Genomic DNA, 230,686 nt, shown 5'->3' on the forward strand with positions numbered 1-230,686 from the left:
GGTCAGCGTGATAGTTGCCGCTTCCGGTAAATCTGCTTTTGATACGGCTTCAATAATATCACCGGGCTCACCACCGCAAATATCAAGGATTAAGCGGGTGGCACGCTCTGCCGCCATATGTTGCAATTGCGGGTCAACGCCACGTTCAAAGCGGTGTGATGCATCCGTGTGCAGACCATACTGACGGGCACGGCCGGTGATCGCCAGCGGATTGAAAAATGCCGTTTCCAGCAGAATATTTTTTGTCTGTGCAGACACACCTGAGTGCTCACCACCAAAAATACCTGCCATGCCTAATGCACCGCGGTTGTCCGCAATGACCAGGACATTGTCTGTCAGTGTAATTTCGTTGCCGTCCAGCAGAGTCAGTTTTTCACCCTGCTCTGCCATACGGACGACCATTTCGCCATCAAGTGTGTCCAGGTCGTACGCATGTTGCGGCTGACCGAGTTCCAGCAGAACATAGTTGGTGATATCCACGACCGGATCAATAGAGCGTACGCCGCCACGGCGTAATTTTTCCACCATCCACAACGGTGTTTTTGCTGTGACATCCACGTTTTTGATAACACGGCCCAGGAAACGCGGGCACGCTTTTGGTACATCAACACGGATCGGGAAAGTATCCTGATGGACAGCCGCAACCGGTGTCATGTCCGGCGCCTGATAATCCATTTTATTAATGACCGCAACATCACGCGCCACACCACGGATACTCAGGCAATCTGCACGGTTTGGCGTAATGCTGATGTCAATCGCCGTATCATCGAGTTTCATATACGCACGCAGATCAGTTCCCACAAGGGCATCTGCCGGTAACTCAATAATACCGTCGTGATCTGTACTTATTCCCAGCTCAGAAAATGAGCAGAGCATACCTTCTGACGGCTCACCACGCAGTTTGGCGGCTTTAATTTTAAAGTCACCCGGTAACACCGCACCGACGGTTGCTACCGCCACACGCAGTCCTTTGCGGCAATTTGGCGCACCACAAACGATATCCAGCAGGCGGTCGCCCCCGGTATTCACTTTTGTGACACGCAGTTTGTCCGCATTCGGATGCTGACCACATTCAACCACTTCACCGACGACAACGCCGTGAAACTGACCGGCTACGGTTTCAACACCGTCAACTTCCAGGCCTGCCATGGTAATCTGATCGGATAATGCATCACTGCTGATCGCCGGATTTACCCATTCGCGTAACCAGAGTTCACTGAATTTCATGAGAAAGTCCCGCCTTATTTGAATTGCTTGAGGAAACGAAGGTCATTTTCGAAGAACGCACGTAAATCACTCACGCCGTAGCGCAGCATGGTTAAGCGCTCCATTCCCATACCAAAGGCGAAACCGGAGTAAATATCCGGGTCAATACCGACATTGCGTAACACGTTAGGATGCACCATTCCGCAGCCCAGCACTTCCAGCCATTTGCCGTTTTTACCCATAACATCCACTTCCGCCGATGGCTCGGTGAACGGGAAGTAAGACGGACGGAAACGAACCTGCACTTCTTCTTCGAAGAAATGATTCAGGAAATCATGCAGCGTGCCTTTCAGATTGGTGAAGCTGATATTGGTATCAATAATCAGGCCTTCGGTCTGATGGAACATCGGTGTGTGTGTCTGATCGTAATCATTACGGTAAACGCGGCCCGGCGCAATAATGCGGATTGGCGGCTGTTTATCTTTCATGGTACGGATTTGCACACCGGAGGTCTGGGTACGTAACAGACGTTTGGCATCAAACCAGAAGGTATCGTGATCAGCACGCGCCGGATGGTGCGCCGGAATATTCAGTGCATCGAAGTTATGATAATCATCTTCAATCTCAGGGCCGGACTCCACAGAAAAACCCAGTTCGCCGAAAAAGGCTTCAATACGTTCGATGGTGCGGGTTACCGGATGTAATCCGCCATTTTCCATACGACGTCCCGGCAAAGAGACATCAATCCGTTCAGCAGAAAGACGTGCATTCAGTGCAGCAGATTCCAGAGAATCTTTACGGGTGTTCAAGGCTGTCTGGACTTCCAGTTTAGCCTCGTTAATCACCGCGCCCGCAGCAGGACGATCTTCCGGCGGCAGATCCCGCAGCGATTGCATCTGTAGTGTTAAATGCCCTTTCTTACCCAGGTATTCAACACGCACCGATTCCAGCGCTGCAACATCTTTTGCCTCTTCGACGGCTGCTTTTGCCTGAGCAACCAGTTCAGCGAGATGTGGCATGTTTTCCTATTCCTCTGACCCTGTGGTCTTCAATTGTGACGATAGTCGCTGCCGGTATTTTTATAACATTTCACATTGGCAGGACCATAAAACAAAAAAGCCTCCAAACTGGAGGCTTACGGCGTTACTTTTCGTTTCTTTTTTACGCGTAAAACCCCCTGAATTCAGGCGCTAAAGTAAAAAAAGAAGCGGAAAGAAACGAATGTGTTCATTTTTTCAACCATTCTGGTTAATTGAGTTATGTCCTGTAATACTACGCGAAAATTCAGCAGAGATACAACGACAAATTATTCATTTGGAAGATTTTTTTGTCAGACAGCAAAAGAGGGAGCAAGCTCCCTCTTTTGTCTGAACAATTACGCCAGAGCGCCTTTTGCTTTTTCGACCAGTGCAGCGAATGCCACTTTATCGAATACAGCGATATCGGCTAAAATCTTACGATCGATTTCGATGGATGCCTTTTTCAGACCGTTAATGAAACGGCTGTAAGACAGACCATTCTGACGAGCTGCTGCGTTGATACGTGCGATCCACAGCTGACGGAACTGACGCTTACGCTGACGACGGTCACGGTAAGCATACTGTCCGGCTTTGATTACAGCCTGGAATGCAACACGATAAACGCGCGAACGGGCACCGTAGTAACCTTTCGCTTGTTTCAGAATTTTTTTGTGCCGTGCACGGGCAACAACACCACGTTTTACGCGAGCCATACTAATCTCCTAAGTCTTAAACTATGCTAAAAACTTGCTTATGCGTATGGCAGGCAAGCAACAACTAAACCCAGATCCCCTTTGGAGACCATACCTTTTGCACGTAAATGGCGTTTACGCTTAGTTGATTTTTTAGTCAGAATATGACGAAGGTTAGCATGCTTACGCTTAAAACCACCTTTGGCGGTTTTTTTGAAGCGCTTCGCTGCACCACGTACAGTTTTAATCTTTGGCATTTTAATATCCACTTCGCATTGTTAAAAAACGAATTAGCCTGGCGAATAAATGCCGGGGTTGCCCCCGGCGTTTATTACTTGTTATTGCCCGACTATTTCTTCTTCGGCGCAAGCACCATGATCATCTGACGGCCTTCGATTCGGGATGGAAACGATTCGACGGACGCGATTTCACTCAGATCGTCTTTAACACGGTTAAGTACTTCAAGACCGATCTGCTGGTGCGCCATTTCACGACCACGGAACCGCAGTGTGATTTTGGCTTTGTCACCATCTTCAAGAAAACGAATCAGGTTGCGTAGTTTGACCTGATAGTCGCCTTCATCTGTACCAGGACGGAATTTAATTTCCTTGACCTGAATAACTTTTTGTTTCTTTTTCTGTTCTTTTGTCGATTTGCTCTTTTCGTAGAGGAATTTGCCGTAATCCATAATCCGACAAACCGGCGGCTCGGCATTAGGACTGATTTCAACTAAATCAACCCCTGCTTCCTCGGCTTTCTCAAGAGCTTCTTTAAGGCTGACAATACCAAGTTGTTCGCCTTCCAAGCCAGTCAAACGTAATTCAGTGACACGAATCTCCGAATTGATACGGTTTGGACGTGCCGTTTGGATTCTTTTTCCGCCTTTAATACTTTATTCCTCCAGTTGATCAAGACTGCGACTGCGAATTTCTTCAAGCAGTTTTTCTTTAAATTCTTTTACATCGAAGCTGCCAAGGTCATTACCGCGGCGTGTACGAACAGACACTTTGCCTGATTCAACTTCTTTATCACCGCAGACCAGCATGTAAGGAACACGACGTAATGTGTGTTCACGAATTTTAAAGCCAATCTTCTCATTTCTCAAGTCTGCTTTTGCACGGATACCGGCATCTTGCAACTCTTTGAGTAATTTTTGAACATAATCCGCTTGTGAATCAGTGATATTCATCACTACAACCTGATTCGGCGCTAACCATGTCGGGAAGAAACCCGCTGTTTCTTCAGTCAGGATACCAATGAAACGTTCCATTGAACCTAAAATTGCGCGGTGAATCATTACCGGGGTAAGGCGTTCATTATTTTCAGCAACATACGTTGCACCTAAACGAGCCGGTAGTGAAAAATCGAGCTGCACTGTACCACATTGCCATGCACGATCCAAACAATCATACAAAGTAAATTCAATTTTCGGACCGTAAAACGCACCTTCGCCCGGCAGGTATTCGAATTCAATACCATTTTTCTCCAGCGCGCTGGCCAGATCAGCCTCAGCTTTATCCCACTGAACATCTGTACCAATACGTTTTTCAGGGCGTGTGGACAGTTTCACCACAATCTTTTTGAAGCCGAAAGTGGAGTATATGTCATACACCATACGGATACAGGAGCGGACTTCATCCATTACCTGCTCTTCAGTACAGAAAATATGTGCATCATCCTGAGTAAAGCCGCGGACACGCATCAGGCCATGTAACGCACCGGATGATTCATTACGGTGACAGCTGCCGAACTCTGCCATACGCAGCGGCAGATCACGGTATGAACGCAGACCCTGATTAAAGATCTGGATATGGCCCGGGCAGTTCATTGGCTTAATGCAATATTCACGGTTTTCAGAAGACGTGGTGAACATGTGCTCTTTATAGTTTTCCCAGTGTCCTGTTTTTTCCCACAGAACGCGATCCATCATAAACGGACCTTTAACTTCCTGGTAATCGTATTCTTTCAGTTTCACACGGACAAACACTTCCAGCTCACGGAAAATCGTCCAGCCGTCGTTATGCCAGAACGCCATACCCGGCGCTTCTTCCTGCATGTGATACAGGTCAAGCTGTTTACCGATTTTACGGTGGTCGCGTTTTGCCGCTTCTTCCAGGCGTTGCAGATAGGCCGCTAACTGTTTTTTATCGCCCCATGCTGTCCCGTAAATACGTTGCAACATTTTGTTGTCGCTGTCGCCGCGCCAGTAGGCACCCGCCACTTTCTGTAATTTGAAGTGATGGCAAAAGCGCATGTTCGGTACGTGCGGACCACGGCACATATCGATATATTCTTCATGATGATATAATGCAGGCTGCTGATCCTGAGGAATATTTTCATCCAGGATTTCAACTTTATAATCTTCGCCGCGGGATACAAATATATCGCGGGCTTCACGCCAGCTGACGCGTTTTTTGATAACGTCATACTCTTTTTTGGCGAGTTCAGCCATCCGTTGTTCGAGTTTCTCTAAATCTTCCTGAGTCAGGGAGTGTTCGAGATCAACGTCGTAATAGAAACCGTTGTCGATTACCGGACCAATTGCCATCCGGGTATCCGGCCACAATTGTTTGATGGCGTGACCTAACAGGTGCGCGCAGGAATGTCGGATAATGTCCAGACCGTCATCATCTTTGGCGGTAATAATGGCTAAACTGGCATCGTGTTCAATCAGGTCACAGGCATCAACCAATGTGCCGTTAACACGACCCGCGATACAGGCTTTCGCCAGACCGGCACCGATATCGTTAGCAACATCAAGGACAGAAACAGAGTGATTAAATTGGCGCTGACTGCCGTCAGGAAGAGTAATTACAGGCATTTTAAATCCTTATCTACAGTGGTGACCCATACGTAAGATCACATATAGAAATCTCATTTATTTGATTAACTTTCAGTACGTTGCCGGAAATTTCTTGCGTACATTGCAAGCTGGGTCACATCGGTAAATATCCATTTACCGGGCGCCCTTGCCGGAACTCAAAATCCATACTAGCACAGCAATTACGGATTAATAGATTTATCTGGCTATGTCACTGAAAAGGTGGATGGCGTCACAAACTGAGCTGTATTTGTAAACATTTCATGGCGAAACAACCGGCAGACCACAGAATAATCAATAATCGGCTAACAGATTCACAGAAAAACTGTGATTTTTTATCCCGAAAGCCGGGTCTGAGGGATAAACGACAAAACCCGCAGGGACGGGTTTTCATCATACAGAAAATGCATCAGTTACTTTGTGGCCGGAAGAACCAGGTCGTCATCCGGCAATTTACTGAAATCCTGAAGTTCATTTTTAAAATTGACGACTTTATCCTGCCCTGCACATTGTGTATCTTTCAGCCAGTCACAGGTTTTATCCAGTTTTTTATCCTCAATGCCCAGCCACTGACTCAGTAACGGCAGCATAGATAATCCGCTGCGGAAATGGTTTATACGGGTTTGTGACTGAGCATCATACGCTGTGATAAAAAACGGTACCTGAAAATTAGGTTTTACACTGTCACCATGTGTCACATTGGTATTTTCTGTTCCTTTATCCACAAACATCAGCCCGTGATCGGAAAAGTATGCCATCGTCCAGCGGCGGTTGTCTTTATCCGCCATCTGTGCAATATCTGAGAGTAATTTGTCTGTATTTTCAATACTTTTCACATAACATGAAATATTACGTGAGCCGATAAATTTATCAAAATTCTCAGTCAGGCGGCTGCACGGCTGCGGGTGTGAACCATTCAGATGCACGACTATCAGCTGCTTTCCGGAATTTTCGGCCAGCGCATCCCGGACAAACGGCAGCAGCATCTCATCAGGGCCGCCTTTATCAGAACGGTTCGGTGCAACAAAGTGCGCAAATCCCGCTTTTTTACCCATGATCCCCACCGGTGAATCATAAATACCTTTCAAATGCTGATTCGAAATCCAGTAAGTATGAAAGCCGGCTTTATTTGCCAACGCCACTACATTATCATTCAGGTTAATGATATTTCCTTCACGGACAGCCAGAGCATTGGTCAGTGACAGTGTTGTAGAACCGGCAGCTGAAATATAATTATCAAAAAATATACCGTTCCGGTTGCTCATCCACGGAGTATTGGGGTAATGAGTAAAACCGAATCCCTGCATGAAATCTTTACGGACACTTTCACCAATAACCAGAATATAGGTATCATAGCCGGTATCGTGCACAACGGGATCCCAGTGGTCACTGGTTTCAATTACTTTGGCGTAACGCAAATTGTCTTTACGGATTTGAGCATAGCTATTATAGCTGTCACGAAAAAAACGGATTTCCGGCAGGCCTGATTTAAAAACAGAGGTAATACCTTCTGATTTTCCCTGAATATAATCTTTTGATGAAGACCAGAAGGCACTGATAAAAAAGATAATAAACAGTGTCAATCGCCAACTGCGTTTTTTCGGGGTACTCAGTAAGCACGCCATAACTGCAGAAACAGTCATTACTCCCAGATATAAATAGGTTTTTACCGGAAGCCCGGCAATATATTCAAGGGATTCATTATTATCCGTATACATCAGTGAACCGATGGCATTCACATCAGGATAACCGTAATTAAGACCAACCGCCCCGTAGATAAGCCCGGCCAGCCAATAAATTACAATCAGCGCTATGTATAATGTTTTACTTAAGGATAAACAAAAGACAAATAATGCAGCCGCACTTAAAACATAAATAAATTTATATTCATAGCCGAAGCACAGATGAAGAAGAGAGAAAAAGAGAAATAACCCAGCCGTTGCAATCAGGTTTTTTAGCGTGCTTTTTATTGTCATTTGAAATAATTCATATTCGTAACTAAAAATGAGGTCAGCATTATAGCGGGACTGATAACAGGATACGACAGCTTTTGCCACCAGCAATGAATGTTTCTCATCACATCCCTGTATCTCATCAGGGTATAACCGAATTATTACGTTAAGAATTGATACAATTTATCATTATTCATTCACCACCTGTAAAACACTTTCCGCTATGATTCAGCCCGTAGTAGAGATAAGTGAACTTTTGGTATTACTCTTGCCCTGATCCTGAATCAGGGCTTTTTTTATTGTTCTGTTTACCACTTACAATGCAATTTCAGACACACTCTGCATTTTCCTCAATATACCTATATCGGTTATGACAGATTGTCAGTCTGTCATTGCCAGAGCACTGTATGCGTTTTTGACTTTCCACAGGTATCGCGGAGCCTGCGGTGCCGGATGTTTGCTCCGGACATGCTCATAAAATTCATCCGGTGATAATGCATTGATTTTTGTAATCGCCAGTGCGCGGTCATTATCAAAGGTACGCAATAATGCACCGGCTCCGTTTACATAGGACACAATCGTTGCGTAATTAAGTGTTTGCGGATTGGTAATACCGGCAAGGTGCTGATCACGGATAATCCGGATATAGGTTGTGCCGATATCAATATTGGTTTGCGGATCAAGCAGGTCACGGGTTGATGGCTCGCCGTTGCGCCCTTTCATGCGGTAAGCATCGCGCCCGGCCGTAGAGGCTTTAATCTGCATCAGCCCGACAGCATTCGATTTACTGATAACATCAGGCCGGTAAGAGGATTCCACTTCAATAATAGCGCGGATCAATGTTTCATCGATTTTATAACTGTTGGATGCCTGGCGGATAAACTGATCAAACGGTGTCGCCGGATAAATACCACTTGCGTTTCCCTGCGCAGGAAACAGCGAAGCGTCATAATCAGCGGATGGCGTCTTATTTATCCAGCCGCCGGTACGGGTCTGTTTATTGCTTCCTGAGCAACCCGCTATTAATAATGCTATTGCAATCACACTAACGGTTTTTTTCACTGTGCTACCCTTTATCCGGCGTTCTTCTGGCGTCAAGAATACTGAAAATGTACAGAAACAAAAAGAAGTTTACTTAACTTTTACTTTCCCCGTAATTCATAGCATAGTGTGAACCAATACCCTTGAATGTTATAAAGATATTACAAAAGTGCTTGACAGCATCAAATGATATTGATAATCATTATCAGTAAGGATATCCTTAGTTTTTGTCACACTTTAACCAGGCAGGCTGATACTATGAACAAAAAACAAAAGACCCTCTTTCCCGCTTCCCTGTCGCGCATATTGCGCCATTGCGTCCTGCTGCTCACACTAAGTGCTGTCAGTTGGTATGCCACTGCGGCTGATAAAAAGTTTAAAGTCGTCACCACCTTTACTATTATTCAGGATATGGCACAAAATGTTGCCGGTGATGCAGCTATTGTGGAGTCCATCACAAAACCGGGTGCTGAGATCCATGATTATCAGCCGACCCCGAAAGATATTATGCGTGCACAGGATGCAGATTTGATTCTGTGGAACGGGTTGAACCTGGAGCGCTGGTTCGAGCGTTTTTTTGAGAATTTACAAGATGTTCCGGCTGTTGTAATCACTGAGGGCATTAAACCTAATTCGATTCGTGGCGGCACCTATAACGGTAACCCGAACCCGCATGCCTGGATGTCCCCTGCTAATGCCCTTGTTTATGTCGATAATATCCGTGCCGCTCTGGTGAAACACGATCCTGCAAATGCAGATACCTATAATAAAAATGCAGCCGCTTATTCAGAAAAAATCAAAGCGATGGATGCGCCTCTGCGCGCCCGGCTGGCAAAAATCCCTGAAAATCAGCGCTGGCTGGCAACCAGTGAAGGTGCCTTCAGTTACCTCGCCAATGATTACGGATTTCAGGAAGTGTATTTGTGGCCGATTAATGCCGAAGAACAAGGCACACCACAGCAGGTTCGCCATATCATTGATACTATAAGAAAATATTCAATTCCGGTTGTTTTCAGCGAAAGCACTATTTCTGATAAACCGGCAAAACAGGTTGCCAAAGAGACGGGGGCAAAATATGGCGGCGTGCTGTATGTGGATTCACTGTCAACCGCAGAAGGCCCTGTCCCGACTTATATAGATTTACTTAATGTGACCGTAGATACGATTGCCAAAGGATTTAACCAATGAGTGAACTTGCCGGTAAACCGCGATTGGTTGTCGATAATGCAACCGTGACTTATAACAATGGCCACACGGCTATTTATGATGCCAGCTTTACTATCGACGGAGGATCTATCTGCGCGCTTGTCGGCATCAACGGCAGTGGTAAATCCACGCTGTTCAAAACGATTATGGGTCTGGTTACGCCGACACAAGGCCGGGTAACACTCAATGATGAGCCGGTACGCACGGCTCTGAAAAAAAATATTATCGCCTACGTTCCGCAGACCGAAGAAGTGGACTGGAATTTTCCGGTGCTGGTGTCAGATGTGGTTATGATGGGACGTTACGGCAAAATGGGCTTTCTGCGCATTCCCGGCAAAGCAGATAAAAAAGCGGTTGCCGATGCTATTGAACGCGTTGGTTTAACCGGTTTAAGTCACCGCCAGATTGGTGAGCTGTCCGGCGGACAAAAAAAACGGGTATTCCTCGCCCGCGCACTTGCGCAGGAAGGGAAAGTTCTCCTTCTGGATGAACCCTTTACCGGGGTGGATGTAAAAACAGAAAATGCCATTGTCGACCTGCTGCGCGCACTACGTGAAGAGGGTCATCTGGTGCTGGTATCCACCCATAACCTCGGCAGTGTGCCGGAGTTCTGCGATCATGTGATCCTGATTAACCGAACCGTGCTGGACAGCGGTCCTACTGCCACCACCTTTACACAAAAAAACCTGGAAAAAACCTTTGGCGGTGTTCTGCGTCATATCAACCTTTCCGGATCAGATCTTCATGACGATGATGATCCGCGCTCACTCACGGTTATCACCGATGATGAACGGGCTGCTGTTTTCTACGGCCATCAGGATAATCTGACTGTGCAAACCGGCACTAAGGATGAACGGCCATGATTGAGCTGTTGCTTCAGCCGTTTGAATACAACTATATGGTAAAAGCTATCTGGGTCAGCGCAATTGTGGGAGCCGTCTGTGCGTTTCTCTCTGCTTACCTGATGCTGAAAGGCTGGTCACTGATGGGGGATGCGCTCTCCCACTCTGTGGTTCCCGGCGTTGCGGGCGCTTATGCGCTCGGCTTTCCGTACTCAGTCGGTGCTTTTTTTACCGGTATGCTGGCGGCACTTTCCATGACATTTGTCCGTCATCTGACCCGGTTGCGGGAAGATGCGGTGATCGGGTTTATCTTTTCCACCTTCTTTGCCGCCGGTCTGCTGATTGTCTCGCTGAACCCGACGTCCGTAAATGTGCAGACGATTATCATGGGGAACATCCTCGGGATCGCTGATACCGATATGTTGCAGGTGGAGATTATTATTGCCGTTTCATTCCTGGTACTGATGTTTATCTGGAAAGATTTACTGGTGGTCTTTTTTGATGAAACCCATGCCCGCTCTATCGGACTGAACCCGCCGGCACTGAAAATCATCTTTTTTACCCTGCTCAGTGCCTGTACGGTTGCGGCCCTGCAAACTGTCGGTGCAATACTGGTTATCGCCATGGTTATCACGCCGGGTGCAACCGCATACCTGTTAACTGATCAGTTTAAAAAATTACTGATAACCGCGGTCATTTTAGGCGCGGTGACCAGCAGCGTCGGCGCTTACCTGAGTTATTTTCTCAATGGTGCCACCGGCGGCATGATAGTTACCTTACAAACTGTCGTATTTCTGTTTGCCTTTTTCTTCGCACCAAAACACGGCATGTTATCGACCCGCCGCCGTGCGCGCCGTGAATCCGCAGCGTTACGTCAAGAGGCAAAATTATGAGTGATTTTCTGACCTCACTGTTTATTGACCCTTTTGCATTTCCGTTTATGCAACGGGCAATGTTTGCGGCGATCATCACAGGCGCTGTCTGTGCCGTGCTCTCCTGCTTTCTGGTGCTCAAAGGCTGGTCACTGATGGGGGATGCTATCTCTCATGCCGTGTTACCGGGAATTGTTCTCGCCTTTGTTATGGGCATCCCGATTATTATCGGTGCCTTTGTTTCAGGCTTGTTCTGTGCTTTTGCCACCGGATACCTGAAAGAACACAGCCGGATCAAAGAAGATACGGTTATGGGGATTGTTTTTTCCGGCATGTTTGCTCTCGGCCTGGTTCTGTTTACCCGGATAGATACCGATCAGCATCTGACGCACATCCTGTTCGGCAATATACTCGGGATCACCCGGGCAGAACTGTATCAGACCATGGTGATTGCGGGGCTGACCATGGTTGTGCTGATGATAAAATACAAAGATTTCATGCTCTACTGTTTCGATCCGAACCAAGCGCGCGTTATCGGTTTGCCTGTCCGCCTGCTGCATTACGGGCTGCTGTCACTGCTGGCACTGACCATTGTTGCGGCACTGCAGGCTGTCGGGATAATCCTTGTGATCGCCATGCTTATCTCGCCCGGCATCATTGCTTTCCTGTTGTGCCGCAGTTTCGGCAAAATGATCATAGTTGCTGTTGCCGTATCAGTCAGCTCAAGTTATATCGGGACAGTTGTCAGCTTCCATATCGATGGTGCAACCGGTGCCTGTATCGTTCTGGTTCAGGCGCTCTATTTTGTCATTGCCCTGATTTACAACCAGCTCCGGTTATCCGCACTCAAACGTCACAGACAAATTGCCTGATAACGCTGTGCAGTGATTATTCTGCGAACGGAATAATCACTGCGTTTCAGGTGAAGATATCCTGAAATACTCTGCATATCCCCTTTTTTGCTATTTCCCTGCCACTAGTGTGCAATTTGTGTGAGACATCCGCTTTTTTCTTTTATATTCCGACTGTAGAATAAATGAACTGATTAACGGCTTAGTGAGGTGGCTCATGTGGCAAGCAGTGGGACGTATACTCAGTGAACACTTCGGTGAACATTCGTTCTCTGATAAAAAGCAGCTTGATGGTGGTGAAATCCATCGTTCCTGGTATGCCTGTTATGGCGATCACCCGGTCTTTATCAAATACAACCGGCGCGATATGCTGCAGGTCTTTAAAACAGAAGCAGAACAACTGGATGCGCTGAGTCGCAGCAGCACACTGACCACACCTGCCGTTTATGGTGTCGGCTCAACAAAAGAGCACAGTTTCCTGATTATGGAATACCTGCCGCTGAAGCCTTTTGATTCACATACCGCTTATGTATTCGGACAACAACTGGCGCGTCTGCATCAGTGGCATGAACAACCCCGCTACGGTTTTGATGAAGACAATCTGCTCGGGACTAACCCGCAGCCGAATGCCTGGGATAAAAAATGGGCCTCTTTCTTTGCTGAAAAGCGTATCGGCTGGCAGTTACAGCTCGCCAAGGAAAAAGGCATTGTGTATGGCGATATTGATACGATTGTCGAACGTGTACAAGAGCGCCTGAATAACCATCAGCCACAACCCTCTCTGCTTCACGGTGATTTATGGCCGGCAAACTGTGCCGCTGTCACTGACGGAAGAACAGTTGCCTTTGATCCTGCCTGTTACTGGGGTGATCGTGAATGTGATTTGGCAATGCTCACTTTTTTCCCTGAACTGCCAATGCAAATCCTCGACGGCTATCAGCAGATATGGCCGCTCGACAGTGGTTTTTTAGACCGGCAGCCCCTTTACCAGCTCTATTACCAGCTTCACCGCAGTCACTTATTCGGTGACCGTTATTATCAGAGTGCACAGAGTATTGTTGATGATATTCTGACCCGCTGAAACATTATCTATACCCAACGTCATTCAAGATGCAGGCAGGCGGCAAAGGAAGATAGACGGGGAGCATAGGTTAACTATGTAACCCGACTTCTGAGTGCAGCCAACGAATCTGCAGTTTGAATGAATAAGGGTATACCCGTTACATTACGGATATTACAGAGCTTATTGCAGTAGACAGAAAAACGCCCCGTACATGTTAATGCCGGGGCGTTTTTCTTCAGACTATCCGCCGTAATTACCAGTTAAGAAATTTAATTAAAAACCATGCAATCACGCCTATAAACACAGGGAGTACATACAACACAAAAATCTGACGAAAAATAGTATGGTTAGGAATCCGAATTTTGGCTTTTAAGTCCTCAAGTGTTTTTCCGCTCTCTCTGGCATTTTCAATAATGCTCTGATCTTCAATATTTTCCCGGATAAATTTCACCTGTCTTGACATGCGGATCCCGGATGCACTCAGCGCCAGACCAACAAACATCAGAATATAAATCAGCAGAAAACTTAGATTATAACTCTCCGTTCCCAGTAATTTGTCCGGTGTAGGTGAGTTACGCCAGAATACATTCAGGAACGGTGTGTTCACCCGGATCATTTCCGTAACAACATTAATAAAATCCCCGATAACGGCATTAATTTTGTCACTGGCAGTGCTTTGCTGATGTGCCAGTTTCAGTAAAGAGACTATGGTTGAAATCAGCGCAGGAATAAATACCACCCACCCTGCCACACGTTTAAATACAGCGAGCCAGCGAGCCTGTTGCAACGTCATTCGTTTTCCTCATTTTATCTTTTAACGCTAATGATAACGCAGAAAACAGGTGAAAATCATTAGCAATATTCTGACCTTTTATAGCCGCGTAAATTATTGACGCATTTAATGAATTCTGCCAGTCCCCTTGTTACAATCGCTGTGCGTTTTAATTCATTGATAATTATCAGGAGCATACGCTATGTCCTACACACTACCTATTCAGGCCGCTATTTTTGATATGGATGGCTTACTGATTGATTCTGAACCCTTTTGGTTACAAGGAGAGGAACAGGTTTTCAGCAGTCTGGGTCTGGATATGTCCCTGCGGGATAAATTACCCGACTTACTGGGGCTGCGTATCGATCAGGTCGTTGAATTATGGTATCACGCGTCCCCGTGGCAGGGCCCGGACAAACAGGAAGTCACACAGCGGATTATTGATACCACGATTGCGATGGTGGAAAAAGAGCGTCCGTTACTGCCGGGTGTAGAGCATGCATTGACACTGTGCCGGGATGCCGGTCTGAAAATTGCGCTGGCGTCTGCTTCCCCGCTCTATATGCTGGAATCTGTCCTGAATATGTTTAACATCCGTGACTATTTTGATGCAGTCGTCTCTGCCGGTGATTTGCCTTACAGCAAGCCACACCCGCAGGTTTACCTGAATGCCGCTCAGGCACTCGGTGTAAAACCGGTGCAATGTGTTTCACTGGAAGATTCCGTCAATGGCATGATTTCCTGCAAAGCCGCGCGTATGCGGTCTATTGTCATACCGGCAAAAGAGAATGCGGACGATCCGCGCTGGTCGCTGGCAGATTATAAGCTGGCCTCATTAAATGAACTGACAGCGGACATGATCCGTTAAGCCTCCCGGCGGCAGGGATCTCCTGCCGTTTGAATGAATAAGGGTATATACCCAACGTCATTCAAGATGCAGGCAGGCGGCAAGCTCCGACCGCCGGGGAGCATAGATAACTATGTGACCTGGCGGGCGTAGTGCAGCCAACGAACCTGCAGCTTGAATGAATAAGGGTATAGTCGAATATTCCATAGTTATCCATTAATAAATAAGCATTTTCTTTTTTATCCTCTGGTCGAACGCATCAAAAAACTTTATACTGCGCCACTGTATAAATAAACACCTGAGTATTTACCCGGTATTGATTGCGTCATGACGGCTGAAGGTCACCTGTTTTTTTCTGTCGCCTCTATAGTGATGGTTCATCAGCTCCAGATTTCGCCTGAAATTACTCAGGGGGACTGGCTGCATCTGATCCCCGGCGCGCTTGCCGGTGCATTACTGCCGGATATCGACCACCCGAAATCGATGCTTGGTCAATGGGTGCGGTTTATCTCCGTTCCCGTGTCCCGCTTATGTGGTCACCGTGGTTTTACACACAGCCTGCTGGCTATCCTGACCGGTGTTTTTTTATTTCACACCCGGCTTCCTGCCGGCTGGGCAGTACCTGCTGATTTTTACCAGGCGGTGATTGTCGGTTATCTCAGCCACCTGGTGGCGGACATGCTGACAACCGCAGGCATTCCGCTGTTATGGCCTATCCGCTGGCGTTTTTGTATTCCGATTCTGGGCAGCAAAGGCAACAAGCGGGCTGAGCGCAGTGTCGCCTTTTTTGTATTGCTGGCGGCGTTTTACCTTCCGGCTCACTGGGAGAGTTGGTGGGGGCAGTTATGGACGCTGATTCAGTCGCAATTATCAATTCAGATGTAAATAAATTATTTTTTATAACCCATGGTTATAGAAAAGACCTTATTTACTAACTATTCAGGCTAAGCAGGTTCCCTTGTCCTACAATATATATTCTGTAGCCAACATCATTAAGGATGCAGCAGGATCGGGTACAGCCAACGAATCGGCTGTTTGAATGAATAAAGTATAGCTAATTCGATTTAATTATAAGTACGACTGAAAAACACCTGTTAATCTATAACGCATCATTTACAGTTTTAGCATTTGCATAACTGTATCCGATTCAGCTAACAAATAAACTATAACAACATACCCTCAGGTATCGGAGTCCGGGATGAATTTTCCACTAATCAGCAATCTTGTTATATTCGTTGTCCTTCTGCTGGTGCTTATGAAGCTGTGCAGCAATAAGGGCTGGAGCCTCTCCAAAAAAGTACTTACCGGTCTGGTTATCGGTGTGCTGTTCGGCCTCGGGCTGAATGCATTCTATGGCGCGGGTGCCGCATCGGTTCAGCAGGCATTGCCGTGGTTTGATATCGTCGGTAACGGCTATGTGAAACTGTTGCAGATGGTCATTATGCCTCTGGTCTTCGCCTCGATCCTCAGTGCGGTTGCCCGCCTGCATCAGGCTTCTTCTCTGGGTAAAATCAGTGTGCTGACAATCGGTACACTGTTGATTACCACCGCGATCGCCGCCTTAATTGCAATCCTGGTCACCCTCGCCTTCGGTTTAACCGCAGACGGTCTGGTTCAGGGTGTCAAAGAGACCGCACGCATCGCGCAGCTGGAATCACAGTACGCGGGCAAAGTGTCTGACCTCACGCTGCCGCAGCTGATCCTCTCCTTCATCCCCAAAAATCCGTTTGCTGACCTGACCGGCGCGAACCCGACCTCGATTATCAGTGTGGTGATTTTTGCCGCCTTTATGGGTGTTGCTGCCCTCCAGCTGATTAAAGATAATGAAGAGCGCGGCGCGAAAGTGCTGAGTGCAATTGATATTCTTCAGGCATGGGTAATGAAGCTGGTTCGTCTGGTGATGCGTTTTACGCCTTATGGTGTATTTGCATTGATGACCAAAGTGGTTGCCGGTTCAAACATTCAGGACATCATTAAATTAGGCACGTTTGTGGTTGCCTCTTATATTGCCATTTTGCTGATGTTTGTGGTTCACGGGCTGATTGTCGGGGTTGCCGGGATTAATCCGCTGCGCTTCTTCCGTAAAATTGCCCCGGTACTGACGTTTGCGTTCACCAGCCGTTCAAGTGCGGCCAGTATTCCGCTGAGTGTGGAAGCACAAACCCGCCGCCTCGGTATTCCGGATTCTATCGCCGGGTTTGCCGCCTCCTTTGGTACCACTATCGGTCAGAATGGTTGTGCCGGTATTTACCCTGCGATGCTCGCCGTCATGGTTGCGCCGACAGTCGGAATTAACCCGCTTGATCCGCTGTGGATTGCCACACTGATAGGTATCGTGACCATCAGTTCTGCCGGTGTTGCCGGTGTGGGTGGCGGTGCGACCTTTGCCGCACTGATTGTGCTGCCTGCAATGGGCCTGCCGGTAACCCTGGTTGCGCTGCTTATCTCTGTTGAGCCATTAATTGACATGGGACGTACCGCACTGAATGTCAGCGGTTCAATGACCGCCGGAACCGTCACCAGCCAGGTTCTGGGACTGACTGACAAGACTGTGTTCAATAATGATAAAGATGATGATTTGCAGCAGGGATAATTCGTTGCGCACTCAACCGATGTAAATCAGCAGATGTAAATCAGAAAATGAAAAAAACCGGCTCACGAATGAGCCGGTTTTCTTTGATATATCAGTTGGTGAAGATAATTATTTCAGATACTCACCGCTACGCAATGCGGCAATCCGCTTATCCAGCGGCGGGTGTGATAAAAACAGTTCACTGAATGCTTTATTACGCCCGTTGATGCAAAACGCCATCATACTGCCCGCTTCCTGCGGCTCGTAACTGGTTTTCAGACGTTGCAGCGCAGCAATCATCTTCTCACGCCCTACCAGTTTTGCTGATCCCGCATCTGCATGAAATTCACGGTGGCGGGAGAACCACATGGTAATGATGCTGGCAAGAATACCGAATACAATTTCCAGAACCATTGATACCGCAAAATAAATCATCGGGTTACCCTGACTGCCGGAATTATTGTCACTGTTATTATTAGACATAAAGCCCGCAGCCAGCTGCGCCAGGATACGGGAAATAAAGATAACAAAGGTATTCACCACGCCCTGAAGCAGTGTCATCGTTACCATGTCGCCGTTCGCGATATGACTGATTTCATGAGCAATAACCGCTTCTGCTTCATCACGGCTCATACTTTCCAGCAAACCGGTACTGACCGCCACCAGTGACGCATCACGACGTGCGCCGGTTGCAAACGCATTAATGTCCGGTGCATGATAAACAGCGACCTGCGGCATACCAATGCCCGCTTGTTGTGCCTGGCGGCTCACTGTATCGAGCAGCCAGCGCTCTGTCTGGTTTGACGGATTGGTGATCACCTGCCCGCCCACAGAGCGCAGTGCCATCCATTTTGACATCAGCAGTGAAACAAATGCACCGCCGAAGCCAAACAGCCCCGCCATGATCATAAGCCCGGTCACACTCTGCCCCTGAATACCGGTCAGACTCAGAATAATGCCGAATACAGCCATTACGGCCAGGTTAGTGAGTAAAAACAATGCAATTCGCATCATATCAGTAGGATCCTTTAAATATATTGCCCGTCAGTTGTCTCAAAAATGGCGTCATTCTGCTAAATTTCAAGGCCTTTTTACCTGATAATGTTAATTATTAAACAACTTTACACTTATACCCTTATTCATTCAAACCGCAGGTTCGTTGGCTACGCTCAACCAGCCGGGTCACATACTTGTGTATGCTCCCCGTCTGTTTTCCCTTGCCGCCTGCCTGCATCTTGAATGACGTTGGGTATATGCCCTGTGCGCAATATCCGGTTGCAGAAATAATCACCGCTTTTTAGTAAAAAACACTTTACTTTTTAAATGGGAAAAATTATCATTCTCGTTGTCGGTACCTGAGTAAATTACTAAGGTATTGGCAAACGACATTGCTCACATTGCTTCCAGTAATTTAGAAGTTTCTCAGCCAGCCTTCGCGCTGGCTTTTTTTTATCCTGCGTTTACTGTCAGCGCTCATACAATTCAACCGGAAGATTATCCGGGTCAAAACAGAATAAAAACTGTTTTCCGGTAAACTCATCCGTCCTGATCCCGTCGCAGTGAATTGCCTGTGTGTCCAGAAAGGCTTTCCACGCTGAGAGGTCTTTCACAGCAAACGCCAGATGGCGCAAACCACAGGCTTCCGGCTGGCTGAGACGCGCCGGACTTGCAGGGAAAGTAAACAGCTCAAGTAAATACTCTCCGTTCAGCGCCAGGTCGATTTTCCACGAATTCCGCGCATCACGATAATGCTCACTGATCACCGTAAAACCAAGCACATCACAATAAAACGCCAGGCTGGCCGCTTTGTCAGATGCAATCACAGCAATATGATCAATTCTTTCAATCTTCAGCATACTATACCCTTATTCATTCAAACTGCAGGTTCGTTGGCTGCACTCAACCAGCCGGGTCACATAGTTTATCTATGCTCCCCGTCTATTTTCCCTTGCCGCCTTCCTGCAACTTGAATGACGTTGGGTATATTCCTTTATGACGCCCCATTTGCGGGGCGTCAGATTACAGTGGCTGAGTCTGTGCTTCCACCGCAGCCAGCGCGACCATATTCACAATCCGGCGTACCGAGGAAATCGACGTCAGAATGTGTACCGGTTTATTAATCCCCATCAGTACCGGACCTACTGTCACCCCTTCTGAACTGGTGACACGCAGCAGGTTGTAACTGATACGGGCAGCTTCACCGTTTGGCATGATCAGCAGGTTCGCCGCACCTTTCAACGGGCTGTCCGGCATCAGATCACGGCGGATGGCTTCCACCAGCGCCGCATCACCGTGCATTTCGCCGTCAATTTCCAGTGAAGGATCCTGCGCCCGGACCAGTGCCAGAGTATCACGCATTTTATCGGCAGACGGCGACTGACAGGAGCCGAAACTGGAACGGGATAACAGAGCCACTTTTGGCTCGATCCCGAACCGGCGTACGGCATTTGCCGCCATCAGTGTGATCTCCGCAAGCTGCTCTGCTGTCGGGTCATCATGCACATAAGTATCGGTAATAAAGGTATTTCCTGTCGGCAGGATCAGCGCATTCATCGCCCCGGCAGTGTGGACGCCCTCATGGAAACCAAACACATTTTCCACAATATTGTAATGCTCATGATAATCCCCGACAATTCCGCAGATCATGCCGTCAGCCTCACCACGGTGAACCATGATCGCACCAATGCTGGTCGGATTGGTAATAATGGCGCGACGCGCCTGTTCCTGTGTCACGCCTTTGCGTTTCATCAGCTGATAATATTCCTGCCAATATTCGGCAAAGCGCGGGTCACTTTCATTATTGACGATTTCAAAATCAGTCCCCGGGACAATCTGTAATCCCAGTTTTTTGATCCGCATCTCAATCACATCCGGGCGACCAATCAGAACAGGGAATGCCAGCCCCATGCTGACCAGTTCCTGAGTCGCATGTAGCATGCGCGGCTCTTCCCCTTCTGCCAGCACAATCCGTTTGCGATCCTTGCGCGCCATAGAAAAAATCGGCTTCATAAACAGGGTGGTTTTATAGACAAATTCATTCAGGTGCTCAAGATACACACTGAAATCAGCAATCGGGCGGGTGGCAACCCCCGTTTCCATCGCCGCTTTTGCCACTGCCGGTGCAATTTTCAGGATAAGACGCGGATCAAATGGTTTTGGAATAATATATTCACGCCCGAAAGAGAGTTCCTGCCCGCCGTAGGCAGAGGCAACCTGCTCGCTCTGCTCTGCCAGCGCCAGGTCCGCAATGGCTTTCACACACGCCAGTTTCATCTCTTCATTAATGGCAGTCGCGCCAACATCCAGCGCACCACGGAAGATAAACGGGAAGCAAAGCACATTGTTAACCTGATTCGGATAATCCGAACGTCCGGTACAAATAATGGCATCCGGACGCACTTCCAGCGCCAGCGGCGGCAGAATTTCCGGCTCCGGATTTGCCAGCGCGAGGATCAAAGGGTCCCGCGCCATATCTTTAACCATTGCCTGTGTCAGTACACCCGGCCCTGAGCAACCGAGGAAAATATCAGCACCGGGCATAGCATCTGCCAGTGAACGCATACCATTATCTTCAATTGCATAGGCGGCTTTGGTCTGTGCCATATTGGCTTCACGACCCTTGTAAATCACCCCTTTGGAGTCACAAACAGTGATATTTTCCCGTTTCAGCCCCAGTTGCACCAGCAGGTTCATACAGGCAATAGACGCCGCACCCGCACCGGAGACGACCAGGCGCACATCACTGATGTTTTTATCCACAATCCGCAGTCCGTTCAATACGGCGGCAGTACTGATAATCGCGGTACCGTGCTGATCATCATGGAATACCGGGATATTCATGCGCTCACGCAGTTTTTGCTCGATATAAAAACATTCAGGCGCTTTGATATCTTCCAGGTTAATACCGCCGAATGTCGGTTCCAGCGACGCGATGATATCGATTAATTTATCCGGATCAGTTTCATCGACTTCGATATCAAAGACATCCACGCCGGAGAATTTTTTAAATAAGACGCCTTTACCTTCCATCACCGGTTTTCCGGCTAATGCACCGATATTTCCCAGACCAAGAACCGCACTGCCGTTAGAGATAACCGCTACAAGATTTCCCTTTGCGGTATATTTATAGGCCGCCAGCGGATCCTTTGCTATTTCCAGGCACGGAGCCGCAACACCGGGTGAATACGCCAGAGCAAGATCACGCTGTGTGGACAGTGGTTTTGTCGGCGTAACGGTAATTTTGCCGGGTGACGGGAACTGATGAAAATCAAGGGCGCTTTGTTTTAATTGTTCGTCCATTACACATCCTTTACCGGGGTAAGATGACAGAGTCTGAACCGGCCGTCGCAACATCAATATGCTGCCGGCAGGTTATTCAGGGATACAATAACAGTATACTAATAAATAACAGAATAGTGAAAAGACTGTAATATTCATGTGTTTAATGTTTACATACTGTTGAAAAAAACGACATTTTATTATGTGTCTGCCTGATATATCTGACCGAATACCTTTATTCCGCGTATTATTTCCCCGTATCAAAAACCGGTTGTCTTATCCGCACAATCTACTTTGTGTTATTAGATCTGTTATTATTTTTAAATGCTTTGTTATTTGCACATATAACTGTTTTGCGTAAAAATTAATTGTCAGCCGTGATAATGATATTTTTATATTTTTAATAATAAGCATATCAATTAAATCGCCATAATTAATATGGCTTCATACCGTACACCCGGCAAGGGAGAATTCTATGCCTCATCACACTATTATGGTTATTGATGACCACCCGCTGTTACGCTATGGCTTTCAAATGCTTTTACAGCCTGATTACGCGCTGACCATCATGCCTGAACCAACGGATAACGCAGGGCTTTTTAGCTATATTCATCAGCATGTTCCCCGCATGATTATATTAGATATTAATATTCACGCTTTCTCAGGAATTGATTTCATCAAGAAACTTCGTCATAAAAGAGTGACCAGTTACATTCTGGTATTTTCACAATCACAGGAACGCAATGATATATATGCAGCTATTGATGCAGGCGCTGATGGTTATATATTAAAAAATTGCGACATTGATTATTTAGCAGATCAGATAAAGGATGCCTTTCAGGGGAAAAAAATATTCAGTGAATCTGTATATAAAATATTACAGGAGCGGGAGCATTTTCATGACCCGATAACCTATCTGACCCGGCGGGAGTCCGATGTTCTGAAAGAACTGGCCTGCGGGATGAAAAATAAAGAGATAGCAAGAGCACTGTATATCTCAGAAGAAACGGTAAAAGTGCACATCCGTAATATCCTGAAGAAACTGAATGTGTCCACGCGGCTGGCAGCCAGCCTGTTGTATCTCAGGCACCGGCTCCCCCGCTGAGCGGATATCCCCGGGCACGTCTTGGGGATTATTCGTTTTCACTGTCAATACTGGCAGGCGTCGGATAATTAAGCAGCTCCAGTGTACCGTCCGGATTTTCACGGACATCCACCTGGATAACTTCTTTGTTCATTCCGCGGATAACGGTATCCACCTCACTGTATGCGTAGCGGATGCTTTTATCCCGCGCCCAGTCAGGCATATCCGTCACGCCATAGTAAAAATAAACGGTATTAATGCCGTTTTCCTGAAATTCAATGGCAGTGACTTTACTGATGCGCAGGGCACCATAACAAAAATCTTCACGAGCCTGCCAGGCATCACGCCCTTTCTCTGTCAGTGTATACTCCACACCTTCAGGTTTAATGGTTGCGGTGATCAACCCGACCGTTGCGAGGGCATTGAGGCGCGAAATCATCCAGGGTTCGGACTGGCTTGAACTCAATTGCGGCCATTTGTGCTCATCAAGGCACAGTTCACTGTTTTCCACAAATTTGTGCTGGAGTTCAGTCAGATAAAAATCTGTTTGTCCCGCAAAGGTAAATCCGGCAAACAACAGCGTGCTTATGGCTAAGAACTCTCTCATCTATCCCGTCTCAACATCTTCCGGATGTTTTTATCCGGTTTTGGTGTAATGCTAACCCACTTTTTTCCATTTATCGAATATTCTCTGCGCGTAACGCTCTGGATAACTACGCCAAATTACCGCATTATGCTATTTTTCGTGTTCACGACAAAGGATTAAAGATGAAAAATAAAACCTCCGTCTACCAAATTTTTGGTATCAAAAATTGCGACACGATGAAAAAAGCCCGCGCATGGCTGGATGCAAACGGGATCGCATATGAATTTCACGACTACCGGCAGGACGGTGTTGATGCCGCGCTGCTGGCCGAATTTATCAGCCATATTGACCTGACACTACTACTTAATAAACGCGGCACGACCTGGCGTCAGTTGGATAAAACAGAGCAGGATGCCGCGACGGATACCATTGCGGCTATCCGTCTGATGACGGAAAAACCAGCCTTAATTAAACGTCCGGTACTGGTTTCCCCGGACGGCCGCTACCATCTTGGTTTTAACGCTGATGACTATCAGCAGTTCTGCCGCTGAATATCGCTATACCCTTATTCATTCAAACTGCAGGTTCGTTGGTGGTACTCAGCTAGCCGCCTGCCTGCATCTTGAATGACGCTGGGTATATAAATTAAGTAAGGAAGCACAATGCATTGTCCTGTAATTGAACTGGCAAAACAACTCATCAGCCGGGCATCGGTCAGCCCGGACGATAACGGCTGTCAGGTACTGATGACTGAGCGCCTGGCGGCAATCGGCTTTACCGTTGAACAGATGCCTTCCGGTGATACACAAAATTTCTGGGCGCACCGGGGCGGTAACGGAAAAACGCTCGCGTTTGCCGGACACACAGATGTTGTGCCGCCCGGAGACACCACCCGCTGGCGCACCCCGCCTTTTGAACCCGCACTGATTGACGGCATGCTGTACGGACGCGGTGCTGCGGATATGAAAGGCTCTCTGGCCGCCATGATTGTTGCCGCCGAGCGCTTTGTCTCGCGCTATCCGCAATATCCGGGCCGTCTGGCGTTTCTGATTACCTCTGATGAAGAGGCTGCCGCAACCGACGGCACCGTAAAAGTCGTGGAAACACTAATAAAGCGCCATGAAAAGGTGGAATATTGCCTGGTCGGCGAGCCATCAAGCCAGACACAACTGGGGGATATGATAAAAAATGGCCGCCGCGGCTCAATTACCGCTAATCTGACCATTCACGGTATTCAGGGGCACGTTGCGTATCCGCATCTGGCGGATAACCCGGTTCACCGCGCAGTTCCGTTTATACAAGAGCTGATAAACACCCACTGGGACAGCGGCAACACATTCTTCCCGCCGACCAGTATGCAGATAGCCAATATTCACGCCGGGACCGGCAGTAATAATATTATCCCCGGTGATTTATTTGTGCAGTTTAATTTCCGCTTCAGTAGTGAATCCACCAGCACGCAACTGGAAGAGCGTGTTGCCACGCTGCTGGAGAAGCATCAGTTACCGCACAGTATCAGCTGGTCTCTCTCCGGACATCCTTTCCTGACACCTGAAGGGCCACTGACTGAGGCGGTTTGCCACGCGGTCGGACAGTATTGTCACCTGACACCTGAATTGTCGACCAGCGGCGGAACCTCTGACGGTCGCTTTATCGCACAGATGGGCACACAGGTTGTTGAGCTGGGTCCGCTGAATGCCACAATCCATAAAGTAGATGAATGTGTGAGCGCCGCTGATTTGCAGCAACTCAGCCGTATCTATCAGCGCATTATGGAGCAGATTTTACTATGATGACCTTTGAGATGCTGACCGGGCAGACACGCGACCATGTGATTAATTTTGCCGGGAATCATCACCTGCAATTTAATGCCACCAAAGCCTTTCTCGCAATGCAGAAAGCCGCCGCCGGCGCAGGATTTAAACTGATGCCCGCCAGTTCATTCCGTGATTTTGCCCGCCAGCAGAGTATCTGGAATGAAAAATTTGCCGGGATCCGCACTGTAAATGATGCGGATAACCGCCCGCTGGATGTGACTGTGCTGTCAGAAGCGCAGCGTTGTCAGGCAATTTTGCGCTGGTCTGCCCTGCCGGGCGCCAGCCGTCATCACTGGGGGACAGAGGTGGATTATTACGATCCGTTCCGCCTGCCGTCTGATGCCTCACTGCAACTTGAGCCTTGGGAATACGAAGAAGGCGGTTATTTTGCAGCACTGTCTGCCTGGCTGACAGAGAATATGGCACAGTTTGATTTTTATCTGCCGTTCACACAGAAAAAAACAGGTGGTGTGGCGTATGAGCCCTGGCACATCAGCTATTGGCCGCTCTCGTATGAAGCGGAGCAGCTTTACACTGTGGAGACACTTGAACAGGTGCTGAACACACAGGAAATTGCCGGGAAAACCTGGCTTCTGGCAAACCTGGACAGTATTTATCAGCACTATGTCCGTCTGCCGGAAAGTCATTAATCTTCCGGTTTTCCCTCTGATGCTGCCGGGTTCTGTGGCGGCATCTCTTCTGTCTCCGGCAAACGCAGCATAAAAATCAGCAGACAGGCTAAAATCACCAGTAATAACAGCCGGATATAAATTAATTTTACCAGCCAGAGAGACACAGCAAAGGTCACTAAAATGACGATCACCGCACGGCGCTTTGCTTTGCGCGGCAGACCTTTATGTTCCTGCCAGTGGCGGATATAACCGCCGAACCAGGAACGGTACAGCAGCCAGTGATGAAAACGCGGGGATGAGCGGGAGAAACACCATGCCGCCAGCAGCAGAAACGGCGTTGTCGGCAACAAAGGTAAAACAACACCCAGTGTTGCCAGAACAACAGCAATCCAGCCGGATAACAACAGCAGCAGGCGTGTAAATGGCATCCTTTTGTTTCTCTCCGGCAGTGATAGTCCTGCACGATGTTATCGTTGTGTAACACGATATTCAACCGGCTTTTGTTCAATTGACGTCTTATAATAACGGCAGATCAAACAACAAAGCCGCATCCCGTTTTGTCCGGGACGCGGCTTTGTTAATTAAAATAAAAAATAAACTTTAAAATCAAATGATTGATAACTTAGTTTCAATCACTTGCTCTATATCAGCGGCGGTATCGACGGCTGGATCGGCACAACCAGCACCGTCGGCCCTTTTCGTTCCAGTGCCGCTTTACAGGCAGCGGTTACCTCATCTTCTGTCTCTGCCCTGACTGCCGTACAGCCGTAACCCGTTGCCAGTGCGACAATATCCAGCCCCGGAATGTCCAGCCCCGGCACACCCGGTGTCTCTTCCAGTATGGCAAACGATTTCAGAATACCGTACTGACGGTTTTCCGGAATAATAAACAGCACCGGCAACTGATGCTGCGCCGCTGTCCATAATCCCTGAATTGAGTATTGCATTGAGCCGTCACCGATTATCGCCACCACCGGACGGTTTCGTCCGCTGTCCCGTTCACCGAGCGCGATCCCGGCACTTGCAGGCAGGTTCCAGCCCAGCGATCCGCTGGCAAAGGTATAGAAAGAGTCCGGCTTATTAACAGGCCAGGCGGTATGCAGTTCGCCGAGGTTAGATGGCGATTCTTCCACCAGAATGGCATTTTCAGGCACCACACTTCTCACTGCGCGGAATAATTGTGCGGCACTCAGTACACTATCTGCCGCAGGCTCCGGCGCCGCAGGGTGCGCTGCCATGCCATGCGGCTGTTTACTGATAGCGGCGGTCCGTGCCGGACGCGCGGCAACCAGTCCGGTTAACTGCTCAACCGCCAGTACAGCATCACACAGCAGACTGTCACCCACCGGCGCACGACCGGCTTCAGAAGGGTCGTCTGTTACATGCAGCAGCCGCAATCCCTGCGGGATATATTCACCGGCAACATACGGATAATAACGGAATACCGGCGCACCAATCACTATAGCCACATCATGCCCGGCGAGTTTGTCTGACAAAGGCTTGATTGCAAACGGCAGACCACCGGCATACAGCGGGTGAGATTCCGGAAATGGCGGGCGCTCTGAAGCCGGTGCTGCATATACAGGGATATTCAGTTTTTCTGCCAGCCGGATCCCCGCATCCCAGCCCTCTCCCCGCGCAATCGCAGAGCCATAAATAAGTACCGGATTTTTCGCTGCAGACAGTGCCTGCGCAAATTCGTTGATCCGCACAGGATCCGGCCCGATACGCTGAGTCACCGAACGGACAACAGCCGGTGCTGCACCTGCCGGTTGATCCCAGTCATCCAGCGGGATGGATAAAAAGACCGGGCCTGCCGGTGGTTGCAGCGCCATGGCATATGCGCGCATAAATGCCGCCGGAACATCTTCTGCCCTGACCGGCTGATAACTCCATTTTACCCAGGGTTTCGGCAGTGTTTCCGGCTCGATATTGGTCAGCCACGGCTCCATCAGCAACATGTCGCGGGTCTGGTTGCCGGCAGTAATAATCAGTGGCGTGCGGTTCATGGACGCCGTCAGAATATTACTCATCGCATTACTCAGCCCGGCAGAGGTATGTACATTCACCAGCGCCACATTGCGTGTGGATTGTGCATAACCATCTGCTGCCGCCACCGCGGAGGATTCATGTAATGTCTGGATATAACGGAAATCCTCCGGGAAATCTTTCAGAAATGTTTCTTCCGTTGACCCAGGATTACCGAATACCGTGGTTATATTCAGTTGTCGCAGCAATTCAAACGTCACTTGCCGGATTGTTTTGTCCATCTTGATGCTCCCGTATAATCATCATTATTACGCTATAAAAGTCAGTATGTTATTTAACGCTGTATTGCCGGATAATTAAAAAAACAAATGTTAATTTATATTCCTGAAGACTTTTTTTATTGAAAAACAAGAACAAACAGATAAGAAATAAAATCGCTGGTATGAGAAAAACCGGATATTCCTGAATGTATTACAGGATAAAATAAAGATCAAACAGCCGGGATTGTGAAAAGAACCTGAATATTGCGGGATAAAAAAATGAATAAAATTTATTTGTGATGTAAAGCAAAACGATAGAGGTAAGACCACATACTTTACCCGAAAAAGGTCAGCAAAATACACCTGCAGAGTCTTATTCAGAGTGAAAAAAGCGATAAAATATTGCCGGTCACTTAATTCGTTACATCACTGTTTAACTTAGTCCTGTTATTGTTTTCCGCGTGGTACCAATTGGTTATTTTCTTTTTTTTTAAGCTCTCCGCGGATGCAGAGAGCTTTTTTTTTTAATTCCGGTATATCCTTTTTTATATGTACAGCTTACTGAGCGCAGCCAACGAAGCTGCAGTTTGACGAAATAAGGGTATATATGTTGAAGATAATCAGTTTGATTGCCGTTATTATGCTGTCCGGGTGTGCCGGGGTTGGCGTCGGGGCATCAGGTGGCTCAGAGGGCGCATCTGTCGGGATCGGGACAGGTATCGGTTTTTAGTGTCCCCGGTAAACAGATGCTCAGTAACATCTCAAATGTGGTAATCTGTCTTTGCGACACGGTCAAATGGTACCGGACAGATAAAAAAAAGGTAATCACATGCAACAATGGTTAGCAGACTACTGGTGGATCATCCTGGTGCTGTTTTTTGGTATTATTTTAAATGCAATTAAGGATTTAAAGCGGGTGGATCACAAAAAATACCTGCTGAACCGCCCCGAGTTGCCACCACATCGTGATAATAATGCCCAATGGGATGATGAAGACGACGACCGCCCGGATAATTCATCTAAAAAGCCATAATCATTGATGCTGTCTGCTGTGCCCACTCCGGGCGCAGCGAGTGCAGTACCTCCGCTGTTTCCTGCCGTAATGCGCTGAGTAATGCTTTCTTCCCGATTATCTGCGGCTGTTTCCGTGTGCTGTCATCCGTTGTATTTCCTGGTAACAGAGCGGATAACCGCGCGGTTTGTGCCGGGTAGCAGGTCTGTAATAATGTCAGTGCAGGATCTGCAACTGCCTGCGGTTTGGCGGCAAACGCAAAACCGGCAAGCATCATCCACTCGGTATCATTCAGTACCGTTGCCCTGACTGACGTTACCGGTGAGGATCCCCATGTGCGGGAAAGCACGCTGCAATCACGGGCAAACTGCTGTTGTGCGGCTTCAGCCAGTGTTTCACCTGCCGGTGAAAGCGGCAACAGCAGCATGGCGGTATAGCAACCACTTCCCGCTTCAGGATGTGTGCCCATTCTGGCAAAACGAAATCCGCAGGCTGTCCAGAATGCTGCCAGTTCCGGGGTATAGCCAAAGCTGACGGATAAATAATCCAGCCCGCAGGCTTTTGCATCTTCCGCCGCCCGCCGTAACAATTTCCGCCCCAGCGCGTTGCGCCGGTATGCACCGTGAACGGCAATCCGGCTGACGCGTCGCGAAACAAGCTGTGCCGCCTGCGGAAAATAACTGTGTGCCGCCAGTGACTGTGCCAGCAGATTACCGGGCGGCCGCCGAAATCCCGCCCAGACCGCCTGTGACAGCGCAGCGGACAATCCGCCCTCATCAACAGTCCAGAGAGCGGCAGCCACTTGCCCACATTGGCGGAACAGCGAAAAATGCTGTCCGCCTGCATCTGCCAGCCGCCGTAAATCAAGGGGGGATGTCCGGTAATGTGCGGCAGTGAGCAAGCCATAGAATCCGGCAAGCAGGGCAGGATCATCACACAATGCCTGCTGCGGTAACGATTGATACTCACATGACCCCGGTAATACCGGTATTTCTGCCGGTTCTTGCAGTAACAGCGCCTTATCCAGCCAGTTTTCCAGCGGATCATTATCCGCCCAGCGAACCGGATGGGTCAGCGAAAGCAGCGTAAAACCCGGCAAGGTATAACAGAATTTGAGTAAAAAGCCGCGCCCGGTGCCTTCATAACCCTGAACAGTGGACAGAAGCAGAACGCGGGGGAAAGCGGCCACAATTCGTGAGAGCTGCGGTAACGGGATCATCGCGGCTTCATCGATAACCAGCCAGCCATATTTACTGAGATCGGCGGTTTCACTTAAAACCAGCAGATTGTCCGGCGGAATAAATTCCACATTATCAGACTGACTGAGGTAGTGCTGAATAACAGAAACCGATACTTTTGCCGGTGCACATAACAGATGATGACCCGGTGTCTGTGCCAGAAACAGACCGGCGAGAGCCGATTTTCCCCGGCCGCGGGCAGCAGGAAGGCCAAAAATACCGGTATCCGCCTGACGCAGTTGTGACAGTACCGATTGCTGATCAGGTGTGGGAGAGCCATCCGGCAGCCGCCAGCGCGCCCGCTGAGGTAAAAGAGATAATTGACAGGATTGTCCTTCATGCCAGCAGACAACCGCTTCATCATCCAGGGTCTGTGCCAGATGGCGCATAAAACGGGGAGCCGCGATTAACTGCCCGCGATCGTTCCAGCGCAGGCTGTCTTCATCGGGGCGCGTCAGCCATTCTGATTCAGCGGGTAACAACAAAATCAACCAGCTGCCTGCCTGTAAGGTGCCGGTCAGCATTGCCAGCGCTTCAGTGTGAAGGCCGTGGCGGGCATCAAATACGCCGTGACGAAATTCCCGGCCCAAGAGTAACCGCGCCTGCGCAGCGGCAACAGCCCCGGGCAGGCAAGAAGAAATTACCGGCCAGTCACCGGAAACCGCTGCCATAACAGCGCGCAGCGTTTCCTCACACCAGGCATCGCTTCCGCTCAGTACCCACAACCGGCGGGCACCTTGTTTACTGAGTTGTTCTGTGCAAAGCGGGAGTGTCTCAGGCAACATCATCTATCCGCTACGCTTTGCCGATCAGCATTGAGAGGATCCCCGCCGCAATCAGCGGCCCGACCGGAACACCTTTAAACATTGCCACACCGATAATGGTTCCGACCAGTAAACCGGCCACTGTAGAAGGTTGGTTACTCATCAGTGTAACCCCGCGGCTGCCGAGCCATGAAACCAGAATTCCGATAGCTATCGCCAGCAGGGATTTCCAGTTCAGAAAGGAGCTGAGTACATCACCGGCGCTGATTTTTCCGCTGGCAATAGGCGCCATCACCCCGATAGTCAGGATGAGTATCCCGAATTTCAGTCCGTATTTTTCAACAAACGGAAAATAGCTGTTCAGTGGCGTAATGCGCACTGCCAGCAAAAAAAGAAGGGCGAGAGTTACCGTCATATTGTTACTGATAAGCCCGAGTCCGGCTAAAACCAACAGAATAATCAGGGTCGGGTCAATATTGCTCATGTGAGATCCTGCATCAGGGGGATGAAAAACACCGATAGTATGCGCTTGTAAACGGATAATCAAACTTCTGCCCGGTTGATGCAGGAAACCACCGGGCAGAAACCATTATTTCAGTGCGGAGAATGTATCACATTGCGCAATGTCGCCGGTGTCAAAACCGCGTTTAAACCATTCATGGCGCTGCGCGGATGTACCGTGCGTAAAGCTGTCCGGGATAACCCGTCCCTGACTCTGTTTTTGCAGACGGTCGTCGCCGATAGCCTGCGCCGCATCCAGTGCATTCTGTAAATCACCCTGCTCGAGGAGCCCGGTATTTTTCATTTCATGCCCCCAGATACCGGCAAAGCAATCCGCTTGTAATTCCATTTTAACGGATAACCGGTTTGCTTCTTTCTGACTGCTGCGCTGCTGACGCTCACGCACCTGACTGTCAATTCCCAGCAGATGCTGAACATGGTGGCCCACTTCATGGGCAACCACATAACCCTGCGCGAAATCACCACCCGCCGCCAGTTTGGTGCGCATATCATCATAAAAAGAGAGATCGATATACACTTTCTGGTCAGCCGGACAATAAAACGGCCCCATTACCGCCTGTCCCGTACCACACCCGGTAGGCGTGGCACCACGATACAGTACCAGTTTCGGCTCGCGGTACTGACGGTTCATCTGTGAAAATCTCTGTGCCCAGACAGCTTCTGTTTCTGCCAGCATCACACCGGTAAATTCAGCCTGTTTCTGTTCCTGAGCATTACTCTGTGCCGGACGTTGTTGCGCGGACGTTTGCCCGGCTCCCATCGGATCGCCGGAAATAAAGCCCGTCAGGTCAACGCCGTAAAACCCGGCAACGACAACAATCACTATCACCACCAGACCAGCTTTACCGCGCGGTAACGGAATACGCGGTCCGCCGGATGATCCCCCCGGCATTCTGCTGCCGGAACCCCGGCGGTCTTCTATATTGTCGCTCTGACGACGCCCTTGCCAACGCATGATAGCTCTCTGCTCTGATAGATGTACCCTTATTCATTCAGTTGGCCATGCTCCGATTGCCGCCTGCCTGCATCCTGAATGACGTTGGGTATAGGATAAGTATTAAGTATATAGTACAGAGAAAACCTGGTGAGGAAAAACGCTTCTTTCTTTCAGTATGCTGTTAAAAAGCAGCCTGAGCTGCTTTTTAACCTTATTCATTCAAATTGCAGGTTCGTTGGCGAAACGAAGCCCGCCGGGTATATAATAATCGTTAGTCCAGCTCAACACCCAGGCGGCGCGCCACTTCTTCATAGGCTTCAATAAGGCCGCCCAGACTCTGACGGAAACGGTCTTTATCCATTTTATTGAGGGTTTCTTTATCCCATAAACGGCTGCCGTCCGGCGAAAATTCATCCCCCAGCACAACCTGTCCTTTATACAGACCGAATTCCAGTTTGAAATCCACGAGGATAAGACCGGCATCATCAAACAGGCGGGATAACACGTCATTAGCGAGATAACTCAGACGCTTCATTTCAGCGAGGTTTTCCTGACTGACCCAGCCGAATGTTTCACAGTAAGATTCGTTGATCATCGGGTCGTGTTTGGCATCATTTTTCAGGAAAAGGTCAAAGATTGGCGGATTCAGCACCAGCCCCTCTTCAGTTCCGAGACGTTTAACCAGAGAGCCCGCAGCACGGTTGCGGATCACACACTCGACCGGCACCATATCCAGCTTTTTCACCAGGACATCGGTATCAGACAGCAGTTGCTCCATCTGGGTAGGGATCCCCGCCGCTTCCAGCTTACTCATGATAAAGTGATTAAATTTGTTATTAACCATGCCCTTACGATCAAATTGCTCGATGCGCTCACCATCCAGTGCTGATGTATCATTGCGAAATTCCAGAATCAGCAAATCAGGATTATCCGTGGTATAGACGGTTTTGGCTTTACCACGATACAGTTCAGCTTTCTTTTGCATCTTGCACTCTCCAGACAGGATTAATAATAGGCATATCGCCTGATGTGTTTATTCTCCCTCAGAACGCACAGAGAAGCAATCGTTTGCGTGAGAAAAACAACAGCGCAGGTAAGAGTGTGCGGCAGATACGGCAAACCGCCAACCCGGCTTAATTTATACCATAACAAGGGATAACCCCTGCTGTATAAGCAGGTCACGGGCTGATTGCGGAGTACTCCTGCCAAGCACGATATAACTCAAATCCTGACACCCCGCCACACGGTGACGGGCTATCCGTCCCAGTTTACCGGCGGTTATCCCGGTGACAACCTGGTTACTCTGCTGCACCAGCGCACGTTTAAATGCCGCCTCTTCAAACCCGGAAACGGTGACGCCACCGTCCGCATCCATTGCGCAACCGCCGAGAAAACAGAGATCAATATACAGGTTTGACAATTGTTGCAGTGCCTCAATACCCAGACAGGCACCTGACGGCTGATGCAGCTTTCCGCCCAGTACAATCAGTTCAAACTGCGGGTATTTAGTAAGCTGTGCAGCGGTAAGCGGCGTATGCGTTACAACTGTCAATGAAAAATCAGCGGGCATCTGCTGTGCCAACAGTAAATTCAGGCTGCCGGAATCCAGAAAAACCGTTGTATTGTTTTTAATTAACCCTGCACAACCGAGCGCGATATTTTCTTTTTCTGCACTATTCTGCCCGATCCGTTGCTGAAAATCCGCAACCTCACCAAGCACACTGACCGCGCCGCCATAGACCCGTTTGCAGAGCCCTTCTTCCGCCAAAACCTGTAAATCACGCCGTATTGTGTGCTCTGACACACCAAGCTGTGTGACCAGTGCACTGCACTGAACCCGTCCTTCTGTCTGTAATAATTGTCGGATCAGGGATTGCCGTTGTTCCGGAAAAGCTGCATAATCGAGCACGTTAATCTCCTTTAAGTTGCAAAAAGAATCATAACCGAGCACCTTAAAATGTCAACTAACCCTTTATACCCGACGTTATTCAAGAGATAACTGATGAACATACGCCATCCTGATATTGCATTTTTTCACCAACTGGCTAACCGCGCGGCACAGGAAACATTGCCCCGCTTTTTGTCGTCACACCATCTTAATATCGATACTAAAGTCAAAGAGGGCGTCAGCTTTGACCCGGTGACAGAGGCTGACCGTCAGGCTGAAATCGCTATGCGGGCGCTGATAAATACGGTGTATCCCTCTCACAGTGTGCTGGGTGAGGAGTTTGGTCTCAGTGACGAAAGTGGTAAAAACGGGGAAAGTGATTATCAGTGGATCCTCGACCCGGTCGACGGAACCCGCCCTTTCCTGCTCGGTTTACCGGTCTGGGGTACGCTTATGGGGTTAACTTACCGTGAACAGGCCATTATGGGCATGATGAGTCAGCCTTATACCGGTGAACGATTCTGGGCTGATGGTGAGCGCAGCTGGCACAGCAGCCCTCACGGTACATTTGTGATGAAAACCCGTAAAAACATTACGTTGGAAAACGCTATTCTGCATACTAATTCACCGGAACCTATATCCCGCTTTCCTTCGGTAAAACTGACTGCGCTGATGGACCGGGTTCTGATGACCCGTTTCGGCGGAGAGTGCTACGCGATGGCGATGGTTGCCGCCGGACGTATTGATTTATGCTTTGATTATGCATTGCAGCCTTATGATATAGCTGCCTTTATCCCGATAATCGAGCAGGCGGGCGGCTGTGTGACCACTCTTGACGGCGGACGTCCTGAAAAAGGCGGCGCGATTCTTGCCAGCGGTTGTCCCCGTCTTCATCAGCAGGCGCTTGCTATTCTGAATGGTAATGATTAGCCTTAATATGATTATCTGATTTATATAATTTGTACTGATAAGGTTTTGAGTTATGAGTGATATTCTTTCTGTGGTCCCTTCCCCGGCTCCGGCACGGCGGGAACAAATGGCAACCCGCGCACTCTTTTTTGTCGCCGGTTTTGCCTCTGCCGCCTGGGCCGCACTGGTGCCGTTTGCCAAACTGAATACCGGGGTCAATGATGGTGTTCTCGGGCTGTTATTATTGTGTCTGGGTGGCGGTGCGCTGGTCGCAATGCCGCTCACCGGAATTCTGACCACCCGCTTCGGCTGCCGCCGGGTGATGACAACCTCCGTTATCCTGCTCAGTCTGACCCTGCCGTTACTCGCGATGATTAACCATACCGGGTTACTGGCACTGGCGCTGGTTGTTTTTGGTATGGGGATCGGAATTACCGATTGCGCCATGAATATTCAGGCAATTATTGTCGAAAAAGCCGCACCCAAGCCAATGATGTCAGGGTTTCACGGGTTTTACAGTGTCGGCGGAATAGCCGGTGCCGGGGCAATGAGTGGTTTTATGCTGGCAGGATTAGGAGCGGTTCAGGCGGCATCTGTTGTGATGATAATCTGCCTGCTGCTGCTGACTGCCGGTTATAAAGGTATTCTGGATTATGCCTATCCCGCTGAAGGTCCGGCCTTTGCCGTGCCGCGTGGTGCTGTGCTGCTTATCGGGATTGTCTGTTTTGCCACTTTTCTGGCAGAAGGGAGCGTGCTGGACTGGAGTGCGGTATTTCTGACTGAGTATCACCATGTGCCGGACAGCCTTGGCGGGCTTGGTTTTGCCAGCTTTGCCGTGCTGATGTCTCTCGGGCGTCTGACCGGTGATAAAATTGTCGCCGTGCTCGGACGTCCCCGGGTTGTCCTGTGGGGAGCACTACTTGCAGCCGGTGGTCTGCTTCTGAGTATTCTGACAGATAACTGGCTGATGGCACTCACCGGTTACGGGTTAATCGGGCTGGGTTGTGCCAACGTGGTGCCGGTGATGTTTTCTGCTATCGGGCGGCAGACCAGTATGCCCCCGGCGGTTGCTGTTCCTGCGGTCACAACTCTCGGCTATCTGGGTATTCTGGCGGGCCCCGCGTCTGTCGGGCTTATCGCATACCGGTTTACACTGCCCGCTGCTCTGATGGTTGTGGTCGGTTTATTGCTGGTGGTGGCACTGCTGTCACGCAAAGTCAGTATGCGGTGAGACAATTTCACACACCGGTTATCACGCCGGTGTTTTGGTATCTTCTGCAATGGCGGCCTTGAGTATCGCCTTCAGGCGCGGATAGCGCCGGGCAAGCCGCCAGCGCAGGCGTAAATCATTGGCATTATCCCAGATAAGTGTCCAGATCCCACGATCGAACAGTTCCTGTATCATCGCCTGTTGTATCACCTGTGATTCAATGTCATTGATGGTATGCAGGATCCCCAGCCCCTCTTTGGATATCTGCCAGTGACATGCCGGTACCTGCTTTACAACATCAGCATAACGATGATTGATAGCATTCAGCATTTCAAGTATTTTCATGTAGTTATGAATGGTCCGCACCCGTATTTTGTCATCCTGCGGCGTATGAGAGACGGATTCGGAATGGATCAGATAATCGTAATAACGTTCATCAATATATTCGACCCGCTCAGCCGTCAGCAGAAGCTCAGTGGTCCAGGGAATGTCCTGGTGATGCAGTCCCGGTTCAAAACGGTAGTTATGCCCGCGCAGAAATGCGCTGCGATACAGGTTAAGCCAGGTCACATGCAAAAATTTACGGGAATCCAGCGCCCGCTTCAGCCATTGCGGGCCTGAAATTACCCCTGTTGAGCGCAGACGGTCTGACGGAAAAATAGCATTAGGCTCCTGTCCGTCCTCATAGACATAAGTGCCGTTACAGGTCGCCACATCAAGCTGCCCCTGCAATGCAATATCCAGTAACCGCCCGTACATCGGCGGATGGATCACATCATCAATATCCGGAAATGTGACATAAACCCCTTTTGCGGCAGCAAACCCGGTATTGCGGGCAACAGAAACACCCTGATTTTCCTGACGGATAATCGTGACTGCCGGAAACTTGTCCTTCCATTCATCCAGAACTGCGGCGGTGTTATCTTTGGAGCCGTCATCAACCAGAATCAATTCCCAGGCCGGCAGGCTCTGTTTTTTCAGACAATCAAAAAATTGAGGGAGAAATTTTTCCCCGTTATAAACAGCGGCAACAATGCTCAGTAAGGGTTGTGATGGAGCCACAGATAAATGCATATCAGTCCCGTCAATTGCGGATTCATGCTGAAACTGATTCAGCTTAAATAGTGATAACGTAATTATGATTTATCACTATAACGGCTGTGCCATTTATAAATGTAGCTAATGATGCCATAAGATTATGATAAGCCGGAATATCACACCCGGGAGGAGTCATAAATTGTACTGATTTGCCATAAAATAATTTACGCGCAAAAAAATACCGGTCATTAATCATAATGACCGGTATTTTTAATTATATTCACACGGTATATACCGGTGATTAATTACTTCAGCGCCGCTTTACTGAATGCAGCGTCCAGCGCTTTAACCATTTCATCATTTTCTTTCTGTGTCAGAGGTTTACCTTTGGCACTGATGAATTGCAGGCTGCTGCGGTTATTCAGGTCACCGACCTGCAGGGTGTAATCCCCTTCTGTAACAGAAGGATCGTCCATTCCCATGCTGCTCCATTCCGCAGAGCTGAGTCCTTTATAAGTAACTTCAACTTTACCCGTGGAGCGGGTACGGTCGCCTACTTTCATCCCGATACTTTCCAGTGCGGTCGGAAGGCGTGACCAGACCACATCAAACGGTGCGCGCACAACAATCTGCGGCAGACCTGTTTTATCGCTGCCGCTCTGAACTTCCAGAACAGCAAACTGACCGGCATTACTGTCCTGACGGGCAGCATTGCGCAGGCGATCCAGACCATCGACCACTTCATTGAGTGTCAGATTGTTATAACGGGTAATTTCTACTTTATCCGTTACCGTGTTTTCACCCTGCTTCAGGCCTTCACTGGTCACCACAACCGCCAGTTGTGAGCCTGCCGGTTCGATTTTGATACGCTGGCGGGACTGTAACGGCAGATCTTCATCCGCGCGCTGCCAGACAATCCAGTCGGTCACAATTTCACCGGTGGCTTCATTGCGCTGACTGACCGGTACGGAGCGATCTGCCAGAACGCTGTTAATCTGCGCCCACAATGTTTTATTTTCCGCCGAGTTTTCCAGCAGAAGGCGGCTGGAATCTGCCGCGGTTTCAGTACGGGAACCTGCTAACAGGCTGACGGTCTGTACCGGCGGACGAATATCCAGCGCCAGACCGGTCGCACCTTCATGCTTAACCTGAGGAATATCATACTGCCCGCTTTGTAACGGCAGGATCATCCCCTGAGGGACATTCAGCGTCTGCAACTGCGGCGCATCCAGATACGAGGTATCACCGCTGACCTGGCGCTTATAGCGCTGATCGCCGGAGCAGGCTGCCAGTAAAAAAACCACGGAGAGGCCAGCGACCTTCATAACCTTTGATTTTTGCAGTAGTGTTGCCATTCAGATTCCCTAAAGTATTATCGTATGCCGGCCGTCTTCATAGCCTGCCCGATCGTCTTCTGCCCCGCTTCCGTGAGAGGTAACAGCGGCAGACGCAATGTCTGCTCCGCGATCAGACCCAGCTGATGACAGGCCCATTTAACCGGTGACGGACTTGGTTCACAAAATAAATTGTGATGCAGATCCATCAGTTGATTGTTAATCACACGCGCCTGGCTGAATTCACCGCGCAGAGCGAGATCAAACATTTTTGCCATTTCTGCTGCCGCCACATTGGCTGTCACAGAAATCACACCTCTTCCGCCCAGTAACGTGAAATCCAGCGCAGAAGCATCATCACCACTAAGCAGAATGAAATTATCATCATTCACCAGGGTTTTGATTTCACTGACACGGCTTAAGTTCCCGGTTGCTTCTTTAATTGCAACAATATTGTCCAGTTTTGCCAGGCGGGCAACAGTTGCAGGTAACATATCACAGCCGGTACGCGTTGGCACATTATACAGAATTTGCGGTAATGCGGTATTCTCCGCAATCATTTTAAAGTGCTGGTACAGCCCTTCCTGAGAAGGTCTATTATAATAAGGTGTGACCGTCAGACAAGCAGCAATTCCCGTATTTTCAAATTGTTCCGTAAACCAGACGGCTTCATTTGTGGCATTTGCCCCTGTTCCTGCAATCACCGGAATGCGTCCTGCCGCAAACTCAAGCGTCGCCATCACCACATCAACGTGCTCCTGATGGGACAGCGTGGCGGATTCGCCGGTGGTTCCGACTGCCACAATCGCAGAGGTTCCTGCTGCAACATGATAATCCACTAACTTTTTGAGACCCGCCTTGTCAACACGACCCTGTGTATCCAGTGGTGTAACCATCGCAACAATACTGCCTTTTAAAACGTCATTTACGTGTGACATGTACGAAACCCTCATCAATCGGATAAATAGTTGACATCAATTTAATGGTACTTCTTAGTTGCACAGAAAAAAACTCCCTAACTGTACGTTTTTAATGAATTTTGTTAATACCCGGCACCAGACCTTAAAAAGAAGTAATAATGACCGCTTTTTTCACCGGTAAATCAGCGGAACACATGATAGCGTGTCTGTATCCGGTATGCTTGATATGACGCAATCATTTGATTATTACCACAGAGCACCAAACAGGTTATTGCCATCGGCCTTATCTTTCTTTATGTTTAACACATTCATGATGTCAGAAGAGGAATGTGGGTTTGCCGCAACGCGATCAGCAATATCTGGTTATCACAGCGCTGGGACGGGATCGCGCGGGAATTGTTAATGCAATCACCCGCCATGCCGGACAGTGTGACTGTAATATCGAAGACAGCCGCCTGGCCATTTTTGGTGAGGAATTTACCTTTATCATGATGTTGTCCGGCAGCTGGAATGCCGTGGCCATGCTGGAGTCCACCCTTCCTGTGCTGGCAGCAGAGTTAGATCTGCTGACAGTGATGAAGCGGACTCAGCGCGGGCACCAGCCGACAGCAACCACCGGTGTCAGTGCCCGGGTAACAGTGGCGGACGCGGCAGGACTGGTCGAACGGTTTACCAATTTATTTATGAAACTGGATTACACCCTGGCCGAACTGGTGTCAAAAACCCGGCCGGATGATGACAGCACGTCTGCCCTGCTGGAAATCCAGATTACTGCCCATCACCCTACGGGTGAAAATACGGATATATTGCAACAGCAATTTACCTGTCTTTGTGCTGAGTTACAGGCCGAAGGCAATGTTACCCTGATAAGTCATTAATTCTTATATTTATAATTACGTTTACGGAGAGTGTGTAATGAGCCCATTGAACGCCGGTGATAAGGCGCCGCAATTCAGCCTTCCTGACCAAGATGGTGAGTCAATCAGTCTTGCTGATTATCACGGTCAGCGTGTACTGGTTTATTTTTATCCGAAAGCCATGACTCCGGGCTGTACCGTCCAGGCATGTGGTCTGCGCGATAATATGGATGACCTGAAACAGTTCAACGTTGAAGTACTGGGGATCAGCACAGACAAACCTGAAAAATTATCCCGGTTTGCTGAAAAAGAACTGCTGAACTTCACTTTGCTGTCAGATGAAAATCACGAAGTTGCACAAGCGTTCGGCGTCTGGGGCGAGAAGCAGTTTATGGGGAAAACCTATGACGGCATCCACCGTATCAGCTTCTTAATTGATGCTGACGGGAAAATAGAACATGTGTTTGATAAATTTAAAACCAGTGATCACGACCAGGTTGTACTCGATTACCTGAAATCACACAGTTAATTTATTGAGCTGAATGAAAAAAACACTATCATTTGATAGTGTTTTTTTTATTACGTACGACTGTTTTTATAAAAGGCTGTCTGACGAATGTTTACCGGATAATCCGGGCGTTATTTATCTGACTTAGCCGGTATAGCCTGTGTTGTCTCAGGTATCACTTCTTCAGGCCAGGCATGAATAACAGCTTTAATTAATGTTGCCAGCGGGATAGCAAAGAATATTCCCCAGAATCCCCACAAGCCGCCAAAAATAATAATTGAGAGAATGATCACCAGCGGATGCAGATTAACTGCCTCTGAGAATAAAATCGGCACCAGAATATTACTGTCCAGCCCCTGAACCACAAGGTAAGCAATAAACATTGTCCAAAAATCCGGGGTAATTCCCCACTGAAATAATCCGACAAGAACCACCGGAACCGTGACAATGACGGCTCCGACATACGGGATAAGTACAGATACACCCACCAATACGCCCAATAACAGCGCATAATTCAGTCCAACCACCGCAAACACGATATAAGTACAGACACCGACAATAATCATCTCTGTCACTTTACCGCGGATATAATTGGAAATCTGCTGGTTCATCTCCTGCCAGACCTGACCGGCAAGAGAGCGGTTGCGCGGCAGAATACGCTGGAACCCGCGCAGCATCTGCTCTTTGTCCTTCAGTAAAAAGAAAATCATCAGTGGCACTAAAATCAGATAAATTGTCAGTGCCAGTAATCCCACCAGCGATGCCAGCGACATTTTCACCACCGAGTCCCCGACCGAGAGCAATTTACTGCGCGCATTGTCGAGGATCATATCCATCAGCCCCACGTCCATTAATGCAGGGAAGCGGTCCGGCAATTCGCGGGCAAATTCATTGAACCGGCTGAACATATTCGGCATATCCAGCAACAGATCCCGTCCCTGACTCCAGACAGTTGGCGCAAGGATAAAGATAACCAGCACACTTATCCCGATAAACAGGCTCAGGATCAGGCCAATCCCGACTTTTCGCGGGCATCCCCGTTTTTCCAGCTGATGAATCGGCCACTCCAGCAGATAGGCAAGTACAATGGCTATCAGCAATGGCGCTAAGATACCGCTGAAAAAATAAATAATTCCGAAACCTGCCAGCAAAATGACGGTCAAAGCTACTGCCTGGGGATCGGCAAACCGCCGTCGGTACCATTGTATGATTAAATCCAGCACTGTACTGCTCCTTGGCTTAGTGGCGTAAATCTGACAATTCCTGCCACCCGGGCAGTCTGTGTGAGGATTTTACTTGAGTGTTTGCTATGATACACGAATTATTACCAGTGATAATTAACGGGGAAGACGTCATCCTATGAATTCGTTTCTGAAAAAACCGTTAGCAGCCTTATTGGCTGTCATCCTGACGTTACCGGCGCTGCCTGTTGCGCATGCCGCCATTGAGGATGCATTACCGGAAATCGGCACAACCGCCGGAGGCACGCTCAGTATCGGGCAGGAAAACCTGATGGGCGATTTCTATCTGCGGATGATCCGCAGCAGCTCACCAATGGTCTATGATCCTGTTTTACTGCAATATGTTAACACTCTCGGGCAAAAATTAGTCGCCAACGCAGATGCGGTAAAAACCCCGTTTAATTTCTTTCTGATAGCCAATCCGAATATCAACGCCTTTGCCTTCTTCGGCGGCAATGTGGTGCTGCACACTTCACTGTTCCGCTACAGTCTGACAGAAAGTGAACTGGCCTCAGTAATGGCGCACGAAATTGCTCACGTAACCCAGCGCCACCTGGCCCGCATGATGGAAGATCAGAAAAACAAAGCACCGCTGGCCTGGGCGGCAACACTTGGTTCAATTTTGTTGCTGATGACCGGAACCCCCGTCGGGGCAGCCGCGATGACATCAACAATGGCCGGAATTCAGCAAAATATGATCAGTTTTACTCAGTCAAATGAGCAGGAAGCTGACCGTATCGGCATGGGAACGCTGAGCCGTTCAGGGTTTGATCCGCAGGGCATGCCGGATTTCATGACCATTATGGTGGATATGTCCCGCTACAGTTCCAAACCACCGGAAATGCTGCTGACGCACCCCCTGCCGGACAGTCGTCTTGCTGATGCACGCAACCGCGCCAACCAGATGGCGCGTAAAAATCCGCCGCAATCTTTTGATTTTCTGCTCGCCCGCGCCCGCGCAATGAGCATGTACGGCGGACAGCCGCTGCGCAATGCCACCGATCAGATGATCGATAATTACAGTAAAGGTAACAATAAGGAGCAGATGGCCGCGGATTACGCGCGGGCAATTTTATTGTACCGCGACAATAAATATGATGCGGCTTCGCAAATTCTGACAAAACTGCTGGCGGCAGAGCCAAATAATGTCTGGTTTATTGATGTTATGACGGATGTCGATATCGGACTGAATAAAACACAATCTGCCGTGGCCCGGCTGGAAAGTGCCATAAAGCGGGATCCGGGAAATCCGGTTTACCGGATTAACCTCGGCAATGCCTATATTCAGAATAAACAGTATGATAAGGCAACAAAAATCCTGCGTAATTACACCTTTGATTACCCATCTGACCCGAGTGGCTGGGATTTACTGGCAGAGGCCGGCGGTAAATCGGGACATCGCGCTGATGAACTCGCTGCCCGCGCGGAATACCAGAACTTAATGGGTGATTTTGACGGCTCGGTTCGCAGCCTGACCGAAGCCAGCCGCCAGACGAAACTCGGCAGTTATGATCAGGCGCGTTATGATGCGCGGATTGACCAGATCCGCCAGTTACAGATGCAATTTAAACAATTTAAATAATTAATGAGGAAAACCATGACAGACACAGTCACCATCTGGCACAACCCGCGCTGCTCCAAGAGCCGTGAAACCCTGGCGCTGCTGGAAGAAAACGGCGTGTCTGCGGCGGTGATGCTCTATCTGGATACTCCGCCGTCGGTGGCAGAAATCAAAACACTGCTCAAAAAACTGGCATTTGACGATGCCCGCAAACTGATGCGCACCAAAGAAGCGCTTTACAGTGAATTGGGTCTGGCAGACGTCACAGATCAGGATGCATTAATTCAGGCAATGCATGACAACCCAAAACTCATTGAGCGCCCTGTTGTCATTAACGGGAAACAGGCCCGTCTGGGTCGCCCGCCGGAGCAGGTGCTGGAAATTATTAGCTGAATCAATAAAATCATCCCCGGCGATCATACCGGGGATGATTTTTATGCACTTAATTCTTACAAAATCAGTAATGTTCTTTTTATGAAATCGTTATTTATTTCTGATGATACATTTTATTCGGTTCATACCTGCCAAACAAAATGATTAAAGGAATCAATCATGAAAAAAACATTAACTGCATTATCATTCATCTCAGTTGCTGCATTTTCTGCTCACTCTGTAGCCGGTCCCGGAGAAATGGAATATACCTACCGGAATGGCGAAAAAATCCGCGTGGTAAGCCCGGAAGCACAGACTTCACTGTTTGAAAATACGTCCGGAAAACCCGTATTAGAAATTAATTCACCAAACAACCGCGGCATATCTCATAATATATTTGAAGAATATAATGTTGGCCGTAAAGGGCTAACCATCAATAATAATGAAAATGCCACCACCATTATCAATGAAGTAGTTGGCGATAAAGTCACCAATTTATGGGGAAATACCCATATTGCCGGAGGGAAAGCCAGCCTGGTGATTGTCAATCCTAATGGCGTAAACTGCCGCGGTTGCAGCTCAACCGGTACCACAATTTTCACTCACCGAAAAACACTGCCTGTTCTGGTCAATTCACTGAATAAGAAGACAATATTCCGTGGTGTGACACAGGCAAAAGCATCAGACAGACTCACAGATATCAGCCGTAATATTTCATTTTCTGTACAAAAATAAAAACGGCTCCGCTGCGGTATAAATCGCAGCGGTTTATCATTTTCCTGATAATCTCACCACCGCATTATTTTCCGCCGGAAACTTTCCCTTCATCATACTGTCATATTATTTATCATCACGATGAACTGATGATTACGCCACAGTGCAATAAACTTAAGAAAGCTCTTATTGTGACGAGGCCGGAATCACGTATTGATAGAACAAATAATGAATTTAAAATTTTCAGTGTCATCAGGGATAAAGAATGACCATCTATGACTTAAAGCCGAAGTTTCAGAGTCTGTTACGTCCTCTTGTTGTCCGGCTTTATAATGCCGGGGTAACGGCAAATCAGATTACGCTTGCGGCATTATGTCTTTCCGTGCTGACCGGCATTGTCCTGTTTCTCTTTCCCGTCCCCCTGCTTTTTCTGCTGCTGCCGGTTGTTTTGTTTATCCGTATGGCGCTCAATGCCATCGACGGCATGCTGGCGCGTGAACATAATCAAAAAAGCCGTTTCGGGGCAATACTGAATGAGCTTGGTGATGTAATTTCAGATACCGCGCTGTATTTCCCGTTTGTACTGCTGTTTCCGGCCTGTTCAGGCTGGATATTGCTTATCCTCTTTTTATCCCTGCTGACAGAATTTATTGGCGTGCTGGCACAAACTATCGGCGCATCCCGCCGCTATGACGGCCCCGCCGGTAAAAGTGACCGCGCATTTGTGTTTGGTGCACTCGGGCTGTGGGCAGCTGTTTTTCCGTTATCTCTCTTATCGGCAGTATTTCCGGTACTGTTTGCCATACTGTCCGCTCTGTTGTTTTATACCTGTTATAACCGAATCCGGCGTGCGTTGCAGGAATGTCAGCAACAAGACGCATCTCAAAAGGACTGATTATGAGTTTATCTTCTGATTATCCGACTCAGCGCGAAAGCATTGAATCTCAATTCAGCACCAGTGATCAACAACGTTTATTTTTTCGTTACTGGCCGTCTGCCACCGGTGAAAATAAAGCGATTGTGCTGTTTCACCGCGGGCATGAGCATTCCGGGCGTGTCGCGCATCTGGCTGATGAACTGGATTTACCGGATTTTGCCGTATTCGCCTGGGACGCCCGCGGGCACGGACGTAATGACGGTCCGAGAGGCTACAGTCCGTCAATGGGCACCTCCATAAATGACATCAATGAATTCATTAAATTTATTTCAGCGGAGTATGCTATTCCCGTCGAAAATATGATTGTGCTCGGACAAAGCGTCGGCGCCGTTACCCTGACCGGCTGGGTGCATGATTTTGCACCGAAAATCCGCGGGCTGGTACTGGCGTCCCCGGCATTTAAAGTGAAACTGTATGTGCCGTTTGCCCGCAGCGGGCTGGCATTGATGCAAAAAATACGCGGGCTGTTTTATGTTAATTCCTATGTAAAAGCCAAATTTCTGACTCATGACCCGCAGCGCATAGCCTCTTTTGAGCGCGACCCGCTGATCACCCGCCCTATTGCCGTCAATATTCTGCTGGAGCTGTATAAAACCGCCGACCGCCTGGTGGCTGATGCCGCCACAATTACAGTACCAACCCAGCTGTTTATCTCCGGCAGTGACCATGTGGTGCATCACAAACCGCAATATCAGTTTTATGAGCGGCTCAATACGCCAATCAAAGAAAAACATATTCTGCCGGGGTTTTATCACGATACCCTGGGTGAAAAAGATCGCCATATCCCGATTGCGGAGATCCGCCGTTTTATCACAACACTGTTTGAAGAGCCGCGTTATCAGCATGATTATTCACATGAAGATGTCTGCAGTGCCGGTGCGGATGCATACCGTGAATTACAGGTACCACTGCCGGATTATTGCCCGAAAAATCTGGGCTATAAATTACTGAGCAAAGCGATGTCCACACTAGGTAAAGCCTCGGAAGGCGTAAGCATCGGTTATGACAAAGGCTTTGATTCCGGCTCAACACTGGATTATGTCTATCGCAACCAAGCGCAGGGAAAAGGTATTTTCGGACGCATTGTTGACCGCCAGTATCTGAACAGTATCGGCTGGCAGGGGATCCGTCAGCGCAAAGTGAATATTGAAAAAATTCTGCGCCGTACTATCCGCACATTACAGGAAAGCGGAACACCGGTGCGGATAATGGATATTGCCGCAGGCCAGGGCCGCTACATTTTTGATGCTATCAATGATTACAGCAATATAGAGTCTGTTCTGCTGCGTGATTACAGCACAGTGAATGTCGAACAGGGACGGCTTCAGATTAAAGAGCGCTTCCTGGAAGATAAAATTCGTTTTGAGGAAGGCAATGCCTTTGATACCGCCGATCTTGCCTCTGTCACACCAAAACCGACACTCGGTGTGGTGAGCGGATTGTATGAATTATTCTCTGATAACAATTTATTACGGGATTCTCTTGCCGGGCTGGCACAGGCAATTGAGAGCGGCGGCTATCTGGTTTATACCTGCCAGCCGTGGCATCCGCAGGTTGAAATGATTGCCCGCGTACTGCCGAGCCATCAGGGCGGTAAAGCATGGGTAATGCGCTGTCGCAGCCAGGGTGAGATGGACGAACTGGTTGATAACGCCGGATTTGAAAAACTGGATCAGCTTATTGATAACTGGGGAATATTCAGTGTCTCTGTGGCAAAACGCCGCTGACAGTAACAATAATATTGAGGGGTGCAACGCCACCCCCTTATTTTTCGCGAACTGACATACTCTATTTTCACGGACAGACATACTATGGCTGATGTAGCGGATATACCTGCTCCGGTGTTTGCATCCCGCCGGAAACGGTGGGGATTTGCCTTTCTCTGGCTGCTGTTTCTGGCACCGTTTTTCTTTCTGACATACGGGCAGGTTAACAGTTACACGGCAACACTGCCGGATGTGCCCTCTCTTGCTTTCGGCTGGGAGCATCATATCCCTTTCCTGCCGTGGACCATTATTCCGTACTGGAGCATTGATCTCTTTTACGGGCTGTCGCTGTTTATCTGCACCACGCTACGCGAGCAATTTATTCACGGGCTGAGGTTGATTGTCGCGTCGCTGGCGGCCTGCGCCGGTTTTCTGCTGTTTCCGCTGAAATTCAGTTTCCCGCGCCCGCAAACAGATGGCTCCGCAGGCTGGATGTTTGATCAGCTGGAAATGTTTGACCTGCCGTTTAACCAGGCTCCGTCTTTGCACATTATTCTGCTGTGGCTGCTCTGGCTGCGTTTTCGTGCTCATGTGCCGCAAAAATGGCAGTGGTTTCTGCATTTGTGGTCTGCACTTATCCTGATCTCTGTCCTGACCACCTGGCAGCATCATTTTATTGATGTTATTACCGGCGGTGCTGTCGGGGTGCTGATAAGCTATCTGCTGCCGGTTGATACCCGGTGGCAATGGCGCACTCACCGTATTCTCCGGGGTTATCAGTTGGCAGTGCGATACGGGGTAAGCGGCCTGCTGCTTATCGTTGCCGCCGCAGTGATTGGCGGTCAGGGCTGGTGGCTGTTATGGCCGGCGCTGGCCTTTTTATGTGTGGCAGCGGGCTATTGCGGTGCCGGAACATCGGTCTTTCAGAAAGATAAAAACGGACAGATTTCCCCGTCAGCTGCTGTACTGTTACTGCCTTATCGCCTTCTGGCGCTAATCAGCTATTATTGGTATGCGCATCAGTGCCGCCATACCAGTGTGGTAAATGAGCATATCGCGCTGGGGGGATACCCGCAGGCGCCATTATCTGCCGCCGCTGTTCTGGATATGACCGGCGAATTCCCCCGCAGCCGTTATGCAGAGAGTCTTGCTTATCATTGTCAGCCGCAGTTGGATCTTTTTCCGCTGACAGAAGAAGAGATTGAATCCGCAGTGTGTCATCTGACCCGGCTGGCGCAGTCCGGTCAGGTGTATGTTCACTGTAAACTGGGTTATACCCGCAGCAGTACCGTGGTGGTTGCGTGGCTGATGAGACAGGGAATGGCAGAGAGCCTGCAACAGGCGCTGGCGTTAGTCAGACAGGCACGCCCGCAGATTGTACTGCGGGAACCCACCCTTGCCGCACTAACCCGCTGGGCGGCCCGTTACGGGAATAAACATGAATAATATAACGTATGATAATCAGGTAATCGTCATTTTTACGGCGGGCTGGCGCTATCTGGCGGGGCTGTCGTGCCTGGCGTTTCTCTTCCAGTTTATGCTGTATATCTCCGGGTTTTCCGGTGAATATCAGATGGTGACCGGAATTGTGTTTTTTCTGTGCGCAAACTATTTTATCTTCAGGCTGTGGCTGGATCACAATTTATTCCGCCACCTTGCAAAAACAGATGAAAACAGTGCCTTTGACGACACACTGACAACCCTGTTTCCCGGCAGAGCGCAACATACATCCTACGCACAGCGTCTGACCGGCACAAAGCGCCTGTTTCAGCAAGGTGCTTTGTGTATGGTGATTCAGTGGGCAGTATCTGTTGTTACGCTGATGAACTGAGATCAGGCGGCTGGCTGCATGCCGCCAACGCACCTGCAGTTTGAATGAATAAGGGTATATAACTACAGGCGCAGAGTGTCTTTTACAAAGGGAATAGTCAGCTTGCGCTGCGCCACAATCGAGGCATGATCGAGCCGGTCGAGCATATCAAACAAGGTGCGCATCTGGCGATCAAGGCGTTTTAAAATAAAACGGCCGACATCTTCCGGTAACTCAAACCCGCGCAGTTTTGCCCGCAGTTGTAATGCCTGAATTTTTTCATCGTCACTGAGCGGATGGAGCTTATAAATTTGTCCCCAGTCAAGGCGGGAGGCAAGATCAGGCAGTTGCAACGGGATCTGGCGCGGCGGGCGGTCGCCGGTAATCAGCAGACAGGTTTTACCGGTTTCAAGAATGCGGTTATAGAGATTAAATACCGCCATTTCCCACTCTTCATCACCCGCAATGCACTGAATATTATCAATGCAGACCAGGGACAGATGCTCCATGCCGTCCAGTACTTCAGGCACAAACCAGGCACGTTTATCCAAAGGGACATAACCGACAGCGCTGTCTTTGGAAGAGACTTCCGCACAGGCCGCGTGCAGTAAATGGCTTTTACCCCCGCCATCCCGTGACCAGAAATAGAGATAACTGCCGTGCGGCTGAGTGATCGCCGTGCGGATCGCTGATAACAGCGATGCATTTTCGCCTGCATAGAAACTGGTGAACGTTTCATCATCAGGTAGAGAGAGTGGTAATGAAAGCTGAGACGGCGTGTTCAGAATGACCTCTGCCAACGGGTGAACTAACGGAGCCAGTTTACCATAAATTTACCGCATAAATGAACCTTAACGACTCAATTCCCCCGTACAGTGATGCAAAAAGCTGCAACAGGTTGCAGCTTTCTTCGCAACGGCCTGAATAAATTATTTCTTCACTTCATCCAGATTCACATCAACCACACGCTCTTCCGGACGCAGGATATTCACGATGCGGAACACCAGAGCCAGCCCGATACCCACAACCGTCGCCAGCGCCATGCCTTTCAGCTCAGCCGCGCCAATGTGGATGGTCGCTCCGCTCACCCCTATAATCAGGATAACCGCGGTCAGGATCAGGTTTTGCGGCTTATTGTAATCCACTTTGGAATCAATCAGCACACGGATACCGGACGCGCCAATCACCCCGTAAAGCAGCAGAGAAACGCCGCCCATCACCGGTACAGGAACTGCCGCAATGGCCGCCGCCAGTTTACCCACACAGGATAAAAGCACTGCCAGCACTGCCGCACCGCCGATAACCCAGGAGCTGTATACCTTAGTTATCGCCATCACGCCGATATTTTCGCCGTAAGTCGTATTTGGTGTGGAGCCGAAAAAGCCGGATAAAACAGTGGATAACCCATTGGCAAACATCGAACGGTGCAAACCGGGGTCTTTCATCAGGTCACGTTTGACAATATTTGCCGTTACCACAAGGTGCCCGACGTGCTCGGCGATCACCACCAGTGCTGCCGGTAAAATCGTTAAAATGGCAAACCATTCAAAACGCGGTGTGTAAAATGTCGGTAATGCAAACCATGGTGCGTTACTGATCGGCGTTAAATCCACGACCCCCATAAAGAAAGAGAGTATATAACCGGTCAGAACACCGATGAGGATCGGGATAATCGCCAGGAAACCACGGAAGACCACCGAGCCCATAATAGTGACACCCAGGGTGGTCAGGGAGATAATCAGCGTGGTGCTGTCCGGTGACGCACCATCCGCGACTTTCAGCCCGGCCATACCTGCTGCGGTTCCGGCAAGTTCAAGGCCGATAACCGCAACAATCGCCCCCATTGCCGCCGGCGGAAACAGAACGTTTATCCAGCCGCGTCCGGCAATTTTGATAATCCCCGCCACCAGCATAAACAGCAGGCCACAAACAATAAAGCCACCGAGTGCCAGTTCATAGCCGAGAGGCAGTAAAATCAGTACCGGTGAGATAAAGGCAAAGCTCGACCCCAGATACGCCGGGATTTTGCCCTTACAGATGAACAGATACAGCAATGTGCCGATACCGTTAAATAACAAAATGGTGGACGGATTCACCTTAAAGAGGATAGGCACCAGAACAGTGGCACCAAACATGGCAAACAGGTGCTGCAGGCTTAACGGGATTGTGACCAGCAGTGGCGGACGTTCATCGACTTCAATAACGCGGCGCGTCATCTTAAACCTCTTATTGATTACTCAGGGATATGCCAAAAAAAAGCCGACTATCAAGTCGGCTCATTATATTATTTCGTACCAAATATCTTATCGCCGGCATCACCCAGACCCGGAACAATGTATCCGTGTTCATTAAGGTGATCGTCAACAGAGGCAGTGTACAGCTCAACATCCGGGTGTGCTTTTTCCAGCGCTTTCAGCCCTTCAGGTGCGGCAACCAACACCAGAATTTTAATTGAGGTACAGCCGGCTTTTTTCAGCAGGTCAATCGTGGCAATCATCGAGCCGCCGGTTGCCAGCATCGGGTCAACCACCAGCGCCATGCGCTCTTCAATATTCGAGGCTAATTTCTGGAAGTACGGAACAGCTTCTAACGTGACTTCATCACGATAAACGCCGACAACACTGATACGTGCGCTCGGAATACTTTCCAACACACCATTCATCATACCAATACCTGCGCGCAGGATTGGCACAACGGTAATTTTTTTACCCTTAATTTGTTCGATTTCGACCGGACCACACCAGCCCTCAATGGTCACTGTCTCAGTTTCTAAGTCTGAAGTTGCTTCATAGGTAAGCAGGCTGCCGACTTCTGAGGCCAGTTCACGAAAGCGTTTTGTGCTTATATCATGATCTCGCATCAGGCCAAGTTTGTGTTTAACGAGCGGGTGTTTAACCTCGGTGACTTTCATGGGATCTCCTACTGTGTAAGCCCTGGCGGACAAAAAAATCGCGAGATTATACCGCTTTTCTCCCGCAGCGCCACCCTGCATTTGTTGATTTTAGTCAACTATCACGCGTTTCATGTTCGTTACATAAATAAATGTGACATGACGCAATATCATAAATTCCGGCGCAAATAGTCTCGCAATCGTTTGCGCGGACTGCTAGAATGATCACGTTTTCGATTCACCCACTTACTTGCAATCGCCGTTGGGGGCCGCAGTGACTGACAAAACTTCTCTGAGTTACAAAGATGCCGGTGTTGATATTGATGCCGGTAATGCCTTAGTTTCCCGTATTAAGCATGTTGTCAAAGAAACACGCCGTCCTGAAGTCATGGGCGGGCTGGGTGGTTTCGGTGCGCTGTGTGCTGTGCCGCAGAAATACCGGGAACCGGTGCTGGTCTCCGGCACTGACGGTGTGGGCACCAAACTGCGTCTGGCGATGGATCTGGCATGTCACGATACTATCGGAATCGATTTGGTTGCCATGTGTGTCAATGACCTGATCGTCTGCGGAGCAGAGCCCCTCTTCTTCTTAGATTATTACGCAACCGGAAAACTGGATGTGGATACAGCCGCCCGTGTGGTAACCGGTATCGCTGAAGGCTGTAAACAGTCAGGCTGTGCGCTGGTCGGCGGTGAAACCGCTGAAATGCCGGGCATGTATCACGGTAATGATTATGATGTGGCAGGGTTCTGCGTCGGCGTGGTTGAAAAATCAGAGATTATTGACGGCAGCAAAGTCCGCGCCGGTGATGCACTGATTGCCCTGGCATCCAGCGGACCACACTCTAACGGCTATTCGCTGGTCCGTAAAATACTGGAAGTGAGCAAAACAGACCCCGCCACAACAGAGCTTGACGGAAAATCACTGGCAGACCATCTGCTGACCCCGACAAAAATTTATGTGAAATCCATCCTGAAACTGATCGCGAATACTGATGTACATGCTATTGCACATCTGACCGGCGGCGGTTTCTGGGAAAATATTCCGCGTGTCTTACCTGAATGCACACAAGCGCGCATTGATGGTGCGTCCTGGCAATGGCCTGCGGTGTTTAACTGGCTGAAAACCGCCGGCAATGTGGATGAATATGAAATGTACCGCACCTTTAACTGTGGCGTCGGTATGATAATCGCCCTGCCGGTCGCGTCTGTACCTGCTGCACTTGCACTGCTGACTGAAGCCGGTGAAAGCGCATGGCTGATTGGTGATATTGCCGTCTGCCGTGAAGATGAGCCACAGGTTATTATCCGCTGATGAAAAAGCGTCTTGTCGTTCTGGTTTCCGGCAGCGGCAGTAATTTGCAGGCGTTAATTGACGCCTGTAACCCGCAACGCCCTGACGCAATCAATGCTGTTATTGTGGCCGTTTTCAGTAATAAAGACGATGCCTACGGATTAACCCGCGCGCGCCTTGCGGGAATTCCTGCGCTGTCACTCAGCCCGGCACAGTTCAGCTCGCGGGACACATTTGATGCCGCGTTACAAACGCATATTGATGACTATCAGCCTGATCTGATTATTCTTGCCGGTTATATGCGGATCCTGAGCCCCGGGTTTGTCCGCCATTATTACGGGCGCATGCTCAATATCCACCCTTCTTTATTGCCAAAATATCCGGGTTTGCATACACACCGCAAAGCACTGGATAATAACGATGCCGAACACGGTACATCTGTTCACTTTGTAACAGAGGAATTAGACGGCGGCCCGGTTATTTTACAAGCGCGTATCCCGTTATTTGCGGGCGATACCGAGGAAAATGTGACGGCGCGGGTACAACAGGAAGAGTACCGGATTTATCCGCAGGTAATAAACTGGTTTGTTCAGGAGAGACTCACACTGCGTAATGACGGTGTGTATCTGGACGGGATTCGTCTCGCAGATCACCACGGGTAATCGTCATGACTAGCGCAGCGACATCATTTTTTTCAGATGATCTTTGCGCCGCTCCGTGTAGTTCCACCAGGACTGTGCCGGTTGTCCGCCCAGAAAATCAGTGACTGACCAGAACACATCCATCACGCAGGGATCCTGACGGACGCCGGTGATAGCACACAGCATTTCATACATAATAACCGGGTCAGAACCGGTTATCTCTTCCGGTTTTTCATATCCGAGCAGGCGCAGATCATCTGCGGCCGCTTTTCCGACGTTAGGTAAATCAGTAAATGTCTTCAGATTTGTCCGGTCAGCTTTGCTCGGGTTCATGGGATATCCGGTATACATTAATAATAGCGCGTATTATCACATAATTTATCTTCTGACGGCACACCGATTTATACTCTCATTGTGATTAATTTGTGATTAATGTGACTAATAACGAAAACCGCCCCCGGATAACACGTCGCCGGGTCCCCGGGACGCTAAATTTCCATCCTCAGATAATTCCGTTTCTGTTATGTGTTACACTCTTCGTTAAAATAAACACAATACCGGGGTGATATATGACTGGTGGCCGGGTTGTTCCGCCTGTAAAACTACGTCCGCTTGAGCGTGAAGATTTAGCATTTGTTCATCAGATGGATAATAACGCCAGCATCATGCGTTATTGGTTTGAAGAACCTTACGAAGCATTCATTGAATTAAGTGATTTATACGATAAGCATATTCACGATCAATCCGAACGCCGCTTTATTGTTGAGAGTGACGGTACTAAAGTGGGATTAGTCGAGCTGGTTGAAATTAATCATATACACCGGCGTGCCGAGTTTCAGATTATTATTGCTCCGGCACATCAGGGTCATGGTTTCGCCTCCCGCGCAGCCAGCCTGGCGACAGATTACGCATTCTCAGTTCTGAATCTGTACAAACTTTATCTGATTGTGGATATCGAAAACGAAAAAGCGATTCATATTTATAAAAAGCTCGGTTTTCACACAGAAGGTAAGTTAATTGATGAATTTTTCGTCAACGGTGAATACCGGACAGCTATCCGTATGTGTATTTTTCAGCCGGAATATCTGGTCTATAAAAATAACGCCGCTGACCCGGAAAGATTTATCGAAAAAAAGGCCCGCGTAAAGCAGAACCTGTAGCTTTTTTTTAGTAAACTGTACGCCGCGTTTAATATTATTAAACTGAGCAACTCATTGCGGAGTAATAATGTCCCAAGATAGACTCTATACGGAAAAAGAACTCAGTTGGCTGTCGTTCAACGAACGGGTTCTTCAGGAGGCTGCCGACAACCGCAATCCGCTGATTGAACGCATGCGTTTTCTGGGCATTTACTCCAATAATCTGGATGAGTTTTATAAAGTCCGTTATGCGGATGTCAAACGCCGCATCCTGATTAATGAGGAGCAACGCGGCTCCGGCGCCAGTGCGCGCCACCTGCTGCGCAAAATTGAAACCAAAGTCGCCAAGCAGGATCAGGAATTTGATGCCCTGTATAACGACCTGCTGCTGGAAATGGCCCGTAACCAGATTTTCCTGATCAACGAACGCCAGATTTCACCAAAGCAACAAATTTGGCTGCGCCAGTATTTCCGCCAGCAGTTGCGCCAGTACATCACGCCTATCATGATCCAGACCAGCACTGATCTGGTGGAATTTCTGAAAGACGATTACACCTATCTTGCGGTGGAAATTGTCAAAGCCGGACGCGAGACCCGCTATTCCCTGCTGGAAATTCCGTCTGATAAAGTGCCGCGGTTTGTGTATCTGCCGACTGAAAATAACCGCCGCCGCCAGTCAATGATCCTGATTGATAATATTCTGCGTTACTGTCTGGATGAAGTATTCAAAGGCTTTTTCGATTTCGACGCCCTGAATGCCTATTCCATGAAAATGACCCGCGATGCGGAATATGACCTGGCAACTGAAATGGAGTCAGGGATGATGGAGCTGATGTCATCCACACTCAAGCAGCGACTGACCGCGGAGCCGGTACGCTTTGTTTATCAGCGGGATATGCCAGATGAAATGGTTACTCTTCTGCGGGAAAAACTGGGGCTGACCAATGATGACTCCGTGATCGCCGGCGGACGCTACCATAATTTCAAGGATTTCATCCGCTTCCCGAATGAAGGTAATAAGAATTTATTAAATAAGCCACTGCCGCGTCTGCGTCATGCCTTATTTGATCATCACCGTAACGGCTTTGATGCTATCCTGGAGCAGGATGTCCTGCTTTATTACCCTTATCACACCTTTGAGCATGTGATGGAGCTGCTGCGCCAGGCGTCTTTTGACCCGGGCGTTATCTCCATAAAAATGAATATTTACCGCGTGGCCAAAGATTCACGCATTATTGAATCCATGATCCACGCGGCACACAACGGCAAAAAAGTGACTGTGGTGGTGGAATTACAGGCGCGGTTTGATGAAGAAGCCAATATACACTGGGCGAAGCACCTGACCGCTGCCGGTGTGCATGTTATTTTCTCCGCCCCCGGACTTAAAATTCACGCCAAGCTGTTTATTATCTCCCGGCTGGAAGAAGGCGATATTATCCGCCGCTATGCCCACATCGGCACCGGTAACTTTAATGAGAAAACCGCGCGTCTTTATACCGACTACTCTCTGCTGACCGCCAATGAAGAGATAACCAATGAAGTACGCCGCGTGTTTAACTTTATTGAAAACCCGTATCGCCCGGTCAGTTTTGATAACCTGATGGTCTCCCCGCAAAATTCACGGGCGATGCTTAATCAGCTGATTGATGACGAAATTGCCAATGCCCTTGCCGGTTATGAGTCCGGGATCACCCTCAAAATTAATAACCTGGTTGATAAACAACTGACTGACCGCCTGTATGATGCCTCCGAAGCCGGGGTGAAAATACGGCTGCTGGTACGGGGAATGTGCTCACTGGTGCCGGGACAGGTGCCCTACAGTGAAAATATTCAGGTCACCAGTATCGTTGACCGTTTCCTTGAGCATGACCGGGTCTATGTCTTCACCAACAAAGGGGACGAGAAAGTCTACCTCTCCTCCGCAGACTGGATGACCCGCAATATCGATTACCGGATAGAAGTGGCGGTCCGTCTGCTGGATCCGGCGCTGCGCCGCCGGGTCATTGACATCCTTGATATTCAGTTCAGTGATAATGAAAAAGCCCGTTTTATTGATAAAGAAATGACCAACCACTATGTGCCGCGCGGTAATAAACGAAAAATCCGCTCACAGATGGCGGTTTATGACTATATTCGTTCCCTGGAACAACCGGATAATTAAAGGGCTCTGTTCATGCCATTATCACTGATCACGGAAAAAGATCGCCCGCTGGAAATTGCGGCTATCGACTTAGGCTCTAACAGTTTTCATATGGTCATTGCCCGTATTGTTAACGGTGCATTACAGGTTCTCGGTCGCCTGAAACAGCGGGTTTATCTGGCTGAAGGGCTGAATGAGCACAATGAACTGAGTGAAGAAGCTATTGCGCGCGGGCTGGCTTGTCTGGCGCTGTTTGCCGAACGCCTCCAGGGTTTTCCGGCAGCACAGGTCACTATCGTCGGCACACACAGCCTGCGCGAAGCCGTTAATGCACATGAATTTGTGGAGCGTGCCGCAGCGGTTATCCCCTACCCGATAGAAATAATCTCCGGACATGAAGAAGCGCGCCTGATTTTTATGGGTGTTGAGCACACACAGCCGGAAAAAGGCCGCAAACTGGTGCTGGATATCGGCGGCGGCTCCACTGAACTGGTCATCGGCGAGCGTTTTGAACCAATCCTGATAGAAAGCCGCAGCATGGGCTGCGTCAGTTTCAGCCGGCAATTTTTTCCCGATGGCAATATTACTGAAGCCAGTTTTACCCGCGCCAGACTCATGGCGGCATCCAAACTGGAAAATATCGCTATCGCCTTCCGCGTTCAGGGTTGGGATGTGTGTCTCGGCGCATCCGGCACTATCAAAGCCGCGTGTGAAATTTTGCGGGAACTGGGGGAACGGGACGGGATAATTACCCCTGTCCGCCTGGCATTGCTGGTCAAATTAGTTCTGCGTTACAAAAATTTCGCCTCGCTGGAATTACCCGGTCTGTCTGAGGATCGCAAAAAAGTATTTGTACCAGGGCTTGCTATCCTGTGCGGCTTATTTGACGCTCTTGAAATCAAAGAGCTCCGTCTGTCCGGCGGCGCTCTGCGCGAGGGTGTGTTGTATGAAATGGAAGGACGGTTCCGCCATCAGGATATCCGCCAGCGCACAGCTCAAAGCCTGGTGGAGCACTATAATGTGGATAAAGCACAAGTACTGCGTGTCCTGACCACCATGAAAAATCTTTACCGCCAGTGGGCGGAACAAAACCCAGACCTGGTCGATCCGCAGCAGGAAGCGATTCTTGTCTGGGCGGTCTGGCTCCATGAGGTCGGGTTAAGTATTAATCTGTCAGGTTTACACCGCCATTCGGCCTACATTCTGCAAAATACCAACTTACCGGGATTCACCCAGGAACAACAACTGCTGCTCTCCACGCTGGTACGCTACCACCGGAAAGTAATCAAAAGCGATGATATCCCGAAATTTATACTGTTTAAACGTAAACAGGTCATCCCCCTGATACAGATCCTGCGTCTGTCCGCCCTGCTCAATAACCAGCGTCAGTCCACCACCAAACGGGCATCATTGCGTCTGGTAACTAATGACGGGCACTGGACACTCTTTTTCCCGCGTTATTACTTAACAGTAAACACGCTGATGCAACTTGATCTGGAAAAAGAGCAGGCGTACTGGGATGATGTGCCCGGCTGGCACCTCGATATAAAAGAAGAAGACGTATAACAGGGAGAACCCCGGCTCAGTCTTATTATTTAAAGTTTTATGTGTATAGGAAAATTATGTCTGAACACAGTTTCACCATTGACAGCTCATCACCCATTAATCCGCATTCCCAGCGGCTGGCGCATATCCGCCAGCAGATCCTGTCTTTATTTCTTAATGACAGTGAATTTGTTGAAACCATACTGGGCACGGCTGATGAACACGCCAGGCTCAGTGATACAGAGCTGCATGCAAAGACAAAAACGGTCAAAGAACTGCTGACCGACCTCCACGCCGCTGACCTTGCGGATATGCTGGAAGCCTTACCTTACGATGAACGTCTTGCACTCTGGCATCTGATTGATAACCATCAGCGCGGTGAAGTGCTGGTTGAAGCCTCTGTCTCTGTCTGGGACAGTCTGATCAAAGACATGTCAGACAAAGAGCTGCTGCGCGCGGTTGCCTCCCTGCATGTGGATGAGCAGGCCTATATTGCGGAGCATCTGCCGCGCGATACCATGCGCCGCCTGCTGACCTATCTTGAACCGAGTCTGCGTAACCGTATCCGTACCGTACTGCAATATCCCGGTGACAGTATCGGACAGATGATGGATTTCGAATTTGTCACTGTGCGCAGCAATGTCTCACTGAAAACGGTACAGCGCTTTCTGCGCTACCGCAGTAATATTCCGGAAGCAACGGATAAAATATTCGTTATCGACAGCAGTAATATTTTGCAGGGTGAATTACCGCTCACTACTATTTTGACGCAATCCCCGGACAAACTGGTGTCTGAGGTAATGAAAACTGAACCGGTGACCTTTCTGCCCGATGAAAAAGGGGAAGACGCCGCCGGCGCGTTCGAACGTTATGACTTAATTTCAGCGGCAGTTGTTGATAACAACGGACGCCTGCTCGGGCGGCTGACGGTTGAGGATATCGTTGATAATCTCAACGAAGAAAGTGAAGAAAATATCCGCCGTATGGGGGGGTTAAGTCCTGAAGAGGATGTGTTTGCACCTGTCGGTCAGGCGGTCAGAAACCGCTGGGCATGGCTGGCGATTAATCTGTGTACCGCATTTGTCGCCTCGCGTGTTATCGGCGTGTTTGAAGATACTATCTCTCAGTTGGTCGCACTGGCGGCCCTGATGCCGATTGTCGCAGGTATCGGCGGTAATACCGGCAACCAGACGATTACCATGATTGTCCGCGCGCTGGCACTTCATCAGATCCAGAAAGGCAGTTTTTCTTTTCTGCTGCTGCGTGAACTCGGGGTCGCCTTTATCAACGGCGTCGTCTGGGGCGGGATAATGGGCGTCGTGACCTATCTGCTCTACGGCGATATGGCAATGGGCGCGGTAATGACACTGGCGATGGTTCTGAACCTGCTGATGGCTGCCATGATGGGCGTGCTTATTCCGCTGACCATGGTAAAACTCGGGCGGGACCCTGCGCTTGGTGCAAGTGTGATGATCACCGCCATTACCGATACCGGCGGCTTTTTCATCTTCTTAGGCCTTGCCACCCTGTTTCTGGTCTGAACATTCAGACAACAATGGTCACAACAAACAATGGTCACGTAAAGAGAGGCTCAGCGCCTGCTTTACGTGACCATTTTTATTACCACGATACCCAACGTCATTCAGGATACAGGTGGCGATAAGGGAATATTAATAGTGACTGAATATATCCTGATGCGTTCCGGTTCTGGCAAGCCTTAACTCATCACCGGCAACCTTATAAATCAGCAACCAATCCCCTTCAATATGTGCATCACGATAACCCCGCCAATTTCCTGATAACGGATGATCGACATACTCAGGCGGAACATTGTCCTCATTAACAAGTAATTTAATGAGTATTTTTAACTTACCCATATCCTTACCTCGTTTCTTTTGTCTCTTAACGTCAGACTTAAAGGCACTGGTATGTACAGGGATAAGCATCAGATACCCAAATCATCAAAAAGAGCATCCGCAGATTCAAAACGCTGACCTTTTCCTGAATCTAATTCCGACATTGCGGTTTGAGTTTCTTTATTAGGTGTTTTCACCTCAAAAGGAAGTTTTCCCTCATCAGCGACACGCATCATAACCATACGGATCACATCAGAAGTATTCAGCCCCATCTTCTCAAGTGCCTGAACAGCGCGGTCTTTCACATCCTGAGGAATTCGTGCTTTAACAATAGAATCAGCAATCATAGTAATAACCTCGCAAATAATTAGGTGCTCACATAAAGATCCCAATGAATTGCATTTATTGTGAACCCATTGTGGTCACAATGCAATAATTGAGTCTGTTGTGTCAGTTGTTCTGATACCTGCCGACGCCCGGTTAACTGAGCACAGCCAACGAATCTGCACTATGAATGAATGTGGATACATGCCAGCGGATTATCATGCCGGTTCAGACATACAGAGTCAGAATGATCATAATTGCGGTTTTATCACCGGATATTTACCCTGCTTTCCCGGGTTATTTATTATTACTGACTTTGTCATATACCCCGGAATATTGATGAAATATCGAGAAAATAATATAAATATTATTTATATTACCCGCGCAATATGTGTTTGTTAATGTCATCAATAATCTTTCCTCTTTATTTTAATCCCTGTTTAATTTTGTATTTCATATTATTCTGACTTTTACTTCTTATTAACGTTATCATCTGTGATGAAAGTCAAATTCAGATTTTAAATCCATATAACCCGATACAATCAGAATCTATGAATTGTTTTTTCCTGTGCTGTTTACACTGTGCAGGTTTTTTTTGCTATAACAAAGTGTGCGCTTCAGTAACATGTTATCTATGTCATTTTGTTTCCGGATCTCCCTGTGAGACCCGGAAAACAGTTATCGCTATTATCTCTTTTGGGACAATCCAATGAGAAAAAATATGGCACGACCCCGTCATTGAATCAGTAAATGAATTAAAGGACATAATTATGACAGCAACTGCATCACCATTGAGTCAGCCTCAGGCAAGGCCGTTAAATAAAAACGATTATAAAACACTGGGTTTATCATCTCTCGGCGGCACGCTTGAATTCTACGATTTTGTCATATTTGTGTTTTTCACCGGCACACTAACCCACCTCTTTTTCCCGGGCGACAATGAAGTTATCGCCCAGATGAAAACATTGGGTATTTTTGCCGCCGGTTACCTGGCGCGCCCGCTCGGCGGGATTATCATGGCGCACTTCGGGGATATTATCGGGCGTAAACGCATGTTTACCCTCAGTATCTTTCTGATGGCGGTGCGACATTAGTCATCGGTCTGCTGCCGACATATGAAAGCATCGGAGTGGCTGCGCCTGTTTTACTGCTGTTGATGCGGATTTTGCAAGGTGCGGCAATCGGCGGTGAAATGCCCGGTGCCTGGGTCTTTATCGCGGAACATACGCCGAAGCAGCGCTACGGACTGGGTGTGGGCACATTAACCTCCGGCATCACCGGCGGGATCCTGCTCGGCTCGCTGGTGGCAATTGCGGTTCAGGCAACTTACAGCGCGGAAGAAGTATCCGCCTGGGCGTGGCGTATTCCGTTTGTATTAGGCGGGGTGTTTGGTCTGATTTCCGTGTATCTGCGCCGTTTTTTACAAGAAACACCGATTTTTAAAGAAATGGCCGCCAACCGGACATTATCGGCAGAAATGCCGGTCAAAACGGTTCTGAAAAACCACAAAATGGCGTGTTTTGTAACCGCGGCAATGACCTGGTCATTATCCACCGCGATTGTTGTCATTATCCTGATGACACCGTCTGTGGTGGTTGAAAAGATGTATGGTATTGATCGCACACTGTCATTACAGGCTAACTGCGTGGCAACGCTGACCTTAACCCTCGGCTGTATTTTCTGGGGCTGGCTGGACGATAAAACCGGCAGTCGTGTGACCTTAGCGCTCTCCTGGGGCGGATTAGCCATCAGCGCATTTCACTTTTACAGTGCGCTGTCACCGGATATCACGGCAGCGTCTCTGGTGATTAACTATGCGATTATGGGCTTTTTTGTCGGGGCGATTGCCACCACTCCGATTATCAGTACCCGGGCATTTCCGCCGGCGATCCGTTTCTCCGGGTTATCTTTCGCCTACAACATGGCGTATGCGGTATTCGGCGGATTAACTCCGATGCTGACCGCCGCATGGTTACAAAAAAGTACCATGGCTCCGGCGTATTATGTTGCAGGGGTATCAATACTCGCCATTATTGTCGGCTTTATACCGCTGGCACATTCTGGCTGGACTGCCCGCAAAGAGCGTAATCTGAATACCGTTGCAGTACAGCAACCGTAATATCCGCAGAATAAAAAGGGCCGGCAATTGTTGCCGGCCCTTTTTTACAGATATATGTTGCACATTACTTTACCGCCAGCAGGCGTTTTTCATCACGGAATATTTACCTGATCCCATTAAGGCAAGAGCCAGCGCACTGATAAAGAAATACACCAGACTTTCTATCGCCCACGCCCCTGTTGCATCAAGCACAAATGTTTTATTTATCCCGATCATCAGCCAGGCCACAACCATGGTAAACGCCACCAGCAGAGCTGACGGGCGCGTTAAAATACCCAGGATAATAAATACCGGTGCGACAATCTCACCCAAAAATGTACCGTATGCAATAAATTCCGGTAAACCGAAAGAGGCCAGCAGCCCTTTAATACCGGCGGCACCGGTCAGTAATTTACCGATACCGTGAAATAACATCAATCCGCCGACGGAAAGCCGCAATAGTAATTTTCCGGCATCCTCGTGTGATAGTAACCTGTTGATTAACCCTGTCATGGCATACCCCTGTTGAATGAGAATAGTACTCACCCGTATTATAACGTAGTAAAGAGGATTTAATGCAGACGATAATTAAAGCGTGCTTTCCGTCAATTTTTATGCAAAAAAATTGTTACAATACATACGTGCCAGATATTTTTATATTCATTTACTTATCAAGTAATAAAAATATTTTTTGTTCTATTGTTCATCATTTTTTAACAAAAGCGCCTTATCAAGGTCAGTTTTTTTGATATTGATAATCAATTATATTCACCATTTCATGGCGCGTTATCCTGAACCCTATGACAAATACGTAATACATCATTTTTTGAGTCAGTTAACAGAGAATGATGTTCTCATGTAATAAACTGAAAACAATACGCAATATGCATCACACTATTTATCATTTTTATTGTCGGGGATCGTCCATGAAAAAAAAATATTATCGCACTTTGCCTGTTTTCCTTATTTTCAGCTCACGCTTTTGCTGCTGTTCCGGCGGGTAATGACGTTACCACCAAGCCTGACTTATATTATTTAAAAAATGAGCAGGCGATAGACAGCCTGAAATTGTTACCGCCGCCACCGGAAGCGGGCAGTATTCTCTTTTTAAATGACCAGGCAATGTATGAAAAAGGTCGCCTGCTGCGCGGCACAGAGCGGGGAAAACAAGCGCAGGCTGATGCAGATTTAGCCGCCGGTGGTGTGTCAACCGCATTTTCCGGGGCATTTGGCTCACCGATAACAGAAAAAGAGTCGCCTGAACTGTATAAATTACTGACTAATATGATTGAAGATGCCGGCGATCTCGCCACCCGTTCAGCCAAAGAACATTATATGCGCATCCGTCCATTTGCGTTTTACGGCACAGAAACCTGTAATACCAAAGATCAGAAAAAACTCTCCACCAATGGGTCTTACCCGTCCGGACATACCTCAATCGGCTGGGCAACTGCGTTGGTATTATCTGAAATTAATCCGCAAAATCAGGATGCTATTCTGGAGAGAGGCTATCAGCTCGGGCAAAGCCGTGTTATCTGTGGTTATCACTGGCAAAGTGATGTTGATGCCGCGCGGATTGTCGGCTCTGCCGCAGTCGCCACATTACACTCCAATCCGGCATTTCAGGCTCAGTTAGAGAAAGCCAAACAGGAATTTGCACAAAAAACGCAGAAATAAACAGCAATTCCCCGTAATACGTAACAATAAGGGCGGGTAATCATCCGCCCTTATTATTACAAGATTATTCCCACAGGTATTTATCCTGCCGGTCCCAGCCTTTTGATTTCATACAGGTATAAAAATAGCGGTTCCGGCTGTCTTCATTGACATCCAGAACATAGCTTTCCGTCACCGGTGTTTGTTCTTTATAGGTTTTGTCTTTTCCGCAGTCATCATCTTTTCTGCATTTTTTCTCAACATCCCGCATGACACTGCGCTGCGCAACTTCATTTTTTTCCGGATATTGTTTGTGTGCATCCTGTAAGCAATAGGTTTCCGCTTCTGCCTGAGTATATAAATCAACGCCGGGAACAGGGATCCAGACAGATGTACATCCTGAAATAAGTAAAACAGATAAAAAAACAGGTGAGAATTTCATAATTATAGTATGTATTATCAGTTATTTAAGGTAATCCACATATTACACAGCATCAGATTAAGAGTAAATCCGGAAGATAAGCTAATCCTGAGCGATAATATTAATATTGCTGTTTTATATTAATTGGTCAGCCATAAGCGCCTTCTGCCAATACATTTACTCAGAACAACCATATTTTCACATTTCTTCCATTTTTAATGTCAGTTTTATCGGTACACTATCCCCATCATAATTCAGGCTGTTTTGTGCCTTTACGCGTATTGTCGGACTGAATGCCGGACAAAAATGGAATGACGAGTAACTCAATAATGAATAATGTACAAAAAAGAAAGAAACGCGTTGGCATCATGATTGCGGTCATTCTCCTCGGAACCGCCATTTACAGCACCTACCGCTACTTTCAGCCACAACCGCCCGCCGCACCAGCGGCGCAGGGAAAGCGGGGAACAGCATCCGGCACCAGTAACCGCCCGGGACGCCCGCCGTTAGCGCCGGTTCAGGTGGCAAAAGCCACGTCAGAAACCATTCCGCGCACACTTTCCGCACTGGGAACCGTACAGGCAGCAAATTCAGTGACCATCACCAGCCGCGTGGAAGGTCAGTTGATGAAAATTCATTTTACAGAAGGTCAGAAAGTGAATGCGGGCGATTTACTCTTTACCATCGATCCGCGCCCGTTTGAGATCCAACTCGCACAAGCGCAGGCACAGCTCGCCAAGGATAAAGCCACTCTCGTCAATTCCCGCCGCGACCTGAGCCGCTATCAGAAACTCGCGGCCACTCATGTGATTTCACAGCAGGAACTGGATACCCAGCAGGCGCTGGTTAAATCAGGGGAAGCCGGAATTCAGGTTGACCAGGCAGCTGTTGATAATGCAAAACTGCAACTGACTTACAGCCGGATAACCGCCCCCGTCAGCGGAAAAGCGGGTCTGCGTCAGGTCGATACCGGAAACTTTATCACCGCCGGTACAGCGATGCCGCTGGTGGTTATCAACCAGACCACCCCCGCCGATGTCCTGTTTACCGTACCGGAAAACGATATTGCGCTGATCCGTATGGCTCAGCGCGATATACCGCAGTTGGCGGTTGTCGCCCGCAATAAGGATAACAGCATCAAGCTGGCGCAGGGCACATTACTGACGCTGGATAACCAGATAGACCCCGCCACCGGCACAATTAAAGCCAAAGCGCGTTTTGCTAACGAAGACGATCTGCTTTTCCCGAATCAGTTTGTTAATGTGTTATTGCAGGTCGGGCAATTGCAGGATGCGGTGGTTATCCCGGATGCGGCATTACAAATGGGCACAGAAGGTCATTATGTCTGGCTGCTCGGCGCAGATAATACCGTCCGTAAACAGATTGTGGATGTCGCATTGCAGACCCCGGAACGCGTGGTCATCAGCCGTGGTGTGGCAATCGGAGATACGCTGGTAACCGACGGCACCGATCGTCTGACAGACGGTGCGCAGGTTGAGGTGATATCGCCGGAAAAAACAGCAAAAACGAAAAAATCCGCTGCCGGAGATAATATTTGATGTCCGGTGATAACAACATCGTCAGCGGTGGCGGACCTTCCCGTATTTTTATTCTGCGCCCCGTTGCCACCACCCTGTTTATGCTGGCAATTTTGCTGGCGGGGATTATCGGCTACCGGATGCTGCCGGTCTCTTCGCTGCCGGAAGTGGATTATCCGACTATTCAGGTGGTCACGCTCTACCCGGGCGCAAGCCCGGATGTGATGACATCTGCTGTTACCGCACCTCTGGAGCGCCAGTTCGGGCAGATGTCCGGACTGAAACAGATGTCATCGCAAAGCTCCGGCGGTGCATCTGTTATCACCTTAATGTTTCAGCTCTCTCTGTCGCCCGATGTCGCGGTGCAGGAAGTCCAGGCATCCATCAATGCAGCAACTAATTTGTTGCCGGATGATCTGCCCTACCCGCCGGTCTACAGCAAGGTAAACCCTGCCGATCCGCCGGTATTAACACTCGCGGTGACCTCCGATGCCATGCCGATGACCCGGTTGCAGGATATGGTGGAAAACCGGATCGCACAGAAAATATCGCAGGTCACCGGTGTCGGTCTGGTAACGCTGGCGGGCGGTCAACGCCCGGCGGTGCGCATCCAACTGAATGCTAATGCGGTCGCCGCTTACGGGCTGGACAGTGAAACCATCCGCAGTGCGGTCAGAAACGCCAATGTGAACTCCGCGAAAGGGAGCCTGGATGGCCCGGCGCGCTCAGTGACACTGTCGGCAAACGATCAGATGAAATCACCTGAGGATTACCTGGATCTGATTGTCAGCTATAAAAATGGTGCGCCAGTCCGCCTGCGTGATATTGCCACCGTTGAGGAAGGTCCGGAAAATACACAACTGGGTGCCTGGGCAGATGCTCAGCAGGCGATTGTGATTAATATTCAGCGCCAGCCCGGCGCAAACGTGATTTCAACCACGGACACTATCCGTGATCTTATCCCTGAATTAGTGGAAACCCTGCCGGACTCTGTCACCGTCACCATTCTGACTGACCGGACAGAGGCTATCCGCGCCTCGGTCAAAGATGTGCAGTTTGAGCTGTTTCTGGCGATTGCCCTGGTTATCATGGTGATGTATCTGTTCCTGCGCAATCTCGCGGCAACACTTATCCCGGGCGTGGCTGTGCCGCTCTCACTTATCGGGACATTTGCTGTTATGCATTTCTGCGGTTTCTCTGTCAATAACCTGACATTGATGGCGCTGACCATTGCCACCGGATTTGTGGTGGATGATGCAATCGTGGTGGTGGAAAACATTGCCCGCTATCTGGAGAAAGGGGAAAAACCCATTGTCGCCGCACTCAAAGGTGCCGGTGAGATTGGCTTTACCATTATTTCTCTGACTTTCTCCCTGATCGCAGTGCTGATCCCGCTGCTGTTTATGGGGGATATTGTCGGGCGGTTGTTCCGTGAATTTGCCATCACGCTGGCAGTGGCTATCCTGATTTCCGGGATTGTCTCCCTGACGCTGACACCGATGATGTGCGCCCGCCTGCTGAAAGCGGAATCCACCCGGCGCTCCAACCGGTTTTCCCGCGCCAGTGAACGTTTTTTTGAACGGGTTATTGCCGGTTACGGTCGCTGGCTAACGTGGGTACTGCGCCATCAGTGGCTGACACTCAGCGTGGCATTCAGCACCATGGTGCTGACAGTTATGCTCTGGCTGTTTATTCCGAAAGGCTTTTTCCCTGTTCAGGATAACGGATTGATTCAGGGAACCCTGGAAGCGCCGCAGTCTGTCTCTTTTCAGGCAATGAGTGAGAAACAACAGGCGGTCAGCCGTCTGCTGCTGGATGACCCGGCGGTTGAGAATGTCGCCGCATTTGCCGGTATCGACGGCAGCAATGCCACACTGAACACCGGACGCCTGCAAATCACCCTCAAACCGCTGTCTCAGCGCGACGACCGCGTGGAAACAATTATTGCGAGGTTACATAAAAAGGCAGAAAGTCTGCCGGGTATGACCCTCTGGCTGCAACCCTCGCAGGATCTGACGATTGATACCCGGACATCCAGGACACAATATCAGTTTACATTACAGGCCAATTCCCTTGAAGAGCTGGACCTGTGGGTGCCGCGCCTGATGGCGGAATTACAGGCTGATAAGGCACTGAAAGATACCGGCAATGACTGGCAGAACAAAGGGCTGGTCGCGTACATTGATATCAACCGGGACACCGCATCGCGCCTGGGTCTGACCATGACGGATATTGATAATGCCCTGTATAATGCCTTTGGTCAGCGCCTGATCTCCACCATTTATACCCAGGCGAGTCAGTATCGCGTTGTGCTGGAAAACAACACGGCACAAAACCCCGGTGCTGATGCACTCAATACTATCCGCATGATAAATAAAGACGGTAACTCTATTCCGTTATCTGCATTTGCCACCGTTTCACAGCGCTTCGGACCGCTGGCGATTAACCATCTGTCACAGTTCCCGTCAGCGACATTCTCCTTTAATGTCCCGCAGGACAGTTCGCTGGAAGCGGCTATAAATGCGGTTAAATCAGCAGAACAACGCATCGGACTGCCGAAAGATATCACCACTCAATTCCAGGGCGCGACCCTTGCCTTTGAAAATGCCCTCTCCGGTACACTGTGGCTGATCCTCGCCGCAGTAGTCGCCATGTATATTGTGCTGGGTATTCTGTATGAAAGCTTTATTCATCCGGTAACCATTCTTTCCACGCTGCCGACCGCCGGTGTCGGCGCACTGGTCGCGCTTATCATGGCAGGCAATGAGCTGGATATGATCGCGATAATCGGGATTATCCTGCTTATCGGCATCGTGAAGAAAAACGCGATTATGATGATTGATTTCGCTCTCGCGGCAGAGCGGGATCAGGGCATGTCGCCGTATGATGCTATTTATCAGGCCTGTCTCCTGCGTTTCCGCCCTATTCTGATGACTACCATGGCAGCACTGTTCGGCGCACTCCCTCTGATGCTCAGTACCGGGGTGGGTGCTGAACTGCGCCAGCCGCTGGGTGTCTGTATGGTCGGCGGGCTGATTATGAGCCAGATCCTGACACTGTTTACCACACCGGTGATTTACCTGATGTTTGACCGTATTTCTCACCGGCGTGATAACGCCCGTTTCACACCGGGTAATGATAACGCAGGCGCATCATCATGAAACTGTTCGCCCTGTTTATCGCCCGCCCGGTGGCAACCACACTGATAAGCCTGGCTATCACCCTGTGCGGGGCAATAAGCTTTCTGTTCCTGCCGGTCGCACCATTGCCGCAGGTGGATTATCCGGTGATTTATGTCTCGGCATCCCTGCCGGGCGCCTCGCCGGAAACCATGGCATCCTCCATTGCCACACCACTTGAGCGCTCTCTCGGGCAGATTGCCGGTGTCTCTGAAATGACATCGTCCAGCTCACTGGGCAGCACCAGTATCACACTGGAATTTGACTTAAACCGCGATATTAATGGTGCCGCCAGGGATGTGCAGGCGGCACTGAATGCCGCACAAAATCTGCTGCCGTCAGGTATGCCGAGCCGCCCGCGCTACTATAAATCCAACCCGTCAGATGCGCCAATCATGATCCTGACGCTGACATCTGACACCCTTGATACCGGCAAGCTGTATGATCTCGCCTCCACCCGGCTGGCACAGCGGTTGTCTCAGATTGAAGGTGTGAGTGAAGTGTCTGTCGGCGGCGGTTCCCTGCCTGCTGTGCGCGTGGAGCTGAATCCGTCACAGCTCTTTAACCAGGGTGTGTCACTGGACAGCGTGCGCAAAGCTATTGCGGATGCCAACATACTGCGCCCGCAGGGAGCACTGGCGGATGACGGACGCCGCTGGCAGATTAACAGCAACAGCGAGCTGAAAACCGCTGATGATTATCGTCCGCTGATTGTGCATTACAATAACGGCGCGGCGGTGCGCCTGTCTGATGTCGCCTCCGTTAAAGATTCCGTGCAGAATGTCCGTGCCGCCGGGATGACGAATGGCAAACCGGCCATTCTGCTGGTGATCCGCCGGGAAGCCGGTGCCAATATTATTGCCACCGTCGAACGGATCCGCGAACAACTGCCGATTTTACAGGATGCTATTCCTGCCAGTGTGGATATGCAGGTGGCACAAGATCGCACCCCGACTATCCGCGCCTCCCTGACAGAAGTGGAGCGTGCACTGACCATTGCTGTCGCACTGGTTATTTTAGTGGTTTTTCTCTTTCTGCGCTCAGGCCGCGCAACCTTAATCCCTGCGCTCGCCGTGCCGGTGTCGCTTATCGGCACCTTCAGCGCCATGTATCTGTGCGGATTCAGTCTCAATAACCTTTCACTGATGGCACTGACCGTTGCCACCGGTTTTGTGGTGGATGATGCGATTGTTGTACTGGAAAATATCGCCCGCCATATTGAAAATGGACTGAAACCCAAAGAAGCAGCACTGAAAGGCGTCAGTGAAGTCGGGTTTACCGTGCTCTCCATGAGTATTTCCCTTGTGGCGGTATTTATCCCGCTGTTGCTGATGGACGGGTTGGTCGGGCGGTTGTTCCGCGAATTCGCCATCACGCTGACGACCTCAATTGCCATCTCGCTGCTGATTTCACTGACCCTGACGCCGATGCTGTGCGCTTATCTTCTCAAAAGCCGTGCCGCTCCTGTGCGGGAGAGAAAACGGGGCGCGGGACGGATTTTATTCCGTATTCAGCAAGGGTACGGGCGCAGCCTCACCGTTGTCCTGGCGCACAGCCGCTGGGTAATGCTGATTTTCGCCGGAACTATTGCGCTCTCGGTCTGGCTCTATATCTCTATCCCGAAAACCTTTTTCCCCGATCAGGATACCGGGCGGCTGCTCGGGTTTGTCCGCGCGGACCAAAGCATTTCGTTTCAGTCGATGGAGCAGAAAATGCGCACCTTTATGCAGCGCATTAACAGTGATAAAGATGTTGCCAATGTGACCGGGTTTACCGGCGGCGGGCGGGTAAACAGCGGCTTTATGTTTATCTCACTGAATTCACTGGATGAACGGACAGACAGCGCGCAGGATGTTATCAACCGCCTGCGGGTGACACTCGCTGATGAACCGGGTGCAAACCTGTTTCTGATCCCCGTACAGGATGTCCGTGCCGGCGGGCGTGAATCCAATTCCAGTTATCAGTATTCCCTGCTGGCGGACGATTTATCCGCATTGCGCGAATGGGAGCCGAAAATCCGCAAAGCCCTGGCTGACCTGCCGCAACTGACGGATGTCAATTCAGATAAAGAAGATAAAGGTGCGGAAATGGCGCTGACCTATGATCGCGATGTCATGGCAAAACTCGGGATCAGCGTAAATGATGCTAACAATCTGCTTAATAACGCCTTCGGGCAGCGGCAGATTTCCACCATTTATGAGCCGCTGAACCAGTACAAAGTAGTGATGGAAGTCGCACCGCAGTTCACACAGGATGTCAGTGCGCTGGATAAAATGTTTGTGATAAACAAAGACGGGCAGCCGGTTCCGCTGAGTTATTTCGCGCAATGGCAGCCCGCCAATGCGCCGCTGAGTGTCAATCATCAGGGGCTTTCAGCGTCATCCACCATCGGCTTTAATGTGGCGGAAGGCTCATCACTGTCTGATGCGGTTGCGGCGGTTGAGCGTACCATGGTTGAGCTGAGTGTGCCGTCATCTGTTCGCGGCACCTTTGCCGGGACAGCGCAGCTGTTTCAGGAAACACTGAAATCACAGATATTACTGATTATCGCCGCCATTGTGACTGTCTATCTGGTACTCGGTATGTTGTATGAGAGTTTTATTCACCCGCTGACGATTTTATCCACATTGCCGTCAGCCGGTGTCGGCGCGCTGCTGGCACTGCATTTATTTAATATTCCGTTCAGCCTGATAGCCCTTATCGGGATCATGCTGCTGATTGGTATTGTGAAGAAAAATGCCATTATTATGGTGGATTTCGCCATTGCAGCGCAGCGTGGCGGACAAAGTGCCCGTGATGCCATCTTTCAGGCCTGTCTCCTGCGTTTCCGCCCTATTCTGATGACCACACTTGCCGCCCTGTTCGGCGCTCTACCCCTGGCACTCGGCAGCGGTGACGGCGCAGAGCTGCGCCAGCCGCTGGGGATAGCCGTGGTCGGCGGGCTGCTGGTCAGCCAGATCCTGACACTTTACACCACCCCGGTAATTTATCTGTTCTTTGACCGGCTGAGCCGCAAAAAAGCAGAACAAAAACACGGGCGATCCGTTCTGAGTACGGAGGAAAATCCATGAAAATTGGTATTGGTCAGAAATTATTTCTCGCGATTTTTGCCACCTGCATGCTGGTGGTGCTGACAATGCATCTGGCTATCCGCTTCAGTTTTGAGCAGGGGTTTATCGGCTATCTGCAACGCTCTGCCGAAGACCGCACAGAAATGGTTGCGGATGTCGTCGCGGAGCAATATGCCGATTACGGCAGCTGGTATTTTCTGCGTAATAATCAGCGCGGGTTTATGCAGGCATTACGCGCACTCGATACTGACAGACACATGCAGCATATGGAGCGCGGCTGGCGTATGCGTTTCTGGCTGCTGGATACCGACAATAAACGTTTGTTCGGACACGGTCCGGTGCCGCCGGGCGAGCTTTACCGTAAACCGGTGAAATATGAAGGAAATGTTGTCGGCTGGGTTGTGATGCCTGCCGATGATAAAATCAACCTGGCAGCCGATCAGAGTTTTGCCCGCCAGCAGGCGCGCACCAGTTGGATAGTCTCTGCGCTGGTATTGCTGGTCACCGTGATCGTCACCTGGCTGCTCGCCCGCGGCTTTCTGCGCCCGGTCAAACGACTGGCGGAAAGCACTCACCAGTTAGCCGCCGGTAATTTCAGCAGCCGCGTGCCGGTTCACGGAAATGATGAAATCGCACGGCTGGCGGATGATTTTAACCAGCTCGCCTCCACGCTGGAAAAAAATGAACTGATGCGCCGCGATTATATGGCCGATGTCTCCCACGAACTGCGCACCCCGCTGGCCGTATTACAGGGAGAGCTGGAAGCCTTACAGGACGGAATACGTCAATCCACCCCGGAAACGCTTGCCTCCCTGCTGGCAGAAGTACAGACGCTGACAAAACTGGTCAGTGATCTGCATCAGCTCTCGTTGTCTGATCGCGGTTCGCTCTCTTACCGCAAAGAGCCGTGTAATCTGTCCGATGTGATCAGCCGCTCGCTGGGTGTGTTCCGCCATCGTTTACAGGAAAAAAATCTCCGCGTATCCGTCTCGCTGCCGGAGACTCTGATGGTATTCGGCGATGATGCACGTCTCGGACAATTATTTCATAATCTGCTGGAAAACAGCCTGCGCTATACCGACAGCGGCGGTGAAATTTCCGTCACCGCACAGCAGGATGATAAACAGATCCGTGTCGATTGGTCAGACAGCGCACCAGGTCTGAATGATGAACAATTTGCACAAATTTTCGAGCGCTTCTACCGCAGTGAATCCTCACGCAACCGCGCCAGCGGCGGTTCCGGGCTGGGGCTTGCTATCTGTGATAAAATAACCGAAGCGCATCACGGGCAGATCCGCGCATCTGCATCCCCCCTCGGCGGCGTCACCATCACCCTGGTGCTGCCCCGTTCTGACACCCGGGAGTAACCTGCATGGAAGAGAATGCTGAACGTATCCTGATTGTGGAAGATGAGCCTAAACTGGCTCAGTTACTGATGGATTATCTGCACGCCGCCCATTACCGCACACACTGGCTGGCGCGCGGCGGTGAAGTGACGGCCTGGGTGGAGGAAAACCATCCTGATCTTATCCTGCTGGATTTAATGCTGCCGGAAAAAGATGGTCTGACTGTCTGCCGCGAAATCCGCCGGTTCAGTGATGTTCCCATTATGATGGTAACGGCAAAAACAGAAGAGATAGACCGCCTGCTCGGGCTTGAGATCGGCGCAGATGATTATGTCTGCAAACCCTATAGCCCGCGTGAAGTGGTTGCCCGCATCAAAACAATTCTGCGCCGCTGTCAGCGTAATCAGGAACCATCAGAGGATAAGTCTGATGTACTGATTATTGATGAGGTTAATTATCAGGTGCGCAGCGGAGAGCACAGTCTGGATCTGACACAGGTGGAATTTCGTCTGCTGCGTACTATGGTGTCACAACCGGGAACCGTGCTTACGCGTAATCAATTGCTGGATAATCTGTATGATGATTACCGCGTTGTCACTGACCGCACCATTGACAGCCATATCAAAAACCTGCGCCGCAAACTGGAACAGTTAGATAACGGGCGGGACTTTATTCATTCGGTGTATGGATTAGGATATCGCTGGGAAGGTGGCAATACGGAAATTATTACTGCCACGATCCTTTAAATATACCCAAAGTGGGCGAAGTGCACTCTCAATACCGATACATGAACTGCCAGTTATTGGGCGGTCGTACCGTAGCACTGTCTCCCACTACGATATTGAGAGTTAGTTTAATGGGTTACAATTGCTCCGTTGTAAATGTTTTTTATCACTTTCCCCGGATGAGGGACCTCTGTCATTAAAATGTAGGCGTTATTATTTTCATGTTTTATCTTGTCAATTCTAAAATTGATTCCTCTCGGCATTAAATACTCAGCCTGGCCTGACTCAGGACCTTTTATCTTACGTCTTATCTTCTCCCCTAAGCTTTTCCCGGGAAGGTTGTTTTCCATCTCAAATATTTGTCGCTCAGCTTCATTATTATACTTAGATAATCCAGAAACATTTACGGAAGAATCAGAAATTATTGCAAACTTGGCGTATTTTGTATCGGCATTTTCCTTCTTATTTTTATATTCTAAAAAACCTCTGTGAGCGGAGGTAGAGAGATATGTCATATCTTTTACAATGTCCCCCTCTGCTATGTGATTGTTGCCGCTTGTGCCCCATGGAGAATTTCCATCAAGATATGTGGTTACCCGATAGGTTATCCTTCTCTGACCATCAGATAAGAGGTTAAGGGCTTCATCAAAATGTTTTACTTTACTGAAGCCAGCTCCCGACCTGATGTTGGCATTTATTTGACTACTGTCTGTTGTATAATCCCTGACGATCTTCAGAGCATTCGGATCTTTCCCTTCCATAATGTTTTTTGCTTCATTTTCAGTTTTATCGGCTATTTCTCTCTGTCTTCTGAGGTTTTGAGGCCGAACCATCTTCATGAACATTTCGTCTTCATTACCTGAAAAGCCAGCGTTTAATACCCGGCCATAAATCTTGTCAGAAGGGGCTAAACCATTTTCATCATACAAAGTAACCGGGTTATTTCGAACCATCCTGAACAGGTTCAGCCCGTCCACCGTGCCCGCCGGGTCCGCGCTCAGCCACCGGCCCGCCCATGGCTGATAGTACCGGTACCCGTAGTAATACAGCCCCGTCGCGTCACGCTCCTTGCCCGAGTACCGAACTGTCTTGTAGTTCGCCTCCACCGCACTGCGGGCTGTCCATACCGCCGTCCCACCGTATGGATAGTACTCCTCCGTGCTGATGACATTCCCGTCTCTGTCCACCTCCAGGCCGCTGCTGCCAGTGAGATTATCGTAGCTGTATCTTATCTGGTCGTCAGTGATACCGTTCGGCCTGCCGCTCTCCCGGTGCAGCACCCGCACCTGCGCCCGACCTGCCTCACCCACGGTTACAACCTGCAGGCTCTCTGTTTCTGTACTGCCGCTCGCTGAGGTTCGGAGCTCCAGATTCGGCAGATACAGCGTCCGCTGCGTCTGTGTGCTGCTACCGGTTTTCTGCACGCTGGCCTTCAGGATACGCTGGCTGCCCGCCCCATAACGGTAGCTCTCTTCATCATCCGTACCGCCATCACGCACTACCGGCGTCACCTTCAGTAGCTCATTACGCCCCGTCCAAACGAGACACTGTCCCGCCAGCAGCTGTTTCTGCTGACCACCCGCAGTGAACAGAGCGTCAACGTCTGAAGGATTTTTCGTCAGCGTGCTCAGCACGCCCCGGTTGCTGTGGTCACTTATGGTGATATTTGTGGTGTAGCTGTTGTTTGTCGCCGGTGCGCTGTGGCAGATTTGCGTCAGGTTGCCGGCTTCATCGTAGGTATAATTGCGGGTGTAGTTTGTATACGCAGAGCTGTCGGTGGGAAGGGGAACGGTGACGGACGGTAAGCTGCTGCTCTGCTCTCCTGCATTTGCCATCTCGCGGCCGGTAGCGCTGACCATCTGGTACAGGCTGTCGTAGACGTACGCGTTCTCCGGCACCACTTTCTGGTTGCGCCAGAAGCGGGTCTCTTCAGCGTCATTACTGATTTTCAGGACATTACCCACCGGGTCATACTCATAGCGCAGGTCCTGCAGCACCTTCGCACCTGAGGCGTGACCGGCAGGTCGCTCCGTACGGATGCTGGTCAGGCGTTGTGTCCCGGCTTCATACGTGTACGTGGTCACTACACCGTTACCGTGCTCTTCACACAGCTTCTGCCCGGCGGCGGAGTACGTCAGCGACTTCACAATGACCTGCTCCTTTCCGCCCTTCAGCGTCAGCCAACTTCCTGACAGCAGGCCCGCCACATCGTACATCACCCGCTGCAGGTTTTCCTTCGCATCAATGGTGGTCAGCACAGCCCCGGTGGCGTCAGCCGTGGTCAGGGTGGTGTATGTTTCAGCATCAAGCAGGTCATTCCGGGCGGTGGCATCTGTCCCCTGCCAGTCGGCTGCCACATCCGGATTATCCGCATCCTTCAGCAGGCGACGCGTGACAGAAAATGGCACGCCGGTAAGTGCCACGCTGTCGGTCTGCGTCAGGCCGGCGGTATCGTAGTGGCTGACGCATACTCCCGCCAGGTTCAGGGCCTTCTCTGCGTCAGTATGTCCGGCATAAACAAAGCGCTCCGTGATTCGGGCGGCTTCACCGGTGACCTGTTCCGTGACGCTTAGCGGGCGGCCCGGCATCTCATACTGCCAGCTGCGGGTCACCGCCCGGCTTCTGTCCTCCGTGCCATCACTGGCAGTACTGATGTTACTGACCTCCAGAAACGGCCGGCCGGCGGCGTCGTTCAGTGTCACAGTGATGCCGTTATCCACACCCTCTGAACGCAGAACGTTGCCGGTCAGGCCGGTCTGGTAGCTGAAGTTCGCCAGTCCGGTGTCGTGCATGCGCGGGTCAGCACTCCGGGTCAGAAAACCGCGGGCGTCGTACTGATGACGGGTGATGCGCTCTCCGGTGACGTCCGGTGAGTCAGGATGTCGGTAGTACGCTATATTACGCACGGTCAGGCCACGGTTATCAAGGACCGTGACCGTTGGGGTCTTACTGAACAACGATGTGCTCATAATGTTCTCCTGTTTATGATAGGCAGCCGGTCTGGCTGCATAGAAAATTATACGGCAATTGGAGGATTTGCGCCTGAATGGGCACTTTCAGGACGGGATGGCGAAAGGCTGTCGGTATTATAAATTTCATTTTCAGTTATTGTGAGTACGGTGAAATGGATTGCGCGCATGAGGGGTTTCGATTGCGAGTCATTACACCTAATGAGCACAAGCCCCATTTTCCGCCGTCCTAAATTGGCGGAACTTATAGCGTGTACTCATAGCTGAACTGCATAAATTTACCCCTGTTATTTTATACAATCATTTCGGTGTATCAACATCAGGAACCGCTAATGATAATAACATTAAACCACTCAAAATTAGTTATCACTCAATGCCACAACATTTCAATGATCTGCGACTTGTAAGATGAGCCTTCCCCAAAAAAAAGGGAGGATATAGTGCCTGAGCGATTAAAGGAAATCCGGAAAGCAGCAGGTCTGTATCTCAGGAAAAATCATCAGAATTGATTGGAATTGAAGGGATTAGCGAACCGTCAGGCGATACGAAGACGAAATTCACACAGACGGAGAAACAGCCATGACTATGAACCTGCATACCCGGACAAGCGCCCCTGATTCCGCGCCGGCGACCAGCGTATCTCCGCCGGAGCAGCCGGGCTCCACAAGAACGAAATTTTCCGGGAAAAAAACAAAACAGATATTTATCAGATAGTGACAGACTGCATCATAGAAGTCTTAGAAGCGGGCGTTAAGCCGTGGGTGTGTCCGTGGAAACACAACGGTACAGTGTCCGGTATTCCGTCAAATTGTACGACTGAGACAGCCTACGCGGAATAAATATCATGTTGTTGTGGTGCAGCGCTGCAAAGCAGAGATTTAATGATCCCCGCTGGCTGTCCTGCAAACAGGCTCAGGCTCCGGGTGCACAGGTTCGCAAAGGTGAGCGCGGTACGATGGCAATTTTTTACAAAATGCATGGATACCCTTATTCAGACAAAATAGATCAAACGGCGGGCAGAACCCGCCGTCTGACATTCAGTTAATCAGAGAAGGCGATTTGATACGCGATACAATCATCTCAAGCGTATTGTCGGCATCCTGTAATAAATCGGCTTTCGCGATCCGGAATATGCGATCCAGCTCTGCGGTTTTGATGTGCAATTTAATCATCGAACGACTTTCACTGACAAGCGTAAATGCACTCAGCGGCGCTTCGTAACAGACAGCATACTGACCCGGGGTAAACAGCAGGTTATCACCCACAATAGCCAGCATCGGGTAATACTGAATGCGCCGGCCGTTAATAAACAGCACAATACCCACAGCAAGCATCAGCCCGCCGATATCCATCCCGACAAACAAAATACCCACACCGACAGCACTCAATAACAGCGCCATATTCATCTGGCGCTGTTTATTAAATTTCAGCAGCACCTCAAACGGTAATTGAGCCAGTTTCGGTACCGGTTTCAGTGACTGATACACGGCACGGTTATAGTCGTATAAGCTGCCGGCAATAAACACGAATCCCAGCGGGACAAAGATAATACCGCCGATCATTGCCAGGATCATGGACAGTTTTGGTTGGCTGCGTAAAAACGCAAGGCTGGCTAACTGCGCCACAAGCCCGCCACCCATCAGCATTTTCACCGCCGGTATCACTTCCAGCAGTTGTTGCATCTGATAATCCAGCTCGTCGCGGTACGGCTCAAGAGCCGACGGGATCCAGGAAATAATTCCCCAGAAAATCAGGTTAAGAGCCAGGCCGACCCACACTGCAATATGACGTTTTTCCATGTATCCACGCTGTAACAGGCAAATGTTGAATGATATATATACGACGAATGTTAATGACGTATATATAATTTGGCGGAACTATAGCAAATCAGCATCGGATGTTCATGCCATTTTCAGTAATTTATTTGATACCGGCCCCCGGTCGCGCTAGAATCCCGAGCCTTAATTACGCCCTCCCTTACCGGCAGGGTGCTGACTTGAACTCAGACGGAATACAACATGTTTACACCCGAATTACTTTCTCCGGCGGGATCGCTGAAGAATATGCGCTATGCGTTTGCTTATGGTGCCGATGCCGTTTATGCGGGACAACCCCGCTACAGCCTGCGTGTGCGTAACAACGAATTTAATCATGAAAACCTCGCCAAAGGCATTAAAGAAGCCCACGAACAGGGTAAACGATTCTATGTCGTGGTGAATATCGCCCCGCATAATGCCAAACTGAAAACCTTTATCCGTGATCTGGAGCCGGTCATTGCGATGGAGCCGGACGCTCTGATTATGTCTGATCCCGGCCTTATCATGCTGGTGCGCGAGCATTTCCCGCAGATGGACATCCATTTATCTGTCCAGGCGAATGCCGTTAACTGGGCAACAGTGAAATTCTGGCATCAGATGGGTCTGACCCGGGTTATCCTCTCCCGCGAGCTGTCTCTTGAAGAGATAGCCGATATCCGCAAAAATGTGCCGGAAATCGAGCTGGAAGTTTTTGTCCACGGCGCACTGTGCATGGCTTACTCCGGCCGCTGCCTGCTCTCCGGATATATCAATAAACGTGACCCGAACCAGGGCACCTGCACCAATGCCTGCCGCTGGGAATATAAAGTGGAAGAAGGCAAAGAAGATGTGGTCGGTAATATCGTCCACAAGCAGGAGCCTATCCGGGTAAAAAATATTGAACCGACCCTGGGTGCCGGCGCACCGACTGACAAAGTGTTTATGATTGAAGAAGCACAGCGTCCCGGTGAATACATGACCGCGTTCGAAGATGAACACGGCACCTATATTATGAATTCCAAAGATCTGCGGGCAATCGAGCACGTCGAGAAACTGACGCAGATGGGCGTGCATTCCCTGAAAATTGAAGGGCGCACCAAATCCTTCTATTACTGCGCCCGCACCGCACAGGTTTACCGCCGCGCCATTGATGACGCTGTTGCCGGAAAACCGTTTGATGCATCCCTGCTGACCACGCTCGAAGGTCTGGCACACCGTGGTTACACGGAAGGTTTCCTGCGCCGTCACACTCATGAATCTTACCAGACCTATGAGTACGGCTACTCTGTTTCCGATTCCCAGCAATTTGTCGGTGAATTTACCGGTAAACGTGTGGATGGTCTTGCTGAAGTTGATGTGAAAAATAAATTTCTTGTCGGCGACAGCCTGGAACTGATGACGCCGGACGGCAATATCAGCTTCACCCTGGAATCAATAACCACCCGTAAAGGTGAATCCACTGATGTGGCACCGGGTAACGGACATATTGTGTATCTGCCGGTTCCTGATGATGTTGACCTTGAATTTGCCTTGCTTATCCGTAACTTACCGGGAACCAGCACACGTAACCCGCATGTTCCTGACGCTATTGATGCTGCTGCAACAAAATAGGTAAATGTTCTGAATTTTCGAAACCGATCACAACAATCACTCCGGTTATTTCGTAGTATCGGACGAGAAAATGAAGAACTAAAACGTTTATTATAATTCAGGAACCACCTCCTTAGTTGGCTCAATCTCCCTTGAGCCAACCTTTTCTTTTTTGTGCACTCCCCCTCTTTTTCCGATAAATCACTGGCATATCTGTGTGTCGTTAGTTATTTTTAAATAATTAAACTATAGCCGACGTCATTCAGAATGCAGGCGGAGCGAAGCCAACGCACCTGCAGTTTGAATGAATAAGGGTATAAATACGGAGTCACTAAATGACCACTCCCCATCTCTTGGTTCTTAACGGAAAACGTGCCTCAGATGAACGTATCCGCCGGGCAGTACAACAGCTGCGGGACGCCGGTGAAAATATTCAGGTGCGTGTAACCTGGGAGTCTGATGATATCCCCCGTTTTGTTCAGGAAGCAGTCTCCCTCAATGCCGCCACCGTCATTGCCGCCGGCGGCGACGGAACAATCAATGCCGTATGTAATGCATTAATGCAACTCAGTGCAGAAACACGCCCTGTTCTCGGTATCCTGCCGCTTGGTACAGCCAACGATTTCGCTACTGCCGCCGGTATTCCGTCTGATCTGACCAATGCGCTGATACTGGCGGTCAACGGCAATGCCACCGCCATTGATATTGGTTGCGTCAATGAATCGCGTTATTTCATCAATATGGCAACAGGCGGATTTGGTCCGAAAATCACCACTGATACCCCGGAGCCACTGAAAAAAACCCTCGGCGGTGCTGCCTATTTCCTTCATGGCTTAACCCGCCATGATCTGTTGAAAGCCGATCACTGCACTGTCCGCTGTGACGATTTTCACTGGCAGGATGATGCGCTGGTGATTGGTGTGGGAAACGGCTGTCAGGCCGGGGGCGGACACCGGATCTGCCCGGATGCCCGTATCAATGACGGCCTGCTGAATCTGAGTATTCTGCCGGAACGCAACTGGCCCCGCTCACTGTGGAATACCTTGTTTAACGAGGGCGAGGCCGACGGTGTCATTATGAAGCACAGTACACACATCACGATCACGGCGGCACATGATATGGTGTTTAACCTGGACGGAGAGCCGCTGACTGGTCAGCAATTTAACTTTCAGCTGCTGCCTGAAGCGATCCAGTGCCGGTTACCGCCACACTGCGGGTTGTTATCTTAAACATTATCTATGACAATCCGTGACAATTTGATAACCAATGTCATTCAGGGTGCAGCCGGGCTGAACCTGCAGTTTGAATGAATAAGGGTATTACACGCTACAGAAACAGGAGTTTACATACCATGACTGATATCGTTAAATTGTTAGGTAATGATGCATCTTCCCTTCTCGGACACACCTGCACCACCATTGCAAAAGAAAACCTTTATCTGCCGGGCGATGATTTCGTCACCCGTGTGATGATGGATAATAACCGCCCGAATACTGTCCTGCGCTCCATGCAGTCCCTGTTTAATCACGGACGTCTGGCAGGCACCGGTTATCTGTCGATTTTGCCGGTCGATCAGGGTGTTGAGCACTCCGCTGCCGCATCATTTGCAGCAAACCCGCTCTATTTTGATCCGAAAAATATTGTGGAACTTGCCATAGAAGCCGGCTGTAACTGTGTCGCGTCAACCTACGGCGTGCTGGCATCTGTCGCCCGCCGCTACGCGCACCGCATTCCGTTCCTCGTTAAAATTAACCACAACGAAACCCTGAGCTTACCGGCTCAATATGACCAGACACTGTATGCCAGTGTTGACCAGGCGTTTGAAATGGGTGCCGTTGCCGTGGGTGCAACCATTTATTTCGGCTCACCGGAATCCCGCCGTCAGATTGAAGAGATTTCAGCTGCCTTTGAACGCGCTCACGAGTTGGGTATGGTGACAGTATTATGGGCCTATCTGCGCAATCCTGAGTTCAAAAAAGACGGCGTTGATTACCATGCCAGTGCTGATCTAACCGGGCAGGCTAACCACCTCGCCGCCACTATCGGGGCAGATATCGTTAAACAGAAGATGGCAGAAAATAACGGCGGCTTTAAAGCCATCGGTTTCAGCCACACTGATGAGCGGGTCTACAGCAAACTAACTACAGATAACCCGATTGATCTTGTTCGTTACCAGTTGGCAAACTGCTATATGGGACGTGCGGGACTTATCAACTCCGGTGGTGCATCCGGAAACAATGATATGGCTGATGCGGTGCGTACTGCGGTGATTAACAAGCGTGCGGGCGGAATGGGGCTGATTCTGGGGCGCAAAGCCTTTAAGAAATCGATGAAAGACGGGGTTGCATTAATCAATGCCGTGCAGGATGTGTATCTCGATAAGAGTGTGACGATTGCGTAATAAAACGCAGCCCGTTCTGCAAATCCTGAAGGATTCGTGGTAACGGGCAGGCGGACGAAAAGCATGCGCGTCATGGATGACGCGCCTGAGCGCACACGGATGTGTTTACAGCGGCTTTTCGTTTTGCCCGTTGTCCACGGAGCCGGGCTACGGTATCAGCGTTTCTTTTTCTTTCTGCCGGCCTGATTAAAGCGCTGCCGGTTATTCTCTGTGCTGCTCTCTTTTTTCTTCTGTTTATCAGATCCCGGATAAACAGGCGGGGCAACATTCACTTTGATATCCCGCTTCTGCGGTTTAGCCGCCGGTTTTTTGACTTTTTTTATCTTCTGATGATGATTTTTCAATCGCATCAAACATCTCAACCAACTCGTCATCCGTTAAATCACGCCATTCACCCACCGGTAACCCGGTCAGGCTGACATTCATGATGCGCACGCGCTCAAGTTTAGTGACTTCATAGCCAAAATGTTCACACATCCGGCGGATCTGGCGGTTAAGCCCCTGAACCAGTGTGATACGAAAAGCAAAAGGCGCTTCCTGCTTCACCTTACATTTTTTAGTCACTGTACCCAGAATCGGCACACCGGCGCTCATGCCGCTGATAAACTCATCTGTCACCGGCTTGTTGACTGTTACCACATACTCTTTCTGGTGATCATTACCCGCACGCAGGATTTTATTCACCAGGTCACCGTGGTTTGTCAGAAAAATCAGCCCCTGAGAGTCTTTATCCAGACGACCAATCGGGAAAACACGCTCGCTGTGATTAACAAAATCGACAATATTATTTTTCTCACCCGCCTCTGTCGTACTGACAATGCCGACCGGTTTATTCAGCGCGATTAAGACCAGGTTATCCTGCTCCCGCGCTTCAATAAGCTGTCCGTTAACTTTCACTACGTCACCAGGCATCACCTGCGAGCCGATAGCCGCACGTTTACCGTTGATAATCACCAGCCCCTGCTCAATATAACGGTCTGCATCACGGCGGGAGCAGATGCCGCTTTCGCTGATATATTTATTAAGACGTACAGACGAATCAGTTTCCATATCTTCCCCCTGAAAAGCGCGCAATATACACGAATTACCGTGTTATATCACCACCACTGATAAAAATGGTGAACCGGCCCCTGTCCGCGCCCGACATCCAGACTGTCTGCGGCGGCCAGCGCACCGTGTAAATACTGCTTTGCGGCTGCAACTGTGTCATACCAATCCGCACACTGCGGGCGTAATGCCGCCAGTGCCGCAGACAATGTACATCCGGTACCGTGACTGTTTTTGGTTGCAATCCGCGGGGAGATAAAACGGCAACGGCCCTCCGGTAAAAACAGCCAGTCAGGGCTTTCGGCGCTGTCAAGATGCCCGCCTTTCAGTAACACGGCCTTTGCACCCGCCGCCAGTAAGGCGTCACCCTGCTCCTGCATCATTTTTTCATTGGTGGCAGGGTCAGTTTTCAGCAGTGCTGCGGCTTCCGGCAGATTTGGCGTAATAATAGATACGTGAGGAAGCAATACTGACATCAATGAATCAACAGCATCGGCGTTTAACAACGGATCGCCACTTTTCGCCAGCATCACGGTGTCCAGCACCACACAGGGTAATGCATACTGCCGCAGTTTATCCGCCACAACTTCAATCACTGCCGCATTGGATAACATACCTATCTTGCTGCTGTCGATACGCACATCTGTTAACACCGCATCCATCTGAGCGGCAATAAAATCAGGATCAACCGGATAAACAGAATTCACTCCACAGGTATTTTGCGCCACCAGCGCGGTCATCACGGTTGTGCCGTAAACACCTAATGCTGAAAAGGTTTTTAAATCGGCCTGAATACCCGCGCCGCCACTCGGGTCAGTTCCGGCAATCGTTAATGCATTAATTCTCACCTGTGCTCCTGTTTATTCTGTCCGGAAAATAGCATATACCCTTATTCATTCAAACTGCAGGTTCGTTGGCGGTACTCAGATAGCCAGGTCACATAGTTTACCTATGCTCCCCGTCTATCTTCCCTTGCCGCCTGCCTGCATCTTGAATGACGTTGGGTATAGTGAATTATACGCATATGACCGCGGGAAACTACCGCCCGGGGATATCATCTTTACCTGATTTACCTGAAAGATAAAAAAACCCCGCGCCGGTAAGGGCACGGGGTCTGAATTTGCGTCAGTGATATACACTCGTCATGATAACGGCTATAAGGCTGTCGCATTCATTACGTTAACAGTACATATATCAGAGGCAGATACTCTGCCGGTGATGATTATGCGCCGGTGACGTTAGCCGCAGCAGGGCCTTTAGGACCATCCTGCACTTCGAATTCAACTTGTTGGCCTTCAGCAAGTGTTTTAAATCCGTCGGTCATGATTGCAGAGAAATGTACGAATACATCTTTGCTGCCATCAGCTGGAGTGATGAAACCAAAACCTTTTGATTCGTTGAACCACTTAACCGTGCCTTTAAGTTTAGCCATTGATAAAATTCCTATCCTACAGATTGCCAATATTATGGCGAATACAAACTAGTCGTTACTGCTTAAAAAACAGAAGCGTACCTCGTTTACCCATTTGAGTTATCACATAGGATAGTCCGGAAATCAAGTTGTTTTTTCCGGGGGAAGATCTGGTGCACATATTTAGAAATATTAATAACCGATTCCGGTAATATTCTGCACAAAATTCATAACCTCTTGTGTTTTAACACATAACAATTTTTCAGCTTTGTGCCTTTTTCAAAAGACAGGTAAGGTTCTCTGGCTCATCATTTCCACACTAAGAATCGGGCTGTTACATCGGCTTATTGGTATTTTATTTAGCTTTAAATCGGTTTGACCGTATGAAAATAATATGACGTTTATGTTATTATCCTTGTAGTCTATAAATTAACATTTCTTGTTATCAGCAATAATTACTCTAAATAATTCGGGATGCATGCAGGCGACAAGCTCCGGCCGCCGGGGAGCATAGATAAACTATGTGACCCGGCGGGCTGAGCGTAGTCAACGACCAGGCATCCTGAAGTATGACGAGTATAATCGTTTTAAAGGAATGGATTATTGTTACACCAGGAGTCATTCATGAAGCTTTCTTTATCTGCCATCAGCGCGCTGACACTCTCTTCGCTGCTGCTCCCTGTCCTCCCGGCCCTGGCTCAGGAACAGGTCACATCAAAAAGTGACAACATCACAAGTGAAGCACCTGCTTCTGAAGGGCTGTGGGATACCTTTAAACGCAACGTATCCCGGACCTGGGATTCAGATCAATATGATGTGTATGTGCCGTTCTGGACATGGCATAACAGACTGACCTACGACAAAGAAAAAACAGATAGCTATAATGAAAAGCCATGGGGCGCCGGCTTTGGTAAATCCTATTATGATGATGATAATGACTGGCATGCGTTATATGCCATGGCATTTAAAGATTCACACAATAAATGGGAGCCGATTGTGGGTTACGGCTTCCAGAAGATGTGGACACCAAACGGTCTCGGCGGATTTAAAGCCGGTGCCGGTTTTACCCTGGCAGTAACTGCACGGGATGATTATCACTACATCCCGATTCCGGTACCTTTGCCGTTGGCATCGATTGAATATAACCGCCTTGCCATTCAGGCCACTTATATTCCCGGCACATACAATAACGGTAACGTATTGTTTATGTGGGCGCGCTGGCAGTTCTGATAGTTCGTATATTCTGTCTGTCACATACATAAAGAAACCGGGGAATTCCCCGGTTTCTTTATTGCTTATACCCAACGTCATTCAAGATGCAGGAAGGCGGCAAGGGAAGACTGACGGGGAGCATACATAAGTATGTGACCCGGCGGGCTTCATGCTGCCAACAAACCTGCAGTTTGAATGAATAAGGGTATTATATTTTGCTTGCCCGGCGGCGCTCGTAATAGCGATAAGCCAGCCAGAGAAAGGCTATCCAGAACGGCAGCAGAATAACCGATATCCGCAAGTTATCCATCAGCGCTATCAATACGAGGATAAAGGCGAGGAATGCCAGGCAAATATAGTTTCCCCACGGATACCACAGCGCTTTGAAGAACGGCTCCACGCCCTCTTTTATCTTCGCCTGACGGAATTTCAGGTTGGAGATACAGATCATAATCCAGTTAATCACCAGCGTTGTCACCACCAGCGACATCAGCAGAGAAAATGCCTCTTTCGGTAACAGATAGTTGATAAGGATCCCGGCTGAGGTAACCAGCCCTGAGAGCATAATCGAGTTCACCGGCACGCCGCGCGGCGTGACATTTTTCAGAAATGAAGGTGCATTACCCTGACGCGCCAGGCTGTAAAGCATCCTGCTGTTACTGTACACACCACTGTTATACACAGAGAGTGCCGCTGTCAGTACCACGACATTAAGTGCGTGCGCTATCCAGAAATTAATATTTCCCTGCGACGAATCTGCCGTCCCGAACGCATGGCCTATTTCACGGAAAATAAGCACAAACGGGCTGACATCTTCGACAATTTTCGTCCACGGATAAAGCGACAGAATAACGGCAATCGAGCCGATATAGAAAATAAGGATACGGTAAACAACCTGGTTTACCGCTTTAGGGATGCTGTAGCGGGGATTTTCCGCTTCTGCTGCCGCCAGTCCGACCAGCTCAAGCCCGCCGAAGGAGAACATAATAATGGCCATGGCAAAAATCAGCCCTTTCCAGCCATTAGGCATAAATCCGCCCAGTTCCCAGAGATTGGTCACAGACGCCTGCGGCCCGCCGGTGTCGCTGAGTAACAGCCAGGCACCAAACAGGATCATACCAAGGATCGCCACGACTTTTATCATGGCAAACCAGAATTCAGTTTCCCCGTAAACTTTAACGTTCACGAGATTTATCAGGTTTATCAGTACAAAGAAGACCGCCGCAGATACCCAGGTCGGTACATCCCACCAGAAATTGATGTATTTACCAACAGCGGTCAGTTCAGCCATGCCCACCAGCACAAACATCGCCCAGTAGTTCCAGCCGGATAAAAACCCGGCGAATCCGCACCAGTATTTATGGGCAAAGTGACTAAATGAACCGGCAACCGGCTCTTCCGCCACCATTTCACCGAGCTGGCGCATGATAAGAAATGCAATAAATCCGGCTACTGCATAGCCGAGCAGGACGGAAGGCCCTGCCATCTGAATCGTTTCTGCGGTTCCCAGGAACAGGCCTGTACCAACAGCACCACCCAGTGCAATAAGCTGTATATGTCTGTTTTTTAAACCGCGCTTGAGCGTCTGCTCTTGCTGTACCTCTGACATTTTATCCTCTGTAACGGCCATATTATTATACTGAACGATGCGTCCGGCGCGCCGTTGAACGGCGCAAAAGTTTAAGGCCGTTATTAAAACATCATTTCACTGACTTGAATACCGTTAACAACAAGATAATCAGAGGGAAAAGGCAGACATCACCCCTTATCAGACGGGATAAATTTTGTAATTTCGCAGATCCCCAACATAAAATCCTCACGCTGATCACAGTACTTGTCCAGTGCCGCGATATAAAAAAAATACACCTGCAACAATAAGCAGCAAGATAATCACGGTTTTCTTCATTTCTCACCTATTTTCATCTGAATTATACCCGTTAAAAAGATTTAGTTATGTTACCAGTCTGATACATATATACGCAGACTGAACGTGGCGTTTCACAAAAAATCATGCCGGCCCGCAGAAAGTGCCTAAACAGATAACGCCCTGTTTTGTCATAATGAAATAAACTTGTATACTTGAAAAACCCTGAAACTGAGTCGAAATCGTAATGCTGCAAGATAATCATATAGCACTGGTGTGCGCCCTTAGTAAGTGGATAGAAAACCATCCGGGCCGCGTTATCCATCTTGAAGAAGTGGCTGCCTATTCCGGGTACTCCCTCTGGCACATGCAGAAAATCTTCAAAGAAGTTGCCGGCATTTCTCTCGGCAAATATATTCGTCAGCGCCGTCTTGCCGGTGCAGTCACTGCTTTGCGCCGCAGTGAGCAGACTATCTTTGATATCGCACTGGATTTCGGTTTCGGGTCGCAATCTCACTTTACCTATATGTTCCGCAAAGAATATAACATCACTCCCTACGACTACCGTCAGAATCCTGAGATTGAGTTAGATATCAAAGAACCCTGGCATTTCACTCACGACTGTAACTAAGGCAACTTAAACAATTAATAACAGAATTATATTTAGTTATATGATTTTGGATTTTGTATTTAGTGTGTGTATTTAAAGGATAAAAGGTCGCCTGTCTGCGCGATTACCATGTTCTTCTCTGCTTTTAAAGGTAATGGCGATATCACGCGGCAACCGGAAGGCGTTATTGACATGTCCTCTGAATGGCGGCATAACATTTTAATTCTTTAAAGTTGTCACTGTTTTCAGGAGATTGCATGTCCGTAAAACTTATCGCCATTGATCTGGATGGCACTCTGCTTAATTCTTATCACCAGATAACCCCTGCCGTCAGTGCCGAAGTCAGTCGCGCAAAAGAAAAAGGGCTGCATATCATTCTGACCTCCGGACGCCCGTTTAACGGGATCCTGCCGTATCTCACTGAACTGGGACTGAATAAAGAGAACTGTTATTGCATCAGTAATAACGGCGCGGTTATTCATGAGGCACAAACCGGGGATCCGGTGATGGAAACACTGATGGATTTTGAGGATTACCGCTATTTTGAGTCACTGGCACGGGAGATAAATGTCCATTTCCATGTACTGAGCAGCAATGAAATGTACACCGCCAACCGGGATATCAGTTATTACACACTGATGGATGCTTATCTGACGCAAACTCAGCTGAATTACCGTCCGTCGGCAGAAATGGACAGCGACATGATGTTCAGTAAATTTATGATGATAGATAACCCGGTCCGGCTGAATGAAGCGGCGGGGTTTATTCCGCAGGTTTCCTTCGATAACTACAATATTCTGCGGACCGCCCCGCATTTTGTGGAAATTTCCGCAAAAAATGCCACCAAAGGGAACGCGGTTGCGCTTATTACTGAAAAACTGGGGCTGACACCGGACAAAGTGATGTGCATCGGTGATCAGAATAATGATATTTCCATGCTGGAATATGCCGGTGTCGGCGTTGCGATGGGTAATGCCGCAGATCATATTAAGCAAAAAGCCGGTTTTGTGGCCACGACAAATGATGACGATGGCGTGGCTGTCGCGATACAAAAATTTGTCTGACCGAAATTGAATGTGTTCAGATGCGCCATGGCACTTACAGGGTAATGACAAAAAACATTACCCTGTAGTTTGAATGAATAAGGGTGTATACCCAACGTCATTCAGGATGCAGGCAGGCTGAGCGAAGCCAACGAACCTGCAGTTTGAATGAATAAGGGTAATATTATTTAGAGCCATAACGGTAAATTAATGCCTTCGCCCGCGCCAGTGTATCGGCATCCGCAGCACCATTCACTTTATCGGATCGGAAATGCATCTGGAACGCCTTAATAACATTGCGGGTTTTCCCGTCCATTTTACCGGTTACCGCGATATCATAACCATACTGTTTCAGCGCCTGCTGTAACTCACGGACATTTATCTTATCTGACGGATGACGTCCGGCAAGAAAGCGCTGTACATCGCGTGTTTCAGGCCAGGCACCTATTCCGCGCTTTGCCAGATATTCCCACGGAAACATCGGCCCCGGATCCAGTTTACGCTGTGGCGCAATATCACTGTGTCCCACAACATTTTCAGGGCGGATATTATGACGCGCAATAACATCCTGAGCCAGCTTCACAATCAGGTCAATTTGCGCGGTCTGATACGGCAGCCAGCGCTGACCGACGGATAATTTTTCCACACCGAGGTTTACAATCTCAACACCAATGGAGTTTTTATTCAGACTGGTGTCTCCCCGCCAGTAACTTTTTCCGGCGTGCCATGCCTCGCTGCCTTCGGGGATCAGCTGTATTACCACCGGCTTGCCGTCACGCTGCACAGGTATTGTCGGCACCAGATACTGCACACTCACTCCCCCCGCAGTCAGCACACGCAATGATGCCTCATCATTAAGCGCGGTATAATGAAAAACGAGATAATTATTGGGTTTTGACAGCCACGGCTCTTTGATATTCCGCGGATCGACAATAAAATCACCGCGATCAATAAAATGACTCTGATTACTGCATCCTGTTAATACCAGCGCACACACTAAACACACATAACGCCACATCTTTTTTACCTTGTAAAACAAAATGTTATCTTACCCGGTATTGTTACCGGCACTGCGGATCTGTCCCGTCGGTATAACTCACATATTATAATAACAAGGAAAGTATCATTGCGGTGTATTATGACGACTTCACGGCCCGGGCGCTATGCCCTGAAAGCAGGATCAACGGATGTTTTTACTGCTGTTTTTGTTCATACGGAGATTAAAATGGATATTTATACCTACCCGAAATCACGCTCTATCCGCGCAACATGGGTGGCTGAAGAACTTGGCCTTGATTATCAGTGCCACTTTGTCAATGTGCTATCTGCGACAAAACATACGCCCGGAAAAAATAAAAAAGTCCCTGCATTGATTGACGGAGATATGGTTATCTTCGAATCATCTGCTATTTGTATTTATCTGGCACAAGCCTATGGTAACGGGCAGCTTTATCCGCAGGATTTGCGCAAACAAGCCATGGTTAATCAGTGGCTGGCCTATATTATTTCAGAGTTGGAAGCCCCGCTCTGGACTATTCTCAAACATGCGGTTGTCTGGCCGGAAGCCTTACGCAAACCCGCGCTGATTGAACCGGCTAAAGCTGACTTTTTGCGTGCCATCTCACTGATTGAACAAGAGATCAACGGAAAAACATGGCTATGCAATGATACTTTTTCTGTCGCCGATATCTTTCTGTTTCATATATCACGCTGGGCAACAACGCTGGGCCTGCCGCTATCTGAAACACTGACACACTATGTTGCCGCACTTGAGACGCGCCCGGCATTGCACCGCGCCCGTCTGCGGGAAGAAGCTGCGGCAAACACCGCAGGCTAATCATAACCACCCGCAGCTGCGGGTATCTTTACTTATATTCGTATTTATTGCCTGTCCGGATTTTCCGTAAGATCATACTGCTGCGATGCGGCTGTTAACGCCGCGATATCAGAGGCACAAATCAGTGCTTTGAGTGCGGTAAATTTATCTTCCGGCCAGTCATACAGTGCCAGCGCCTTTAATTCCCGGATAGTGTCATCATCAAACCGGTAACGAATTAATGTTGCCGGATTGCCGCCGACAACCGCATACGGCGGCACATCACGGACAACCACACTGTTTGCTGCAATAATCGCGCCCTCGCCAACCGTCACACCGGGCATTATCATCGCCCGCATACCAATCCAGGCACCGTCACCGACATGCGTATCACCTTTGCCGATATACGCGGCATCAATAACATCCTCAAACGGATAAAGGCTGAACCAATCATGGCGGTGTGTATGATTACCGCCCATCAGGATCACGGCTTCGGCTCCGATGCAGACATAATCACCGATGTATAATTTGTCGACATCCCAACTCAGCTGCCAGTCACGGCTGACATCATCGCCCTGTAAATAGCGGACAACCGAGCCCTCAAAACCGTTATCCCAACAATCGCTGTAATAACTGTGGGTGCCTTTAATATGGATATTCGGGTTAGTCACGGTTTCATGTAACCGCTCACAGACGGACCAATGTTTCTGTTTCATGGTAAATCTCACTAATAATCAGACAATTACCACAGAACGCTGTTCTATGGTGATGTATTCACGTTCAAAACACATCACTCCGGGCAATGATTGCCCGCTTCAGACGCAGATTTTTCATCACAGTCTCCGTTTGTAAAAACACCCGCCGAAGCGGGTGCAAAAGAAACGTTTCTGACTATCTCAGCTAATTGGCTTTCTGTTCAACCAGCGGATCGGGAGCATCTTCCCAGATACCATCCTCAACCTGCTTTTGGATTTCAGGGTAAAGATTGATGTCAAAATGCGGTAATTTTCCCGCTTTGCGCTGTTGGTTATAATCTTTTGCCAGCTTAAATGCAACGCCGGACAGCAGCAGAATCGCAATCAGATTAGTCATGGCCATCAGTCCCATCGAGAAATCTGCCATTTTCCAGACTAACGGCATTTCCGATAAAGCGCCAAACATGACCATTCCCAGAGCCGCCAGCCGCAGGACAAAAAGCCCTTTAGTGTGTTTATGCTCAAGGAAAACCATATTGCTCTCTGCATATGCATAGTTTGCAATAATCGAAGTGAACGCAAAAAAGAAGATAGCCACCGCGACAAAAATCGCGCCCCAGTCACCAATCACCGAGCTGAGCGCCAGCTGTGTGATTTCAATGCCGTTCACCTGATCAGGCGGGTTATCCAGTACGCCTGACGACAAAATAATAATCGCCGTCGCACTGCAAATCACAATGGTATCCATAAAGACACCCAGCATCTGGACATAGCCCTGAGCCACAGGATGTGGCGGAAACGGTGCCGCCGATGCTGCTGCATTCGGTGCCGAACCCATACCGGCCTCATTAGAGAACAACCCGCGCTGCACACCATTAATCATCGCCTGTGCCACACCATAACCCACCGCTCCGGATACCGCTTCCTGCAAACCAAACGCACTTTTTATGATAAGCATGAATATTTCCGGCAGACGCTCGGCATAATGCCCCATCACCCAGAACGCGAGGATCAGATAAGCCACCGCCATTACAGGCACAACTAACTCAGCTACCCGGGCAATAGAACGAATACCACCGAAAATAATGATCCCGCAAAGTACCACCAGCCCGATACCGACATACCCCGCATCTGCACCAAATGCCATTTTGGATGCCTGCGCAATGGAGTTAGCCTGAACGGCATTAAATACCAGTCCGAATGCGATAATAAGAAGAACAGAGAACAGCACGCCCATCCAGCGGGCTTTCAGCCCCCGTTCCATATAATAGGCAGGCCCGCCACGGTAGTTTCCCTGATCGTCCCGTGTTTTATAAAGTTGCGCCAGTGTACTTTCAATAAATGAGGTCGCCATACCGATCAATGCGACCACCCACATCCAGAAAATAGCCCCCGGACCGCCTGCTGTAAGTGCGATTGCAACACCGGTCAGATTTCCGGTACCAACCCTGGCAGCCAGGCTGGTACACAGCGCCTGAAATGGCGATATGCCGGATTTATCCGATTTCTTACTGTGCTTTAACACACTGAACATATGTCCGAAGTGACGGAATTGGATAAATCCGGTACGGACAGTAAAATACAATCCGACGCCAAGTAATAAATAGATGAGCAGGTGGTTCCAAAGCAGTCCGTTTAACGTATTAATTATGTCGGTCAAAGTTATACCTCTTTATATTGCTATGGCAGGTTTTCGGCAAATAAATGCCTTAACGAATGACAGGTAATATAGGTGTTGTCATCTCTGAACTATTATTATTGTTTAAAAAAAAGACACCCTCTTATTAAAAATCAACCTGACTTTACCATAAGAGTTATTTTCCTGTATATTTTTTTTATTCATTTTTTTTCGTTTTCTATTTATTCACGTTACTATTTAATGTAAATCAGGAAGCATTGAAAAACAAAGTGAGCACATGAAAATAAAATATAAATACTTTAAAAACATACAGTTAAGTGCTGACCTGGATATATTTAGAATTATACCCCGCTACTTTCAATTTATAACCTTAATCATCAACCTACTTTATCTGAAACAGATGTTTAATTTATTAGCATACTCATTTTGCTATTTTTATTTTATTCATTCATGTTACTTGTTATTTAAATATGACTATTAACCTTAACTCAGGTAAATCATCGCAGACAAAAATGATTATCTTCATCCGCCATAAAACTATTTAAACAGAATTGGTAATAAAAAATTACCTTTGTATTCTCAGGACTAATTTGCCGGGGGATATATTAACACGATTTATTTCGGATGTATTTTCAGCGATTACACATAGGGACACAGGTGAACAAATCACCACTTGCCGGTTCTCTGAAAGCAGAGAACAACCGGTTTGCGCCGAAACCGGAGAGGTAAACATTGCGTTCAGGCACAAACCCGGTAAAAAATGCTTCCCGTGCAGGCAACTTTACGTTAACCTATCGCTATATAATTCGTTATATATCGAGTTGTATGCATTGCTCTTAATATATATACTTTTGCCGGTCAGCTGACCGGCAATTTTTTTATCTGAAAGAAAATATTATTATCGCTGAAGGATAATTGCATTGCGTTATCTCTTTAAATATATACCGGCAGCAAATTTATCATAATTTGTTCTTTTACCGGCCTTTCCTGTGAGGTAGACTACCCACATCAGTTTAACTAATGTAACCGTTATGTCCTCTCTGCAACTCGTACTGACTATCTACGCAACAGGTGGTCTTTTTTCATTTATTCTGACCTTTTTTCTGACAAAAGATCCGAACCCGCTTTTCCGCCTGCTCAGTTGTCTGCTGATAGCCCTGACCTGGCCAATGTCATTGCCGGTGGTTATCCTGTTTTCATTGTTCTGAGCCGGTATCCTGAACGGACAGATGCGGGTTCAGTATCACGGCGGGGAAGCACAAACGAAAATACATAAGGCAGATATAATAAAGGAGTACAACAACCACAGGAAAATAATGTTGTGGCCGTGTCCTCCTTTACTAACATAATGAGTCTGCTGTTGCAGAAAAAGTAAAAGTAATAACACCATTCAAAAATAATAACGTGGACAATCAATCCATCGCATTGATAGCTTTTTCATAAATCACATTCATGAAATCATCATTCTGTTGCTCTGAATATATTTCCAGCATAACCTGAATGGCTTCTTTGGTAACAGGCTCGCCACTTTTACACAAAAGGACAGCCGCCCTGCCAATTACCTGGCAAATTTCTCCATAGACATATGCGTCGCTTACACGTTCTGAAATCATAATTGTGCCTATTTGTCTTATAATATAACTACTCCCCTGTCCGTTCTGTACCGCAGGAAAGGGATTGCTGTTCACTAATGCATCAGTAAAAATAATCTAAAAAATGCTCAATAATTAATTATCGTCACATTGCGATTAATGTTCAAAGAAAAAACATAATATTCAGGTAACACTTTAAAGAAGACATAAGACACTCATTCACTTTCAAAGGTTTACGCTATTTACGTGTTATCCCCGGTTGTTATTGTTACTTCTGAGTTACATTTCGATAAATACTATATCATGCGATATATACTTTTTCGCCACCAATATACATAAATTTATAAAAAAATCCTCATACTCAATAAAAGACTATATTATGATTATCTTAATGAGTGCAGACCACTGCGCCATACTCATTTATGGCTTATATTAATCATACAAAATGTCAATATTTCCTCAACAGGCAGAGATTCACTTTATTACTTAACATTTAGTGTGGATTTTCAGTATTTACACACTACATTCATTATAAGTATTAACCAGTAATCAATAAATGAATATAGGTATTATTTACTTTATGCCTCAAGACGAAAACGTATTGATAGCACAATTTTATTTACCCTAAGATTTCATATCTTCATTTATATTATTATCTGCCCGCGTTATATAATAAATAAATAACCCGAAATTTTGCTTAATCTTATTTAGAATACTCACTGTGTGAGTCAATATCTTTCATTACCCTGAAAGCATGTTCCGGACAGAATCTGCCACATTTTTAAACAAATCTATCGTAAACAAGACATCTTGTTTTACAAAGTATTAATAATTAACATTATCGCTGCCGATACCAGTTTTTTATAGTTGTATTCGCCCTGTTTTCCCATTATGATTCGCGCCTTTGAATAGTGTGTCTCTCTTTTATTTATCTGATTGAGGTTATATGAGCTCTACTCGTATTGCGAATCCCGGCCCGTTAGGCTTACTGGGATTTGGTATGACAACTATCTTGCTGAACGTCCATAATGCAGGATTTTTCCCGATGGCATCCGTTATCCTGAGCATGGGAATTTTCTACGGCGGAATAGCACAGATAATTGCAGGTATTTTTGAGTTTAAGAAAGGAAATACATTCGGCGCGACTGCATTTACCTCTTACGGTTTTTTCTGGATAAGCCTTGTCGGTATCATGGTTATGCCGTCAATGGGATTCGGCGTAGAAACCAGCCATGAATTCCTGGCAGTTTACCTGGCATTGTGGGGTATCTTCTCTTTCTTTATGTTTATCGCCACACTGAAAGCGAACATTGCTCTGAGCACTGTTTTCTTCTTACTGGTTATTTTGTTTGCTTTACTCGTTATCGGGAATGCTACCGGTAATGCAGCAATGCTGAAATTTGCCGGTTATGAAGGGATACTGTGCGGTGCTGTCGCATTCTATCTGGCCATGGCTGAAGTTCTGAATGAACAATACGGCCGGACCATTTTACCGATTGGCGAACGCCACGCGTAATTAACTGAATTACCAGTATTAAAAAACCCGTTCACTTCACAGTAAACGGGTTTTTATTTATTTTCAGTTAAAAATTATACCCAACGTCATTCAGGATGCTGCCCGGACCCTGCAGTTTGAATAAATAAGGGTAATAATCAGAAACTCAGCCCGGCACCCAGATATGCACCATCGGCAATCCGGTTTTCATGACCGTTATTTGATTCCACTTCAATTTTACGATAACCGGCATTCACACTCAGCGGCGCAAACACTGTCCAGTTAGCACCCACGTTCGCTTCTTTATATGAATCATTACCGGATACCAGTGCTGACGGCGCACCATAATATTCACCGTAAACACTCAGAGACGGCATAATACTCCACGCCACACCCACACCGGGAGCAACTGCCAGTCCTTTCTTACCGGAATCCGGATCCAGATACAGCGCTTTCCCGCCGATACTGGCAGAAACAGGGCCTAACGGAAAGGCGAATTTAGCTCTGGCACCGCCGAGCTGACCCGCATGGTCGCTGCGCGCCCAGTTACCATCAAACGATAAGCCGGCATTCGGGTTGCCGAAACCCACATTCATGTCGGTATATTTCTTACCGGCCTGCATACTCATTGATACCGCATTTGCCGCACCAGCAACAAACATCAGTGATGCAGCCGCAGCCGCCATATATTTTTTCATTATGCCACCACATTAAAATCAGACAGGGTTCTGTGCATTTTCTCTGAAATGCTAACCATTTGAAAGTTAATAATTTACGATTTATGTAAAGTTATCTATACCAAGCGTTGTTCAGAATGCCGGTTCGAATAAATAAGGGTATAACCTGAATCAATAGGTCTAACCAATCCATCAAATCGACACATTCTTTTTCCTGTAGTGCTATATTTTATACCAAGTCAAAAATTCAGATAAAAACAATAATGCTCCGCACAATTTCTGACTAACCATACTGCTGATTGTGTACATCGCGCTAATTTCTGCATTTCAGCTTGTTTGTTTCTTTTACCGACTGGAGATATGTGATGAAAAAGAAAGGATTAACCACCGCGGCGGGCGCACCCGTTGTTGATAATAATAATGTGATGACTGCCGGAAAACGTGGACCGATGTTGTTACAGGATGTCTGGTTTCTTGAAAAACTCGCGCATTTCGACCGCGAAGTGATCCCTGAGCGGCGTATGCACGCCAAAGGCTCCGGCGCATTTGGTACATTTACCGTCACTCACGATATCACCCGCTTTACCCGCGCCAAGCTGTTTTCCCAGGTCGGCAAAAAAACCGATATGTTTGCCCGTTACTCAACCGTTGCCGGTGAACGCGGTGCGGCTGACGCCGAGCGTGATATCCGCGGATTTGCGCTGAAGTTTTATACCGAAGAAGGTAACTGGGATATGGTGGGTAATAATACTCCGGTATTCTATCTGCGTGACCCGCTGAAATTTCCGGATCTGAACCACGTTGTCAAACGGGATCCGCGCACTAATCTGCGCAATATGGCGTATAAATGGGATTTTTTCTCGCATCTGCCTGAATCGCTGCACCAGTTAACTATTGATGTCAGTGATCGCGGACTTCCGCAAAGTTTTCGCCATATGCACGGCTTCGGCAGCCATACCTACAGCTTTATCAACAGTGATAATGAACGTTTCTGGGTGAAATTCCACTTCCGTTGCCAGCAGGGAATTGCCAACCTGATGGATGATGAAGCAGAACAGTTAATCGGTAAAGATCGCGAGAGTTCACAGCGTGACCTCTATGATGCCATTGAAAGCGGAGATTATCCGCGCTGGAACCTGCAAATCCAGATAATGCCGGAAACCGATGCGGCAAAAGTCCCGTATAACCCGTTTGATTTAACCAAAGTCTGGCCGCATGCCGATTATCCGCTGATGGATGTGGGCTATTACGAACTGAACCGTAACCCGGAAAATTATTTCTCTGATGTGGAACAGGCTGCATTTAATCCCGGCAACGTAGTGCCCGGCATCGGTTTCTCTCCGGATAAAATGTTGCAGGGGCGTTTGTTCTCCTACGGTGATACACAGCGCTATCGTTTAGGTGTGAACCATAATCAGATACCTGTCAATAAGCCACGCTGCCCGTTCCATAATTATCATCGCGACGGTGCAATGCGTATTGATGGAAACAGCGGCAACAGTGAAACCTATGAGCCAAACAGTGCCGGGCTTTTTCAGGAACAGCCGGATTTCAGCGAGCCGCCATTGTCACTTGAAGGTGCCGCAGATCACTGGAACCACCGCGAAGATACAGATTATTTCAGCCAGCCGCGTGCGCTGTATGAATTACTCAGCGATGCCGAACATCAGCGCATGTTTGCCCGTATCGCCGGAGAGCTTATTCAGGCAGCGCCACAAACGCAGGCACGTCAGATTGATCTGTTTAAACAGGTTCATCCCGGATACGGTGCCGGTGTGGAAGATGCAATGGCAAAACTGAAGAAATAAATACCCTTATTCATTCAAACCGCAGGTTCGTTGGCTACGCTCAGCCAGCCTGCATCCTGAATGACGTCAGGTATATCCTGAATAAACATAAAAGCCGTTGCAGACAAGTCTGCAACGGCTTTTTTATGACAAATTACACGGCGCTGAAACGTGATTGCGCAAGCTCGGTTAATGGCGCTCGCGCACGTTTTATACCACTGCCGGCCTCAGCCGGAGGTAAATCATAGCAGGCGGCCGGGCGCATAAAAGGTGCCAGCTCAGTACGGCACCAGTCACATAACTGCTGCTTCTGGTCTGCTGTCCATTTATCATAGTCACGGATCAAAAAAACCGGTGATGCACCGAACTCCGCACTGGCCACCGGCACAACATAGCATTCGGCTATCAGCGGGTGCTGCATCAGGTGTTTTTCAATAATCTCCGGCTGCACATTCTCGCCGCCGCAGCTGAAAAGATTATCCAGCCGCCCGTCAATCACCAGTTCCCCATCCTGCCAATGCCCTTTATCGCGGGTCGGATACCAGCCCTCTTCTGACGGCAAGGTGTGCAACCCGCCGTCCAGCCAGATCCCGGCGGCAAAACTGTCACCTTTGAGCCAGATTTGCTGTGCATCATCCAGACGGACAGCTTTACCGGACAGCGGCTCACCGACGCCCGGCTTGCCGTCTGCCCGTTTTGCACAGACCGTTGACGCAAATTCTGTCATGCCATAACCGCACCAGCAGCGGATCCCGCGGGCTCGCGCCGCATTTGTCAGAGTAACCGGGATCGCCGCGCCGCCAAGCAATACATCGCGCAGCGGCGGCAGTGTATCCGGTGACTGCAACAGCCGCCAGAGCTGAGTAGGCACCAGGGACGCATGACTGCACCCGCGCAGGGACTGCGCCAGCGTTTCACCTTCTGCCCGTAATACCATCTGCCCGCCCTGCAACAACCAGCGCCAGAGAATCCCCTGCCCGGAGACATGATAAAGTGGCAGGGATAACAGCCAGCTGTCATCTTCCTGATAGTTAAGCAGGGAAACCACACTTTGCGCACTGGCAAAATGCGCGACCGGACGATGCGCGATAGCTTTCGGCAATCCGGTCGAGCCGGAGGTCAGCGTCAGGGTTGCCAGGCGTTTCGGATGCGCAATCACATCCGGTGGCAAACTACCCGTCAGTGCCGTATCCAGTGATTTTAAGCCCTGAACAGTATCGGTATTCTGATGCCGGTCACAGATAAAATCAGCGCCGAGAGAGGCAATAAGTGCCGTCAGCTGTGTGTGCGGCAATGCCGGGTTGAGTATCAGGGTTATCGCACCACAGCGCAGCAATGCCAGAAAATCAATGACCAGCTCCGGGCTGTTTTTGCCGCGCAGCACAACACAGTTGCTCTCGCGTACACCCTGCTGATAAAAACCCGCTGCCCGCGCATCAATACGTGAGACTAATTCTGCCCATGTCAGAGAGATCCCGCCGCAGCGCAGCGCAATATTCTGCGGCGCCTGCGAAGCACGGGAAACCCACGGCCATTCTGCTGTCGGCATTACCATTGTCCTGTGATTGTTAATTCATTTTCCGTAATAAGCGGTAACGGGCTGTCAGGCCACGGGCGCACCAGCTGAGACTGCATCAGAGACAGTGTATCCAGACCCGGAAGGGTGTCAGGTGTCAGCCAGCCGGCAATACGGGCAAGTTGTGTCAGCCCGAAACTGCTTTCAACAGAGGAGCTTATCACGGCCTGTAAACCGGCACGGTGTGCCGCATCAATCAGTTCACGGCAGCGCGTGATGCTGCCGGTCAGTGTGGGTTTGATAACAATCGCCGCCACACCCGGTTGTGCCTGAACGACAAATCCCGGCTCCCGTACAGATTCATCCCAGGCAATCGCTATCCCGGTATCCCGTGCGTAATCTAATGATTCCGCCGGTGTTTTACAGGGCTCTTCGAGGAAATCAATACGGGCGCGGTATTCCGGTGCCACATATTTCGCAAAACCGTCGGCTTTCACCCGGGTCCAGCTGCGGTTGGCATCCAGGCGCAGGCGCAGATCCGGCACCGCTTCCAGCAGAAGATTCACCACCATACCGTCGCGCACCGCTTCATACAGCCCGACTTTAACCTTGGCAATTTTATCACCCTGCATAGCATCCAGCGCGAGGATCAAATCATCCGGGTCACCGGTACACAAGGGTGCTTTACGGGTACTGAGCGCCTCAGGTAATGTGCCATCCAGCTCCGCCAGCGCACAGCTGATGCCGAAAGCCACACTCGGCAGTGTGCTTTCAACCGGATCTGAACCGCTGCACCAGTCAGAGATCCACGCCTGTGCAGCAGACAATGCATCATCCAATGATTCATGACTGAATTCAGGCAACGGGGAGATTTCCCCCCGCCCTTCACTTCCTGCTTCCCGCAGACAGACCAGCAGCCCGTCACGTGTTTTCAGGCGCTGATTGCGCAGAATAACGCCTGCCTCCATCGGCAGGCTGAACCGGTATAAGGTCGCGCTGCGCATTACGGATTACGTTTAAATTTAGAGAAGTCCGGCGCGCGTTTTTCGTTGAATGCGTTGCGCCCTTCCTGGCCTTCATCGGTCATATAGAACAACATGGTGGCATTACCTGCCAGCTCTTGTAATCCGGCCTGTCCGTCACAGTCGGCATTCAGTGCCGCTTTCAGGCAGCGCAGTGCCATCGGGCTGTTTTCCAGCATTTCACGACACCAGCGCACGGTTTCTTTTTCCAGATCCGCGTAAGGCACAACGGTGTTGACCAGTCCCATATCCAGGGCTTCCTGCGCACTGTACTGACGGCAGAGGAACCAGATCTCGCGGGCTTTTTTCTGCCCGACAATCCGCGCCATATACGCTGCACCCCAGCCGCCGTCAAAGGATCCGACTTTCGGTCCGGTCTGACCAAACACCGCGTTATCCGCCGCAATGGTCAGGTCGCACATCATATGCAGCACATGCCCGCCGCCGATGGAATAACCCGCCACCATCGCAACAACCGGTTTAGGACAGGTACGGATATCACGCTGCAAGTCCAGCACGTTGAGGTGATGAACACCGGTATCATCCTGATAGCCGCCGTAATCGCCACGGATTTTCTGGTCACCACCGGCACAGAACGCTTTTTCACCCTGTCCGGTAAAGATAATAGTCCCTATCCCGTCATCATAGCGGGCATTCGCCAACGCACTGATCATCTCTTTGACCGTTAACGGGCGAAAGGCATTGCGGACTTCAGGACGGTTAATGGTAATTTTGGCGATACCGTCTTTCGATTTATGAAAAAGAATATCTTTATAATCGCCGGTGCAATCAACCCATTCAACCGGGGCACAGAGCTGCTCTTCGCTCGGGTACATCATAACGGTGAGTTCCTTTAAACAGAGTGTAATGATAAAAATGTCCGGATTGCCTGTGCAAATGCCGCAGGGTTTGCCTGATGGGTATTATGCCCGGCATCCGGAATTGTCTGTAACGTAAATTGGTGCGCGCGTGCGATGGCACAAAATTTTGTATCCCGTTCACCGCAAATATACAACAACGGGACGGTAAGCTGTTTCAGTGCGTCTGCCAGATCCGGCTGATGCCCCAGAGAAGTATCAGACAGCATGTCCGCAATCGCACATGCATTATGATGCAGATGCTGCGCTACCCGTTGCCTGCGCTGTTCCTCACTGAGATCTGCAAATACCCCCTGACGATACCAGTCATACAGGAAGTCTGCCAGCGGGCGCTCACGTAACTGTTGCGCCAGGCCATTATCATGCAGGAGACGTACATGACGTTCATCCTCTGTGGCAAGCCCGGGGTTTCCCGCTTCAATAATCAGCCCGCGCAGCCCGGCAGGTTTACCGCAAGCGGCATGGTACATTGCCAGCCGTCCGCCGAGGGAATAACCGACCAGCCAGTAATCATCGATACCATTTGCAGAGAGTGTCGCCTGAATCTGCTGATTTACCTGCTCAAAATTTCCCGCACGCACAGAGGCCGACTCTCCGTGTCCGGGCAGGTCAATCACAAGGGACGGATAATCCCCTGCGTTATTAATGATCGGCTGCCACTCTTCTTTGCATCCCCACAGACCATGAAGCCAGACCAGCCGGGGACCTCGTTTTTGCGACATAAATTGCCGCGAGGCAAGTACCGTCATTGCGCCGTCTCACTGACGAGTTGCTGAAGGCAGCGCGCGCCGGTGTCTCCGTCAGTCGTCACTTCAATTACCGTTGCGCAATGCTGTGACCAGGCTTTTTTCAATGTGTCTTTCAGTGACGTCCAGTCACCCGGCGCACTGTAATTGAGGCCGAACATCTGTGCGGCACCGGCAAAACTGACCGATTGCGGCATACAATAAAATTTTTGCCGTTCCTGCTCCGGTGTCGGCAGCATAGAAAAAATCTGCCCGCCGTTATTATTTACGATCAGCAAGACAAAAGGTCCGTTAGTATGACGCAGCAGCGCCAGACTGTTTAAATCATAAAGTGCGGAGATATCCCCGACGACCGCAAGTGTCGGTTTTGCACTGCCGCGCTGAACACCGGCGGCAGTCGAAATCAGTCCGTCAATACCGCTCGCACCCCGGTTACTGTAAACAGGATAACCGCACGGTAACTGTGCAAAGGCATCAATCAGCCGCACAATCAGGCTGTTTCCGGCAAATAAAATGCCCTGCGGCGGCAATAATTCATCCAGGCGGCGGGCTATCTGGGCCTCGCCCCAACCTTCACGCAATGTCTCAGTGACATGTGCGCTCAGTGCCTGCGTCCATTCTGTCAGTTGCGGCGCCCAGGGTGTGCGGCTCTGTGCCGGATGGTCATCCAGCCATTCGCCCACAGAACAATCAAATTTACGTCCGCGATGATTTGCCGGATCCAGGCGCCCGGGAATAGTATCAATTATCCAGAATTCCGGCGGCGTACAGGCGGCCTGCCACTGCAACAGACGTTTACCGGTCAGACTTGAGCCGAACTGAATAATCACATCGGCCTGCGCGAGCACGTCACGGTAACGTGAAGAGGCCAGCCAGAGGTCAGCATGCGGCAGTGATTGCCCGGTCTGGGAAAGCACGTCGCTTATCAGCGGCCAGCCAAGGTTGTCCGCCCACTGACGTAACTGTTTTCCCTCACCGGCCTGCATGCGTCCGGCAATAATCACGCCTTTTTTCTGCCGCCAGAAAAACCAGTCATCGACACTGATAACAGAGGTACAACGGGTCTGCTGTAACCAGGGTTTATCACTCTGCCACCAGTTACCGAGCGGTACCTGCCACTCTTTACCGGTGATCCCGTCATCATCATACAGCGGTTCGGCAAACGGACAGTTTATATGCGCCGCACCATGTTGCAGGCGATTCATGATGTCATCGAGCGAAGAGACAAGCCAGGCGGCTGTAATATCAAAGGTCGGGCGCGGCAAAGCAAGTGTGGCTGATGGATGAGAGGAAAAAATCGTGGTCTGGCGGATAGCCTGGTTCGCGCCACAGTCAATCAGCTCCGGCGGGCGGTCGGCGGTCAGGAAAATAACCCGTTCGCCGGTCAGTCCGGCTTCAATCAGTGCCGGATAAAGATTTGCCACCGCAGTACCGGAGGTCACAATCACTGCTACCGGCATCCGCGTGCTTTTCGCCAGTCCCAGCGCAAGATGCCCCAGCCCGCGTTCATCAAAATGGGTATGGCAGACAAATTTATCGTTTGCCGCCGCAGCCAGTGTCAGCGGTGTTGACCGGGAGCCCGGTGCAATACAGATATGGCGCAGCCCGTGGCGGCTCAGCGCCTCTAAAATCACCTCCGCCCAGCGGCGGTTTAATGCACTGTTTGACATCACTCACCTTCACTAAATCAGTCATTTATCCCAGTGTACGGGTTGATCTGAAAAATACTTTAATACAGTTCAATAAATCAGATGATTATTTCAAAATCAACGCCCTGCTATAGCTCACCCTCAAGCAATGTCCGCAGCCCGGCCGCTTTATTTTCGATTTCGTTCCATTCCGCCTGCGGGTCTGATCCCGCGACAATACCGGCGCCGGCATACAAATCAATCTGGCTGCCATGAATTTGCGCACAGCGCAGTGATACAGCAAATTCACTTTGTGACGGACTGCACCAGCCACCGCTGCCTGCATACCAGTTGCGTTCAAAAGGCTCATTTTTGCGCAAAAATTCCAGAGCGGCAGAACGCGGAAGTCCGGCAACCGCCGCCGTCGGCTGAAGCCGCTGTAAACAATCGCTGTCACGGGGGGCATATAATGTGGCAGAGATAGTCCGGTAAAGGTGCTGAACTTTACGTAAACGGATAACAGTCGCATCACTCACTTTCAGGCTATTTACCGCCCCTTCGAGCCGCTGACAAATATCATCAACCACCACACTGTTTTCATGCACATTTTTTTTATCAGCCAGAAGCCAGCGCGCGGCGGCCTCTGCACGGGCATCATCCGGATCCCCCGCCACCGTACCGGCAAGGGCTTCAGTACAAAGCTGTGCGCCGGTTCTGAGATAAAGCCGCTCCGGCGGGGATGCCATAAACGCATTATCCGGCGCGGTCGCCAGCATATAGTGATAACAGTGATGATTGCAGTCGCGGCTCGCCTGCATAAACGCCAGCGGGCGCACCGGTGAGGAGAGTCTGAGCACGGTTTTGCGCGCGGTAACCACTTTTTCCATCAGGCCGCCTGAAATGGCGGTCACCGCCCCGCGGACCAATTGCATCCACCCGGCTTTATCCGGCTGATGCTCTGCACTGATAACCGTGGTTTCAAGAACCGGCGGAATAACATCGCCGCGCAGTGAACGCAGAAAATTTACGGTTTCCTGCACCGGACGGCGGCTATCGATATTCACCAGAAACTGAATATTGCCCTGCACGCAGCGCAGTTCCGCACGCGGGATAAACAGATAACTGCCGCCGGTACCCTGCTCCGGTGTCGCGGATGATAAGGTATCGAACTGCCAGCTGTTCAGCCCCCAAATCCGGATATTGCTCTGCTCCGGCAATGTATCAAGTACCGCCTGCGCCTCACTGATATGAGTAAAGCGGCACAATTCACCGCACACGGCCGCGGTATCTGTTCCGTCGCGGTGCTGCCAGTAAAATTGCGGATAGCACACCTGTCCGTTCAGCCAGCCCGGCCAGTCCGTCACCGGCAGCGCTGCCTGCAAAGACGGGGGCAGTATCACCGCATACTGATAAATATCATTAGTTTCATTTTTGTTATGGGTTATTTCAGCACAAACCTGAGAAATAAAATCAGAAAAAAGAATCACTGCTTACTCCGGATATGTCAGACACGCGGGTCACGGTGATTATACGGTGAGATAAAAATTATTAAAACCATCCCTTTTTTTTATCGTTGAGTCATACGCATTTTTAAGCAATTAATGCTGAAACCGATGTTATTTCGGCCACATCCACCCGGATTTATGTATCTCATAACAAGGGGATATTTATGCACACACAAGCAATAGCTATTGACAAAATGATTCCAGCAAATGAAGTGGCACCGGCAACATTAAAGCTGCTTCTTAATGAGGAAGATAATACATTCCGTTCCGCCGGAATATTTACCCATGATGATTTAGTACAGATTAAACGCTATATCAATTACGGGCTGACACTTCCGCGGGAACTCGAAGATGTTATTGATTTTATCGGCTACCGTGAAACTGAACTGAGCGGTTTCGAGCCACATAATATACAAACACTGTTTACACATATTTATCAGCATGCGCTGAGTTGGGAATATGTGGAGTCTGCCACCAAACAGCAGGCGATTGATCTGGAGATTACAGGATTCAACATCACCACCACAGGCGACTATATATTAAATGCCATTAATGAGATGCCGGTTATCACTCAGGCAAAAATAACGTTACAGGATCTGTCATCAGATAAATTAAAGAATATAACATACAAAAAACAGGATCATATTATCTCCGGGGAATTGGTGAAAATACTAACTGCAATGAAAGAGGATATTATCGGGGAAAGAATAAAAACGCAGCGTGTAAAAAATATTATCGGCCGGTTCCGCCTGGAACTTATTGGTGGACTGGATGACTCTGATAATGAAATTCCGTCACTGATGTATGAAGTCAAACGTAAACAGAAACAATTACTCAAGAATCAGAGCAATGAGAAAACGGACGGCATTATGTCTGAAATCCGGCTGAAAAATGAGGAAATAGAGATCCTCAAACGGGAATACAGCCAGTTTGTAAAACTGTCATTCTCAGGGCTGGTCGGCGGTATCATTGGTCTGATTATCACCGGCGGCATTTTTGGTTACCGCGCAGAACAGGTACGGCGGCGTAAAAACATACTCATTGAGGAGGTTGCGGGGCTACAGGAAAAAGTCATTGCTCAGCAGGCGATACAAAAGCTGATCATTAAACTGGATAAAGAACTCAGTACACTGGATGGTTATTTCTCCGATGCACATACTGCAATCGACCATCTTGATTTTATGTGGCAGGTCATGCTGACAGAAGTTACCGAATCCCTGAATACCTTTATGCAGATAAATGACGCGTACAGTCTTCTGCAATTTTCATTGCAGCTGAAAAAAATCACACTGCCGTGGCAGCGTGTGCGCGGATACTCAAAAGAACTCCTCGCTATTTTTGACACTGCAATATTAGCCGCTTAACAGGAGGATATGATGATGAATTCTGAGCTTATTCCTGAAGATATTACATTGGCACAAATAAGACACACTATTAATAATATTAATGGTGGAATTGAAACCTTGTCCCTGCCGACCGTTAATTTACACGCACAAATTCATAAAATAAAACGCTGGCAGACCCGCATTCTGAATGCGGTATCCGCTGAGTCCACCACGATTTATTCTCAGTTATACAGCTTTGACCTGGAAAATTTATTTCAAAGTATTTCATCTGATGCAGGCTCAAATCCTCATGCCGCCCCGCATGAAAAACAAATTTATGAATTTTTAATCGGGCAAATTAATACAGTCAATCATTCGGTAAACAGCATTAATAAACAATTTAATGCAGAATATGATGTATCTGCTATTCCGTTGTTACAAGGAAATTTACTTCATTATCAGTCGTATCTTAACCGGACAATTGAAAATGCCTTGCCGAATATTGATAAATTTATCAACGATAAATCCTACTGGGAGGAGAAACTGGCCGTCATTATTCAGTCTGAGGAAATTATCCATCAGCGGGGAATTCAGTCACTCTTTGGCCCGACAACATTACCGACAGCCGAACAACTGAAGAATGTGGAATTATCCTCATCTGAGCGCCTTATTATGAATGAATTGTACCGCGTTATTTCCGCTATTATAAATACGCTGTCCGAAGGTCTGAGTTATATTCAGCTGGTTGAAACCCGTACGATCCTCAGCCAGCGCATTTATGATCTCCACGGCGTTATCCGCAAACTGAAAAATGAGTTGCAACAGATAAAAGACCAGGCACATGAAATCAGTAATGCGCTGGTACTACTTCCGCAACTGAGTGAGTTTGATAACAGAGTCAATGCCGTGCTGCGGTTCTGGTTGCAGAGTGTTCAGCGCTATGAACCGTATGTCAGTAAATCAGTACCGCTGCCCGGGCTGGATACCATTATCCTTGCCCACCGCCGTTATTTTTCCGCGTTCACCGGAATTGCATAAAATAAAGCCCGGCGCTGTCTGCACAGTGCCGGGCTTTTTGCCGTTTTATCCGGTTACCGGGATCAGTATGCTAATACCGCATGACCGACCAGGGTAATAAATGGCTGCGGCCAGAGACCGAAAACCACCACCACAATTGCGGAGAGCAGTACCACAATGCCGCCCGCACTCATCGCCCAGTCTGACGGTGCAATACGTGCCGGTGTTTGTGAGCCACGGATGTAGAGGCTCACCATCATGCGCAGGTAATAATACAGACCTATTGCACTGCCGAGGACAACAGCAGCGGTCAGCCACCACAGCTGCGCATTCACCGCGGTTGCCACAACATAGAACTTACCGATAAACCCGAAGGTCATCGGGATCCCTGCCAGGGAAAGCATCATCACCGTCATCACGGCGGCCAGTATCGGCTTGCGCCAGAACAGGCCACGGTATGCGTGAAGTGAATCAGCATCCGGCCCGCTGTACGGACTGGACATCAGACTGACCACACCAAATGCACCCAGGCTGGCAAACAGATAACCCGCCAGGTAAATCCCTGCGGTTTCTTCTGCCAGTTTCGGGTCATTAATTGCGATAAACGCCACCAGCAGATAGCCCATGTGCGCAACAGACGAATAGCCCAGCATCCGCTTGATACTGTTTTGAGTGATCGCCATCAGGTTACCGAACAGAATCGACGCAATCGCAATCACGGTCAGCACAATACGCAGTGTGTCTGAATCCGCCATCGGTGCCAGCGCCAGCAGGCGCAGAACCGCAGCAAAAATCCCGATTTTACCGGCGGTTGCCAGAAACGTAGATACCGGAGCAGGTGCGCCCTGGTAAACATCCGGCGTCCACAACTGGAACGGGAACAGTGACAGTTTAAAGCCGATACCGACAATCATCATACCCAGACCGACAAGGATCAGCGGCTGATGAAGCTGACTGTCTGCCAGGCTGCGTCCCAGTCCGGCAAAAGAGAGATCACCGGATTCCGCGTACAGCAGCGCCATCCCGAACAGCAGGAAAGACGATGCCGCGGCTGACATCAGCATGTACTTGATTGCCGCTTCCAGCGAGCGCTTCTGTTGCCGCGCGTAGCCGATAAGCCCGAACAGCGGCAGTGTCAGCAGTTCAATCCCGATAAAGAAAGAGGCCAGGTGATCCGCACCCGCGAGCAAAATGCCCCCGAGAGTGGCGATCAAAACCAGCAGGTAAAACTCTTCTTTATTATCCGGATACGTTTTCAGCCACGAATACGCAAATGTCGAGGTGGCCAGTGACGAAATCAGGATAAGCCCGGTGTAAAACATGCTGTAGCCGTCAATATGCACCAGAGGCGTAACATCCATTGCCGGTTGTTGTGCCGTGAAATATAAAGACACCAGCGCAAGGTTCAGACCAACGACCGTCAGTGTGGCATTGATAAAGTGATCGCGTCGCCACGCAATGGACAGCATCACAACCACCACTGTCAACCCGACGATCAGCAGTGGTAAGAGTGCGATCAGTTGTTGAGGAGTTATTGTCATGGCGAATTACAACCCTGTAGTTGAAATGGAAGCAGAATACCACTGCTGAATATTCGCCATCGCGGCCGAAGAGGTATCCAGAACCGGCTGCGGGTAAATACCCAGAATAACCAGCAATACCACTAATAACATCACGATAGAGATTTCACGCAGATTCATGCCTGCAATAGGTTTATCCGATTTGGCTTCGCCGTAATACACCTGCTGCATCATCCACAGTGCATATACGGAAGCAAAAACCAGTCCCGCCGATGAAATTACCGTGATCAGTGTGTAGCTGCCGAAGCTGCCGAACAGGATCATAAATTCACCAACGAAGTTACCGGTGCCCGGCATCCCGAGTGTTGCCACCGCAAAGAACAGGGAGAGTGCAGGCAGATATTTAATCCGTTTCCACAGCCCGCCCATCTGGCGCATATCACGGGTGCCCAGGCGCTCATAAAGCTGACCACACAGAATAAACAGACCTGCCGCAGAAAGACCGTGCGCGATCATCTGCACCACCGCCCCCTGATACGCCAGCATGCTTGCCGAGTAAATCGCGATCAGGACAAAGCCCATGTGCGACACACTGGTGTACGCAATAAGGCGTTTGATATCCGTTTGTTTAAACGCCATCCACGCGCCGTAGAATATGCCGATAACACCCAGCCACATGGCAATAGGTGTGAAATCCGCAGAGGCTTGCGGGAACAGAGGCAGCGCAAAACGCAGCAGACCATAAGCCGCTGTTTTCAGCAAAATACCGGCAAGGTCAACAGAGCCGGCAGTCGGTGCCTGGCTGTGTGCATCCGGCAGCCAGCCGTGCAACGGCACTACCGGCATTTTGACCGCAAAGGCGATAAAGAAGCCCAGCATCAGCAGATACTGCACACCATAGCTCATCGGCGTATTCAGCAGATCTTCATAACCGAAGCTCCACTGACCCGTTGCGTTAAAGTGCACAATCGCCAGCGCCATAATAGAAATCAGCATCACCAGACCACTGGACTGGGTATAGATGAAGAATTTCGTTGCCGCACCAATACGGGTTTTACCGTCAGAGCCGCTGTGTCCCCAGAGTGCGATCAGGAAGTACATCGGCACCAGCATCATTTCCCAGAAGAAGAAGAACAGGAAAAGATCCATTGCCAGGAACACGCCCATCACCCCGCCTAAAATCCACAGCAGGTTCAGATGGAAGAAGCCCTGATACGGCTGGTTTTCACCCCACGAACAGAGGATAGCCAGCAGACCAAGAAGTGCGGTCAGCACCACCATCAGCAGTGATAAACCATCCAGTGCCAGGTGGATATTGATGCCGAAGCGCGGGATCCACGACAGGAAATATTCTGCCTGCCAGTCCGGGATACCTTTCGGGTTAATTAAGCTGTAATTCCCCTGTATCCACAGATACAGAGCAAGAAGTAACGTGATCCCCATCGTCAGCAGCGCTATCCAACGCGGCAACTTTGTGCCGAAGCGCTCGGTCTGCCAGCACAGCAGACCACCGATGAAGGGAATTAAAATCAGCCAGGGTAATAGCATGGCGCAGTGTGTCCCTTATTTAAACCAAAAGCAGCAGAGCGAGAACCAGCACTGCACCCAGCCCCATAGAGGCGATATACCAGCGAACCTGCCCGTTTTCACTCAGGCTCAGTCCTTTGTTACTCCAGCGCGCGAACACAGCCGGAAGATTCATCAGACTGTTGAGCGGGTCACTTTGCAGCAGCCAGCCCACCGCTTTAAACGGCTTAACAAAAATCACATCATACAGGGCGTCAAAGCCCCATGCGCGGAACCACCAGGCGGAGAAGAAGCGCCCCGGTGCCGAGTTTGCAATCGCTGTCACCAGCGTACGACGACCCAGCCAGAGAGCAGCAGCCAGTAAGATACCGGCAACAGCCACAATACCTGAGGTGATTTCTGTCGTGGTTTTGTCCGCTGCAGTATTGATAATGGTTTCAGCCGGGAAGATCCCGTGCAACGGCTGCGGGATAAATGCCCCTGCCGCCGTGGATAAAATAACCAGTACCAGTAACGGGAAGGTATGGGTAAAGCCTTTCACTGCGTGAGCCTGTGTATGCTCTTTACCGTGGAACACGATGAAAATCATACGGAAGGTGTACAGCGATGTCATAAAGGCACCGACCAGTCCGGCGATAAACAACGGATTCTGCCCCTGTGCCACCGCACCCCACAGAATTTCATCTTTACTGTAGAAACCGGCGGTGATAATCGGCAGAGCAGCAAGCGCGGCACCACCAACCAGGAAGCAGATATACACAAACGGAATTTTTTTGCGCAATCCACCCATCTTAAAGATGTTCTGTTCATGGTGGCAGGCGAGGATCACCGAGCCGGACGCCAGGAACAACAGGGCTTTAAAGAATGCATGGGTCATCAGATGGAAAATAGCCGCATCCCACGCCTGTACGCCGAGCGCCAGGAACATATAGCCAATCTGGCTCATGGTAGAATAGGCAAGGACACGTTTGATATCTGTCTGAACCAGTGCGGCAAAGCCCGCCATCACTAACGTGACCGCACCGACAACGCCGACTAAATGCAGTACTTCCGGTGATAACAGGAACAATTCATGGCTGCGGGCAATCAGATACACACCCGCGGTTACCATGGTTGCGGCGTGGATCAGTGCTGAAACCGGGGTCGGACCTGCCATCGCATCAGCAAGCCAGGTTTGTAACGGCAATTGTGCCGATTTACCCACTGCACCGCCGAGGATCATCAGTGTCGCCCAGAAGATAATCTGAGAACCGGCTTCAAAGTGCTGAGGAGCCAGCACCGCCAGTTCACGGAAGCTCAGGGTGCCGAGTTTGTCCCACAGGATAAACATGCCGATGGCCAGGAACACATCACCGATACGCGTGACGATAAAGGCTTTCATTGCCGCCGCGCCATTTGCCGGATTGGTGTAATAGAAGCCGATCAGCAGATAGCTGCACAGCCCTACTCCTTCCCAGCCCAGGTACATCAGCAGCATGTTATCTGCCAGCACCAGGATCACCATACTGGCGATAAACAGGTTAGTGTACGCAAAGAAGCGCGAATAGCCCTCTTCACCGCGCATATACCAGGAGGCATACATGTGGATCAGAAAACCGACACCTGTGACCACACCCAGCATAGTGAGCGACAATCCGTCCAGAACCAGGGTAACAGGAATGACGAAATCACCCGCGCTCATCCACGTCCAGAGTGTTTGTTCATACAAACCGCCGCCGTTGGCAAGGAAATCCATCCCTGCCCACAGAGCCGTAAGTGCTGCCAGCCCGACAGAGCCGGTGCCGATGATGGCAGACACATTTTCTGACCAGCGTCCGCGTGAAAAGGCTAATAACAGAAAGCCAATCAGCGGCAGCAAAATGGTTAAAAAGAGTAAGTTCATCCGCGCATCTCACTGACTTTATCAATATCAAGATCCTGACGCTGACGATGCAATTGCAGCAACAATGCCAGCCCGATACTCGCTTCCGCCGCCGCCAGACTGATGGCCAGGATATACATTACCTGCCCGTCCGGCTGATCCCAGTAGCTTCCGCCGACGACAAATGCCAGCGCAGCCGCGTTAATCATTATTTCCAGACCAATCAGCATAAACAGCAGATTGCGGCGGATAACCAAACAGGTAAACCCGAGGATAAACAGCACCGCCGCGAGAATTAATCCATGATGAAGAGGGATCATACTTTTTCCTCCGTATTACGCTGACTGACCAAATCGCCGCCCGCTTTTTCATCGCGCCCGATGTGATACGCGACCACCAGCCCCGCCAGCAGCAGGAAGGACGCCAGTTCAACCACTAAAACATACGGGCCGAACAGACTGATACCGACCTGTTTTGCCGTGATAACATCGCCGGCAATACCATTGTCTTTCAGTGTGCGGATACCGTAAATCATCACACCCAGCAGTACCGCCGAGAGCAGCCCCGGTCCCATCCAGACAGACGGTGACAGCCATTTACGTTCCTGGTCCACCACCGCACGCCCCAGATTAAGCATCATCACCACAAACACGAACAGCACCATAATGGCACCGGCGTAGACGATGATTTCCAGCGCACCGGCAAAGTACGCGCCGAGGGCAAAGAACACGGCAGACAGCGCCAGCAGTGAGGTTATCAGATACAGTAAAGCATGCACCGGATTGGTTTGTGTGATAACACACAGTGTTGCCAGAATGGCAATCAGCCCGGCGACATAAAAGGTTATTTCCATTTTTCCGCTCCTCTTATGGCAACAGACTTTTCACATCAATCGGTTTGGCTTCATTGTCGGCTTCGCCTTTGGCTTTGCCCGCAACCGCCATACCGGTTTTGTGATAGAAGTTATATTCCGGATATTTACCGGGACCTGAGATCAGTAAATCATCTTTCTCATACACCAGATCCTGACGCTTAAATTCACCCATTTCAAAATCCGGCGTCAGCTGAATGGCGGTCGTCGGGCACGCCTCTTCACACAGACCGCAGAAAATACAGCGGGAGAAGTTAATACGGAAAAATTCTGGGTACCAGCGACCGTCTTCATGCTCCGCTTTTTGCAGCGAGATACAACCCACCGGGCAGACCGCCGCACATAAGTTACAGGCAACACAGCGCTCTTCTCCGTCCGGATCGCGCGTGAGCACAATCCGTCCGCGGTAACGGGGCGGCAGGTAAACCGGCTCTTCCGGGTACATCTGAGTTTCGCGTTTGTGGAAGGCGTGAAGGCCTATCATCCAAATACTGCGTACCTGGGTGGCGAAACCAACCACTAACTCTTTCAATGTCATGGTCCGGCTCCCCTATTGAGCAATCAAGATAACGGCTGCTGTCACCAGCAGGTTAATCAGCGTCAGCGGCAGACACACTTTCCAGCCGAATGACATTACCTGGTCATAACGCGGACGCGGCAGCGAGGCGCGGATCAGGATAAACATCATCATAAAGAAGGCGGTTTTCAGTGCAAACCAGATGAACGGCGGCAGGAAAGGTCCGTGCCAGCCCCCGAAGAACAGGGTCACAATCAGGGCGGAAACCGTTACGATCCCGATATATTCCCCGACAAAGAACAGACCGAATTTCATCCCGGAATATTCAAGGTGATACCCGTCCGCCAGTTCCTGCTCTGCTTCCGGCTGGTCAAACGGATGACGGTGACACACCGCCACACCCGCTATCGCAAAAGTGATAAAGCCGAGGATCTGCGGAACCACGTTCCACAAAGATGCCTGGGAATTGACGATATCCAGCAGATTAAATGACCCCGCCTGCGCTACCACACCCAGCACAGATAATCCGAGGAACACTTCATAACTGACCGTCTGCGCCGAGGCACGCATTGCCCCGAGCAGCGAGTATTTATTGTTACTCGCCCATCCGGCAAACAGCACGGCATAAACTGCCAGCCCTGCCAGCATCAGGAAGAACAGGATCCCGATATTGAGATCTGCCACCACCCACGACGGGCTGACCGGGACAATCGCAAACGCCAGCAACAGCGCGGTAAACGCAACCATCGGAGCCAGTGTGAAAATAAAGCGGTCAGCGAATTTCGGCGTCCAGTCCTCTTTAAAGAACATTTTGATCATGTCCGCCACTAATTGCAGCGAGCCGCCCCAGCCCACACGGTTTGGTCCGTAGCGGTTCTGGAACAGTCCCAGCAGGCGGCGCTCCCCGAAGCTCATAAAGGCCCCGCAGGTGACAACCACCAGCAGGATCACCACGGCTTTCAGGATGCTCAGCAGCACATCAATTAATTCAGGTGTAAACCAGCTGCTCATTGTGCCACCTCCTGTACATTAACCACTGCACCCGCCAGCGCCGGCGAAATTCCCGGCATACCTAACGGCAGACCAATCTGTCCGGCACCAAGCTGTGTGCTGATGCGAACCGGCAGAGCAAGTGTGCTGTTTGTCAGTTTAATCGTCAGTGACTGCCCTTCTGCCACATTCAGCTGTTGTGCATCCTGTGCACTCAGCATCACATAGGCATCGGTCATACGTTCCTGAATGACCGGCGCGCGCTGGGATAACTCTTCACTACCGAACAGGTGATAATACGGCGCTACTGTCCATACCCCCTGCTGTGGCACAAATGCCGCAGGAACCGTATCGAAGTAATCCATACCGCCATCTTTTTCACTGAACAACCGCACACCCGGGTCACCGAAGCGCAGATGACCACCGACTTCCGCCTGGAATTTATTCCATGCCTGCGGTGAGTTCCATCCCGGCGCCCAGGCAAACGGAATTTGCTGACGCGGTGCAACCGGACTGTTGTTCCCTTCCATCGAGAAGGCAAACGGCGAGTCAATGTCCTGCGGCTGACGCTGTTCATGCACACTGACATCAGCCAGCATGGATGTGCGTCCGCTGTAGCGGTGCGGTTCACGTGCCAGTTTCTGACCACGGATACGGAAAGCGGCATCCGGCGCAGCATCTTTGATACCCGCCAGTTGCGGCAGTTTCTCAATACAGGCGTCAATCACATGATCAAGCTGCGACCAGTCACAGCCCTGCTCATTTATTTCACTTTGCAGATCTGCCAGCCAGCGCCAGCTCTCATGCATGATGATGTGTTTGTCGTAGAATGACGGCTCATACACCTGATAGAAACGCTGTGCGCGGCCTTCATGGTTGATAAGCGTACCGTCACTTTCCGCAAAACTTGATGCAGAGAGTACCAGCGAGGCTTTCGCCATAATCGCTGTATGCTGATGATCCAGCACAATCAGATTGGTGACTTTATCCAGTGCGCGGTCAATTGCGGCTTTGTCGCCGTGGCGATAGAGATCGTTCTCCATCACAATCGCGGTATCTGCGCTGCCGTCTGCCAGCAGAGCCAGTGCATTGTCCAGCGGCTGAGCCTCAAGCATTGCCACACCGAAGCTGTTTGCTTCCGCGCCGACAAATGTCAGACCAACCTGAACGCCTTTGTCTTTCAGCGCCCATGCCACGTTAGCGGCCGCCTGAATAACCGCATCACTACCAGCATTGCTGCCGCTGATAATCAGTGGTTTTTTAGCCGAACTCAGTGCCAGTGCAATCATCTCTGCCTGCGCTTTCAGCTCAGGTGATAAATCATTCACCACAGGTGCGGTGTTATCAATCGCGTGAGCGACAGCAAAACCAAACCGCGCCTGTGAGTCAACCGGCGCGTTGTAATGCAGCGCGGCAACATCATCCAGACGGGTGGTATCAACATTCGTGACAAACAGCGGGTGTTTCGCGCGCTGCCCGATATTCTGGATAGCGGCAATCTGCCAGTCCGCAACTTTCTGTGCGGCGGCCATTTCACGCGCTTTGCCTTTTACTGCCTGACGGACAGAAAGTGCCACACGCGCTGCCGTCTGGGTTAAATCTTCACCCAGGATAAGCACGGCGTCATAGCTTTCTATCTCACGCAGTGACGGAGTATACACGCCGCCCTGTTGCAGAATTTCCAGCATCATTTCAAGACGACGCTGCTCAGCTCCTGACAATCCGCTGAAGAAATTTTCTGTGCCGACCAGTTCACGCAGCGCAAAGTTACTTTCCACACTGGCACGCGGTGAGCCGATACCGATAGTCCGCGTTGCCTGACGCAGAATATCGGCGGCACCGTGTGCGGCCTGCTCTGCGTTGATGGCAATCCATGAATCTCCGCGGCGCTGCTGCGGTTGACGCGGGCGGTCGTCGCGGTTGACATAACCGTAGCCGAAACGGCCTTTATCGCAGAGGAAATACTGGTTAATAGTACCGTTATAGCGGTTTTCGATGCGGCGTAATTCACCGTAGCGCTCACCCGGGCTGATATTACAGCCGACACTGCACTGCTGGCAGACGCTCGGCGCAAACTGCATATCCCATTTACGGTTGTAGCGTTCAGAGTGAGTTTTATCGGTGAAAACACCGGTCGGACACACTTCGACCAGGTTTCCGGAGAATTCGCTTTCCAGGGTTCCGCTTTCCGGACGACCGAAATAGACGTTATCGTGCGCGCCATACACCCCGAGATCGGTACCGTCCGCATAATCTTTGTAGTAACGGACACAGCGGTAACAGGCGATACAGCGGTTCATCTCATGGGCAACAAACGGACCCAGATCCTGATTCTGATGGGTACGTTTTGTGAAACGGTATTTGCGCATGGAGTGCCCGGTCATAACCGTCATATCCTGAAGATGGCAGTTACCGCCCTCTTCACAGACAGGACAATCATGCGGATGGTTGACCATCAGCCATTCCACCACACTTTCACGGAACTGTTTGGCTTCTTCATCATCAATAGAGATAAAAGTGCCATCCTGCGCCGGTGTCATACACGACATTACCAGACGACCACGGGTGTCATCGGCATTCTGATACTGCTTTACCGCGCACTGGCGGCAAGCGCCGACGCTTCCGAGCGCCGGATGCCAGCAAAAGTAGGGAATATCAAGCCCGAGGGAGAGACAGGCGTGTAACAGGTTATCTGCCCCGTCGACTTCATATTCTTTGCCGTCTACATATATTGTAGCCATAGTCAGCATGCTTCCAAAAGGCCTGCATTGCAGGCGTTAAACGAAAATCCGTAAGGGATCACCAACGCTGTTTCAGCAGGTTCGGCTGGATCCCGGCGATGGTCTGCACGTTACCGTAAACCGGCTGTACAATCCCTGCTTCAAATTCATCACGGAAATATTTGATTGCACTCTGTAACGGCTCTACCGCGCCCGGCGCGTGTGCGCAGAAGGTTTTACCGGGACCGAGGAAACGACATAATTGCTCTAATGTCTCAATGTCTCCCGGCTGCCCTTCCCCTTTTTCTATTGCGCGCAGAATTTTCACACTCCATGGCAGTCCGTCACGGCACGGTGTACACCAGCCGCAGGACTCACGGGCAAAAAATTCTTCGAGGTTACGGGTCAGTGACACCATATTGATTTCATTATCCACCGCCATCGCAAGCGCCGTTCCCAGACGACTGCCCGCTTTGCCGATATGTTCAAAATCCATTGGTAAATCAAGATGATCCTGTGTCAGGAAATCGGTTCCCGCCCCGCCCGGCTGCCAGGCTTTCAGGGTTAACCCGTCACACATGCCACCGGCGTAGTCTTCCAGGATCTCACGAGCTGTTGTGCCGAACGGCAGCTCCCACAGACCCGGGTTTTTCACGCGACCGGAAAAGCCCATCAGTTTGGTGCCTGCATCCGCACTTTTGCCTTCGCTCAGCCCGGTATACCACTCTTTGCCGTGGGCAAGGATAGCCGGGACGTTGCACAGGGTTTCGACGTTGTTTACACAGGTCGGTTTACCCCAGGCACCGGAGCTTGCCGGGAAAGGCGGTTTGGAGCGCGGATTGGCGCGGCGGCCTTCGAGGGAGTTAATCAGTGCGGTTTCTTCCCCGCAGATATAACGCCCGGCACCGGTGTGAACAAATAATTCGAAATCAAACCCGGTGCCAAGGATGTTTTTCCCCAGCAGCCCGGCGGCTTTCGCTTCTTCAATTGCATGACGCAGATGTTTCGCGGCTTCAATGTATTCACCGCGCAGGAAAATATAACCACGGTATGCTTTCAGGGCAAAGGCGCTGATCAGCATGCCTTCCACCAGCAGGTGCGGCAATTCTTCCATCAGTAACCGGTCTTTGTAAGTCCCCGGCTCCATTTCATCGGCGTTACACAGCAGATAGCGGATATTCATGCTTTCGTCTTTCGGCATCAGGCTCCACTTCAGACCTGTGGAGAAGCCCGCACCGCCGCGACCCTTCAGACCCGCGTCTTTGACAATATTGACTATCTCATCCGGTGCCATGCCTTTCAGCGCGCGCTCTGCGCCCGCGTAACCATTTTTGCTGCGGTATTCATCCAGCCATACAGGCTGGTGATCATCACGCAGCCGCCAGGTCAGCGGGTGCGTTTCCGCCGTGCGGCAAACTGTTTTCACTGTCATGGATACTGCTCCAGTAACGTTTCAATAGCCTCCGGGGTGACGTGACTGTGGGTATCTTCATCAACCATCATGGTCGGCCCCTTGTCACAGTTCCCCAGGCAACAGGTCGGCAGCAGTGTGAAGCGGCCGTCCGTGGTTGTCTGTCCCGGCTGAATATTTAATTTGCGCTCCAGTGCGGCCTTGATCCCCTGATAACCGGTGATGTGGCACACCACGCTGTCACAGTAACGGATCACATGGCGTCCGACCGGCTGGCGGAAAATCTGGCTGTAGAATGTTGCCACACCTTCAATATCACTCGCCGGAATACCGAGAACGTCACTGATGGCGTAAATAGCGCCATCTTCCACCCAGCCTCTGTGCTTCTGTACTATTTTCAGTGCTTCGATAGAGGCTGCGCGCGGATCTTCGTAGTGATGCTTTTCTGCTTCAATTTCTGTGCGCTCTTCATCACTGAGCACAAAATCAGCGTGTTTTCCGGCAGGTTGTGCTGCATTTACGGCAGCTTGCAGTGTTTTTTTTGCTTCAGGGTTCAGTTCTTGCATAATCAGCGATCCACATCCGACATTACGAAATCGATACTCCCGAGGTACACAATCAGGTCAGACACCAGACTGCCGCTGATCACTGACGGGATCTGCTGCAAATGGGCGTAACTTGGTGTACGGATACGGGTACGGTAACTCATGGTGCTGCCGTCACTGGTCAGGTAATAGCTGTTGATCCCTTTGGTGGCTTCAACCATCTGGAAGGATTCATTCGCCGGCATTACCGGACCCCATGACACCTGGAGGAAATGGTTAATCATGGTTTCAATGTGTTGCAGGGTGCGCTCTTTCGGCGGCGGCGTGGTCAGCGGGTGATCTGCTTTAAACGGCCCTTCCGGCATATTTTTATAACATTGTTCCAGGATGCGCAGGCTCTGACGGACTTCTTCCACTTTCAGCATCACGCGGTCATAGCTGTCGCCGTTGGCGGCAACCGGGATGTCAAAATCAAAGTTTTCATAACCTGAATACGGGCGCCACTTGCGCACGTCAAAATCAATACCGGTTGCACGCAGACCGGCACCGGTCACACCCCACTCAAGCGCTTCTTTGGCGTTATAGGCGGCAACGCCGATAGAGCGCCCTTTCAGGATGGAGTTTTTCAGTGCCGCCGTGACATAGGATTCCAGGCGTTTCGGCATCCAGTCAAGGAAATCGCGCAGCAGACGCTCCCAGCCTTTCGGCAGATCATGCGCCACACCGCCTATCCGGAACCACGCCGGATGCATACGGAAACCGGTGATAGCTTCCACCACATCATAAATTTTCTGGCGATCGGTAAACGCAAAGAAGACCGGTGTCATCGCCCCGGTATCCTGAATAAAGGTACTGATGTACAGCAGATGGCTGTTAATGCGGAACAACTCAGAGAGCATCACGCGGATAACATTGACGCGATCCGGTACTTCAATACCGGCGAGTTTTTCCACCGCCAGTACATACGGCATTTCGTTGACGCAGCCGCCGAGGTACTCAATACGGTCAGTGTACGGAATGTAGCTGTGCCATGACTGGCGCTCACCCATTTTTTCCGCACCACGGTGGTGATAGCCGATATCGGGAACGCAATCGACAATCTCTTCACCATCGAGCTGTAAGATGATGCGGAACGCACCATGAGAAGACGGGTGATTCGGGCCGAGGTTCAGGAACATAAAGTCCTCGTTCTCGTTACCGCGCTTCATACCCCACTCTTCCGGTTTGAAGGTCAGCGCCTCCATTTCCAGATCTTCTTTCTGTTTGGTCAGGACAAACGGATCAAATTCCGTTGCACGCGCCGGATAATCTTTACGCAGCGGGTGCCCTTCCCAGGTCGTCGGCATCATGATGCGGCGCAGATTCGGGTGACCATCGATAATAATACCGAACATTTCCCAGGTTTCGCGCTCATACCAGTTGGCATTCGGGAACGCGGGGATCACGGTCGGAATGTGTAAATCGTTTTCACTCAGCGCCACTTTGAGCATGATGTCGCGGTTACGCTCAATGGAAATCAGGTGATAGAAAACGGAATAATCCGCGGCCGGCAAGCCTTCGCGGTGTGTGCGCTGGCGCTCATCCATGCCGTGCAAATCGAACAGCATTACATACGGTTTCGGCAGTGATTTCAGGTAAAACATAACCTGCATGAGCTGTTCACGCTTCACCCAGACAACCGGCATCCCGGTTCGTGTCGGCTGCACCGTAAAGGCGTCAGGTCCGAACTTGCGGCGCAGTTCCTCAACGACGGGGTCATCAAGGTAATCATGTGTATGCCACGCGGGACGCTGTCCGGTCTGCGTATTATCTTCTGTCATCATTGTTCACCACAACAGTTGTTCAGGGTTCAATGGACACAACACATTGCAAGATTGTGTCCGGTGGCCCGAAAGCCTTAAATTTCGTCCGGGGAGCGCAGGTTTGTCACTGCAATCCGTTCACCGCGTTTTCGTTCTTTTTCTGACTGCATATTGGCACGGTAAACGCCCTGATCACCGACCACCCACGACAGCGGGCGGCGCTCTTTCCCGATGGATTCCTGCAACAGCATCAGTGCCTGCATATAGGCTTCAGGACGCGGCGGGCAGCCCGGGATATAGACATCAACCGGGATAAACTTGTCAACGCCCTGCACGACAGAATAAATGTCATACATACCGCCGGAGTTTGCACAGGCGCCCATGGAAATGACCCATTTCGGCTCTAACATCTGATCATACAAACGCTGGATAACCGGGGCCATTTTGGTGAAGCACGTTCCTGCAACCACCATGAAATCCGCCTGACGCGGAGACGCACGCAGTACTTCCGCACCAAAACGCGCCACATCATGCACTGCGGTAAAAGATGTCACCATTTCGACATAACAACAGGACAGACCGAAGTTAAACGGCCACAGGGAATTTTTGCGTCCCCAGTTCACCATGTCGTGTAATGCATGATCGAGTTTCCCCATGTACACGCTGCGGTGGACATGCTGATCCAGCGGATCGCCTGTAGTCTCTTGTTTTTGCAGGGGGTAACGGTCATTCTCACCGTTTGGATCGATGCGGGTGAGCGTATAATCCATCTTGTGCCTCACTATTAACTACGGTTGATTGTTGTTGATTTTGCTGACGACGCTCGGGTGTTTCACCTCACGGCGTGAGCGTGCAGGAGTCCAGTCCAGCGCACCAATACGCGCCAGATAGAAAAGCCCTGCCAACAACACCAAAATAAAGATTGCCGCTTCGATAAAGCCAATCCAGCCCGCTTCTCTGACAGCAACAGACCAGGCGAACAGATATAAGGCTTCAACGTCGAAGATGACGAAAAACATGGCGACCAGGTAAAATTTTGCCGACATGCGCAGTCTTGCACTGCCGACAGAATCAATACCGGATTCGTAAGGAAGATGTTTTGCACGGGCTTTGGCGCGGCCGCCGAGATAACGGGCACCCAGCAACATAAATGCACATAACCCGAGAGCACCTAAAAGATAGACCGCAAATGCCCAGTTATGGGCAAGGACTTCAGTGGCTGTTGACATACTCATTGCTTACTCATCAAAAGGTGGTGTTGCCTGCCGTACCTGCATACAGCACCACAGCGACACACTAAAGGAACAATACCGGGACGGACACAGCACATATCGTGATGAAAAAGACGGATAACCCGTTTTTTTTGTTCCCCGCTCTCTTCAATTTAGTCACATCAAAATCACATTAACTTAACACGCCGTGCGACTTTATCGCTAAAACGTGTCAGTAAGTAACTAAATTGAAAATTAACTTTATTATATTAACTGATACATCGCTTTTACCATTCCATTATCTCAGGAAAAACCTGTCTTTCCATCGGTAAACAGGGTCAATATTTTTGATCTCAATCACACTTTCATGGAAAATTATTTAACAAATGTTTAATTTTTACTCATTTAGTAAAACCCGACAAAATTAGTCAGGTTTTTAACAAAGTTTCCCTGTTATGTAATCAGAGCTGTTAATTTTAGCAATTACAGAAAGTGTGTTTTGTTAACATTGTAACAAACAAGTAAACAAAACTGCGATGCCACGCTTAAAATCACATCAAAAAACAGAACATGCCGTGACGCTGTTAACATTTGTATGATGTGGTTTTCCGCGCAGAGCTGCACAGAGAGAGCATACAAAAAAGCCGGGAGAAAATATCCCCCGGCTACGTGTCCGACTGTCACAAATTATGTCAGTTTTGCGTCAGATGATGATTACTCCGCAGAGGATTTATCATCTTCAACCGGTGTCACCGTATAGGGCGTTTTTTTTGTTTTCAATCGCCTGGTAAACTGTGAGCACAGATTCACTCTGTTCATCGCTATTGCGGTATAACCAGTACTGAATCTCCGGTAAACGCGGCAGACCTTCGCTGACACTCAGGATCCGCAGATCCGCATTCTGCATTTCAAGCGGACGTGCGGTTATCCCGACCTCCGCATTGACTGCTGCACGTACAGCAGACAGAGATGCGGCTTCATACGCCACGCGCCATGGTACGCCCGCCTCATCCAGCGTTTCTGCTGCCAGGTGGCGGAACGGGTTGGTTTCATCCATAACCACTAACGGGATGGGTTCATTGGCCTGCAACTGAAAATCAGGCGCACAGTGCCACAACACCGGTGCGGTACGCAATGCCGTACGCGGGTGATGAGCAATCCGCGCCGTTGTCAGTGCGAGGTCGATTTCATGGTTATCCAGCATACCTTCAATATACTGGCTGCGTTTAATACGGACATCAACAGCCATACGCGGATAAACCGAGGCAATCCGGTTGAGTAAAAAAGGCAGCAGTGAGTCAACAGAATCATCGGATGCACCGATGCGTAACTCCCCTTCTGCATCATTGTAGGCCAGTGATGCGGTTGCATCATCATTTGCCCGCAGAATTTGCCGGGCATAACCCAAAAGTTGTAACCCGTGATCGGTCAGTAATTTATTACGACCGTGGCGGGCAAACAGTTCGCGTCCGACAAGTTGCTCCAGACGCTGCATTTGCTGACTGACAGCTGACTGGGTACGGCATACTGCCGCCGCCGCTGCCGCGAATGTGTTCAGATCGGCCACTGCAACAAAGGTCCGCAGCAGGTCGAGGTCAAGATTTAACACTGGACGGTTTGAATTTATCATTTTTTTTTCTTCACTAATTTTGATTTTTAATACTACCTGGTGTTTATTGGCGAGAAAAAGAGCATCGCCAACGAAGACATTCCCCTATACCTCAGGGTCGGGCAAAACATAACTAACACTAACAAAACTACGTAACTGTGAGTAACTCCCCTCCGGATTACTGTTTACTGAGCCATGGCTGCCGGTATACAAACTCACAGTATTTCCGTATATTACAACATTATTTTCTTAATATTACGAAATGAAACAATTTGTAAGTGTTAAAAAACCATGCTGCCTATCAGTATACCTGCAATATAAACCATTTATTTAGGCAAATTTAAGGTCAAATACTCTGAAAATCCATTAATGCGGATAAACAGTATTAGTTATACTACTAATCATTAGCTACATCAGCATTTAATATATAAGAAAAGATTATACAATTTCAACAACTGCTGACCATTTAGTAAAAACACTGTATTACTTTACTAATTATGATCTTCCCATAGATAACTTTACAAAACAGGAGTACCTCACTGCTGCGCAGTGAAACACTCTGAATTCATCACAAATTCCAACATACAATTCCAACATACCCACTACTTACAACTACTTCTAATCCTTTCCCAAACAAAACCTGTTGTTTTTAACCAAAAGCTATTTACCGTCTTCAAAAGGCCGGACGGGAGGAGTACAGTGGTTTATCACAGGTTTTTCCTGATAAAACACCTATATTGACGCGCTAAGGTCCTGAACAGATGAATATAATAAGAAAATCCGACAAACTAGATAATGTCTGTTATGACATTCGCGGGCCTGTGCTCAAAGAGGCTAAACGTCTCGAAGAGGAAGGCCAGAAAGTTCTCAAGCTGAATATCGGAAATCCTGCGCCGTTTGGTTTTGATGCGCCGGATGAAATCCTGGTTGACGTGATCCGCAACCTGCCGAGCTCACAGGGCTACAGCGACTCCAAAGGTCTGTACTCCGCCCGTAAAGCCATTGTTCAGTTCTATCAGGAACGCGACATGCGCGACATGACCGTTGAAGATGTTTACATCGGCAATGGTGTATCAGAACTTATTGTGCAATCCATGCAGGCGCTACTGAATAACGGCGATGAAATGCTGGTTCCGGCACCTGATTACCCGCTGTGGACAGGGGCTGTGGCGCTTTCCGGCGGTAATGCTGTTCACTATATGTGTGATGAAGAACAGGGCTGGATGCCGGATATCGACGATATCAAAAAGAAAATCACTCCGCGTACCCGCGGTATTGTGGTGATTAACCCGAATAACCCGACCGGGGCTGTCTACAGTAAAGATTTGTTACAGGAGATTGTCGAAATTGCGCGGCAAAATGACCTGATCATTTTTGCCGATGAAATTTACGACAAAATTCTGTATGACGATGCCGTTCACCATTCTATCGCAGCAATGGCACCGGATTTGCTGACCGTGACCTTTAACGGCCTGTCAAAAACCTACCGTATCGCCGGTTTCCGTCAGGGCTGGATGGTACTGAACGGGCCGAAGAAACACGCAAAAGGCTATATTGAAGGTCTGGAAATGCTCGCGTCCATGCGTCTGTGTGCTAACGTTCCGATGCAGCACGCCATTCAGACCGCAATCGGCGGCTATCAGAGCATCAACGAATTTATCCATCCGGGCGGTCGTCTGTATGAGCAGCGTAACAAAGCATGGGAACTGATTAACCAGATCCCGGGCTGCTCTTGTGTGAAACCGATGGGCGCACTTTATATGTTCCCGAAATTTGATGCCAAACGCTTTAATGTGCACGATGACCAGAAGATGATCCTCGATCTGCTGTTACAGGAAAAAGTGTTGCTGGTTCAGGGAACCGCCTTTAACTGGCCGGAACCGAATCACTTCCGCATTGTGACACTGCCGCGTGAAGATGAGCTGGAGCAGGCTATCAGCAAGTTCGGGCGCTTCCTTTCCCACTACCGTCAGTAATCTGTTTACGGGTTTGTGAAACGGCTTCCGCACAGGAGGCCGTTTTTATTTACATTAAGTCCGGAACACCGCAAAATAACTATCATCTCTTTTATCATGCTGCTGTCAGGAATGCTGTTTATGAGTTACTTTTTTGCCCACCTTTCCCGCCTGAAACTGATCACCCGCTGGCCGCTGATGCGCAATGTTATCGCTGAGAATGTATCTGAGCACAGCCTTCAGGTTGCATTTGTCGCGCACGCACTTGCTGTGATTAAGAACCGCAAATTCGGTGGCTCGCTTAACCCGGAAAAAATTGCCATGCTGGCGATGTACCATGATGCCAGTGAAGTGATCACCGGCGACCTGCCAACGCCGATTAAGTATTACAATCCGCAGATTGCACATGAATACAAAAAAATTGAGCGGATGGCGCAGAAAAAATTGCTGGCGATGATCCCCGAAGAATTACAGGCGGATTTTGCCCCGATCCTCGATGAAGACGCACATTCAGAAGAGGATGCGGCGATTGTCAAACAGGCAGATGCCCTGTGTGCCTATCTGAAATGCCTCGAAGAAATCGGTGCCGGTAATACGGAGTTCAATCTGGCGAAAGCCCGGCTGGAAAAAACGCTGGAAGAGCGGCGCAGTCCGGAAATGGACTATTTCCGCGAGGTATTTATCCCGGGATTCAGTCTGTCACTCGATGAGATAAGTCAGTAACCGCGGAGTTCCCGGCAGGTATGACCCGGGAACACCATCAGAACGGGAACAGTAACGGGATAACCGCAATACTGATAAGCATCACTACAAAGGTAAAGGGTACTCCGATTTTAACAAAATCGCCGAACGTATAATGCCCGGGGCCAAGCACCAGTGTGTTAACCGGTGAAGACACCGGGGTCATAAAGGCGGCTGATGCCGCAACACCCACCACCATCGCAAACGGCAGAGGTGAAACCTGCATTTCATATGCTGCCTGAATCGCAATCGGCGCCATCAGCACGGCAGTTGCCGTATTCGAGATAAATAACCCGATAGCGGCGCACAATATAAACAGGGCTGTCAGCATCACATGCGGTCCCATGTTCCCCGCCACATCCATCAGACCTTTAACTATCAGCGTGATCCCGCCGGTTTTTTGTAGTGCCAGGGCAAACGGCATCATCCCGACAATCAAAATAATGCTGGGCCAGTGTACCGAGCGATACGCACTCTCCATATCAATACAGCGGAATTTCCCCATCAGCAGGCAGGCTATCAGCGCAGCAATAAAATTCGGGATCTCATTTGTCACCATCATTGCCACCATCAGACCGAGACAAAACAGCGCGTGCGGTGCCTGTGACGCTGCAGGAACCACTGTTTCGACCTCTGCGGCGAGGTTGAGTACAATGAAGTGACGGCGCTTGGTGGCAAGTATGCGGATAAGTTTCCAGTCACCGACCACCAGCAGGATATCCCCCAGTTGCAGGGGCTCATCCACAATATTACCGGCGAGCGCTTTTCCTTCACGGCGCACCCCGAGGACATTCAGCCCGTAACGGGTACGAAACCCGATATCACGCAGACCTTTGCCGATTAATTCACTTTCCGGATTCAGCGAGACTTCCGCCATGCCCACATTACGCGCCTGCTCTGAGAAATATTCACCGCGCAGGATCATCGGCTCCAGCATTTGCTCGGCACAAAATTCACGTAAATCCATATCACTGGCAGACATATCGATCAGCAGAACATCACGGTCACGCAGTTCCATACCACCGGTGGCACCGACCATCACGCGGCGAAAACGCCGCCAACGCTCGATCCCCACAATATTGGCACCGTAACGGGTGCGCAGATGAAGTTCATCGAGTGTTTTACCGATAAGCGGGGATCCGCTGCGGACAGCCAGACGCCGGGCGCGCCCGCTCAGTTTATAATCGCGGATAAGGTCGCGGAATGTGCGCTGTACGCCATCACCGGATTTTTCCGGCTGGTTACTGCCCAGCCAGTGCCGGGCAATCAGCATATACCCTACGCCCGCGAGTAAAACCAGGATGCCTATCGGGGTAATGGAGAAGAAATTGAAGCCTTTGATCCCCTCCATTTCCAGAACACTGTTCACCACCATATTCGGCGGTGTGGCAACCAGTGTCATCATTCCGCTGATAAGTCCGGCAAAACCGAGCGGCATCATCAGCCGGGAGGGAGAGATTTTCATACGGGCAGACACACTCAGTACCACAGGGATAAAAATCGCCACCACGCCGGTTGAGCTCATAAATGCGCCCAGCCCCGCCACACTCACCATCAGAAAAACCAGCAGTTTTGTTTCGCCGGAGCCGGCAACACGCACCAGCCAGTCGCCCATCTGATAGGCAACTCCGGTGCGCACTAACCCCTCCCCGATAACAAACAGAGCGGCGATCAGCAGAATATTGGGATCACTGAAGCCGGCAACGGCCTCGTTTAAGGTAAGCGTACCACTGAGTACGAACGCGATGATCACCAACAGAGCCACAACATCCATCCGGACTTTGTTGGTGGTGAATAAAATAATGGCAATAAAAAGCAGGGTTAAGACCCACGCAAGTTCCGTATTCACCAACGACCTCTTTCGTCAATGCCCGGACAGCCAACATCCTGTCTCACAGTTTTTTATTAACGCACCAACCCCGCGTTTTCACACACATCCGTGCGGGGATTGATACCGGGTAGTACCGGATTCAGCCCGGCAGGCAGGTCAGCGTAACAGAGCCGTCCGCCGCTTTATCCACCTGTAATTGCGTCAGTGAACTGACCTGTAGTGCCAGTTCGTTTGTGCGCGGTGTTCCGGGTGGCACATGCACAGCAATAACTTTGCATCCGGCGTCAAGACCGGATAACAGCCCGGCGGTGGCATCCTCAAAGACAAAACAGTCCTGCGGTGCCAGCCCCAGCTTTTCCGCTCCGAGCAGATAAGGCTCCGGATGCGGTTTACCCCGGGTAATATTGTCTGCGGTCACCCAGGCGTCCGGCTCCGGTAAACCAGCAGCTGTATGACGGGGACGCGCAATCGCCACCGTACCGGAAGTTACAATCGCCCAGGGAATACCAAGAGATTGCAGGCGCAATAACAACGCTTTTGCACCCGGCAGATCCGTTACTTCATCGCTTTCGCGGATTTCCATCTCTGTTACCCACGCCAGTTGCGCGGCAATCTCTGCGCTATCCGCATCCGGCAGAAAATGGCGGATAGACTCCACCGCCGGTTTTCCGTGGATAAATTGCTTCACGTCTTCTTCATCCGCCCCGATACGGCGGGCAAATGCCAGCCAGGCGCGCTCAACGACATGCAGGGAATCGGCCAGTGTACCGTCCAGATCAAACAGAAAGCCTTTTGCAGTCAGTGCCATTTGTGCCTCTCAGAGTGCGGATAAAGTAAGAGAACCGGATAAAATCAGGCGTTAAGTACCTGATTAATTTCCACTTCACTCAGGTGATACTGACGCGGGCAACCATGCCATGCACCCAGCATGCGGACATATTTATCCCACATTGGTGTCTGGGAGTTAAAACCGTGGCTGCCGCTGTCAAAGTGCGTATAACGCCCTTCAGTATTCACCAGGAAGCGGACATAACTTAAATAGCGGGCTTCAGTTGCCGCATCAAAGCCTAAGAAGTGAATACGGCGCGCATCAATATCTGCCGCATTTTTCAGATTATCAAAGGAGATACGCAGTGCATGGTACATTTCCATCATATCGATCACGCGCCGGCAGATATCTTCCGGTAATTCACCGAAATCACGATCCAATTCACGCATCTGTAACCCGAAGCCACGTTCAATGATAGTCTGCTGGCGGCGGTAGCGCTCGGCATTCTCAGGATCCATCATTGCCATCATTTTATATTGATTAGAGAGGATAAGGCGTTGGGCGTTATTCATTTCCATGGTACATCTCCTGAAAAAGTAATCCGGGGTATAACGGAATCATCGCATTACTCAATTCTATAAGATAGTGAAATGCACCCCTTTTTTGATCCCGGCGGGGAATTTTAAACAGGTATTTATCCCCGGTCAGTAAATGAATAAAAACACATAGCTGAATCGATTAATAAATGAAAGGCCGGGAAATGACGTGTTCAGGGTTTGTACCATTGCAGAGATTGGATGTTCCGACAGGCGGGTCATTAAGACGGGCTGTTGTTACAGATCATCCATAAATGAGTTATCTAATTGCTTAAAAGCACGTTTAAGTAATTCCGCCAGCGCCATATAGTCCGGTGTTCCTTCCACGGGCGCAATCGCAATACCGGCTTCACTGAATTTAGCGCGGATTTCATGAAACCAGTTCAGCAGACCGGCCGGCAACGGAGTGGCGGCGCGCCGTCCTAACCACCATAGTCCCTGCAACGGCAGAGAACAGGCAAAAAGAGCGGTCGCAATAGCAGGTCCTAAGGCACCGCCGAGGGCAATCTGCCAGGTCAGGGTAAATACGGCAACAGGCGGCATAAAACGGATGCCAAAGCGGGTCGCTTTAATGACACGGTTCTCCGGGAAAACCGGTGCAAGCTGCTTTACCACAGGCCAGAGAGTGGCGTAGCGCTGACCAAGTCGCAGTGAGCGGAACAATCCCTGCTTTTCCGGTGCGTTCATAGACATTATGACCTCAATCAATAAAAAACATAATAATTAAAATATGGCTACAATCAGTCAAAATATTTTTGTAGGATTAAGTATATTTTGAATTTGCTGTCATCTGCGGGTATGCTACGCCCGTTTAATCACGGTGAAATAATCCTGTAGTAATTATTTTGTCTGACGTCATCTTTTTCAAGGGCAAAATGTGTGTTTTTTTGCGCTTTAACAGGTCAGACAACGTATTATAACAATGTTTGCCGTCCGAAATAAAAATTGCATGATGTTAATCATGAACAGCGCTGAAATAATGCGCTACGCTTAGATAGATTACGTTTTAACCACTGTCTTAATACATAAGACTTATCCACAACACGATTATAGGTAATTCCATGTCAAGTAAGCTGGTACTCGTACTTAACTGCGGTAGTTCTTCACTGAAATTTGCAATCATTGACCCTACATCCGGTGATGAATATCTGACGGGTCTGGCGGAGTGTTTTAACCTGCCGGAAGCACGTATCAAGTGGAAAATGGATGGTGCTAAACACGAAGCACAGCTGGGCGCAGGCGCTGCACACAGCGAAGCGCTGCGTTTCATCGTGAAAGATATCATGGGTGCTAAACCTGAGCTGTCTGCACAGATTGGTGCTATCGGTCACCGTCTGGTTCACGGTGGTGAGAAATTTGCTCACTCTGTTATCGTCACTGACGAAGTTATCAAAGCAATGGAAGAGTGCTCTGCCTTTGCTCCGCTGCACAACCCGGCTAACCTGTTAGGCGTTGAAGAAGCGCTTCAAGCGTTCCCGCACCTGGCTGATAAAAACGTCGGCGTTTTCGATACCGCTTTCCATCAGACTATGCCTGAAGAAGCGTATCTGTATGCCCTGCCGTACAGCCTGTACAAAGAGCACGGTATCCGCCGCTATGGTTTCCACGGTACAAGCCACTATTTCGTGAGCCGTGAAGCCGCTAAAATGCTGAACAAACCGGTTGAAGAACTGAACGTCATTACCTGTCACTTAGGTAACGGTGGTTCTGTTGCTGCTATCGTTAACGGCGAATGTGTTGATACCTCTATGGGTCTGACTCCGCTGGAAGGTCTGGTTATGGGTACGCGCTCAGGCGATATCGACCCGGCTATCATTTTCCATCTGCATGATTCCATGGGTATGAGTGTTGATGCTATCAATACTATGCTGACTAAAGAATCAGGTCTGCAGGGTCTGACTGAAGTCACCAGCGACTGCCGTTATGTTGAAGAAAACTACGGTAAACAAGCTGATGCAACCCGCGCAATGAATGTATTCTGCCATCGTCTGGCGAAATACGTGGGCGGTTATGCAACACTGATGGAAGGTCGTCTGGATGCAATCATCTTCACCGGCGGTATCGGTGAGAATGCTGCGATGGTCCGCGAGCACACCTTAGAAAAACTGGCTCTGCTCGGCTTTAAACTGGATCACGAACGTAACCTGGCTGCCCGTTTCGGTAATGCAGGTAAAATCACAACAGATGACAGCAGCATCGCACTGGTTATCCCGACTAACGAAGAATTAGTCATTGCACAAGACGCGGCGCGTCTGACTGCATAATCTTTGCTCTCCGCCGGCGCCCGCCGGCGGATTTATTTTGAACACCGAATTGTGAAAAAATAAGAGGTTCATGTGTCCCGTACTATTATCCTCATTCCTACCGGCACCAGTGTCGGTTTAAGCAGCGTCAGCCTCGGGGTTGTCCGCTCAATGGAACAAAAAGGCGTCAGCCTGAGCTTTTTCAAACCTATTGCGCAACCACGCCGCACCGGTATTGAAGACCAGACCACCAATATCTTACGCGCTCACTCTTCCCTGAAAATGGCAGAGCCGCTGGATATGGATTATGTTGAATCCATGTTGACCAGCGACAAAAAAGATATTCTGATGGAAGAAATTGTTGCCCGTTACCACGACCACACTCAGGGTGCAGAAGTTATCCTGATCGAAGGTCTGGTTCCGACCCGCAACTATCCGCACGCACAATCACTGAACTACGATATCGCTCAGACTCTGGGCGCGGAAATCGTATTCGTCACTGCACCGGGTAATGATACCGCGGCAGAAGTGAAAGAGCGTCTGGAACTTATCCGTAATGAATTTGGTGGTCATAAAAACACCAGCATTGCCGGTGTGATCGTCAATAAAGTAAATGCACCTGTTGATGAACAAGGCCGTACCCGCCCTGACCTGTCAGAAATCTTTGATGACTCGTCCAAAGCAGTTATCGCGCACCTGAGCGCGGACGACCTGAAATCCCTGCCACTGCCGGTTGTCGGCTGTGTGCCGTGGAATTTCGATCTGATTGCCACCCGTGCAATCGATATGGCGAACCACTTAGGCGCAAAAATTATTAACGAAGGCGACATCAAAACCCGCCGCGTTAAATCTGTGACCTTCTGTGCACGCAGCATTCCTCATATGCTGGAGCACTTCCGTCCGGGTTCCCTGCTGGTAACCTCTGCTGATCGTCCTGACGTGCTGGTTTCTGCCTGCCTGGCAGCGATGAACGGCGTTGAAATCGGTGCAATCCTGCTGACCGGCGGTTATAAAATCGACGACAGCATCGCGAAACTGTGTGAACGTGCTTTCGAAACCGGCCTGCCAATCTTTACTGTCAACAGCAACACCTGGCAGACCTCGCTGAATCTGCAAAGTTTCAGCCTGGAAGTCCCTGCTGACGACCGTGAGCGTATTGAACTGGTTCAGAACTATGTTGCCGGTCACATCGATACCAAATGGATCGATTCTCTGGTTGCAGATTCTGAGCGTCCTAACCGTCTGTCTCCTCCGGCATTCCGTTACCTGTTAACTGAACTGGCACGTAAAGCGAAAAAACGTGTTGTTCTGCCTGAAGGTGATGAGCCACGTACCGTTAAAGCCGCTGCAATCTGCGCTGAACGCGGTCTGGCGACCTGCGTACTGTTAGGTGACCCGGAAGAAATCCGCCGTGTTGCAGCAGCGCAAGGCGTTGAACTGGGTACAGGTATTGAGCTGGTTGATCCGAAAGACATCCGCGAACTGTATGTTCCGCGTCTGGTTGAGCTGCGTAAGAGCAAAGGCATGACAGAAGTTGTTGCCCGCGAGCAGTTACAGGATAACGTGGTTCTCGGTACTCTGATGCTGGAACAGGATAAAGTAGACGGTCTGGTATCCGGTGCGGTTCACACCACAGCGAATACTATTCGTCCGCCGTTACAGTTAATCAAAACAGCACCGGGCAGCTCACTGGTTTCATCTGTGTTCTTCATGCTGATGCCGGAAGAAGTGCTGGTCTATGGTGACTGTGCAATTAACCCGGATCCGAACCCTGAACAGCTGGCAGAAATCGCAATTCAGTCCGCTGATTCTGTAAAACTGTTCGGTATCGACCCGCGCGTTGCGATGATCTCCTACTCTACCGGTACATCCGGCCAGGGTGATGATGTTGAGAAAGTCCGCGAAGCGACCCGCATTGCTCAGGAAAAACGTCCTGACCTGTGCATCGATGGTCCGTTACAGTATGACGCCGCCGTGATGGCTGACGTTGCTAAAACCAAAGCACCGAACTCTCCGGTTGCAGGTAAAGCAAATGTCTTCATCTTCCCTGACCTGAACACCGGTAACACCACGTATAAAGCCGTTCAGCGTTCAGCAGACCTGGTGTCTATCGGACCAATGCTGCAAGGCATGCGTAAACCGGTTAATGACCTGTCCCGTGGCGCGTTAGTTGATGATATTGCTTATACCATCGCACTGACTGCTATTCAGGCAGCACAGAACGACGCTAAAAAATAAGTTTTTAGTCTCTGATCAAAAATCCCGGCAGGATCTCCTGCCGGGATTTTTTTTACCGGTCACATCATCAGAACTGCCCCGTCAGCCCGGCAAGCTCTGCCGACTGAGAACGGTTCAGTCTCGGGTCACACAGTGATTCATATCGTTCACCGACATCATCATCAGCAATCTTCTGCAGGCCGCCGGTGCACTCGGTCACATCACGCCCTGTCATTTCCAGATGCAAACCACCGGGATGAACGCCCTGCGCGCGTAAAATCTGCATAAAGAGACGAACTTCTTCACACACGGTCGCAAAATCACGGGTTTTCAGACCGGATACTGTACTGCGGGTGTTGCCGTGCATCGGATCTGTCAGCCAGATAACCGGGCTTTTCAGCCTTGCCACCGCCTGTAATAACACAGGCAGTTTTTCCCGGATATGTGCCACACCCAGCCTGACAATCAGCATAATTTTGCCGGGTTGATTGTGCGGATTAAGCCGCTGTAATAATTGCCTCAGCTTTTCCGCTGTCATCGACGGCCCGCATTTTATACCCACAGGGTTCGCTATTCCCCGCAGATATTCCACATGCGCCTGTGAAGGTTCACTGGTACGATCCCCCAGCCAGACAGTATGCGCCGCGCCGTTATACCACTGATTATCAGCCGGATTCAGACGCGTCAGTGCGCTGTCATAAGGCAACAACAGTGCCTCATGACTGACATAGAACGGATCAAATACCGTATCCGCGGATGACGAGCCACCACTGTTATTGTGCAGCGCGTTCAGAGTGACCGCCGCACGGTGGTAAGCACCCAGCATCCTTTGCGGATCAGGGATGCGCTGTGCCACAGAAAATTCGTGGCCATTAATAATATCCCCGCGATAGCTCGGCAGTGAAATACCGTTTTGTACCTCATCCGGACTACTGCGTGGTTTGGCATACTGACCGGCAATACGCCCGATTTTTAATACCGGCTGCGATAACCCGCTGTGCAGAAGCCCCGTCATTTGAGAGACCGTGTCAGTCCAGGCATTGAGCACATCCTCACGACATTGCGAAAAGGCTTCAGCACAGTCCCCGCATTGCAGAATAAACCCCTGACTATCACTGATCTGCTTTAATGCGCCGGTCAGTGATTGTATCTCAGTGACAGACACCAGCGGTGGTGCTGCCTGTAGCTGTTGCTGAACATACCGGACTGACTCCGGCTCCGGATAATCCGGCTGCTGCTGAGCCGGAAATTGCATCCATGAGGAAGGCGTCCATTCCTGCAGCCCGTCCTGTTTTTTTATCACCTGACAGCTCCTGAAATAATTAGGTACGATCCTGTGATGTCGCCAGGTAAGTTTCAAATTTACCTGTCTGCCGCGCGACATAGTCCTCACGCACCGGGGTATACACATCGATCACTTCAGAGGCTTCAAGTACCTCTGCTTCATGGATTGCCCACGAAGGAACAAGACCTGAATCACCGGCACGCAGGATCATAGTTTCACCATCAACAACCAGGCGCAGCGAACCTGACAAAACGGTTGTCAGCGTTTCATGCTCATGCTGGTGCTCCGGAATAACCGCACCGGTTTTAAAAGTCCAGAATGTCATGGTAAATGCCGTGCCATGAATAAATTTTGCCAGAGCCTTACTCTCTTCCCCCTCTTTGCGGGTTAAGTCCATATCATACGAAATCAGTTCATCTGCCGGTATTAAGCCCATAATGTGCTCCTGCTGAGTAGTAAATTAAATTCAATAAAATTAAATAAAAAAAATGTTATTTAGGGGCATGAATAGAAAAGCCCATCGGAACCGGTCCGAAATCATGCAAAATATGCAGATGGTATTTTTTTGCCGCACTGAGTGTGGTAATACAGGCATCAACAACACCATGCGCACATTGCACACCGGCCTCACTGTTTGAGGTAAACAGTGATTTTCTGACACCTTTATTCAACAGCGGTAATTCATTAAACAGATCCTGCGGAGCCGGATGCGAACCGACATGGCGGATATCGTTATAATCAGTATGGCGGCTGGCAAATAACATATTATGTGTATCCAGCACAAAGCAGGCCTTTAATTCCAGTGATAATAAATTCTGAAAAACAATATTATGTAAATCCGGATAAACAATGCAGCCAAGTAATACGCCGTCATTATCACACTTTACTGCTTCAACGGCTTTTTCCAGTGTCTGATATAATTTCACATTGCCTTTTATATTATTTTCACTTAACCAGTAATGTGCGGCTTTCTCACAATTCGTTCCGTTCGGACCGAGTGTATGAATGGTTAACACGATAACTCTCCTTCAGATAATTATATTCTTCCGGTTTGACTGATTAAATCAGGAAGCCGTTCCCCATGCTGTATTCTGTTCAACATTTCATTTTCGACATTAGTTATTTCCAGTGCCTTATCTAAAACCAGCTCAATAAGATCATAAGGAACAATAACCACACCGTTAATATCTGCGACAACTAAATCACCGGTATGAACGGTCGTTTGTTCTATCTGACACGAACCGCCTGTTTCAGATATATAATAAGCGCCCTGGGTATCAGTTGGTGTTAAATTAGTGGCGATCACCGGAATAGAGAGTGCATTAAGATCATGACCATCCCTGACTGCCCCGCCTAATATCACGCCTTCAAATCCAAGTTTTTCGAAATAGGTACAGCTCATGCCGCCCGCCAATGCTGCATCGCGGATACACTCCCCGCTGCCCGCGACATACACCAGATCAGTTGCGTCATACAATTCCGGCACCAGAAAATCACGCACCTGTTCCCAGGTCGATTCTGACGGAGCCAGAATACTGCTTCCTTTACGGACAATTTTCCATTGAACGGTATAAGCTTGTGCCGCCATATAATAATCACGGCAATTAAATGATGTTAATTTATAACTTAATGTACTGCCGGTTTTAAATCCATCCATAATATCAACAAGGGTGGATGTACTTATTTTAAGTTCTCTGATCGTATTTAATTTAGCAATATCAATTTTTTGCATTTCTTACCTCCGACACAAAGTCTACTCATTCATCCGGAGGTTGTAATTGTTATTAATTATCACGACACACTTAAAACTTAATTAATTTAGCAATAAATAAACAAAAGTATTTTAACGAAAAAAAATCTCCTTACGGAGGTTTTTAATATAAAAATATTTTTCTAATATATAATTATCTATGTAACTCATGCCGCGCATGGGCTGTTTGTAACTGTCCGTGGATAAGCTCAGAGAGCGCCTGTAATGACAATGTTTTTCCCTCCCAGAGCCGGACGCCCCCCATCATGATCAATAGCTTCTGTTTTTTGGCATCAAATTTAAAGAAGCGATTTTTCCCTGCCATAACTGGTGCCGGTGCACCATCAGCCACATGCAGTGTGATGGTCACCATTCCTGATGTTTCACTGAGATCATAATCCACGATATAGTGCAGCGGATACGCTTGTGCCAGATTATCACTGACCAGTTGCCCGTGACGAAAAGAAAACAATGGTGTTTTGCCCCGGTTGCGGTACATAAAAGCCACTCCCCAGAACAATAATAAAAATCCGCCACCATAAATCGCTGCAGAATCAAGCATATTGCTGATCCCCATTTTGGCAGCCGCAATCCCCATTCCTGCCGCAATAAGCGCCCCGAGAATGAACATGGTCAGGAAGGTTTTACGCCGCTCACCAAGTACGACTTCATCCGCCGCCGTTGATTCATTCAGCAGCGTTTCCAGAACTTCAGTGCGCTGCGCATTATAGTCCGTTGCCTCATTCGACAGCGATGCGGTCAGCATCATGGAAATCGCTTTGGCATCCGTAAAGAGGTCAGAAATATTCTCATAATCCTGCGCCTGCACTTCACGTGAGGCCGCCGCCAGAAGCTCTGTGTCTATCTCCTGAGACAGCGCTTCAATACGGGCACGGGTCTGCGGGTGGGTATCACTCGGGTGAGTCGTTGCGTCATCCAGAAATGATTCAGCCGCCGGAACGCCGCGCTCACGCAGACGGTTCATTACAACCGGCAGCAGGTCATCAGTCTGTAATGTACCGTCATATAACTCAGCCAGTGTTTCATAAATAACCTCGCTGACCGCCGAAATACGCAGCAATGAGCCGGATACCGCCGCCGGTGAACTGACAGCGGCCCCCGCTTTGTCTGCTTCCAGTTCGCGGATACGGCTCCAGTGGCTGACCGCAAAATCAAATTGCTCCAGGAAAAAGATCCCCAGATACACAGACGGGCTCATGATCACTTTACTGTATATATCCTGCACCTCATCAGCCACCAGAGAAATACTCTGGCTCATTCCCGCGTAAATCGGTGCAAAATTCAGGCTGTATGTGGTGTCTTCACCGGTGAAATGCCCCAGTTCATGACCAATGACCGCCGTTGCTTCTTCCCGGTTAAGCAGTGCGGAATAGAGCAGCGGAAAATACAGCGTTTTGCCTTCAATCTGCTGTGTATCATTCAGGCAGATAGCATGTGATGTCACATAAAAGCACTCAGTCATCCCCACAATGATATGATCCGGCGACGCAGTTCCGACCTTCCCGGCGGTTTCATCCACCCATTGCCAGAGACCCGGTGCTTCATCACGGCTGACAGCGTGCCCGATAACAGAAGACGGCTCACTGCGGAACATGGCAAAGCTTTTACGCAGCTTGAACAGCCCTTTGATGATGTAACTTGCAATAAGCAGAATACTGATCAGGAGAAAGATCATCATCTTCACCCCGCCGCCGTTCATCTCAAAATTACCGGCAAACCACATGCCTCATAAACTAAAGCACAAAGAATACTCAGACCAACCAGCGTCATCTGCCCGGTCAGAATAAACGGTAACTGTTTGCGGCAACGGGCAAAGACAATTAATAATTCATCACGCGAGCGCCGGGCTCTGCGCCCGCTGCTGACGCAAAGATAGAGCGCCATACCGCCGAATAACAGAGAGAGAATACCCGTTATCATGGTTGCTTTGCTGACGTCTACCCGCGCCACTATCAGCATAATTTCACTGCTGTATTTATTCAGCTCGCAGTTAATCATCCCTAATTGCTCACCGGCAGATGCCGTTTCACCATCTTCATAGGTGATTTGTGTATCAGGATCAGCAGCAATCAAACGTTGTAAATCTTCTTTTTCTTCCAGTACATACTGATATGACTGATATTCTTCACTCATCCGCCAATATTGGAATGCACCGTATGCCGTGAGTACAAGAGGTAATAACAACAACCAGCTTAATAATTTATTTTTCATGTTACTCTCGTTTACGTTATATTCCGTCATGGAATGAACATTAATTATGAGATAATTCTCATCATCCGTTCCGTTGTATTTCAGTTACTGAAAACATTTTACGGAAATTAAAAAATGACAGCCGGATAAACTGCTTAATATCTATCAATACGCAGGTGTTATATACCCAACATCATTCAGGATGCAGCCAACGAATCTGCAGTTTGAATGAATAAGGGGATAATTAGTTTATATTCAGTTTGCTCTGCCTTTACACCGGAAAAATTACGCAGATAATACGTTAAATACATAAGATTCCGATATATATTCTGATTATATTCAGTGCGGCATTCTACAGGAAAAAGACAAAAGGCAGAACCGGAAAAACAGAGTTCATATATACAGGAATAGATTTTCATTCCATTTTCAGATATATGAACTGCCCGCATTTTGTTTTAATCATTCTGAATATAAAAAAGCCTGCATATTGCAGGCTTCTCCAATTTTTATTCTTTTTTATTCGTTTTCACTGCTCATTTCAGGCGACGGAGTTTCCACCGGTGTTTCCCGGGTGACCTCAGGCTCGGGTGTAACCGGTTTTACCCGATCACCGGTAATATAGTTCGCCTGATTGTTACGGGTCAGCCAGAGCGACAGCGCTTTCAGTGAATCAGGTGTGAATTCATCACACCGGGCCGTGATTTCAGCCGGTGTCAGCCAGATAACCTGGGCGACTTCACACTCCTGTAACGCAAACGGCCCGTGAGTTACACAGCTGAACAACCCGCCCCAGACGCGGCAAACCGGCTCTTCATAATAAAACAGTCCGTGCTCTGCAAACGGAACACCGGCAATACCCAATTCCTCTTCTGCTTCGCGGCGGGCTGAATCCAGCATGTTCTCACCCTGCTGAACCACGCCACCGGCGGTGGCATCCAGTAATCCGGGATAAAAATCTTTACTCTGCGTCCGGCGCTGCACCAGTATGTTGCCCATACCGTCATGCACAACAATGTAGGTTGCCCGGTGGCGCAGGTTTTCTGCCCGCATCTGATCGCGGGTTGACTGGCCGATGACATCATTGTTTTCATCAACCACATCCACCCACTCAATATCGCTATTACCGACTTGTCCCATCCCCTAACCTTATCTTTTTTATCAGCAATATGTGATTGTCACAGCCGCTGCTTCTGTTTTATCAGTGACATACCCTGATTGATGTATTATCCGCGCCCATCTTATACTGCTTTTATATACTAAACTGGTAATGATAGTGTGCCATTATGGTCATTGCAGCAGTATATCAAGAATTGATAGCGGTTCTATGATTGATTTGAGCGCAAACGTAATTCCGGAGTCTTATACCTTATTCCTCCCTGATCACATATCCCGTTCGCAATTGCTGCTATAGTCAGAGGAGACCCGGGCATAAGGAGTGACTATGCGTATCCTGATAACAGGTGGTACAGGGCTTATAGGTACACCGCTGGTACAGGCGCTTATCGCCCGTAAACATCATGTGGTGGTGCTCAGCCGTTCACCTCAGAAAGTCTATTCCCGTTTTTGTTCTGCGGCACAGCACCTCAATTCGCTTGCCGGATTAACGCATCTTAATGATATTGATGCGGTTATTAATCTTGCCGGTGAACCTATAGCAGATAAACGCTGGAGCAAAGAACAGAAAGAGCGGCTGTGCGAAAGCCGCTGGAAGATAACAGAGCGACTCACCACACTGATAAATGCCAGTGATACACCGCCTGCTGTATTTCTTTCCGGCTCTGCTGTCGGCTGGTACGGCGATCAGGGACAAGCGGTTGTAACGGAAGCGGAAGAGCCGCATCCGGAATTTACCCATACACTCTGCGCCCGCTGGGAAGCCCTCGCACTCTGGGCACAAAGTGATAAAACCCGGGTTTGTCTGCTGCGTACCGGTATTGTTCTCTCTCCCGAAGGCGGTGCGCTGGCGAAAATGCTGCCATTATACCGGGCAGGTCTTGGCGGGCCTGTTGGTAACGGACGTCAGTATATGCCGTGGATCCACATCCGTGATATGGTCAGCGCCATCCTGTTTCTGCTGGATAATGATGCGATGAGCGGCACCTTTAATATGACTGCGCCATATCCGTGCCACAATGAACAATTTGCCGCTGTACTGGCACAAATTCTTCACCGCCCGCACCTGCTGAGAGTGCCTGCACTGGTGATTAAAGCGTTACTCGGTGAGGCCGCCGTGCTGGTTCTGGGCGGACAAAATGCGCTGCCTGAACGACTGGAAACGGCGGGGTTTGCCTGTCAGTTTATTAATCTCGAAGACGCGTTGCGGGATTTACTGGAAAGCCCGGCTGACAACTGACAGCCGGGACAGTCTGAAATATTACGGTATACAGCGCGGCGGTTTCGCCCCGCGCCAGCGGGTGAATAAGTCCTGAGGCAGGTCAATATCAAACTGATCGAGCACGCGGTTGACAGTCTGGTCGATAATATCCTGAACTGTCTGTGGCTGGTGATAAAACGCCGGCATCGGCGGCATAATGACAGCCCCCATTTCAGCCGCCTGCGTCATCAGCCGCAGATGCCCGAGATGCAGCGGTGTCTCCCGCACACACAGCACCAGCTTGCGCCCCTCTTTGAGCACCACATCCGCCGCACGGGTCACCAGGGTGTCTGTATAACTGTGCACAATACCGGATAAGGTTTTCACCGAGCACGGCAAAATCACCATACCTTTGGTTCTGACCGAACCGGATGAAATGCTTGCCGCGATATCGCGCTCATCGTGAACCACATCAGCCAGCGCCTGTACATCACGCAGGCTGTATGTGGTTTCCAGCGCCAGTGTCTGCCGCGCCGCCTGACTGATAATCAGGTGTGTTTCAATTTCCGGCACATCCTGCAGGATCTGCAATAAACGCACGCCATAGACAGCACCACTTGCGCCCGTCAGTCCTACAATCAGTTTTTTCATCACATCACCTGCCAAAAAAGAGATTAACCCTCATTATATATCTCAAGGTTCTCAATGTCGGTATGATCACGCAACTTTAATTCATCATCCTTACGCAGGTTTTCCACATAATCGAGATAATCCTGGTCTATATCTTTTGTGACATAGATACCGTCAAATACAGATGCCTCAAGGACGCGGATATCCGGATTCTCTTCACGGACAGCCGCGACAAGGTCTTCCAGATCCTGGAAAATCAGCGCATCCGCACCAATCAGTTTACGGATCTCTTCTGTTTCACGACCGTGCGCAATTAACTCGTTGGCGTTAGGCATATCAATACCGTAGACGTTCGGGAAGCGCACTTCCGGTGCAGCAGAGGCAAAATAAACTTTCTTCGCACCTGCTTCACGGGCCAGTTCCACAATCTGTTCTGATGTGGTGCCGCGCACAATGGAATCATCCACCAGCAGGACGTTTTTACCACGGAACTCTGTCCGGTTCGCATTAAGCTTGCGACGCACCGATTTTTTCCGCTCCTGCTGACCCGGCATGATAAATGTCCGCCCCACATAGCGGTTTTTCACAAACCCCTGGCGGTACGGTTTTTTCAGGATATGGGCGATTTCCAGCGCACTGTCGATGGAGGTTTCAGGGATGGGGATCACCACATCAATATCCAGGTCATCCCACTCGCGGGCAATTTTTTCCCCGAGTTTCTGCCCCATGCGCAGGCGGGCGTTATAGACCGATACTTTATCAATAACGGAATCCGGACGGGCAAAATAAACAAATTCAAACAGGCACGGCGTCAGTGACGGATTGGCTGCACACTGGCGGGTATAGAGCTGCCCGGTTTCTGTGATATACACAGCTTCACCCGGCGCCACATCGCGCAAGAATTCAAAACCGAGGGTATCAAGTGCCACACTTTCAGAGGCAACCATATACTCTTCGCGCCCGTCACTCAGCGTGCGTTTTCCGAGTACCAGCGGACGTATCCCGTTAGGGTCACGGAAAGCCAGAAGCCCGTGCCCGATAATCAGCGCCACGCAGGCGTAAGCACCACGGATTTTACTGTGCATCGCACTGACAGCAGCAAAAATGTTATCCGGCTCTAACGGATGTCCGTCAAAGCGATCCAGTTCATAGGCCAGTACATTGAGCAGGATTTCAGAGTCTGAGGTGGTATTCACATGACGGCGGGCGGTTTCAAATAACTGACGTTTCAGCGTGTGCGCGTTAGTCAGATTTCCGTTATGTGCCAGGGTGATGCCGAAAGGCGAATTTACATAGAACGGCTGTGCTTCTGATGCACTGGAGCTGCCGGCTGTCGGATAGCGGACATGCCCTATCCCGAGTGTTCCCTGTAAACGCAGCATGTGGCGGGTTTCGAAAACATCTTTCACCAGTCCGTTGGCTTTACGGAGCCGGAAACCATTGTTACTGTCAATGGTTGCGATACCGGCTGCGTCCTGACCCCGGTGCTGTAACACCGTGAGCGCGTCATAGATTGATTGATTGACCTGTGTAAAACCAACGATCCCAACAATACCACACATGTAGTTTTTTCCTCATCAGCCGGGCGGAGAAGGAAAGTTCTCCGGCAGGAAACTGGACGCATTCTGAAGGTAGTCAAAGAACCACCTGATAACATGACTGAATTGGGGAATGAGTTGTGACTGCTGCCAGTCGCTGCTCTGACTCATCTGCGTGAAGCTGTCGAGGAAGAATAATATTGCCGCCACGATCAGCACCCCGCGCAGAGCACCAAAACAGACCCCGAGAACACGATCTGTGCCTGATAAGCCTGTCGTGCGGACCAGTGAACCAATAACATGGTTAATCACCGAGCCGACAATAAGTGTCGCGACAAACAAAATCGCAATCGCGATACCGTTACGGACCAGCGGGTCATCAAAACGCGTAAAATAGTCCGCCAGCAACGGAAAAAACTCGCTGGCCACATAAAACGCACAGACCCAGGTCACTAACGATAAGGCTTCACGAACGAAACCACGAACCAGGCTGACTAATGCCGAGAATGCAATAACTGCAATAATTGCGTAATCAATCCAAACCATATCACTATCCAAATTGATGGCCCGGCATCAGTGACGGGCGCATTCTAACAGAAAACGAAAACGTTTGCGTAACGGATTTTTGCACTATCAGAAAATAAATTGCGGCGAAATAAAAAATTATAATCGCCGCAAAGAGTTAACTGTTTTTATTAACGGACACCGCTAATCCATTAAATTTACTAAGGTTTATATGCCCTGACTTCGCCACTGAGTTCACTGAGCTGTTTCAGTTCACCTAATGAGGACTCCAGCTGTGCTTTTGATGCCGACGGTCCGACCATAATCAGGGTAACTTTTCCGCGCGGTACAGTATACACCTGATAACCCGACAACCGCAGTGTGGCGACTATCTCTTCCACCCGGCGGGCATTGGATAATGCACCGAGCTGGACCACCCAGGCCTGTCCCTGAGGCGTTTTTTTCCGGCTTAGGTTCCGGTTTAGGCTCTGGTTTTGGTTCCGGCTTAGGCTCCGGTTTTGGTTCCGGCTTAGGCTCAGGTTTTGGCTGAGGCTGTGGTTCCGGTGGTTTTTCCGGTACAACAACCGGCGGCAGAGGCGCAACCCCCGGCGGAACATTCGATGTGGTACCGGAGCTTGTCACATCAGCCGGTACACTGTCGCCAGTCTGAGCCGCTTCCGTTATCATCGCGCTGGACGCACCTTCCGACGGCATTGACGGCATGGTCTGATTAATTGGATTTACCGCATCAATCTCATCCTGCTCTCCCTCTTTCGGGATAAGCGGGATGGAGGCGAACTGGTCTTCGTTATATTTCTTATCGCCATCCAGCAGCGCCGGCAGGACAATTACGCCCACCGCGACCAGGATTATCGTTCCGACTAAGCGATTCTGAAATTTACTGGCCACCCGCACCTTCCTCTGATGATAAAACGTCCATAACATGCGCGACAGTATGGAATGATCCACATACCACAATGATGTCGCCGGCATCTGCATCCTGACACGCCTGTGCCCATGCGCTTTCCACATCTGCAAACAATTGTGCGCCGGGAATATGCTCAGCAAGCTGTTCTGCCGGTGCGCCGCGTAGCTCGGTCAGCGGTGCAAAATACCAGTCTGTCACCTGCTCACTCAGCACCGCGAGAGTGCCTTTAATATCTTTGTCTCCCAGCATTCCCACCACCGCCCGGACACGTGTGTGTGCTGTGCGCGGCAATTGTGCCAGTTTTGATACCAGATATCCTGCCGCATGCGGATTATGCGCCACATCCAGCACCGTCAGCGGCTGCTGTGACACAATCTGGAAGCGGCCCGGCAGTTGTGCCTGACGCAGACCGGTATCAATCGCCTCACGACTGATTGCCCGTCCGGTTTTATCTTTCACCTGACGCAGGTTGTGAATAACCGCCAGCGCAGTGGCAGCGTTCGCCAACGGGACATTCGGCAACGGCAGATTGGTCAGGGTTTCATCCTCACACTGCCATGTCCAGTGATCGCCCTGTTCTTCATACGACCAGTCATCCGCACGGCAGAATAGTGATGTTTCCAGCTTATTTGCCACATCTGCAATAGTATAAGGCGCATCGGGCTCGCCGATTACCGCCACGCAGTGCGGACGGAAAATACCGGCTTTTTCACGGGCGATATGCTCACGATCAGCACCCAGCCAGTCGGTATGATCCAGTGCGATACTGGTGATTGCGGTAATATGTGAATCCACAATATTAGTGGCGTCCAGACGCCCGCCAAGGCCGACTTCGAGAATAACCACATCAAGATTGGCTTCACGGAATAACTGCAATGCCGCCAGCGTACCCGCTTCAAAATAGGTCAGCGTGATATCGCCGCGCTGTGCGTCAATATCAGCGAACACGCGGCAGAAATCCGCTTCAGAAGGATTTTCCCCCTGAATACGGACACGTTCGGTGTAATTAATCAGATGCGGGGAACTGTAGACCCCGACCCGCAACCCGGCCGCAAGAAAGACTGACTCAAGCGTATGGCAGGTAGTGCCTTTACCGTTGGTTCCGGAGACGGTAATCACTTTCGGCGCGGGATAGCGCAGATTCATGATATCTGCCACCACACCGATGCGTTCCAGTCCCATATCAATAACCTGCGAATGCAGGTCACCCAGATAAGAAAGCCACGCCATCAATGATGACGCAGCTGTCAGTTTCTCTTGCTTATCAGACATCGCGTTTTTTTGACATCTCGTTTTTTTAACGTCAACTGTTGTTTCAGAAGATAAAGCGGTATCAGCTTCATCTGCTGTCAGGATCTCAATAGCACCCTCTTCGCAGGGGAACTGATAGTTTGTCAGTTTTGACAAAATTTCAGCAATGGTATCGCGCATGTCAGGACGACGGACAATCATATCAATTGCGCCTTTTTCCAGCAGAAACTCGCTGCGCTGGAATCCCGGTGGTAATTTCTCACGTACCGTCTGCTCAATAACACGCGGGCCGGCAAAGCCAATCAGGGCTTTCGGCTCACCGATATTGATATCACCCAACATAGCCAGGCTTGCGGAAACGCCGCCCATAGTCGGGTCTGTCAGAACAGAGATATACGCAAGGCCGCGTTCCTGCATTTTAGCCAGTGCCGCACTGGTTTTCGCCATCTGCATCAGCGACATCAGGGCTTCCTGCATACGGGCACCACCGCTTGCGGAGAAACACACCAGCGGACAGTTATCTTCCAGTGCCTGTTCAACCGCACGGACAAAGCGCGCGCCGACAACAGAAGACATAGAACCGCCGATAAATGCAAATTCAAACGCGGCTGCCACGACCGGCATGGTTTTCAGTGTCCCTTTCATCACCACCAGCGCTTCTTTCTCACCGGTGGTCTTTTGCGCGGCCACTAAACGATCTTTATATTTTTTGGAATCACGGAATTTCAGAATATCTTTTGGTTCGAGATCGGTTCCGAGTTCCGTTGTGCTGCCTTCATCCAGGAACGTTTCCAGACGATTGCGTGCCGAAATCCGCATATGATGATCACACTTCGGGCACACCCCGAGATTGCGCTCTACTTCCTGCCGGTAGAGCACCTGACCACAACTGTCACATTTAGTCCAGACACCTTCAGGAATGCTCGCCTTACGGTTCTGGTTAATTGGGGTCTTATTCAGAATTTTTTCAATCCAGCTCATTAATGACCTTTCCGTCTGAAATCTGGCTCAGCCAGTGTAATTATTGTTTGCCATTAAACCACATTGCTTACGCACTGTGGATAAAAAAGTGCTCAAACCACTCAGGCATCATCACGTTTCTGTGCTTTTTTCGCTGCCCGGCGGTGACGCCAGACCTCGATGATACCAGGTAATATGGAGATAAAAATAATCGCCACGATGAGTAATTTCAAGTTCTTCTGCACAATCTCGGTTTCCCCGAAGATATAACCGGCATACGCAAATAAAACAACCCACACCACCGCACCAATCACATTAAACATGGCGAAATGGCGATATGACATTTTACTCATTCCTGCAACAAACGGGGCAAATGTCCGCACGATCGGTACAAATCGCGCAAGAACGATAGCCTTGCCGCCATGCGTTTCAAAGAAAGCATGGGTTTTGTTCAGGTAACTGCGGCGGAAAATTTTCGAGTCAGGATTGCGGAACAACCGTTCACCGAAAAAGTGCCCGATGGTGTAATTTACGGCATCACCGATAATAGCCGCAGTGATCATCAGCAATACCATGATATGGATATTGAGGTCATTTGTCGGCAGTGCTGCCAGTGTTCCCGCCACAAATAACAGCGAATCCCCCGGCAGAAACGGCGTGACCACAAGACCGGTTTCACAGAACAGAATAAGGAATAAAATAGCATAGACCCAGATCCCGTACTGCGCCACCAGCTCCTGCATGTGCAAATCAATATGCAGAATAAAATCAATTAAGAACTTTGCAATATCCACGATGTGGTTAAAAAATTCCATCATTTTCCCCGTTCGTTATCACCCGGTGATACAAACTTAATATTAATCAGCTAAAAACAGCGGTCCCATAACCGGTGACGGCAATGCAAATTCCGCGGGATAGTCGACACTGACCAGATACAACCCTTCTGCCGGTGCCGTTGCTGCGGCTTTGGCGCGCTCTTTCATCGCCAGCAGTTCTGATATCCAGGTAATGTCCTGATTGCCCCGGCCAATCTCAAGCAGGCTGCCGACAATATTGCGCACCATATGATGCAAAAACGCATTTGCTTTAATATCCACAATCACATACTGCCCCTGACGGAATACATTGACATGCACCATATTACGCCACGGACTTTTTGACTGACACTGTACTGCACGAAAGGAGGTAAAATCATGCTCACCGAGCAGGCTTTGTGCCGCCGCATGCATCCGTGTTTCATCCAGCGGATAATGAATGTGCGTGATCCCGTTCGCCAGGACCGCCGGACGATAGCGCTGATTCAGGATAATATACCTGTAGCGCCGCGCCGTTGCACTGAAACGTGCATGGAAGTTTTCCGGCACGGTTTTTACCCAGCGCACCGCGATATCCGGCGGCAAATGGGTATTAACACCCATTGTCCAGGCCGCATCTTTACGGACGGATGTGGTATGAAAATGCACCACCTGACCGGTGGAATGCACCGCTGTATCCGTTCTGCCCGCACAAATTACGGCGATGGGTTCATTTGCTATCTTTGATATTGCCTGCTCCAGTCGCGCCTGGACGCTTACCACGTCTATTTGCCGCTGCCAGCCGAAATACCGGCTGCCGTCATATTCAATACCCAGCGCAATCGTTGTTTTTACCGCGTCCGGCGGTGAAATTGCGTCTGTCATCAGTAAAACTGCTCCTGCGTGAGTCGCTCGGCAATTTCAATTGCCATCAGTGCGCCACCAAACTGCACGTTATCGGCAACAGACCAGAAATGCAGGATTTCCGGGATACCGTAATCATTACGCAGGCAACCGATATTCAGAAAATAATTGCCGGAAGCATCAGTTACCTGAGTAGGATAATCCTGCTCATCCGATAACTGAATATCTCCCGCGCGCTCCAGTTCATCCCGCGCTTCATCACTGCCGAGCGGGCGCAGAGTTTCCAACTGAACCACCTGACCGTTACCGTAGAATACCGGCGACTGCACACAGGTCACGCTGATTGGCAGCCCGGCATCCTGTAATACTTTGCGGGTTTCTTCCACAATGCGGCGCTCTTCAGTCACGCTGCCCTGCTCATCTGCCAGTAACGGCAGAACATTGAATGCCAACTGTTTACCAAAACGCCCGCCTTCCGGCGGAATACCGTTGAGTAATTTCGCGCTTTCCCCGGCCAGTTCCTGCACCGCACTTTTACCAAAGCGGGAAACAGATAATAAATTAGTCAGATTAATACGCGACAGCCCGGCGCTTTCCACCAGCGGGCGGATAGCGGTAAGCAACTGGCTGACACTGCTGTCTGCCAGCGCAATCAGGTTGCGGTTGCGGTATTCGCCTAATACCTGCGGGTTCACCGACGGCACCACTAACGGTACATCCGGCTCCAGCGCAAACAGACCGCTGCTGTCTATCACGATGCAGCCGTTGTCCGTTGCGGCTTCATAATACGCGCTGGTCGCATCCTGTCCTGCCACAAAAAACGCCAGTTGTACCTGTGACCAGTCAAAATCACGGGCATCGGTCACCAGGTAATTTTTGCTGTTCATGCGGACAGATTCGCCCGCACTGCGCTCACCGGCTAATAAGAAAAGCTCACCAACCGGAAATTCACGCTCTTCCAGCAGAGAAACAAGGGCGCTGCCGACAGCTCCGGTCGCACCTAATACAGCAATATTCCAGCCTTCTGACATAGTCGTCTCCAAAACAAACACTGCACGGCGAGGCCGCCGTACAGTCAAAAATTAATGATATATAATCAGGGAGTTATCCGCAGTATTGCGCGGTAAAACCAAGGCCGGATAACAGCGCGGCACTTTGTGCATCATCACAGATAACCGTCAGTGATGACCATTCACGGCGATCCGGATAGAATTTACGCAGTTTATCAAACTCACCCTCAATGGTGGCAACAGCGCGCAGCGGTGCATCATCGCGGCGTACATCATAAACCAGATGCATTAAACGTTTGAGAATACTTTGCGTTACTTTACCTGAGAGCGTTACAGAGCCGAATTCCGGCGCAGGTAACAGCTCTGTCAGTGATACTTTCTGCGGTTGCCCGATAAATTCAGACCAGGCTTCAAACACCTGAGTGGTGCCGCGTGCTTTGCCTTCCAGGGTATAACCGGCAATATGTGGCGTGCCGATATCAACCAGCGAGAGCAGTTCAGCAGACAGTGCCGGCTCCGGCTCCCAGACATCGAGGATAACACTCAGCGGTTTACCGCCTGCAAGCACTGCCAGCAGTGCGCTGTTATCCACCACCGGCCCGCGGCTGGCGTTGATCAAAATACCGTTATCTTTCATCGCATTCAGGCGGTCTTCATTCATCAGGTGCAATGTAGTGTAATCACCTGATTTATTCAGCGGGGTGTGGAATGTGAGAATATCCGCCTGTGCCACCAGGGTGTCGATATCATAAAATTCACCGGCATCGCCGTTATCCGCACGCGGTGGGTCGCATAACAGGGTTTTGACCCCGAGCACTTCCAGGCGTTTTGCCAGGCGACCGCCGACATTCCCGGCACCGACAATCCCGACAGTTTTATCCGTCAGCTGAAAACCATCACGCTCCGCCAGCAGCATCAGCGCAGAAAAAACATACTCAACAACTGCAATCGCATTGCAGCCCGGTGCGGAAGAAAAACCAATATTATTCTGCTCCAGCCAGGCTTTATCCACGTGGTCAAAACCGGCCGTCGCCGTGCCGACAAATTTTACCGGCGAGTTTTGCAGCAGCTCTGCATTGACCTTTGTGATTGAGCGTACCATCAGCGCATCGGCGTCATCCAGAACACCAGCCGGTAACGGACGTCCGGGTACTGCTTTCACCGCACCCAGGCGGGAAAAAAGCGCTTCGGCGTAAGGCATATTTTCATCTGTAACGATTTTCACGGGCTTCACCTTTATACTGTCGGCGGCCGGCAAAACGTGTTCAGCACGGCGGCACAACCGAAATTAAAACGGATGGCCGCTATTTTGCCACTTCTGCGTGATAAAACCTACGCCCCGCGCACTGATTGTTGCTAAAGAGAGCAATTAATCCTGCAACACTCACTGGTTGCGAAAACGTTCCGGCGTAACCCCGGCTAATTGAGAAAACATCGCAATAAAAGCTGAAGAGGAACTGTAACCGACATCCAGCGCCACATTCTGTACACTCCGCCCTTCCTGCAATAATGCCACTGCCCGCAAAAAACGCAGACGCTGGCGCCATTCACTGAATGACATTCCCAGTTTCTGCTGACAGCGCCGCGACAAGGTACGCTCAGAGGTAAAGCAGCGCACCGCCCATTGTGCCAGAGAGGAATTATCCGCCGGATCCTGCTCCAGCGCACTGAGAACCGGCGCAAGCAGCTTATCATCCGTGCCCGGCAGATAGGTCGGCTGGCAGCGCGAAATCATCAGTTGATCTGTCAGTACCTGCGCCAGGCGCTTGTCGGCATCAGTTTGCGGCTCACGGATGGTCCGTCTGAAAAAATCCTGCATCACGGCGCTGAATACCGGCGTCATTTCTATCACGCACGCCGTATCCGGCAGTACCGGCGCCCATTGCGGGGAAATATCGATAATTTTAAATGATACGCAGCCTTTATTGTAACTGGCATGCTCTGTTCCCTGCGGGATCCAGATACAGAACCCGGTCGGTGCCAGATAGCGCTGTCCTGCGACAATCATATCCATCACGCCACCGGCGACATACAGCAGTTGCCCGAAAGGATGACGATGGGTTTCAAATTCAGTATCCGCAAAAAAAAAGTTCATTACGGAAGATTAATGTTACGGGATCTTTCAGCCCCAATGAGGCAATATCCGACTTACGGCTCATCTTGTCAGATTCTCTCTATAAATTGGCGGGATATCGTTATATAGAATAATTAAGACAGACTACACTAGCGCACCTGCCTGATAAATAAAATGAGTTTACTGATGAAAAACCTGCTTTTCCCCCTGGGGGCCGTACTAATCTGGTCTGTCAATGCGGTGGTGAATAAACTTGCCGCAGGCGCAATTGCCCCGGGAGCTATCTCCTTTTACCGCTGGGCGCTGGCACTGGCGCTGATGACGCCCTTCCTGCTAATCCCTGTCTGGCGACAGCGTGCAGTAGTGAAACAGCACGCATGGAAATTATTTATCCTCGGATTTCTGGGAATGGGGCTCTATCAGAGTCTTGCCTATTACGCCGCGTATACGGTCAGCGCCACCTTTATGGGAATTATTACATCACTTATCCCGCTGCTGACGGTAATTTTAAGTATTCCGGTACTGCGCATCGCACCGACAGTCGGCATTGTACTCGGGACAATCCTTTCCCTGAGCGGACTGACCTGGCTTATCAGTAAAGGAAATCCGGCGGTTCTTCTGACCCAGGGGCTGGGACAGGGTGAATTGCTGATGTTTATCGCGGGACTGGCGTATGCCTTTTATGGTGTGCTGACCAAGCGCTGGGCAATTCCGCTTTCCAGTATTCATTCACTGTATATGCAGATAGTGTTTGGTGTGATCCTGCTTATCCCGGTTTTCCTGAGTGCCGGTAGTGTGGCACTGACATCTGATAATATCGGCCTGGTTCTTTATGCGGGGATTGCCGCCTCCATTTTTGCACCATTGTTATGGATCCTCGGCGTGACCCGGTTAGGCGCAAATGCAGCATCCATATTTATGAATCTGGCACCGGTATTGACGGCAATTATCGCAGCCGTCTTCCTGAAAGAGGAACTGCACAGTTATCATATTATCGGCGGCGGCGTGGTACTGATTGGCGTGATCCTCGCCCAGCGCCTGCGCACACCACTGACGCAGGTGTTGCGCCGCAAGGTAAAACGCACAGTGAACAACAAATGTGCTGCAGAAGAGTAACCTGTATTCTGGTTGGCAATAACCGATGAAAAACAGCCGCGCCAAAAATGGCACGGCTGAGTTTATAAACAGAGGTGGTTCAGCGCAGTCCGCGTGTATGGGTTTTGGCTGACCAGCTGTAGGTTTCATCCCCGCCGCCGGGTTTAATTTTTTCTTTACGTTTTTGTGCTCTGACTTTTGCGGCTGCAGCTTCAACCTCTTTTGAGATCTCAGTGACAATCTGATCTTTAACTTTATTCAGCTCCCCGTTGGTCAACGGGCGCCCCAGCATTTTTTGTTCCTGACCCAACCGGGTTTTCACCCGCATTTGTTGTGCGTCAGTCATTTCTCCGAGCGTCAGTTTTTTCATTCAGAACCTCTGTAGCAGCGTGATAATAATCTATACCCTGACAGAGTTTACCTCAAAAGAAAATGCCCCGGTGAATAAACCGGGGCATTTTTTAATTATCGGGGTATATACCCAACATCATTCAGGATGCAGCCAACACATCTGCAGTTTGAATGAATAAGGGTATAGATTAGCCCTGATATTTACGCATGACTAAGGTTGCGTTTGTTCCGCCGAAACCAAAACTGTTCGACATAACGGTAGTCAGCTTGCGCTCAGTCGGTTTGGTGATGATATCCATCCCCGCCGCTTTCTCATCAAGATTTTCCACGTTAATACTCGGCGCAATAAAACCATGCTCCAGCATCAGCAGGCTGTAAATCGCTTCATGAACACCTGCAGCACCCAGGGAGTGACCGGTCATCGCTTTGGTCGCTGACAGTGCCGGGGTATGATCACCGAACACTTCATGAATCGCTTCCAGCTCTTTGGTATCACCCACCGGTGTAGATGTGCCGTGTGTATTAATGTAGTCAATCGGTGCATCCAGACCGTGCATCGCCATCTGCATACAACGGACAGCGCCTTCACCGGATGGAGCAACCATATCTGCGCCATCAGATGTTGCACCGTAACCGACAACTTCACCATAAATGTGCGCGCCGCGTGCCAGAGCATGTTCCAGCTCTTCTACCACGACCATACCACCGCCGCCGGCGATAACGAAACCATCGCGGTTCTGGTCGTAAGTACGGGACGCTTTTTCCGGCGTCTCGTTATATTTGGTCGACAGTGCGCCCATTGCGTCAAATTCGCAGCTCATTTCCCAGCACAGTTCTTCACCGCCGCCGGCAAATACCACATCCTGTTTACCCAGCTGGATTAGCTCTACCGCGTGACCGATACAGTGCGCGGAAGTTGAACAGGCGGAGCTGATAGAGTAGTTAACACCTTTAACTTTAAACGGTGTTGCCAGGTTTGCAGACACACCGGATGCCATAGCACGCGGCACCATATAAGGTCCGACACCACGCAGCCCTTTGGCGCGCATACCGTCAGAACCGGCAACCTGATTGCGCGGAGAGCCGCCGCCTGAACCGGCAACAACCCCGGTACGGATACTGCCTACCTGCTCAGGGGTCAGACCGGCATCCGCAATAGCCTGCTCCATGGAAAGATAGGCGTAAACAGACGCATCACTCATGAAACGGGCAGGTTTACGATCAATGAGACCGGCAGTATCCAGTTTGACATTACCCCAGACATGGCTGCGCATTCCCATTTCTTTAAACTCTTCTGAGAACGTGATCCCGGAACGACCTTCTCTCAAAGAAGCCAGTACTTCTTCCTGGTTATTACCAATACTTGAAATAATCCCCAGACCAGTGATTACTGCACGCTTCATTCATTACCTCTGTCATTTATGTATTACGGGATTTTAGCGATACTTTAGCTTACACCTGTAAGCTGAACAAGTCCGATCAGATGTTTTTTCGCATCTTTACATACTGAACCTGCCCTGTGTCACATCCGGCATAGCGACCCCGTGCAAAGCAGAGTAAAATCAGGGAAAGTGAACAAAAAACACAGGCTGGAATGTGAAAAAAAACGTAATTGAAACGGCTCATTTAACCCTGAACGAACAGGGTACACCTGTTTCGCAACATTTTGATGACGTCTATTTTTCAAACGATGGCGAACAGGCGGAAACCCGTTATGTGTTCCTCAGCGGTAACGATTTTCCTGCACGGTTCAGCCGGATTACCACACAAACCTGTACCGTGGCAGAAACCGGATTCGGCACCGGGCTGAATTTTCTGACCCTCTGCCAGAGCTTTCGTCATTTCCGTAACACACACCCGGACAGCCCGCTGCGGCGCCTGCATTTTATCAGTTTTGAAAAATACCCGCTGGCGTCTGAGGACTTACAGGCTGCACATCAGCGCTGGCCGGAATTCGCAGATTTCTCCTTACAACTGTACGCTCAGTGGCCGCACGCCGCTCCCGGTTGCCACCGGATTTTTTTAGATAACGGAGACATTACACTTGATTTATGGCTGGGTGATATCAGCACACTTCTGCCGTCTCTCACCCATGCGCTGGATAACAAAATCGACGCCTGGTTTCTGGACGGCTTTGCACCGTCAAAAAATCCGGATATGTGGCAGCAGCCACTGTTTGAACTGATCGCCCGCTTCACCCGCCCGGGCGGGACATTTGCCACCTTTACCGCCGCAGGCTTTGTCCGCCGGGGTTTACAACAGGCAGGATTTGATGTGGAGCGCCGGACAGGTTTTGCCCACAAACGTGAATGTCTGGCCGGTATCAATACCCGCACACCCGCCGTCTCTCTCACTCCCTGGCACGATCGCCACCCTGCTGCTGCCCGCAGGCACATTGCAGTTATCGGCGGCGGAATAGCCGGTGTACTCAGCGCCCTCACTCTGTTGCAACGAGGCGCGGACGTTTCGTTATATTGCGCTGATGACTCATTAGCCACCAATGCATCCGGTAACCGGCAGGGCGCGCTCTATCCTCTGCTGACCGGTCTTGACGATCCTCTTGAACGTTTCTTCACGGTCGCCTTTACGTTTGCACGGCGCACCTATGATGCGCTGTCTGCTCAGGGTGTGAAATACAGTCATGATTGGTGCGGTGTTATCCAACTGATGTATAACGAAAAAAACAGAAAAAAAGTCAATGCCATTGCTGCTGTTCCCCGCCCTGAAACACTGTTTAAGATATTGTCACGCCAACAACTCAGTGAGCTTGCGGGTCAGGATGTGAATTCCGGTGGCTTATATTATCCTGCCGGTGGCTGGCTCTGTCCGCAGGAATTAGTGCATGGTGCCGCCGCACTTGCACAAAAAAAGGTCTGCATCTGTATCTGAACCATAATGCAGAGCATCTGGAGCAGACCGCACAGGGCTGGCAGATCCGTTTTGCCGATAACAGCACCGTACAGACAGATGTGGTTGTGCTGGCAAATGGTCACCACATCACACAATATCCGCAGTCCGCTGCACTGCCGGTAACACCGGTGCGCGGACAAGTGAGCCATGTGCCGACTGTTCCGGCAATTGCCGGGCTGAAAGCCGTGCTCTGTTATGAAGGTTATCTGACCCCGGTCAACCCGGCAGACGGACAACACAGCCTCGGTGCCAGTCACCAGCGTAATGACATCACAACCACATACAGTGAAGAGGAACAACTTGCCAACAAAGCGCGTCTGCTCACTTCCCTGCCGGATGTGAGCTGGTCTCATGAAGTGGATATCAGCGGAAAAGAGGCGCATACAGGCATCCGCTGTACCGTGCGCGATCACCTTCCTGTAGTCGGTAACGTACCTGACTTTGCACAACTTATGGTGCAATATGCAAAACTGGAAAGAATGAAACGCAAGCCGGATTTGGTCAGCAGCGCTGCAGATATACCGCAGTTGTTTATCATCGGGGCACTCGGTTCACGGGGGTTATGTACTGCACCACTGGCGGCTGAATTGCTCGCGGCTCAGATTTTTGATGAAGCCCTGCCGCTGGATGATGAAACACTGGCGGAATTGCATCCGAACCGTTTTCATATCCGTAAATTACTCAAAGGTGCACTGTAACAGAAGAACAGATTCTGAGTTGATGACCGGGAGGGCAATACATATATCTGTTTTTCTGGTCGTCATCACAATATTAATTATTTTTTCTGCTGAAAAGCCCGGTTTTTAACCCCGAAACCGGTTGATCACCGCCACAAATACTACCCGTTTTGTGTTCTTCCCCACAAAAAACAGTTCATTTCCCGGGCAATCCGCACATCCTTTTGCTCAATGATCAATTTACAGAAAACTTAATATTCCCTTACGCTTCATCCGGAAATAATAACCGGAGAATAATATGAAGAATAAAATAGTTATTGCCTTTACATTTTCACTGCTCTGTTTCAGTTCAGCCTATGCAAAAAATAATCCTGTCCCGGAGAATATCCACTATGACACCATTGTTGAGCAGGCATATCAGAAATTTAAAACGGAGAAAACCGGTACTGTCGCCGATTATATTCCGGCACTGGCAAAATACAGCCCGGATAATTACGCTATCGTTATTGCGACTGTTGACGGGAAAATCTACAGTGCGGGTGATAAAGACGCACTTTTTCCTCTCGAATCCCTGTCTAAAATATTCACACTCGCCCTCGTATTAAATCAGCAGGGCCCACAAACGGTACTGACGAAATTAGGTGCAAATGCCACAGGGTTGCCGTTTAATTCTGGGCTGGCGATTGAATTGCGACCTGATCGTCCGCAAAATCCGCTGGTTAATGCAGGTGCTATCAGTGCGGTCAGTCTGATTAATGCGCAAAGCCCGGATGACCGCTGGCAACAGATTATGCAAAACATGGAAGCCTATGCCGATAACAGCCTGGTTATCAATGATGAAGTCTATCGCTCGGAATCAGAAACGAATCAGCACAACCAGGCACTGGCGCGGCTGATGCTCTCTTACGGTATGTTATATGGTGACCCGGATGTGGCGGTTGATCTCTACACCCGCCAGTGCTCTGTCGATGCCACCACCGTTGATCTTGCTAAGATGGGTGCGGTATTTGCCAATCACGGAAAATCGCCATACAGCGGAAAACAGCTTCTGAGTGCTGAAAATACCGGAAAGGTGCTGGCAGAAATGGCTATTGCCGGGTTATATGACGGCTCAGGTGAATGGTTATATCAGGTCGGGATCCCGGCAAAAAGTGGTGTTGGCGGTGGTATTCTGGCTGTCGTTCCGGGAAAATATGCAGTAGCCGTGTATTCCCCGCCACTGGATAAAGCCGGGAACAGTGTCAGAGCACAGGCTGCGATTGGGTTTATTGCACAGGAAACCGGTGCTGATTTATATCAGTAATCCGTAACCCGCAACGTAAATGGGTCATCCACATTCCTGCCGATGACCCATGTATACCCTTATTCATTCAAACTGCACGTTCGTTGGCCGCGGTCAGCCAGCCGGGTCACATACTTGTGTATGCTCCCAGTCTGTCTTTCCTTGCCGCCTGCCTGCATCTTGAATGACGTTGGGTATCGTATCTTCTTTAGATTTTATTATTCGCGTAATGCGACTGTTCCGAACTATTTCCTGACTATTTCCGACGTATCAGGCATTCAGAGCAATGACTTTTTCAGTCTGATTTTCCTCTGAACTGTACAGCGAATCTAATTCCCGTTTGGCATTAAAAATAACTAAACCACTAAATAAAATCATGCCGATTGAAGGGACTGCTCTTTCAATTACACTCATTCCGTCAATTTTAAACCAGAAAGAAAATAACAGCGCCAGCAATACCACGGCAGCAACCGCTATCTTCGTGTAAATAGTCACAGCCTGTTGAGCTGTATTTTTCGGTTGTAATTCAAACATAATTTAATACCTGTTTTTGTGGGGACAGGCTCATTCTGACAGAATAAATGTTAATGGCAAGTTAATATTTGATGATATTTTATCAAGATCACGCAAAGTTGTTGACTTTTTTGCAACAAAAGAGACGCCAGTCTCAAATATACACGTATCCGGATCACGAAAAATAAGTGTAAATCATTAAGTTATATACCCAACATCATTCAAGATGCAGGCAGGCGGCAAGTGCAGATAGACGGGGAGCATAGATAAACTATGTGACCTGGCTAGCTGAGCGAAGCCAACGAACCTGCAGTTTGAATGAATAAGGGTATAAATAAAAAACGCAGCCCGGGAAGATGCATAGCCAAGCATAAAAACGGCGCTATTTTGCCCGTAACAATATTAATAACAACTTCTTTTTTTATTTTCTGTTTATTTGTTAAATATCAGGTTTATTTATTACCAAAAATAAAAAAAACAGTGAAAAAAGCAAAAAAAAAAGAGTGCAACGCACTCTTTAATATTTATTTATTTTCTGCGATCAGAAGAAACGGTACACCATTGCGCAGCGGTCGCTGAGCTGTAACCCGTAATCTGCCTCTTTTTGTAAAATGGCTTTCAGTGCAGGTAACCGGGAGACATCACACAACTCAAAACCGAGGCGTTCATAATAAGGACGGTTCCAGGCAACCTCACGGAACGTGGTCAGCGTCAGTGCTGAACAACCACGTGCCAGCGCCACATTTTTCACCCGCTCAATCAGTTGCCGCCCTAACCCCTGCCCCTGATGTGCGCCGGCTACAGAAAGTTCATCGATATGCAACCCGGCGCCGAGATTGGATACCAGGATAAACCCGGCGGGATTATTTTCCCGGTCTGTAACCACCCAGGCATTACCGTTCATGATAAATTTGCCGAATGCCGATTCAGAATGCCCTTCACTCTGCGCTATCCATTCATAGCCCGCAACACTACTGAACAGTTGCCCGGCAGAAGATTCCGCCGCAGACATCGCCGCAATATCAGCGGAACGGGCCTGGCGGATAGTGTACTGTGTTGTCTCTGTCATTGTTGCGCCTGTGCATCTTTCAGCAAACGCTGCCAGGTATCAAGCACCAGCACCTGATCCGGCGGTGTCAGTTCACCGGCTTTAATCGCCTGACGGATGCTCATCTCTACTTTATCGTGCAGCGCCTCAACAGTGTGCTCCCCGCTTTGTTCCAGCTCAGCTACCGCCAGGGTCAGATGCCCCTGCAAATAACCTCCTGCAAACAACTCGTCATCAGTGGCATGTTCAACCATGTCATCAATCTGAGCGAGGATACGTGTTTCATAATCCGCAAGCATGTTTATTCCTTAGAGTTCAGTCGTCCGCAACATCAGTTTGTCAGGCAAACGGATCTTCCGGCCATGGAAATTGGTCCGCAGTCAGCGGTGGCGTATTGTAAAACGATTGCAGGGCATTAATAAACCGCGCGGCTCGTGGGGGTAATGAATTCTGTGCAAGATATTCCATCACCTGCCCGTGAACAATTCGCTTGAACTTGACGCGATCAGGCTCGAAATTGCCGTCAAGATTGTCACAACTGACGTTAAACGGATAATCCGCGGCCTGACAAAACAGCCAGTCAAGTGCCTGCGGTTTTATTTCCACGACCTCAAATTCTGATTGTGTTTTTGCATCGCGCCCGTCCGGACAGTACCAATATCCGAAATCTACCTGTGTCCTGCGCTCCTTACCGGCAATACACCAGTGGGAAATCTCATGAATTCCGCTGGCATAAAAACCGTGTGCAAACACTATCCGGTTGTACGGTACTTCATCGTCAGCCGGCAGATAGATAGGTTCCTCGTCGCCTTTAACCAGGCGGGTATTGAAATCAGCTGAAAACTCGCCGTCAAAAACGTCAATTAATTGCTGAAAATGATGTTTACTCATTGATTATATGAACCACTAAAAATTAATGAAAAAGCTGAGACAGCCACGTACTGATAGTATCGCCGTGATTGTCATAAAGCAGTTTGATACTCATCAGAAAAGAGACAGTTACCAGCATAGGACGAATAAGTTTTTGTCCCCGGCTCAGTACCATACGCGCACCAAGACGTGCACCAATAAGCTGTCCGCCCAGCATGGTGAAACCCAGCAGCCAGATAACATGTCCACTGAAAATAAAGAATGAGAGCGAACCGACATTTGATGCAAAATTGAGGACTTTGGCGTGCGCCGTGGCTTTTGCCAGGTTAAACCCCGCCAGCGTGACATACGCCAGTGCATAAAATGACCCGGCTCCGGGACCAAATACCCCGTCATAGAAACCCAGCCCGATACCCGCAGTACAGCCGAAAGCCAGCGGCATAAGGCGCTGTTTCTGATCTGCGGCACCAATTGAAGGCGTCAGCAGGAAATAGAGACCAATGGCAATAACCAGCAGAGGTAATAACTGGCGCAGATATTCAGGGTTCACAAACTGGACCAGCCCGGAGCCAATCACCGCACCAATCAGTGTCATGATTATCGGTATCCGCTGCCCGGCGAGATCCACCGCCTTACGGCGGATAAAGTAAAAACTGGCAGAAAATGAGCCGCCGACTGCCTGAAGTTTGTTGGTCGCCAACGCCTGTACAGGCGGAATGCCGACAGCCAGCAGAGCCGGTATGGTCAGTAATCCCCCGCCCCCGGCAATTGCATCAATAAACCCGGCTATCAGTGCAACAAAAAACAGTAATACATAGATTTCAACCCCGAACTGAAACCATTCCATTTTATACCTGCCAATAAAAATCCCGGGTGAAGATCCGGGATAACAACACGTTATATCATGACCAGGCCGGTAACGGCGGGGTTACATCCGCACATTGTCCGCGATGACGCAAAAGGTGATCAAGCAGCACAATCGCTGTCATCGCTTCCGCAATCGGCACAGCACGTATTCCGACACAAGGGTCATGACGCCCTTTGGTGATCATAGTCACCTCTTCACCCTGCCGGTTCAGCGTATTACCGGGAACAGTAATCGATGATGTCGGTTTCAGGGCAATATGTGCGATGATTGGCTGGCCACTGCTGATGCCGCCGAGAATACCGCCTGCATGATTGCTGGTAAATCCGGATTGATAAATCTCATCCCGGTTTTCACTGCCTTTAAGGTTAACCACACCGAAACCGTCTCCGATTTCGACACCTTTTACCGCATTGATGCTCATCAGCGCATGCGCCAAATCTGCATCCAGACGATCAAAGACCGGTTCCCCAAGACCTGCGGGAACATGCTCTGCCACAACGGTCACTTTCGCGCCGACAGAATCCCCTTCTTTTTTCAGGCCGCGCAGTAATTCATCCAGCGCATCTAACTGACGTTCATCCGGACAGAAAAACGGATTTTGCTCTGCCAGTGACCAGTCGCGGATATCACATTTGATATGCCCCATCTGAGTCAGGCAGCCACGGACAACCACACCGAATTTCTCATTCAGGTATTTTTTGGCAATCGCCCCCGCCGCCACACGCATTGCCGTTTCACGGGCTGATGAACGTCCGCCGCCGCGATAATCGCGAAAGCCGTATTTTTGTTCATACGTGTAATCGGCATGTCCCGGACGGAAAAGATCTTTGATTTCCCCGTAATCCTGCGAGCGCTGATCGGTATTTTCAATCAGCAGCCCGATACTGGTGCCGGTCGTCTTTCCTTCAAATACACCTGAAAGAATTCTGACCTGATCCGGCTCACGGCGCTGCGTGGTATAGCGCGACGTTCCCGGGCGGCGGCGATCGAGGTCAGTCTGTAAATCTGCCTCAGTCAGTGCCAGTCCCGGCGGAACACCGTCGACAATGCAGCCCAGCGCAGGGCCATGTGATTCACCAAAGGTCGTTACGCGAAAAAGTTCTCCGATGCTGTTTCCGGCCATCCTGTTTTCCTGTCTCTGAATGTGTGCAAGTGAATGGTTTTAACCTATTTTTATCTTTCTATTCCTACATGAGGATTGTCTATTTGAAAAGCTTAAATGCGTCATGATGTTCTGTTAATTGATCACGAGTTAACATAAATACGCCATCGCCGCCGTTATCGAAAGAGAGCCAGATGAACGGCACCTGCGGAAACTCATCAATCAGATGAACCTGACTGTTACCGACTTCACAAATCAGCACTGCGTCCTCAGACATAAAATCCGGGGCATTCGCAAGGATCCGGCGCACCAGTTTCAGCCCGTCACTGCCCGCAGCCAGCGCCAGTTCAGGCTCTACCCGGAATTCATCCGGCAGGTCACTCATATCTTCCGCATCCACATACGGCGGATTAGTCACAATAAGGTCATATTTCACTGCCGGCAGATTATTAAACAGGTCGGAACGTATCGGCACCACGCGATGAGATAATCCGTGATTTTCAATGTTCATTTCTGTGACATCCAGCACATCAGTTGAAATGTCTGCGGCATCCACTTCTGCATCCGGGAATTCATACGCACAGGCGATAGCGATACAACCGCTGCCGGTACAGAGATCCAAAATCGTGTCCGGCTCGGCATCAAGCAGGCCGGAAAAATGGTTGTTAATCAGCTCACCAATCGGTGAACGGGGAATAAGTACACGCTCATCCACATAAAATTCATGACCGCAAAACCAGGAACGGTTGGTCAGATAAGGTACCGGAACGCGCTCTGTGATACGGCGCAGCACCCGCTCAACAATACGCTGGCGCTCAGATGATGTCAGCCGGGACTGATAAAGTTCCGCAGGCAGGTCAAGGGGCAGAAAGAGTGTCGGCAGCGCCAGCTGGAGGGCTTCATCCCAGGCATTATCCGTTCCGTGTCCATACCAGATATTTGCAGCATTAAAGCGGCTCATCGCCCAGCGCAGCATGTCCTGTAGCGTGTGAAGCTCGGCAACGGCTTCATCAACGTAAATTTTATCCAAAAGTGCCTCCGGCGGGGTAAACCAAAATAAGATATCTGATGGCATAGTTTGCCACGAAGTCGCCGCTAAATCAGCATATCTTGCGCAATACACACGAATTTTTCTCCCTGATCCTCCGTCATTACGTGAGCGGTAAGGATGACGTCAACATCACTAAAGAAATCGGTTACACTATCGAAAATTATTTCTGATGGGATGTTATGAAAAAGAAGCCGCCTTTAACCGATGATGACCTGCTGCTGTTTAAGGAAGCCATCAGCGGTACGCGAAAAATCAAACAGGATAATGTGGTGCATCCGAAACCACGGGCCAATGTAACCAAAATCGCCCCGGAGCGGCTGTTGCAGGATCAGATTGACGCCAGTTTTTATTTTTCGGATGAATACCGCCCGAATCTGGATATGGATGGCCCGACCCGCTATCTGCGCGAAAATGCCAGTCCGTATGAACTAAAAAAACTGCGCAGGGGTGATTATGTACCGGAATTGTTTCTTGATTTACACGGCTTAACACAACTTCAGGCCAAGCAGGAAATAGGTGCGCTGGTCGCGGCTGCCCGCCGTGAAAATACTTATTGTGTCTGTATCATGCACGGGCACGGTAAACATGTGCTGAAACAACAGACACCGCTGTGGCTGGCACAGCACCCGGATGTCATTGCATTTTACCAGGCACCAAAAGAATGGGGCGGCACGGCAGCATTACTGCTGCTTATCGAAATTGACGAAACCGCCCGGCGTGAGTAATCAGGTTAACTGACCGGGAGCGCGGTGCCAGCACAACGTACCGCAACCGTCAGTCAGTTCAATACAGGCAACAGAGGATGTCGCAAACATCGGTGCGGTTTCCTGCGGGCACAATGCAGCTACCAGATACCCCACCAGCGGCAGATGAGAAACAACCAGTACACCCCGGCGCCCTTCCTCCGCCAGTACCTGTATGTAGGACGCGATCATCTGAGCATCACCCGATGGCGTCAGACCCGGCATTACCTCATCCGTTGGCGGTAAACTGAGGTCATGGCGGATTTCGGTCAGTGTCTGTTCTGCCCTCAGATAAGGGCTGACCAGCACAGTATCAGTTTGCAGATGTTGCGTGGCAAGCCACTGTGCCATATTGCGGGACTCTGTAATTCCCTTTTCAGTTAAGGGCCGGACTGAATCACTGGCTGCGGCTAAAGCTGCATCACCATGTCGCATAATCAAAACTTGCATACGTCACCGTCTGAACAGGACGGATACGATCGTTTCTGAGTTCACGGACCGCATCACGTCAAAGAATGAACTGCTTAACATTATCGTTATCTTCGTTATTACTGCTGCCCCGTTTAGGGTGCAAAAGCATTCTGCCTTAAATTAACTGTAATTAAAATGATTCAGCACAGAGATAAACCCGAATTCTGCGCGGATCCTGCTCAGTAAAATAAAATCAGTATCCGGTATTTTTGTCTGTGCTCAGGGCATTGCGCCGCCCTGAACACACAAGAAAAGAGCACAATAATTTGTTATCCGGATACTGTTTTTGTCTGAGGACCGTTTTTATCTGAGAACTGTTTTTATCAGAAAAAACGTAAATTATTTTCTGCCCGCCGCATCAGGGCCTCACAAGGGGTAAAGCGCTCACCATACAGGGCAGCCAGCGCCGTCAGTTTTTCCGCCACAACCTGTGGTGATAATGTGTCCATATAATAAAACGGCCCTCCCAGGAACGGCGGGAAGCCGATACCGAATACCGCGCCGATATCCCCGTCCGCTGGTGAGCGGATAATTTGTTCATCCAGCACTCTGACCGCTTCATTGAGCATCATCATCACACAGCGCTCTGCGATCGCCTGTGCAGTAAGATCTCCTTGTGCAGGCGAACCCAGTAAATGATAAATCTGCTTATCTGCTTTACGGGGTACTTTTCGCCCGAACCGGCGCCATAACGGGAGTGGTGAATAATCATAAAATCCCCGTCTGTTTTTCTTACCGAGCCGGTTATCCTGAAAAATTGCCTGTAATTGAGCCGGTAAGGCAAAACGATCACCGAATTCTGCTTCCAGCACCGGCATAATTTTTGTCCCGACATCAATACCGACTTCATCCAGTAACGCAACAGGCCCCAGCGGAAAACCGAAATCTGTCAGTGCATTATCAATTTTCTCCACCGGCTCCCCCTCAATAAGGCAACGCAGTGCCTCTGTAATATAGGGGGCAAGAATGCGGTTAACATAAAACCCAGCTTTATCACTAACAACAATAGCTGTTTTTCCCTGTCTGCGGGCCAGTTTCAGTGTTGTTGCCAACGTAACAGCATCTGTTCCCGCATGCGGAATAATTTCCGCCAGCGGCATTTTTTCCACCGGGCTGAAATAGTGCAGCCCGATAATTTTCTCCGGACGCAGTGCATTTGCGGCAATATCACGCACAGGCAGCGATGATGTGTTCGTGGCAAAAATAGTCTCCGCAGGTGTGACGGACTGAACTTCAGCAACCATCTGTTGTTTCAGTGCCAGAGATTCAAAAACAGCCTCCGTGATAAAATCAATGCGGTGAAAACCCCGGTAATCCGTTGTGCCGGTCATACCGCCCATCAGTTGTGTCCGTTCACGCGAAGAGAGCCGACGTTGCTTTACCTGCTTGCTCAGGTACTGCCAGAAAAAAGCCAGCGCTTTACTGACTCCATCCTGTGAAATATCTTTGATTCTGACCGGCAGCCCGGCACGCTGACGGGTGACCGCTGCGATCCCAGATCCCATCAGCCCGCCGCCCAGAACAGCAACATGATGTAATTCTGCCGGTTTTGCATCACCTGCTCCGTCTTTTTTCAGTGCTGATGACGCAAAGAAAATATGTCGCAGCGCACCTGCCTCCGCCGTTACCGCCAATTTACCGAATGCGGCTGATTCAGCCTTAAATCCTGCCTGCCGCCCTTTATCCAGACCGCACTGCACAACATCAATAATCTGTTCCGCCGCCGGATAGTGCCCGTGGGTCAGTCGCTGTGCTTTTTTACGGGTTATGCGCAGAAGAATATGGCGGACTCCCTTCATCCGCTGAATTTTCAGCCACAACGATTGCGGAGCCCGCCGTGCGGGATGAGCAGATAACGCCCTTGCGGCAGCCGTTTCCAGTAAAATATCTTCAGGAACAATGTCATCCGCAAGCCGCAGCTTAAATGCCTGTTTTGCACGTAACTGCCGCCCGGTCAGCATCATGTCCAGTGCCGTTATCAGCCCGGTCAGCCCCGGCAACCGTTGTGTTCCGCCGGAGCCCGGCAACAGCCCTAACTGTACTTCCGGCAGACCAAGCCGGGTTTTATCACTGTCCGTCACAATCCGGCTGTGGCAGGCCATTGCCAACTCCAGCCCGCCACCGAGACAACTCCCGTGGATAGCGGCAATGATCGGCAGAGGATAATTTTCTATCAGATTAAATAATTGCTGACCTGCGGCAGACAGCGCCTGTGCCTGCGCGGCATCCTGACACGAAGCAATCATGTTAATATCTGCTCCGGCAATAAAATTACCGGGCTTTCCGGAAATAATGACCATTCCGCGCAGTCCGGAGATCTGTCGTGCTTCACGTAAAATGGCTTCAAACTGAGCGGCAAACTCAGCTTTCAGGGTATTTACCTTTTCACCCGGCACACTCATGGTGATCACTGCGACATTATCCGGACGAATAGTCAGACGAAAAGCAGAGAATGTGTCATCAGAATGTGTTTTATCATAATCAGTCATTACTATTCCCTCCGCCTATTCCGTTTCCCAGATCATCGCCGCCCCGAGACCACCAGCGGCACACGCTGTTGTCATGGCAAAACCACCGCCACGCCGTTGCAATTCACGTAAGGTCTGAGTGACCATCCGCGCACCGGTTGCCGCAAACGGATGACCGTAAGCAATCGAGCCGCCGAGTACATTAAATTTATCAGGGTCCACTTCCCCGACCGCTTTTGAGCGATTGAGTTTTTCGCGGGCAAATGAATCGCTGGCAAAACACTGCAGATTTGCCAGTACCTGAGCAGCAAATGCTTCATGCATATCAATCAGTGTCAGATCAGATAACGACAGCCCCGCCCGCGCTAATGCGGCAGGCGCGGCGTAAGACGGTCCCAGCAGCATATCTTCCCGCATGCTTCCGGCGGTGAACGCATAGCTGCGCAGAAAGCCCAGCGGAACCAGCCCCAGTTCGCGGGCGCGGGACTCAGACATCATAATTACCGCAGCCGCGCCATCAGTCAGCGGCGTGCTGTTGGCGGCGGTAACCGTGCCATGTCGCTTATCAAATGCGGGTTTCAGTTGTGCATAGCTGCCTGCCAGTGAATTTTTGCGCAGCGTATTATCTTCTTCACAAATGTGTGTGAATGGCGGAAAACGTGCCGTCATCACCTCATCGCGCAACACACCGGAGGCCCATGCCTGTGTGGCGGCCTGATGTGAGCGGTGAGCGAAGGCATCCTGAGCTTCACGGCTGATATGGTAGCGTTTTGCCATCTGCTCTGCGGTATCACCCATGCGCAGACCCGTGGAGTACTCTGCCACCGCAGGGGCCACAGGCAGGAGATCACGCGGGCGCAGCGATATCAGCAACCGGAGTTTATGTGAAAGAGTCCGGGCTTTGCTGAGATCCAGCAACGTTCCGGCGAGTTTACGGGATACACCAATAGGTAAAACAGACGAAGAGTCCGCCCCGCCTGCCACCGCAATATGATTCTGACCACACTGAATAGCCTGTGCCGCACTGGCAATCGCCTGAAAACTGGTAGCGCAGGCACGGGTGACAGAATAGGCATCTGTTGTTACCGAAAGCCCCGCCCCCGGGACAATCTCCCTGGCAATATTGGGTGCGGCGGGCATTTGTATCACCTGTCCGAAAACGACAAGATCAACAAGTTCCGGAGGAAATGATTGCCTGAAAAGTAATTCCTGCACAACAGCGCGGCCCAGTTCAATCGCCGGAACGTCACGATAAACAGTTGATTGTTTTACAAACGGCGTTCGTAGTCCGTCAATAATTGCAATTCGTTCTGCCTGCGCAAGTTTCATCCGTTTATCCTTACGTTATGAACGGTTATCCCGACATGCGGTGGTCTGACCTGCTATTATTGTTAACACCATGTTGCATCTGCGCAATGCAAATTAATAAAAAATGCGAAGCAACGCAGAGAAATGATTTTTTTAAAGACTTCAATTGAATTTCAGGCATAAAAAAGCCCCCGTATTCAACGGAGGCCTGAATTCAGATTACGTATTCTTCTGATGAATTAACGTAAACCCAGTTCAAAAATCAGCGTTTCAGCCTGGCAACTGAATGTAAAATCAGCTTTCAGTTCAACACCTTCGGCTGTATCTTTGAACTCACTGTGCATTTCGCAAGGCTCAGACGCCGCTGCGTTAGCCTTGGCTGTCAGCGTTTCCAGCATTTTTTCTGCTTCTGCTTTTGATGCAAAAACACGCTGGAAAGAGGACGTGCAACTTTCGTTATCAATAATAGTACCTACGTCCACACAGCAACATGCGGCGGTTTCTTCTGCGCTACACAGTTTTTTTGCGTCAGCCATTTCAATCTCCCGTTAGTTAAAAATAGCTTACTATCTCAATATCGAATCATACCATTTATCAAAGTAAATCATAAAATTTCAATCTATTGTTTGATCTACTCGGGCTAAAGCCATTTTTTGCCCTCAAAACGCCCTTATTTGTTAATTTTTTGTTATGCAAATCTCATTTCAACATCTTAATTCGCTTATTTTAGTACAAAAAAATAACATTCAGATGTGCTGATCCTATACTCTCTCAACTGGTCTGATTTGTCATATCCACAAGCAAACATACAATCCAGCGCTACTTCTGACTATCAAAGTAGTACATAAACAAAATAAACAAGAGGGTTTTGGTCATGAACCAGAAAAACCTGTTCACTCGTTCAGCACTGGCAGTGGCAGTTTCTTTAGTAGCATCAAATGCTTTTGCTGCGGGTTTTCAATTAAATGAATATTCAACTTCTGCACTCGGACGTGCATTTTCAGGGGAAGGTGCCGTGGCAGATGATGCCAGCGTCGGCAGCCGCAATCCTGCAGCAATGACATTATTTGACCGCCCGGCATTTTCCGCAGGGGCGATTTACATTAACCCGGGCGTGATATTAAGGGTAAATCCCCTCTCACAGGCAACAGTACGGATGCCAGTGATATCGCACCTAGTGCCGTGGTGCCGAATCTGCATTTTATTATGCCGATTGATGATAAATGGTCTGTCGGGGCATCGGCTACATCAAACTTTGGCCTCGCCACTGAGTTTAACGATAACTATACGGCGGGTGCCATCGGCGGTAAAACGGACCTGATGACCGCCAATTTTAACCTTGCCGGTGCTTATCGTCTGAATGATAATTTCAGTTTTGGTCTCGGATTAAATGCGGTCTATGCCGACGCTGAAATTTCACGCCATACCGGTGAATTAGGATCTGTTGCCGCACATCTTACCGGCAAGCCTGAGCTTGGAAAAATTCCGTCCAGTTCTAATCTTGCCAAGCTTAAAGGTGATGGCTGGGGCTATGGCTGGAATGCGGGTATGTTATATGAACTGGATAAAGATAACCGTTTCAGCTTAACTTATCGCTCAAAAGTAACCGTAAAATTTAAAGACGGTGATTTTACTCAAAATATTCCGGGCTTGCTTGATCGTTCAACCAAAGGCAGCCTGGATCTCCACCTGCCGGATATCTGGGAATTCTCCGCCTATCACAAGGTTGCACCAAAATGGGCTGTCCACTATACGTTTGCCTACACCGGCTGGGATACCTTTAAAGAGCTGAAAGCAACAGACAACGGCAACGGTGACGTTCTGTTTGAAAAGCATGAAGGCTTCAGTAATGCGTACCGTGTAGCCCTAGGAACAACCTATTATCACGATGATAACTGGACATTCCGTGGCGGTGTGGCATTCGATGACAGCCCTGTTCCTGCCGGAAACCGTTCCATTTCGATCCCTGATCAGGATCGTATCTGGCTTAGCCTGGGTTCAACCTACGCCTTTAATAAAGATATGTCTGTCGATGTTGGTGTTGCCTATATGCATGGCCGTAAAGTCGATATTTCCGAGCCACTGCTGACTAAAGACCAACTCAAGGTTATCGGCAGCAAATTGGGTAATCCGAACATGCAGATGCCTAATTATGAATTCAGCTCATCAGGTAAAGCCTGGCTATACGGTATTAATTTCAACTATACCTTCTGATTTCCCGGTTTTTATGTATAAAAAAAGTTCTGGTTAACAGCCAGAACTTTTTTATTGCGATTTTTTTTATTGCGATTTGCGATTAATGATAAAAGTCATTATTCGCCGTCGATAGAATCCAAATCATCCGCAATTGCAGCCGCATTCGGGTTTACCTGCGCTTTCAGTTCCCCGCCGGATGCCAGGAAGTCATTACGCTGGAAATAGGCTTCACGCATCATCAGATACGGATCACTGGAGTTATGTAAAACGCCTTCAGAATCCAGTAGCTGTGCACGGTTATCAATTCCTTCAATCGCCCACTTACCAACACCCATCCAGATGGTCAGATAGCTCAGCATCGGATACGTGGTATCCAGGAAATCCCCGCCGTCTACGCGCGGTGTCCAGCCACCATAGCCCGGAATGACCACATACGGACCATAACCGACACCATAGTTTCCTAAGGTATTACCAAATCGCACCGGCTCCGCTTTAGCCAGTTTCGGGTTTGCCATCGATGCAACATCAATAAGACCGCCCAGACCAAAGACCGTATTCAGGAAGAACCGGTTAAAATGCTTAAATCCCTGATAGACATCACCACGGAGAAAGCTGTTAACCATGCTTGCCGGCTCTTCAAGATTTCCGAGGAAATTAATTGTACCGTTGCGTGCCGGAGTCGGTACATAATCACGCCAGGCAACCGCAACGGGTCTGAGTACGTAAGGATCCAGCACATTATAGTTGAAATTAAACATCGTGCGGTTAAATCCTTCCAGCGGATCACTGCGCGTTCCCGGTGACTGATCCGAACTTGCACATCCGCCAATCAGCAGCACCGCAGCAAGTGTCAGGCCACTTACTTGATACTTCATAAGTTTCTCCATGCCAAAACGTGAGTTATTTTTTTCAGTTTCACGTATCTATAAACTCAATATTATCCGGTATTAGCACATTTGTGTATGTAAATGATGCCGAAATTATTACGTTACCCTGCCGGCAGAGAGTGCTATTCTGCCTTTCCGGTCAGTTATCATCGCTAATAAAGGGGTTATAATGAATAAGAAAGTCGGATTTATTGGTTGCGGAAATATGGGAAAGGCGATATTAAACGGACTGATTTCAGGGCAGATAATCACGCCTGATACCGTTTACGTCCATAATCACAGCCCTGCCAGTACTGCCCGGGTTGCTGCTGAGTTCGGTGTCCACGGAACTGAGCATATCACCACCGTGGCAGAACAGTCTGATATTATATTTATTGGCGTGAAACCCTATGCTGTTACCGGAATTTTACAGGAAATTGCACCTTATCTGAAAACTGAGGCTGTTATTATTTCCATCGCTGCCGGTGTCACACTCAGCACACTGGAAGCCGCACTCCCCGCATCCGGTAAAGTAGTTCGCCTGATGCCGAATACCCCGGCACTGGTTAATGCGGGTATGACCTCCGTTACACCCAATAAATTCCTGACAGAGGCAGATACCGAACTGGTTATGTCACTGTGCCGCAGCTTCGGGCGCGCAGAAATAGTACCGGAATCATTAATCGATGCAGTAATTGGTGTCAGTGGCTCTGCTCCCGCCTACGTTTTTATGTTTATTGAAGCCATGGCGGATGCCGCCGTCGCAGGCGGAATGCCCCGCAAACAAGCTTATGAATTTGCAGCGCAAACAGTGATGGGTGCCGCTAAAATGGTATTGGAAACCGGCAAACATCCGGGCGACCTGAAAGATATGGTCTGCTCCCCGGGCGGCACCACGATTGAAGCGGTCGCAAAACTGGAAGAAACCGGACTGCGCCGGTCAGTGATTGCGGGTGTGCGCAGCGCAATTGAAAAATCACAGGAAATGAGCCGTAAATAACCGGTACGATAACGGAACGGCACCCCGCAATTTCGTACCGGTGTCGTTTTAATATTTTTTATTGTACTGAAAATGAACAAGTAAACGCTAAAAATTTGATTATTCCATGCGGACTGAGTAAGATAAACGCGCTTTTTTCTGACGATACAAACAGAGTCCTCTTAGTTAAATGGATATAACAAGCCCCTCCTAAGGGCTAGTTGCAGGTTCGATTCCTGCAGGGGACACCAGTACCGGATTACCTCGCATTACCCACCGTTACCTCCCACCCTTTAAAAATCAGCACCTCCCGTTATTTGCCGTTACCAGCCATAACCAACCATTACTTGACTGAACCACCATTTTGCGGGCATATTTGTGGGCACCTAAAACTAAAGTGCCAAAAGATGCCCACATGCTGACAATAAAACAGATAGAAGCAGCCAAGCCAAAAGAAAAATCATACAGGCTGTCTGACAGTGGCGGACTGTTCCTTTTCATATCCAAAGGCGGCGGAAAAATTTGGCGCTTTCGGTATCGTAAAGATGGTAAAGAGCAAACTCATGTTATCGGGGCATATCCTGAAATATCATTAATAGAAGCACGAAAACTTCACGCCTCTGCAAAATCAATTCTGGCTGCCGGCGGAGAGCTGGAAGTAAAAACCCCAGAACTACCGGAAAAAAACATCACCACATTCGAAATTGTTTTCCGCGAATGGTACGAGTTTAAAAAAGAAGTGTGGTCTGACAGGTACAGGAAGGAAATGCTATCCATGTTTGATGATGATGTCCTGCCAATTATAGGTAATGAGGATATTGCATCAATGGATCCGCTTCGTGTGGTGGATGTGATACGCCATTTCGAAAATCGCGGCGCAATGGAGAGAGCGAGTAAAGCCCGCCGCCGGTGTGGTGAGGTATTTAGATATGCAGTTATAACCGGCAGATCTAAATACAATCCCGCCCCCGACCTGGTTGATGCCGAGAGGGGATATCGCAAAAGTCACTACCCCTTCCTCACCAAAGAGCAGATACCCGCGTTCAATAAAGCATTGTCCGCATTTTCTGGCAGTATCATCAGTAAAACAGCTACACAAGTCTTGCAGTACACAGCCCTGAGAACCAAAGAATTACGGTCAATGCAATGGTCAGACATCGATCTCAAGAACAGAGTGATCACTATATCTCCCGAAGTAATGAAAAACAGAAAGCCGCATATCGTGCCGATGTCAGATCAGGTTGTCGCCCTGATGGAGCATATCAAGCCAATAACCGAGGGAATATCTCACTTGGTTTTTCCGGGCAGAAATGACAAGAAGAAACCGATTAGCGAAAACGCGGTGCTGATGGTTATCCGGCAAATCGGCTTTGATGGCATCGCCAGCGGTCACGGATTCAGGCACCAGTTCAGCACCTTGCTTAATGAGAATGGGTTCGACAGAGACCTTATAGAGCGCCAGTTAGCTCACGTTGACCGTAACGTAATACGCGGTATCTATAACCATGCCGAGTATCTCGACCAGCGCAGGAGTATGATGCAGTGGTTTGCTGACTATGTTGATGAGATATCAAAATGACACAACCCCACCCGTCGGAAAGTACCGGTAAATCGTTGATACCCCTACCCCGCATATAACAGACAATTCCTGCCGTGTGAAACTGGACTGCCACAAGTCTGTACGAAACAGAAAAGCAGCAGCCCGAGCATTTACGCCCGCACTTCAGAGAGAGATTGACGCAGTACAGAGAGATGGGGAAACGGTTTTCGCGCTGGTTTGAGTATCCGAAAGAAGATTGAGTCAAAAACATCATCTTGTAGCCCACTTACCATTGCCGATTGATATAACGGACAACGACCCGCCTAATGATGTTAAATCTTTAGATGACGATCCATCCAAAAATGATTCATTACTTCTTGTCGATACCGTGATTTTTGCTCCAGTTGTATTGATAAAGGTATAATATACCCCAGAATAACCAGACCCAGCAGGTAAAATATACCCAGATGTTGCCGATGATGAGTGATTTGTTAATATTGAGCCAGACTGACCAGTCATCAATGACAGGGAAGCTGCGTATGTTAGTAACTTTCTCGTGCCTGTAATTTCCCCCCTGCTTGATATGGTTGCTGTATTGCTTCCACCCTGAGAGTATGAAATAGAACCATCTGGATTGTATGTAATTATAGTTGCAGCAGCCCCACCGGCAAAATATTGCTCCTGAATACTTTTACCGGCGCCAGAATACTTCCTATGTATTACGTTATCTCCTCTAATTGACCCATATGTGTAATCAACCCCAGAGACCGGCCCGGAGTTAAGCCCCAGCTCAAAATCATCTTCATTAGTTGTGGCAACGCTAAATCTTGTGCGTAACTTATTATCTGCGATTATGAAGTTGCTGTCTGAATCACTACGACCTATCCCAACACGAGCTCTTAATCTTCCATTTTCTCTCAACACTAGGCTTGCTCGGTGCTCCTCTCCTTCAGGATCATCTTTTGTGCCTATATTATCAACGACCAGAGCTGGATGGTGCCTGCCAAGAATATGAAACGTATTTCCATTATGTTGGTTATTATCAACATTATGATTGAAATGATACTTTATATGCTCATTCCAGTGTGAATACTCATCATCCCATCCGGACATATCGATTATATTCACGCCGTTCTTCATATTGACATCTTTAAAGTGCCAAAGAACATTTGGCTCAATAGTCAAGTAAACGTGGCCGTCTTCATGATTATCTATGATTTCCTGAATCAGAAAGGTATTATCCGTAACTCTGTCAGCAATACATCCAAGCTCGACAGCAGAAAAAGAAAATTTACCTTGTTTACCATCGGTTACCTGTTGCAGGTTTTTACCAGACTCGGATCCTATTAATCCGGCACCCATCGACCTTGCCAGGTCACTTCTCAGGCTCGCATCACCAACTCCAACCCACTTACCAACACCAACCCCACCCGCAGATTCAGGAGTGGATCCAACCGGAACCACTTTCGGTAAATCACCATCCCAACGGTAATACTCCCCAGTTACTTCATCACGCAAAATCTGGTTGCGCTGCGTGATTTCTGCGCCCTTCTGAAAGCTATCCATCGGGATGTAACCGGCTGCGATAATTGCCTGGTTCATATCCACCTTAAAGGTTTCAATGACCTGCTCAACCATCCATTTCATGCCCTCAATGGTCAGGTGGCTTTTGCCAGAGCGATCGAAATACTCCCGCGCCTTTGAGGTCACGAACTCGTCAATCTTTCCTGAGTTAAATTTCAGGTCTCGTGGTGCTTCACTCGGTACTGCGTTTTGAGTAGGGATAGTCGCCATGTGCTTTTTCTTCCAATAAAAAAGCCAGCTCGGTGGCTGGCTTGTTGGTTAAGTGTTATGTCAGACGTTATAGTCTGCTTTCGGTGCGAAATACTCGCTTGCGGTGATAGTGAAGGTGCCGTCTGCATCCGGTTTCTTGTCAGATATCACCCAGCGCATAGCGTCCATTTCGGTAACAGTCGATATGATGTACCGAGATGGCGACTGAACATTGTGCCCGTCATAGATATTGAGTTGAATATCAGGTATGTCGGCAATGAAACCTTTCGCTGTATCCGTTCGTGGCTGCGCCCGATACTCGCCGGATGAATTGCCGAGGTGGTCGGTGATGCTCACCACCATATCGCCGGAGAACTCAATGTGCTCACTGGTGCCGAACACATTCCCGCTTCTGCCGGTGATGTGCCCGCCATGCTGATTGCTGTCGTAACTGTCAGCCACCAACACCATGTCGCCGGGGTAAACATAATCACCGTCTGCCAGTGTTTGCAGACTGATACTTGTCCGCTGGCTTATCAGTCTGTCCATTTCAAGCAGCGCGCGGTCAACCGTCTGATACTCGTTCCGGCATCCGTGCAGTGTGATTTTATTCGGGCTTTTCGCTGCTCCTTTCACCACTGCGTCATTTTCAATGCGATATTTCAGGTAGGTTTTTTTATTGGTTCGCGGGTTAACATATTCAACCTCAACGCCATCATTCCCGCCCGGCAACGACATGTCGTATGAGATGCGAAAATTGTTGCCGGTGATATTTGACCGGTTAAATACGGCGGACGGATATTTTCGCTCTTCCTCGCGGGAGAATGTCAGTACACCGTTATCAAAGAACGCCGTCACCCGGGCAACATTACATATTGTCTCAATACGCTGGCCGAGCGATACGTCCTCATCATCAAACGTGTAATCAAAATATCCCAGGCGCTTATCAGGCAGTCCGGTGTAAATCTCATACAGCCCATGCAGGTCAATGGTATTCTCCGGCTGCTTGCCGGTAACCAGCCATGTATGCGCCACGGCATCCGCAAATGATCGTGACGGACGCTCGGTGTAATTCACCTTACGGACAGCGGCGTCATAGCTGATGACGTGGCGCGTAACCAGCGCGTTATATTTGCGCTCACGCGAGCTTGTCGGGTTTTCCGTGGCTCTGACTGTCACACGAACAATGGTATCGTCAGGGTGCTTCTCATTAGTTCTGCGCCGGACTGCATGCGCTTTTTCCAGTTTCAGAATACTATGGTCATTGCTGTTTTCCAGCCTGGTCAGCTGGAATGCATACCGCCCGTAGCCGCCTCCTGGTATGAACTTCTCTGTCTTATAATACGTTTTGGTTTTCGATGCGCTCGGGAACCCCCGGCTATATGATTCACGTGTACCCGCTATTTCTTCATTATCATCGTCAACTTTCCAGAACTGAATTCTGGCATTGGCGTAATCATCCTCACCTAACTGAGCGTTAAGGTGGATCCAGAGCTCGCCACCTTCCATCGGTGAAAAGAACGGGCCGACAGTCATGAACTGGTTATCGTAGAGAATAAATTTCGTGGTATTGACCACTGCGTTCGGTGGCAAGGTTGCCAAATCACCGCCGGTCAGGTTGGTGAAGAAAAACTCGTAATATTTTTTCGGCAATACCAGTGACCCGTCATCACTTTTCTTTGCCTCAGACAAATAGGCGTCAACCTTGATATCTTTTGTTATCAGCCCGGTCGGTGTGGTGTACGACACACTCACTGTCATCGATACTGAGCGCGGCTTGATAATGTCATAGAAATAATCGAACTCCGCCTGCCGGCTGATTTTAATTGCAGCCTCACCGCCTTTGATTTCCCCTGAAATCACCTCACTCGCCGTTGCCTGATACTGCGGTATCTCGTCACTTTCATTAGGCCCCGGCACCTCCTGCCCATCGACATCATGAAACTCAAACCCTTCAGATATCTCAGGGATGTTTTCGCCTGGCTGAAATATCTGATAACTGGCACCATCCAATGCTGTTAATTCTGATTCCGAGTATTTCACGTTTTCGATATCAAACCGGCCGATACCGAAATTCATCCACTCGGTAACTTTTTTCTTATTATCGATGTACTCAAACAAAGACTGCTGGATCAGATCCGGATAAGCCCTGACCTGCCCGTAAATATCGGGCCGAGCCTGATAGGTTCTTGCAACGTTAGTCTGACCGGTAAGCCGGTTGTTAGGGCTATCTTTTACGTTCGCGTCAGCCGATGTAAATGACGGGGTTTTCGGTGCGAGAAATGAAAATACCTTTGAAACCAGCTTAAATACCGGATTCAGAAGACTGCCGATAAATCCGCCCTTCGGCTGATCGCGTATTTGGATGTGGTGATGTCCGGTCACTACAAAATCAAGGCTGTCGTCATCAGTCAGCGGGATGCCATTGACGATAATTTCAACATCATGATGTAATTTCTGCTCTTTCAGCCAGTCAAAAAAAAGAGAGCCGTTTTTTATTTCGGCTCTCTCGGCAGGCATTCCCGGCACTCTTTGTATTTCAATCATTGCCATATCTGTAAAACTCCAGCTTCGTGTATAACCGGTTGAGCACTGACAGCCTGTCGATTCTTACGTGTCCGTTTTCACCACGGCTGTGCAATGCTGTACTGCCGGTAACAATACCGACGTGTACCGGCTGCGAGCCGTCATAGGCAACAAACATACAGCCGTCTTCCGGATAAGCTATCAACACCCACGGCACAATGACTCCGTTAAAACACGTCACGAAATCATCATGCCCGGTGTACCCCGTGACATTGTGTATCTCTCTGCCGATTACATGCCGGTAGTACAAAAGAACCAGCCCCCAACAATCACATTCAGCAAAAGATGCCATTCGGTTTACCCACGGCACCCCGACCATTTTGTCGGTGAATTCAGCTGTCGTCATACCGCCTCCAGACCCGGCCATTCCTGTGGCTCATAAATGCGGCCGACATTCTTGTTCAGTGGATTGGTCATCGAAAGTGTCATTGATACTGACTCCGCATCCAGTGAAATATCTTTCGCAAACAGCTTCCAGCGCACGATTGCTGTTCCTTTATCTGCCTCATCAAACAGCCGGTACGTTACCTCGACCGGAACCATCCGTGAATATGAACGCCATGCTTTCAGCTTCTGCTTAAACTCATGGGCGATACGACTGAATTTCACACTGGCGTCAATGATCGGCGTTTTACTCTGCTGACTCTCAGACATTTCAAAGTTACACGGCATGTATTCAATTCCGCCGAGTGTCTTCGGGTGAATCTGGTAAGTGATCAGGTAAATATCACCGAATGCCGGATGTGATAGCTGGAGAGTTTCATACAGAATGCGGTTTGGTCGTTGTGCGCGGAACTCACGCAATGTAGGCATTACTCCCCCTCACGCCGTGGCAGCGTTTCAGTAACAATGACATCCAGCCAGCTCCCGAACGGTGGCGGGAACTCGATAATCACATCACCAAACTCGTCATCATCATTATGCAGATTTTTACTGATAACCTGACCAGTCCATGTGACAGATGCGCCGTTGACGCTGGTCTGTACCGGATAGGATGTGAAATGTAACTCCTGCTCCTGTAGCCCACTGCCACCGATATCTATTTTCATCCGGAACCAGCGGGTACAGTTATCCAGATAGTCTGGGTGCCGGATCCACTGAGCAAATGCCCGCTCCTGTACCAGTGTGAATATCCAGGTGACATTCCAGACCGTTTTCAGGTCATCGGTTAGCTTCTGGAATATTGGCGCGCCGACCTGTGGCTGATCTGTCAGATATCCGGTGTCGAATGTCATTCCTTTATCTGCTTTCTGCGCCAGAGGAAGCCAGTCTGGATAGACTATAATCATCTCACCCTCGCTGATGCCGTTGTGTTTCGTGTAATGGCGCTGTGCATCGGCCCTTTGTTATCCATATCCGCTATAAACACGTCTATGGTCATGCCGTTACTGTCCTGCCGCGCCTGTGCGTCAATCTTGCTGCCTCCAGACGAGTAGTCATTAATATTCACCGTCACCGGCACCTGTCCACCGCCAATATCACGGTTACTGATGACCTTGCCGTTATCACCGGGGATCATGTACTGGTTACCGTTTGACGCCTTGAATATCTCCGGTTTGCCGCCCTCACCAACCCGGTACATTTCACCGGCAGACACCGGCCCACCATCTTTACGCGCTCCGGCAATAGTCAGAGCTTTCATTCCGACACTTGTTGCTGCGCCGGTCGCCTGTGCTGCAGTATACGCACCGAGGCCGCTGGCAGATGCTGCCCCCATCGTTGCAATGGATGCCGCGATAGCCGCCGGAGTCCACGCAGCCAATGCCGCAGCACCACCGGCAACGGCTGCTGTTGCGTTTGCCGCCTGAGTAGCAACGCCCAACGTCTGCCCGAGGATGAAGTTTTTAGCCATCTCAACGCCGACCTGAACAATGGAGTTAACCACGCTGTTAAGCATAGTGTTACCCAATGACCGGGCAGCATCACTCCAACTCATAGTTTGTGTGATGAGACCGGTGATGGCGTTGGACGCATTCCCGGAGAGAGAATCAACCGCTGATGTGAGCATGTCATAGCCGAGGCTTTGCTGACTCAGTAACTGCCACTGTGCCGCTGTACGCTGCTCGTCATACTCTTTATTGGCTGCATTCATCAATGCCAGACCCTGCTGCTCGGTAATGACCCGCTGGCTCATGTAATCCTTAATCAGTGCCAGTTTCTGAGCGTGCTCATTTGCCAGCGCCTGAACCGGATCAACCTGAGCCGCCATTTCCTGAACAGGAGTGACGGAGGATTTCGCGTTTATCTCCGCCGTTTTTCTGGCATGCTCGGCTTTTAACTCAATGCTGCGCTTCTGATACTGTTCCTCGGTGATGAGGTTACCTTTCAGCTGCCGCTCAAGTTGTTCACTGGCAAGCTTCATATCCTGATCGGCTTTTGCCCTCGGGTTTTGCTCAAAGGCCTCTTTGCGGTCTTTTATCTTCTGAGTGAGGTCGTATTCTTTGGCGGCAAGTTCGGTTATCTCGGCTATCTGTGCTGCGTTAGCCTTTGCTCCGAGCTTCTGCACCGCTTCGAGAACGGCGGCTTCCCGCGACAGTCCTTTCGTTTCCAGCTCTGCTACTTTTGTTGCGTCAGCAAGTGAGGATATTTTTTGCTGAAGCTTTTCGGCTTCTGTGGCTTCTTTTTTTTGCCTCAGCTGCGGCTTCCCTTGATGTTTTAATGCCGGTTTTTTTTGCTTCAGTATTTTTGTATTCCTGAGCCGCCATGTCTTCAAGTCTGCTGACTGCATCCTGACTGATTACACCGGCATCCTCGGCAGCATAACGCGCCTGTAATTTTGCTTTTGCCTCACCTTCTAACTTGGATAGTTCCAGCCTGCGATCCATGTCTTTTTTAAGCTGATCGCCTTTTTCACCGCCGAAATCCATCATCAGACTTTGTGAATTAAACTTCTGTTTTGCTTTCGTCGCATTTTCTAAGTCAATTCCATATGCGCGGAGTGCGGCTCCGGCATTCGGTAGTGCCGTCCTAGCCTCGGCGGTCAGTAAATCAGCGCCTTTCAGAAGCTCTCCGTTTAGTTGAGCTCTACCCATGCGGATCATATTCTGTGTCTGGCTTAAGCGCTGCTGAGCCCTGTCAAGTTCACCGGCTGCAATGGCTTGCCTATCAAGGTTTATTGCTAATGCTGCTGCCGCTTCTTTACCTGCTCTGGTTGACTTCCCGTAGTCATCTACCGCTTTTTTGTTACGATTAACTGCGTACGTAAGGTCATCATATTTTTTCTGAGCTTCAACCACTGCATCCGACAGCTCAGGCATTTTTTCGCCAGCCTTACCGATTTCCTCTGCAATCTGTATTCGGCTCATTTCACCGAATTTACCAATCAGTGTGTTAACGCTGTCCGCAAGATTATTGGCATCATCCCTTGCCACTTTTGCACTTTGGCTAAAATAAAATAATGCAGATGCCGCGGCAACAGCAAAACCGGCAGGCCCTCCTATGAATCCTAGGGCACCACGCAGCACCGTTCCGATACCGATACTAGCCCGGCTTGCCGCCGCCCCTGCTGCATTTTGCGCCACCGTATGAGCGGCAAGAGCGGAATTGTAATTCCCTGTCGCTATAGCCGCTGCTTGCCTTGCCTGAGATAACCGTTGTTCAGTAGCGGTCACCTGCGCCTCCGTTATGGCAATTGACCTTAAATGTTGCGCCAAACGTAACTCGTCGAGTGATCTTAACTTTGTTACTTCCGCAGACCTCAGTTCAGCAGCGGCATGTAGTTCTGTTGCTTTAGTTGCCTGCATCTCCGCAATTGCTAATGCTCTTGCAGATATAACCCCTTGTAGCTTTTCTTTTGTCGCCAGTGCTAATGCGCCAACAAATCGGCTACCTAATACCGTGGCAACGACAGTCAGCACTGCTGACAGCCCGCCCAGGCTTTCACTTATAGTTACTACTGAATCATTGAATATATTTGTGAATGTCTTAACGGTGGTGTTTTCACCAAAAAACTTAGTAATGTTGTTACTGGCCACCTGAAGAGACTGCGACATCGTTTGTGTTGTGTTTGCGAATTCAGCCTCAATCGTCGGCCCCATTTCACGGAATGCCTTTAACAATACATCCGTAGTCAGCTTACCTTCCGCAGCCATTGCCCTCAGCTTACCAATACTCACGCCTAGCGAATCAGCAAGCCCTTTCATCAGCGCAGGTGCCTGTTCACTCATTGAGTTGAATTCCTGCCCGCGCAACACACCCGATGCTAATGCCTGTGATAACTGGACAAGCGCACCTTCGGATTCTGCTGCCGTGGCACCGGAAACGGTCATTGCTTTGGAAATGGTGGTGGTTATTTGCCCTAACTCCTGACCACTTAGCCCGGCGCTGCGCATGGCTCTTTCTAAACGTGAATACAGTGTTGCGATACCATCGAGGCTTGAACGGCTGTTCTGTGCAATATCAAACACACGCTGATTCACCACTGCCAATGTCTCACCGGCTTTTATGGAGTTGACAAGTTTGTTATTCAGAACCGCCCAGGCTTCGGCATATTTAGCAACAGCAGATGCAGACAGGTACGCAGTCAATGAAGCGGCAACACGCGACAGTGAAGCCATTGAGCGCTCCGTACCATTGACAGCAGTCGTGGTGCGGTTAAAGCCGCCTTCCATGTTCCGCAACCGCTGATCTAGTTGACGCTGTGATGTCAGCAACTGAGCAACATCCATCTGTACCTGATATACAATTTCGCCTACATTCGCCATTTACCGGCTCCTTAAAATGAAAAACCCCGCCGGCTGGCAGGGTTTGTGATTATATGTAATATTTACTTAGAACAAGCTTCAATATTACCGGCTGAAAGATTGGGGTCTATCCCATCGGGCAATACTACCCACTCAGTTATATCTTCAGTGTATTCAGGGTTTTCCAATCCACCGTTTTCGTATAGCGACTTTAGGTTATCCAACTCTTTTTTGTCATCGTCGAAAATTTTTGGATTATCGGCCTCGATAAATGATCTGACATCATCGATAGCTTTCGGGTACATCCACTTAACGCTAACAACGTACGCATCCCCTTCTTTCTTTTCAGAAATAACGCTGTACTTGGATTTACCATATAAATAACTACTCAATTGATAGTAGTCATTTGTTGTTGGCAGGTTGTTTTTATTGACCAGTGTTATGTTTTTTATGCCGTCAGGTGTGCATTTTTCTATTTTTGAGCTGGATAGCAGCGCTGTATTTTCAGTATTCATGAATTCAAGCACCGTGTCTGACGCGGTCTTTTCGCCACAACCAGAAAGTATCAATGATATTATAGCCGTTATTAATATTTTACTCATGAGTTCCGCCGGTTATTTATAAGGGGACTGGCTTACAACCATCTTTTTATCTGGCTCAGAGCAAGCAACCATAACTACCCCGTCATTTGTCCACGCCTTGCCTATATAAAGCAATGATGAATCAACTACCGTTCGAACTGGGTAGTGATCAGAGATTGCAGAAAACATATTACTTGCTGCATTTTTGCAGTCTTCAAAAGCCATAGGTTTGGAGTCAACCACTCGCGTTTCCCCCTGCTCGGGATAGTTTCCAGCCCCAACCATGCTATTTAACTGTTCTTTAGTATAAGTCGTAGCCATACCTGAAAAACAGATTAACGATAATGAAACACCAACAATTATTTTCCTCACATCCCCACCCTCAATAATTAGTTTCCCTCATGTTAATCATGTGATGGTGCAAAGGAAAGCAAAAAGCCTCAGTTAAGAGGCGGCGTGTGATCTGAATTACAAGCCGTCCGTGGCCTGTGGGTTATTAGAACAGTTTTTCCAGATTCACATTGTGAACCGCTTTCCACGCAGCAGCAGGATATGAGTTCGCTTTTCCGTAGCGATCATCCGGAACAGATTGAACTTGAGCATCATTATCAGCGCACCACTTTTTGAGCGGGTGCCATTTAAACTTTGTATTCAGAGCCTTCTCAACAGCCAGCACCGTAGCGTGACCTTTGCAGGTGCCGAGTTTAGCGGCTAAAACATTCTTTTCGCGGACTGCTTTTGATGCCGTTGCCATCGCAGTAGCCTGACGTTTATCGCCAATCCACGCTTTGGTCTCAACGGCATAATCACGTTCGGCGGCAATCACTGCCTTTTCTTTCTCAGACTTCAGCAGGTTTTCCAGCGCCTCAATATAGTTACCGGGCATCACTGTATTTTTGCGGGAATTGAAGTAGGTTTCTTCCAGTAACTCGAAGTAGTCCCACGCCTGATCTGTTTCCAGCATTTTGGCGTGACGTGATGCCCCGCGTTCAGTCCAGAGGTATAGCGACCGAGCCTTACTAGAAATTTGCAGACCTCTAAAAGAGGTGCGCAAAATTTCAACATCATCTCCCTCTACCAGAAAATAATGCTTACCTTCTTCAAACCGATTTTTATTGCGGTTGAAATTATTGGTGATCTGCTTTGATGTTGCCCCATACCCCACCGCCAGTGATTCAGTGGTGATTACCTTCTGATCACGGTGGTAGACTTCAGGAACCGTAAAGCGACTTTGCGTGACAACTGCATTATTGTTTGCTACTGTAATTTGACTCATGAAACTTTTCCTTCTGGTTAGGTTTGGGAATTGCCAACAGTTCGCACCTGTTGGCTTTTCTGTTTTTAGTGTCTGTCAATGTGTTAACCTCGCTTTTGAATACCACTCCATGTGTGTCAAAGAGCTAAACAACGGGCCTTGTACGTCCTTTAAGCGCCCTGTCATTTCAGAATCAACCTCCATATTCAGTCTGCGCAACGATGGCGATAACATGCCTCCCCATATTTCGTTAATGCGTTTGATGTGCTTATAGGCTGTGGTGAGATTCCTTAACAAAAGATGCTCATCCAGCCCGTTAACTGCCACTTCGCGATCCAGAATATCCAGCACCCACTTACGGAATTGTTTGGCGACCGGCGTTGATGCGAACATTGCTATCAAGTGTGCGCCGCGCAGTGAGAAAAGGCGGACAATAACCTCAACTTCACCCGTTTTTCTAACCAACGTCATTTTGACGGTGGTTGTCATCGACTCCGTAAATTCATCAGAATTACGGGAATACACGCGACTGACGTTATCAGTCCGGCTATAACCCAACGCTTTTGCTAACTCCGTTGATGTAAGCCACATTTGACCGTCCTGATAAACCGGCTCAAATGTAATGTCCTGGAAAGTTAAGTCTGTTTTCGCTACACTGTTCATGTCATTTATTCCTGTCGAGGGATTATTTGATACTGAGGCCTCAATTGTTTGCGCAGTTGAGGCTTCTTCATTACGGCATCCGAAATTCGCCATTTTTAGCCATCTCCATCACGACTTCTATAATGTATTCAAGCTGGACTTGGGTTGAGCGCCGCTTTTCACTTGCCACATCATCTATCCACTTCCGCATATCTGGCCGCATTCTGAATGGGTATGGGGCAATTCTATTTTTCTTTTCCATAAATTATCTCCTATGTAGTATTCCAATTACACATCTTCATGATGTAATATCAGTTATACCCCATGACTCCGCAATGTGTCAATATGAATTTTATAGAGTTCACATATGAAAATTGATGATAACTTCAAAAATAGAGTGCAGGCAGCCAGACAAGCCGCAAACCTTACTCAGGGTGACCTTGCTGATAAAGTTGGGGTCGTGCGTCGTCAAATAGCGGCATACGAGGCCGGAGACTCCAAGCCGAGGATTAAGGTTTTGAATAATCTGGCCGTTGCGCTGGGAGCGACCACAGAGTGGCTTTCATCGGGTATTGGTGAAGGCCCAAGCATTGACAACATAAAGCGCACAATCACCGTCCCTGAAATACCCGTTTTATCTTATTCAGATTCAATTTTTAGTTTAGGGAGTCCTGCTGCATTTTCTAAATTTATACCAGCCCCACCAAATACAAACTCACAGATCTTTGCGTATGAGATCATGGGTAACTCAATGACATCCGCCGGCAGTGTCAGTCTACCATCCGGCACTATAGTCATCATTGACCCAACAAGAACTCCAAAAGACATGGACTTCGTTTTGGCTTATATGGATGGGATGGGTGTTTTCAAGCAATTAATATTTGACCAAGGGAATTGGTATTTAACGTCGTTAAACCCTGACTTTTCGCCCTATATAGTTGAAGATTTATCCATCATTGTTGGTGTCGCCATCCAAGCGCAAATCGATCTTTCCTGTGAGTGGATAAAGGCATTTCGTACATTTGATGGCGTAAGCCTAGGCTCATCAATTAAAACTGAAAGTCCAAAATCACCAAAGGATATCAGCCCGCGCCTTGATAAAATCGAGTCCATGCTTGAGCAGCTACTGAAAAACAAATAAGCCCCTTCCGGGGCTTCATTACGCCTTCCTCCTGCTCACCAACCGGCGCTTACCCTTAATCAGGTCATCGTTACGGGCATCGTCGGCTTTGGTGATTGCTTCATACTCATCTTTAGTGAAACCCTTCTCGTCCGGATATTTCGCTTTCAGCATCATCACGAATTCGGTCATTGTTAGCTGCTCTGCTTCGCTGCGGGTGATGTTGAAATGTACGCGGGCGGCGCTGATGTACTCGACAGCGTGAAACTCGTCTGAGTATTCGTCTTTACCTTCGTTACGCTGGAGTTTTCGCACCTTGCTTTACCGATAATGCCGTGGGTCATCAACTCACGCGCCAGCAGGATGATATCGCGGTAATGCATAGCGCCCTGCCGGTACACCATGACGGATTTACCCGGTCGCCATTCCCCGATAACCTCAGAGCAATCATCATCACAACACGCCTGCATCACGTCCATTGCGGTCGATAAAATACTGCGCCCGTACACCGGCTTATTTAACAGTGCAATCAGCCACTCAGGAACGGCTCCGTATGCGTCCACAGCAGACGCAATAATTTGCTGTACCTCGGCACCATTTAATCGCGTAAACGTGCTCACTATCTCTTTTGGCGACCCGATTCGCGTCATTGCATCCAGTGACGGACGGAACAGGTAATCATTTTCGGCAGTGGATATCACCATCTCGCCGTATTCTAACCGTGGTGTCATATATCCTCCTGAATACATTATCAAGGGCATCCGGAGATACCCTTTGTAATGTTACTCGGTGACGGTAACGACGCACTTCGCTGTCTTCGCGCCATCTTCGGAGGTGACGGTGACATTAGCGACACCAGCAGCAACTCCGCGAACAGTAACAACTGTGCCGACCTGTGACACTGTCGCAAATGCTGGCTTGTCGCTGACTGCGGTGCAGGTTTTGTTGGTCGCATCACCAGGCGTAAATTTCACCATGATAGATTTGGTTTCGCCGACTTTAACCGTGGTAGCGGATGGATCAACCGCAATACTCAGTACAGCGATTTCTTCCTGTAACCACTCGAAGCTGTCAGCATCAGCCACTTTAAGCTCACCGGAATAGGTTGAGATTTCTTTTGTCGGGAATTCCAGTGACCATGATGTAAAGGTCATATAACCCTGAATTACATCACTTCCGTCACCTTTCATATCGAGCTGAACCCAATATGACGGCTGGCGACCAGCTTTAATCTCTACGAGAATATCCCGTGAGATATCGAACGCGGATGTCGAGCCATCCACGCCCTTGCGCTTCAGTTCACCATCAAACTTAATCGTCACGTCCGCGCCGGTCACGATGGCTTCGGTCAGCCCTTTTGTGTCGTCAGCTTTGGATGTCACTGTTTCAGTACCGTAATCCAGCCCTTTACTGGTCAGTGCGCCGAGACGCAGAAACGCGGATTGTTCAGGAACCGTGCCTGGGCAACCGGGCGCGATGCGGAGAATCCCCGCATTACCCATCACCAGGCCTTTATCATCAGGGCATTGTGCCATGTTATAACCTCTTTATTTGCAAATAAAAAAGGCCGCATAAGCGACCCTGTTTGAAGTGTGTTTGTTTAAGATGTGCAGCGGAAAGCCAGTTGTATGATAAACCTGCCTTCCTCTGTCGGGATCGGCTTCGTCAGCCCGCCGAGGTTGTATATTGAGTTGAGTTCGCAGTCCAGCGGATGAGACGCTACGTAATCAAGAATATCTTTCGCTCTGGTCAGTATCGGCTCAGGGTCGTTCTGTGCGGACACCAGAATCAGCATCGCATTGTCATCAGCCCCGAGGTCGGCAAAACGACCGCCGCCGCCGTCAGGCTGAATAACCGCATATTGCTGTGTGCGTGAATCCGGCTCCTCATTCCACGTCAGATACTGAATCGTGAAGTCATCCAGCAATCCTGCACGGTTCAGATAACGCTCAAACGCTTCGTGTATCATATGCGCATCTCCTGCCGCATGGCTGCTTCAATCTCATCACGCGACTCCTCAAAACCGAGTTTCAGGAACTCTTTCCGCGCAGTTGCACGCCGGAATTTTTGCTTAACTTTCGGATCATGAACGAATACTGCGTAATTGGCAGAGTACCCGACACGACCGGTAACGCGCGTGCCATTGACTGTGATTTCACGAAACTGTGAGTTGATGAGCGTTGATGTGTCACCAATAGGTGTGAACAACGTCGCCTGAGCGCCGCCGATCAGCATCGCCGCCTGTATAGCGCGGGTAATCTGACGACCGCGAATACCACCGACCAACGCGTTGATATTGGCACTGACATCTGCAATACCTCTGATTTTAGCCGCCATATCACACCGCCGTTATCAGGGTATAGTCATCTGCTATATGCTCGAATAAATCCTCATCACGTTTGATGAATTTGATTTCGTCGGCTCCGGCAGAAACCAGATTGTCTGAGTGCTTGCCGATAGCGATAAAGTCACCTTTCTTCGCATCAGCATACTCAGTCCAGAACACCAGTTTGATAGTGATTTCAGATCCGATATCAATCTTTCCGCCCTTAAGCTCGCTACCATAGCCACACAGGAAATGAACCGGCTCGGAGAATGTCGGCTTGCCGTATTTATCTTTGCCGGCAGACCGCCACAGCGTAGCCCATGAGGTATACGCCCAATTAGCAACTGAACTCATTGATACCCCCCGACCACGCCAAAGAAACCGACCGTTTTGCTCGACAGCGGCAAATCAGAAAGACATCCGGCACTGTCCCATGCGCGGATCTGATTCAGCAGATAATCAGTACCGGCAGAATCATATGCGAAAGAACGAGACGCCCCGTTAGGAGCGCTCTGTGATGATATCTTTCGTGCGCCAGACAATGAGGCCAGCCGGACTACAGTGTAAATCAGCAGCAGTTTCTGCGTGGTTTCGTCGTAGTTGGCTTCGAGACATCTGGACTTTGCATTAACCTGACTCAGTAACAGCGACAGCACAGAATCAGGCAGTGTAAACCCGAGTTCCGCGATCATCGGCTTTACGTCATCAAGTGTTATCGGCATGTTATTTCGCCTTTTTGCTGTCTTTCAGTGCTTTTAATTCAGCGGTGACAGCGGCTAGCTGAGCGTTTTTATCTTCCAGTTCTGCCGTGAGTGCCGCCACCTTTTCATTGGCTTCAGCCAGCTCACCGGCAAGAACCGGCAGCTGAGCGTTTTTATCTTCCAGTTCTGCAATAAGATGCTTTGCAGATACCAACTCCGCTGACAGACCGTCGCCACTGTTAGCGACTGCCGGTGTAGCAACTTCAAAGATTAATACGCCGCTTTCGTCATTTGAAAGCTCCGCTTTACCGCTGGCAATCCAGTTTCTTGCCAGATCATCATTAACATTATAGACAGCGCCGACTTCCAGTTTTTGAAAGTCGGCACCGGCAAAAATGTTTCCTGCTACGATTTTTACCAGTGCCATAACCCCCCCCTTATACGCCTTTCGCGTGGACGACTGAGAAGTGACCGGCGATATCCTGCTTAACCATCAGACCGGCAGCGCCCCATGTGCGCCATACGTAATCAGAGTTATAGAACTGACGCGGGTCTGCGACAGTACCGAACGCCTGACCGACAATCGGCGCAATGACACCGGCACCCAGCGGAACGATAAGCATTTCATTGCCTTTCAGCTCGTAATCTTCTTTGATGTCTTTGATACCGGTGATTTTCTTCAATTCGTCCAGGATGGTGCGGGTCTGGTTGACGTCGAAATATACGCTTTCCCAGTTGGACAGGATTTCACCTGACACGTACCAGGTCTGCTCACCGTATTGCAGGTTTTTCAGCTTCAGAACATCACGCAGTTTGATGATTTCAGCACGGATTTTCTTGCCGTCCTGCTCAGTGGCAAAATTGACAGTCAATGTCACCTGAGCCACTCGCTCATCTTCACGCAGACCTTTCCATGATTTACCGTCGAACTTAATAAAGTTACCTGCCACGTCGCGGAAGCCGTTCCAGAAGAAATCAATCAGCTTGCGGCGCACGGTATCAACGGAATCAGACTGCGCATCAGACAAGGATGCCAGAGCAGAGCCTTTGCCGAAAATAGGGTCACGCCATGTGAACTTAAAGCCAGTATCATGAACAGGAACCATTGTTCCATCGAAGGTGAACGCCCCGGCATCCAGCAGCGCACCAATCTGACCAGACATGGATGTATGAGCCACACCACCACTGCCTTTACGTGCATATTCATACACGGACTCATCCAGACGCACGGAACGGGAAAGACCCATCAGGTCATTCAGCAGGGTGAATTCTGTGCTTGGCTGGAATTCAGCCAGTACAGTCTGGTCATACGATTTATACATACGGCGAATATCGTCAACTGCATTTACTGCATCTAAACGCGGTGCATCATCAGCATCGCCGCGATAACGAGTTCGCGCAAGGAAGTCAGCCACGGCTTGTGCTGATGAGTTACGGGCAAGCGTCAACTCGCGGAACTGAGAGGTGATAGCCTTAAGGTTACCGGTTTCGGTTGCCTTTTTTGTTGAAAAATAAAACATTCAGTTCTCCTTACTTGAACACAACGCGAACCAGCTCACCCGCTTTCGCAGTTAATGCTGAATCTTCTTCGACATAGGCGAATACAACTTCACCTTCCGCAGCGGTGGCCGCTGTAATCTGGCCATTAGCGATAATCACCGCCTGACCTTTTTTGTACGTACCGGCAGCAGCACGGATATTCAGGAACAAGCCCTGCAACGGCTGGATAGCCACTACCCAATCACCGGCTTTCAGGTCATCATCGACGCCTTTGCAGCGCAGATAGTCCACATTTGCCACGTACAGGATCGCCGCTTCTTTGCCATCGACCGCAGCTTTGAATAAACCGTCCGCATCAAAGAAACCAACAATGCCAGGCTTAGTGTCCGCTGCCGCAGCACCTTCGCGATTTAACAACGGGCTCGGGAAGATACCCCCTGCGTGAATTACACGTTTTGTTTTGTTCGCCATTTCGTTTTACTCCGGCATTTCTGAAACTGAGGTGGAAGAGTTCTGCTGAGAATGGAACGAGCCATTCAGCCCCTGAACCGGTGCGCACTGCGCATACAGTTCTTTCAGCGGGTCGCCGTCGAGTGAGTTAACGGCAACGTCCGACATGCCGAACTTGGTTTTTACCGCTTCGCGCATAGCTGATTTTTCTTTATCAGCGCCAGCGTTTAACTGAGCCTGAAGAGGTGCGACAGCCGCATTGACAGCAGCGGTGATCATCGTCTGCATATCGACGTTGGTTGCCTTGTCTTTTGCTTCCTTGGCTTCTTTCTCAGCCTTCTCACGCGCGGCTTTCTCTTCAGGCGTTTCTTCTTTTTTGCCTTCTGCGTTCATCTGGTTGTACGCATCCAGCAGCTCTGCGTCGGTTTTACCCTCAACGTCGATGCCTTTTGCCTTCAGCGCGTTTGTGATGATTTGTTTCATCGGGTCGTTTTCCTTATTGGTTTTTACTTCGTACTCTGTTGGCTTGCGCACAACTTCAATGGGCTCACCGACAAATTCAGCTTCGCCGTTGTCGTCAATGAGGTATTTTTGTTGGTAGGATTTACCGGATTTGTAGTAAATGAATTTGTCAGGCCAGACTGTTTCAGGGTAAGGCCAGTCATCTCCGGTGAATTGCTTTCTCAGGGCATCACGCAGCGCGCCGTGAATATCCTCAAAAGAGAAATTAGAGCTGTTGGTAAAGAAGAATTTCGCTTTGTTGAAGATGCCGGATTCAGTGTGGTTCGACGCATCGACCAGGCTGACATTTTCAACATCACATTTCTGACCGTCTTCGTTAACAAACATCCCGACACCATCATCAGGTGTTGCCGCTCCCGGCTCACTTGCCGGAAGAATAGCGATGTGGTCAAAATGCATATTGCGGGCAACCCATGTGTACGGCTTACCCTTTGATTTACCTTTGTTCTGCTCGCGTTGTAGCAGCAGGCCGGTAGAGACGTGGATCGGGTCTTTGTTGTTACCGGCAATAATGTCATCCACGCGGGAAAGAAACTCTTTACCCTTGTCCGTGGCATCAGCGAATCGGCGGTTCACCTTTACATCCATGATGACTTTGTTGTCATCTTTGCGGACGTTCTCAGCCCATGCGCCGATATGAAACTGGTTTACTGCGCGCGGCGTGTCAGCCGATACGTAATCTGTGCCGATTTTAGGGTGTCCGTACGGGCACTGCTTCCCCTCCATCGACTGAAAACTGCTGTTAATTTCGCTGGCAGGATATAGCCCCCCGTTCATCACAACGTCGTCAACGACAGGCACAACGCCGCGAATGACGATATGCTCGTCACCGTCGATGGTTTCAGTTGAGATATTGGAGGAGTTGATAGCCAGCGACTTAACATGAATTCCGGAAAACTTCATGTTGTGGCCTCGTGGTGTTATGAATCTTCTTCTGTCGCCCAAGCCTTGCGCTCTTCAGCCAGGCGATCGGTGATCCCTTTGTTGTAAATCGTCCCGTCATCATTCAGTAGCACAGGCTGTGTCGCGCAGTAGCAGTTGAACCGGTTGCCGCCGTCAGCATAGAACGCTTCGACTTCTCCTACTGTATATACCCTGCCGTGCCGTGCCGCATGCCAGCTACGTGTTGTCGGCTTCAGCGCAGACAGCCACAGCAGACCGGTACGCAGCCCTAGCTGTTCACCAGCCCATGTGGTTTCATTCCAGTTCGCCCGCCGTAGCGCACCAACCTGCTCCGTCTGAGCGATGCGTTTCGCACTACTCATTGAAACATCCAGGCGCTGACTGACGATTCTGGCTGTCTCGCGCGGGTTAATCCCTCTGGCTATCGCTGAGCCAATGATGTTCGACAGGTCAGCACGGGCAGCATCAGAAATACCCTTCCAGTCACTGAACGTCGAGATAAACGCAGCGGCTATCTGGTTCTGATGCGCAGGTTGTGACATCAGAAAGGTAAGCGTGGTTTGCGATGCATATACTTCGGACTGTAACGACAGATTGGTATACGCATTCAGTGTGCCGCGATCATATTCATCAGCAACATAGCTGAACGCCCACAGATTTTCATTTCCGCCATCAAGCAGATACTCATCCAAAATAGATTGCAGCCGTTCAAGGAACCGTGCGTACTCATCAGGACGCTCAGCGAGGTCATACGAATAAACACCGGCGTTAATCCTGATAAGCGAATCTGGTTCATTCTGTGCGTTTTTAGCGAGGATGTAGCTGTAGAGTGAGTTCTTATTTCGTTCTCTGCCGCTGAATGACAGGTCGAACAGTTGGCGGAGTGCTTTTTTCAGTCCGTGATACCGGTTTTCGATATCACGGTACATCTTTCTGACAGGCTTTCCTGACTGTGTCGGGTCGGCCTTATTTCGCGGGATTATCGGCGACCCTGTCTTCTGGTTTTTTATCATCAGTTAACGGATCTCCTTTTTCACCGGTTTCCGGTGGAATATCATCTTTAATTGGTTCAAGCTCACCCACTGCGCGGATTTCATTTGGCGTGAATATCGCCATACCGAATGCCTGTTGTGATTTCCACGCAGCATCGGCCATTTTGATCATGTTATCTATTTTGTCAGCTTCACTCGGTGCCAACATGTCAGACCACGCCAAAGTAATATCGCCTGACTTTGGCTGCTCGATAACACCAAGAGTACACAGGCGGCCGATGATTTCAGTGACATACTTTGTCAAAAATCCCCAGCGCCGACCATTGAGGCGCTTGCCATATGCCGCGCCATCTTTATCCCCAGCCAGTACGCCGGTTTGCGTGCCGAGAAACTCAGAAAAAGGGATGCGTATTGTGGTAAGAAACTCACGTACAGCCACTTCCCATGATGGATTAGGGTCGGCGGCAGCAACAGACAGCACATTCATGCGTCCTGCCTGCATGACAGCAGCAGAATCAGTGCCGCGATTAAGTTTATCGACCTTGTCAGCCATTGCCTCGCCAATATCGGCGTACCCGGCTTTCTTTGCGGCTTCCGCTATATTGCTCATATCCGTTGTGGCATCAAACTCTACAGCAATCTGGCGACTGGCGTTCTTCAGAAAACCTTCTGCACTACCACCGGAAATCTTTTCGATATCCAATAACTTATTGAACCCGGCTTTCAATAGCGGGATGCCAGAAAACATATAATCATCATCTGCACCCTCACAGAGGATGATCACCCGGTCAGGATGTATTTTTCGCTGTTTAACCGGACCATGTATCTGGTGTCCGACAGGGCGTTCATCAAAGTCGTAATACTTGGGATTGCCGTAATTTTCTGATGCAATATCAGTTTCCCATTCGGTGACTGTTATCTGCGGTTCCCATAATGGGATCAGACTAACCAGAGCTTTATCGCCCAGACGTTTAACCTCGGCTATATTGACAGGGTCTATCCAGTCCTCACCATCTTTTAACTGAATAACCAGCGCGGAGTAGTGACCGACCATATTGCGACGATCAGCATCTTTAATACGGTTCCAGTGTTTTTTCAGTAGCTTTGTTACTGATGCTTCCCACGGGTTAGTCGCTTTATTCTCTTTAGCTTCATCGCCATCAATGATCGTAGGGCCGTCCTGCCAGCAATCATCCAGCAGACGATGCACCGCAGCATGAGCAACAGCATTGCGTTCGTATGCATTGTAATAATCAGTGAATGAGAGCGCCGTCGGATAACCAAACTCCTGATAAAGTGTTGTTCTTTTAGTATTACTGGACATGCCACCGGATGCATACAGCGCCCGCTGTACCGCCATGTTGGCGACACTATTCACGAGCAATTCCAGCCCTTCATTTTGTGTTGTCACTGAAATTCCTCTCAGAAGTAGAATTGCGCCGGGCGCTTAATGATCGAGAACTGCTTCACGATGTAGTAGCCGCCTGCGTCGTTGGCATGGTCAAACCCTGCCGTCTTGTCAGGCTCGCCATTCGGTGACCATATCTGCTGTTCCAGTGATTCAGCGTAGTGAGGGCAGCGCATAGAATTAACTAAATACCGGCGCTCACTATCTGCATTAAGAAACATGGCGTTGACTGAATTTATTCTGTCTTTTACTGACGGGTTTGTGCCATTAACATGCACGGTAAACCCCGCTTTTCTCAGCAGTGCAATATCAGTCTCTGATGCATTCACTGATTTTCTGCTATTACCACTGGCATCAGGGTAAACATGTATTTTATTACCACCATAGCGACCACTGAGCGTTTTAATTACATCAGGGGTGTCATAACCATCCGTCACCTCATCGACCGCATGAGGCAATCCATTTCTATCAACATGAATGACCGCCGCCATCTTGCCAACGTTGAAATCCATACCAACAAATATTGGCTCATCGCCCTGAACTGACTCAGTGCTGTTATTCAGCTTTCTGTCGTAACAGTGGTATACCGTACCGCTCGTCAGGTTGACAAAGTCGCCGTTCAGGTACGCTTCAATAAGTTGTGGCGGGTAACTGGCCTTCAGTGAATCTGCATAATCATCAGGTAAAAACGGATTACTGTATGTGGACGCCTGAACCATCTCATAACCAGTTTTCGGGCTTCGCTTCCATGTTTTATACACAAAGCGGAAGCCTTCCGGCGTGGTGTACACACTGACGCGGTTAAATGGCTTTTCCATGCCATCAGGTCGCTGACGGTTACGGGCTATCACCTTTACCCATACGTCAGTGGCATGCTGTTCTTTCAGGGTGTCTATTTCATCAATATGTGCGCGATATGATTCATACCCCACAATACGAGCCGGGTTATCCAGCGTCCTAAGAACAAAGTCACCGATTCCGGATGTTGCGGTGTAAATGATGTTTTCTGATTTATTGTATTTATATCTGACCCCGAATTCTGATAGCTTCTCCTCCATGCGTGGCGCGAGGATAAGTCTAATCAGATCGTAGGTTGGCTCATACATAGCAATGAGAGCCTTTGATGAATGAGTGGCATCCCTGAAAGCAGATACCGCCATTGTTTCTGTTTTACCGGTGCCAAACCCGCCGACAAATGCCGGATATTTGCAGGTGAGCCCGAAGAATTTACCCTGCGGAGGTGTCAGCGTTGTCCGTACCGTTCTCCCCGACAATTACCACCTCCATGCGAGTGATTGGCTGTTCTTTATCAGTGTCGATTTCACGCCGGAGTTTTTCTATTTCAAGCTCCCGCCGCGTCATTTCAAGATATTGTAGCTTTTGCGCAGTCTCACTATCAGCCAGTCCAATGCGCTTCATAATCATTTCAAACATTCTTTCACGGCTTATCGACAGAATCTCAATGCCGTTCTGCGTAACCTTTGTTCCTGAGTAGGCCAACCTTGCCGACGCTGATAATTTGCGGGTGTCATGCATGTACACACGCCCCATGCCTTCGCCGCCACACACCGGACAATCAGGATTCGGGTCAAGTGTCAGATTAAAATCCGTGCCGCCGGAACAATCTGGGGCATCCTGACCACGGGCGCTTGCCTTGGTCAGTGCTTTTTGGTATTCGGAGTATGACCACTGATAATTATGGTCAGCGCCCCAGCAGTGATGACAGCAACCTACCCGGTACTGCGACAACTCATTCGCATCGAATGTTGCCAGATTCCACGCTTTAGCCAAGACGTCGTCAGCATCAATGAGGGTGCGCGAGAGTGATTGCTTCTGCTGATTCGCAATTTCGTTCGCAACTGAAGCTTTACGAAGTAGCTGATAACCCTGCTCTTGCGCTGTCTTTTCACTATATCCAGCTCTTATAGCTGCTTGAGTTGCGTTCCCATCTATCAGATATTCAACAATAAATTTCTTTTGCTGTGGGGTGAGCGATCTATCTTCCGCCAGTGATTTTGCGCTACTTTTTATTTGCGAATTCGCAGTTTTGTTCGCAGCTTTAATATAGCGTTTCGCAGTTGTGTATTTTAATCCCTGAGACTCACACCACTCTTTCGGTGATATCCCTGTAGCGGCATAGTCAGACAGGAACTGTTTTTGTAGCTCGCTCCAGTCCGGCCTAGCCATAATTATTCCTTACTGTTTATCCTCAACCACCGGAATGTATCTGATGTCGCTGATTTCATCCGGTGCGATATATGTCCATGAGCCGTCCAGACCGGCAATACCGATCAGCCCGTTAGTAATGCGCGGCTCTTTCGTTGTCATCAATCCGTGATATGTTGTGCCGTCCTTTTTGGTTGCTGTGACTTCGTATTTTTCAGTCATATCTACCTCGGTTAATTGATGTTCACCATTTCTTCCACCACGGCAGGTGTCGCCGCTTATGGGGTCGTCAGTCCGGTGTTACCGATTATTCTGTATGTCCGCACGCTCACCGTGAGGAGTGGCACAGGTCGTGGCTAATGTGGCAGAGGAGATCGGCGGCTCGGTTTTAATTAAGCGCTCTCATGAATATCTTTGCGATGGTTTTTATCTGCCTGACATTTCCACGCCCTGTAATGGCGATTTTGCGAAGGGCACCAACACGCTTAGCCTCTGCCAGCAGCCTGCCATACTCCACCGTCACAACAGCGGATTCGCCGCAGCCTTTGGCGTCAATTTTGAAATGTTTCATTCTCTCACCCATAAAAAAGACCGCTGGGCGGTCTATTCATATTTCAGTGCTATTTGAAGTTGACTCTCCGCCTCTTGTTTCTTATGAAGCAAGTGAGACTTCCGCCCGCCTCTACCCCAGTAATTCATTGTGCGCCCACAGTCACTAACTACCGCCGCCTCTTGGTTGTAAACATATGCAGCCATATTCGCTTCAGCCATGAAACTGGCCACGGAAATAAGCTCGCCTGAGAAATATCTATCCAGCACCGTATATACCCCAACTTTGAATGCGGGGTCTATGTAGCCAGCATATTCATATGCCAGGAACTTGGTTGCGAACGTTCCACCATTGCGCCCTTTGGAAATAATAAAAGGTGTAGAATTTCCACCTTTTACTAACTCATTGATAAATGCCTTCGTTACTGGGCTTCTGAGAAAATCAACGGGACGCAGGTTGTCTACTTTCATACCTGCTGCCTTGGCGGCTTTCCAAATATCTGTGATGGAAATATATCCATCATCGCCAACGCGAACCGGTGTATCAAAAACTGATAATTCCTTCATACGTACCTCTTATAGAAAGTGAACCTGTTAGCACAGAAAAGCCGCCCCAAGAGAGCTCGCCAGCTATAGCGGCAGTTCTCAGGATCACTTTCTGTAAGGCTCTTGGTGGTTTTGATGTGCGTGCTAAAGCACTGGGTGAAATGCGCTTTGCTCACGTGATGGGGAGTCATTCCCTTTAGTGAGTCGTATTGATTTGATGCTGATTCCTTGGTCTACATAAATTCGCAACCATCATCACGCATCGCTGCGTTACTTTGGTCACTTCCGTCTGTTCCGGCATGTCAAGATAGTTTGGATCACCTCTTTACTGGCTTAAACAATCTGAATTTTTACGTCCTGGTGTAGTGTCAATTTTTCCCAAAAGCCTCGGGAATATCGCCCACCCGAAAAGGTTGAAATTTCTCATTTCGCCAGTAGCGTCATAGGACTCACCATCATCAAGCAGCCACATTGGCGCAATGATGTGATATCCATCGTCAAGTAACTCGAAAGCTACTGTTTCAGTGATAAATCTCGGCGTGAATGCATTAATAAATTGCTTAATGGTCATCTTCACTCCGCCAGGTTATTTCTGAGGAACGTTTTTCAAAACGTCATCGTAAAACTTACTCGGGTTATCGAAACCTTGAGCTGCCATAGTATTTCTCCATTAAAAAGCCCCGCTATTTAGCGAGGCGTTGTTAAGCGTTTCTTTACTTTGTCGCCTGCATCACAAGATCAATGAAGTCCTGACAGAATTCGAGGCGGTGTCCGTGATCGTCCACGAAGTTATATTTGTTAAAATGCTCTAATATTTCCTCGGGGCTTTTCCCGCTAATAGGAGATGTAGAAATTGAATCGTGTTCCTGTTTCATCTTCAAACCTTCATTCAGTTGGTTATGACCAAGCCACTCAAACTTTGGAAATAGCGTTCCATAGTGGCAGTGTTTATCAGTATTTAAATGTCCCATCAAAGATTCATCAAGGTCTAATGAATGCAAGTTCAAAAGGTCAATACTTTGATGTGAATATTAAAAAAGCTGGCTACAAATACCGTCAAATCAGCTAATTAGTTAAAGCGGGGTTCGCCTCGCTTTTTCATTTCTGGCACTCGGTTATCACGTAGTCCCTCAAACCAAGGTATTGCTTTTCCAGAGTTTCAAGCTGCTTGCGGAGATGAAAATAATCTTGTTCAGCGTCTCTCGCCAGGGTGGCGGGTCTGCCATCATCCATGCCGGCGGCGGTATCGGTTCCGGTCCTTGGACACTCGGCTTTGATATACACCCGCTTAGCGCCAGACTTAACAGCATCACGCAGGCTATCAATCTCAGTTTTTGCATTGGTTAACTCCTGCGTGTACATGGTGTCGAGTTCGTGAAGTGACTGGATGCGGGATTTGTAGTCTTTGTTGATGGCGACTTGCTCAATGAATTGCGTGGACAGCAGCTGATAATTATCTTTCAACCCGCCGTACAGATTCAGCATCAGCAGTAAGCCGAGCAGCAGCACACCGCAGACACCGATCATCACTTTTGCCGCGGTGCTCATGCCGGTAATTCGATATGAGGCGCATCAATGAAGCGGGTTTCAATCGGCAGTGACGGATCACTCTTCCAGTTGATGCCGAATCGCAGTTTTACGCCCAATTCGTCAGCAGCCTGCTTAACCGCTTTCAGCAACGGCTTGAATTCGTCAATCTGCCATTTAGTGTTGACCGGGATAATATCGACTGCGTGACCGGTAAGGTGGCGGCTTTTCATGGTCTGTGATTTTTTCTCAGCGACCAACTGCTTTTGCCGTGCCTCGGTTCGTAACCCCTCAATGACAATGAAGTCGACCGGCGTGATTTCCAGTGTCCGGCGGATAACTTTCACCAGGTCAGGATTGACGCCTTTCAGGTTATCTTCACTGCGTTTACTGAATCCGAAATTACTCATTGTTCACCCCTGCTTTGCCTTTAATCATGCCGCTTACCTTCTCTACGCCCCAGTACCCGATCATGACGCTGGTGATATAAGCCAGATCCTGATTCAGACCCATAAAGGCCAGCAGGTCTTTAGCGAACCAACCGAGGACTGCACACAGAACAGCGTCCAAGAGTGTTTTCTTCCATCCGCCGCCGTTATACATCCCGCGCAAGCCAGCAACTAAACCGGCGAGAGCAGCAAATACACCTTGGTCTTTATATTGAGAAAGGTAACTGAGTATCTGATCCCATAAATCAGGGGTGTTGTTCATATGTTTCATACTCACCCCCTACAGTGGAGGAGTTTAGTTAATAGGGTGCCGCGCACAGTATCTCTGCGATGATTACGTTTGTTTGTTCAGGATTATGTGGCGGCGTGTTGGAACCATTACGAGGATGTTCTCGATATGGTGGAAACAAAAAAAGGCCGCACATGGCGACCTTTGGAATATTTATCTGTTGGGACTGTGTGACTGCGATATTTTGAACTAGTCGGCCAGGCCGACAGGTTGGAATGTGAACTATCCGGAAATTCCGGAGAGTTGAACCTGTAAGCTATCGTTACAAGTTGCAGAAATGAGAAAGCCCCGCACTTGGCGAGGCTCGTTAATCTGGTCAAGTGACTTAAGGTACACGTAAAGCAACTTACCTGATAAGTATTGCTAATTCGATAAAGTAAGTCAATAGCAAAGTTCGGTTATTTTACGTATTTTACCCACTCGTTTGCGACTGTTCATTGCAATTCGCAACGGTTCATACAAAACCCATTGAGCCGCCTTGAGTTTATCGTTGACCTCATTACGACAAGTCCCGAGTGACGGACGCCTGATTTTATTCCCTCCCCTCGTTTGCATTTTGCGTGGTTTTGCAACTCCGTGATAGTAAGATGCAATCGCCAGCTTGGACGACCCGTTGGCATAGTAGCTGAGCAATATCGCATACGCCTGTGCGTCAGTGGCGATGACGGAATCTACGACCTGAGAAATCAACATTCCGTCATCGTCATTACACATTGGTCTGGTCGGGTTTTTATCAGGCTCTACCGTCTGCATAAACTTATAAATCATATTTATTTTGCGGATATCAATCCTGCCCGAGCGAACCCACGCACCCCACAGTTCCAGCCACTGATTAAGCCAGTCCAACTGATCCTTTGTGAGTTCCTTTTCTCCGATATAGCTCATCTTACCTCCGGCAATACAGTGTGCTTGTGGCAGTCGTACCGGGTGCTGTATGCCTTCCTCAGTAACGATTCCTTACTTTCACCGGCTTCCTGCCGTACTGTGAGGTGTCCGTCTCTCTTCTGTGTGACTACGTGATGATGCTTTGTTTCCTGTCTGAGCCAGCTGGCTTCTTCGATTGCTGCGGCTATGTCTGTGAACATAATTTCAGCTCCTTCAGTTTCAGCTGGTACTCGTTGCGGATCCGCTCATAGTCTTCACGCTTCCACTTCGGTAACTCATGCACACCCATAAGCCAGTCGAAACGCTCCTGACCGATTTTTTCAATCAGCCGTGGGGTGTAGTTTTCGATATTTCCGGAGAGGTGGTTATTACATGGGGCGCATTGTTTATGCGTGTTACTCTCATCAAACCGGAGTTCAGGGTTCGCACCGGTAGTCCGGTAATGCCCGGCGTGATACTGACCTTCGTGATGACGCCCGCAGCTGATACACGGCTGGTCTTTATCCCTTTTCCGGATGTATGCGTTGAATGCGGTTTGTGCTTGCTGCTTGAAATATGAGAGGGGTTTTACTGCCAACTTGCGAATTTTTAACTTGTCTTTCTTTTCGTGTTCCTTTGTCTGCTGCTCCTTTTTCAGTTTTGCCTGCCTAGCTTCGTTCTGCTTCCGGTATAGCTTTATCGCTAATTCTTCCTTGTGAGCCTGGCTACACCATTTCTCGAAATCCTTTTCAGGCATAAACCACTCGCGGCAAATTTTGCACCGCCGGCGCCTGAGTTTTTGCATTAATCACCTCACGATAAATAAAGTCCGAGCGCTATCATTGCGATAGTCCAGCACAGGATGAACGGGATATACTTCTTCGTCGGTTTACGCATCACTCTCCCCTCTGATTTTATCGACAACCTCCAGATGCTGGCAGTCATCAGCGCATTGCTCACACGCGTATGTTTCGTCGTCTGTGAGTTCTTTACCGCATAGCTGGCATTCCACGGCGCACCTCCCGCAGCTTAGCGTCAAAGCCCTTGAAAAACTGATTACCCGCCATCGCATAATATGAATCAAGGCAGGCGTCCGCTCCGGATGTAACCGCATACAGAATGGGGCGCTTATTTGCAGGACTAACCTGAATTGCCGAGCCTATTTCCTCAAGGGTGCGCATCTTTGTGTTAGCGGTGTTATCAGTCCATCCCATTGCTGTTGCTACATCGGCAGCAGTGAATTGCTCGCGGTCACGAAAAGCACTGATTATAAAATTAAGTTTCAGGTACATTTTTTCGGTCATTTCGCTAGCCTCGCCTTCCTCGCCTGCCGGTTTAGTTTGCGGTGCCCGGTAATTCGGTTACGTGATAGCGGGTAGTGATACCCTCTTGCACTTTGCCGGAGTGACCAGGCAAAGCAATTCGCCGACAAGCCAACTGCCAGCGCCTTAAGTAAAATTGATTTCTTCATGATTCCGTTCCTCAAAAAAATGACAGCAGCCGGTTCTCAGTGATTCCACTGCACCCCCGGAATATGTGTTTTAGTGCGGCATTGACTATCGCGTGATAACAGCGTTCAAATTCGTCTGATTCCATATCGCCATATGCAAGGCTCTTAGCCTCCGTACGGACTTCACCATTCAGCCTGACCGTTTGCTCATAGAATCCGGAAAGTATCGTGAGGTCTTTCCTGAAGCGGTCAAATTGGCTGTACTCATCCATATTCTCCAGCCCTGCTTTATTTGCACACCAGTGGTCAAAGCAGAACTTGAAGAAAGCGAACATTTTTCTATGGAAGGATGGATTGCGGGAGAGTTTGATATTGAAGGCGTACATTTCGCCGTTTTTGAATTTTGTTAATCGCGGTAGGTCGTGCTCAAATGCCGGTACAAATACGCCGTTAGCGCCTTTGACCATGCTTATTTCCATTTAACCTCCTGTTAGTGCTCTCCGGTTCCAGGCTGCGACTACCTCCGGCTCGTTAAAGCGCTTAATCCGCACATCGCAGTCGTCACAGGTGATACTGAACAGCGTCAGATCCTGATATGTCGGCTTGTGAATTATGATGTCCGCGCATCCACACAGGGGACACGGCTTTAGCTTCTGTGTTTTCTCTGTCATTTCAGTAGTTCCCTCTGCTTTTATTTCACCAAAATTCCGCAGTGCTAACTCGTAGATGTAGTCTTCAAACTGCTTCCGTGCCCTGCCAATCCAATAAAACGGGCTCAGGCGCTTCATCACTCCCCCGGTTCCATTCCAGTTTCAAAAAAACTCAATCGACCTTTCATCTGCACGAACGGCAACGGGCGGCTGTCTGCCAGAACAAACCCTTTCTCACCAAAGAACCACGGTGATTCGCTTTGTTCCACGCAATCAGTGATTGTTGTTATGCCTACGATTCCGCCAGTCTCAAACTCTGACCGGTGAGGCAATTTAATCCCGAGACGGCAAGCCAGTGCATGTGCTGATTCGTAGTCACTCAGTTTTACACCCTGCGATGCGTGAACAAAAACCTGTCCGCGATACTTCGTTCGCCAGCTACGGTTTTCAATATCTTTGTGCCCGTTAACTATCAGCCACGCCCACGGCTGTTTGATTGATATTGCTTTCATCACTCCTCCGGTGGTTGTGGCAGCGGGATATCAACCGCATAAATCCAATGAGTCACCCCTCTGAACGGAACCCACTCACGCTGATTTCCATACGCAAACCAGCGGTATGATTCTGCACAGTCATACCCCTTGAGCATGAAAAATCCCCACTGAATCTGTCCGCGATAAATAATTAAAACAGGACTGCTGGTGCTCGGCATCTGCTCGCTCGTCTTAATCCAGTTCATTGGTGGCTCCTAAAATTGCTTTCCGTGCGTCTTGGCTCTGTTTTCACGCTTGTGGTCAGCACGGTCTTTGTTGTATTCCAGCTTCTCAGAAATAGCCGTCTCGATGTCATATCCGAATGCGTGGGCGTAATCCAGAATACGGATTACCGCGTCTGCCAGTTCGACTTCTGCCATCTTCCTGTGCGGCAAATGGTCATCCATCAGGTCTTTTCGCTCACCTTCCATCGCTTCGCTGATTTCCGAGTGGATGAGGCAAAGCAAAGTGCCTTTTTCTCTCGGGTTATCCCACCATCCGGCATCAACGTTTTGCTGATGAATCTGCTGCTGAAGTTGCTTAATTTCCATAATCAAAAGTCCTTCTGTCTTGGGTTATGCCGCACGTTTGCGCCAGAGTTCCTGCTGGAACACCTTTGCGCCGTTAATCAGCATGTCGTTAAAATCGCCGGTTCCGTCAATCCACCTGATGCTGACTTTCTCAACATCATTCGGGCTGAGGATGTTCCGGTTTCCGCACTCAAAAGCGGCAGCAAGGCCGGTGCCGTTACTGTCCGCATCAGCAAAAATAATCAGATGGGTAACGCCTTTCGGTGCCCTGAACTTCCTCATGAAGTTAGCGTTAAGTGTTGACCAGGTATTGCAGCCGTATATCTGCTGGCAGGACAACGCCGTTTCTATCCCCTCCGCAATTCCCAATGTCGATGCTACCGGTGTCATTCTGATTGCAACTGATCCGGCAAACTCCAGGTAATTATCTTCCTGTAATTTCAGAAGCCGTTTGTTACCTTCAAAATTTGCCTTTTTATCACCTTCTAGCACCGTTCTGTGCAGGTAGCAGCCGTTGCCACGATCATCTGTGGCAATCGACCAGATAGATTGCTTAACGCCCATCGGGGTAACTTCACGCTGATTAAAACGGATGTGACCGGCGGGAAGTGCGTTAATTCCCCTGCTCATCAGGTAACGGTGTGCGTCAGTGTCTTTCAGTGGGGAGAGTGTGCCGAATTTGGCGATTACTTTTGAGCGGGTAGATCTGGTATCTGATTGTGTCTGCGGTCTGCGTTGCCCTTCTGAGTAGCTGTTTCCTATCAGCTTATCAATCTCTCCGGCCAGTACTTTAAAATCCTTCTGTTGGGTAAGCTCCAGTAACTTCCATCCGTCCCCGGCACCGCATGAACATATCCATGAACCAGCATCGTTTTTATTGTCTATCCTGAATTTGCCTTTTTTCCCGCAGACTGGGCATTCCCCCTGATAGTGTTTTTTTCCTGTGACGGGTGGTAACTGGTAATACTCAAAGATCTCAGGCCATCGCCCGAGCACCGCCTCGACTGTCCTCACTGTGACCTCCCTTACTCAGCGCTTTTTTAATATTTGCAATGCCGTTAAGTCCTATCTGCTTTTTTTCAGTTTCTGTTTTCGGTTCCTCTGATTTTTTCTGTTTTTCCTGAATCTTCGCGAATGCAATATTTTTTGAACGAATGTAATTGCTGACTTCCGGTGTCATTTCCTGCGGTGAATCATGCAGACCACGTGGCCATACACCGAACTTTTTCTTGTAGGTATGAGCGCACCAGCCGTCTGATATTGGCTTGCCGGATATCTCACGCTGCTTCTGGTAAAACTTAATTTGTGACCACCAACTTTGCTTTTGTTCCTTCGTGAAAATCTGCTCACCGGCACTGAGTTTTTTCAGATCCCGTGTTTCATCAACCTGAACGTTCTCCCCCATCAGCGGCTTAAATTCGCATTTCGGACAGACATACACACCGGCAGGCTTCATGTAGTGACATGACGGGCATTCCTTCGGTTTTTTCTCTGACTTCACCTGCTCGCGGTAGCTGCTTTGGGTCTTCATGCCGTCGTTTTTGTTTTGCAGATCGTCATATTCGATGTCATCCGGAAACCCGAGGCGGTGAACCGAACCTGAGTGATCAAATATCAGGCAATTCTCTTTGCCGGGCGCAGTGCGTAATCCCCGACCGAGGCATTGAACCCATCGTATTTCTGATTTAGTCGGTCTGGCGTAGATGATGCAACGGACGTCGCTGTCGAACCCGGCAACCAGAACGCCAACGTTCACAATTATTTTTGTCGCCCCTGTCTCAAACCGGCTGATAATCAGCTGACGCTCGTCATGCGGCGTACCTGCGGTCATGACCTCAGAGTTAATTCCAGCTCTGTTAAACTCCATCGTGACATAGTTGGCATGGCTTACATCGACGCAGAAGCACACTGTCGGTCTGTCTTCGCCGTGTTCAAGCCAGAATTTAACGATGTTTCCAACCAGGTCAGAATTACCCATGATTTGAGCAAGCTGATCTTCGTTGAAATCATTACCAAATCCAGACAGTCGTGACGTTTTAACGCTGCTGACATCAGGGTTATCCGGTGCGTAAAATTCATACCGGCTCAGGTCTCCGATGCTGATAAGTTCTTTCATCGTGGTCGGTTTAATCAGTGTTTCGTAGTATTCCCCCATCCATCCGGCAAACGGTGTACCTGACAGTCCGACAACCCTGATCCCGCTGTCGCGGATGATTTCCAGTATTTTTTTCCGTTTCATGTGGGCTTCGTCAATGATCAGCAGGTCGATATTGTCCGGAAACTGACGGCGTATCAGGGTATCTGCCGATGCAATCTGAATCAGTTTTGTCGGGTCGTACAACGGGTGATCCCGCCACACGAAACTTATTTCCTCTGCCGGTAATCCGTACTCAACAAACCGGGATGCAGTCTGGTCAAGCAGCACCGTGTACGGAGCCACAAACATCACGCGCTGATTGTGAGATACCAGTCCCGCTGTCATGAACGCTGCGATTGCCGTTTTACCAAACCCCACACTGGCGGACAGCAACATCGTCCGGTGTTGGTTCCAGTTCCGTCTGAGCATATTCAGTGCGGTGACTTGCTTTGCCTTTGGCGTTATACTGAGCATGTTTAATTTCCTTGTGATTTACGGCTGCGCGCTCCCCTCAGAGCGCTGCTGCCAATCTCCTCAAGCTTTTTTGAATTAATCGCCTCTGCTGCATGATTAAAATCAATCACCTGAGCGCCTTTGACTCCCATCGTGTAGTAACAGGATTTTGAAATATTCCAGCTTCGTCCTCCCCAGTTAAACTCAGGATTCACAGCGTAAATCCCGCGTTTGAATTTAATTAACCCTGCCGACTCAAGTTCTTTGTTCGCCCGCTGAATGCTTCTCGCGGTAACGCCCAATTCCCTTGCCGTCTCCTCCGAGGTGGCAACATACCGCCCGTGTCGCCAGTCACAGTTCTCGACGATGTAGCCGTACAACTCCGTTGCCACCGGAGATAAACCGGCCATTCGCTTAAACAGTTCCCTGGACTTAAAAACCCGTGACCATTTCTGCATAAACCGTAACCTATTGATTTTTAACAAAGCGACCGAACCTGTCGCAAAAAGCGACAAACCCTGTCGTTTTGATGTTGATTAACTTGATGATTTATAACGGTTTTCCAAGTTGCCCTCTCCTTATCCTTACAGGGTCAATCCGAACACCGGTTTTTTATCTTTTTTGCTTTTCTTTTCAGTTAGTTAGCCGTTGTGTCTTTTGCATGAATCGCAGCACTTGCCAGAGAACAAGCCCTGTTTTGTGCTGATTTTTGGCATCTCAGACGAGCGCCGGAATTGGTTGGTTTCTCTGGCTGGTGCCTGCCTGAAACTCTCTCGGGGTTGAGACATTCCCGTCGAGGTATGAAGCGTAGTTTTTTACGAAGTTTCTCAGCCTCGTATTTGCTGCCCTTCTGCCTGAATTTTCCTTCCGATAAATAACGGATTCATTGTCGAAATGCTCTTGATAAACCTCAGAATATTTAACCGATATTTTCGGTCTTACCGATGGCCTTAACCGGAGAAGCATTTCTCTTATCCATTTTTCATCCTGTTCAAAATAACAATCAGGCATTAAAACATTGACGTTATACTCATAATTATCCATTTGCTTATTAACTCCATGAATTAAAAGCCCGTTTAAATTCCATAAACGAGCTTATCTATGAGTTGAATTATTTATTGACTAATACTGATAATTCATCCAGCATTGGATTGCATTTTTAAATCGCTAAGTCGATTTGATCCTGAGCCTCGGTTACCGCCGGGGCTTTTCTTTTGACCTTTCCCTTAATCTCCAGCATCTGCATCAGCCATTCAGCATCTGCGCCCTCAACTACTAAGCGCGGTGGCTTGCTTTCAACTTTCACTGAATCTTCCGGTAGCCCAAGTGCTGTGATTGCTTTGCACGCCAACCGGAACGCTCTTGTCTTTTCCCGGCTTGCTGCCGTTGGATGAATGCCTAACTCTTTTGCCAGGTTGTCATTCTTCATTGCGAACGTCTGCCGGATGAAAAAGCTCATCAGTTCGTTAGATGAGCAATCGACTTTGATACTTTTTGATACTTCCATAATTCATAATGTCCTTATTGAGATACAGTTATTCGCTCACTTCCTGTGAGGTGTTGCTGTGTTGAATAAAATGTAATTTGGTGGGTTCTGCCTCTTCGGTACATTGTCTCTTTAGAGATACGCCGCCCGCCCGACAATATGCTGTGCCGTTCAGCTACTACTTTTTTTGTTATGCCGCGAGTTCAGGCCAGTTCTTCGCCCAATCTTCTGGGTACAGGTGCTGGCGCTTAACCGCTGAATTGCTATTTTTTTCGATAAGCACACAGAGCTCAGTGCCTAATTTCGAGCCCTTTGAGATTGCCTTTCTCAGGTATCCGATAGTGGTTCCGCAGCGTTTCGCGAAATACTCCTGATCCGATACCGATAGCGCATTTAGGAAAATCCGTAATTGTTCCATGCGTTGTCCTTGTTTACCTATGCATGAGATAAATATACCTATAGGTAAACAATTAATCAATACCTACAGGCAATTTACCGGAAGGTAAATTTGTCGGATGATTTGCTAATGAATGCTGAAAACGATTTATTTGAAAAAAGAAGACAAAAACTATTCGAACTCGTCTCCCAGTACGGGACGCAGGAGGAATTCGCTCGAGCTATTGGCAAGGACAAGTCATACGTATCCAGAATGCTTTACTCACCTGAAAAGAATGGGTACAAGCGTATAGGGGATAAGATGGTTATCGCTATTCAGGCGGCACTAGGGCTACCTCATGGGTGGATGGATGGGATAACAGATGCTGACATACCAGCCCCATCACCAAGCAACACCTACAAAGTTGAAGTTCTCGATGTCGAAGCGAGCGCGGGACCAGGGGTGCTAGTTCTTGATGAGTTTATTGAAACAATAACGGCAATCGAATATTCCGCAGAGGAAGCCAAGCGGCTGTTCGGTGGAAGGCCTGCTGATACCGTAAAGATGATCACCGTTAAAGGTGACTCAATGGCGGAGACGTTCGAGCCGCGTGATCAGATATTCGTTGATTTGACTGTTAACCATTTTGACGGTGACGGAATTTATGTCTTCATACTGGACAATCAGCTCTACATTAAGCGCCTGCAAATGCAGTACAAGCGCCTCGCTGTGATATCGGATAACCCGAAATATGAGACGTGGCACCTGAACGAAGAAACAATTGATGGAGTGTTAATACAGGCCAAAGTGCTTGTCAGTCAGTCCATCAAGTATAAGTTCCACGGCTGACAGCCCGACACATCCCAATGAAGCGCCTGTACAACTGGATATGCTGCCACAAGCTGTACACTCTGCTTATCGCGGTGATTGTGATAGATGCGGTGGTGGGGGTGAGTTTGGTGCGGTGATAGCGGACTGACGACACGTTTTAGGGTGTGGTTGTGTAACTTATTTAATTTACAGGAATAATATGGATGTCAAAAGATAATAGAAATAAGGTAGTTCACTATAAAAGAGCCGTTCTTTCTAATTGTGAATCGACTTTACAAGAAATAGTTAGCTCCATAATATCTAAGGATGGCACTGCATCCAAAGTCTCCAATAGACAAGAAAAGATATCACCAACTGACCCCAGCAGCCCCTTCCGCCTAATAAACAAAAATGAGCTATATAAAACAATTTTATTCGGGCAGTTAATTTTGTTTGAACAAGGGAGGAGTCAAGCGCTGATGACAATCAATGATGACTCCGATTTTTATGACATTGATGCAATAACATCAGAACAAATACAGCTATTATCGGATGAAGGACTTACTTCTGAAGATACAAAAAAGATAAAAAGAGAATTTATTGATTCAATATTGCACTTTGGGATATTTCAAAATCACGTAATGATTGTTCAGTCAAAAGCCCTGTCATCAAAAGATATTGAAAATCATTTAAACTGGTTAATCCATAGATTTTCAGAATGTCTAAATGAAGATAGCTTTTTGATTTTACAAGACAAACCATCAGAAAAAACAATTGAAATAATGGAAAGCTCCCCAGTTAAAAAAATTAAGCTAGGTAGCGTTCCAATAAAAGCAGAAGACAGTAATGGAAATATTTCCATTGAAAACAAATGCATTGAAACCCTTGAGAAAGTAAAAAAAATAAAATACATGCCAACAGGTAAGGGTGGCGACATAATTAAAGCAATGCTTGGTATGAAGCTTTTTAACGACTTAAAGCTTGAGGATTCACTGGATGACGCTAACCTTCAAGTTAACCTGGAAATAACATATTTCAGAAAAACATCGAAATCTGGGCAGGATGTTCTTGACAGCCTGGCAAGCTCAATGAGGCATATAGATGAAGATGATATTGAAATCAGCTTAGATGGCGGTGGAATCATAAAAGGAAGTGAATTGAGGCTCCGTGGCAACTTGAACGTTCAGTATTACAATGGACTAATTGATGAGAATCATCTATATTTGCAGATGCATAAATGGCTTTTATCCAAAGTAGATGCGGGAGAAATCGGAGAGAAAAACTAAATTAATCAGGGGGCTGTATGAGTACTGGAAAACTGTTAGTTACCATGATAATGGCCTTCTCCCTTGGCTTTATAGTTGCTCAGGTTGCACTTAACTATGTAACTATTAACAGTGCAATAACGCCTTGGGTATTAATAACTATTTTATTCTTTCCCGCCTCATTTGCTGTTCAGGCGATGCTTAAGATACCCGAGGCCAGCGAGCACCAGCAATTAACCCAGTCTGAATTAAAGCGATTAAAAGGTATTATCAAGGTTAAGCAAAATAAGCTATTCATACTCTTTTGGGTTTACGTTATTTTTGCCGTTGCTAGTGCTGCTTTGTTTCTCCTAAAAAATCCAGCAGTGAGTATAAATGTAGCGATCTCGGTAAGCCTTGGACTTATCGTGGCTTCACTTTCATCTCTGGTATACATACGGTCAGTAATGGATGAAATACAGTCATTTAAGAGTCTAATGATACACCGAGCCGATAAAATAAAGAAAAAAAACGAACTACTCGAAAGGTTAAAATAACCCCCCAGCCCTCCCCGTGAGGGCTTTTTTGTGCCTGCAATTCCCCCGCCTGTGTGATCTGCGTCCAATCGTGACGATTTTTTGAAAATAAATTACCTGTTAAATCAATTGGGTAAACTTCTTACGCCAATTTAGTTTACCTGCGGGTATTTACATTTAAATTACCTGCGGGTATATTTATATCCATCGAAGGGCAACCGGAGATAGCGATAGTCGAACGGCGCGACTTTAAACCATGCGTCGGGCACTCGGCGGAACCAAGCCAGTATGGATGGTCAATGAGATGCAATTTCATAGGAAATATTCCTTACCCGACGAGGTGTATTTCAAATGAAATTCAGCAACAAATATGTGAAGTCAAACTTTAAAAACATTGATTACGACAATGATCGCGGTTGCTTGTTTAACACAGCAACAGGTGAACCATACACAGCATGGATAGACCACAGGGGATATAAAAGGTTAAACCTTCCGGTGGTTGGCACCGTCATTGAACACAGGGCTATATGGGCGGTTGTTCATGGTCACTGCCCTGATATGCACATAGACCATATCGACAACGACAAGTTGAATAACAGAATCGAAAACATTCGGCTGTGTACGCACAATCAAAATCAACACAACCAAGGGATCAGAGTCAACAATAAAAGCGGTTATAAGGGAGTTAGTTGGATGCGATCAATGAGGAAGTGGCAGGCTCAAATATGCTGTAACAGCAAGGTAACTCACCTTGGTTTATTTGTAGACAGAACGGATGCCGCCAGAGCATACGACCAGGCAGCAAAAGAGCTACACGGTGAATTTGCCTGGCTCAATTTTCCACAGTAGCAGTGCGGGCATAACCAGATGGGTTGTGTGAGCGCAGAGGCTAAATAGCCCACGGATGGGCTAATCTCTTTCAGATAATAGTCTTATTTAAGGTAAAGCAAATCCAATGCTGATTTCTCTGCATCTTCCGGATCGTCAAACGATTCCAGAATATCTGAGTATTTAGCTGCCTGACTCAGGCTTTTAATATTTTCCTCAACCTCGGATTTTTGCTCAGTAGTCAGCGCGTCAAAAATTGATTTCAGCAAAATATGCTGCGCGTCCAAGCGCTTTGCAATGTCTTTATTATTCATTTTTATTTGTCTCATTTTATAGGGTTAAGAGCATCTTAACTTATTTCCATCAGTGGCACACGGACACCTCGCCTGATGTGGTTAAAAGCAGGCATTCAGTTACTGACTAACACCTCGCAATGCGGGGATAACGGAGGAGCAGTGAGTAAATACGGATATATAGAAGGTGATATTTGCCTGCGCAGTGGGTGCCAAGGTGTAGTGAAAGAGCACCCGGTTGAGAATTGTTCATGCCATATCAGCGCCCCATGCAGAGCGTGCACTTCACCTCGCGGCTACTGTGAAACGTGCGGATGGGAAGAGTCAGAGGACGAGATTTCTAACGATTACGTAGTCAGCTTAAATAAAGAAACTGGCGTGTATCGCTCATGTGAGCCAAGACCGCTTGACGCAAGCAAGGTGGACTGGCACAGCAAGCCACACTCCAGCGCATCAATGATTAAAGAGGGTGTTTACCCTGCTGGTATGGATATCAAAGATGTTGAAGATAAAGTACGCGGCACCTTCGGCGGATACTTTGAATATTTCGGCAATGGAAAGTTTAAATACATTGCTTATACCGATTAACAGACATCACGGAAACAGGCACAGGGAAGTGCAAGGGAGGAAGTATGACAGATAAGTATTTGTGCTTTTCCTGTGAAAAGGAAATAAGCAACACAGGTAAATCATTTATTTTTGATGTTGATTATAGCGATAACCCATGCGCTGAAAATTCAGGACATTGCAGTGAAGAGTGTTTTTATCGCTCGACAGGCAGAACTAAAGAGCTTCGTGACTTACTACACAGAAAAAGTCTGCGTGATTATTTTGCAGCCAAAGCAATGCAAGGTGACTGGGCTGCGCAAACCGAAGACACGGGATATTATTCCCCACAATCATCCGACGTTATCCTAGATAACGCCGCTGAGCTTTATTACCGCATGGCAGACGCAATGCTCAGAGCAAGGGAGAAATAACATGGAGCTTAAAAACACTCCAGCACCGTGGGCGATTCTCGATGACATCGAGTGTAATCACTCGACAGCAAGTGAGACCTATCATCACATTGGCGCCGGAAAATGGTTTCATGATGATTACAGTAATACCGGTTTTGGGTTATCAGGATATATGTCAATTCACGATGCCAGATTAATCACAGCGGCACCTGACTTACTGGAGGCGCTAATCGAACTCCGGAAGCTGGTTGCTCATCATGACCAGGCTGACGCAGCAATCAACAAGGCACTCGGAAACGAATAGCCGCCCTGCTCTCTTTCACACAGAAGTAACCCACCCTATAAATAAACGGAGTTAATTATGTCAAACGAACTGGTCATTATCGAACCAGAGACGGCGCTCGACATTTTTACGGCACCGGATAAGGTTCAAATGATGTTGTCCAGCATCCGGGATAAAGCCCTCGCAGAGCAGGCTGAACTGGATACTGATTTATCCAAAGCAAAGAACCGCGACGCCATTAAATCACTGGCCTACAAAGTAACGCAGTCGAAAACATACATCGACAAAGCCGGTAAATTGGTCGTTGATGAATTAAAAGAGCTACCGAAGAAAGTAGATGCCAGCCGCAAGCAATGCCGTGATGAACTCGACGCACTGAGCGATGAAATCCGCAAGCCTGTCACCGTGTTGGAAGAAGCCGAAGAGCTGGTTAAGAAAATCGAACGTGACCACGGCGAAGCATTGCAGATGAACGAACTGCACGACCTGCGCAAAGCCGAAGAAGAACGCAAGCGCATTGAGCACGAAAACGAAATCAAGCGTCAGGCAGCAGAGCAGGCGCGAATCGAAGCCGAGCAGAAAGCACTGCGCGACCGTGAAGCTGCCGAGCTGAAAGTTAAGCAGGAACGTGAGGCGGCAGAGTTAAAAGCCCGACAGGAAGTCGAGGCAGCAGCCAAGCGTGAGCGTGATGCCAGAGAAGCACAGGAACGTGCTGAACGCGAAAAGCAGGAAGCTATCGCAAAGGCTGCAAATGATGCCAAAGAAGCACAGGAACGTGCTGAGCGTGAAAAGCTGGCGGCAATTGAAGCGGAGCGTCGCAAGGCAGAGGAAGCCGAAAAAGCACGACTGGCAGAAGTTGAGCGCCAGAAGCAGGAAGAATTAAAGCGTCAGGCGAATAAAGAGCATCAACGTGAATTCAACCGTGAAGCGTTGCAGGCGCTGACCAAGGCAGGATTTGACGACAAGGCAGCAACTAAATTTCTTAAAATGGTAATTAACGGCGAAGTACCTCACCTCTCAATGAATTACTAACCACCCTATCCCACCACGGGATATCAGCAGGTAAACAACATGAAAACTAAACCTTGTCGCGCAATGCTCGATAGCTGCGCGGTGCGTATCGTCACGCCTCAGGCAAAGAGAAATAAACACACTCCGCGCTGGATTGAAAATTTAGCGCTCGTCATTGTCGCCGCCGTAGCTGTTATCCCGACGGCGATGTAAGGGGGATTTTATGCAAAACAATATCGCAATTAAATATCATCGCTCATGCAACTCACGGGTGACTTTTTTCAATGAGCACGAAATTGAGTTTGATGAACACTGCGGATTAAAAATCAGCAAAGGAAGCGCTGAAGCAGTGATTAAGATAGTCGAAGATTATACGGACATAATCGTCGAGAAAGCACTGATTCGCATGGATGAGCAATCAGTCGTTGAAACGCTACGGAAGGCGGGATTCGACATGGACGTCATAGCAGAACTGGCAGGCAAGGAGGCGGCATGAATGCATACGCAGTGCAGGATGCTCAGGAAGAGCGGCGGCTGGAACATGCGGCACGGCAGGATGCTGTAAACGATGCTCTGTGCATGGATGCTGCCGAGTTCATGGATGGGCTCCCTGAGCATATCTTATCGCCGGAAATGGAAAAGATAATGGATCCTATCTTCATCAAAAACGGCAAATCACTGGATGCGTTACTCGAAGGGATTCGGAATGCGCACCTCATCGGGAGAGAGCAATGAGTACCGCAATACAAAAAGTGTACGAAACAATAAACCCGCTCAAAACGGACTTTGAGCAGGTTTGCAGTGAGCCGAGCATAGCATTCAAAAGGGAATCTGAGTTCGCTATGCAAATATTTGCCAATAACGATTACCTGGCAAACGTGGCTGTGAACAACCTTATTTCTGTGCGTAGCGCAGTGATGAACATTGCCGCTATCGGGATCAGTTTAAACCCGGTACAAAAACTGGCTTATCTGGTTCCGAGAGATAAAAAGGTATGCCTCGATATCAGCTACATGGGGCTGATGCACATCGCGCAGCAATCAGGCGCAATAAAGTGGTGCCAGTCCAGCATTGTCCGCAAAAACGATAACTTCCAGCTCACATCTATCGATACAGCCCCTCGGCATGAATACAACGCTTTCGCACCAGCGCAAGAGCGCGGCGATATTGTCGGGGCGTATGTCGTAGTGAAAACAGATGACGGCGATTACCTGACACACACAATGCCGATTGCTGATATCTACGCAATCCGTGACCGGTCATCAGCCTGGAAGGCGTGGAAATCAAAACAAAAGTCATGCCCGTGGGTAACTGACGAAGAACAGATGATCCTGAAAACAGTCGTGAAACAGGCGGCTAAATACTGGCCTCGGCGTGAACGGCTTGATCAGGCTATCGATTACGTGAACACAGAATCAGGTGAAGGTATCGATTTTAAAGGTGAGCAGTCACAGGAACGTGATATCACCCCTGCCGGCGAAAATCAGTTACAGGATATAGCCGACCTGATGATTAAGGTTGGTGGAGAGTGGAGCGATACATTCCTCGCATTCATCAGTAAAAAATTCAACCGTCCTATATCTCACCCGGAGCAGCTAACTGTATTTGAAGCTAACACCATCGTAGACATGCTCAGGAAAAAGGCAGGCGAATAATGATTAGCAACGACATCATTCTCAGCAGAACCGGCATCAACTTATCCAAAATATCGCAGGGAAGCGAAGAATGGCTGTCGCTACGCCTCGGGGTGATTACTGCCTCTGAGGTTTGGAAAGTGCTGGCTAAACCACGTTCAGGTACGACATGGAGTGATACCAAAAAGACGTATTTCAATACGCTTATCGGTGAAGTTTGTACTGGCGTAAGCAAGGAAGTTACCGCCAGATCGCTGGAATGGGGAAAGGACTACGAGCTCGAAGCACGGATGACATTTGAGTTTTACAGCGGGCTGATGGTCACGGAAGACCCGATAATTTTCAGGGATGAATCGTTGCGGGCAGCCTGCTCTCCTGACGGTATTTGCAGTGATAGCGCCGGGCTTGAGCTTAAATGCCCCAAGACAACGGAAGTCTTTATCGATCTGGCTTTAAACGGAATCAAAGCCATGAAAAAGGAATACACAGCTCAGGTTCAATACTCAATGTGGATCACCGGAAAGGATGTCTGGCATTTCGCAAACTACGACCCACGGATGCCGGGAGGAAAGGAAATTGTCCATATACCGGTAGAGCGTGACGAAAAAATGATGCAGGAATTCGACCAGCAGATACCGGAGTTTATTGAGGCAATGGATGCCGCATTAAGCACACTCGGCATTAAGTACGGTAATCAGTGGAAAGGATTTCGGCTTTAATAACCCCACCGTTTCAGGATGAAGCGTAATGCAGGGATGCTGAGGAAATAACAATGACCGCATTTTATAACGAAAACGATCCGTTTGTTGCTCAGTGGTTACGGAATCTCATTGCTGCCGGTCATATAGCGCCGGGTATAGTGGACGAAAGGAGTATTGAAGATGTCACACCCGATGATTTACGCGGATTCACACAATGCCACTTCTTCGCCGGCCTCGGTGTCTGGTCACATTCTTTGCGTCTGGCCGGATGGCCGGATAACAAGCCGGTATGGACAGGAAGTTGCCCGTGCCAGCCTTTCAGCTCGGCAGGTAAAGGAAATGGATTTGCTGACGAGCGGCACCTTTGGCCTGCATTCTTCCACCTCATCAGCGAGTGCAAGCCTGGCATTATCTTTGGTGAACAGGTTGCAAGCAAAGACGGCCTCGGTTGGCTCGACCTTGTACAAACTGACTTGGAAGCAAAGGACTACTCCACAGCAGCAGTCGATTTATGCGCTGCGGGCTTCGGTGCGCCGCATATCAGACAGCGGTTGTTCTGGGTGGCCGACTCCGACAACGCGGGACTGGAAAGACGGCAAGGAATGCCGGAACGTGCCACTGAATGCTCTGCTGGGTCGGGTGGTGTGGATGGCGGGTTGGCCTACTCCGACATCAAACGCGGGAACCGGTGCCGGAACGAGTGGCAGGCAGGGAGGGATGAATATCCAAACGGCAGCGCAGTTGGCAATAGCGAACACACCAACCCGATTAACGGTCACTGGCGAGATGCTGATTGGTTGCTCTGCCGGGATGACAAGTGGCGGCCAGTTGAATCCAGAGCATTCCCGCTGGCTGATGGGGTTGCCGGTCGAGTGGGAAAACTCCGCGCCTACGGAAATGCCATCGTCGCGCCGGTCGCGGAAGAGTTCATAAGGGCTTATATGCTGATAACAGAGGAATGAATATGAAAAGTGAATACGCGATGCACGGTCAGGTGATGAAATTTGTCATACCAGAGCCAGACCCGAAAGATGTCTGTAACCTCTGTGGCGGTCATGTTGGTAAAGATAATTTAATTCAAGGACAGGCAGCAAATATCTGCTTTGACTGCTCAGATTTAGCAAAAGAAATTGCTGATGAAAAGCGCAAGGAAATAGCTGTAAATCAAGTTCGCGAATTAGGTGATTTTCTTGAAAGAATTGAAAATGGCTATTCAATTCATGAAATTGCTGAAGAGTTATATGAGGCTGGATATAGAAAAATTCAGGAGGGGTGATGGATAACGAAATATTAAATAAACTTCGCAAAATAAAGGAATCATATTTAGAAGAAGACGGCTTACGCTCTGTTCTTCTAGAAGATATATCTTTTATTGATGAAGTAATTAACGAACTAGAGCGATTTTACAATGTTAAACCTGTGGCATTTACAATAAAAGATGATTCCGGATATTTGTACGTGAATAGAATGACGACACAGGGACGTGATGATGACGAACTGACTTACCAGTTAAATTTATTGCAGAAATACTACCCTGAAAAACAGTACTCAATCACCCCACTCTACCGCTTAGATAAATAACCATGACAATCGGATTTGTATTGCTAATGGTAATGCACGGCTCTGCTGTGCCTGTTACCGATGATATTTATACGCTCGCAGAATGTGAGAGCCGCGCAGTGCAGGTAATGGCTGTGCGGAATGTTGAATTAGTGTGCGCGGAGGTGGTGAGATGGGATACAGGTCGGTAATTATAAAAAAAATGCTACACGTGCGGTAAGAAGTTTAATTACCTTGACCATGATACCGGTCATGATATTTGTGCCACATGTAAATCCCAAACAGATGCACGCGGAGAATCAAAGAGACAAAGAATAAAAGATGAGGATGAATCCCTTGAAGTGGGCATGTTTTTTAAAAAAACACACCCTGAAAATGAAATAAATGATTGTCAGGATTATATTTTAATTGCATATAGAAATGGGTTGTATGTTCTTGTTAAAAAAATAGGTGATATTAATTTTATATATGAAAATTACCCTGAATTTTTTGTTGACTACAAAAAAATAGACAAAAGACTAATATTCGAGGTTACCAATGAACAAATATCGTGACAAATCAGACTTTGAGGTTAATAAGGCTGTGGCGGTCTCTCTGTCAGCTGAGTTTCAATTCGATGATATCTGTGAAAAGCTATACACAGATATTTTCCGTAATACTGAGATTAATTATTGCAATAACCCAGCGGACGCAATGCCTATTGTTATTGAAAATAAAATATGCCTTACAGTTGGTGATTCTGATGATATATGGGTTGCTGATACAACAAGGTCATCCGAATCTTCATTTAACGAAAACCCATACCGCGCAGCTATGGAAGTATTCCTGATGATGAAGGATGCGGAGAATGAAAAAAGTTGAAGCAGTAACGACATTGGTTTTAATTAATGGTGAAACATATCAAATAGCGCTACCGAAAAACATAGTGGCGCTTCAGGCAAAGCAAGTATTAATGATGGCTCAGGAATTTGGCGGGATAATAGTTCCTTGTGATTTCGCCAGCATCAAGCCAATGAAGGCAGACGGGATGCCGTTTAATATAAATGATAGCAGGGCTGAGAATGAAAGCTGATTACGGCGGGAGCGCAACACCAAAGGAATTGCGTGATTTGTGGCAAACTCCCCTCCCGTTATTCTCAGCACTGGACGCTGAATTCGGATTTTACCTTGATGCCGCCGCCGATAAAAATAATACCCTCTGCTCTCATTACCTCACCGAAAAAGACAACGCATTAAACTCTGACTGGCAAAGTTACGGCTCAATATGGTGCAACCCGCCGTATAGCGATATCCAACCGTGGGTAGATAAAGCCGCAGCGCAATGCAGGAAGCAATTGCAACCGGTCGTAATGTTAGTTCCTGCTGATACTTCTGTGGGCTGGTTTAAATCGGCACTGGATACCGTTGATGAGGTCAGGTTCATTACCGGTGGACGGATATCGTTTATTAACGCCGGAACAAATAAGCCGGTGAACGGAAATAACAAAGGCTCCATGTTTTTAATATGGCGACCATTCACCAATCCCCGCCAAATAATTACCACCGTCAATCGTGATGACCTGATGAATATCGGGAGCCGGTTACTTGAAGCACAAATCTGAGGTGACCAATGACGCACCTTGAATATGCAGGAATGATACTTCTCTGCATATTAATGTATCTAGCTGACGCAGGACAACTTTAAAGGTGTGACCAATGACACCACAGGAAGCAGAGAACGGACGCCGCACAATATAGCAAGGGAATGCCTGGCTGAATTAGAGAAGCCGGAAAATAAATCAGACGAACGACACACCGAATACTCGATAAATACACACCTAAATTTGCCACGCTTAATCACCTGCCACACTTTCCACCGAAACGAGTGCTCGGGCATGTTATGCGTGAATTACAGAAGGAGAGAAAGGATGGATAATATTCGCGATGATTCTTTAATTGACATGAAGTTCATGACGGGTGATGCTGGCTTCACTCCAAAATACTTCTACAGCCAAATAAAGAAAGGCAACCTGCCTAAACCTATAAAAATAGGCGAACGGTCGCGCTGGAAAATGGGCGACTACCGTAAGTGGAAAAACTCCTTTTCATGTCGTTAAAATCACTTTGTGGGCACCTTTACGGGCACATCCCTAACATCATCATAAAATTACTAACAATTCCAATATAATGCGAGCGTGTTCGGTGTTTGCAGGGGACACCAGCCATACATCTCAAGCCATCCCGCCAAGTCTAATAATTCATTAAAAACAATAGATTAATTCAAACATACGTCTAGTGACATCTCACTCAGTTTACTGGAATCCAGGCACTAATGCGTATACTATTGCGTATAGGTCTAGGTTCAATGGAAAAACTATACACATTATGCTGCTTACAGACATCCAAATCCGCAAAGCAAAGCCCAAAGATAAAGCGTATACCCTGAATGATGGCAACGGGCTATCCCTGTTAATTGAACCTAACGGATCAAAGGGCTGGCGTTTCCGGTACCGGTTCGCGGGTAAACCTAAAATGATCTCTTTAGGTGTGTACGATACTGTGACACTGGCAGGTGCTCGTAAAAAACGGGATGAAGCTAAAACACAGCTGACAGAAAATATCAATCCGAGTGATGCACGTAAAGCCGACAAAATAACGCTCAAATTCGCCACCGAGAACACGTTTCAAGCTGTTGCTATGGAATGGCATACATCAAAGTGTGCAGCTTGGTCAGAGGGTTACGCAGATGAAATTTTGCGTTGCTTTGAAAATGACGTATTCCCGTATATTGGTAATCGCCCTATTGACCAGATTGCGCCATTAGAGTTATTGGCTGTTCTGCAGAAAATCGAAAAGCGCGGGGCATTAGAGCAAGCCAGCAAGATCCGCAGGCGGTGCGGGGAAGTATACCGTTATGCAGTGATCACCGGCAGAGCAAAATATAACCCAGCACCTGATTTATCTGGTGCAATGAATAAACCGGAAGTGAAGCATTTTCCTTTCCTGCGTGAAAATGAAATACCCGATTTTGTTAAAGCACTGATTAACTATCAGGGTAGTAAAGTAACAAAATACGCGACACAGTTACTTATGTTGACTGGTGTCAGAACTGTAGAGCTACGCTTTGCTCAATGGGATGAATTTGATTTTGAAAATGCTCTGTGGGAGATTCCGAAAGAGCGCATGAAGAAACGCCGTCCTCACCTGGTGCCTTTATCACCACAGGTTATAGCAATCCTGAATGAACTGAAAATAATCACTGGCAATTATCCGTTACTTTTCCCCGGCAGAAATGACGCAAGAAAACCTATCAGTGAAGCAAGTATCAACAAGGTGATCGAGAAAATTGGTTATAAAGGACGACTGACCGGGCACGGATTCAGACACATGATGAGCACTATTTTGCATGAAAAAGGCTTTGATAGTGCATGGATTGAATTACAGCTTGCCCATGTCGATAAAAACTCCATCCGTGGAATTTATAATCATGCTCAACATATTTCCGCCAGAGATAATATGATGAAATGGTACGCTAAATATATTAATAACCAGCATCTTTAATGTCTGTCTCCAAGTCTTTTACTTGATTAGAAATTCTTTTCTTGAAGTGATACTCAATCTCAATATCGGTTAATTTTTTTGTATCTTTTTTAAAGTAATGATTTAAAACTCTTGTCATCTCTTTTATATTATAATTATCAAAGTTTGGGATATATTTAGTTTCACGCCTATTATGTTTTATTTGATAGAATGTCCTAACAAAAGATTTTATATTCAACTTAACGCTAAATCTTTTGCATAACTTAGCAACGAAGCTATCTAGTTGGTGTAATAATATTTCATTTTCAATTTCCGAAAAAAAATACATCCACCCTTTTGATTTATTTTGAAATATACATCCAGTTACCCTCAAATTAATTCGCCACTCTAAAAAATTTATATTTTCAAACTTTGAATGTTTATGGCTAGTGAATATTGCTAATAATGATTCTCTTAATTTATCTACTGAACCAGATCTAGCTGATACTACATCATTGAAAAAAGAATATCCAAGATAATTAAATTTATCACACAATAAACTTCCGGAAGTTGATTTGTCTGAATTCCGCTCTCTCTTATGGATTTTCAAACCTAGTTTATTAAATCTAGAACCTAACTCTTTAGTTATATCTTCAATTACCTCAGCATTGCAAAGTATTAAAATATCATCGACATAACGATAATACTTTATGTCACTTACCTTATTAAATTTTTTATCTATATTAGATAGATAAATTGCAGCTAAGATATTAGAAATAGATAACCCTTGTGGTACTCCTCTCATGGAGTAAACATCAGTTTTTTTTGAATGACTTACAGTAGGAGATTTTATAGCACTGTCAATTAATGAAATTATATTTTTATTTCGTAGTCGCATCCGTAGAGTACTGATCAGCTTTTCATGCTTAATTGAGGGGTAAAAATTAGTAACATCAAGCTTTATAAAAGAGTCATATTTATTTAATAATATATTTTCTTTAACATCTTTTATTATATTTTGAGGCAAGTCGAATGTTAAAACATCAGAATATTTATATTTAAGGAAATTACAAAGTGCACGTAACGCTATTTTATCTCTTATTGTAGGGATGGATATTTCTCTAGGTGCTTTCCCTTGACCTTTACTTATTAATTTTAATTTATATTTACTGAATGTATAGCCAGATGATAATACCTTCCTATTTACAATAGCTAATTGTTCATCCAGCATCCTCCACAATACTTTATGATTCATATTATCAATACCAGTTGATGCCGACAGTATAATATGACTGTTATATATCTCCCTCAAATTATCCAATGAGAAGAAATCACTAAATTCATCAAATAGCTTCACATTAGATTCCTTTTAAAAAAAAACACAACACCGACTGGGAATAAAAAAAAATAAAGCAAATATAATTACACTACTTGATTTATAAAAAAAAATATCTAATATATTGTTGCCAAGTTGGTATTTTACTTAGCAATGATTTATCTTTAGTTGAAAAGTATTCTTCAACAACTGCACAACAAAAATCTAAATCTAGGTGGTTTTCAGAGATTGATAATATAGATTTATACTCTGCTTCTAAATTAATTTTATTATATTTATTAGTTATTGACTTCGCATATACCACCCCTAACTGTTCATAGCATTCTTTAACAAGTAAGCTTCTTCCTTTAAAATTCATACTACTAATAAAAATAGTAACAACCATAACTGAAATAGATAAAGCCGTCATAATTGCCGATTCTTTATTTCCGCTCACAGGTTCGACTAAAGAATATATAGAATATCCAGCTAAAAAAACAGAATACCAAAGAACTAATAACTGTGAATAAAAATTCAAATTTAATAATCTTTTTTCAGTTTTAATTCTTGTTTTTTTTGTCCACCAAATTCTATTTGCGAAGTTAACCATAATTTGTCCTTAAATGTGTCGAGGCGTCATACGTAGTAATTAGGATAACGCCTGCATAGCAGACTAGCAAAGCTAGAGGACAAGCCTCCCGAGATTAGTTGCACCCATTGCTGGATGATCGCTTCCGATACGCCTCGACATGTACATAGTACACATATCAAATTGATTAACCAATAGGCACTTAAGATTAAAAAATTTGTGCTACTCAAAATGTTATTTGATACGAAAGAAAACAATTTGTCACGTAAAACGCACTACACCGCACCCGCCTGCGGCTTTTGGGTCTGGAATTTATTTCAGTTTTCATTTTGTTCAAACCATACCGCCGGAGTGCGTGGCTGCTGGGTTTCCAGCGATTTTTCCAAACTGAAATGTGTGAAACGTTTTTCAGTAAATTTCAGTTTCAGTGCGATGGCATGAGCAAGAATGAAAGCTCAACCAATTGAAATTAAATGGTTTTTCTGTTTTACGTGAGATTTTACGCCGGGACGGGAACCCGCACAAAATTACAAAAGTCAGTATTCATGCGGGTTTGCGGGAAATGAAAAAATGAAATCACCTGAAAACAATAAATGATATCCGGCGCATTTTCCGGCATACCGGTGATAGAAATTTATCGGGCATTCTGTCTGTTCAGAACCTTTATACAAAGTCCCCGGTGAGGTAACGGCACATCCAGTTTGCTCTGACGAATGGTATGTGAATATGTAATTGTCACAACATAGGTGTATCCGCATTCCGGATCATCACAGCTGCAATACAGCTCAGGGATAATTCGCCCCTCTGTTTCAATTTTACGTATTGTGGATTCTGATGGATATTGCTTACAAGTTAGAGAGACATTCCAACCAATATAAAAAATCCGGAAATAAACATCTATTTCCGGATAATTACATAATAACAAAAAACGCTTTATTCCCCGAAGTACCAATAACCCTGATTGATAAATTCAGTTAATTCTGCAACAAAGGCCGGATTTTGTAATGCATCACCTAATTCGTTTATTCCGAATTCGGTAAATTGGCACAGTGCATTTGCGCCCTTAGCATCTGCGGTAACCCAGGCTTCTGTATTAATAAAAAAACTGTCACCGATACGCATTACGCGCAGGCCGCTAAGACGGGTCAGCGTTTCACCGGCATTCAACGCACTCAATACTTCATCCTGCAGATACTCAGGCTCGGCAGGTGCAATATCCAATTCGTGGCGGGCGGTGGTTGCAAAACGACCAAACCACTGCTCAAAATCTCCCGGCTGGTTTATCATCTCAATCATCATGGCGCGCAGGCGATCAATTTCATGTGCTTCCACAATTCCCGCACTGTCACGCACCGTCAGTTCAGGATCACTGTAATGCACGCCACCTAAATCATTTTCCAGCGCATAATCCGCGAAACTACTCAGCAAATCACGTCCGTTTGGTCCGCGAAAACCGACAGAGTAATTCATCGTGTCTTCAAACGTAAACCCGTCGTGCGGGAATCCCGGCGGAATATACAGAATATCACCCGGTGACATTTCGACATCAATGATTGGCTCAAACGGGT

The 230,686-nt window shown here is 48.8% G+C and carries 230 protein-coding genes, 1 tRNA gene, 9 pseudogenes and 1 other annotated feature (2 of these 241 only partly in view); of the genes and pseudogenes, 89 read left to right on the plus strand and 151 right to left on the minus strand.

Annotation, left to right across the window (positions count from 1 at the left end):
- From pheT to AYY17_RS02190, 8 genes are all read right to left on the minus strand, one after another.
- Positions 1 to 1,227 carry the 5' portion of a phenylalanine--tRNA ligase subunit beta gene (gene pheT, locus AYY17_RS02155; protein WP_067420903.1) on the minus strand. 1,161 nt of this gene lie to the left of the window's left edge, so the window shows 1,227 of its 2,388 coding nt (coding positions 1-1,227); the start codon lies at positions 1,225 to 1,227; the stop codon falls past the left edge of the window.
- A 14-nt stretch (positions 1,228 to 1,241) separates the two neighbouring features.
- Positions 1,242 to 2,225, minus strand: coding sequence for a phenylalanine--tRNA ligase subunit alpha (gene pheS, locus AYY17_RS02160; protein ID WP_067398287.1), 984 nt, complete (start codon positions 2,223 to 2,225; stop codon positions 1,242 to 1,244).
- 90 nt (positions 2,226 to 2,315) lie between these two features.
- Positions 2,316 to 2,441 (minus strand) — a sequence feature (Phe leader region).
- A 140-nt stretch (positions 2,442 to 2,581) separates the two neighbouring features.
- Positions 2,582 to 2,938 (minus strand): 50S ribosomal protein L20, encoded by a 357-nt coding sequence (gene rplT, locus AYY17_RS02165; RefSeq protein ID WP_067398290.1) that lies wholly within the window; start codon positions 2,936 to 2,938, stop codon positions 2,582 to 2,584.
- Between the two features lie 38 nt (positions 2,939 to 2,976).
- The gene (gene rpmI, locus AYY17_RS02170) at positions 2,977 to 3,174 is read right to left on the minus strand and encodes a 50S ribosomal protein L35 (RefSeq protein WP_067398700.1); all 198 of its coding nucleotides are present in this window, start codon (positions 3,172 to 3,174) and stop codon (positions 2,977 to 2,979) included.
- Between the two features lie 92 nt (positions 3,175 to 3,266).
- Complete coding sequence (gene infC / locus AYY17_RS02175) at positions 3,267 to 3,806, minus strand: translation initiation factor IF-3 (RefSeq protein ID WP_067363155.1); 540 nt, start codon at positions 3,804 to 3,806, stop codon at positions 3,267 to 3,269.
- A gap of 3 nt (positions 3,807 to 3,809) precedes the next feature.
- The gene (gene thrS, locus AYY17_RS02180; protein WP_067420905.1) at positions 3,810 to 5,738 is read right to left on the minus strand and encodes a threonine--tRNA ligase; all 1,929 of its coding nucleotides are present in this window, start codon (positions 5,736 to 5,738) and stop codon (positions 3,810 to 3,812) included.
- 413 nt (positions 5,739 to 6,151) lie between these two features.
- Positions 6,152 to 7,714 (minus strand): phosphoethanolamine transferase, encoded by a 1,563-nt coding sequence (locus AYY17_RS02185; protein WP_067421303.1) that lies wholly within the window; start codon positions 7,712 to 7,714, stop codon positions 6,152 to 6,154.
- Between the two features lie 357 nt (positions 7,715 to 8,071).
- On the minus strand, positions 8,072 to 8,752 hold the full coding sequence (locus AYY17_RS02190; RefSeq protein ID WP_067420907.1) for a transglycosylase SLT domain-containing protein: 681 nt from the start codon (positions 8,750 to 8,752) through the stop codon (positions 8,072 to 8,074).
- A 237-nt stretch (positions 8,753 to 8,989) separates the two neighbouring features.
- Between AYY17_RS02190 and AYY17_RS02195 the strand changes: the two genes are divergently transcribed.
- From AYY17_RS02195 to AYY17_RS02215, 5 genes are all read left to right on the plus strand, one after another.
- On the plus strand, positions 8,990 to 9,919 hold the full coding sequence (locus AYY17_RS02195) for a metal ABC transporter substrate-binding protein (protein WP_067420909.1): 930 nt from the start codon (positions 8,990 to 8,992) through the stop codon (positions 9,917 to 9,919).
- The gene (locus tag AYY17_RS02200) at positions 9,916 to 10,800 is read left to right on the plus strand and encodes a manganese/iron ABC transporter ATP-binding protein (protein ID WP_067420911.1); all 885 of its coding nucleotides are present in this window, start codon (positions 9,916 to 9,918) and stop codon (positions 10,798 to 10,800) included. The genes AYY17_RS02195 and AYY17_RS02200 overlap by 4 nt, the downstream gene beginning before the upstream one ends.
- Complete coding sequence (locus AYY17_RS02205) at positions 10,797 to 11,672, plus strand: metal ABC transporter permease (protein ID WP_067420913.1); 876 nt, start codon at positions 10,797 to 10,799, stop codon at positions 11,670 to 11,672. The genes AYY17_RS02200 and AYY17_RS02205 overlap by 4 nt, the downstream gene beginning before the upstream one ends.
- Positions 11,669 to 12,523, plus strand: coding sequence for a metal ABC transporter permease (locus AYY17_RS02210; protein WP_067420915.1), 855 nt, complete (start codon positions 11,669 to 11,671; stop codon positions 12,521 to 12,523). The genes AYY17_RS02205 and AYY17_RS02210 overlap by 4 nt, the downstream gene beginning before the upstream one ends.
- 196 nt (positions 12,524 to 12,719) lie before the next feature.
- Entirely contained in the window at positions 12,720 to 13,583 is an 864-nt protein-coding gene (locus tag AYY17_RS02215) for a fructosamine kinase family protein (RefSeq protein ID WP_067420917.1), read from the plus strand.
- A gap of 235 nt (positions 13,584 to 13,818) precedes the next feature.
- Here the strand turns inward: AYY17_RS02215 and AYY17_RS02220 are convergent, their stop codons facing one another.
- On the minus strand, positions 13,819 to 14,358 hold the full coding sequence (locus AYY17_RS02220) for a YniB family protein (protein ID WP_067363178.1): 540 nt from the start codon (positions 14,356 to 14,358) through the stop codon (positions 13,819 to 13,821).
- Positions 14,359 to 14,539: 181 nt separating this feature from the next.
- Here AYY17_RS02220 and hxpB point away from each other — a divergent pair, with 181 nt between their 5' ends.
- The 3 genes from hxpB to AYY17_RS02235 all read left to right on the plus strand — a co-directional run bounded on the left by hxpB (position 14,540) and on the right by AYY17_RS02235 (position 17,777).
- Positions 14,540 to 15,205, plus strand: a complete 666-nt coding sequence (gene hxpB, locus AYY17_RS02225) for a hexitol phosphatase HxpB (protein WP_067420919.1) — start codon at positions 14,540 to 14,542, stop codon at positions 15,203 to 15,205.
- A gap of 306 nt (positions 15,206 to 15,511) precedes the next feature.
- Positions 15,512 to 16,069, plus strand: a complete 558-nt coding sequence (locus AYY17_RS02230; RefSeq protein WP_067420921.1) for a metal-dependent hydrolase — start codon at positions 15,512 to 15,514, stop codon at positions 16,067 to 16,069.
- A 313-nt stretch (positions 16,070 to 16,382) separates the two neighbouring features.
- Positions 16,383 to 17,777 (plus strand): L-cystine transporter, encoded by a 1,395-nt coding sequence (locus AYY17_RS02235; RefSeq protein WP_067420923.1) that lies wholly within the window; start codon positions 16,383 to 16,385, stop codon positions 17,775 to 17,777.
- A gap of 108 nt (positions 17,778 to 17,885) precedes the next feature.
- Here the strand turns inward: AYY17_RS02235 and htpX are convergent, their stop codons facing one another.
- The 3 genes from htpX to maeB form a co-directional block, all read right to left on the minus strand.
- Positions 17,886 to 18,770, minus strand: coding sequence for a protease HtpX (gene htpX, locus AYY17_RS02240; protein ID WP_067420925.1), 885 nt, complete (start codon positions 18,768 to 18,770; stop codon positions 17,886 to 17,888).
- A 452-nt stretch (positions 18,771 to 19,222) separates the two neighbouring features.
- On the minus strand, positions 19,223 to 19,612 hold the full coding sequence (locus AYY17_RS02245; protein WP_067420927.1) for a VOC family protein: 390 nt from the start codon (positions 19,610 to 19,612) through the stop codon (positions 19,223 to 19,225).
- Positions 19,613 to 19,775: 163 nt separating this feature from the next.
- Positions 19,776 to 22,055 carry an NADP-dependent oxaloacetate-decarboxylating malate dehydrogenase gene (gene maeB / locus AYY17_RS02250; protein ID WP_067420929.1) on the minus strand — a complete coding sequence of 760 codons (2,280 nt, stop codon included), beginning with the start codon at positions 22,053 to 22,055 and terminating at the stop codon, positions 19,776 to 19,778.
- Between the two features lie 454 nt (positions 22,056 to 22,509).
- Between maeB and AYY17_RS02255 the strand changes: the two genes are divergently transcribed.
- Complete coding sequence (locus AYY17_RS02255; RefSeq protein ID WP_067420931.1) at positions 22,510 to 23,139, plus strand: LuxR C-terminal-related transcriptional regulator; 630 nt, start codon at positions 22,510 to 22,512, stop codon at positions 23,137 to 23,139.
- A 28-nt stretch (positions 23,140 to 23,167) separates the two neighbouring features.
- Here the strand turns inward: AYY17_RS02255 and AYY17_RS02260 are convergent, their stop codons facing one another.
- On the minus strand, positions 23,168 to 23,725 hold the full coding sequence (locus tag AYY17_RS02260; RefSeq protein ID WP_067398312.1) for a hypothetical protein: 558 nt from the start codon (positions 23,723 to 23,725) through the stop codon (positions 23,168 to 23,170).
- A 161-nt stretch (positions 23,726 to 23,886) separates the two neighbouring features.
- Between AYY17_RS02260 and AYY17_RS02265 the strand changes: the two genes are divergently transcribed.
- The 3 genes from AYY17_RS02265 to AYY17_RS02275 all read left to right on the plus strand — a co-directional run bounded on the left by AYY17_RS02265 (position 23,887) and on the right by AYY17_RS02275 (position 26,171).
- On the plus strand, positions 23,887 to 24,255 hold the full coding sequence (locus tag AYY17_RS02265; RefSeq protein ID WP_067420933.1) for an ArsC family reductase: 369 nt from the start codon (positions 23,887 to 23,889) through the stop codon (positions 24,253 to 24,255).
- A 111-nt stretch (positions 24,256 to 24,366) separates the two neighbouring features.
- The gene (gene dapE / locus AYY17_RS02270) at positions 24,367 to 25,497 is read left to right on the plus strand and encodes a succinyl-diaminopimelate desuccinylase (RefSeq protein ID WP_067420935.1); all 1,131 of its coding nucleotides are present in this window, start codon (positions 24,367 to 24,369) and stop codon (positions 25,495 to 25,497) included.
- Positions 25,494 to 26,171: a M15 family metallopeptidase gene (locus AYY17_RS02275; RefSeq protein ID WP_067420937.1), complete on the plus strand. Its 678-nt coding sequence runs from the start codon at positions 25,494 to 25,496 to the stop codon at positions 26,169 to 26,171. The genes dapE and AYY17_RS02275 overlap by 4 nt, the downstream gene beginning before the upstream one ends.
- On the opposite strand, the gene AYY17_RS02280 is transcribed toward AYY17_RS02275, so the two are convergent.
- Positions 26,168 to 26,581 (minus strand): DUF454 family protein, encoded by a 414-nt coding sequence (locus AYY17_RS02280; protein WP_067420939.1) that lies wholly within the window; start codon positions 26,579 to 26,581, stop codon positions 26,168 to 26,170. The genes AYY17_RS02275 and AYY17_RS02280 overlap by 4 nt on opposite strands.
- A gap of 213 nt (positions 26,582 to 26,794) precedes the next feature.
- The gene (gene mdlC, locus AYY17_RS02285; RefSeq protein ID WP_067420941.1) at positions 26,795 to 28,423 is read right to left on the minus strand and encodes a benzoylformate decarboxylase; all 1,629 of its coding nucleotides are present in this window, start codon (positions 28,421 to 28,423) and stop codon (positions 26,795 to 26,797) included.
- 586 nt (positions 28,424 to 29,009) lie between these two features.
- On the opposite strand from mdlC, the gene AYY17_RS22495 reads away from it, so the two are divergent.
- A complete protein-coding gene (locus AYY17_RS22495) occupies positions 29,010 to 29,132 on the plus strand; it encodes a hypothetical protein (protein ID WP_268872990.1) in 123 nt (40 codons plus the stop codon).
- A gap of 99 nt (positions 29,133 to 29,231) precedes the next feature.
- Positions 29,232 to 29,435, plus strand: coding sequence for a YpfN family protein (locus AYY17_RS02290; RefSeq protein WP_067398322.1), 204 nt, complete (start codon positions 29,232 to 29,234; stop codon positions 29,433 to 29,435).
- On the opposite strand, the gene AYY17_RS02295 is transcribed toward AYY17_RS02290, so the two are convergent.
- From AYY17_RS02295 to AYY17_RS02315, 5 genes are all read right to left on the minus strand, one after another.
- The gene (locus tag AYY17_RS02295; protein ID WP_067420943.1) at positions 29,422 to 31,437 is read right to left on the minus strand and encodes a tRNA(Met) cytidine acetyltransferase TmcA; all 2,016 of its coding nucleotides are present in this window, start codon (positions 31,435 to 31,437) and stop codon (positions 29,422 to 29,424) included. The genes AYY17_RS02290 and AYY17_RS02295 overlap by 14 nt on opposite strands.
- A 10-nt stretch (positions 31,438 to 31,447) precedes the next feature.
- Positions 31,448 to 31,900, minus strand: a complete 453-nt coding sequence (locus tag AYY17_RS02300; protein ID WP_067420945.1) for a DUF441 domain-containing protein — start codon at positions 31,898 to 31,900, stop codon at positions 31,448 to 31,450.
- 105 nt (positions 31,901 to 32,005) lie between these two features.
- Positions 32,006 to 32,893: a KPN_02809 family neutral zinc metallopeptidase gene (ypfJ, locus tag AYY17_RS02305; protein ID WP_067420947.1), complete on the minus strand. Its 888-nt coding sequence runs from the start codon at positions 32,891 to 32,893 to the stop codon at positions 32,006 to 32,008.
- A 253-nt stretch (positions 32,894 to 33,146) separates the two neighbouring features.
- On the minus strand, positions 33,147 to 33,860 hold the full coding sequence (purC, locus tag AYY17_RS02310; RefSeq protein ID WP_067420949.1) for a phosphoribosylaminoimidazolesuccinocarboxamide synthase: 714 nt from the start codon (positions 33,858 to 33,860) through the stop codon (positions 33,147 to 33,149).
- 153 nt (positions 33,861 to 34,013) lie between these two features.
- Positions 34,014 to 34,784 (minus strand): DeoR/GlpR family DNA-binding transcription regulator, encoded by a 771-nt coding sequence (locus tag AYY17_RS02315; protein ID WP_067420951.1) that lies wholly within the window; start codon positions 34,782 to 34,784, stop codon positions 34,014 to 34,016.
- A 93-nt stretch (positions 34,785 to 34,877) separates the two neighbouring features.
- Here AYY17_RS02315 and AYY17_RS02320 point away from each other — a divergent pair, with 93 nt between their 5' ends.
- A complete protein-coding gene (locus AYY17_RS02320; protein WP_067420953.1) occupies positions 34,878 to 35,693 on the plus strand; it encodes an inositol monophosphatase family protein in 816 nt (271 codons plus the stop codon).
- 52 nt (positions 35,694 to 35,745) lie between these two features.
- The gene (locus AYY17_RS02325; RefSeq protein ID WP_067420955.1) at positions 35,746 to 36,903 is read left to right on the plus strand and encodes an MFS transporter; all 1,158 of its coding nucleotides are present in this window, start codon (positions 35,746 to 35,748) and stop codon (positions 36,901 to 36,903) included.
- 21 nt (positions 36,904 to 36,924) lie between these two features.
- Here the strand turns inward: AYY17_RS02325 and AYY17_RS02330 are convergent, their stop codons facing one another.
- The 3 genes from AYY17_RS02330 to dapA all read right to left on the minus strand — a co-directional run bounded on the left by AYY17_RS02330 (position 36,925) and on the right by dapA (position 40,192).
- Positions 36,925 to 37,956 (minus strand): glycosyltransferase, encoded by a 1,032-nt coding sequence (locus AYY17_RS02330; RefSeq protein WP_067420957.1) that lies wholly within the window; start codon positions 37,954 to 37,956, stop codon positions 36,925 to 36,927.
- 269 nt (positions 37,957 to 38,225) lie between these two features.
- On the minus strand, positions 38,226 to 39,275 hold the full coding sequence (gene bamC / locus AYY17_RS02335) for an outer membrane protein assembly factor BamC (protein ID WP_067420959.1): 1,050 nt from the start codon (positions 39,273 to 39,275) through the stop codon (positions 38,226 to 38,228).
- A 17-nt stretch (positions 39,276 to 39,292) separates the two neighbouring features.
- Complete coding sequence (gene dapA, locus AYY17_RS02340) at positions 39,293 to 40,192, minus strand: 4-hydroxy-tetrahydrodipicolinate synthase (protein ID WP_067420961.1); 900 nt, start codon at positions 40,190 to 40,192, stop codon at positions 39,293 to 39,295.
- Positions 40,193 to 40,509: 317 nt separating this feature from the next.
- Here dapA and AYY17_RS02345 point away from each other — a divergent pair, with 317 nt between their 5' ends.
- Together AYY17_RS02345 and bcp are read left to right on the plus strand one after the other, a co-directional pair.
- A complete protein-coding gene (locus tag AYY17_RS02345) occupies positions 40,510 to 41,052 on the plus strand; it encodes an ACT domain-containing protein (RefSeq protein WP_067398340.1) in 543 nt (180 codons plus the stop codon).
- Positions 41,053 to 41,089: 37 nt separating this feature from the next.
- Positions 41,090 to 41,560 carry a thioredoxin-dependent thiol peroxidase gene (gene bcp, locus AYY17_RS02350; protein ID WP_067398342.1) on the plus strand — a complete coding sequence of 157 codons (471 nt, stop codon included), beginning with the start codon at positions 41,090 to 41,092 and terminating at the stop codon, positions 41,558 to 41,560.
- 110 nt (positions 41,561 to 41,670) lie between these two features.
- On the opposite strand, the gene AYY17_RS02355 is transcribed toward bcp, so the two are convergent.
- Complete coding sequence (locus AYY17_RS02355) at positions 41,671 to 42,762, minus strand: AI-2E family transporter (protein ID WP_067420963.1); 1,092 nt, start codon at positions 42,760 to 42,762, stop codon at positions 41,671 to 41,673.
- A 136-nt stretch (positions 42,763 to 42,898) separates the two neighbouring features.
- On the opposite strand from AYY17_RS02355, the gene bepA reads away from it, so the two are divergent.
- The 7 genes from bepA to AYY17_RS02390 all read left to right on the plus strand — a co-directional run bounded on the left by bepA (position 42,899) and on the right by AYY17_RS02390 (position 49,901).
- Positions 42,899 to 44,362 carry a beta-barrel assembly-enhancing protease gene (gene bepA, locus AYY17_RS02360; RefSeq protein ID WP_067420965.1) on the plus strand — a complete coding sequence of 488 codons (1,464 nt, stop codon included), beginning with the start codon at positions 42,899 to 42,901 and terminating at the stop codon, positions 44,360 to 44,362.
- 15 nt (positions 44,363 to 44,377) lie between these two features.
- Positions 44,378 to 44,734, plus strand: a complete 357-nt coding sequence (gene arsC, locus AYY17_RS02365) for an arsenate reductase (glutaredoxin) (RefSeq protein ID WP_067420967.1) — start codon at positions 44,378 to 44,380, stop codon at positions 44,732 to 44,734.
- A 159-nt stretch (positions 44,735 to 44,893) separates the two neighbouring features.
- On the plus strand, positions 44,894 to 45,448 hold the full coding sequence (locus tag AYY17_RS02370) for a two-partner secretion domain-containing protein (protein ID WP_067420969.1): 555 nt from the start codon (positions 44,894 to 44,896) through the stop codon (positions 45,446 to 45,448).
- A 244-nt stretch (positions 45,449 to 45,692) separates the two neighbouring features.
- Positions 45,693 to 46,322 carry a CDP-alcohol phosphatidyltransferase family protein gene (locus tag AYY17_RS02375; protein ID WP_067420971.1) on the plus strand — a complete coding sequence of 210 codons (630 nt, stop codon included), beginning with the start codon at positions 45,693 to 45,695 and terminating at the stop codon, positions 46,320 to 46,322.
- A gap of 2 nt (positions 46,323 to 46,324) precedes the next feature.
- Complete coding sequence (locus tag AYY17_RS02380; RefSeq protein ID WP_067420973.1) at positions 46,325 to 48,091, plus strand: bifunctional alpha/beta hydrolase/class I SAM-dependent methyltransferase; 1,767 nt, start codon at positions 46,325 to 46,327, stop codon at positions 48,089 to 48,091.
- Positions 48,092 to 48,175: 84 nt separating this feature from the next.
- Positions 48,176 to 49,516 carry a phosphatase PAP2/dual specificity phosphatase family protein gene (locus AYY17_RS02385; protein WP_067420975.1) on the plus strand — a complete coding sequence of 447 codons (1,341 nt, stop codon included), beginning with the start codon at positions 48,176 to 48,178 and terminating at the stop codon, positions 49,514 to 49,516.
- The gene (locus tag AYY17_RS02390; RefSeq protein WP_067398355.1) at positions 49,509 to 49,901 is read left to right on the plus strand and encodes a hypothetical protein; all 393 of its coding nucleotides are present in this window, start codon (positions 49,509 to 49,511) and stop codon (positions 49,899 to 49,901) included. Before AYY17_RS02385 ends, AYY17_RS02390 begins: the two co-directional genes overlap by 8 nt.
- A 62-nt stretch (positions 49,902 to 49,963) precedes the next feature.
- On the opposite strand, the gene hda is transcribed toward AYY17_RS02390, so the two are convergent.
- From hda to upp, 3 genes are all read right to left on the minus strand, one after another.
- Complete coding sequence (gene hda / locus AYY17_RS02395) at positions 49,964 to 50,680, minus strand: DnaA inactivator Hda (protein ID WP_156656609.1); 717 nt, start codon at positions 50,678 to 50,680, stop codon at positions 49,964 to 49,966.
- 129 nt (positions 50,681 to 50,809) lie between these two features.
- Positions 50,810 to 52,096 (minus strand): uracil permease, encoded by a 1,287-nt coding sequence (uraA, locus tag AYY17_RS02400; protein ID WP_067420979.1) that lies wholly within the window; start codon positions 52,094 to 52,096, stop codon positions 50,810 to 50,812.
- A gap of 68 nt (positions 52,097 to 52,164) precedes the next feature.
- Positions 52,165 to 52,791: a uracil phosphoribosyltransferase gene (gene upp, locus AYY17_RS02405; protein WP_067420981.1), complete on the minus strand. Its 627-nt coding sequence runs from the start codon at positions 52,789 to 52,791 to the stop codon at positions 52,165 to 52,167.
- Positions 52,792 to 53,044: 253 nt separating this feature from the next.
- Between upp and purM the strand changes: the two genes are divergently transcribed.
- Positions 53,045 to 54,085: a phosphoribosylformylglycinamidine cyclo-ligase gene (gene purM / locus AYY17_RS02410; protein WP_067420983.1), complete on the plus strand. Its 1,041-nt coding sequence runs from the start codon at positions 53,045 to 53,047 to the stop codon at positions 54,083 to 54,085.
- Positions 54,085 to 54,726 carry a phosphoribosylglycinamide formyltransferase gene (purN, locus tag AYY17_RS02415; RefSeq protein WP_067420985.1) on the plus strand — a complete coding sequence of 214 codons (642 nt, stop codon included), beginning with the start codon at positions 54,085 to 54,087 and terminating at the stop codon, positions 54,724 to 54,726. Before purM ends, purN begins: the two co-directional genes overlap by 1 nt.
- A gap of 9 nt (positions 54,727 to 54,735) precedes the next feature.
- Here the strand turns inward: purN and AYY17_RS02420 are convergent, their stop codons facing one another.
- A complete protein-coding gene (locus AYY17_RS02420; RefSeq protein ID WP_067398364.1) occupies positions 54,736 to 55,038 on the minus strand; it encodes a helix-hairpin-helix domain-containing protein in 303 nt (100 codons plus the stop codon).
- 236 nt (positions 55,039 to 55,274) lie between these two features.
- On the opposite strand from AYY17_RS02420, the gene speG reads away from it, so the two are divergent.
- From speG to mgtE, 4 genes are all read left to right on the plus strand, one after another.
- Positions 55,275 to 55,865: a spermidine N1-acetyltransferase gene (gene speG, locus AYY17_RS02425; protein ID WP_067420987.1), complete on the plus strand. Its 591-nt coding sequence runs from the start codon at positions 55,275 to 55,277 to the stop codon at positions 55,863 to 55,865.
- 67 nt (positions 55,866 to 55,932) lie between these two features.
- The gene (ppk1, locus tag AYY17_RS02430; protein WP_067420989.1) at positions 55,933 to 58,005 is read left to right on the plus strand and encodes a polyphosphate kinase 1; all 2,073 of its coding nucleotides are present in this window, start codon (positions 55,933 to 55,935) and stop codon (positions 58,003 to 58,005) included.
- Between the two features lie 12 nt (positions 58,006 to 58,017).
- Positions 58,018 to 59,550 carry an exopolyphosphatase gene (ppx, locus tag AYY17_RS02435; protein ID WP_067420991.1) on the plus strand — a complete coding sequence of 511 codons (1,533 nt, stop codon included), beginning with the start codon at positions 58,018 to 58,020 and terminating at the stop codon, positions 59,548 to 59,550.
- A gap of 56 nt (positions 59,551 to 59,606) precedes the next feature.
- Positions 59,607 to 61,070: a magnesium transporter gene (mgtE, locus tag AYY17_RS02440; RefSeq protein ID WP_067420993.1), complete on the plus strand. Its 1,464-nt coding sequence runs from the start codon at positions 59,607 to 59,609 to the stop codon at positions 61,068 to 61,070.
- 129 nt (positions 61,071 to 61,199) lie between these two features.
- Here the strand turns inward: mgtE and AYY17_RS02445 are convergent, their stop codons facing one another.
- Together AYY17_RS02445 and AYY17_RS02450 are read right to left on the minus strand one after the other, a co-directional pair.
- Entirely contained in the window at positions 61,200 to 61,475 is a 276-nt protein-coding gene (locus tag AYY17_RS02445; RefSeq protein WP_067420995.1) for a type II toxin-antitoxin system YafQ family toxin, read from the minus strand.
- Positions 61,475 to 61,732: a type II toxin-antitoxin system RelB/DinJ family antitoxin gene (locus AYY17_RS02450; protein WP_067420997.1), complete on the minus strand. Its 258-nt coding sequence runs from the start codon at positions 61,730 to 61,732 to the stop codon at positions 61,475 to 61,477. The genes AYY17_RS02445 and AYY17_RS02450 overlap by 1 nt, the downstream gene beginning before the upstream one ends.
- A 747-nt stretch (positions 61,733 to 62,479) precedes the next feature.
- Here AYY17_RS02450 and AYY17_RS02455 point away from each other — a divergent pair.
- Positions 62,480 to 63,828: pseudogene (locus AYY17_RS02455) on the plus strand (MFS transporter).
- 69 nt (positions 63,829 to 63,897) lie between these two features.
- On the opposite strand, the gene AYY17_RS02460 reads toward AYY17_RS02455, so the two are convergent.
- On the minus strand, positions 63,898 to 64,320 hold the full coding sequence (locus AYY17_RS02460; RefSeq protein WP_067398375.1) for a DoxX family protein: 423 nt from the start codon (positions 64,318 to 64,320) through the stop codon (positions 63,898 to 63,900).
- A gap of 426 nt (positions 64,321 to 64,746) precedes the next feature.
- Between AYY17_RS02460 and phoC the strand changes: the two genes are divergently transcribed.
- Positions 64,747 to 65,484 (plus strand): acid phosphatase PhoC, encoded by a 738-nt coding sequence (gene phoC, locus AYY17_RS02465; RefSeq protein ID WP_067420999.1) that lies wholly within the window; start codon positions 64,747 to 64,749, stop codon positions 65,482 to 65,484.
- A 64-nt stretch (positions 65,485 to 65,548) separates the two neighbouring features.
- Here the strand turns inward: phoC and AYY17_RS02470 are convergent, their stop codons facing one another.
- Positions 65,549 to 65,905 (minus strand): hypothetical protein, encoded by a 357-nt coding sequence (locus tag AYY17_RS02470; RefSeq protein ID WP_067421001.1) that lies wholly within the window; start codon positions 65,903 to 65,905, stop codon positions 65,549 to 65,551.
- Positions 65,906 to 66,213: 308 nt separating this feature from the next.
- Here AYY17_RS02470 and AYY17_RS02475 point away from each other — a divergent pair, with 308 nt between their 5' ends.
- The 5 genes from AYY17_RS02475 to baeR are packed head-to-tail and all read left to right on the plus strand — an operon-like array spanning position 66,214 to position 75,764.
- The gene (locus AYY17_RS02475) at positions 66,214 to 67,443 is read left to right on the plus strand and encodes an MdtA/MuxA family multidrug efflux RND transporter periplasmic adaptor subunit (protein ID WP_067421003.1); all 1,230 of its coding nucleotides are present in this window, start codon (positions 66,214 to 66,216) and stop codon (positions 67,441 to 67,443) included.
- The gene (locus AYY17_RS02480) at positions 67,443 to 70,583 is read left to right on the plus strand and encodes an MdtB/MuxB family multidrug efflux RND transporter permease subunit (protein ID WP_067421005.1); all 3,141 of its coding nucleotides are present in this window, start codon (positions 67,443 to 67,445) and stop codon (positions 70,581 to 70,583) included. The genes AYY17_RS02475 and AYY17_RS02480 overlap by 1 nt, the downstream gene beginning before the upstream one ends.
- On the plus strand, positions 70,580 to 73,672 hold the full coding sequence (gene mdtC, locus AYY17_RS02485; RefSeq protein WP_067421007.1) for a multidrug efflux RND transporter permease subunit MdtC: 3,093 nt from the start codon (positions 70,580 to 70,582) through the stop codon (positions 73,670 to 73,672). Before AYY17_RS02480 ends, mdtC begins: the two co-directional genes overlap by 4 nt.
- The gene (baeS, locus tag AYY17_RS02490) at positions 73,669 to 75,039 is read left to right on the plus strand and encodes an envelope stress sensor histidine kinase BaeS (RefSeq protein ID WP_067421009.1); all 1,371 of its coding nucleotides are present in this window, start codon (positions 73,669 to 73,671) and stop codon (positions 75,037 to 75,039) included. The genes mdtC and baeS overlap by 4 nt, the downstream gene beginning before the upstream one ends.
- A 5-nt stretch (positions 75,040 to 75,044) precedes the next feature.
- Positions 75,045 to 75,764, plus strand: a complete 720-nt coding sequence (baeR, locus tag AYY17_RS02495) for an envelope stress response regulator BaeR (protein ID WP_067421011.1) — start codon at positions 75,045 to 75,047, stop codon at positions 75,762 to 75,764.
- 107 nt (positions 75,765 to 75,871) lie between these two features.
- On the opposite strand, the gene AYY17_RS02500 is transcribed toward baeR, so the two are convergent.
- Positions 75,872 to 78,712, minus strand: coding sequence for an RHS repeat-associated core domain-containing protein (locus AYY17_RS02500; protein ID WP_082981229.1), 2,841 nt, complete (start codon positions 78,710 to 78,712; stop codon positions 75,872 to 75,874).
- Positions 78,713 to 79,291: 579 nt separating this feature from the next.
- On the opposite strand from AYY17_RS02500, the pseudogene AYY17_RS20980 reads away from it, so the two are divergent.
- Positions 79,292 to 79,682, plus strand: a pseudogene (locus AYY17_RS20980) (ArdC-like ssDNA-binding domain-containing protein); the annotation flags it as partial.
- A 67-nt stretch (positions 79,683 to 79,749) separates the two neighbouring features.
- On the opposite strand, the gene AYY17_RS02510 reads toward AYY17_RS20980, so the two are convergent.
- Positions 79,750 to 80,511, minus strand: a complete 762-nt coding sequence (locus AYY17_RS02510; RefSeq protein ID WP_067421015.1) for a hypothetical protein — start codon at positions 80,509 to 80,511, stop codon at positions 79,750 to 79,752.
- Between the two features lie 219 nt (positions 80,512 to 80,730).
- On the opposite strand from AYY17_RS02510, the gene trhP reads away from it, so the two are divergent.
- The 3 genes from trhP to fbaB all read left to right on the plus strand — a co-directional run bounded on the left by trhP (position 80,731) and on the right by fbaB (position 84,499).
- Complete coding sequence (gene trhP / locus AYY17_RS02515) at positions 80,731 to 82,119, plus strand: prephenate-dependent tRNA uridine(34) hydroxylase TrhP (protein ID WP_067421017.1); 1,389 nt, start codon at positions 80,731 to 80,733, stop codon at positions 82,117 to 82,119.
- A 314-nt stretch (positions 82,120 to 82,433) separates the two neighbouring features.
- The gene (yegS, locus tag AYY17_RS02520) at positions 82,434 to 83,327 is read left to right on the plus strand and encodes a lipid kinase YegS (RefSeq protein ID WP_067421019.1); all 894 of its coding nucleotides are present in this window, start codon (positions 82,434 to 82,436) and stop codon (positions 83,325 to 83,327) included.
- Positions 83,328 to 83,449: 122 nt separating this feature from the next.
- The gene (gene fbaB, locus AYY17_RS02525) at positions 83,450 to 84,499 is read left to right on the plus strand and encodes a class I fructose-bisphosphate aldolase (RefSeq protein WP_067398392.1); all 1,050 of its coding nucleotides are present in this window, start codon (positions 83,450 to 83,452) and stop codon (positions 84,497 to 84,499) included.
- A 280-nt stretch (positions 84,500 to 84,779) separates the two neighbouring features.
- On the opposite strand, the pseudogene rluF reads toward fbaB, so the two are convergent.
- The 3 genes and pseudogenes from rluF to cspE form a co-directional block, all read right to left on the minus strand.
- Positions 84,780 to 85,549 (minus strand): annotated as a pseudogene (rluF, locus tag AYY17_RS02530) (23S rRNA pseudouridine(2604) synthase RluF); the annotation flags it as partial.
- Between the two features lie 47 nt (positions 85,550 to 85,596).
- Complete coding sequence (gene thiD, locus AYY17_RS02535; RefSeq protein WP_067421022.1) at positions 85,597 to 86,394, minus strand: bifunctional hydroxymethylpyrimidine kinase/phosphomethylpyrimidine kinase; 798 nt, start codon at positions 86,392 to 86,394, stop codon at positions 85,597 to 85,599.
- A 374-nt stretch (positions 86,395 to 86,768) separates the two neighbouring features.
- Positions 86,769 to 86,978 carry a transcription antiterminator/RNA stability regulator CspE gene (gene cspE, locus AYY17_RS02540; protein ID WP_067363376.1) on the minus strand — a complete coding sequence of 70 codons (210 nt, stop codon included), beginning with the start codon at positions 86,976 to 86,978 and terminating at the stop codon, positions 86,769 to 86,771.
- A 603-nt stretch (positions 86,979 to 87,581) separates the two neighbouring features.
- Here cspE and pagP point away from each other — a divergent pair.
- Positions 87,582 to 88,187: a lipid IV(A) palmitoyltransferase PagP gene (pagP, locus tag AYY17_RS02545; protein ID WP_067421024.1), complete on the plus strand. Its 606-nt coding sequence runs from the start codon at positions 87,582 to 87,584 to the stop codon at positions 88,185 to 88,187.
- A 190-nt stretch (positions 88,188 to 88,377) separates the two neighbouring features.
- Here pagP and AYY17_RS02550 read toward each other — a convergent pair whose 3' ends face one another.
- A complete protein-coding gene (locus AYY17_RS02550) occupies positions 88,378 to 89,778 on the minus strand; it encodes an amino acid permease (protein ID WP_067421304.1) in 1,401 nt (466 codons plus the stop codon).
- 149 nt (positions 89,779 to 89,927) lie between these two features.
- Positions 89,928 to 90,035 carry a PhoP/PhoQ regulatory lipoprotein MgrB gene (gene mgrB, locus AYY17_RS02555; RefSeq protein WP_235845249.1) on the minus strand — a complete coding sequence of 36 codons (108 nt, stop codon included), beginning with the start codon at positions 90,033 to 90,035 and terminating at the stop codon, positions 89,928 to 89,930.
- A gap of 245 nt (positions 90,036 to 90,280) precedes the next feature.
- Between mgrB and AYY17_RS02560 the strand changes: the two genes are divergently transcribed.
- Together AYY17_RS02560 and yidA are read left to right on the plus strand one after the other, a co-directional pair.
- Positions 90,281 to 90,664 carry a helix-turn-helix domain-containing protein gene (locus AYY17_RS02560; RefSeq protein ID WP_067398397.1) on the plus strand — a complete coding sequence of 128 codons (384 nt, stop codon included), beginning with the start codon at positions 90,281 to 90,283 and terminating at the stop codon, positions 90,662 to 90,664.
- Between the two features lie 236 nt (positions 90,665 to 90,900).
- Entirely contained in the window at positions 90,901 to 91,707 is an 807-nt protein-coding gene (yidA, locus tag AYY17_RS02565) for a sugar-phosphatase (RefSeq protein ID WP_067421026.1), read from the plus strand.
- Between the two features lie 163 nt (positions 91,708 to 91,870).
- Here the strand turns inward: yidA and AYY17_RS02570 are convergent, their stop codons facing one another.
- Positions 91,871 to 92,704, minus strand: a complete 834-nt coding sequence (locus tag AYY17_RS02570) for an N-acetylmuramoyl-L-alanine amidase (RefSeq protein WP_067421028.1) — start codon at positions 92,702 to 92,704, stop codon at positions 91,871 to 91,873.
- Positions 92,705 to 92,824: 120 nt separating this feature from the next.
- On the opposite strand from AYY17_RS02570, the gene AYY17_RS02575 reads away from it, so the two are divergent.
- Complete coding sequence (locus AYY17_RS02575) at positions 92,825 to 93,523, plus strand: glutathione S-transferase family protein (RefSeq protein ID WP_235845250.1); 699 nt, start codon at positions 92,825 to 92,827, stop codon at positions 93,521 to 93,523.
- Positions 93,524 to 93,567: 44 nt separating this feature from the next.
- On the opposite strand, the gene AYY17_RS02580 is transcribed toward AYY17_RS02575, so the two are convergent.
- Both AYY17_RS02580 and AYY17_RS02585 read right to left on the minus strand, forming a co-directional pair.
- Complete coding sequence (locus AYY17_RS02580) at positions 93,568 to 94,218, minus strand: CatB-related O-acetyltransferase (protein ID WP_067421030.1); 651 nt, start codon at positions 94,216 to 94,218, stop codon at positions 93,568 to 93,570.
- Between the two features lie 184 nt (positions 94,219 to 94,402).
- Positions 94,403 to 95,857 carry an alanine/glycine:cation symporter family protein gene (locus tag AYY17_RS02585; protein WP_067421032.1) on the minus strand — a complete coding sequence of 485 codons (1,455 nt, stop codon included), beginning with the start codon at positions 95,855 to 95,857 and terminating at the stop codon, positions 94,403 to 94,405.
- A 1,010-nt stretch (positions 95,858 to 96,867) separates the two neighbouring features.
- Here AYY17_RS02585 and AYY17_RS02590 point away from each other — a divergent pair.
- The gene (locus AYY17_RS02590) at positions 96,868 to 97,044 is read left to right on the plus strand and encodes a GhoT/OrtT family toxin (protein ID WP_067398406.1); all 177 of its coding nucleotides are present in this window, start codon (positions 96,868 to 96,870) and stop codon (positions 97,042 to 97,044) included.
- A 204-nt stretch (positions 97,045 to 97,248) separates the two neighbouring features.
- Here the strand turns inward: AYY17_RS02590 and AYY17_RS02595 are convergent, their stop codons facing one another.
- Positions 97,249 to 97,449, minus strand: a complete 201-nt coding sequence (locus AYY17_RS02595) for a hypothetical protein (RefSeq protein WP_067363398.1) — start codon at positions 97,447 to 97,449, stop codon at positions 97,249 to 97,251.
- 925 nt (positions 97,450 to 98,374) lie between these two features.
- Here AYY17_RS02595 and satP point away from each other — a divergent pair.
- Complete coding sequence (satP, locus tag AYY17_RS02600) at positions 98,375 to 98,944, plus strand: acetate uptake transporter (RefSeq protein WP_067398409.1); 570 nt, start codon at positions 98,375 to 98,377, stop codon at positions 98,942 to 98,944.
- A 137-nt stretch (positions 98,945 to 99,081) separates the two neighbouring features.
- On the opposite strand, the gene AYY17_RS02605 is transcribed toward satP, so the two are convergent.
- Positions 99,082 to 99,621 carry a YfaZ family outer membrane protein gene (locus AYY17_RS02605; protein WP_067421034.1) on the minus strand — a complete coding sequence of 180 codons (540 nt, stop codon included), beginning with the start codon at positions 99,619 to 99,621 and terminating at the stop codon, positions 99,082 to 99,084.
- 344 nt (positions 99,622 to 99,965) lie between these two features.
- Between AYY17_RS02605 and AYY17_RS02610 the strand changes: the two genes are divergently transcribed.
- Positions 99,966 to 101,408, plus strand: coding sequence for a catalase (locus AYY17_RS02610; RefSeq protein WP_067421037.1), 1,443 nt, complete (start codon positions 99,966 to 99,968; stop codon positions 101,406 to 101,408).
- Between the two features lie 133 nt (positions 101,409 to 101,541).
- On the opposite strand, the gene menE is transcribed toward AYY17_RS02610, so the two are convergent.
- From menE to AYY17_RS02640, 6 genes are all read right to left on the minus strand, one after another.
- Positions 101,542 to 102,936: an o-succinylbenzoate--CoA ligase gene (menE, locus tag AYY17_RS02615; protein ID WP_067421039.1), complete on the minus strand. Its 1,395-nt coding sequence runs from the start codon at positions 102,934 to 102,936 to the stop codon at positions 101,542 to 101,544.
- Complete coding sequence (gene menC / locus AYY17_RS02620; RefSeq protein WP_067421041.1) at positions 102,936 to 103,907, minus strand: o-succinylbenzoate synthase; 972 nt, start codon at positions 103,905 to 103,907, stop codon at positions 102,936 to 102,938. The genes menE and menC overlap by 1 nt, the downstream gene beginning before the upstream one ends.
- The gene (gene menB / locus AYY17_RS02625) at positions 103,907 to 104,764 is read right to left on the minus strand and encodes a 1,4-dihydroxy-2-naphthoyl-CoA synthase (protein WP_067363426.1); all 858 of its coding nucleotides are present in this window, start codon (positions 104,762 to 104,764) and stop codon (positions 103,907 to 103,909) included. Before menB ends, menC begins: the two co-directional genes overlap by 1 nt.
- A gap of 14 nt (positions 104,765 to 104,778) precedes the next feature.
- A complete protein-coding gene (gene menH / locus AYY17_RS02630) occupies positions 104,779 to 105,552 on the minus strand; it encodes a 2-succinyl-6-hydroxy-2,4-cyclohexadiene-1-carboxylate synthase (RefSeq protein ID WP_067421043.1) in 774 nt (257 codons plus the stop codon).
- Positions 105,549 to 107,219, minus strand: coding sequence for a 2-succinyl-5-enolpyruvyl-6-hydroxy-3-cyclohexene-1-carboxylic-acid synthase (menD, locus tag AYY17_RS02635; protein ID WP_067421045.1), 1,671 nt, complete (start codon positions 107,217 to 107,219; stop codon positions 105,549 to 105,551). Before menD ends, menH begins: the two co-directional genes overlap by 4 nt.
- Before the next feature lie 107 nt (positions 107,220 to 107,326).
- Positions 107,327 to 108,664 (minus strand): isochorismate synthase, encoded by a 1,338-nt coding sequence (locus tag AYY17_RS02640; protein ID WP_067421047.1) that lies wholly within the window; start codon positions 108,662 to 108,664, stop codon positions 107,327 to 107,329.
- A gap of 182 nt (positions 108,665 to 108,846) precedes the next feature.
- Here AYY17_RS02640 and AYY17_RS02645 point away from each other — a divergent pair, with 182 nt between their 5' ends.
- Together AYY17_RS02645 and AYY17_RS02650 are read left to right on the plus strand one after the other, a co-directional pair.
- A complete protein-coding gene (locus tag AYY17_RS02645) occupies positions 108,847 to 110,046 on the plus strand; it encodes an alpha-xenorhabdolysin family binary toxin subunit A (RefSeq protein ID WP_067421049.1) in 1,200 nt (399 codons plus the stop codon).
- Between the two features lie 9 nt (positions 110,047 to 110,055).
- Positions 110,056 to 111,045, plus strand: a complete 990-nt coding sequence (locus tag AYY17_RS02650; protein ID WP_235845251.1) for an alpha-xenorhabdolysin family binary toxin subunit B — start codon at positions 110,056 to 110,058, stop codon at positions 111,043 to 111,045.
- Between the two features lie 62 nt (positions 111,046 to 111,107).
- Here AYY17_RS02650 and nuoN read toward each other — a convergent pair whose 3' ends face one another.
- The 14 genes and pseudogenes from nuoN to hexA all read right to left on the minus strand — a co-directional run bounded on the left by nuoN (position 111,108) and on the right by hexA (position 127,629).
- Positions 111,108 to 112,565, minus strand: a complete 1,458-nt coding sequence (nuoN, locus tag AYY17_RS02655; RefSeq protein ID WP_067421053.1) for an NADH-quinone oxidoreductase subunit NuoN — start codon at positions 112,563 to 112,565, stop codon at positions 111,108 to 111,110.
- Between the two features lie 6 nt (positions 112,566 to 112,571).
- Complete coding sequence (nuoM, locus tag AYY17_RS02660; protein ID WP_067421055.1) at positions 112,572 to 114,092, minus strand: NADH-quinone oxidoreductase subunit M; 1,521 nt, start codon at positions 114,090 to 114,092, stop codon at positions 112,572 to 112,574.
- 19 nt (positions 114,093 to 114,111) lie between these two features.
- Positions 114,112 to 115,953: an NADH-quinone oxidoreductase subunit L gene (nuoL, locus tag AYY17_RS02665; protein WP_067421057.1), complete on the minus strand. Its 1,842-nt coding sequence runs from the start codon at positions 115,951 to 115,953 to the stop codon at positions 114,112 to 114,114.
- Positions 115,950 to 116,252, minus strand: a complete 303-nt coding sequence (gene nuoK / locus AYY17_RS02670) for an NADH-quinone oxidoreductase subunit NuoK (protein ID WP_067421059.1) — start codon at positions 116,250 to 116,252, stop codon at positions 115,950 to 115,952. The genes nuoL and nuoK overlap by 4 nt, the downstream gene beginning before the upstream one ends.
- On the minus strand, positions 116,249 to 116,785 hold the full coding sequence (gene nuoJ / locus AYY17_RS02675) for an NADH-quinone oxidoreductase subunit J (RefSeq protein WP_067421061.1): 537 nt from the start codon (positions 116,783 to 116,785) through the stop codon (positions 116,249 to 116,251). The genes nuoK and nuoJ overlap by 4 nt, the downstream gene beginning before the upstream one ends.
- A 13-nt stretch (positions 116,786 to 116,798) precedes the next feature.
- The gene (nuoI, locus tag AYY17_RS02680) at positions 116,799 to 117,341 is read right to left on the minus strand and encodes an NADH-quinone oxidoreductase subunit NuoI (protein WP_067363451.1); all 543 of its coding nucleotides are present in this window, start codon (positions 117,339 to 117,341) and stop codon (positions 116,799 to 116,801) included.
- 12 nt (positions 117,342 to 117,353) lie between these two features.
- Positions 117,354 to 118,331 (minus strand): NADH-quinone oxidoreductase subunit NuoH, encoded by a 978-nt coding sequence (gene nuoH / locus AYY17_RS02685; RefSeq protein WP_067363456.1) that lies wholly within the window; start codon positions 118,329 to 118,331, stop codon positions 117,354 to 117,356.
- Positions 118,328 to 121,051, minus strand: coding sequence for an NADH-quinone oxidoreductase subunit NuoG (nuoG, locus tag AYY17_RS02690; protein WP_156656610.1), 2,724 nt, complete (start codon positions 121,049 to 121,051; stop codon positions 118,328 to 118,330). The genes nuoH and nuoG overlap by 4 nt, the downstream gene beginning before the upstream one ends.
- Before the next feature lie 58 nt (positions 121,052 to 121,109).
- Positions 121,110 to 122,462 carry an NADH-quinone oxidoreductase subunit NuoF gene (gene nuoF, locus AYY17_RS02695; protein WP_067421065.1) on the minus strand — a complete coding sequence of 451 codons (1,353 nt, stop codon included), beginning with the start codon at positions 122,460 to 122,462 and terminating at the stop codon, positions 121,110 to 121,112.
- Positions 122,459 to 123,007 (minus strand): NADH-quinone oxidoreductase subunit NuoE, encoded by a 549-nt coding sequence (nuoE, locus tag AYY17_RS02700; RefSeq protein WP_067398441.1) that lies wholly within the window; start codon positions 123,005 to 123,007, stop codon positions 122,459 to 122,461. The genes nuoF and nuoE overlap by 4 nt, the downstream gene beginning before the upstream one ends.
- Before the next feature lie 2 nt (positions 123,008 to 123,009).
- Positions 123,010 to 124,806, minus strand: a complete 1,797-nt coding sequence (nuoC, locus tag AYY17_RS02705; RefSeq protein ID WP_067421306.1) for an NADH-quinone oxidoreductase subunit C/D — start codon at positions 124,804 to 124,806, stop codon at positions 123,010 to 123,012.
- Positions 124,807 to 124,883: 77 nt separating this feature from the next.
- Entirely contained in the window at positions 124,884 to 125,558 is a 675-nt protein-coding gene (locus tag AYY17_RS02710; protein ID WP_067363468.1) for a NuoB/complex I 20 kDa subunit family protein, read from the minus strand.
- An 18-nt stretch (positions 125,559 to 125,576) separates the two neighbouring features.
- Positions 125,577 to 126,023, minus strand: a complete 447-nt coding sequence (locus tag AYY17_RS02715) for an NADH-quinone oxidoreductase subunit A (RefSeq protein ID WP_067363471.1) — start codon at positions 126,021 to 126,023, stop codon at positions 125,577 to 125,579.
- A 690-nt stretch (positions 126,024 to 126,713) separates the two neighbouring features.
- Positions 126,714 to 127,629 (minus strand): annotated as a pseudogene (gene hexA, locus AYY17_RS02720) (transcriptional regulator HexA).
- Between the two features lie 740 nt (positions 127,630 to 128,369).
- Here hexA and AYY17_RS02725 point away from each other — a divergent pair.
- Complete coding sequence (locus AYY17_RS02725) at positions 128,370 to 129,584, plus strand: pyridoxal phosphate-dependent aminotransferase (RefSeq protein WP_067398443.1); 1,215 nt, start codon at positions 128,370 to 128,372, stop codon at positions 129,582 to 129,584.
- 120 nt (positions 129,585 to 129,704) lie between these two features.
- The gene (yfbR, locus tag AYY17_RS02730) at positions 129,705 to 130,286 is read left to right on the plus strand and encodes a 5'-deoxynucleotidase (RefSeq protein WP_067398715.1); all 582 of its coding nucleotides are present in this window, start codon (positions 129,705 to 129,707) and stop codon (positions 130,284 to 130,286) included.
- A gap of 37 nt (positions 130,287 to 130,323) precedes the next feature.
- On the opposite strand, the gene AYY17_RS02735 is transcribed toward yfbR, so the two are convergent.
- From AYY17_RS02735 to yfbV, 4 genes are all read right to left on the minus strand, one after another.
- Positions 130,324 to 132,153, minus strand: coding sequence for an SLC13 family permease (locus AYY17_RS02735; protein WP_067421307.1), 1,830 nt, complete (start codon positions 132,151 to 132,153; stop codon positions 130,324 to 130,326).
- 121 nt (positions 132,154 to 132,274) lie between these two features.
- Complete coding sequence (locus AYY17_RS02740) at positions 132,275 to 132,943, minus strand: sugar phosphatase (RefSeq protein WP_067421067.1); 669 nt, start codon at positions 132,941 to 132,943, stop codon at positions 132,275 to 132,277.
- A 44-nt stretch (positions 132,944 to 132,987) separates the two neighbouring features.
- Entirely contained in the window at positions 132,988 to 133,482 is a 495-nt protein-coding gene (locus tag AYY17_RS02745) for a YfbU family protein (protein ID WP_067398444.1), read from the minus strand.
- Positions 133,483 to 133,737: 255 nt separating this feature from the next.
- On the minus strand, positions 133,738 to 134,193 hold the full coding sequence (yfbV, locus tag AYY17_RS02750; protein ID WP_067421069.1) for a terminus macrodomain insulation protein YfbV: 456 nt from the start codon (positions 134,191 to 134,193) through the stop codon (positions 133,738 to 133,740).
- Positions 134,194 to 134,561: 368 nt separating this feature from the next.
- On the opposite strand from yfbV, the gene AYY17_RS02755 reads away from it, so the two are divergent.
- Positions 134,562 to 135,764 (plus strand): acetate kinase, encoded by a 1,203-nt coding sequence (locus tag AYY17_RS02755; RefSeq protein WP_067421072.1) that lies wholly within the window; start codon positions 134,562 to 134,564, stop codon positions 135,762 to 135,764.
- A 72-nt stretch (positions 135,765 to 135,836) separates the two neighbouring features.
- Entirely contained in the window at positions 135,837 to 137,981 is a 2,145-nt protein-coding gene (gene pta / locus AYY17_RS02760; RefSeq protein ID WP_067421074.1) for a phosphate acetyltransferase, read from the plus strand.
- Positions 137,982 to 138,048: 67 nt separating this feature from the next.
- Here pta and AYY17_RS02765 read toward each other — a convergent pair whose 3' ends face one another.
- From AYY17_RS02765 to yfcD, 7 genes are all read right to left on the minus strand, one after another.
- Positions 138,049 to 139,263, minus strand: coding sequence for a 3-deoxy-7-phosphoheptulonate synthase (locus AYY17_RS02765; RefSeq protein ID WP_162271087.1), 1,215 nt, complete (start codon positions 139,261 to 139,263; stop codon positions 138,049 to 138,051).
- Positions 139,264 to 139,282: 19 nt separating this feature from the next.
- Positions 139,283 to 139,681: a cupin domain-containing protein gene (locus AYY17_RS02770; RefSeq protein ID WP_067421076.1), complete on the minus strand. Its 399-nt coding sequence runs from the start codon at positions 139,679 to 139,681 to the stop codon at positions 139,283 to 139,285.
- A 55-nt stretch (positions 139,682 to 139,736) separates the two neighbouring features.
- A complete protein-coding gene (locus tag AYY17_RS02775; RefSeq protein ID WP_067421078.1) occupies positions 139,737 to 140,261 on the minus strand; it encodes a prephenate dehydratase domain-containing protein in 525 nt (174 codons plus the stop codon).
- Between the two features lie 20 nt (positions 140,262 to 140,281).
- Positions 140,282 to 140,977 (minus strand): RraA family protein, encoded by a 696-nt coding sequence (locus AYY17_RS02780; protein ID WP_067421080.1) that lies wholly within the window; start codon positions 140,975 to 140,977, stop codon positions 140,282 to 140,284.
- 172 nt (positions 140,978 to 141,149) lie between these two features.
- Positions 141,150 to 142,694, minus strand: coding sequence for a M48 family metallopeptidase (locus tag AYY17_RS02785; RefSeq protein WP_235845252.1), 1,545 nt, complete (start codon positions 142,692 to 142,694; stop codon positions 141,150 to 141,152).
- A 17-nt stretch (positions 142,695 to 142,711) separates the two neighbouring features.
- The gene (locus AYY17_RS22055) at positions 142,712 to 143,227 is read right to left on the minus strand and encodes a hypothetical protein (protein WP_235845253.1); all 516 of its coding nucleotides are present in this window, start codon (positions 143,225 to 143,227) and stop codon (positions 142,712 to 142,714) included.
- A 495-nt stretch (positions 143,228 to 143,722) separates the two neighbouring features.
- The gene (gene yfcD / locus AYY17_RS02790; protein ID WP_082981231.1) at positions 143,723 to 144,343 is read right to left on the minus strand and encodes an NUDIX hydrolase YfcD; all 621 of its coding nucleotides are present in this window, start codon (positions 144,341 to 144,343) and stop codon (positions 143,723 to 143,725) included.
- A 304-nt stretch (positions 144,344 to 144,647) separates the two neighbouring features.
- Here yfcD and AYY17_RS02795 point away from each other — a divergent pair, with 304 nt between their 5' ends.
- The gene (locus AYY17_RS02795; protein WP_067421082.1) at positions 144,648 to 145,559 is read left to right on the plus strand and encodes a TIGR01777 family oxidoreductase; all 912 of its coding nucleotides are present in this window, start codon (positions 144,648 to 144,650) and stop codon (positions 145,557 to 145,559) included.
- 21 nt (positions 145,560 to 145,580) lie between these two features.
- On the opposite strand, the gene AYY17_RS02800 is transcribed toward AYY17_RS02795, so the two are convergent.
- The 11 genes and pseudogenes from AYY17_RS02800 to AYY17_RS02850 all read right to left on the minus strand — a co-directional run bounded on the left by AYY17_RS02800 (position 145,581) and on the right by AYY17_RS02850 (position 156,158).
- Entirely contained in the window at positions 145,581 to 146,171 is a 591-nt protein-coding gene (locus tag AYY17_RS02800; protein WP_067421083.1) for a UbiX family flavin prenyltransferase, read from the minus strand.
- Positions 146,172 to 146,194: 23 nt separating this feature from the next.
- The gene (gene purF, locus AYY17_RS02805; protein ID WP_067421085.1) at positions 146,195 to 147,712 is read right to left on the minus strand and encodes an amidophosphoribosyltransferase; all 1,518 of its coding nucleotides are present in this window, start codon (positions 147,710 to 147,712) and stop codon (positions 146,195 to 146,197) included.
- A gap of 15 nt (positions 147,713 to 147,727) precedes the next feature.
- Complete coding sequence (gene cvpA / locus AYY17_RS02810; protein WP_067363513.1) at positions 147,728 to 148,234, minus strand: colicin V production protein; 507 nt, start codon at positions 148,232 to 148,234, stop codon at positions 147,728 to 147,730.
- Between the two features lie 179 nt (positions 148,235 to 148,413).
- A pseudogene (dedD, locus tag AYY17_RS02815) lies at positions 148,414 to 149,101 on the minus strand (cell division protein DedD).
- Complete coding sequence (gene folC, locus AYY17_RS02820) at positions 149,091 to 150,392, minus strand: bifunctional tetrahydrofolate synthase/dihydrofolate synthase (RefSeq protein ID WP_067421309.1); 1,302 nt, start codon at positions 150,390 to 150,392, stop codon at positions 149,091 to 149,093. Before folC ends, dedD begins: the two are co-directional and overlap by 11 nt.
- Positions 150,393 to 150,497: 105 nt before the next feature.
- Positions 150,498 to 151,352: pseudogene (gene accD / locus AYY17_RS02825) on the minus strand (acetyl-CoA carboxylase, carboxyltransferase subunit beta); the annotation flags it as partial.
- Positions 151,353 to 151,453: 101 nt separating this feature from the next.
- Positions 151,454 to 152,146, minus strand: a complete 693-nt coding sequence (locus AYY17_RS02830) for a DedA family protein (protein WP_412779004.1) — start codon at positions 152,144 to 152,146, stop codon at positions 151,454 to 151,456.
- Between the two features lie 42 nt (positions 152,147 to 152,188).
- Complete coding sequence (truA, locus tag AYY17_RS02835; protein ID WP_067421086.1) at positions 152,189 to 153,010, minus strand: tRNA pseudouridine(38-40) synthase TruA; 822 nt, start codon at positions 153,008 to 153,010, stop codon at positions 152,189 to 152,191.
- A complete protein-coding gene (locus tag AYY17_RS02840) occupies positions 153,010 to 154,020 on the minus strand; it encodes an aspartate-semialdehyde dehydrogenase (protein ID WP_067398466.1) in 1,011 nt (336 codons plus the stop codon). Before AYY17_RS02840 ends, truA begins: the two co-directional genes overlap by 1 nt.
- A gap of 73 nt (positions 154,021 to 154,093) precedes the next feature.
- The gene (pdxB, locus tag AYY17_RS02845; protein ID WP_067421088.1) at positions 154,094 to 155,224 is read right to left on the minus strand and encodes a 4-phosphoerythronate dehydrogenase PdxB; all 1,131 of its coding nucleotides are present in this window, start codon (positions 155,222 to 155,224) and stop codon (positions 154,094 to 154,096) included.
- Between the two features lie 159 nt (positions 155,225 to 155,383).
- A pseudogene (locus tag AYY17_RS02850) lies at positions 155,384 to 156,158 on the minus strand (AraC family transcriptional regulator).
- A 101-nt stretch (positions 156,159 to 156,259) separates the two neighbouring features.
- On the opposite strand from AYY17_RS02850, the gene AYY17_RS02855 reads away from it, so the two are divergent.
- On the plus strand, positions 156,260 to 157,189 hold the full coding sequence (locus AYY17_RS02855; RefSeq protein ID WP_067421311.1) for a DMT family transporter: 930 nt from the start codon (positions 156,260 to 156,262) through the stop codon (positions 157,187 to 157,189).
- 79 nt (positions 157,190 to 157,268) lie between these two features.
- Here AYY17_RS02855 and AYY17_RS02860 read toward each other — a convergent pair whose 3' ends face one another.
- Positions 157,269 to 157,538 (minus strand): YjbD family protein, encoded by a 270-nt coding sequence (locus AYY17_RS02860; RefSeq protein WP_067421090.1) that lies wholly within the window; start codon positions 157,536 to 157,538, stop codon positions 157,269 to 157,271.
- 169 nt (positions 157,539 to 157,707) lie between these two features.
- Positions 157,708 to 158,922, minus strand: coding sequence for a beta-ketoacyl-ACP synthase I (gene fabB / locus AYY17_RS02865; protein ID WP_067398482.1), 1,215 nt, complete (start codon positions 158,920 to 158,922; stop codon positions 157,708 to 157,710).
- A gap of 193 nt (positions 158,923 to 159,115) precedes the next feature.
- Between fabB and mnmC the strand changes: the two are divergent.
- Positions 159,116 to 161,058, plus strand: a pseudogene (mnmC, locus tag AYY17_RS22760) (bifunctional tRNA (5-methylaminomethyl-2-thiouridine)(34)-methyltransferase MnmC2/FAD-dependent 5-carboxymethylaminomethyl-2-thiouridine(34) oxidoreductase MnmC1); the annotation flags it as partial.
- A 346-nt stretch (positions 161,059 to 161,404) separates the two neighbouring features.
- Positions 161,405 to 162,409 (plus strand): glutaminase A, encoded by a 1,005-nt coding sequence (gene glsA / locus AYY17_RS02875; RefSeq protein WP_067421092.1) that lies wholly within the window; start codon positions 161,405 to 161,407, stop codon positions 162,407 to 162,409.
- 249 nt (positions 162,410 to 162,658) lie between these two features.
- Here the strand turns inward: glsA and AYY17_RS02880 are convergent, their stop codons facing one another.
- The 7 genes from AYY17_RS02880 to prmB all read right to left on the minus strand — a co-directional run bounded on the left by AYY17_RS02880 (position 162,659) and on the right by prmB (position 167,819).
- On the minus strand, positions 162,659 to 162,922 hold the full coding sequence (locus AYY17_RS02880; protein WP_067421094.1) for a hypothetical protein: 264 nt from the start codon (positions 162,920 to 162,922) through the stop codon (positions 162,659 to 162,661).
- A gap of 520 nt (positions 162,923 to 163,442) precedes the next feature.
- Positions 163,443 to 163,970 (minus strand): GNAT family N-acetyltransferase, encoded by a 528-nt coding sequence (locus AYY17_RS02885; protein WP_067421096.1) that lies wholly within the window; start codon positions 163,968 to 163,970, stop codon positions 163,443 to 163,445.
- Positions 163,967 to 164,248 carry a YfcL family protein gene (locus AYY17_RS02890; RefSeq protein WP_067421098.1) on the minus strand — a complete coding sequence of 94 codons (282 nt, stop codon included), beginning with the start codon at positions 164,246 to 164,248 and terminating at the stop codon, positions 163,967 to 163,969. Before AYY17_RS02890 ends, AYY17_RS02885 begins: the two co-directional genes overlap by 4 nt.
- A 40-nt stretch (positions 164,249 to 164,288) precedes the next feature.
- Entirely contained in the window at positions 164,289 to 164,840 is a 552-nt protein-coding gene (locus AYY17_RS02895) for an elongation factor P hydroxylase (RefSeq protein WP_067421100.1), read from the minus strand.
- Positions 164,841 to 164,862: 22 nt separating this feature from the next.
- Positions 164,863 to 165,666 (minus strand): sulfite exporter TauE/SafE family protein, encoded by an 804-nt coding sequence (locus AYY17_RS02900; protein WP_067398493.1) that lies wholly within the window; start codon positions 165,664 to 165,666, stop codon positions 164,863 to 164,865.
- 55 nt (positions 165,667 to 165,721) lie between these two features.
- Positions 165,722 to 166,810: a chorismate synthase gene (gene aroC / locus AYY17_RS02905; protein ID WP_067421102.1), complete on the minus strand. Its 1,089-nt coding sequence runs from the start codon at positions 166,808 to 166,810 to the stop codon at positions 165,722 to 165,724.
- Positions 166,811 to 166,889: 79 nt separating this feature from the next.
- Positions 166,890 to 167,819: a 50S ribosomal protein L3 N(5)-glutamine methyltransferase gene (prmB, locus tag AYY17_RS02910; protein ID WP_067421312.1), complete on the minus strand. Its 930-nt coding sequence runs from the start codon at positions 167,817 to 167,819 to the stop codon at positions 166,890 to 166,892.
- 200 nt (positions 167,820 to 168,019) lie between these two features.
- Here prmB and smrB point away from each other — a divergent pair, with 200 nt between their 5' ends.
- Complete coding sequence (smrB, locus tag AYY17_RS02915) at positions 168,020 to 168,565, plus strand: endonuclease SmrB (RefSeq protein WP_067398494.1); 546 nt, start codon at positions 168,020 to 168,022, stop codon at positions 168,563 to 168,565.
- Here the strand turns inward: smrB and sixA are convergent, their stop codons facing one another.
- The 4 genes from sixA to AYY17_RS02935 form a co-directional block, all read right to left on the minus strand.
- Positions 168,566 to 169,033, minus strand: coding sequence for a phosphohistidine phosphatase SixA (gene sixA, locus AYY17_RS02920; protein WP_067421104.1), 468 nt, complete (start codon positions 169,031 to 169,033; stop codon positions 168,566 to 168,568).
- 344 nt (positions 169,034 to 169,377) lie between these two features.
- Positions 169,378 to 171,543 carry a fatty acid oxidation complex subunit alpha FadJ gene (gene fadJ / locus AYY17_RS02925; protein ID WP_067421106.1) on the minus strand — a complete coding sequence of 722 codons (2,166 nt, stop codon included), beginning with the start codon at positions 171,541 to 171,543 and terminating at the stop codon, positions 169,378 to 169,380.
- A 15-nt stretch (positions 171,544 to 171,558) separates the two neighbouring features.
- Positions 171,559 to 172,851, minus strand: a complete 1,293-nt coding sequence (gene fadI / locus AYY17_RS02930) for an acetyl-CoA C-acyltransferase FadI (protein ID WP_067421108.1) — start codon at positions 172,849 to 172,851, stop codon at positions 171,559 to 171,561.
- Positions 172,852 to 173,069: 218 nt separating this feature from the next.
- Positions 173,070 to 173,366: a YfcZ/YiiS family protein gene (locus tag AYY17_RS02935; RefSeq protein WP_067398500.1), complete on the minus strand. Its 297-nt coding sequence runs from the start codon at positions 173,364 to 173,366 to the stop codon at positions 173,070 to 173,072.
- A gap of 338 nt (positions 173,367 to 173,704) precedes the next feature.
- Between AYY17_RS02935 and AYY17_RS22670 the strand changes: the two genes are divergently transcribed.
- Together AYY17_RS22670 and AYY17_RS02940 are read left to right on the plus strand one after the other, a co-directional pair.
- The gene (locus tag AYY17_RS22670) at positions 173,705 to 174,151 is read left to right on the plus strand and encodes an outer membrane protein transport protein (RefSeq protein WP_412778999.1); all 447 of its coding nucleotides are present in this window, start codon (positions 173,705 to 173,707) and stop codon (positions 174,149 to 174,151) included.
- On the plus strand, positions 174,037 to 175,044 hold the full coding sequence (locus AYY17_RS02940) for an outer membrane protein transport protein (RefSeq protein WP_412779000.1): 1,008 nt from the start codon (positions 174,037 to 174,039) through the stop codon (positions 175,042 to 175,044). Before AYY17_RS22670 ends, AYY17_RS02940 begins: the two co-directional genes overlap by 115 nt.
- A 98-nt stretch (positions 175,045 to 175,142) precedes the next feature.
- Here AYY17_RS02940 and mlaA read toward each other — a convergent pair whose 3' ends face one another.
- Positions 175,143 to 175,901 carry a phospholipid-binding lipoprotein MlaA gene (mlaA, locus tag AYY17_RS02945; RefSeq protein ID WP_067398502.1) on the minus strand — a complete coding sequence of 253 codons (759 nt, stop codon included), beginning with the start codon at positions 175,899 to 175,901 and terminating at the stop codon, positions 175,143 to 175,145.
- 181 nt (positions 175,902 to 176,082) lie between these two features.
- Here mlaA and proC point away from each other — a divergent pair, with 181 nt between their 5' ends.
- The 3 genes from proC to AYY17_RS02960 all read left to right on the plus strand — a co-directional run bounded on the left by proC (position 176,083) and on the right by AYY17_RS02960 (position 178,450).
- Positions 176,083 to 176,892, plus strand: a complete 810-nt coding sequence (gene proC, locus AYY17_RS02950) for a pyrroline-5-carboxylate reductase (RefSeq protein ID WP_067421110.1) — start codon at positions 176,083 to 176,085, stop codon at positions 176,890 to 176,892.
- 155 nt (positions 176,893 to 177,047) lie between these two features.
- Positions 177,048 to 177,122: transfer RNA gene (locus AYY17_RS02955), tRNA-Arg, on the plus strand.
- A gap of 164 nt (positions 177,123 to 177,286) precedes the next feature.
- The gene (locus AYY17_RS02960) at positions 177,287 to 178,450 is read left to right on the plus strand and encodes a tyrosine-type recombinase/integrase (RefSeq protein ID WP_067421112.1); all 1,164 of its coding nucleotides are present in this window, start codon (positions 177,287 to 177,289) and stop codon (positions 178,448 to 178,450) included.
- 231 nt (positions 178,451 to 178,681) lie between these two features.
- Here AYY17_RS02960 and AYY17_RS22625 read toward each other — a convergent pair whose 3' ends face one another.
- The 11 genes from AYY17_RS22625 to AYY17_RS21430 all read right to left on the minus strand — a co-directional run bounded on the left by AYY17_RS22625 (position 178,682) and on the right by AYY17_RS21430 (position 190,192).
- Positions 178,682 to 180,205, minus strand: a complete 1,524-nt coding sequence (locus AYY17_RS22625) for a tail fiber/spike domain-containing protein (protein ID WP_067421114.1) — start codon at positions 180,203 to 180,205, stop codon at positions 178,682 to 178,684.
- A 60-nt stretch (positions 180,206 to 180,265) separates the two neighbouring features.
- Entirely contained in the window at positions 180,266 to 182,737 is a 2,472-nt protein-coding gene (locus AYY17_RS02970; protein WP_067421116.1) for a host specificity factor TipJ family phage tail protein, read from the minus strand.
- Positions 182,724 to 183,116: a peptidoglycan endopeptidase gene (locus AYY17_RS02975; RefSeq protein WP_235845254.1), complete on the minus strand. Its 393-nt coding sequence runs from the start codon at positions 183,114 to 183,116 to the stop codon at positions 182,724 to 182,726. Before AYY17_RS02975 ends, AYY17_RS02970 begins: the two co-directional genes overlap by 14 nt.
- Positions 183,113 to 183,583: a DUF1833 family protein gene (locus AYY17_RS02980; RefSeq protein ID WP_067421118.1), complete on the minus strand. Its 471-nt coding sequence runs from the start codon at positions 183,581 to 183,583 to the stop codon at positions 183,113 to 183,115. The genes AYY17_RS02975 and AYY17_RS02980 overlap by 4 nt, the downstream gene beginning before the upstream one ends.
- The gene (locus AYY17_RS02985; RefSeq protein WP_067421120.1) at positions 183,583 to 184,059 is read right to left on the minus strand and encodes a hypothetical protein; all 477 of its coding nucleotides are present in this window, start codon (positions 184,057 to 184,059) and stop codon (positions 183,583 to 183,585) included. Before AYY17_RS02985 ends, AYY17_RS02980 begins: the two co-directional genes overlap by 1 nt.
- Positions 184,060 to 185,340: 1,281 nt before the next feature.
- Positions 185,341 to 187,473: a tape measure protein gene (locus tag AYY17_RS20995; RefSeq protein ID WP_082981233.1), complete on the minus strand. Its 2,133-nt coding sequence runs from the start codon at positions 187,471 to 187,473 to the stop codon at positions 185,341 to 185,343.
- A gap of 62 nt (positions 187,474 to 187,535) precedes the next feature.
- Positions 187,536 to 188,054: a hypothetical protein gene (locus AYY17_RS02995; protein WP_067421122.1), complete on the minus strand. Its 519-nt coding sequence runs from the start codon at positions 188,052 to 188,054 to the stop codon at positions 187,536 to 187,538.
- A 12-nt stretch (positions 188,055 to 188,066) separates the two neighbouring features.
- Entirely contained in the window at positions 188,067 to 188,405 is a 339-nt protein-coding gene (locus AYY17_RS03000; RefSeq protein WP_067421124.1) for a hypothetical protein, read from the minus strand.
- A 124-nt stretch (positions 188,406 to 188,529) separates the two neighbouring features.
- The gene (locus AYY17_RS03005; RefSeq protein ID WP_067421126.1) at positions 188,530 to 189,309 is read right to left on the minus strand and encodes an ORF6N domain-containing protein; all 780 of its coding nucleotides are present in this window, start codon (positions 189,307 to 189,309) and stop codon (positions 188,530 to 188,532) included.
- A 75-nt stretch (positions 189,310 to 189,384) separates the two neighbouring features.
- Positions 189,385 to 189,951, minus strand: coding sequence for a BRO-N domain-containing protein (locus AYY17_RS03010; RefSeq protein ID WP_067421128.1), 567 nt, complete (start codon positions 189,949 to 189,951; stop codon positions 189,385 to 189,387).
- 70 nt (positions 189,952 to 190,021) lie between these two features.
- The gene (locus AYY17_RS21430) at positions 190,022 to 190,192 is read right to left on the minus strand and encodes a hypothetical protein (protein ID WP_156656611.1); all 171 of its coding nucleotides are present in this window, start codon (positions 190,190 to 190,192) and stop codon (positions 190,022 to 190,024) included.
- 105 nt (positions 190,193 to 190,297) lie between these two features.
- Here AYY17_RS21430 and AYY17_RS03015 point away from each other — a divergent pair, with 105 nt between their 5' ends.
- Positions 190,298 to 191,071, plus strand: a complete 774-nt coding sequence (locus AYY17_RS03015) for a LexA family protein (RefSeq protein WP_067421130.1) — start codon at positions 190,298 to 190,300, stop codon at positions 191,069 to 191,071.
- Positions 191,072 to 191,089: 18 nt separating this feature from the next.
- Here the strand turns inward: AYY17_RS03015 and AYY17_RS03020 are convergent.
- The 15 genes and pseudogenes from AYY17_RS03020 to AYY17_RS03090 all read right to left on the minus strand — a co-directional run bounded on the left by AYY17_RS03020 (position 191,090) and on the right by AYY17_RS03090 (position 202,240).
- Positions 191,090 to 191,811, minus strand: a pseudogene (locus AYY17_RS03020) (DUF6246 family protein).
- A gap of 21 nt (positions 191,812 to 191,832) precedes the next feature.
- Positions 191,833 to 192,585: an Ig-like domain-containing protein gene (locus AYY17_RS03025; RefSeq protein WP_067421132.1), complete on the minus strand. Its 753-nt coding sequence runs from the start codon at positions 192,583 to 192,585 to the stop codon at positions 191,833 to 191,835.
- 65 nt (positions 192,586 to 192,650) lie between these two features.
- Entirely contained in the window at positions 192,651 to 193,019 is a 369-nt protein-coding gene (locus tag AYY17_RS03030; protein ID WP_067421134.1) for a phage tail termination protein, read from the minus strand.
- On the minus strand, positions 193,016 to 193,387 hold the full coding sequence (locus AYY17_RS03035; RefSeq protein WP_067421136.1) for a hypothetical protein: 372 nt from the start codon (positions 193,385 to 193,387) through the stop codon (positions 193,016 to 193,018). The genes AYY17_RS03030 and AYY17_RS03035 overlap by 4 nt, the downstream gene beginning before the upstream one ends.
- Before the next feature lies 1 nt (position 193,388).
- Complete coding sequence (locus AYY17_RS03040; RefSeq protein WP_067421138.1) at positions 193,389 to 193,730, minus strand: hypothetical protein; 342 nt, start codon at positions 193,728 to 193,730, stop codon at positions 193,389 to 193,391.
- Entirely contained in the window at positions 193,727 to 194,098 is a 372-nt protein-coding gene (locus AYY17_RS03045; RefSeq protein WP_067421140.1) for a DUF7370 family protein, read from the minus strand. The genes AYY17_RS03040 and AYY17_RS03045 overlap by 4 nt, the downstream gene beginning before the upstream one ends.
- Position 194,099: 1 nt before the next feature.
- On the minus strand, positions 194,100 to 194,504 hold the full coding sequence (locus AYY17_RS03050) for a kinetochore Spc7 family protein (protein WP_067421142.1): 405 nt from the start codon (positions 194,502 to 194,504) through the stop codon (positions 194,100 to 194,102).
- A gap of 10 nt (positions 194,505 to 194,514) precedes the next feature.
- Positions 194,515 to 195,597, minus strand: coding sequence for a major capsid protein (locus AYY17_RS03055; protein WP_067421144.1), 1,083 nt, complete (start codon positions 195,595 to 195,597; stop codon positions 194,515 to 194,517).
- Positions 195,598 to 195,607: 10 nt separating this feature from the next.
- Positions 195,608 to 196,048: a hypothetical protein gene (locus AYY17_RS03060; protein ID WP_067421146.1), complete on the minus strand. Its 441-nt coding sequence runs from the start codon at positions 196,046 to 196,048 to the stop codon at positions 195,608 to 195,610.
- 6 nt (positions 196,049 to 196,054) lie between these two features.
- Complete coding sequence (locus tag AYY17_RS03065; protein ID WP_067421148.1) at positions 196,055 to 197,452, minus strand: DUF2213 domain-containing protein; 1,398 nt, start codon at positions 197,450 to 197,452, stop codon at positions 196,055 to 196,057.
- 17 nt (positions 197,453 to 197,469) lie between these two features.
- Positions 197,470 to 198,465 carry a phage minor head protein gene (locus AYY17_RS03070; RefSeq protein WP_067421150.1) on the minus strand — a complete coding sequence of 332 codons (996 nt, stop codon included), beginning with the start codon at positions 198,463 to 198,465 and terminating at the stop codon, positions 197,470 to 197,472.
- The gene (locus AYY17_RS03075) at positions 198,419 to 199,855 is read right to left on the minus strand and encodes an anti-CBASS protein Acb1 family protein (protein ID WP_067421152.1); all 1,437 of its coding nucleotides are present in this window, start codon (positions 199,853 to 199,855) and stop codon (positions 198,419 to 198,421) included. Before AYY17_RS03075 ends, AYY17_RS03070 begins: the two co-directional genes overlap by 47 nt.
- A gap of 11 nt (positions 199,856 to 199,866) precedes the next feature.
- Positions 199,867 to 201,126 carry a terminase large subunit domain-containing protein gene (locus tag AYY17_RS03080; protein ID WP_067421154.1) on the minus strand — a complete coding sequence of 420 codons (1,260 nt, stop codon included), beginning with the start codon at positions 201,124 to 201,126 and terminating at the stop codon, positions 199,867 to 199,869.
- On the minus strand, positions 201,080 to 202,039 hold the full coding sequence (locus tag AYY17_RS03085) for a terminase small subunit (RefSeq protein ID WP_067421156.1): 960 nt from the start codon (positions 202,037 to 202,039) through the stop codon (positions 201,080 to 201,082). The genes AYY17_RS03080 and AYY17_RS03085 overlap by 47 nt, the downstream gene beginning before the upstream one ends.
- Positions 202,040 to 202,048: 9 nt before the next feature.
- A complete protein-coding gene (locus tag AYY17_RS03090; RefSeq protein ID WP_067401959.1) occupies positions 202,049 to 202,240 on the minus strand; it encodes a hypothetical protein in 192 nt (63 codons plus the stop codon).
- Between the two features lie 130 nt (positions 202,241 to 202,370).
- On the opposite strand from AYY17_RS03090, the gene AYY17_RS21435 reads away from it, so the two are divergent.
- Complete coding sequence (locus AYY17_RS21435; RefSeq protein ID WP_156656612.1) at positions 202,371 to 202,646, plus strand: hypothetical protein; 276 nt, start codon at positions 202,371 to 202,373, stop codon at positions 202,644 to 202,646.
- On the opposite strand, the gene AYY17_RS03100 is transcribed toward AYY17_RS21435, so the two are convergent.
- Together AYY17_RS03100 and AYY17_RS03105 are read right to left on the minus strand one after the other, a co-directional pair.
- The gene (locus AYY17_RS03100; RefSeq protein ID WP_067421160.1) at positions 202,622 to 203,134 is read right to left on the minus strand and encodes a KilA-N domain-containing protein; all 513 of its coding nucleotides are present in this window, start codon (positions 203,132 to 203,134) and stop codon (positions 202,622 to 202,624) included. The genes AYY17_RS21435 and AYY17_RS03100 overlap by 25 nt on opposite strands.
- Before the next feature lie 304 nt (positions 203,135 to 203,438).
- Positions 203,439 to 203,684 carry a hypothetical protein gene (locus AYY17_RS03105; protein ID WP_067421162.1) on the minus strand — a complete coding sequence of 82 codons (246 nt, stop codon included), beginning with the start codon at positions 203,682 to 203,684 and terminating at the stop codon, positions 203,439 to 203,441.
- Between the two features lie 282 nt (positions 203,685 to 203,966).
- Between AYY17_RS03105 and AYY17_RS21000 the strand changes: the two genes are divergently transcribed.
- Entirely contained in the window at positions 203,967 to 204,182 is a 216-nt protein-coding gene (locus AYY17_RS21000; protein WP_082981252.1) for a KTSC domain-containing protein, read from the plus strand.
- 29 nt (positions 204,183 to 204,211) lie between these two features.
- On the opposite strand, the gene AYY17_RS03115 is transcribed toward AYY17_RS21000, so the two are convergent.
- The 18 genes from AYY17_RS03115 to AYY17_RS03200 all read right to left on the minus strand — a co-directional run bounded on the left by AYY17_RS03115 (position 204,212) and on the right by AYY17_RS03200 (position 213,899).
- Positions 204,212 to 204,661, minus strand: coding sequence for a lysis protein (locus AYY17_RS03115; protein WP_067421166.1), 450 nt, complete (start codon positions 204,659 to 204,661; stop codon positions 204,212 to 204,214).
- Positions 204,658 to 205,050, minus strand: coding sequence for a M15 family metallopeptidase (locus AYY17_RS03120; RefSeq protein WP_067421167.1), 393 nt, complete (start codon positions 205,048 to 205,050; stop codon positions 204,658 to 204,660). Before AYY17_RS03120 ends, AYY17_RS03115 begins: the two co-directional genes overlap by 4 nt.
- On the minus strand, positions 205,043 to 205,360 hold the full coding sequence (locus AYY17_RS03125; RefSeq protein WP_067421169.1) for a phage holin, lambda family: 318 nt from the start codon (positions 205,358 to 205,360) through the stop codon (positions 205,043 to 205,045). The genes AYY17_RS03120 and AYY17_RS03125 overlap by 8 nt, the downstream gene beginning before the upstream one ends.
- A gap of 399 nt (positions 205,361 to 205,759) precedes the next feature.
- Positions 205,760 to 206,263, minus strand: coding sequence for an antiterminator Q family protein (locus AYY17_RS03130; protein ID WP_067421171.1), 504 nt, complete (start codon positions 206,261 to 206,263; stop codon positions 205,760 to 205,762).
- The gene (locus tag AYY17_RS03135; protein WP_067421173.1) at positions 206,260 to 206,463 is read right to left on the minus strand and encodes a hypothetical protein; all 204 of its coding nucleotides are present in this window, start codon (positions 206,461 to 206,463) and stop codon (positions 206,260 to 206,262) included. The genes AYY17_RS03130 and AYY17_RS03135 overlap by 4 nt, the downstream gene beginning before the upstream one ends.
- A complete protein-coding gene (locus AYY17_RS03140; protein WP_067421175.1) occupies positions 206,448 to 207,047 on the minus strand; it encodes a recombination protein NinG in 600 nt (199 codons plus the stop codon). Before AYY17_RS03140 ends, AYY17_RS03135 begins: the two co-directional genes overlap by 16 nt.
- 184 nt (positions 207,048 to 207,231) lie before the next feature.
- On the minus strand, positions 207,232 to 207,546 hold the full coding sequence (locus AYY17_RS03145; RefSeq protein ID WP_067421177.1) for a helix-turn-helix transcriptional regulator: 315 nt from the start codon (positions 207,544 to 207,546) through the stop codon (positions 207,232 to 207,234).
- A 178-nt stretch (positions 207,547 to 207,724) separates the two neighbouring features.
- Positions 207,725 to 208,171, minus strand: coding sequence for a DUF1367 family protein (locus tag AYY17_RS03150; protein ID WP_067421179.1), 447 nt, complete (start codon positions 208,169 to 208,171; stop codon positions 207,725 to 207,727).
- Positions 208,172 to 208,480, minus strand: coding sequence for a Lar family restriction alleviation protein (locus AYY17_RS03155; RefSeq protein WP_067421181.1), 309 nt, complete (start codon positions 208,478 to 208,480; stop codon positions 208,172 to 208,174). It lies immediately after the preceding gene.
- A complete protein-coding gene (locus AYY17_RS03160) occupies positions 208,480 to 208,854 on the minus strand; it encodes an ASCH domain-containing protein (RefSeq protein WP_067421183.1) in 375 nt (124 codons plus the stop codon). The genes AYY17_RS03155 and AYY17_RS03160 overlap by 1 nt, the downstream gene beginning before the upstream one ends.
- A complete protein-coding gene (locus AYY17_RS03165) occupies positions 208,854 to 209,081 on the minus strand; it encodes a DUF551 domain-containing protein (RefSeq protein ID WP_067421185.1) in 228 nt (75 codons plus the stop codon). The genes AYY17_RS03160 and AYY17_RS03165 overlap by 1 nt, the downstream gene beginning before the upstream one ends.
- Before the next feature lie 9 nt (positions 209,082 to 209,090).
- Complete coding sequence (locus AYY17_RS03170; protein ID WP_082981234.1) at positions 209,091 to 209,426, minus strand: nucleoside triphosphate pyrophosphohydrolase family protein; 336 nt, start codon at positions 209,424 to 209,426, stop codon at positions 209,091 to 209,093.
- A gap of 24 nt (positions 209,427 to 209,450) precedes the next feature.
- Positions 209,451 to 210,419, minus strand: a complete 969-nt coding sequence (locus AYY17_RS03175; RefSeq protein ID WP_067421187.1) for a primase-helicase zinc-binding domain-containing protein — start codon at positions 210,417 to 210,419, stop codon at positions 209,451 to 209,453.
- Complete coding sequence (locus AYY17_RS03180) at positions 210,382 to 212,016, minus strand: DEAD/DEAH box helicase (protein WP_067421189.1); 1,635 nt, start codon at positions 212,014 to 212,016, stop codon at positions 210,382 to 210,384. Before AYY17_RS03180 ends, AYY17_RS03175 begins: the two co-directional genes overlap by 38 nt.
- 2 nt (positions 212,017 to 212,018) lie before the next feature.
- Positions 212,019 to 212,405 carry a replication/maintenance protein RepL gene (locus AYY17_RS03185; protein ID WP_235845255.1) on the minus strand — a complete coding sequence of 129 codons (387 nt, stop codon included), beginning with the start codon at positions 212,403 to 212,405 and terminating at the stop codon, positions 212,019 to 212,021.
- A 307-nt stretch (positions 212,406 to 212,712) separates the two neighbouring features.
- On the minus strand, positions 212,713 to 213,039 hold the full coding sequence (locus AYY17_RS03190; RefSeq protein WP_036409993.1) for a hypothetical protein: 327 nt from the start codon (positions 213,037 to 213,039) through the stop codon (positions 212,713 to 212,715).
- 115 nt (positions 213,040 to 213,154) lie between these two features.
- Positions 213,155 to 213,502, minus strand: coding sequence for a hypothetical protein (locus AYY17_RS03195; protein ID WP_067421192.1), 348 nt, complete (start codon positions 213,500 to 213,502; stop codon positions 213,155 to 213,157).
- A gap of 169 nt (positions 213,503 to 213,671) precedes the next feature.
- A complete protein-coding gene (locus tag AYY17_RS03200; RefSeq protein WP_067421194.1) occupies positions 213,672 to 213,899 on the minus strand; it encodes a helix-turn-helix domain-containing protein in 228 nt (75 codons plus the stop codon).
- Between the two features lie 90 nt (positions 213,900 to 213,989).
- On the opposite strand from AYY17_RS03200, the gene AYY17_RS03205 reads away from it, so the two are divergent.
- From AYY17_RS03205 to AYY17_RS03220, 4 genes are all read left to right on the plus strand, one after another.
- Positions 213,990 to 214,706, plus strand: coding sequence for a S24 family peptidase (locus tag AYY17_RS03205; RefSeq protein WP_235845256.1), 717 nt, complete (start codon positions 213,990 to 213,992; stop codon positions 214,704 to 214,706).
- A gap of 185 nt (positions 214,707 to 214,891) precedes the next feature.
- The gene (locus tag AYY17_RS03210) at positions 214,892 to 215,953 is read left to right on the plus strand and encodes a hypothetical protein (RefSeq protein ID WP_067421198.1); all 1,062 of its coding nucleotides are present in this window, start codon (positions 214,892 to 214,894) and stop codon (positions 215,951 to 215,953) included.
- Between the two features lie 17 nt (positions 215,954 to 215,970).
- Positions 215,971 to 216,468, plus strand: coding sequence for a hypothetical protein (locus tag AYY17_RS03215; protein ID WP_067421200.1), 498 nt, complete (start codon positions 215,971 to 215,973; stop codon positions 216,466 to 216,468).
- A gap of 330 nt (positions 216,469 to 216,798) precedes the next feature.
- Positions 216,799 to 217,296, plus strand: a complete 498-nt coding sequence (locus AYY17_RS03220; RefSeq protein WP_067421201.1) for an HNH endonuclease — start codon at positions 216,799 to 216,801, stop codon at positions 217,294 to 217,296.
- An 83-nt stretch (positions 217,297 to 217,379) separates the two neighbouring features.
- Here the strand turns inward: AYY17_RS03220 and AYY17_RS03225 are convergent, their stop codons facing one another.
- Complete coding sequence (locus AYY17_RS03225; protein WP_067361767.1) at positions 217,380 to 217,589, minus strand: hypothetical protein; 210 nt, start codon at positions 217,587 to 217,589, stop codon at positions 217,380 to 217,382.
- 75 nt (positions 217,590 to 217,664) lie between these two features.
- Here AYY17_RS03225 and AYY17_RS21440 point away from each other — a divergent pair, with 75 nt between their 5' ends.
- The 17 genes from AYY17_RS21440 (at position 217,665) to AYY17_RS03310 (ending at position 227,256) form a co-directional block, all read left to right on the plus strand.
- Complete coding sequence (locus tag AYY17_RS21440) at positions 217,665 to 218,156, plus strand: hypothetical protein (protein ID WP_156656613.1); 492 nt, start codon at positions 217,665 to 217,667, stop codon at positions 218,154 to 218,156.
- A gap of 44 nt (positions 218,157 to 218,200) precedes the next feature.
- On the plus strand, positions 218,201 to 218,548 hold the full coding sequence (locus AYY17_RS03235) for a hypothetical protein (RefSeq protein ID WP_067421203.1): 348 nt from the start codon (positions 218,201 to 218,203) through the stop codon (positions 218,546 to 218,548).
- 1 nt (position 218,549) lies between these two features.
- The gene (locus tag AYY17_RS03240; protein ID WP_067421205.1) at positions 218,550 to 218,831 is read left to right on the plus strand and encodes a hypothetical protein; all 282 of its coding nucleotides are present in this window, start codon (positions 218,550 to 218,552) and stop codon (positions 218,829 to 218,831) included.
- A gap of 57 nt (positions 218,832 to 218,888) precedes the next feature.
- Positions 218,889 to 219,842: a hypothetical protein gene (locus AYY17_RS03245; RefSeq protein WP_067421207.1), complete on the plus strand. Its 954-nt coding sequence runs from the start codon at positions 218,889 to 218,891 to the stop codon at positions 219,840 to 219,842.
- A 39-nt stretch (positions 219,843 to 219,881) separates the two neighbouring features.
- Positions 219,882 to 220,034: a hypothetical protein gene (locus AYY17_RS21810; RefSeq protein WP_202906368.1), complete on the plus strand. Its 153-nt coding sequence runs from the start codon at positions 219,882 to 219,884 to the stop codon at positions 220,032 to 220,034.
- Positions 220,035 to 220,044: 10 nt separating this feature from the next.
- Positions 220,045 to 220,317, plus strand: a complete 273-nt coding sequence (locus AYY17_RS03250; RefSeq protein WP_067421209.1) for a hypothetical protein — start codon at positions 220,045 to 220,047, stop codon at positions 220,315 to 220,317.
- Positions 220,314 to 220,556: a hypothetical protein gene (locus AYY17_RS03255; protein ID WP_067421211.1), complete on the plus strand. Its 243-nt coding sequence runs from the start codon at positions 220,314 to 220,316 to the stop codon at positions 220,554 to 220,556. Before AYY17_RS03250 ends, AYY17_RS03255 begins: the two co-directional genes overlap by 4 nt.
- On the plus strand, positions 220,553 to 221,476 hold the full coding sequence (locus AYY17_RS03260; protein ID WP_067421213.1) for a recombinase RecT: 924 nt from the start codon (positions 220,553 to 220,555) through the stop codon (positions 221,474 to 221,476). Before AYY17_RS03255 ends, AYY17_RS03260 begins: the two co-directional genes overlap by 4 nt.
- A 2-nt stretch (positions 221,477 to 221,478) precedes the next feature.
- Positions 221,479 to 222,174 carry a lambda exonuclease family protein gene (locus AYY17_RS03265; protein ID WP_067421316.1) on the plus strand — a complete coding sequence of 232 codons (696 nt, stop codon included), beginning with the start codon at positions 221,479 to 221,481 and terminating at the stop codon, positions 222,172 to 222,174.
- Positions 222,175 to 222,227: 53 nt separating this feature from the next.
- Positions 222,228 to 223,118: a DNA cytosine methyltransferase gene (locus AYY17_RS03270; RefSeq protein WP_067421215.1), complete on the plus strand. Its 891-nt coding sequence runs from the start codon at positions 222,228 to 222,230 to the stop codon at positions 223,116 to 223,118.
- Between the two features lie 2 nt (positions 223,119 to 223,120).
- Complete coding sequence (locus AYY17_RS03275) at positions 223,121 to 223,432, plus strand: hypothetical protein (protein ID WP_067421217.1); 312 nt, start codon at positions 223,121 to 223,123, stop codon at positions 223,430 to 223,432.
- Positions 223,432 to 223,737, plus strand: coding sequence for a hypothetical protein (locus AYY17_RS03280; RefSeq protein WP_067421219.1), 306 nt, complete (start codon positions 223,432 to 223,434; stop codon positions 223,735 to 223,737). The genes AYY17_RS03275 and AYY17_RS03280 overlap by 1 nt, the downstream gene beginning before the upstream one ends.
- Before the next feature lie 516 nt (positions 223,738 to 224,253).
- Positions 224,254 to 224,577: a phage protein NinX family protein gene (locus AYY17_RS03290; RefSeq protein WP_067421223.1), complete on the plus strand. Its 324-nt coding sequence runs from the start codon at positions 224,254 to 224,256 to the stop codon at positions 224,575 to 224,577.
- On the plus strand, positions 224,564 to 224,788 hold the full coding sequence (locus AYY17_RS03295; RefSeq protein ID WP_067361737.1) for a hypothetical protein: 225 nt from the start codon (positions 224,564 to 224,566) through the stop codon (positions 224,786 to 224,788). The genes AYY17_RS03290 and AYY17_RS03295 overlap by 14 nt, the downstream gene beginning before the upstream one ends.
- Entirely contained in the window at positions 224,778 to 225,317 is a 540-nt protein-coding gene (locus tag AYY17_RS03300) for a phage N-6-adenine-methyltransferase (protein WP_067421225.1), read from the plus strand. Before AYY17_RS03295 ends, AYY17_RS03300 begins: the two co-directional genes overlap by 11 nt.
- 306 nt (positions 225,318 to 225,623) lie before the next feature.
- Complete coding sequence (locus AYY17_RS03305) at positions 225,624 to 225,812, plus strand: helix-turn-helix transcriptional regulator (RefSeq protein ID WP_067421227.1); 189 nt, start codon at positions 225,624 to 225,626, stop codon at positions 225,810 to 225,812.
- A gap of 268 nt (positions 225,813 to 226,080) precedes the next feature.
- Positions 226,081 to 227,256 carry a tyrosine-type recombinase/integrase gene (locus AYY17_RS03310; RefSeq protein ID WP_067421229.1) on the plus strand — a complete coding sequence of 392 codons (1,176 nt, stop codon included), beginning with the start codon at positions 226,081 to 226,083 and terminating at the stop codon, positions 227,254 to 227,256.
- Here AYY17_RS03310 and AYY17_RS03315 read toward each other — a convergent pair.
- From AYY17_RS03315 to AYY17_RS03330, 4 genes are all read right to left on the minus strand, one after another.
- Positions 227,237 to 228,571 (minus strand): reverse transcriptase domain-containing protein, encoded by a 1,335-nt coding sequence (locus AYY17_RS03315; protein WP_067421231.1) that lies wholly within the window; start codon positions 228,569 to 228,571, stop codon positions 227,237 to 227,239. The genes AYY17_RS03310 and AYY17_RS03315 overlap by 20 nt on opposite strands.
- A gap of 79 nt (positions 228,572 to 228,650) precedes the next feature.
- Entirely contained in the window at positions 228,651 to 229,139 is a 489-nt protein-coding gene (locus AYY17_RS03320; protein WP_067421233.1) for an SLATT domain-containing protein, read from the minus strand.
- A gap of 613 nt (positions 229,140 to 229,752) precedes the next feature.
- Positions 229,753 to 230,070, minus strand: coding sequence for an ogr/Delta-like zinc finger family protein (locus AYY17_RS22675; protein WP_412779001.1), 318 nt, complete (start codon positions 230,068 to 230,070; stop codon positions 229,753 to 229,755).
- Positions 230,052 to 230,686: the 3' portion of a ribosomal protein uL16 3-hydroxylase gene (locus tag AYY17_RS03330; RefSeq protein ID WP_067421237.1), read on the minus strand. It continues 487 nt past the right edge of the window; the window shows 635 of its 1,122 coding nt (coding positions 488-1,122); its start codon lies beyond the right edge, outside the window; it ends in the stop codon at positions 230,052 to 230,054. Before AYY17_RS03330 ends, AYY17_RS22675 begins: the two co-directional genes overlap by 19 nt.

Source organism: Morganella psychrotolerans (assembly GCF_001676055.1).
GTDB classification, from domain to species: domain Bacteria; phylum Pseudomonadota; class Gammaproteobacteria; order Enterobacterales; family Enterobacteriaceae; genus Morganella; species Morganella psychrotolerans_B.

Coding starts and splice junctions, on each gene's coding strand:
- pheS (WP_067398287.1), bottom strand. CDS start 2,225: ATGCCACATCTCGCTGAACTGGTTGCTCAGGCAAAAGCAGCCGTCGAA.
- rplT (WP_067398290.1), bottom strand. CDS start 2,938: ATGGCTCGCGTAAAACGTGGTGTTGTTGCCCGTGCACGGCACAAAAAA.
- rpmI (WP_067398700.1), bottom strand. CDS start 3,174: ATGCCAAAGATTAAAACTGTACGTGGTGCAGCGAAGCGCTTCAAAAAA.
- thrS (WP_067420905.1), bottom strand. CDS start 5,738: ATGCCTGTAATTACTCTTCCTGACGGCAGTCAGCGCCAATTTAATCAC.
- AYY17_RS02185 (WP_067421303.1), bottom strand. CDS start 7,714: ATGACAATAAAAAGCACGCTAAAAAACCTGATTGCAACGGCTGGGTTA.
- AYY17_RS02195 (WP_067420909.1), top strand. CDS start 8,990: ATGAACAAAAAACAAAAGACCCTCTTTCCCGCTTCCCTGTCGCGCATA.
- AYY17_RS02200 (WP_067420911.1), top strand. CDS start 9,916: ATGAGTGAACTTGCCGGTAAACCGCGATTGGTTGTCGATAATGCAACC.
- AYY17_RS02205 (WP_067420913.1), top strand. CDS start 10,797: ATGATTGAGCTGTTGCTTCAGCCGTTTGAATACAACTATATGGTAAAA.
- AYY17_RS02210 (WP_067420915.1), top strand. CDS start 11,669: ATGAGTGATTTTCTGACCTCACTGTTTATTGACCCTTTTGCATTTCCG.
- AYY17_RS02215 (WP_067420917.1), top strand. CDS start 12,720: ATGTGGCAAGCAGTGGGACGTATACTCAGTGAACACTTCGGTGAACAT.
- AYY17_RS02220 (WP_067363178.1), bottom strand. CDS start 14,358: ATGACGTTGCAACAGGCTCGCTGGCTCGCTGTATTTAAACGTGTGGCA.
- hxpB (WP_067420919.1), top strand. CDS start 14,540: ATGTCCTACACACTACCTATTCAGGCCGCTATTTTTGATATGGATGGC.
- AYY17_RS02230 (WP_067420921.1), top strand. CDS start 15,512: ATGACGGCTGAAGGTCACCTGTTTTTTTCTGTCGCCTCTATAGTGATG.
- AYY17_RS02235 (WP_067420923.1), top strand. CDS start 16,383: ATGAATTTTCCACTAATCAGCAATCTTGTTATATTCGTTGTCCTTCTG.
- htpX (WP_067420925.1), bottom strand. CDS start 18,770: ATGATGCGAATTGCATTGTTTTTACTCACTAACCTGGCCGTAATGGCT.
- AYY17_RS02245 (WP_067420927.1), bottom strand. CDS start 19,612: ATGCTGAAGATTGAAAGAATTGATCATATTGCTGTGATTGCATCTGAC.
- maeB (WP_067420929.1), bottom strand. CDS start 22,055: ATGGACGAACAATTAAAACAAAGCGCCCTTGATTTTCATCAGTTCCCG.
- AYY17_RS02255 (WP_067420931.1), top strand. CDS start 22,510: ATGCCTCATCACACTATTATGGTTATTGATGACCACCCGCTGTTACGC.
- AYY17_RS02260 (WP_067398312.1), bottom strand. CDS start 23,725: ATGAGAGAGTTCTTAGCCATAAGCACGCTGTTGTTTGCCGGATTTACC.
- AYY17_RS02265 (WP_067420933.1), top strand. CDS start 23,887: ATGAAAAATAAAACCTCCGTCTACCAAATTTTTGGTATCAAAAATTGC.
- dapE (WP_067420935.1), top strand. CDS start 24,367: ATGCATTGTCCTGTAATTGAACTGGCAAAACAACTCATCAGCCGGGCA.
- AYY17_RS02275 (WP_067420937.1), top strand. CDS start 25,494: ATGATGACCTTTGAGATGCTGACCGGGCAGACACGCGACCATGTGATT.
- AYY17_RS02280 (WP_067420939.1), bottom strand. CDS start 26,581: ATGCCATTTACACGCCTGCTGCTGTTGTTATCCGGCTGGATTGCTGTT.
- mdlC (WP_067420941.1), bottom strand. CDS start 28,423: ATGGACAAAACAATCCGGCAAGTGACGTTTGAATTGCTGCGACAACTG.
- AYY17_RS22495 (WP_268872990.1), top strand. CDS start 29,010: ATGTTGAAGATAATCAGTTTGATTGCCGTTATTATGCTGTCCGGGTGT.
- AYY17_RS02290 (WP_067398322.1), top strand. CDS start 29,232: ATGCAACAATGGTTAGCAGACTACTGGTGGATCATCCTGGTGCTGTTT.
- AYY17_RS02295 (WP_067420943.1), bottom strand. CDS start 31,437: ATGTTGCCTGAGACACTCCCGCTTTGCACAGAACAACTCAGTAAACAA.
- AYY17_RS02300 (WP_067420945.1), bottom strand. CDS start 31,900: ATGAGCAATATTGACCCGACCCTGATTATTCTGTTGGTTTTAGCCGGA.
- ypfJ (WP_067420947.1), bottom strand. CDS start 32,893: ATGCGTTGGCAAGGGCGTCGTCAGAGCGACAATATAGAAGACCGCCGG.
- purC (WP_067420949.1), bottom strand. CDS start 33,860: ATGCAAAAGAAAGCTGAACTGTATCGTGGTAAAGCCAAAACCGTCTAT.
- AYY17_RS02320 (WP_067420953.1), top strand. CDS start 34,878: ATGAACATACGCCATCCTGATATTGCATTTTTTCACCAACTGGCTAAC.
- AYY17_RS02325 (WP_067420955.1), top strand. CDS start 35,746: ATGAGTGATATTCTTTCTGTGGTCCCTTCCCCGGCTCCGGCACGGCGG.
- AYY17_RS02330 (WP_067420957.1), bottom strand. CDS start 37,956: ATGCATTTATCTGTGGCTCCATCACAACCCTTACTGAGCATTGTTGCC.
- bamC (WP_067420959.1), bottom strand. CDS start 39,275: ATGGCAACACTACTGCAAAAATCAAAGGTTATGAAGGTCGCTGGCCTC.
- dapA (WP_067420961.1), bottom strand. CDS start 40,192: ATGTCACACGTAAATGACGTTTTAAAAGGCAGTATTGTTGCGATGGTT.
- bcp (WP_067398342.1), top strand. CDS start 41,090: ATGAGCCCATTGAACGCCGGTGATAAGGCGCCGCAATTCAGCCTTCCT.
- bepA (WP_067420965.1), top strand. CDS start 42,899: ATGAATTCGTTTCTGAAAAAACCGTTAGCAGCCTTATTGGCTGTCATC.
- arsC (WP_067420967.1), top strand. CDS start 44,378: ATGACAGACACAGTCACCATCTGGCACAACCCGCGCTGCTCCAAGAGC.
- AYY17_RS02370 (WP_067420969.1), top strand. CDS start 44,894: ATGAAAAAAACATTAACTGCATTATCATTCATCTCAGTTGCTGCATTT.
- AYY17_RS02375 (WP_067420971.1), top strand. CDS start 45,693: ATGACCATCTATGACTTAAAGCCGAAGTTTCAGAGTCTGTTACGTCCT.
- AYY17_RS02380 (WP_067420973.1), top strand. CDS start 46,325: ATGAGTTTATCTTCTGATTATCCGACTCAGCGCGAAAGCATTGAATCT.
- AYY17_RS02385 (WP_067420975.1), top strand. CDS start 48,176: ATGGCTGATGTAGCGGATATACCTGCTCCGGTGTTTGCATCCCGCCGG.
- AYY17_RS02390 (WP_067398355.1), top strand. CDS start 49,509: ATGAATAATATAACGTATGATAATCAGGTAATCGTCATTTTTACGGCG.
- uraA (WP_067420979.1), bottom strand. CDS start 52,096: ATGACGCGCCGCGTTATTGAAGTCGATGAACGTCCGCCACTGCTGGTC.
- upp (WP_067420981.1), bottom strand. CDS start 52,791: ATGAAAGTCACCGAGGTTAAACACCCGCTCGTTAAACACAAACTTGGC.
- purN (WP_067420985.1), top strand. CDS start 54,085: ATGAAAAAGCGTCTTGTCGTTCTGGTTTCCGGCAGCGGCAGTAATTTG.
- AYY17_RS02420 (WP_067398364.1), bottom strand. CDS start 55,038: ATGAACCCGAGCAAAGCTGACCGGACAAATCTGAAGACATTTACTGAT.
- speG (WP_067420987.1), top strand. CDS start 55,275: ATGACTGGTGGCCGGGTTGTTCCGCCTGTAAAACTACGTCCGCTTGAG.
- ppk1 (WP_067420989.1), top strand. CDS start 55,933: ATGTCCCAAGATAGACTCTATACGGAAAAAGAACTCAGTTGGCTGTCG.
- ppx (WP_067420991.1), top strand. CDS start 58,018: ATGCCATTATCACTGATCACGGAAAAAGATCGCCCGCTGGAAATTGCG.
- mgtE (WP_067420993.1), top strand. CDS start 59,607: ATGTCTGAACACAGTTTCACCATTGACAGCTCATCACCCATTAATCCG.
- AYY17_RS02445 (WP_067420995.1), bottom strand. CDS start 61,475: ATGCTTATCCCTGTACATACCAGTGCCTTTAAGTCTGACGTTAAGAGA.
- AYY17_RS02450 (WP_067420997.1), bottom strand. CDS start 61,732: ATGATTGCTGATTCTATTGTTAAAGCACGAATTCCTCAGGATGTGAAA.
- AYY17_RS02460 (WP_067398375.1), bottom strand. CDS start 64,320: ATGACAGGGTTAATCAACAGGTTACTATCACACGAGGATGCCGGAAAA.
- AYY17_RS02470 (WP_067421001.1), bottom strand. CDS start 65,905: ATGAAATTCTCACCTGTTTTTTTATCTGTTTTACTTATTTCAGGATGT.
- AYY17_RS02475 (WP_067421003.1), top strand. CDS start 66,214: ATGAATAATGTACAAAAAAGAAAGAAACGCGTTGGCATCATGATTGCG.
- AYY17_RS02480 (WP_067421005.1), top strand. CDS start 67,443: ATGTCCGGTGATAACAACATCGTCAGCGGTGGCGGACCTTCCCGTATT.
- mdtC (WP_067421007.1), top strand. CDS start 70,580: ATGAAACTGTTCGCCCTGTTTATCGCCCGCCCGGTGGCAACCACACTG.
- baeS (WP_067421009.1), top strand. CDS start 73,669: ATGAAAATTGGTATTGGTCAGAAATTATTTCTCGCGATTTTTGCCACC.
- baeR (WP_067421011.1), top strand. CDS start 75,045: ATGGAAGAGAATGCTGAACGTATCCTGATTGTGGAAGATGAGCCTAAA.
- AYY17_RS02500 (WP_082981229.1), bottom strand. CDS start 78,712: ATGAGCACATCGTTGTTCAGTAAGACCCCAACGGTCACGGTCCTTGAT.
- AYY17_RS02510 (WP_067421015.1), bottom strand. CDS start 80,511: ATGGAAAAACGTCATATTGCAGTGTGGGTCGGCCTGGCTCTTAACCTG.
- trhP (WP_067421017.1), top strand. CDS start 80,731: ATGTTTACACCCGAATTACTTTCTCCGGCGGGATCGCTGAAGAATATG.
- yegS (WP_067421019.1), top strand. CDS start 82,434: ATGACCACTCCCCATCTCTTGGTTCTTAACGGAAAACGTGCCTCAGAT.
- fbaB (WP_067398392.1), top strand. CDS start 83,450: ATGACTGATATCGTTAAATTGTTAGGTAATGATGCATCTTCCCTTCTC.
- cspE (WP_067363376.1), bottom strand. CDS start 86,978: ATGGCTAAACTTAAAGGCACGGTTAAGTGGTTCAACGAATCAAAAGGT.
- pagP (WP_067421024.1), top strand. CDS start 87,582: ATGAAGCTTTCTTTATCTGCCATCAGCGCGCTGACACTCTCTTCGCTG.
- AYY17_RS02550 (WP_067421304.1), bottom strand. CDS start 89,778: ATGTCAGAGGTACAGCAAGAGCAGACGCTCAAGCGCGGTTTAAAAAAC.
- AYY17_RS02560 (WP_067398397.1), top strand. CDS start 90,281: ATGCTGCAAGATAATCATATAGCACTGGTGTGCGCCCTTAGTAAGTGG.
- yidA (WP_067421026.1), top strand. CDS start 90,901: ATGTCCGTAAAACTTATCGCCATTGATCTGGATGGCACTCTGCTTAAT.
- AYY17_RS02570 (WP_067421028.1), bottom strand. CDS start 92,704: ATGTGGCGTTATGTGTGTTTAGTGTGTGCGCTGGTATTAACAGGATGC.
- AYY17_RS02575 (WP_235845250.1), top strand. CDS start 92,825: ATGACGACTTCACGGCCCGGGCGCTATGCCCTGAAAGCAGGATCAACG.
- AYY17_RS02580 (WP_067421030.1), bottom strand. CDS start 94,218: ATGAAACAGAAACATTGGTCCGTCTGTGAGCGGTTACATGAAACCGTG.
- AYY17_RS02590 (WP_067398406.1), top strand. CDS start 96,868: ATGTCCTCTCTGCAACTCGTACTGACTATCTACGCAACAGGTGGTCTT.
- AYY17_RS02595 (WP_067363398.1), bottom strand. CDS start 97,449: ATGATTTCAGAACGTGTAAGCGACGCATATGTCTATGGAGAAATTTGC.
- satP (WP_067398409.1), top strand. CDS start 98,375: ATGAGCTCTACTCGTATTGCGAATCCCGGCCCGTTAGGCTTACTGGGA.
- AYY17_RS02605 (WP_067421034.1), bottom strand. CDS start 99,621: ATGAAAAAATATATGGCGGCTGCGGCTGCATCACTGATGTTTGTTGCT.
- AYY17_RS02610 (WP_067421037.1), top strand. CDS start 99,966: ATGAAAAAGAAAGGATTAACCACCGCGGCGGGCGCACCCGTTGTTGAT.
- menE (WP_067421039.1), bottom strand. CDS start 102,936: ATGCCGACAGCAGAATGGCCGTGGGTTTCCCGTGCTTCGCAGGCGCCG.
- menC (WP_067421041.1), bottom strand. CDS start 103,907: ATGCGCAGCGCGACCTTATACCGGTTCAGCCTGCCGATGGAGGCAGGC.
- menB (WP_067363426.1), bottom strand. CDS start 104,764: ATGATGTACCCGAGCGAAGAGCAGCTCTGTGCCCCGGTTGAATGGGTT.
- menH (WP_067421043.1), bottom strand. CDS start 105,552: ATGACGGTACTTGCCTCGCGGCAATTTATGTCGCAAAAACGAGGTCCC.
- menD (WP_067421045.1), bottom strand. CDS start 107,219: ATGTCAAACAGTGCATTAAACCGCCGCTGGGCGGAGGTGATTTTAGAG.
- AYY17_RS02645 (WP_067421049.1), top strand. CDS start 108,847: ATGCACACACAAGCAATAGCTATTGACAAAATGATTCCAGCAAATGAA.
- AYY17_RS02650 (WP_235845251.1), top strand. CDS start 110,056: ATGATGATGAATTCTGAGCTTATTCCTGAAGATATTACATTGGCACAA.
- nuoN (WP_067421053.1), bottom strand. CDS start 112,565: ATGACAATAACTCCTCAACAACTGATCGCACTCTTACCACTGCTGATC.
- nuoM (WP_067421055.1), bottom strand. CDS start 114,092: ATGCTATTACCCTGGCTGATTTTAATTCCCTTCATCGGTGGTCTGCTG.
- nuoL (WP_067421057.1), bottom strand. CDS start 115,953: ATGAACTTACTCTTTTTAACCATTTTGCTGCCGCTGATTGGCTTTCTG.
- nuoK (WP_067421059.1), bottom strand. CDS start 116,252: ATGATCCCTCTTCATCATGGATTAATTCTCGCGGCGGTGCTGTTTATC.
- nuoJ (WP_067421061.1), bottom strand. CDS start 116,785: ATGGAAATAACCTTTTATGTCGCCGGGCTGATTGCCATTCTGGCAACA.
- nuoI (WP_067363451.1), bottom strand. CDS start 117,341: ATGACATTGAAAGAGTTAGTGGTTGGTTTCGCCACCCAGGTACGCAGT.
- nuoH (WP_067363456.1), bottom strand. CDS start 118,331: ATGAGCAGCTGGTTTACACCTGAATTAATTGATGTGCTGCTGAGCATC.
- nuoG (WP_156656610.1), bottom strand. CDS start 121,051: ATGGCTACAATATATGTAGACGGCAAAGAATATGAAGTCGACGGGGCA.
- nuoF (WP_067421065.1), bottom strand. CDS start 122,462: ATGACAGTGAAAACAGTTTGCCGCACGGCGGAAACGCACCCGCTGACC.
- nuoE (WP_067398441.1), bottom strand. CDS start 123,007: ATGCAAGAACTGAACCCTGAAGCAAAAAAAACACTGCAAGCTGCCGTA.
- nuoC (WP_067421306.1), bottom strand. CDS start 124,806: ATGACAGAAGATAATACGCAGACCGGACAGCGTCCCGCGTGGCATACA.
- AYY17_RS02710 (WP_067363468.1), bottom strand. CDS start 125,558: ATGGATTATACGCTCACCCGCATCGATCCAAACGGTGAGAATGACCGT.
- AYY17_RS02715 (WP_067363471.1), bottom strand. CDS start 126,023: ATGAGTATGTCAACAGCCACTGAAGTCCTTGCCCATAACTGGGCATTT.
- AYY17_RS02725 (WP_067398443.1), top strand. CDS start 128,370: ATGAATATAATAAGAAAATCCGACAAACTAGATAATGTCTGTTATGAC.
- yfbR (WP_067398715.1), top strand. CDS start 129,705: ATGAGTTACTTTTTTGCCCACCTTTCCCGCCTGAAACTGATCACCCGC.
- AYY17_RS02740 (WP_067421067.1), bottom strand. CDS start 132,943: ATGGCACTGACTGCAAAAGGCTTTCTGTTTGATCTGGACGGTACACTG.
- AYY17_RS02745 (WP_067398444.1), bottom strand. CDS start 133,482: ATGGAAATGAATAACGCCCAACGCCTTATCCTCTCTAATCAATATAAA.
- yfbV (WP_067421069.1), bottom strand. CDS start 134,193: ATGTCTATGAACGCACCGGAAAAGCAGGGATTGTTCCGCTCACTGCGA.
- AYY17_RS02755 (WP_067421072.1), top strand. CDS start 134,562: ATGTCAAGTAAGCTGGTACTCGTACTTAACTGCGGTAGTTCTTCACTG.
- AYY17_RS02770 (WP_067421076.1), bottom strand. CDS start 139,681: ATGGGCTTAATACCGGCAGATGAACTGATTTCGTATGATATGGACTTA.
- AYY17_RS02780 (WP_067421080.1), bottom strand. CDS start 140,977: ATGCAAAAAATTGATATTGCTAAATTAAATACGATCAGAGAACTTAAA.
- AYY17_RS02785 (WP_235845252.1), bottom strand. CDS start 142,694: ATGATGATCTTTCTCCTGATCAGTATTCTGCTTATTGCAAGTTACATC.
- AYY17_RS22055 (WP_235845253.1), bottom strand. CDS start 143,227: ATGAAAAATAAATTATTAAGCTGGTTGTTGTTATTACCTCTTGTACTC.
- yfcD (WP_082981231.1), bottom strand. CDS start 144,343: ATGGGACAAGTCGGTAATAGCGATATTGAGTGGGTGGATGTGGTTGAT.
- AYY17_RS02795 (WP_067421082.1), top strand. CDS start 144,648: ATGCGTATCCTGATAACAGGTGGTACAGGGCTTATAGGTACACCGCTG.
- AYY17_RS02800 (WP_067421083.1), bottom strand. CDS start 146,171: ATGAAAAAACTGATTGTAGGACTGACGGGCGCAAGTGGTGCTGTCTAT.
- purF (WP_067421085.1), bottom strand. CDS start 147,712: ATGTGTGGTATTGTTGGGATCGTTGGTTTTACACAGGTCAATCAATCA.
- cvpA (WP_067363513.1), bottom strand. CDS start 148,234: ATGGTTTGGATTGATTACGCAATTATTGCAGTTATTGCATTCTCGGCA.
- folC (WP_067421309.1), bottom strand. CDS start 150,392: ATGTCTGATAAGCAAGAGAAACTGACAGCTGCGTCATCATTGATGGCG.
- AYY17_RS02830 (WP_412779004.1), bottom strand. CDS start 152,146: ATGGAATTTTTTAACCACATCGTGGATATTGCAAAGTTCTTAATTGAT.
- truA (WP_067421086.1), bottom strand. CDS start 153,010: ATGACAGACGCAATTTCACCGCCGGACGCGGTAAAAACAACGATTGCG.
- AYY17_RS02840 (WP_067398466.1), bottom strand. CDS start 154,020: ATGTCAGAAGGCTGGAATATTGCTGTATTAGGTGCGACCGGAGCTGTC.
- AYY17_RS02855 (WP_067421311.1), top strand. CDS start 156,260: ATGAAAAACCTGCTTTTCCCCCTGGGGGCCGTACTAATCTGGTCTGTC.
- AYY17_RS02860 (WP_067421090.1), bottom strand. CDS start 157,538: ATGAAAAAACTGACGCTCGGAGAAATGACTGACGCACAACAAATGCGG.
- fabB (WP_067398482.1), bottom strand. CDS start 158,922: ATGAAGCGTGCAGTAATCACTGGTCTGGGGATTATTTCAAGTATTGGT.
- glsA (WP_067421092.1), top strand. CDS start 161,405: ATGAAGAATAAAATAGTTATTGCCTTTACATTTTCACTGCTCTGTTTC.
- AYY17_RS02880 (WP_067421094.1), bottom strand. CDS start 162,922: ATGTTTGAATTACAACCGAAAAATACAGCTCAACAGGCTGTGACTATT.
- AYY17_RS02885 (WP_067421096.1), bottom strand. CDS start 163,970: ATGACAGAGACAACACAGTACACTATCCGCCAGGCCCGTTCCGCTGAT.
- AYY17_RS02890 (WP_067421098.1), bottom strand. CDS start 164,248: ATGCTTGCGGATTATGAAACACGTATCCTCGCTCAGATTGATGACATG.
- AYY17_RS02895 (WP_067421100.1), bottom strand. CDS start 164,840: ATGAGTAAACATCATTTTCAGCAATTAATTGACGTTTTTGACGGCGAG.
- AYY17_RS02900 (WP_067398493.1), bottom strand. CDS start 165,666: ATGGAATGGTTTCAGTTCGGGGTTGAAATCTATGTATTACTGTTTTTT.
- aroC (WP_067421102.1), bottom strand. CDS start 166,810: ATGGCCGGAAACAGCATCGGAGAACTTTTTCGCGTAACGACCTTTGGT.
- smrB (WP_067398494.1), top strand. CDS start 168,020: ATGAAAAAGAAGCCGCCTTTAACCGATGATGACCTGCTGCTGTTTAAG.
- sixA (WP_067421104.1), bottom strand. CDS start 169,033: ATGCAAGTTTTGATTATGCGACATGGTGATGCAGCTTTAGCCGCAGCC.
- fadJ (WP_067421106.1), bottom strand. CDS start 171,543: ATGACTGATTATGATAAAACACATTCTGATGACACATTCTCTGCTTTT.
- fadI (WP_067421108.1), bottom strand. CDS start 172,851: ATGAAACTTGCGCAGGCAGAACGAATTGCAATTATTGACGGACTACGA.
- AYY17_RS02935 (WP_067398500.1), bottom strand. CDS start 173,366: ATGGCTGACGCAAAAAAACTGTGTAGCGCAGAAGAAACCGCCGCATGT.
- AYY17_RS22670 (WP_412778999.1), top strand. CDS start 173,705: ATGAACCAGAAAAACCTGTTCACTCGTTCAGCACTGGCAGTGGCAGTT.
- AYY17_RS02940 (WP_412779000.1), top strand. CDS start 174,037: ATGCCGATTGATGATAAATGGTCTGTCGGGGCATCGGCTACATCAAAC.
- mlaA (WP_067398502.1), bottom strand. CDS start 175,901: ATGAAGTATCAAGTAAGTGGCCTGACACTTGCTGCGGTGCTGCTGATT.
- proC (WP_067421110.1), top strand. CDS start 176,083: ATGAATAAGAAAGTCGGATTTATTGGTTGCGGAAATATGGGAAAGGCG.
- AYY17_RS02960 (WP_067421112.1), top strand. CDS start 177,287: ATGCTGACAATAAAACAGATAGAAGCAGCCAAGCCAAAAGAAAAATCA.
- AYY17_RS22625 (WP_067421114.1), bottom strand. CDS start 180,205: ATGGCGACTATCCCTACTCAAAACGCAGTACCGAGTGAAGCACCACGA.
- AYY17_RS02970 (WP_067421116.1), bottom strand. CDS start 182,737: ATGGCAATGATTGAAATACAAAGAGTGCCGGGAATGCCTGCCGAGAGA.
- AYY17_RS02975 (WP_235845254.1), bottom strand. CDS start 183,116: ATGACGACAGCTGAATTCACCGACAAAATGGTCGGGGTGCCGTGGGTA.
- AYY17_RS02980 (WP_067421118.1), bottom strand. CDS start 183,583: ATGCCTACATTGCGTGAGTTCCGCGCACAACGACCAAACCGCATTCTG.
- AYY17_RS02985 (WP_067421120.1), bottom strand. CDS start 184,059: ATGATTATAGTCTATCCAGACTGGCTTCCTCTGGCGCAGAAAGCAGAT.
- AYY17_RS20995 (WP_082981233.1), bottom strand. CDS start 187,473: ATGGCGAATGTAGGCGAAATTGTATATCAGGTACAGATGGATGTTGCT.
- AYY17_RS02995 (WP_067421122.1), bottom strand. CDS start 188,054: ATGAGTAAAATATTAATAACGGCTATAATATCATTGATACTTTCTGGT.
- AYY17_RS03005 (WP_067421126.1), bottom strand. CDS start 189,309: ATGAGTCAAATTACAGTAGCAAACAATAATGCAGTTGTCACGCAAAGT.
- AYY17_RS03010 (WP_067421128.1), bottom strand. CDS start 189,951: ATGAACAGTGTAGCGAAAACAGACTTAACTTTCCAGGACATTACATTT.
- AYY17_RS21430 (WP_156656611.1), bottom strand. CDS start 190,192: ATGGAAAAGAAAAATAGAATTGCCCCATACCCATTCAGAATGCGGCCA.
- AYY17_RS03015 (WP_067421130.1), top strand. CDS start 190,298: ATGAAAATTGATGATAACTTCAAAAATAGAGTGCAGGCAGCCAGACAA.
- AYY17_RS03025 (WP_067421132.1), bottom strand. CDS start 192,585: ATGGCACAATGCCCTGATGATAAAGGCCTGGTGATGGGTAATGCGGGG.
- AYY17_RS03030 (WP_067421134.1), bottom strand. CDS start 193,019: ATGATACACGAAGCGTTTGAGCGTTATCTGAACCGTGCAGGATTGCTG.
- AYY17_RS03035 (WP_067421136.1), bottom strand. CDS start 193,387: ATGGCGGCTAAAATCAGAGGTATTGCAGATGTCAGTGCCAATATCAAC.
- AYY17_RS03040 (WP_067421138.1), bottom strand. CDS start 193,730: ATGAGTTCAGTTGCTAATTGGGCGTATACCTCATGGGCTACGCTGTGG.
- AYY17_RS03045 (WP_067421140.1), bottom strand. CDS start 194,098: ATGCCGATAACACTTGATGACGTAAAGCCGATGATCGCGGAACTCGGG.
- AYY17_RS03050 (WP_067421142.1), bottom strand. CDS start 194,504: ATGGCACTGGTAAAAATCGTAGCAGGAAACATTTTTGCCGGTGCCGAC.
- AYY17_RS03055 (WP_067421144.1), bottom strand. CDS start 195,597: ATGTTTTATTTTTCAACAAAAAAGGCAACCGAAACCGGTAACCTTAAG.
- AYY17_RS03060 (WP_067421146.1), bottom strand. CDS start 196,048: ATGGCGAACAAAACAAAACGTGTAATTCACGCAGGGGGTATCTTCCCG.
- AYY17_RS03065 (WP_067421148.1), bottom strand. CDS start 197,452: ATGAAGTTTTCCGGAATTCATGTTAAGTCGCTGGCTATCAACTCCTCC.
- AYY17_RS03070 (WP_067421150.1), bottom strand. CDS start 198,465: ATGATAAAAAACCAGAAGACAGGGTCGCCGATAATCCCGCGAAATAAG.
- AYY17_RS03085 (WP_067421156.1), bottom strand. CDS start 202,039: ATGGCTAGGCCGGACTGGAGCGAGCTACAAAAACAGTTCCTGTCTGAC.
- AYY17_RS03090 (WP_067401959.1), bottom strand. CDS start 202,240: ATGACTGAAAAATACGAAGTCACAGCAACCAAAAAGGACGGCACAACA.
- AYY17_RS03100 (WP_067421160.1), bottom strand. CDS start 203,134: ATGAAGGAATTATCAGTTTTTGATACACCGGTTCGCGTTGGCGATGAT.
- AYY17_RS03105 (WP_067421162.1), bottom strand. CDS start 203,684: ATGACCATTAAGCAATTTATTAATGCATTCACGCCGAGATTTATCACT.
- AYY17_RS03115 (WP_067421166.1), bottom strand. CDS start 204,661: ATGAGCACCGCGGCAAAAGTGATGATCGGTGTCTGCGGTGTGCTGCTG.
- AYY17_RS03120 (WP_067421167.1), bottom strand. CDS start 205,050: ATGAGTAATTTCGGATTCAGTAAACGCAGTGAAGATAACCTGAAAGGC.
- AYY17_RS03125 (WP_067421169.1), bottom strand. CDS start 205,360: ATGAAACATATGAACAACACCCCTGATTTATGGGATCAGATACTCAGT.
- AYY17_RS03130 (WP_067421171.1), bottom strand. CDS start 206,263: ATGAGCTATATCGGAGAAAAGGAACTCACAAAGGATCAGTTGGACTGG.
- AYY17_RS03135 (WP_067421173.1), bottom strand. CDS start 206,463: ATGTTCACAGACATAGCCGCAGCAATCGAAGAAGCCAGCTGGCTCAGA.
- AYY17_RS03140 (WP_067421175.1), bottom strand. CDS start 207,047: ATGCAAAAACTCAGGCGCCGGCGGTGCAAAATTTGCCGCGAGTGGTTT.
- AYY17_RS03145 (WP_067421177.1), bottom strand. CDS start 207,546: ATGACCGAAAAAATGTACCTGAAACTTAATTTTATAATCAGTGCTTTT.
- AYY17_RS03150 (WP_067421179.1), bottom strand. CDS start 208,171: ATGGAAATAAGCATGGTCAAAGGCGCTAACGGCGTATTTGTACCGGCA.
- AYY17_RS03155 (WP_067421181.1), bottom strand. CDS start 208,480: ATGAAGCGCCTGAGCCCGTTTTATTGGATTGGCAGGGCACGGAAGCAG.
- AYY17_RS03160 (WP_067421183.1), bottom strand. CDS start 208,854: ATGAAAGCAATATCAATCAAACAGCCGTGGGCGTGGCTGATAGTTAAC.
- AYY17_RS03165 (WP_067421185.1), bottom strand. CDS start 209,081: ATGAACTGGATTAAGACGAGCGAGCAGATGCCGAGCACCAGCAGTCCT.
- AYY17_RS03170 (WP_082981234.1), bottom strand. CDS start 209,426: ATGGAAATTAAGCAACTTCAGCAGCAGATTCATCAGCAAAACGTTGAT.
- AYY17_RS03180 (WP_067421189.1), bottom strand. CDS start 212,016: ATGCTCAGTATAACGCCAAAGGCAAAGCAAGTCACCGCACTGAATATG.
- AYY17_RS03185 (WP_235845255.1), bottom strand. CDS start 212,405: ATGGCCGGTTTATCTCCGGTGGCAACGGAGTTGTACGGCTACATCGTC.
- AYY17_RS03190 (WP_036409993.1), bottom strand. CDS start 213,039: ATGGATAATTATGAGTATAACGTCAATGTTTTAATGCCTGATTGTTAT.
- AYY17_RS03195 (WP_067421192.1), bottom strand. CDS start 213,502: ATGGAAGTATCAAAAAGTATCAAAGTCGATTGCTCATCTAACGAACTG.
- AYY17_RS03200 (WP_067421194.1), bottom strand. CDS start 213,899: ATGGAACAATTACGGATTTTCCTAAATGCGCTATCGGTATCGGATCAG.
- AYY17_RS03210 (WP_067421198.1), top strand. CDS start 214,892: ATGTCAAAAGATAATAGAAATAAGGTAGTTCACTATAAAAGAGCCGTT.
- AYY17_RS03215 (WP_067421200.1), top strand. CDS start 215,971: ATGAGTACTGGAAAACTGTTAGTTACCATGATAATGGCCTTCTCCCTT.
- AYY17_RS03220 (WP_067421201.1), top strand. CDS start 216,799: ATGAAATTCAGCAACAAATATGTGAAGTCAAACTTTAAAAACATTGAT.
- AYY17_RS03225 (WP_067361767.1), bottom strand. CDS start 217,589: ATGAATAATAAAGACATTGCAAAGCGCTTGGACGCGCAGCATATTTTG.
- AYY17_RS21440 (WP_156656613.1), top strand. CDS start 217,665: ATGTGGTTAAAAGCAGGCATTCAGTTACTGACTAACACCTCGCAATGC.
- AYY17_RS03235 (WP_067421203.1), top strand. CDS start 218,201: ATGACAGATAAGTATTTGTGCTTTTCCTGTGAAAAGGAAATAAGCAAC.
- AYY17_RS03240 (WP_067421205.1), top strand. CDS start 218,550: ATGGAGCTTAAAAACACTCCAGCACCGTGGGCGATTCTCGATGACATC.
- AYY17_RS03245 (WP_067421207.1), top strand. CDS start 218,889: ATGTCAAACGAACTGGTCATTATCGAACCAGAGACGGCGCTCGACATT.
- AYY17_RS21810 (WP_202906368.1), top strand. CDS start 219,882: ATGAAAACTAAACCTTGTCGCGCAATGCTCGATAGCTGCGCGGTGCGT.
- AYY17_RS03250 (WP_067421209.1), top strand. CDS start 220,045: ATGCAAAACAATATCGCAATTAAATATCATCGCTCATGCAACTCACGG.
- AYY17_RS03255 (WP_067421211.1), top strand. CDS start 220,314: ATGAATGCATACGCAGTGCAGGATGCTCAGGAAGAGCGGCGGCTGGAA.
- AYY17_RS03260 (WP_067421213.1), top strand. CDS start 220,553: ATGAGTACCGCAATACAAAAAGTGTACGAAACAATAAACCCGCTCAAA.
- AYY17_RS03270 (WP_067421215.1), top strand. CDS start 222,228: ATGACCGCATTTTATAACGAAAACGATCCGTTTGTTGCTCAGTGGTTA.
- AYY17_RS03275 (WP_067421217.1), top strand. CDS start 223,121: ATGAAAAGTGAATACGCGATGCACGGTCAGGTGATGAAATTTGTCATA.
- AYY17_RS03280 (WP_067421219.1), top strand. CDS start 223,432: ATGGATAACGAAATATTAAATAAACTTCGCAAAATAAAGGAATCATAT.
- AYY17_RS03290 (WP_067421223.1), top strand. CDS start 224,254: ATGAACAAATATCGTGACAAATCAGACTTTGAGGTTAATAAGGCTGTG.
- AYY17_RS03295 (WP_067361737.1), top strand. CDS start 224,564: ATGAAAAAAGTTGAAGCAGTAACGACATTGGTTTTAATTAATGGTGAA.
- AYY17_RS03300 (WP_067421225.1), top strand. CDS start 224,778: ATGAAAGCTGATTACGGCGGGAGCGCAACACCAAAGGAATTGCGTGAT.
- AYY17_RS03305 (WP_067421227.1), top strand. CDS start 225,624: ATGGATAATATTCGCGATGATTCTTTAATTGACATGAAGTTCATGACG.
- AYY17_RS03310 (WP_067421229.1), top strand. CDS start 226,081: ATGCTGCTTACAGACATCCAAATCCGCAAAGCAAAGCCCAAAGATAAA.
- AYY17_RS03320 (WP_067421233.1), bottom strand. CDS start 229,139: ATGGTTAACTTCGCAAATAGAATTTGGTGGACAAAAAAAACAAGAATT.